General features: G+C 61.1%; 193 protein-coding genes, 1 pseudogene and 1 riboswitch. Of the genes and pseudogenes, 94 read left to right on the top strand and 100 right to left on the bottom strand.

Annotation, left to right across the window (positions count from 1 at the left end):
• Nucleotides 1-43 precede the first annotated feature (43 nt).
• The 3 genes from dgcA to HX793_RS17685 all read right to left on the bottom strand — a co-directional run bounded on the left by dgcA (nt 44) and on the right by HX793_RS17685 (nt 3,706).
• Nucleotides 44-2,104, bottom strand: a complete 2,061-nt coding sequence (dgcA, locus tag HX793_RS17695; RefSeq protein ID WP_016977794.1) for a dimethylglycine demethylation protein DgcA — start codon at nt 2,102-2,104, stop codon at nt 44-46.
• 15 nt (nt 2,105-2,119) lie between these two features.
• On the bottom strand, nt 2,120-2,650 hold the full coding sequence (locus tag HX793_RS17690) for a DUF5943 domain-containing protein (RefSeq protein WP_033898043.1): 531 nt from the start codon (nt 2,648-2,650) through the stop codon (nt 2,120-2,122).
• Between the two features lie 78 nt (nt 2,651-2,728).
• Nucleotides 2,729-3,706 carry a dipeptidase gene (locus tag HX793_RS17685; RefSeq protein ID WP_005792153.1) on the bottom strand — a complete coding sequence of 326 codons (978 nt, stop codon included), beginning with the start codon at nt 3,704-3,706 and terminating at the stop codon, nt 2,729-2,731.
• Between the two features lie 219 nt (nt 3,707-3,925).
• Between HX793_RS17685 and HX793_RS17680 the strand changes: the two genes are divergently transcribed.
• Together HX793_RS17680 and HX793_RS17675 are read left to right on the top strand one after the other, a co-directional pair.
• On the top strand, nt 3,926-4,327 hold the full coding sequence (locus tag HX793_RS17680) for a lysozyme inhibitor LprI family protein (RefSeq protein WP_016977792.1): 402 nt from the start codon (nt 3,926-3,928) through the stop codon (nt 4,325-4,327).
• A gap of 40 nt (nt 4,328-4,367) precedes the next feature.
• The gene (locus HX793_RS17675; RefSeq protein ID WP_177094323.1) at nt 4,368-4,784 is read left to right on the top strand and encodes a DUF3010 family protein; all 417 of its coding nucleotides are present in this window, start codon (nt 4,368-4,370) and stop codon (nt 4,782-4,784) included.
• Between the two features lie 98 nt (nt 4,785-4,882).
• Here HX793_RS17675 and HX793_RS17670 read toward each other — a convergent pair whose 3' ends face one another.
• Both HX793_RS17670 and HX793_RS17665 read right to left on the bottom strand, forming a co-directional pair.
• The gene (locus HX793_RS17670; RefSeq protein WP_177094321.1) at nt 4,883-6,067 is read right to left on the bottom strand and encodes an AAA family ATPase; all 1,185 of its coding nucleotides are present in this window, start codon (nt 6,065-6,067) and stop codon (nt 4,883-4,885) included.
• 68 nt (nt 6,068-6,135) lie between these two features.
• On the bottom strand, nt 6,136-7,080 hold the full coding sequence (locus HX793_RS17665) for a GlxA family transcriptional regulator (protein WP_177094319.1): 945 nt from the start codon (nt 7,078-7,080) through the stop codon (nt 6,136-6,138).
• A 193-nt stretch (nt 7,081-7,273) separates the two neighbouring features.
• Between HX793_RS17665 and HX793_RS17660 the strand changes: the two genes are divergently transcribed.
• The 6 genes from HX793_RS17660 to HX793_RS17635 all read left to right on the top strand — a co-directional run bounded on the left by HX793_RS17660 (nt 7,274) and on the right by HX793_RS17635 (nt 12,374).
• Complete coding sequence (locus HX793_RS17660) at nt 7,274-8,218, top strand: choline ABC transporter substrate-binding protein (RefSeq protein ID WP_177059237.1); 945 nt, start codon at nt 7,274-7,276, stop codon at nt 8,216-8,218.
• Nucleotides 8,219-8,291: 73 nt separating this feature from the next.
• On the top strand, nt 8,292-9,179 hold the full coding sequence (gene cdhC / locus HX793_RS17655) for a 3-dehydrocarnitine:acetyl-CoA trimethylamine transferase CdhC (RefSeq protein ID WP_033898035.1): 888 nt from the start codon (nt 8,292-8,294) through the stop codon (nt 9,177-9,179).
• Nucleotides 9,180-9,209: 30 nt separating this feature from the next.
• The gene (locus HX793_RS17650; protein WP_078050496.1) at nt 9,210-10,175 is read left to right on the top strand and encodes an L-carnitine dehydrogenase; all 966 of its coding nucleotides are present in this window, start codon (nt 9,210-9,212) and stop codon (nt 10,173-10,175) included.
• A gap of 12 nt (nt 10,176-10,187) precedes the next feature.
• A complete protein-coding gene (locus HX793_RS17645; RefSeq protein WP_177059235.1) occupies nt 10,188-10,667 on the top strand; it encodes a thioesterase family protein in 480 nt (159 codons plus the stop codon).
• Nucleotides 10,668-10,676: 9 nt separating this feature from the next.
• Nucleotides 10,677-11,837, top strand: a complete 1,161-nt coding sequence (locus HX793_RS17640; protein ID WP_177094317.1) for a gamma-butyrobetaine dioxygenase — start codon at nt 10,677-10,679, stop codon at nt 11,835-11,837.
• A gap of 273 nt (nt 11,838-12,110) precedes the next feature.
• On the top strand, nt 12,111-12,374 hold the full coding sequence (locus HX793_RS17635) for a hypothetical protein (protein WP_028618238.1): 264 nt from the start codon (nt 12,111-12,113) through the stop codon (nt 12,372-12,374).
• Nucleotides 12,375-12,480: 106 nt separating this feature from the next.
• On the opposite strand, the gene gbdR is transcribed toward HX793_RS17635, so the two are convergent.
• Complete coding sequence (gene gbdR, locus HX793_RS17630; protein WP_005792167.1) at nt 12,481-13,584, bottom strand: choline metabolism transcriptional regulator GbdR; 1,104 nt, start codon at nt 13,582-13,584, stop codon at nt 12,481-12,483.
• 508 nt (nt 13,585-14,092) lie between these two features.
• A complete protein-coding gene (locus tag HX793_RS17625; RefSeq protein WP_016977782.1) occupies nt 14,093-15,469 on the bottom strand; it encodes an L-serine ammonia-lyase in 1,377 nt (458 codons plus the stop codon).
• An 18-nt stretch (nt 15,470-15,487) separates the two neighbouring features.
• Here HX793_RS17625 and HX793_RS17620 point away from each other — a divergent pair, with 18 nt between their 5' ends.
• The 4 genes from HX793_RS17620 (at nt 15,488) to choV (ending at nt 18,919) form a co-directional block, all read left to right on the top strand.
• On the top strand, nt 15,488-15,688 hold the full coding sequence (locus HX793_RS17620; protein WP_157787148.1) for a hypothetical protein: 201 nt from the start codon (nt 15,488-15,490) through the stop codon (nt 15,686-15,688).
• Nucleotides 15,689-15,884: 196 nt separating this feature from the next.
• Nucleotides 15,885-16,832, top strand: a complete 948-nt coding sequence (locus HX793_RS17615) for a choline ABC transporter substrate-binding protein (RefSeq protein ID WP_177094315.1) — start codon at nt 15,885-15,887, stop codon at nt 16,830-16,832.
• A gap of 66 nt (nt 16,833-16,898) precedes the next feature.
• Nucleotides 16,899-17,744, top strand: coding sequence for a choline ABC transporter permease subunit (choW, locus tag HX793_RS17610; RefSeq protein ID WP_010207125.1), 846 nt, complete (start codon nt 16,899-16,901; stop codon nt 17,742-17,744).
• Complete coding sequence (gene choV, locus HX793_RS17605; protein ID WP_133075421.1) at nt 17,741-18,919, top strand: choline ABC transporter ATP-binding protein; 1,179 nt, start codon at nt 17,741-17,743, stop codon at nt 18,917-18,919. The genes choW and choV overlap by 4 nt, the downstream gene beginning before the upstream one ends.
• A gap of 169 nt (nt 18,920-19,088) precedes the next feature.
• Here choV and HX793_RS17600 read toward each other — a convergent pair whose 3' ends face one another.
• Nucleotides 19,089-21,023 (bottom strand): BCCT family transporter, encoded by a 1,935-nt coding sequence (locus HX793_RS17600; RefSeq protein ID WP_308936658.1) that lies wholly within the window; start codon nt 21,021-21,023, stop codon nt 19,089-19,091.
• Between the two features lie 379 nt (nt 21,024-21,402).
• Between HX793_RS17600 and betI the strand changes: the two genes are divergently transcribed.
• The 11 genes and pseudogenes from betI to HX793_RS31330 form a co-directional block, all read left to right on the top strand.
• Nucleotides 21,403-21,996 carry a transcriptional regulator BetI gene (gene betI / locus HX793_RS17595; protein ID WP_016977777.1) on the top strand — a complete coding sequence of 198 codons (594 nt, stop codon included), beginning with the start codon at nt 21,403-21,405 and terminating at the stop codon, nt 21,994-21,996.
• A gap of 110 nt (nt 21,997-22,106) precedes the next feature.
• Nucleotides 22,107-23,579, top strand: a complete 1,473-nt coding sequence (betB, locus tag HX793_RS17590; RefSeq protein WP_016977776.1) for a betaine-aldehyde dehydrogenase — start codon at nt 22,107-22,109, stop codon at nt 23,577-23,579.
• Between the two features lie 136 nt (nt 23,580-23,715).
• The gene (gene betA, locus HX793_RS17585; RefSeq protein WP_177052718.1) at nt 23,716-25,419 is read left to right on the top strand and encodes a choline dehydrogenase; all 1,704 of its coding nucleotides are present in this window, start codon (nt 23,716-23,718) and stop codon (nt 25,417-25,419) included.
• A 140-nt stretch (nt 25,420-25,559) separates the two neighbouring features.
• A complete protein-coding gene (locus HX793_RS17580) occupies nt 25,560-27,002 on the top strand; it encodes a TldD/PmbA family protein (protein WP_177094310.1) in 1,443 nt (480 codons plus the stop codon).
• Complete coding sequence (locus tag HX793_RS17575) at nt 27,002-28,318, top strand: TldD/PmbA family protein (RefSeq protein ID WP_177094308.1); 1,317 nt, start codon at nt 27,002-27,004, stop codon at nt 28,316-28,318. The genes HX793_RS17580 and HX793_RS17575 overlap by 1 nt, the downstream gene beginning before the upstream one ends.
• A 287-nt stretch (nt 28,319-28,605) precedes the next feature.
• Nucleotides 28,606-29,454, top strand: coding sequence for an alpha/beta fold hydrolase (locus HX793_RS17570; protein WP_095013820.1), 849 nt, complete (start codon nt 28,606-28,608; stop codon nt 29,452-29,454).
• A 37-nt stretch (nt 29,455-29,491) separates the two neighbouring features.
• Nucleotides 29,492-30,919 (top strand): multidrug transporter subunit MdtD, encoded by a 1,428-nt coding sequence (mdtD, locus tag HX793_RS17565; RefSeq protein WP_061434435.1) that lies wholly within the window; start codon nt 29,492-29,494, stop codon nt 30,917-30,919.
• 130 nt (nt 30,920-31,049) lie between these two features.
• On the top strand, nt 31,050-32,387 hold the full coding sequence (gene dbpA, locus HX793_RS17560; RefSeq protein ID WP_235165500.1) for an ATP-dependent RNA helicase DbpA: 1,338 nt from the start codon (nt 31,050-31,052) through the stop codon (nt 32,385-32,387).
• 151 nt (nt 32,388-32,538) lie between these two features.
• The gene (locus HX793_RS17555) at nt 32,539-33,717 is read left to right on the top strand and encodes a BaiN/RdsA family NAD(P)/FAD-dependent oxidoreductase (protein WP_025999842.1); all 1,179 of its coding nucleotides are present in this window, start codon (nt 32,539-32,541) and stop codon (nt 33,715-33,717) included.
• Between the two features lie 215 nt (nt 33,718-33,932).
• The gene (gene yccS, locus HX793_RS17550) at nt 33,933-36,107 is read left to right on the top strand and encodes a YccS family putative transporter (protein ID WP_095013821.1); all 2,175 of its coding nucleotides are present in this window, start codon (nt 33,933-33,935) and stop codon (nt 36,105-36,107) included.
• Between the two features lie 8 nt (nt 36,108-36,115).
• Nucleotides 36,116-36,202, top strand: a pseudogene (locus HX793_RS31330) (outer membrane lipoprotein carrier protein LolA); the annotation flags it as partial.
• On the opposite strand, the gene HX793_RS17545 reads toward HX793_RS31330, so the two are convergent.
• On the bottom strand, nt 36,198-36,935 hold the full coding sequence (locus HX793_RS17545; RefSeq protein WP_177002652.1) for a substrate-binding periplasmic protein: 738 nt from the start codon (nt 36,933-36,935) through the stop codon (nt 36,198-36,200). The pseudogene HX793_RS31330 and the gene HX793_RS17545 sit on opposite strands and share 5 nt — an antisense overlap.
• A 201-nt stretch (nt 36,936-37,136) precedes the next feature.
• On the opposite strand from HX793_RS17545, the gene HX793_RS17540 reads away from it, so the two are divergent.
• Nucleotides 37,137-37,589, top strand: a complete 453-nt coding sequence (locus tag HX793_RS17540; RefSeq protein ID WP_016977765.1) for a GNAT family N-acetyltransferase — start codon at nt 37,137-37,139, stop codon at nt 37,587-37,589.
• Here HX793_RS17540 and HX793_RS17535 read toward each other — a convergent pair.
• The 3 genes from HX793_RS17535 to HX793_RS17525 are packed head-to-tail and all read right to left on the bottom strand — an operon-like array spanning nt 37,586 to nt 40,547.
• On the bottom strand, nt 37,586-37,882 hold the full coding sequence (locus HX793_RS17535; RefSeq protein ID WP_016977764.1) for a winged helix-turn-helix domain-containing protein: 297 nt from the start codon (nt 37,880-37,882) through the stop codon (nt 37,586-37,588). The genes HX793_RS17540 and HX793_RS17535 overlap by 4 nt on opposite strands.
• 17 nt (nt 37,883-37,899) lie before the next feature.
• Nucleotides 37,900-38,400, bottom strand: a complete 501-nt coding sequence (locus HX793_RS17530) for a M48 metallopeptidase family protein (RefSeq protein ID WP_010207148.1) — start codon at nt 38,398-38,400, stop codon at nt 37,900-37,902.
• Nucleotides 38,401-38,441: 41 nt separating this feature from the next.
• Entirely contained in the window at nt 38,442-40,547 is a 2,106-nt protein-coding gene (locus tag HX793_RS17525; protein WP_016977763.1) for a putative bifunctional diguanylate cyclase/phosphodiesterase, read from the bottom strand.
• Nucleotides 40,548-40,857: 310 nt separating this feature from the next.
• On the opposite strand from HX793_RS17525, the gene HX793_RS17520 reads away from it, so the two are divergent.
• Entirely contained in the window at nt 40,858-41,523 is a 666-nt protein-coding gene (locus HX793_RS17520; RefSeq protein WP_095013826.1) for a polysaccharide lyase family 7 protein, read from the top strand.
• 57 nt (nt 41,524-41,580) lie between these two features.
• On the opposite strand, the gene fba is transcribed toward HX793_RS17520, so the two are convergent.
• The 6 genes from fba to tkt form a co-directional block, all read right to left on the bottom strand.
• Entirely contained in the window at nt 41,581-42,645 is a 1,065-nt protein-coding gene (gene fba / locus HX793_RS17515; RefSeq protein WP_003177554.1) for a class II fructose-bisphosphate aldolase, read from the bottom strand.
• A gap of 123 nt (nt 42,646-42,768) precedes the next feature.
• Nucleotides 42,769-43,104 (bottom strand): MliC family protein, encoded by a 336-nt coding sequence (locus tag HX793_RS17510; RefSeq protein WP_016977756.1) that lies wholly within the window; start codon nt 43,102-43,104, stop codon nt 42,769-42,771.
• 47 nt (nt 43,105-43,151) lie between these two features.
• Nucleotides 43,152-43,379: a hypothetical protein gene (locus tag HX793_RS17505; RefSeq protein WP_016977755.1), complete on the bottom strand. Its 228-nt coding sequence runs from the start codon at nt 43,377-43,379 to the stop codon at nt 43,152-43,154.
• A gap of 29 nt (nt 43,380-43,408) precedes the next feature.
• A complete protein-coding gene (locus tag HX793_RS17500) occupies nt 43,409-44,572 on the bottom strand; it encodes a phosphoglycerate kinase (RefSeq protein ID WP_016977754.1) in 1,164 nt (387 codons plus the stop codon).
• A 17-nt stretch (nt 44,573-44,589) separates the two neighbouring features.
• Nucleotides 44,590-45,645, bottom strand: a complete 1,056-nt coding sequence (gene epd / locus HX793_RS17495; RefSeq protein ID WP_016977753.1) for an erythrose-4-phosphate dehydrogenase — start codon at nt 45,643-45,645, stop codon at nt 44,590-44,592.
• Between the two features lie 138 nt (nt 45,646-45,783).
• Nucleotides 45,784-47,781: a transketolase gene (gene tkt, locus HX793_RS17490; protein WP_016977752.1), complete on the bottom strand. Its 1,998-nt coding sequence runs from the start codon at nt 47,779-47,781 to the stop codon at nt 45,784-45,786.
• Nucleotides 47,782-48,040: 259 nt separating this feature from the next.
• Here tkt and HX793_RS17485 point away from each other — a divergent pair, with 259 nt between their 5' ends.
• From HX793_RS17485 to HX793_RS17465, 5 genes are all read left to right on the top strand, one after another.
• On the top strand, nt 48,041-49,036 hold the full coding sequence (locus tag HX793_RS17485; protein ID WP_016977751.1) for an ArsR/SmtB family transcription factor: 996 nt from the start codon (nt 48,041-48,043) through the stop codon (nt 49,034-49,036).
• Nucleotides 49,037-49,055: 19 nt separating this feature from the next.
• Entirely contained in the window at nt 49,056-50,246 is a 1,191-nt protein-coding gene (gene metK / locus HX793_RS17480; RefSeq protein WP_177052711.1) for a methionine adenosyltransferase, read from the top strand.
• A 211-nt stretch (nt 50,247-50,457) separates the two neighbouring features.
• The gene (locus tag HX793_RS17475) at nt 50,458-50,808 is read left to right on the top strand and encodes a hypothetical protein (protein WP_016977749.1); all 351 of its coding nucleotides are present in this window, start codon (nt 50,458-50,460) and stop codon (nt 50,806-50,808) included.
• A gap of 95 nt (nt 50,809-50,903) precedes the next feature.
• The gene (gene ligB, locus HX793_RS17470) at nt 50,904-52,568 is read left to right on the top strand and encodes an NAD-dependent DNA ligase LigB (protein WP_177052710.1); all 1,665 of its coding nucleotides are present in this window, start codon (nt 50,904-50,906) and stop codon (nt 52,566-52,568) included.
• 39 nt (nt 52,569-52,607) lie between these two features.
• On the top strand, nt 52,608-53,003 hold the full coding sequence (locus tag HX793_RS17465) for a DUF1090 domain-containing protein (RefSeq protein WP_016977747.1): 396 nt from the start codon (nt 52,608-52,610) through the stop codon (nt 53,001-53,003).
• Between the two features lie 6 nt (nt 53,004-53,009).
• On the opposite strand, the gene HX793_RS17460 is transcribed toward HX793_RS17465, so the two are convergent.
• Nucleotides 53,010-53,459, bottom strand: a complete 450-nt coding sequence (locus HX793_RS17460) for a c-type cytochrome (protein WP_016977746.1) — start codon at nt 53,457-53,459, stop codon at nt 53,010-53,012.
• 129 nt (nt 53,460-53,588) lie between these two features.
• On the opposite strand from HX793_RS17460, the gene mltA reads away from it, so the two are divergent.
• On the top strand, nt 53,589-54,773 hold the full coding sequence (gene mltA, locus HX793_RS17455; protein WP_177052709.1) for a murein transglycosylase A: 1,185 nt from the start codon (nt 53,589-53,591) through the stop codon (nt 54,771-54,773).
• 126 nt (nt 54,774-54,899) lie between these two features.
• On the opposite strand, the gene HX793_RS17450 is transcribed toward mltA, so the two are convergent.
• Entirely contained in the window at nt 54,900-55,286 is a 387-nt protein-coding gene (locus tag HX793_RS17450; RefSeq protein WP_016977744.1) for an MAPEG family protein, read from the bottom strand.
• Between the two features lie 193 nt (nt 55,287-55,479).
• Here HX793_RS17450 and HX793_RS17445 point away from each other — a divergent pair, with 193 nt between their 5' ends.
• Nucleotides 55,480-56,715, top strand: a complete 1,236-nt coding sequence (locus HX793_RS17445) for a cation:proton antiporter (RefSeq protein ID WP_016977743.1) — start codon at nt 55,480-55,482, stop codon at nt 56,713-56,715.
• A 20-nt stretch (nt 56,716-56,735) separates the two neighbouring features.
• Here HX793_RS17445 and HX793_RS17440 read toward each other — a convergent pair whose 3' ends face one another.
• Nucleotides 56,736-57,605: a LysR substrate-binding domain-containing protein gene (locus HX793_RS17440; RefSeq protein ID WP_177052708.1), complete on the bottom strand. Its 870-nt coding sequence runs from the start codon at nt 57,603-57,605 to the stop codon at nt 56,736-56,738.
• Nucleotides 57,606-57,696: 91 nt separating this feature from the next.
• On the opposite strand from HX793_RS17440, the gene HX793_RS17435 reads away from it, so the two are divergent.
• Together HX793_RS17435 and HX793_RS17430 are read left to right on the top strand one after the other, a co-directional pair.
• Nucleotides 57,697-58,110 carry a VOC family protein gene (locus HX793_RS17435; RefSeq protein WP_177052707.1) on the top strand — a complete coding sequence of 138 codons (414 nt, stop codon included), beginning with the start codon at nt 57,697-57,699 and terminating at the stop codon, nt 58,108-58,110.
• 34 nt (nt 58,111-58,144) lie between these two features.
• Nucleotides 58,145-59,434, top strand: coding sequence for a cation:dicarboxylate symporter family transporter (locus HX793_RS17430; RefSeq protein ID WP_256354368.1), 1,290 nt, complete (start codon nt 58,145-58,147; stop codon nt 59,432-59,434).
• A 55-nt stretch (nt 59,435-59,489) separates the two neighbouring features.
• Here HX793_RS17430 and HX793_RS17425 read toward each other — a convergent pair whose 3' ends face one another.
• The 3 genes from HX793_RS17425 to HX793_RS17415 all read right to left on the bottom strand — a co-directional run bounded on the left by HX793_RS17425 (nt 59,490) and on the right by HX793_RS17415 (nt 62,848).
• Nucleotides 59,490-60,374: a formate/nitrite transporter family protein gene (locus tag HX793_RS17425; RefSeq protein WP_177052706.1), complete on the bottom strand. Its 885-nt coding sequence runs from the start codon at nt 60,372-60,374 to the stop codon at nt 59,490-59,492.
• 71 nt (nt 60,375-60,445) lie between these two features.
• Entirely contained in the window at nt 60,446-62,356 is a 1,911-nt protein-coding gene (locus tag HX793_RS17420; protein WP_177059218.1) for a patatin-like phospholipase family protein, read from the bottom strand.
• A 99-nt stretch (nt 62,357-62,455) separates the two neighbouring features.
• Nucleotides 62,456-62,848 carry an acyl-CoA thioesterase gene (locus HX793_RS17415; protein ID WP_016977737.1) on the bottom strand — a complete coding sequence of 131 codons (393 nt, stop codon included), beginning with the start codon at nt 62,846-62,848 and terminating at the stop codon, nt 62,456-62,458.
• Nucleotides 62,849-63,046: 198 nt separating this feature from the next.
• Nucleotides 63,047-63,152: riboswitch (S-adenosyl-L-homocysteine riboswitch) on the top strand.
• A 21-nt stretch (nt 63,153-63,173) separates the two neighbouring features.
• Here HX793_RS17415 and ahcY point away from each other — a divergent pair.
• The 5 genes from ahcY (at nt 63,174) to rhlE2 (ending at nt 69,726) form a co-directional block, all read left to right on the top strand.
• Nucleotides 63,174-64,583 carry an adenosylhomocysteinase gene (gene ahcY / locus HX793_RS17410; RefSeq protein ID WP_016977735.1) on the top strand — a complete coding sequence of 470 codons (1,410 nt, stop codon included), beginning with the start codon at nt 63,174-63,176 and terminating at the stop codon, nt 64,581-64,583.
• 170 nt (nt 64,584-64,753) lie between these two features.
• Nucleotides 64,754-65,599 carry a methylenetetrahydrofolate reductase [NAD(P)H] gene (gene metF / locus HX793_RS17405; protein ID WP_177094306.1) on the top strand — a complete coding sequence of 282 codons (846 nt, stop codon included), beginning with the start codon at nt 64,754-64,756 and terminating at the stop codon, nt 65,597-65,599.
• An 81-nt stretch (nt 65,600-65,680) separates the two neighbouring features.
• Entirely contained in the window at nt 65,681-66,763 is a 1,083-nt protein-coding gene (locus tag HX793_RS17400; RefSeq protein ID WP_177059216.1) for a hypothetical protein, read from the top strand.
• 63 nt (nt 66,764-66,826) lie between these two features.
• On the top strand, nt 66,827-67,618 hold the full coding sequence (locus HX793_RS17395; RefSeq protein WP_177052703.1) for a substrate-binding periplasmic protein: 792 nt from the start codon (nt 66,827-66,829) through the stop codon (nt 67,616-67,618).
• 221 nt (nt 67,619-67,839) lie between these two features.
• The gene (rhlE2, locus tag HX793_RS17390; protein ID WP_016977731.1) at nt 67,840-69,726 is read left to right on the top strand and encodes an RNA helicase RhlE2; all 1,887 of its coding nucleotides are present in this window, start codon (nt 67,840-67,842) and stop codon (nt 69,724-69,726) included.
• Nucleotides 69,727-69,792: 66 nt separating this feature from the next.
• On the opposite strand, the gene HX793_RS17385 is transcribed toward rhlE2, so the two are convergent.
• Together HX793_RS17385 and HX793_RS17380 are read right to left on the bottom strand one after the other, a co-directional pair.
• On the bottom strand, nt 69,793-70,371 hold the full coding sequence (locus HX793_RS17385; protein WP_016976077.1) for a YceI family protein: 579 nt from the start codon (nt 70,369-70,371) through the stop codon (nt 69,793-69,795).
• A 32-nt stretch (nt 70,372-70,403) separates the two neighbouring features.
• Nucleotides 70,404-70,955, bottom strand: coding sequence for a cytochrome b (locus tag HX793_RS17380; RefSeq protein ID WP_016976076.1), 552 nt, complete (start codon nt 70,953-70,955; stop codon nt 70,404-70,406).
• 272 nt (nt 70,956-71,227) lie between these two features.
• Here HX793_RS17380 and HX793_RS17375 point away from each other — a divergent pair, with 272 nt between their 5' ends.
• Together HX793_RS17375 and HX793_RS17370 are read left to right on the top strand one after the other, a co-directional pair.
• Nucleotides 71,228-72,634 (top strand): adenosylmethionine--8-amino-7-oxononanoate transaminase, encoded by a 1,407-nt coding sequence (locus HX793_RS17375; RefSeq protein ID WP_016976075.1) that lies wholly within the window; start codon nt 71,228-71,230, stop codon nt 72,632-72,634.
• A 120-nt stretch (nt 72,635-72,754) separates the two neighbouring features.
• Nucleotides 72,755-73,474 carry a 16S rRNA (uracil(1498)-N(3))-methyltransferase gene (locus HX793_RS17370; RefSeq protein ID WP_177052700.1) on the top strand — a complete coding sequence of 240 codons (720 nt, stop codon included), beginning with the start codon at nt 72,755-72,757 and terminating at the stop codon, nt 73,472-73,474.
• A gap of 3 nt (nt 73,475-73,477) precedes the next feature.
• Here HX793_RS17370 and HX793_RS17365 read toward each other — a convergent pair whose 3' ends face one another.
• The 3 genes from HX793_RS17365 to HX793_RS17355 are packed head-to-tail and all read right to left on the bottom strand — an operon-like array spanning nt 73,478 to nt 75,999.
• A complete protein-coding gene (locus HX793_RS17365; protein WP_177052699.1) occupies nt 73,478-74,380 on the bottom strand; it encodes a transporter substrate-binding domain-containing protein in 903 nt (300 codons plus the stop codon).
• A 25-nt stretch (nt 74,381-74,405) separates the two neighbouring features.
• Nucleotides 74,406-74,756, bottom strand: coding sequence for a RidA family protein (locus HX793_RS17360; RefSeq protein WP_016976072.1), 351 nt, complete (start codon nt 74,754-74,756; stop codon nt 74,406-74,408).
• 10 nt (nt 74,757-74,766) lie between these two features.
• Nucleotides 74,767-75,999 carry a D-amino acid dehydrogenase gene (locus HX793_RS17355; protein WP_177052788.1) on the bottom strand — a complete coding sequence of 411 codons (1,233 nt, stop codon included), beginning with the start codon at nt 75,997-75,999 and terminating at the stop codon, nt 74,767-74,769.
• Between the two features lie 99 nt (nt 76,000-76,098).
• On the opposite strand from HX793_RS17355, the gene HX793_RS17350 reads away from it, so the two are divergent.
• Nucleotides 76,099-77,001 (top strand): LysR family transcriptional regulator, encoded by a 903-nt coding sequence (locus HX793_RS17350; protein WP_016976070.1) that lies wholly within the window; start codon nt 76,099-76,101, stop codon nt 76,999-77,001.
• Here the strand turns inward: HX793_RS17350 and trhA are convergent.
• Nucleotides 76,996-77,613 carry a PAQR family membrane homeostasis protein TrhA gene (trhA, locus tag HX793_RS17345; RefSeq protein ID WP_016976069.1) on the bottom strand — a complete coding sequence of 206 codons (618 nt, stop codon included), beginning with the start codon at nt 77,611-77,613 and terminating at the stop codon, nt 76,996-76,998. The genes HX793_RS17350 and trhA overlap by 6 nt on opposite strands.
• 329 nt (nt 77,614-77,942) lie before the next feature.
• On the opposite strand from trhA, the gene HX793_RS17340 reads away from it, so the two are divergent.
• From HX793_RS17340 to HX793_RS17325, 4 genes are read left to right on the top strand one after another with little or no spacing between them, the layout of a single operon-like run.
• On the top strand, nt 77,943-79,028 hold the full coding sequence (locus HX793_RS17340) for a TauD/TfdA family dioxygenase (protein ID WP_177052698.1): 1,086 nt from the start codon (nt 77,943-77,945) through the stop codon (nt 79,026-79,028).
• A 24-nt stretch (nt 79,029-79,052) separates the two neighbouring features.
• Nucleotides 79,053-79,616: a chromate transporter gene (locus HX793_RS17335; protein ID WP_016976067.1), complete on the top strand. Its 564-nt coding sequence runs from the start codon at nt 79,053-79,055 to the stop codon at nt 79,614-79,616.
• Entirely contained in the window at nt 79,616-80,158 is a 543-nt protein-coding gene (locus HX793_RS17330) for a chromate transporter (RefSeq protein WP_016976066.1), read from the top strand. The genes HX793_RS17335 and HX793_RS17330 overlap by 1 nt, the downstream gene beginning before the upstream one ends.
• A 37-nt stretch (nt 80,159-80,195) precedes the next feature.
• Nucleotides 80,196-81,110: a LysR family transcriptional regulator gene (locus HX793_RS17325; protein ID WP_016976065.1), complete on the top strand. Its 915-nt coding sequence runs from the start codon at nt 80,196-80,198 to the stop codon at nt 81,108-81,110.
• 162 nt (nt 81,111-81,272) lie between these two features.
• On the opposite strand, the gene madM is transcribed toward HX793_RS17325, so the two are convergent.
• From madM to mdcA, 9 genes are all read right to left on the bottom strand, one after another.
• Nucleotides 81,273-82,037, bottom strand: coding sequence for a malonate transporter subunit MadM (madM, locus tag HX793_RS17320; RefSeq protein WP_010207194.1), 765 nt, complete (start codon nt 82,035-82,037; stop codon nt 81,273-81,275).
• Between the two features lies 1 nt (nt 82,038).
• Nucleotides 82,039-82,443, bottom strand: coding sequence for a malonate transporter subunit MadL (madL, locus tag HX793_RS17315; RefSeq protein WP_015886323.1), 405 nt, complete (start codon nt 82,441-82,443; stop codon nt 82,039-82,041).
• 67 nt (nt 82,444-82,510) lie between these two features.
• The gene (gene mdcH / locus HX793_RS17310; protein WP_177052697.1) at nt 82,511-83,410 is read right to left on the bottom strand and encodes a malonate decarboxylase subunit epsilon; all 900 of its coding nucleotides are present in this window, start codon (nt 83,408-83,410) and stop codon (nt 82,511-82,513) included.
• Nucleotides 83,407-83,994 (bottom strand): malonate decarboxylase holo-ACP synthase, encoded by a 588-nt coding sequence (locus HX793_RS17305; protein WP_016976061.1) that lies wholly within the window; start codon nt 83,992-83,994, stop codon nt 83,407-83,409. Before HX793_RS17305 ends, mdcH begins: the two co-directional genes overlap by 4 nt.
• The gene (gene mdcE / locus HX793_RS17300; protein WP_177052696.1) at nt 83,988-84,758 is read right to left on the bottom strand and encodes a biotin-independent malonate decarboxylase subunit gamma; all 771 of its coding nucleotides are present in this window, start codon (nt 84,756-84,758) and stop codon (nt 83,988-83,990) included. The genes HX793_RS17305 and mdcE overlap by 7 nt, the downstream gene beginning before the upstream one ends.
• Nucleotides 84,755-85,597 carry a biotin-independent malonate decarboxylase subunit beta gene (locus tag HX793_RS17295; RefSeq protein ID WP_177094303.1) on the bottom strand — a complete coding sequence of 281 codons (843 nt, stop codon included), beginning with the start codon at nt 85,595-85,597 and terminating at the stop codon, nt 84,755-84,757. Before HX793_RS17295 ends, mdcE begins: the two co-directional genes overlap by 4 nt.
• Complete coding sequence (locus HX793_RS17290; RefSeq protein WP_025857695.1) at nt 85,590-85,889, bottom strand: malonate decarboxylase subunit delta; 300 nt, start codon at nt 85,887-85,889, stop codon at nt 85,590-85,592. The genes HX793_RS17295 and HX793_RS17290 overlap by 8 nt, the downstream gene beginning before the upstream one ends.
• Nucleotides 85,889-86,722 carry a triphosphoribosyl-dephospho-CoA synthase gene (locus HX793_RS17285; RefSeq protein WP_177094301.1) on the bottom strand — a complete coding sequence of 278 codons (834 nt, stop codon included), beginning with the start codon at nt 86,720-86,722 and terminating at the stop codon, nt 85,889-85,891. The genes HX793_RS17290 and HX793_RS17285 overlap by 1 nt, the downstream gene beginning before the upstream one ends.
• On the bottom strand, nt 86,723-88,393 hold the full coding sequence (gene mdcA, locus HX793_RS17280; protein ID WP_177094299.1) for a malonate decarboxylase subunit alpha: 1,671 nt from the start codon (nt 88,391-88,393) through the stop codon (nt 86,723-86,725).
• Nucleotides 88,394-88,603: 210 nt separating this feature from the next.
• Here mdcA and HX793_RS17275 point away from each other — a divergent pair, with 210 nt between their 5' ends.
• Nucleotides 88,604-92,335 carry a dermonecrotic toxin domain-containing protein gene (locus HX793_RS17275; protein WP_177094297.1) on the top strand — a complete coding sequence of 1,244 codons (3,732 nt, stop codon included), beginning with the start codon at nt 88,604-88,606 and terminating at the stop codon, nt 92,333-92,335.
• 105 nt (nt 92,336-92,440) lie between these two features.
• Here HX793_RS17275 and HX793_RS17270 read toward each other — a convergent pair whose 3' ends face one another.
• The 3 genes from HX793_RS17270 to HX793_RS31600 form a co-directional block, all read right to left on the bottom strand.
• Entirely contained in the window at nt 92,441-92,680 is a 240-nt protein-coding gene (locus tag HX793_RS17270; protein ID WP_177052691.1) for a DUF6124 family protein, read from the bottom strand.
• Nucleotides 92,681-93,010: 330 nt separating this feature from the next.
• Nucleotides 93,011-93,430 (bottom strand): hypothetical protein, encoded by a 420-nt coding sequence (locus HX793_RS17265; RefSeq protein WP_177094296.1) that lies wholly within the window; start codon nt 93,428-93,430, stop codon nt 93,011-93,013.
• Nucleotides 93,408-93,833, bottom strand: a complete 426-nt coding sequence (locus tag HX793_RS31600; protein ID WP_308936657.1) for a polymorphic toxin type 44 domain-containing protein — start codon at nt 93,831-93,833, stop codon at nt 93,408-93,410. Before HX793_RS31600 ends, HX793_RS17265 begins: the two co-directional genes overlap by 23 nt.
• A gap of 218 nt (nt 93,834-94,051) precedes the next feature.
• Between HX793_RS31600 and HX793_RS17255 the strand changes: the two genes are divergently transcribed.
• Nucleotides 94,052-94,279 carry a HigA family addiction module antitoxin gene (locus HX793_RS17255; RefSeq protein WP_177094355.1) on the top strand — a complete coding sequence of 76 codons (228 nt, stop codon included), beginning with the start codon at nt 94,052-94,054 and terminating at the stop codon, nt 94,277-94,279.
• 120 nt (nt 94,280-94,399) lie between these two features.
• Here HX793_RS17255 and HX793_RS17250 read toward each other — a convergent pair whose 3' ends face one another.
• The 6 genes from HX793_RS17250 to pilG all read right to left on the bottom strand — a co-directional run bounded on the left by HX793_RS17250 (nt 94,400) and on the right by pilG (nt 104,241).
• The gene (locus HX793_RS17250) at nt 94,400-94,855 is read right to left on the bottom strand and encodes a chemotaxis protein CheW (RefSeq protein WP_058426570.1); all 456 of its coding nucleotides are present in this window, start codon (nt 94,853-94,855) and stop codon (nt 94,400-94,402) included.
• Nucleotides 94,848-100,652, bottom strand: coding sequence for an Hpt domain-containing protein (locus HX793_RS17245; protein ID WP_177094294.1), 5,805 nt, complete (start codon nt 100,650-100,652; stop codon nt 94,848-94,850). Before HX793_RS17245 ends, HX793_RS17250 begins: the two co-directional genes overlap by 8 nt.
• A gap of 184 nt (nt 100,653-100,836) precedes the next feature.
• Complete coding sequence (locus HX793_RS17240; RefSeq protein ID WP_177094292.1) at nt 100,837-102,888, bottom strand: methyl-accepting chemotaxis protein; 2,052 nt, start codon at nt 102,886-102,888, stop codon at nt 100,837-100,839.
• Nucleotides 102,885-103,409: a chemotaxis protein CheW gene (locus HX793_RS17235; RefSeq protein ID WP_033897068.1), complete on the bottom strand. Its 525-nt coding sequence runs from the start codon at nt 103,407-103,409 to the stop codon at nt 102,885-102,887. Before HX793_RS17235 ends, HX793_RS17240 begins: the two co-directional genes overlap by 4 nt.
• 12 nt (nt 103,410-103,421) lie before the next feature.
• The gene (gene pilH, locus HX793_RS17230; RefSeq protein ID WP_016976047.1) at nt 103,422-103,787 is read right to left on the bottom strand and encodes a twitching motility response regulator PilH; all 366 of its coding nucleotides are present in this window, start codon (nt 103,785-103,787) and stop codon (nt 103,422-103,424) included.
• A gap of 46 nt (nt 103,788-103,833) precedes the next feature.
• Entirely contained in the window at nt 103,834-104,241 is a 408-nt protein-coding gene (gene pilG, locus HX793_RS17225) for a twitching motility response regulator PilG (RefSeq protein WP_010564379.1), read from the bottom strand.
• Between the two features lie 239 nt (nt 104,242-104,480).
• On the opposite strand from pilG, the gene gshB reads away from it, so the two are divergent.
• From gshB to HX793_RS17190, 7 genes are all read left to right on the top strand, one after another.
• Nucleotides 104,481-105,434 (top strand): glutathione synthase, encoded by a 954-nt coding sequence (gene gshB, locus HX793_RS17220; protein ID WP_177094290.1) that lies wholly within the window; start codon nt 104,481-104,483, stop codon nt 105,432-105,434.
• Between the two features lie 77 nt (nt 105,435-105,511).
• Nucleotides 105,512-106,417: an energy transducer TonB gene (locus HX793_RS17215; RefSeq protein ID WP_177094288.1), complete on the top strand. Its 906-nt coding sequence runs from the start codon at nt 105,512-105,514 to the stop codon at nt 106,415-106,417.
• Nucleotides 106,418-106,484: 67 nt separating this feature from the next.
• A complete protein-coding gene (locus HX793_RS17210) occupies nt 106,485-107,054 on the top strand; it encodes a YqgE/AlgH family protein (RefSeq protein WP_033897066.1) in 570 nt (189 codons plus the stop codon).
• Nucleotides 107,054-107,491 (top strand): Holliday junction resolvase RuvX, encoded by a 438-nt coding sequence (gene ruvX, locus HX793_RS17205; protein WP_003195067.1) that lies wholly within the window; start codon nt 107,054-107,056, stop codon nt 107,489-107,491. The genes HX793_RS17210 and ruvX overlap by 1 nt, the downstream gene beginning before the upstream one ends.
• Nucleotides 107,492-107,666: 175 nt before the next feature.
• Nucleotides 107,667-108,173, top strand: coding sequence for a bifunctional pyr operon transcriptional regulator/uracil phosphoribosyltransferase PyrR (pyrR, locus tag HX793_RS17200; protein WP_033897063.1), 507 nt, complete (start codon nt 107,667-107,669; stop codon nt 108,171-108,173).
• Nucleotides 108,174-108,197: 24 nt separating this feature from the next.
• Nucleotides 108,198-109,202 carry an aspartate carbamoyltransferase catalytic subunit gene (locus tag HX793_RS17195; RefSeq protein WP_016976042.1) on the top strand — a complete coding sequence of 335 codons (1,005 nt, stop codon included), beginning with the start codon at nt 108,198-108,200 and terminating at the stop codon, nt 109,200-109,202.
• Nucleotides 109,199-110,470, top strand: a complete 1,272-nt coding sequence (locus HX793_RS17190) for a dihydroorotase (protein WP_016976041.1) — start codon at nt 109,199-109,201, stop codon at nt 110,468-110,470. The genes HX793_RS17195 and HX793_RS17190 overlap by 4 nt, the downstream gene beginning before the upstream one ends.
• 120 nt (nt 110,471-110,590) lie before the next feature.
• Here the strand turns inward: HX793_RS17190 and HX793_RS17185 are convergent, their stop codons facing one another.
• Nucleotides 110,591-111,019, bottom strand: coding sequence for an NINE protein (locus HX793_RS17185; protein ID WP_016976040.1), 429 nt, complete (start codon nt 111,017-111,019; stop codon nt 110,591-110,593).
• Nucleotides 111,020-111,269: 250 nt separating this feature from the next.
• Here HX793_RS17185 and HX793_RS17180 point away from each other — a divergent pair, with 250 nt between their 5' ends.
• On the top strand, nt 111,270-111,911 hold the full coding sequence (locus HX793_RS17180; protein WP_016976039.1) for a C40 family peptidase: 642 nt from the start codon (nt 111,270-111,272) through the stop codon (nt 111,909-111,911).
• Between the two features lie 104 nt (nt 111,912-112,015).
• Here the strand turns inward: HX793_RS17180 and HX793_RS17175 are convergent, their stop codons facing one another.
• Complete coding sequence (locus tag HX793_RS17175) at nt 112,016-113,050, bottom strand: type IV pilus twitching motility protein PilT (protein ID WP_177094286.1); 1,035 nt, start codon at nt 113,048-113,050, stop codon at nt 112,016-112,018.
• 57 nt (nt 113,051-113,107) lie between these two features.
• Here HX793_RS17175 and HX793_RS17170 point away from each other — a divergent pair, with 57 nt between their 5' ends.
• The 9 genes from HX793_RS17170 to HX793_RS17130 all read left to right on the top strand — a co-directional run bounded on the left by HX793_RS17170 (nt 113,108) and on the right by HX793_RS17130 (nt 119,700).
• Nucleotides 113,108-113,794, top strand: coding sequence for a YggS family pyridoxal phosphate-dependent enzyme (locus tag HX793_RS17170; protein ID WP_016976037.1), 687 nt, complete (start codon nt 113,108-113,110; stop codon nt 113,792-113,794).
• Between the two features lie 33 nt (nt 113,795-113,827).
• A complete protein-coding gene (proC, locus tag HX793_RS17165; RefSeq protein ID WP_177052684.1) occupies nt 113,828-114,646 on the top strand; it encodes a pyrroline-5-carboxylate reductase in 819 nt (272 codons plus the stop codon).
• Between the two features lie 9 nt (nt 114,647-114,655).
• Entirely contained in the window at nt 114,656-115,246 is a 591-nt protein-coding gene (locus HX793_RS17160) for a YggT family protein (protein WP_028618307.1), read from the top strand.
• A gap of 95 nt (nt 115,247-115,341) precedes the next feature.
• Nucleotides 115,342-116,481 carry a homoserine O-succinyltransferase MetX gene (gene metX, locus HX793_RS17155; protein WP_016976034.1) on the top strand — a complete coding sequence of 380 codons (1,140 nt, stop codon included), beginning with the start codon at nt 115,342-115,344 and terminating at the stop codon, nt 116,479-116,481.
• 7 nt (nt 116,482-116,488) lie between these two features.
• On the top strand, nt 116,489-117,109 hold the full coding sequence (gene metW, locus HX793_RS17150) for a methionine biosynthesis protein MetW (RefSeq protein ID WP_010207236.1): 621 nt from the start codon (nt 116,489-116,491) through the stop codon (nt 117,107-117,109).
• Nucleotides 117,110-117,130: 21 nt separating this feature from the next.
• Nucleotides 117,131-117,565: a DUF4426 domain-containing protein gene (locus HX793_RS17145; protein WP_028618309.1), complete on the top strand. Its 435-nt coding sequence runs from the start codon at nt 117,131-117,133 to the stop codon at nt 117,563-117,565.
• The gene (gene rdgB, locus HX793_RS17140; RefSeq protein WP_177052683.1) at nt 117,562-118,158 is read left to right on the top strand and encodes an RdgB/HAM1 family non-canonical purine NTP pyrophosphatase; all 597 of its coding nucleotides are present in this window, start codon (nt 117,562-117,564) and stop codon (nt 118,156-118,158) included. The genes HX793_RS17145 and rdgB overlap by 4 nt, the downstream gene beginning before the upstream one ends.
• Nucleotides 118,155-119,357, top strand: a complete 1,203-nt coding sequence (gene hemW, locus HX793_RS17135; RefSeq protein WP_256348332.1) for a radical SAM family heme chaperone HemW — start codon at nt 118,155-118,157, stop codon at nt 119,355-119,357. The genes rdgB and hemW overlap by 4 nt, the downstream gene beginning before the upstream one ends.
• 19 nt (nt 119,358-119,376) lie before the next feature.
• Nucleotides 119,377-119,700, top strand: a complete 324-nt coding sequence (locus tag HX793_RS17130; RefSeq protein WP_016972961.1) for a DUF3392 domain-containing protein — start codon at nt 119,377-119,379, stop codon at nt 119,698-119,700.
• Between the two features lie 141 nt (nt 119,701-119,841).
• Here HX793_RS17130 and trmB read toward each other — a convergent pair whose 3' ends face one another.
• The 4 genes from trmB to HX793_RS17110 form a co-directional block, all read right to left on the bottom strand.
• Entirely contained in the window at nt 119,842-120,567 is a 726-nt protein-coding gene (gene trmB, locus HX793_RS17125; protein WP_177094284.1) for a tRNA (guanosine(46)-N7)-methyltransferase TrmB, read from the bottom strand.
• 9 nt (nt 120,568-120,576) lie between these two features.
• Nucleotides 120,577-121,371 (bottom strand): thiazole synthase, encoded by a 795-nt coding sequence (locus HX793_RS17120; protein ID WP_016976029.1) that lies wholly within the window; start codon nt 121,369-121,371, stop codon nt 120,577-120,579.
• A gap of 52 nt (nt 121,372-121,423) precedes the next feature.
• A complete protein-coding gene (gene thiS, locus HX793_RS17115) occupies nt 121,424-121,624 on the bottom strand; it encodes a sulfur carrier protein ThiS (protein WP_015886354.1) in 201 nt (66 codons plus the stop codon).
• 71 nt (nt 121,625-121,695) lie between these two features.
• Nucleotides 121,696-122,073 (bottom strand): DUF423 domain-containing protein, encoded by a 378-nt coding sequence (locus HX793_RS17110; RefSeq protein WP_016976028.1) that lies wholly within the window; start codon nt 122,071-122,073, stop codon nt 121,696-121,698.
• A gap of 74 nt (nt 122,074-122,147) precedes the next feature.
• Here HX793_RS17110 and mtgA point away from each other — a divergent pair, with 74 nt between their 5' ends.
• Nucleotides 122,148-122,870 carry a monofunctional biosynthetic peptidoglycan transglycosylase gene (gene mtgA, locus HX793_RS17105; protein WP_016976027.1) on the top strand — a complete coding sequence of 241 codons (723 nt, stop codon included), beginning with the start codon at nt 122,148-122,150 and terminating at the stop codon, nt 122,868-122,870.
• 121 nt (nt 122,871-122,991) lie between these two features.
• Here mtgA and rpoH read toward each other — a convergent pair whose 3' ends face one another.
• The 4 genes from rpoH to ftsY all read right to left on the bottom strand — a co-directional run bounded on the left by rpoH (nt 122,992) and on the right by ftsY (nt 127,030).
• Nucleotides 122,992-123,846 carry an RNA polymerase sigma factor RpoH gene (rpoH, locus tag HX793_RS17100; RefSeq protein ID WP_016972967.1) on the bottom strand — a complete coding sequence of 285 codons (855 nt, stop codon included), beginning with the start codon at nt 123,844-123,846 and terminating at the stop codon, nt 122,992-122,994.
• Nucleotides 123,847-123,975: 129 nt separating this feature from the next.
• The gene (ftsX, locus tag HX793_RS17095) at nt 123,976-125,001 is read right to left on the bottom strand and encodes a permease-like cell division protein FtsX (protein WP_016976026.1); all 1,026 of its coding nucleotides are present in this window, start codon (nt 124,999-125,001) and stop codon (nt 123,976-123,978) included.
• On the bottom strand, nt 124,998-125,669 hold the full coding sequence (ftsE, locus tag HX793_RS17090) for a cell division ATP-binding protein FtsE (RefSeq protein ID WP_003234627.1): 672 nt from the start codon (nt 125,667-125,669) through the stop codon (nt 124,998-125,000). Before ftsE ends, ftsX begins: the two co-directional genes overlap by 4 nt.
• A complete protein-coding gene (ftsY, locus tag HX793_RS17085) occupies nt 125,666-127,030 on the bottom strand; it encodes a signal recognition particle-docking protein FtsY (protein ID WP_178905527.1) in 1,365 nt (454 codons plus the stop codon). The genes ftsE and ftsY overlap by 4 nt, the downstream gene beginning before the upstream one ends.
• Nucleotides 127,031-127,261: 231 nt before the next feature.
• Between ftsY and HX793_RS17080 the strand changes: the two genes are divergently transcribed.
• From HX793_RS17080 to HX793_RS17065, 4 genes are all read left to right on the top strand, one after another.
• The gene (locus tag HX793_RS17080) at nt 127,262-128,617 is read left to right on the top strand and encodes a M16 family metallopeptidase (protein WP_016976024.1); all 1,356 of its coding nucleotides are present in this window, start codon (nt 127,262-127,264) and stop codon (nt 128,615-128,617) included.
• The gene (locus tag HX793_RS17075) at nt 128,610-130,100 is read left to right on the top strand and encodes a M16 family metallopeptidase (protein ID WP_177052680.1); all 1,491 of its coding nucleotides are present in this window, start codon (nt 128,610-128,612) and stop codon (nt 130,098-130,100) included. The genes HX793_RS17080 and HX793_RS17075 overlap by 8 nt, the downstream gene beginning before the upstream one ends.
• On the top strand, nt 130,100-130,708 hold the full coding sequence (gene rsmD, locus HX793_RS17070; RefSeq protein ID WP_177052679.1) for a 16S rRNA (guanine(966)-N(2))-methyltransferase RsmD: 609 nt from the start codon (nt 130,100-130,102) through the stop codon (nt 130,706-130,708). Before HX793_RS17075 ends, rsmD begins: the two co-directional genes overlap by 1 nt.
• Before the next feature lie 202 nt (nt 130,709-130,910).
• On the top strand, nt 130,911-131,903 hold the full coding sequence (locus tag HX793_RS17065; protein WP_177052678.1) for a hydrolase: 993 nt from the start codon (nt 130,911-130,913) through the stop codon (nt 131,901-131,903).
• On the opposite strand, the gene HX793_RS17060 is transcribed toward HX793_RS17065, so the two are convergent.
• Nucleotides 131,890-132,744: a sulfurtransferase gene (locus tag HX793_RS17060; RefSeq protein ID WP_177052677.1), complete on the bottom strand. Its 855-nt coding sequence runs from the start codon at nt 132,742-132,744 to the stop codon at nt 131,890-131,892. The two genes, HX793_RS17065 and HX793_RS17060, sit on opposite strands and share 14 nt — an antisense overlap.
• 34 nt (nt 132,745-132,778) lie before the next feature.
• A complete protein-coding gene (locus HX793_RS17055) occupies nt 132,779-133,450 on the bottom strand; it encodes a TetR/AcrR family transcriptional regulator (RefSeq protein ID WP_016976019.1) in 672 nt (223 codons plus the stop codon).
• Nucleotides 133,451-133,594: 144 nt separating this feature from the next.
• Between HX793_RS17055 and HX793_RS17050 the strand changes: the two genes are divergently transcribed.
• From HX793_RS17050 to HX793_RS17030, 5 genes are all read left to right on the top strand, one after another.
• A complete protein-coding gene (locus HX793_RS17050; protein ID WP_177052676.1) occupies nt 133,595-135,022 on the top strand; it encodes a coniferyl aldehyde dehydrogenase in 1,428 nt (475 codons plus the stop codon).
• A 28-nt stretch (nt 135,023-135,050) separates the two neighbouring features.
• Nucleotides 135,051-135,596 carry a twin-arginine translocation pathway signal protein gene (locus HX793_RS17045; protein WP_177052675.1) on the top strand — a complete coding sequence of 182 codons (546 nt, stop codon included), beginning with the start codon at nt 135,051-135,053 and terminating at the stop codon, nt 135,594-135,596.
• A 148-nt stretch (nt 135,597-135,744) separates the two neighbouring features.
• Nucleotides 135,745-137,340: a GMC family oxidoreductase gene (locus HX793_RS17040; RefSeq protein ID WP_178905526.1), complete on the top strand. Its 1,596-nt coding sequence runs from the start codon at nt 135,745-135,747 to the stop codon at nt 137,338-137,340.
• A 103-nt stretch (nt 137,341-137,443) separates the two neighbouring features.
• A complete protein-coding gene (coaD, locus tag HX793_RS17035; RefSeq protein WP_003176711.1) occupies nt 137,444-137,923 on the top strand; it encodes a pantetheine-phosphate adenylyltransferase in 480 nt (159 codons plus the stop codon).
• Between the two features lie 282 nt (nt 137,924-138,205).
• Entirely contained in the window at nt 138,206-138,457 is a 252-nt protein-coding gene (locus tag HX793_RS17030) for a YfhL family 4Fe-4S dicluster ferredoxin (protein ID WP_016976015.1), read from the top strand.
• Here the strand turns inward: HX793_RS17030 and mutM are convergent.
• Both mutM and HX793_RS17020 read right to left on the bottom strand, forming a co-directional pair.
• Nucleotides 138,454-139,266, bottom strand: coding sequence for a bifunctional DNA-formamidopyrimidine glycosylase/DNA-(apurinic or apyrimidinic site) lyase (gene mutM / locus HX793_RS17025; RefSeq protein ID WP_016976014.1), 813 nt, complete (start codon nt 139,264-139,266; stop codon nt 138,454-138,456). The genes HX793_RS17030 and mutM overlap by 4 nt on opposite strands.
• A gap of 21 nt (nt 139,267-139,287) precedes the next feature.
• A complete protein-coding gene (locus HX793_RS17020; protein WP_177002757.1) occupies nt 139,288-140,100 on the bottom strand; it encodes an HDOD domain-containing protein in 813 nt (270 codons plus the stop codon).
• A gap of 187 nt (nt 140,101-140,287) precedes the next feature.
• Here HX793_RS17020 and HX793_RS17015 point away from each other — a divergent pair, with 187 nt between their 5' ends.
• The 4 genes from HX793_RS17015 (at nt 140,288) to HX793_RS17000 (ending at nt 146,400) form a co-directional block, all read left to right on the top strand.
• The gene (locus tag HX793_RS17015) at nt 140,288-141,484 is read left to right on the top strand and encodes a class I SAM-dependent rRNA methyltransferase (RefSeq protein WP_003195152.1); all 1,197 of its coding nucleotides are present in this window, start codon (nt 140,288-140,290) and stop codon (nt 141,482-141,484) included.
• A gap of 125 nt (nt 141,485-141,609) precedes the next feature.
• Complete coding sequence (locus tag HX793_RS17010; protein ID WP_177052673.1) at nt 141,610-142,800, top strand: MFS transporter; 1,191 nt, start codon at nt 141,610-141,612, stop codon at nt 142,798-142,800.
• Between the two features lie 226 nt (nt 142,801-143,026).
• Nucleotides 143,027-144,868 carry a dihydroxy-acid dehydratase gene (gene ilvD / locus HX793_RS17005; RefSeq protein WP_016976011.1) on the top strand — a complete coding sequence of 614 codons (1,842 nt, stop codon included), beginning with the start codon at nt 143,027-143,029 and terminating at the stop codon, nt 144,866-144,868.
• Nucleotides 144,869-144,990: 122 nt separating this feature from the next.
• A complete protein-coding gene (locus tag HX793_RS17000) occupies nt 144,991-146,400 on the top strand; it encodes a surface-adhesin E family protein (RefSeq protein WP_177052672.1) in 1,410 nt (469 codons plus the stop codon).
• A gap of 74 nt (nt 146,401-146,474) precedes the next feature.
• Here the strand turns inward: HX793_RS17000 and HX793_RS16995 are convergent, their stop codons facing one another.
• The 4 genes from HX793_RS16995 to HX793_RS16980 all read right to left on the bottom strand — a co-directional run bounded on the left by HX793_RS16995 (nt 146,475) and on the right by HX793_RS16980 (nt 151,782).
• Nucleotides 146,475-148,922 (bottom strand): TonB-dependent siderophore receptor, encoded by a 2,448-nt coding sequence (locus HX793_RS16995; RefSeq protein ID WP_177094280.1) that lies wholly within the window; start codon nt 148,920-148,922, stop codon nt 146,475-146,477.
• Between the two features lie 132 nt (nt 148,923-149,054).
• The gene (locus HX793_RS16990; protein WP_177094278.1) at nt 149,055-150,002 is read right to left on the bottom strand and encodes a FecR family protein; all 948 of its coding nucleotides are present in this window, start codon (nt 150,000-150,002) and stop codon (nt 149,055-149,057) included.
• Nucleotides 149,999-150,532 (bottom strand): RNA polymerase sigma factor, encoded by a 534-nt coding sequence (locus HX793_RS16985; protein WP_177052669.1) that lies wholly within the window; start codon nt 150,530-150,532, stop codon nt 149,999-150,001. Before HX793_RS16985 ends, HX793_RS16990 begins: the two co-directional genes overlap by 4 nt.
• A gap of 191 nt (nt 150,533-150,723) precedes the next feature.
• Complete coding sequence (locus tag HX793_RS16980; RefSeq protein WP_438810851.1) at nt 150,724-151,782, bottom strand: haloacid dehalogenase-like hydrolase; 1,059 nt, start codon at nt 151,780-151,782, stop codon at nt 150,724-150,726.
• A gap of 241 nt (nt 151,783-152,023) precedes the next feature.
• On the opposite strand from HX793_RS16980, the gene HX793_RS16975 reads away from it, so the two are divergent.
• Nucleotides 152,024-153,415, top strand: a complete 1,392-nt coding sequence (locus HX793_RS16975) for an L-cystine transporter (protein ID WP_028618333.1) — start codon at nt 152,024-152,026, stop codon at nt 153,413-153,415.
• A gap of 113 nt (nt 153,416-153,528) precedes the next feature.
• Here HX793_RS16975 and HX793_RS16970 read toward each other — a convergent pair whose 3' ends face one another.
• Complete coding sequence (locus HX793_RS16970) at nt 153,529-154,041, bottom strand: dihydrofolate reductase (protein WP_177094276.1); 513 nt, start codon at nt 154,039-154,041, stop codon at nt 153,529-153,531.
• A gap of 69 nt (nt 154,042-154,110) precedes the next feature.
• Between HX793_RS16970 and HX793_RS16965 the strand changes: the two genes are divergently transcribed.
• Together HX793_RS16965 and HX793_RS16960 are read left to right on the top strand one after the other, a co-directional pair.
• The gene (locus HX793_RS16965; protein WP_177052667.1) at nt 154,111-155,481 is read left to right on the top strand and encodes a DUF2868 domain-containing protein; all 1,371 of its coding nucleotides are present in this window, start codon (nt 154,111-154,113) and stop codon (nt 155,479-155,481) included.
• On the top strand, nt 155,474-156,841 hold the full coding sequence (locus HX793_RS16960; RefSeq protein ID WP_177052666.1) for a DUF3482 domain-containing protein: 1,368 nt from the start codon (nt 155,474-155,476) through the stop codon (nt 156,839-156,841). Before HX793_RS16965 ends, HX793_RS16960 begins: the two co-directional genes overlap by 8 nt.
• On the opposite strand, the gene HX793_RS16955 is transcribed toward HX793_RS16960, so the two are convergent.
• The 7 genes from HX793_RS16955 to HX793_RS16925 all read right to left on the bottom strand — a co-directional run bounded on the left by HX793_RS16955 (nt 156,838) and on the right by HX793_RS16925 (nt 165,893).
• The gene (locus HX793_RS16955; protein ID WP_177052665.1) at nt 156,838-157,392 is read right to left on the bottom strand and encodes a phosphonate degradation HD-domain oxygenase; all 555 of its coding nucleotides are present in this window, start codon (nt 157,390-157,392) and stop codon (nt 156,838-156,840) included. The genes HX793_RS16960 and HX793_RS16955 overlap by 4 nt on opposite strands.
• The gene (locus HX793_RS16950; RefSeq protein ID WP_177052664.1) at nt 157,392-158,525 is read right to left on the bottom strand and encodes a TIGR03364 family FAD-dependent oxidoreductase; all 1,134 of its coding nucleotides are present in this window, start codon (nt 158,523-158,525) and stop codon (nt 157,392-157,394) included. The genes HX793_RS16955 and HX793_RS16950 overlap by 1 nt, the downstream gene beginning before the upstream one ends.
• A 125-nt stretch (nt 158,526-158,650) precedes the next feature.
• The gene (locus HX793_RS16945) at nt 158,651-159,673 is read right to left on the bottom strand and encodes a putative 2-aminoethylphosphonate ABC transporter substrate-binding protein (RefSeq protein WP_177052663.1); all 1,023 of its coding nucleotides are present in this window, start codon (nt 159,671-159,673) and stop codon (nt 158,651-158,653) included.
• 22 nt (nt 159,674-159,695) lie between these two features.
• On the bottom strand, nt 159,696-161,402 hold the full coding sequence (locus tag HX793_RS16940) for a putative 2-aminoethylphosphonate ABC transporter permease subunit (RefSeq protein WP_177052662.1): 1,707 nt from the start codon (nt 161,400-161,402) through the stop codon (nt 159,696-159,698).
• 1 nt (nt 161,403) lies between these two features.
• On the bottom strand, nt 161,404-162,468 hold the full coding sequence (locus HX793_RS16935) for a putative 2-aminoethylphosphonate ABC transporter ATP-binding protein (protein WP_177052661.1): 1,065 nt from the start codon (nt 162,466-162,468) through the stop codon (nt 161,404-161,406).
• Between the two features lie 287 nt (nt 162,469-162,755).
• Nucleotides 162,756-163,619: a LysR family transcriptional regulator gene (locus tag HX793_RS16930; RefSeq protein WP_016979030.1), complete on the bottom strand. Its 864-nt coding sequence runs from the start codon at nt 163,617-163,619 to the stop codon at nt 162,756-162,758.
• Between the two features lie 15 nt (nt 163,620-163,634).
• Nucleotides 163,635-165,893, bottom strand: a complete 2,259-nt coding sequence (locus tag HX793_RS16925; RefSeq protein WP_177094274.1) for a heavy metal translocating P-type ATPase — start codon at nt 165,891-165,893, stop codon at nt 163,635-163,637.
• An 85-nt stretch (nt 165,894-165,978) separates the two neighbouring features.
• Between HX793_RS16925 and cadR the strand changes: the two genes are divergently transcribed.
• Entirely contained in the window at nt 165,979-166,419 is a 441-nt protein-coding gene (cadR, locus tag HX793_RS16920) for a Cd(II)/Pb(II)-responsive transcriptional regulator (protein ID WP_016979028.1), read from the top strand.
• Here cadR and HX793_RS16915 read toward each other — a convergent pair whose 3' ends face one another.
• The 3 genes from HX793_RS16915 to HX793_RS16905 all read right to left on the bottom strand — a co-directional run bounded on the left by HX793_RS16915 (nt 166,420) and on the right by HX793_RS16905 (nt 168,981).
• On the bottom strand, nt 166,420-167,253 hold the full coding sequence (locus tag HX793_RS16915; protein ID WP_025999960.1) for a thymidylate synthase: 834 nt from the start codon (nt 167,251-167,253) through the stop codon (nt 166,420-166,422).
• Nucleotides 167,254-167,307: 54 nt separating this feature from the next.
• Nucleotides 167,308-168,120, bottom strand: a complete 813-nt coding sequence (gene lgt / locus HX793_RS16910; RefSeq protein ID WP_010207296.1) for a prolipoprotein diacylglyceryl transferase — start codon at nt 168,118-168,120, stop codon at nt 167,308-167,310.
• Nucleotides 168,121-168,198: 78 nt separating this feature from the next.
• Nucleotides 168,199-168,981 (bottom strand): sulfite exporter TauE/SafE family protein, encoded by a 783-nt coding sequence (locus tag HX793_RS16905; protein WP_095013905.1) that lies wholly within the window; start codon nt 168,979-168,981, stop codon nt 168,199-168,201.
• A 120-nt stretch (nt 168,982-169,101) separates the two neighbouring features.
• Here HX793_RS16905 and HX793_RS16900 point away from each other — a divergent pair, with 120 nt between their 5' ends.
• Nucleotides 169,102-169,848, top strand: coding sequence for an NRDE family protein (locus HX793_RS16900; protein ID WP_016979025.1), 747 nt, complete (start codon nt 169,102-169,104; stop codon nt 169,846-169,848).
• 90 nt (nt 169,849-169,938) lie between these two features.
• Here HX793_RS16900 and ptsP read toward each other — a convergent pair whose 3' ends face one another.
• The gene (gene ptsP, locus HX793_RS16895) at nt 169,939-172,218 is read right to left on the bottom strand and encodes a phosphoenolpyruvate--protein phosphotransferase (RefSeq protein ID WP_177094272.1); all 2,280 of its coding nucleotides are present in this window, start codon (nt 172,216-172,218) and stop codon (nt 169,939-169,941) included.
• Between the two features lie 22 nt (nt 172,219-172,240).
• Nucleotides 172,241-172,720 (bottom strand): RNA pyrophosphohydrolase, encoded by a 480-nt coding sequence (locus tag HX793_RS16890; protein ID WP_003176750.1) that lies wholly within the window; start codon nt 172,718-172,720, stop codon nt 172,241-172,243.
• Nucleotides 172,721-172,863: 143 nt separating this feature from the next.
• Between HX793_RS16890 and HX793_RS16885 the strand changes: the two genes are divergently transcribed.
• The gene (locus HX793_RS16885) at nt 172,864-173,520 is read left to right on the top strand and encodes a histidinol-phosphatase (RefSeq protein WP_016979023.1); all 657 of its coding nucleotides are present in this window, start codon (nt 172,864-172,866) and stop codon (nt 173,518-173,520) included.
• Nucleotides 173,521-173,632: 112 nt separating this feature from the next.
• Here the strand turns inward: HX793_RS16885 and HX793_RS16880 are convergent, their stop codons facing one another.
• Genes HX793_RS16880 through ilvA form a run of 3 tightly spaced genes read right to left on the bottom strand, consistent with a single transcriptional unit; the run spans nt 173,633 to nt 176,100 of the window.
• Nucleotides 173,633-174,100, bottom strand: coding sequence for a DUF2269 family protein (locus HX793_RS16880; protein WP_177052657.1), 468 nt, complete (start codon nt 174,098-174,100; stop codon nt 173,633-173,635).
• Entirely contained in the window at nt 174,101-174,514 is a 414-nt protein-coding gene (locus HX793_RS16875; protein WP_016979021.1) for a DUF2269 family protein, read from the bottom strand.
• A 41-nt stretch (nt 174,515-174,555) separates the two neighbouring features.
• Nucleotides 174,556-176,100, bottom strand: coding sequence for a threonine ammonia-lyase, biosynthetic (gene ilvA, locus HX793_RS16870; RefSeq protein WP_256348344.1), 1,545 nt, complete (start codon nt 176,098-176,100; stop codon nt 174,556-174,558).
• A gap of 108 nt (nt 176,101-176,208) precedes the next feature.
• Here ilvA and rpiA point away from each other — a divergent pair, with 108 nt between their 5' ends.
• A complete protein-coding gene (gene rpiA, locus HX793_RS16865; protein ID WP_025859562.1) occupies nt 176,209-176,880 on the top strand; it encodes a ribose-5-phosphate isomerase RpiA in 672 nt (223 codons plus the stop codon).
• A gap of 117 nt (nt 176,881-176,997) precedes the next feature.
• Here rpiA and HX793_RS16860 read toward each other — a convergent pair whose 3' ends face one another.
• From HX793_RS16860 to HX793_RS16845, 4 genes are all read right to left on the bottom strand, one after another.
• A complete protein-coding gene (locus tag HX793_RS16860) occupies nt 176,998-177,912 on the bottom strand; it encodes an SdiA-regulated domain-containing protein (protein ID WP_177052655.1) in 915 nt (304 codons plus the stop codon).
• 120 nt (nt 177,913-178,032) lie between these two features.
• Nucleotides 178,033-178,959 carry an SdiA-regulated domain-containing protein gene (locus HX793_RS16855; RefSeq protein ID WP_177052654.1) on the bottom strand — a complete coding sequence of 309 codons (927 nt, stop codon included), beginning with the start codon at nt 178,957-178,959 and terminating at the stop codon, nt 178,033-178,035.
• 246 nt (nt 178,960-179,205) lie between these two features.
• Complete coding sequence (locus HX793_RS16850) at nt 179,206-179,871, bottom strand: fumarylacetoacetate hydrolase family protein (protein WP_028618354.1); 666 nt, start codon at nt 179,869-179,871, stop codon at nt 179,206-179,208.
• Nucleotides 179,872-179,892: 21 nt separating this feature from the next.
• Nucleotides 179,893-181,287 (bottom strand): D-2-hydroxyglutarate dehydrogenase, encoded by a 1,395-nt coding sequence (locus HX793_RS16845; RefSeq protein ID WP_016979015.1) that lies wholly within the window; start codon nt 181,285-181,287, stop codon nt 179,893-179,895.
• Between the two features lie 205 nt (nt 181,288-181,492).
• On the opposite strand from HX793_RS16845, the gene serA reads away from it, so the two are divergent.
• The gene (serA, locus tag HX793_RS16840) at nt 181,493-182,722 is read left to right on the top strand and encodes a phosphoglycerate dehydrogenase (protein WP_003195214.1); all 1,230 of its coding nucleotides are present in this window, start codon (nt 181,493-181,495) and stop codon (nt 182,720-182,722) included.
• Nucleotides 182,723-182,785: 63 nt separating this feature from the next.
• Here the strand turns inward: serA and HX793_RS16835 are convergent, their stop codons facing one another.
• Nucleotides 182,786-183,226: a DUF4399 domain-containing protein gene (locus tag HX793_RS16835; RefSeq protein ID WP_016979014.1), complete on the bottom strand. Its 441-nt coding sequence runs from the start codon at nt 183,224-183,226 to the stop codon at nt 182,786-182,788.
• 134 nt (nt 183,227-183,360) lie between these two features.
• Here HX793_RS16835 and HX793_RS16830 point away from each other — a divergent pair, with 134 nt between their 5' ends.
• Entirely contained in the window at nt 183,361-183,885 is a 525-nt protein-coding gene (locus HX793_RS16830; protein ID WP_016979013.1) for a transporter substrate-binding domain-containing protein, read from the top strand.
• Here the strand turns inward: HX793_RS16830 and HX793_RS16825 are convergent.
• Together HX793_RS16825 and HX793_RS16820 are read right to left on the bottom strand one after the other, a co-directional pair.
• Nucleotides 183,879-184,367, bottom strand: coding sequence for a 2-thiouracil desulfurase family protein (locus tag HX793_RS16825; RefSeq protein ID WP_016979012.1), 489 nt, complete (start codon nt 184,365-184,367; stop codon nt 183,879-183,881). The two genes, HX793_RS16830 and HX793_RS16825, sit on opposite strands and share 7 nt — an antisense overlap.
• A 2-nt stretch (nt 184,368-184,369) precedes the next feature.
• Nucleotides 184,370-185,002, bottom strand: coding sequence for a 2OG-Fe(II) oxygenase (locus HX793_RS16820; RefSeq protein ID WP_025999959.1), 633 nt, complete (start codon nt 185,000-185,002; stop codon nt 184,370-184,372).
• Nucleotides 185,003-185,133: 131 nt separating this feature from the next.
• On the opposite strand from HX793_RS16820, the gene HX793_RS16815 reads away from it, so the two are divergent.
• Complete coding sequence (locus HX793_RS16815) at nt 185,134-185,886, top strand: DUF2059 domain-containing protein (protein WP_016979010.1); 753 nt, start codon at nt 185,134-185,136, stop codon at nt 185,884-185,886.
• A gap of 100 nt (nt 185,887-185,986) precedes the next feature.
• On the opposite strand, the gene bipL is transcribed toward HX793_RS16815, so the two are convergent.
• On the bottom strand, nt 185,987-186,907 hold the full coding sequence (gene bipL, locus HX793_RS16810) for a phospholipase BipL (RefSeq protein ID WP_177052653.1): 921 nt from the start codon (nt 186,905-186,907) through the stop codon (nt 185,987-185,989).
• A gap of 99 nt (nt 186,908-187,006) precedes the next feature.
• On the opposite strand from bipL, the gene HX793_RS16805 reads away from it, so the two are divergent.
• Nucleotides 187,007-187,582, top strand: a complete 576-nt coding sequence (locus HX793_RS16805) for a DUF6436 domain-containing protein (RefSeq protein ID WP_177094270.1) — start codon at nt 187,007-187,009, stop codon at nt 187,580-187,582.
• A gap of 24 nt (nt 187,583-187,606) precedes the next feature.
• Complete coding sequence (locus HX793_RS16800) at nt 187,607-189,961, top strand: penicillin acylase family protein (protein ID WP_177094268.1); 2,355 nt, start codon at nt 187,607-187,609, stop codon at nt 189,959-189,961.
• Here HX793_RS16800 and HX793_RS16795 read toward each other — a convergent pair.
• A complete protein-coding gene (locus tag HX793_RS16795) occupies nt 189,947-190,855 on the bottom strand; it encodes an AraC family transcriptional regulator (RefSeq protein ID WP_177052650.1) in 909 nt (302 codons plus the stop codon). The genes HX793_RS16800 and HX793_RS16795 overlap by 15 nt on opposite strands.
• 103 nt (nt 190,856-190,958) lie before the next feature.
• On the opposite strand from HX793_RS16795, the gene HX793_RS16790 reads away from it, so the two are divergent.
• Nucleotides 190,959-191,312, top strand: a complete 354-nt coding sequence (locus HX793_RS16790) for a carboxymuconolactone decarboxylase family protein (RefSeq protein WP_016973032.1) — start codon at nt 190,959-190,961, stop codon at nt 191,310-191,312.
• Here the strand turns inward: HX793_RS16790 and HX793_RS16785 are convergent.
• Nucleotides 191,290-192,255, bottom strand: a complete 966-nt coding sequence (locus HX793_RS16785; RefSeq protein WP_177052649.1) for a GlxA family transcriptional regulator — start codon at nt 192,253-192,255, stop codon at nt 191,290-191,292. The two genes, HX793_RS16790 and HX793_RS16785, sit on opposite strands and share 23 nt — an antisense overlap.
• 235 nt (nt 192,256-192,490) lie before the next feature.
• On the opposite strand from HX793_RS16785, the gene HX793_RS16780 reads away from it, so the two are divergent.
• Nucleotides 192,491-193,132, top strand: coding sequence for an HD domain-containing protein (locus HX793_RS16780; protein ID WP_177052648.1), 642 nt, complete (start codon nt 192,491-192,493; stop codon nt 193,130-193,132).
• Between the two features lie 132 nt (nt 193,133-193,264).
• Here the strand turns inward: HX793_RS16780 and HX793_RS16775 are convergent, their stop codons facing one another.
• The 8 genes from HX793_RS16775 to HX793_RS16740 form a co-directional block, all read right to left on the bottom strand.
• Nucleotides 193,265-194,149: an ABC transporter permease subunit gene (locus HX793_RS16775; protein ID WP_016979003.1), complete on the bottom strand. Its 885-nt coding sequence runs from the start codon at nt 194,147-194,149 to the stop codon at nt 193,265-193,267.
• Entirely contained in the window at nt 194,146-195,066 is a 921-nt protein-coding gene (locus tag HX793_RS16770; protein WP_016979002.1) for an ABC transporter permease subunit, read from the bottom strand. Before HX793_RS16770 ends, HX793_RS16775 begins: the two co-directional genes overlap by 4 nt.
• On the bottom strand, nt 195,063-196,205 hold the full coding sequence (locus HX793_RS16765) for an ABC transporter ATP-binding protein (protein WP_033897564.1): 1,143 nt from the start codon (nt 196,203-196,205) through the stop codon (nt 195,063-195,065). Before HX793_RS16765 ends, HX793_RS16770 begins: the two co-directional genes overlap by 4 nt.
• Nucleotides 196,206-196,269: 64 nt before the next feature.
• Nucleotides 196,270-197,364 (bottom strand): polyamine ABC transporter substrate-binding protein, encoded by a 1,095-nt coding sequence (locus HX793_RS16760; protein WP_010207338.1) that lies wholly within the window; start codon nt 197,362-197,364, stop codon nt 196,270-196,272.
• A gap of 153 nt (nt 197,365-197,517) precedes the next feature.
• The gene (locus tag HX793_RS16755) at nt 197,518-198,612 is read right to left on the bottom strand and encodes a polyamine ABC transporter substrate-binding protein (protein WP_025999958.1); all 1,095 of its coding nucleotides are present in this window, start codon (nt 198,610-198,612) and stop codon (nt 197,518-197,520) included.
• A gap of 195 nt (nt 198,613-198,807) precedes the next feature.
• Nucleotides 198,808-200,172 carry an aspartate aminotransferase family protein gene (locus tag HX793_RS16750; RefSeq protein ID WP_177094267.1) on the bottom strand — a complete coding sequence of 455 codons (1,365 nt, stop codon included), beginning with the start codon at nt 200,170-200,172 and terminating at the stop codon, nt 198,808-198,810.
• Between the two features lie 58 nt (nt 200,173-200,230).
• Nucleotides 200,231-201,589: a glutamine synthetase family protein gene (locus HX793_RS16745; protein ID WP_016978997.1), complete on the bottom strand. Its 1,359-nt coding sequence runs from the start codon at nt 201,587-201,589 to the stop codon at nt 200,231-200,233.
• Nucleotides 201,590-201,668: 79 nt separating this feature from the next.
• Nucleotides 201,669-201,908, bottom strand: coding sequence for a hypothetical protein (locus HX793_RS16740; RefSeq protein ID WP_177094265.1), 240 nt, complete (start codon nt 201,906-201,908; stop codon nt 201,669-201,671).
• A gap of 278 nt (nt 201,909-202,186) precedes the next feature.
• Between HX793_RS16740 and HX793_RS16735 the strand changes: the two genes are divergently transcribed.
• A complete protein-coding gene (locus tag HX793_RS16735) occupies nt 202,187-203,563 on the top strand; it encodes a glutamine synthetase family protein (RefSeq protein WP_032858908.1) in 1,377 nt (458 codons plus the stop codon).
• Nucleotides 203,564-203,664 lie beyond the last annotated feature (101 nt).

Here is a 203,664-nt window from a genome sequence, read left to right as displayed (position 1 = left end):
GCTCCCACATTTTTGACCGAGTACACATTGGTTCAAGGCTGGCTCAGAAATCCTTGCAAAGGCGCAGGGCGTCATAGATCGCAGCATGGGTATTACGCTGCGCCACACAGTCACCAATGCGGAACAGCAAGTACCCATCCCCCGCCTCGCTCAGGCAGGGCTGCGGCTTGATCGCGAACAAGGCTTCGACGTCGATCTGGCCCTTGTTGCGCGAGCCCTCTTTGAGTGCGTAGTAGATGGCCTCATCCGGGCGCACGCCGTTTTCGACGACCACCTGGTCCACCACCCGCTCCTCTTTGGCGCCGGTGTATTCGTTCTCCAGCACCGCCACCAGCTTGTCGCCTTCGCGGTAGACCTTTTCCAGCATCATGTCGCCGGTCATGATCACTTCTTTCGGGTACATGCTGCGGTAGTAGGTCGGGAACGACGTACCACCGATGGCCACGCCCGGCTTGATGTCGTCAGTGACGATCTCAACCTGGCTGCCTTTGTCCGCGAGGAAATCCGCCACCGACATGCCGGTGAATTCGCAGATGGTGTCGTACACCAGCACGTTCTTGCCCGGCGCGACTTTGCCGTCGAGCACGTCCCAACTGCTGACGACCAAGCCTTCGGCCGCGCCCCAGTGTTCGTTCTGCTCAACGTTCGGATGCCCGCCCACCGCCAGCACCACTACATCCGGACGCACGTCCAGGATAGTGTCGGCATCAGCGGCCACGCCCAAACGCAGGTCGACCTTCAACCGCGCCAGTTCCAGCTGGTACCAGCGGGTGATACCGGCGATCTGGTCACGCTGCGGCGCTTTGGACGCCGTGGTGATCTGCCCGCCAATAAACTCTTTCTTTTCGAACAAGGTCACGTCGTGGCCGCGCTCGGCCGCCACGCGTGCAGCCTCCATCCCGGCCGGGCCGGCACCGACCACCACAACCTTGCGTTTGACGCCGGTGGTTTTTTCGATGATGTGTGGCACACCCATGTATTCACGGGAGGTCGCGGCGTTCTGGATGCACAACACATCCAGGCCCTGGTACTGGCGGTCGATGCAATAGTTGGCGCCGACGCACTGCTTGATCTGGTCGATCTGGCCCATCTTGATCTTGGCGATCAAGTGCGGGTCGGCGATGTGCGCACGGGTCATGCCGACCATGTCCACATAACCGCCTTCCAGAATGCGCGTGGCCTGGTTCGGGTCCTTGATGTTCTGCGCGTGCAGCACCGGAACCTTGACCACTTCCTTGATGCCGGCCGCCAAGTGCAGGAACGGCTCCGGTGGATAACTCATGTTGGGGATCACGTTGGCCAGGGTGTTGTGCGTGTCGCAACCCGAGCCCACCACGCCGATGAAGTCCAGCATGCCGGTGTCGTCGTAATACTTGGCGATCTGCTTCATGTCCTCATGGGACAGGCCGTCCGGGTGGAACTCGTCACCGCACAGGCGCATGCCTACGCAGAAGTCGTCACCGACCTCGGCGCGTACGGCTTTCAATACTTCCAGGCCGAACTTCATGCGGCCTTCGAAGGTGCCGCCCCACTCGTCAGTACGCTTGTTGACCCGCGGGCTCCAGAACTGGTCGATCATGTGCTGGTGCACGGCGGACAGTTCCACACCGTCCAGGCCGCCAGCCTTGGCGCGTTTGGCGGCGCTGGCGTAATTACCGATCACGCGCCAGATTTCTTCCGGCTCGATGGTCTTGCAGGTCGCACGGTGCACCGGCTCACGCACGCCGGACGGCGACATCAGCGTCGGCCAGTTGAAGCCGTCCCAACGCGAGCGACGGCCCATGTGGGTAATCTGGATCATGATCTTGGCGCCATGCTTGTGCATGGCGTCGGCCAGGTTCTGGAAGTGCGGGATGATGCGGTCGGTGGACAGGTTGACCGAACTCCACCATTCCTGCGGGCTGTCGATAGCCACAACCGAGGAACCGCCGCAGATCGCCAGGCCGATGCCGCCCTTGGCTTTCTCTTCGTAGTACTTCACATAGCGGTCAGTGGTCATGCCGCCGTCGGTCGCGTAGACCTCGGCGTGGGCGGTGCTGAGCACGCGGTTGCGGATGGTCAGTTTGCCGATCTGGATCGGCTGGAACATTGCTTCGAAAGCCATGGCACGGTCCTCGGCTTACAACGGCTTGACGGTGAACAGGCCGTCATCGTGGCCCTCTTCGGAGCCTCCGTAGACTTGTTCGGCGACAGTGCGGATCTGGCTGCCGCGGGCTTGCAGAATCTGGTCCATGGCGCCGGCAAACCAGCCAGTGAACATGTAGTCGACTTTGCGCCCAACCTTGCCGTACACGTACACAAACGCGGAGTGTTCCAGCTTGACGCTGCAGGTGCCCTTGTCGAGGTCGATGTCCTGGATCTTGAACAGGCCCCAGCCGCGTTGCGACAGGCGCTTCATGTAGTGCTCGAACACCGCGACGCCTTCCAGGCCGTGGCATTCGGCTTCTTTTTCACACCAGTGCCAGGCGGACTTGTAGCCAGCCTTATAGAGGATTTCGGCGTAGGCATCGGCGCCCAGCACTTCTTCGATACCGATGTGGTTGTTGACGAAGAAATGGCGCGGCACGTACAGCATCGGCAGGGCGTCGGAGGTCCAGACACCGGTTTCGCTGTCGACTTCGATAGGCAATTGCGGGGCGATCTTGGCCATGGAAACTTAACTCCAGAAAAATTCTTGTTAATGCCCCCGGCGCGAACGGCCGGGGGGAAAAGATGCGTTGGCGGTGGCTTATTCGCCCCAGACGTCTTTCAAGACGTTGACCCAGTTTTCGCCCATGATCTTGCGTACCACGCGCTCGGGGTGGCCGCGCTTGAGCAGGGTCTCGGTGAGGTTGGGGAACTCGCCCACGGTGCGGATGCCCAGCGGGTTGATGATCTTGCCGAAGCTGGTCAGGCGGCGGGCGTAGCCCTTGTCATGGGTCAGCATTTCGAAGAAATCCTGGCCATGGCCCTGAGTGAAGTCAGTGCCGATGCCGATAGCGTCTTCGCCGACGATGTTCATGGTGTATTCGATGGCTTCGGCATAGTCGTCGATGGTCGAATCGATGCCCTTGGCCAGGAACGGCGCGAACATGGTCACGCCAACAAAACCACCGTGGTCGGCAATGAACTTGAGTTCTTCATCGGACTTGTTGCGCGGGTGCTCTTTAAGGCCGGACGGCAGGCAGTGGGAGTAGCACACAGGCTTTTTCGATTCGAGGATGACTTCTTCGGAAGTCTTGGAACCGACATGGGACAGGTCGCACATGATGCCGACGCGGTTCATCTCAGCAACGATTTCACGGCCGAAACCCGACAGGCCGCCGTCGCGCTCGTAGCAACCGGTGCCGACCAGGTTCTGGGTGTTGTAGCACATCTGCACCACACCGACGCCGAGTTGCTTGAAGATCTCGACATAGCCGAGCTGGTCTTCAAAGGCATGGGCGTTCTGGAAGCCGAAGATGATGCCGGTCTTGCCTTGTTCCTTGGCACGGCGGATGTCGGCGGTGGTTTTCACCGGGATCACCAGGTCGCTGTTTTCACGGATCAGGGTCTGGCTGGCCACGATATTGTTGATGGTGGCCTGGAACCCTTCCCACACCGACACGGTGCAGTTGGCGGCAGTGAGACCGCCTTTGCGCATGTCCTCGAACAGGTCGCGGTTCCACTTGGCAATAATCAGCCCGTCGATAACGATGCTGTCGGCGTGCAATTCGGCTGGGCTCATCAGGCGTCCCCTTATTGGCGATTCATGCGCCGAATCGTCTGCCGGCGCTTTGGGGCCAGCATATGCCCAGGGGCCGACAGAGCCGGGTGCAAAAACGACAGGGGAATTGCCGAAAGCGTCAATCCGCGACAAAGGCTGCTATGACGCGTCTGACTGGCGACTGTTCTTTGTCTTACGCTTGAGCCAGAATTCCCGCATCACCTGATATGAGACGGCGCAATGAAATCGATTTTCCTGGCTTTGGCACTCATCGCAACCGGCGTCCACGCGGCCGAAGACACCGACAGCACGCCGTGCGACGGCATTGAAAACGACAAGCAAACGCTGGAATGCGCCTCTTACAACAAAACCACCGCCGAACAACTGCTCAAGGACAACTATCAAGGTCTGCTGGAACGCATGGCTTCGACCTATGGCAGCGACAAGACCAAGCTGGCGGACATTACCGCTCGTCTGAAGGATGCCCAGCAGAAGTGGGAAAAATTACGGGATGCCGATTGCGCCGTGGACACCTTCCCGGCGGTGAACGGCACCAAGGCGTATGCGATTGCGCAGAATGATTGTCTGGCACGAATGAGTGATGAGCGGTCGGAGTTTTTGGAGTCGATCGGGCAGGAATAAACGACAATCACCGCCACTTTTCTCTGAACCAAGGCTATTCATGACTATTTGCGGCATCGAAATCAAAGGCAGCGAAGCCATCATCGCCGTCGCCCTCCTGGACAACCAGGCGTTAAGCCACGTTGCCCTGGCCACCAAGAAAATCGCCCTTGAAGACGACGATGAAGCGGCCAACGTCAAAGCCTTCGCCGCTCAAGTGAAGGCGTTTGTGCAGGAAAACGGCATCACCCGTATCGCCATCAAGAAGCGCAGCAAGAAAGGTGAATTCGCCGGTGGCCCGACCACGTTCAAGATTGAAGGGGTGTTTCAGTTGCTGGACGGTGTTGAAGTGACGCTGCTGTCGCCGCAGACCATCAATGCGCAGAACAAGAAGCACAACTTTGATCTGCCAGCGACGCTGAATAAGTACCAACACGAAGCCTACAAAGCGGCGTGCTCGGCCCTGTTAAAGAAATAAGCCACACACAACCCTTGTAGGAGCCGGCTGCCGGCGATAGAGGTGTGTCAGCCAACAGATACAGGGCTGACTGGACGCCATCGCCGGCAAGCCGGCTCCTACAGTGTTGTGGCGTTTTTGCGTTTTTGCCGCAACCAGTCACCAAAGGTCTTGTCCTCTAGGGCATACCCTCCCCGGCTCGACTTCCACACCAGTTCCTTGTCACGCAGGGCATCGATGCAAGCCTGAATCGTCTGGGTACCTGGCACCACATCGCTGCCCATGTCTTCCAGCGCTTTGCTGACCGCCGTGAGGGTGCTGTCGGTGAACGGCGCGAACGGTTCGTTCGTTTGCGAGCGCTCCACCATCACCTCCAGCACGGCACGCTGGGGAATAGTGAGCGTGTTCCAGGCGCTTTCGAATTCGGTCCACACACCTGCGCGCAACAGTTCGGCGCGGCTGTGCAGCAGTTGACCCAAATTGCTCGCCTCGCCCAACTCCAGCGCCACTTCTCCAATGATGGTACGCAGCATCTCGGGGCGACGGCCAACCAGCTCAAAAGCCTCATCAATATCGTCCGCGCTGAATTGGTTGGTTTTCGCCAAGTGCGCATTGAGGTGCGCGGTATAGGCTTGTGTGAACGCCTTACCCAGCAGCGGAAACGGCGTGATGCTGGAGCCGAAGAATGGTTGGCTTTTACCCAGAACCAAATGGGCCAACTTGTCACGATTGGAGCCGGTGAACACCAGATGCAAACCGCTGCCGTCCTCGTCACGCCCTTGGTTGAGTTGGTCCCGGGCGGCCTTCAGCGCAAACATCGCATTGATGCCTGAATCGCTGGTCAAGGCGTGCTGCGCCTCATCAATCACCAGGACGACGGTTTTTTCCGCCGCGTGATGCAGCAGTTCCAAGGCCTGGGTCAACGTCGCGCCGACGGGCAATTGAGGCTTGCTGAAGTCCCAGGACAGCGTGCGCAGAAAGCTCAGTTTCTCGATCCCAAGGTTCTTGGCGAGCTTGCGAATGCCCTTTTCATAGGGCACCAGCGCTGCGGCAATGGCGTTTGCAATCAACTCCGCGGGGTCTTTTTCTTTGTCAGCCCACAGATCGACGTACACCGCCAGCCACCCGCGAAGCTGACACTCCGGGATCAGGTCTTCGCGCAAAAAAGTACTTTTGCCCGTGCGACGCGGCGCCGCGAGAAATAGGCCAGAGGTGAAATCCTGGATACCGGCCCCCACCAGACCATCGGCAATACTGGTTGCCAGCGTAGGACGGCGGAATACAAAGCCGCTGTGCTTGGACATGGTTTTATACTCAATTATGGAAATGACTATAAATTATAGTCGCAAGTATAATTGACTATAATTGGCCGTCAAACAACCTCTCGTCGCCGATCCTCCCGTGGACACTTGGCAAACCGTGCCCGATAACTGCGGGTGAAATACGACGGCGACTCAAACCCGCAGGCAATACTCACTTCCAGCACACTCATGTCGCTTTGACGTAAGAGCTGCCGGGCTTTTTCCAAGCGCAGGCCGAGGTAGAAGTTACTGGGGGTGTCGTTCAGGTGCAGACGGAACAGTCGCTCCAGTTGGCGACGTGTCACTTTGATCGCCTCGGCCAGGGCCAATGTGCTCAGGGGCGGCTCAGTGTGCTGCTCCATCTCGCCGATCACCTGCACCAACTTCTTGTTGTTGATGCCGTAGCGTGTGGCGATCTGCATGCGCTGGTGGTCTTTGCGTGGGCGGATGCGGCCGAGCACGAATTGTTCGGAGACCTGGATCGCCAGTTCGGGGCCGTGGGCCTGGGCGATCAGGTCGAGCATCAGGTCGATGGACGCTGTGCCGCCAGCGCAGGTGATGCGACGACGGTCGATCTCGAACAGCTCCTGGGTCACGGTGAGCTGTGGATAAGATTCCTTGAAGGCGTCGATGGCTTCCCAGTGCAGGGTCAGGCGGTGGCCGTCGAGCAGGCCGGCTTCGGCGAGGACGCAGGCACCGGTGTCGATGGCGCCGAGGGTCACGCCATCGTGGTCAAGACGGCGCAACCAGTGTTCGAGTGCGGGCGTGGCGAACTGCAGCGGCTCAAAGCCCGCGACCACCAGCAAAGTCGCGCCTTTTTTCAGCGGCTCCAGCGCGGCGTCGGCGTTGACCGACATGCCATTGCTCGCCAGCACCGCGCCGCCATCGGCACTCAACACATGCCAGTGGTACAGCTCGCCACGAAAGCGATTGGCCACCCGCAGCGGTTCCAGCGCGGAGATAAAGCCGATGGCCGAGAAGCCCGGCATCAGCAGAAAGTAGAAATCCTGGGACATGGTGGCGCTCTCGTCGGACGGGCAGCGTGGCACTGTGATACTCCCGTTCTCGGGTGGATTCAAGGGGGCAGGTCGCTGCAGTGCAAGAGCTGGTCGCCGCCGTGCGTTTTGTCGCCCCCAAAGCTACGTAACTTGGCTCCACGGTGCACAAAGACACCGGCCCCCACAATAACGACCTGCCGAGGGATCCACCATGAACCGACTGATCAGCCGCTGTGTGCTTGCACTCAGCGCCAGCGCCATCTTGAGCACGAACGTACTGGCTGCCGACGCGGCATCTTGCCAGAACGTGCGCATGGGCGTGGTGAACTGGACCGACGTAATCGCCACCAGCGCCATGACCCAAGTGTTGCTCGACGGCCTCGGCTACAAGACCAAACAGACCAGCGCCTCCCAGCAAATCATCTTCGCCGGCATCCGCGACCAGCGCTTGGACTTGTTCCTGGGGTACTGGAACCCGCTGATGACCCAGACCATCACACCGTTCGTCGACGCCAAGCAAGTCAAAGTCCTCGACAAGCCCAGCCTGGAAGACGCGCGCGCCACCCTCGCCGTGCCGACTTACCTGGCGGACAAGGGCCTGAAAACCTTCGCCGACATCGCCAAGTTCGAAAAAGAACTGGGCGGCAAGATCTACGGCATCGAGCCAGGCTCGGGCGCCAACACCCAAATCAAGGCGATGATTACCAAGAACCAGTTCGGCCTGGGCAAGTTCCAGCTGGTGGAATCCAGTGAAGCCGGCATGCTCGCCGCCGTCGACCGGGCGGTGCGCCGCAAGGAAGCCGTGGTGTTCTTCGGCTGGGCGCCGCACCCGATGAACGTCAACGTCGCCATGACCTACCTCACCGGCAGCGACGACGCCCTGGGCCCGAACGAAGGCATGGCCACCGTGTGGAGCGTCACCGCGCCGAACTACGCCGAGCAGTGCCCCAACGTGCACAAACTGCTGACCAACCTGACCTTCACCGCCGCCGACGAGAGCCGGATGATGCAGCCGTTGCTGGATCACAAGGACGCCATCGAGTCCGCCAAGCAGTGGCTCAAGGATCACCCGCAAGACCAGGCGCGCTGGCTGGAAGGTGTGACTACCTTCGACGGCAAGCCGGCCGCGGCCAACCTGCAACTGACCAGCAAATAACCTTTTCTGAACCACCGTTTCGCAGCTCAACCGGGCTGCGAACGGCACCACCACGCCTGTAAGGAACCGCCAAATGAACCACGACGTCATCATCACCTGCGCACTCACCGGTGCTGGCGACACGACCAGCCGCAGCCCACACGTGCCGGTCACCCCCAAACAAATCGCCGCCGCCGCCGTGGAAGCTGCCAAGGCCGGCGCCACCGTTGTGCACTGCCATGTGCGCGACCCTGAAACCGGCAAGTTCAGCCGCGACGTCGCCCTGTACCGCGAAGTGATGGAGCGCATCCGTGAGGCTGACATCGACATCATCGTCAACCTCACCGCCGGCATGGGCGGCGACCTGGAGATCGGTGGCGGCGAGAACCCGATGGAGTTCGGCCCCAACACCGACCTGGTCGGCCCGTTGACCCGCCTGGCTCACGTCGAAGAGTTGCTGCCGGAAATCTGCACCCTGGACTGCGGCACGCTGAACTTTGGCGATGGCGACACTATTTACGTCTCCACCCCGGCGCAACTGCGGGCCGGCGCCAAGCGCATCCAGGAACTGGGCGTGAAGCCTGAGCTGGAAATCTTCGACACCGGTCACCTGTGGTTCGCCAAGCAGATGATCAAGGAAGGCCTGCTCGACAACCCACTGTTCCAACTGTGCCTGGGCATCCCATGGGGCGCACCGGCAGACACCACCACCATGAAAGCCATGGTCGACAACCTGCCCGCCGACGCCGTGTGGGCCGGCTTCGGCATCGGCCGCATGCAAATGCCGATGGCGGCGCAAGCGGTGCTGCTGGGCGGCAACGTGCGGGTCGGCCTGGAAGACAACCTGTGGCTGGACAAAGGCGTACTCGCCACCAACGGCCAGTTGGTGGAGCGCGCCAGTGAAATTCTCAGCCGCCTGGGTGCACGGGTCATGACCCCGGCCGAGGGCCGAATCAAGATGGGTTTGACCAAGCGCGGTTGATTGCAGCCACCACTATTTTAGGAATTTGCCATGAGCTTTATCACCGAAATCAAAACCTTCGCCGCCTTGGGCAGCGGTGTCATCGGCAGCGGCTGGGTATCCCGCGCCTTGGCCCATGGCCTGGATGTCGTCGCCTGGGACCCGGCGCCCGGTGCCGAAGCCGCACTGCGCAAACGCGTCGCCAACGCCTGGGGCGCTCTGGAAAAACAAGGCCTGGCGCCGGGGGCGTCCCAGGATCGCCTGCGCTTTGTCGCCACCATTGAAGAATGCGTGAAAGACGCCGACTTCATCCAGGAAAGCGCCCCGGAACGCCTGGAACTGAAACTCGACCTGCACAGCAAGATCAGCGCCGCGGCCAAACCGAATGCGTTGATTGGCTCGAGCACGTCCGGCCTGTTGCCGAGCGAGTTCTACGAGGGTTCGACCCACCCTGAGCGCTGCGTGGTCGGCCACCCGTTCAACCCGGTTTACCTGCTGCCGCTGGTGGAAGTGGTCGGCGGCAAGAACACCGCGCCGGAAGCCGTTCAAGCCGCGATCAAGGTGTATGAATCCCTCGGCATGCGCCCCCTGCACGTGCGCAAGGAGGTCCCAGGCTTTATCGCCGACCGCCTGCTCGAGGCGCTGTGGCGTGAGGCCCTGCACCTGGTCAATGACGGCGTCGCCACCACCGGCGAAATCGACGACGCGATCCGCTTTGGCGCGGGCTTGCGCTGGTCGTTCATGGGTACCTTCTTGACCTACACCCTGGCCGGCGGCGACGCCGGCATGCGCCACTTCATGGCGCAGTTCGGCCCGGCGCTGCAATTGCCATGGACCTACCTGCCGGCGCCGGAGCTGACCGACAAGCTGATCGACGATGTAGTCGACGGCACCAGCGATCAACTGGGCAAACACAGCATTTCGGCGCTGGAGCGCTATCGTGATGATTGCCTGCTGGCGGTGCTGGAAGCGGTGAAAACCACCAAGGCCAAGCACGGCATGACCTTCGCCGAATAACGGAACCCTGACATGCCCGCACTCACCACCTACACCACCCAGGTCCACCCCGACTGGGTGGACTACAACGGCCACCTGCGCGATGCGTTCTACCTGCTGATCTTCAGCTACGCCACCGACGCGCTGATGGACACCCTCGGCCTGGACAGTGAAAACCGCGAAGCCAGCGGCCATTCGCTGTTCACCCTGGAACTGCACCTCAACTACCTGCACGAAGTGAAACTGGGTGCCGACGTGGAGGTGCATACCCAACTGATCGCCTTTGATGCCAAGCGCCTGCACCTCTATCACAGCCTGCATCTAGTGGGAGATGAAAAGGAACTGGCGGGCAACGAGCAGATGCTGCTGCACGTTGATCTGGCCGGCCCGAATTCGGCACCGTTCACCGAGGCCACGCTGGAAAAACTCACGGCGATCAGTGCGGAACAGGCCCACCTGCCGCGCCCCGCCCTGCTCGGCCGAGTGATTGGACTGCCCCCCAAAAAGCAATAAGGAGCCACCATGCAAACCGCCGCCGCTGTCGCCGATTTCCGTACCTACCCGAAGATCTGCGACATCGCGGACGTGCGGGTGCTAGACGATCAAACCCTCGTGCATTGGGCCGATGGGCGGGTCAGCCCGTTTCATCATCAGTGGCTGCGGGACAACTGCCCCTGTGCAGAATGCGTGTACAGCGTGACCCGCGAACAAGTGCTGGAGATTGTCGACGTAGACGCCAATCTCAGGGCGGCCTCGGCCCGTCTTGATCAAGGTAATCTGTGGGTGGAATGGAGCGGCGGCCACCGCAGCCAGTACGATCCCGGCTGGCTGCGGGCTCATGCCTATGACGACGAGTCCCGTGCCGAACGCCGTGCGGCAAAGCCCCATTCGCAGCTGTGGGACAGTCGCTTCCAACTGCCGGTGTTTGACTACTCGGCGGTCATGGAGGACCCGAACACGCTGTTGCAATGGCTGCTGGCGCTGCGCGATGGCGGCCTGACGCAAATCTGCGGCGTTCCTACCGAGCCCGGCTCACTGGCATTGGTCGCCAAGCGCATTGCCTTCATCCGCGAGAGCAACTTCGGCGTGCTGTTCAATGTGCAATCCAAGGCCGACGCCGACAGCAATGCCTACACCGCTTTCAACCTGCCCTTGCACACCGATCTGCCCACGCGGGAGCTGCAACCGGGCCTGCAATTCCTGCATTGCCTGGTGAACGATGCCAGCGGCGGCGAGAGCATTTTTGTCGACGGATTTGCCATCGCCAATACCCTGCGTACTGAAGATCCCGAAGCGTTCCAGGCGCTGTGTGAAATCCCGGTGGAGTTCCGCAACAAGGACCGTCACAGCGACTATCGCCGGCTGGCGCCGATCATTGCACTGGATACGTTGGGGGATGTGGCGGAGATTCGCATGGCCAACTTTTTGCGCGGGCCTTTCGAGACCAGCGTTGCACAGATGCCGCTGCTGTATCGCGCGTATCGACATTTTATCGCCATGACGCGGGAAGATCGCTTTCGTGTGGTCAAGCGCCTGAATCCGGGGGAGCTGTGGTGCTTCGACAACCGCCGCACCTTGCATGCACGTAATGCCTTTGACCCCACTTCAGGGGCGCGGCACTTCCAGGGTTGCTACATCGATCGGGATGAGTTGCTCTCGCGCATTTTGGTGTTGCAACGGTAGACCGTGGCGCGCCCTTCGCGCTCCCACAAAAAAGCCCCGGTCCAGCCGTGACTGGATCGGGGCAGAGTGCCTTGTGTGAGCGTTACATCCTGAGGGTGACCAAACCTTCAAGCTGAGTGCTTGAGTTCAGTGTGCCCATTAATGCGTTCGGTAAATGGCCCGAAAACGACATGCTCATAGCCATCTGAGGCATTCGTGCAATCTGCCCTTGCCGCCCCCTCGGGCGGCTACCAGAATCGAGGTCAAACCCCGTTCCCTTCAAGGATAAACGTCATGATGCACGCGGATTTGATTGACCAGGATGACCTGCTGGGCCAGCTGCGCTCACTGGGATTTGAAGTGTCCAGCGGCGCCACCGCCGAGCAGGCCTGCGAGTGCGCCGTGCGCGGTTTGAGCCCGGCGCGAGCCAAGGCGCTCAAGGGCATGGTTGAGCAGATGTACACCGGCAGTGCGACGATCCTGCCGGCGGTGCGGCAGGCGATCGACAAGCAGTTGTTGCCGGCGTTGGTGCAATTCAAGCAGAACTCTGGCGCCTGACGCACCGCATTCGCGAGCAAGCCCGCTCCCACATTTGACCGAGTTCCAACGTTGAAATGCAGTCAAATGTGGGAGCGGGCTTGCTCGCGAATGCAGACAACTCGGTCTAGAGCCTTACGCTCGCGAAGGTTGATTCATTACGCGCCTGACTCAACGCCGACATCGGTCCCGACAACGGTGACAACACCAGCGCCTGCGGAATCGGCATCATCGCCACTTGCTGGGTGGTGTTGGAACCCACGCGCTCATCCCGTGGCGGAATGCCGAAGTATTCGCGGTAGCACTTGGAGAAGTGCGGCGTGGAGACAAACCCGCACACCGACGCCACTTCGATGATCGACATCGGCGTTTGCTTGAGCAACTGCCGTGCACGGATCAGGCGCAGCTTGAGGTAGTAACGCGACGGCGAACAATGCAGGTATTTCTGGAACAGGCGCTCCAGTTGGCGACGGGACACGGCGACGTACACCGCCAGTTCGTCCAGGTCGATGGGCTCTTCCAGGTTGGCCTCCATCAGCGCGACGATTTCCTGCAGCTTCGGCTGGTTGGTGCCAAGCATGTGCTTGAGCGGCACACGCTGGTGATCCTGTTCATTGCGGATGCGTTCGTACACGAACATCTCGGAGATGGCGGCCGACAGTTCACGGCCGTGATCGCGGCTGATCAGGTGCAGCATCATGTCCAGTGGCGCGGTGCCGCCGGAGCTGGTGAAACGGTTGCGGTCGAGGGTGAACAGGCGTGTACTCATGGCCACGCGGGGGAAGGCTTCCTGCATCGAGGCCAGGCATTCCCAGTGCACGCTGCAATCAAACCCATCGAGCAAACCGGCGCAGGCCAGGGCCCAACTGCCGGTGCACACCGCGCCGAGGCGACGGGACTGACGCGCCTGGCTTTGCAGCCACGACACATGCTCACGGGTAACGGTGCGCTGGATGCCCACGCCGCCGCACACGATCACGGTGTCCAGGGCTGGGGCTTTGTGCATGGAAGCATCGGGGGTGATTTGCAGACCGTCGCTGGCCCACACCTGGTTTCCGTCGACGCTCAAGGTCGTCCAGCGATACAGCTCGCGGCCGGAGAGCTGGTTGGCCATGCGCAGGGGTTCGACTGCGGAGGCCAGGGAAATCAGCGTGAAATTGTCCAGCAGCAAAAAGCCGATGGATTGAGGCGCACGGTTCTGGGGTTGGGCCCCGGAGTTGAACGACGTCATCGCGGTATCTCCTCACACAAAGCGGGTGATGGCCTCAGGCGAGGCTCTTGTTATTGCGCTCTTCATCCAGCGAGGAGAGAGGCTTTGAATTGATAGAGCAAATGCCATGCCTAAAATTGAATGGCCATCCAATAACTCCTAAAAACGACCTGATGACGCGTCTAGATAAGCCCGTGCCGCGAGTGCGGATATAGCCGGAATCAGCCGTAGGAACGAGTCTGCCCACGGGGCGTGAGCAGATCGGTAGCACTTGTGGGAAGGCGCTTTGCGGGCGTGGGAGAAGTCTGTCACCCAAAGCGCGGGTGACAGGTGGTCGGGCGGGAAATCGTTCGGTAGCTACTTATCTGTTTGCGACGCGCCAAAAGGTGGCGTGCTCGTCGGGTGATGTTCAATGTAGGAGCGAGCTTGCTCGCGAAGGTGGTTAACGATAACGCGGGCATTCTGGAGGGACGCGGCGCTCTCGGGTTCTTCGCGAGCAAGCTCGCTCCTACAGAAGGATGGGGTCAGCTCAACATTCGACGGCGCTGACCGCCAACCCACCCCGCGATGTCTCTTTGTATTTGTCGTGCATATCCGCCCCGGTATCGCGCATGGTGCGGATCACCCGGTCCAGGGAGATAAAGTGCTGGCCGTCACCGCGCAGCGCCATTTGCGCGGCGTTGATCGCCTTCACTGCCGCAATCGCATTGCGCTCGATGCACGGCACTTGCACCAGTCCGCCTACAGGGTCGCACGTGAGACCAAGGTTATGTTCCAGGCCGATCTCGGCGGCGTTGCACAGTTGCTCCGGCGTAGCACCGAGGATCTCGGCCAAGCCGGCAGCGGCCATGGCGCAGGCCGAACCCACTTCGCCCTGGCAACCGACTTCGGCACCGGAGATCGAGGCGTTCTTCTTGCACAGGATGCCCACCGCCGCCGCACCCAGCAGGTAGTCGACCACGTTGGCTTCGGTGACTTCCTCGCTGAACTTCATGAAGTAGTGCAACACCGCCGGGATGATCCCCGCCGCGCCGTTGGTGGGTGCGGTGACCATGCGCCCACCGGCGGCGTTTTCCTCGTTGACTGCCAGGGCGAACAGGTTGACCCACTCCATGGCACTCAAGGTCGAGCCGATCACATTGGGCTTGTTCAGTTCCTGCAGGCTGCGGTGCAACTTGGCGGCGCGACGGCGCACGTTCAGGCCGCCAGGCAGGATGCCTTCGTGCTTGAGGCCTTGCTCCACGCAATCTTGCATGGCGCGCCAGAGTTTCATCAGGCCGCTGCGGATTTCTTCTTCGGAGCGCCAGACCTTCTCGTTGGCCATCATCAACTCGGCCACGCGCAGGTTGTGAGTCTTGCACAGCTGCAACAGCTCCACCGCGCTGGAAAAATCGTAAGGCAATTCGGTGCGGTCCATATCGGCCACGCCGCTCTGCGCCTGGGCTTCATCCACCACGAAACCGCCGCCCACCGAATAGTAGGTGTCGCGGTGCAATTCACCGCTGTCGCCGAACACCACCAGTGTCATGGCGTTGGGGTGGAACGGCAGGTTCTCGTCGAGCAGGCGCATGTCCCGCGCCCAGATGAAAGGCACCGGCAGGCGCCCGTCCAGCAGCAATGTGTCGGTCTCGCGCAGGGTGTGGATGCGCAGTCCGATTTGCGACGGATCGATCGCATCCGGCCACTCGCCCATCAGGCCCATGATGGTCGCAGTGTCGCTGCCGTGGCCGATGCCGGTGGCGGACAAGGAGCCGTAGAGCTGAACTTCGACGCGCCGCACTTGTTCCAACAGTTCTCGTTCACGCAAGCCTTGAACGAACAACGCCGCGGCGCGCATGGGGCCGACGGTGTGAGAACTCGAAGGCCCGATGCCGATCTTGAACAGGTCGAAAACACTGATAGCCATTGCCGTGGAACTCCGCAGGTGAGCAAACCGGGCACCAAGGAGCTGCTACGCTCAAATCGCCCAGATGGCGGCATCATCAAGCTTTTGCTGACCGCCACGGCGTCTCACACCGACGTAACCATGCTCACCAGCGTCGCTTGCGTACGATCACCTGTTTTGGCCGTTTTTAGCGGTGCAGATGGGCAAAAACTGCAGTTTTGCCTTTGGAAAAATCTGTAAGCGACGTCACCGACACTGGATACGACCATCCCTGTACTGGATACGACGCCCCCTGTAGGCGTCAGATTTTCACTGGTACATGATCAGTCTCGACTCGTTTGCAAGGCACCGTGCCAGAGCTGTTGTCGCACGCACCAACCGCAACACTTATAAAGCGCGGCGAATGCCGCCAGAAAAAACACAGGAGTCTACCCAGATGAAAGGTTCACCCCAGTTGTTGTTGGCCGCCATGCTGAGTCTGCCAGTCCTGGCACACGCTGCAGAACCGGAACAGTGCAAGACCGTCAACTTCTCCGATGTCGGCTGGACCGACATCACCGTCACCACCGCGACCACCAGCGAAATCCTCAAGGGCCTGGGCTACAAGCCGCGCACCACGATGATTTCGGTACCCGTGACCTACAAGTCACTGGCCGACGGCAAGAACATGGACATCTTCCTCGGCAACTGGATGCCGACCATGGAAAACGACATCAAGCAGTACCGTGATGCCGGCACCGTGGAAACCGTGCGCGCCAACCTGGAAAACGCCAAGTACACCCTGGCCGTCCCGGAAGCGCTGTACAACAAAGGCCTCAAGGACTTCGCCGACATCGCCAAATTCAAGGATGAGCTGGGCGGCAAGATCTACGGCATCGAGCCGGGCAACGACGGCAACCGCACCATCCAGACGCTGATCGACAAAGACGCCTTCGGCCTGAAAACCGCCGGTTTCAAAGTCGTCGAATCCAGCGAAGCCGGCATGCTCTCCCAGGTCGAACGCGCCTCCAAGCGTGACCAGGCCATCGTGTTCCTCGGCTGGGAACCGCACCCGATGAACACCCGCTTCAAGATGAAGTACCTGACCGGCGGTGACGACTCGTTCGGCCCCAACTACGGCCAGGCCACCATCTACACCAACACCCGCAAGGGCTACACCCAGGAATGCAGCAACGTGGGCCAGTTGCTGAAAAACCTGGTGTTCACCCTGAACATGGAAAGCACCCTGATGGGTAAAGTCCTCGACGACAAACAAAAGCCTGACGCCGCCGCCAAGGCCTGGCTGAAAGCCAACCCGCAAGTCCTCGACACCTGGCTCGCCGGTGTCACCACCGTAGATGGCAAACCAGGACTCGACGCCGTTAAAGCCTACCTCGCCAAGTAATGTTGTCCCCGGGGCGGTGCGCTGCCCCGGGATGTTTTCCCTCTTCGCATGTGGACATTCACTACCATGCTGACTGAACAGAAAATCCCACTAGGCCAGTACATCGCTGCCTTCGTCGAATGGTTGACCCAACACGGCGCCAACTATTTCGACGCAATCGCATCGACACTGGAAACGATGATCCACGGCGTGACGTTCGCGCTGACCTGGTTCAATCCGCTGGCATTGATCGGTCTGATTGCGCTGCTGGCTCACTTTATCCAACGTAAATGGGGACTGACTGTTTTTGTCATCGCCTCCTTCCTGCTGATCCTCAACCTGGGGTACTGGCAGGAAACCATGGAGACCCTGGCGCAAGTGCTGTTCGCCACCCTGGTCTGCGTGGTCATCGGTGTGCCGCTGGGCATTGTTGCCGCGCACAAACCGATGTTCTACACCATGATGCGGCCGGTGCTCGATCTGATGCAGACCGTACCGACCTTCGTCTACCTCATCCCTACCCTGACCCTCTTCGGGCTGGGTGTGGTGCCTGGGCTGATTTCCACGGTGGTGTTCGCGATTGCCGCGCCGATCCGCCTGACCTACCTGGGTATCCGAGATGTACCGCAAGAGTTGATGGACGCCGGCAAGGCCTTTGGCTGCTCGCGCCGTCAGTTGCTCTCGCGCATTGAACTGCCCCACGCCATGCCGAGCATTGCCGCCGGCATTACCCAATGCATCATGCTGTCGTTGTCGATGGTGGTGATCGCGGCCCTGGTGGGCGCCGATGGCCTCGGCAAACCCGTGGTCAACGCGCTGAACACCGCCGACATCGCCCTGGGCTTTGAAGCCGGTCTGGCGATCGTGCTACTAGCCATCATGCTCGACCGCATTTGCAAACAACCCGACGCTAAAGTAGGGGGTGATGCATGAGCATTATCCGATTCGACAATGTCGACGTGATCTTCTCCAAAGACCCACGCGAAGCGCTCAAGCTGCTGGACCAGGGCATGAGCCGTAACGAAATCCTGAAAAAGACCGGGCAGATTGTCGGCGTTGAAAAAGCCAGCCTGGATATCGAGAAAGGCGAGATCTGCGTGCTGATGGGCCTGTCGGGCTCCGGCAAATCCAGCTTGCTGCGCTGCATCAATGGCCTCAACACCGTCAGCCGTGGGCAACTGTTCGTGGAGCATGAAGGTCGCCAGATCGACATCGCCTCCTGCACGCCGGCCGAGCTGAAAATGATGCGCACCAAACGCATCGCCATGGTGTTCCAGAAGTTTGCCCTGATGCCATGGCTGACAGTGCGCGAAAACATCAGCTTCGGCCTGGAAATGCAGGGCCGCCCGGAGAAAGACCGACGCAAGCTGGTGGACGAAAAGCTCGAACTGGTAGGCCTGACCCAATGGCGCAACAAGAAGCCGGACGAACTCTCCGGCGGCATGCAGCAGCGCGTCGGCCTCGCCCGCGCGTTGGCGATGGACGCCGACATCCTGCTGATGGACGAACCCTTCTCCGCCCTCGACCCGCTGATCCGCCAAGGCCTGCAGGACGAGTTGCTGGAACTGCAACGCAAGCTGAGCAAGACCATCGTGTTCGTGAGCCACGACCTCGACGAGGCGCTCAAACTGGGCAGCCGCATCGCAATCATGAAAGACGGCAAGATCATCCAGTACAGCGTGCCGGAAGAGATCGTGCTGAACCCGGCGGACGACTATGTGCGTACCTTCGTCGCGCATACCAACCCGCTGAACGTGTTGTGCGGCCGCAGCCTGATGCGCACCCTGGACAACTGCAAGCGCGTCAACGGTTCGGTGTGCCTGGACCCGGGCGGCGACTCGTGGCTGGACCTGGCCGAAGGCAACACCATCAAGGGCGCCCGCCAGAATGGCGCGGTGATGAATTTGCAGAACTGGGCACCGGGGCAAGCGGTGGAAGGTTTGGGCCGAGTGCCGACGCTGGTGGATTCGAATATCGGCATGCGCGACGCGTTGCAGATTCGTTATCACACCGGGAACAAGCTGGTGTTGCATGACAACAACCAGGTGGTGGGGATTCTCGGAGACAGCGAGTTGTACCACGCCCTGCTGGGCAAGAACCTGGGCTAGACCAACCCCAAAACCCTTAATGAAGAAACTGGGTCAATGTGGGAGCTGGCTTGCCTGCGATAGCTGTAGTGAATTCACCAAAGCTATCGCAGGCAAGCCAGCTCCCACAGTTGACCGCATTGCAGTCTTGAGAAGGCGGCGCCAGTGAAGGCGCCGCTCGCTTCAACTATCAGCTATAGACACGGCCAAGGAGCTGCCGATGGCTTTCAAACTGATCGAGCACGTCCCGGGTGATCTGTTCCTGGGCGAAGCCCATCAGGTCGTATTCCTGAGGTCCGTTGTGCAGGTAGACCTCGGCGCGGTAGTAACGCGTGCGCTCTTCCTCGGGCAGGTCGCTCGGTGCCGACGAGTAAGCATCCAGGCTCACTTCGTAGACAAACGGGTTGCCCTCTTCCATCTCGATGCGCACACCGATGCAGCGCTTGGATTTACCCAGCAGTGTCTGCACCTCCAGCCCCTGTTCACGCAAGGCCGTCGCCGCTTCTTCCAACGCTGGGGTGACGTGCTTGTCCATAAAACGCTGCACAGTGCCTTGGCTCGGTTGCAGGTCCAGCGCGGTCAAACGCTCGCTGAAACCACGGCGGCCACGCTCGGCCAGTTGCGCCTGCTCCTGTTCGATGGCCACGTCCTGGCGCATCGCCTTGTGCAAGCCGAACATAAAGAAGATCAACACCACCGAGAACGGCAGCCCCGCCAGCACCACCATGGTCTGCATGGCTTCGAAGTTGCCGGCAAACAGCAGGCCGATGGTCACCAGGGTGATCACCACCGACCAGAAGATGCGCAGCCAGTGCGGCGCGTCTTCATCCACGTTGCCGCCTTTGCACGACAGGTTGGCCATCATCACCGCGCCGGAATCCGCCGGGGTCAGGAACAGCACGAAGCCCACGAAGATCGACACACCGATGACGACTTTCGACGCCGGGTAATGCTCAAGCAACTGGTAGATCGCCATGGACGGCTGTTCCAGTGCGGTCTTGCCCAACTCCACCGCACCGTGGTTCAGCACCAGGTCCAAGGCCGAGTTACCGAAGATCGACAACCACGCCAGGGTGAAACCCAGCGGGATCAGCAGCACGCCAGCCACCAGTTCACGCACGGTACGACCACGGGAAATACGCGCGATGAACATGCCCACGAATGGCGCCCAGGAAATCCACCAGGCCCAGTAGAACAGGGTCCACAGGCCCATCCAGCGCTCGGTCTTGTCGGCGTCGCCTTCGTACACGTAGAGGTCGAAGGTTTTCAGGATGATGCCGTTGAGGTAGTCACCGGTGTTCTGCACCAAGCCATTGAGCAAGTGCAAGGTCGGGCCGAACAGCAGCACGAAGATCAGCAGGCCGCTGAACAACACGATGTTGAGGTTGGACAGGCGACGAATGCCATTCTCCACACCCGACACGGCGGCGATGGTCGCCACGGTGCTCATCACGATGATCACGATCAGCAGGTTGGTGTTGCTGTGTTCCATGCCGAACAGGTTTTCCAACCCGGACGACACCTGCATCGAACCAATCCCCAGGTTCGTCACCAGGCCCAGCAGGGTCACGAACATGCCGAACCCGTCCACCGCGTGGCCGGCCGCGCCTTTCACCCAACGCTCGCCCACCAGCGGGTACAGCGCCGAACGCAAGGCCAGCGGCTGGTTATGGCGATACGCGAAGTACGCCACGGCCAGGCCGACCAGGGCATAGATCGCCCAGCCGTGCAGGCCCCAGTGCAGGAAGGTCAATTGCAGCGCCTGGCGTGCTGCGCCATTGCTGGCGGCGGCGCCTTCGGGCGGGTTGAAGTAGTGGTCCAGCGGCTCGGAAGCGCCGAAGTACAGCAGCGAAATGCCGATACCCGACGAGAACAACATGCCGGCCCAGGCGCCGTAGCTGAAGTCCGGGGTGTCGTCCTTGCTGCCCAGTTTCAATTTGCCGTAGGAGGAAAATGCCAAGCCGACCACAAACACCAGGTAGGCGGCGATGACCACCATGTAGTACCAGCCGAAGCTTTTCGACAGCCACGCCTGGGCGACACCGAGCATGCGCCCGGCCTCCTGCGGGGCGATGATCAGGATGGCAGTCAACAACAGAATCAACGCGGTGGAGGTGTAGAACACCCAACCGTTGACCCGCACCTTTTCCGGCGGGGTCTTTATAAGAGAGGCAGAACTCATGGCGCAGATGCTCCGGGCAGTGCGAGAGAGAAACACAAGGCAACGGTTATCCCGGGACATCGATTTTTCGGCAGTCGACGGACGGGTGTTATAAAGACACCCCTTAAATCCCTGCACCCCGTGAGCGCAGTGCCCAGGGACGTTTCAGGGGTTTAACCAGGTGCCAGATGTCGTGCCTACATGTAGGAAATACCTGTAGGACGCGACCATTTGTCGCAGATCTTATTCTTTGTTGATTGAACGTTCAATCAAAACAAAATAGACTGGCCCTCAAGCCGACGGACGTTGATCGCCCATCGGCAGGCCTAAGGAGAGGTGCTACATGCCCAAGGTCGGTATGCAACCCATACGCCGCCAGCAGTTGATCGAAGCCACGTTGACGGCCATCGATCAGGTCGGAATGGGAGATGCCAGCATTGCGCTGATCGCCCGTTTGGCCGGCGTTTCGAACGGCATCATCAGTCACTACTTTCAGGACAAGAACGGCCTGATCGCCGCGACGATGCGGTACTTGATGAATGCGCTGATCGAGAACGTCCACGAACGCAGGCGTGCCCTGAAGGATGACAGCCCACGGGCGCACCTCCAGGTGATCATCGAAGGCAACTTCGACGCCAGCCAGGTCAACGGCCCGGCAATGAAAACCTGGTTGGCCTTCTGGGCCACCAGCATGCATCACCCGTCATTGCACAGGTTGCAGCGGATCAACGATCAACGTCTGTATTCCAACCTGTGCTGCCAGTTTCGCCGAGTGCTGCCGCTGCCGCGCGCGCGCAAAGCAGCCCGAGGCCTGGCGGCCCTGATCGACGGTTTGTGGTTGCGCGGCGCCCTGTCGGGAGACGCTTTCGACACGGAGCAGGCGCAACGGATCGCTTACGAATACATGGATTTCCAATTGGCCAAGCAGGTGAGTTAGAGCACACATAACCGCTCAACCCCTGAACTGCTGTCGCTCAGTGTTGCCACACCCTTATGGCCCACTGTTCGGCGGTTAACGCCAACCACTTATGCACTTGCGAGGACTTTATGGCCCGTTTCGACCTGCAAAAACTCTACATTGACGGCGGCTACAGCGACGCTGGCAGCGATGCCACCTTCGAAGCCATCAACCCGGCTAACGGTGAAGTTCTCGCCCAAGTGCAACGCGCGACTAAAGAAGACGTTGAACGTGCCGTGGTCAGCGCCGAAAAAGGCCAGAAAATCTGGGCCGCCATGACCGCCATGGAGCGTTCGCGCATCCTGCGTCGTGCCGTCGACATCCTGCGCGAGCGCAACGACGAGCTGGCCGCCCTGGAAACCCTGGACACCGGTAAATCCTTCTCCGAAACCAAGTACGTCGACATCGTTACCGGCGCTGACGTGCTGGAATACTACGCAGGCCTGGTGCCAGCCATCGAAGGCGAGCAGATCCCACTGCGCGACACTTCGTTCGTCTACACCCGCCGCGAACCGCTGGGTGTAGTCGCCGGTATCGGCGCGTGGAACTACCCGATCCAGATCGCCCTGTGGAAATCCGCACCGGCCCTGGCCGCCGGTAACGCAATGATCTTCAAACCGAGCGAAGTCACTTCGCTGACCACCCTGAAACTGGCCGAGATCTACACCGAAGCCGGCGTTCCGGCGGGCGTGTTCAACGTACTGACCGGCAGCGGCCGTGAAGTCGGCACCTGGCTGACCGAACACCCGCGCATCGAGAAAGTCTCGTTCACCGGCGGCACCGACACCGGCAAAAAAGTCATGGCCAGCGCTTCCAGCTCTTCGCTCAAAGACGTGACCATGGAACTGGGCGGCAAGTCCCCGCTGATCATCTTCGACGACGCCGACCTCGACCGCGCCGCCGACACCGCGATGATGGCCAACTTCTACAGCTCCGGCCAGGTCTGCACCAACGGCACCCGCGTATTCGTGCCCAAGCACCTGCAAGCGGCGTTCGAAGCCAAGATCGTTGAGCGTGTCGCGCGCATTCGCGTTGGCAACCCGGAAGACGAAAACACCAACTTCGGTCCGCTGGTCAGCTTTGCCCACATGGAAAGCGTGTTGGGCTACATCGCCAAGGGCAAAGAGCAAGGCGCCCGCCTGCTGTGCGGCGGCGACCGCCTGACCGACGGCGACTTCGCCAAAGGCGCCTTCGTGGCCCCGACCGTGTTCACCGATTGCACCGACGACATGGTCATCGTGCGTGAAGAAATCTTCGGCCCAGTGATGAGCATCCTCACCTACGAAACCGAAGAAGAAGTGATCCGCCGCGCCAACGACACCGACTTCGGCCTGGCCGCAGGTCTTGTGACCAAGGACCTGAACCGCGCCCACCGCGTGATTCATCAGCTGGAAGCGGGTATCTGCTGGATCAACGCCTGGGGCGAATCCGACGCGAAGATGCCGGTCGGCGGCTACAAGCAATCCGGTGTGGGTCGTGAGAACGGCATCAGCTCGCTGAACAACTTCACCCGCATCAAATCGGTACAGGTTGAGCTGGGCGACTACGCCTCGGTGTTCTAAGACCCGAGCCTCGTATTGCCTGTGAGTGCCCTATCGCAGGCAAGCCAGCTCCCACAGTTGGAATGCGTTCCCCTGTGGGAGCCGGGCTTGCCCGCGATGAGGCCCGACCTGACTATCTCAAAAGAGGGTGCATCCAATGTCCCAAGAATACGATTACATCATTGTGGGTGCCGGCTCCGCCGGTAACACCCTGGCGACCCGTCTGACCGAAGACGAAGGCGTCACCGTCCTGCTGCTGGAAGCCGGTGGCCCCGACTACCGCTTCGACTTCCGCACACAAATGCCTGCGGCACTGGCCTTCCCACTGCAAGGCCGCCGCTACAACTGGGCCTACGAGACCGATCCAGAGCCACACATGGACGGCCGTCGTATGGAGTGCGGTCGCGGCAAGGGCCTGGGTGGTTCTTCGCTGATCAACGGCATGTGCTACATCCGTGGCAACGCCATGGACTACGACAACTGGGCGAAATTGCCTGGCCTGGAAAACTGGACTTACCTGGACTGCCTGCCGTATTTCCGTAAAGCCGAAACCCGCGACATCGGCCCGAACGATTGGCACGGCGGCGATGGCCCGGTCAGCGTGACCACGCCGAAAGCCGGCAATAACCCACTGTTCCACGCCATGGTTGAAGCCGGCGTACAGGCCGGTTACCCGCGCACCGTTGACTTGAACGGCTACCAGCAAGAAGGCTTCGGCCCGATGGACCGTACCGTCACGCCTAAAGGCCGTCGCGCCAGCACCGCGCGTGGTTACCTGGACACGGCCAAGAAGCGTTCGACCCTGACCATCGTCACTCACGCCCTCACCGACAAAGTCTTGTTCGAAGGCAAGCGTGCCGTGGGCGTGCGTTACCTGATCGGCGCCGCCGAAGAGCGCGTTGAAGCTCGCGCCCGTAAAGAAGTACTGGTGTGCAGCGGCGCAATCGCTTCGCCGCAACTGCTGCAACGCTCCGGCGTGGGCCCGGCCAAACTGCTGGAAAGCCTCGACATCCCGGTGGTCCACGACCTGCCAGGCGTCGGCGAAAACCTGCAGGACCACCTTGAGCTGTACCTGCAATACGCGTGCACTCAGCCCGTGTCGCTGTACCCGTCGCTGCTCTGGTACAACCAGCCGGCCATCGGCGCCGAATGGCTGTTCAACGGCACCGGTATCGGCGCCAGCAACCAGTTCGAAGCGGGCGGTTTCATCCGTACCCGTGAAGAATTCGAATGGCCGAACATCCAGTACCACTTCCTGCCGGTGGCGATTAACTACAACGGCAGCAACGGTGTGAAAGAGCACGGTTTCCAGGCGCACATGGGGTCCATGCGTTCGCCGAGCCGTGGTCGCATCCAGCTGAAGTCGAAGAACCCACGGGACTACCCGAGCATCCTCTTCAACTACATGGCCACCGAGCAGGACTGGCAGGAATTCCGCGACGGCATCCGCCTGACCCGTGAAATCATGCAGCAGCCGGCACTGGACCAGTACCGTGGCCGCGAGATCAGCCCGGGCATCGACGTGCAAACCGATGAGCAACTGGACAAGTTCATCCGCGAACACGCCGAGACTGCGTTCCACCCGTCCTGCTCGTGCAAGATGGGCACCGACGAGATGGCGGTCGTGGACGGCGAAGGCCGCGTGCATGGCATGCAGGGCCTGCGCGTTGTGGATGCGTCGATCATGCCGATCATCACCACCGGTAACCTGAACGCGCCGACGATCATGATCGCCGAGAAAATCGCCGACAAGATCCGTGGCCGCCAGCCACTGCCGCGCAGCACCGCCGACTACTACGTAGCAGGCGATGCGCCGGTGCGTGGCAAGCCGATGCGTGAAGTGGGGCCTTCGGCGCAATAACCCCGCGCATGGACCTGTAGGAGCGAGCTTGCTCGCGAAGATCCCGAGAACGCCGTGTTAAATCAGACACGCTGCGTTATCGTTAACCTTCTTCGCGAGCAAGCTCGCTCCTACATTTTTAAATGCGAGGGCCTAGCCCTATGTTTGAACAACATGCCACGCTGAAAAAACACTTTGCAGCCCTGCGCACCTGCGCCGAATTCTTCTCCCTGCGCTACGTCCGCGAATCCGGCCAATACCTGGCCGTACGCAAGAACGTCGCCGAACCACCGCACCTGAACCACGATGAAGGCGCCATGCTCACCGTGCGTCTCAACGGTGTGGAAGCCTACGCGGCAACCAACGATATTTCCCTGCCCGGCCTGCAAGCCGCCCTTGAGCGCGCCGAACAGCAAGCCCGGTTGATCAAGCCCCACGCCCTGCTCGACCTGCGCGACCAGCATGTCTCCAGCGATGTGGCGGACTATTTATCCCCTGAACTCAACCAAGCCTTCCCGTCCCTGAGCGACTGCTACCAACTGCTGGGCGACGAATCCGCCGCTGTGCCCAAGGACGAGCGCCTGGTGAGTTGGGAAGTCAGCCTCGGCCTCACCCACGTCGAGCAGATCTATCTCAACAACGCCGGCGCCGAGCTGCGCCAGGCCCAGCGCTTCGTGTTCCCCGGCGTCAACGTGACCGCTTACGACGGCAACGACAGCCAGAGCCGCACCCTGGGCGGCAGCAACTTCGGCCAGCAAGGTGGCTTTGATGTGATCAGCCGCTTCGGCCTGGTCGGCGCAGCGCCACGCATTACCGACGAAGCCCTGCAACTGCTGCTCGCGCCTAACACCCCCAACGGCCCCCGCGACCTGTTGCTGATGCCTGACCAGATGATCCTGCAGATCCACGAATCCATCGGTCACCCGTTGGAGCTGGATCGCATCCTGGGTGACGAGCGCAATTACGCCGGTACCAGTTTTGTGAAGGCCAGCGACTTCGGCCATCTGCACTATGGCTCCAAGTTGCTCAACGTGACGTTCGACCCGGATATCCCGGAACAACTCGCCAGCTACAGCCATGACGACGACGGCACGCCCGCGAGCAAGCAGTTCCTGATCCGCGAAGGGTTGCTGCTCAAACCGCTGGGCGGTGCGCTGTCGCAATTCCGTTCGGGTATGAGTGGCGTGGCCAATAGCCGGGCCAGCAGTTGGAACCGTGCGCCCATCGACCGCATGGCCAACCTGAACATTGAGGCGGGCGACAAGAGCCTGGCGCAACTGATCGGCGGTATCGAAAACGGTGTGCTGATGTCGACCAACCGTTCATGGTCCATCGACGATGCGCGCAACAAATTCCAGTTCGGCTGCGAATGGGGCCAATTGATCGAGAACGGCGAGTTGAAAGGTGTGGTGAAGAACCCCAACTACCGCGCCATTTCTGCCAACTTCTGGCGCAACCTCAGCGCGGTCGGTGACGCCAGCACCTTCAAGGTCCTGGGCACACCGAACTGTGGCAAGGGCGAACCCAACCAGGTGATCCGCGTCGGTCATGCCTCGCCAGCCTGCGTATTCAGTGATGTCGACGTATTTGGGGGAGACGCCTGATGAACAACTTCAAGGCATTGGTGGACTGGCTCAAGCACGCCATCACCGACAACGAACAATTCCACCTCGGCTATGCGGATGAAGCGTCCGAATTCGTGCGCTTCAATCACGCCAAGGTACGCCAGGCGGGCCAGGTGCAACAGGCCAGCCTCAACCTGAAACTGATCAACAATGGCCGCCACGCCGACCTCGGCATCACCCTTGCCGGCGAGCCCGAGCTGGACCGCCAGCGTTTGGCCGATGGCCTGCAACAGTTGCGCGAAACCTTGCCGCTGCTGCCACAAGACCCGTACCTACTGCTGAACCACAACGCCTGGCAAAGCAACAACGAACAAACCCGCCCGCTGCCGGAACTGGCCCAGGTATTGGAAGACATCAGCCGGGCCGCCCAAGGCGTGGACCTGGTCGGCTTTTATGCGGCCGGCCCCATCAGCCGGGGCTTTGCCAGTTCATCGGGCGCCTTCGGCTGGCACCAGGCCAATAGCTTCAACTTCGATTTCAGCCTGTTTCACGCCAATGGCGAAGCGGTGAAGGCCAGCTACGCCGGGCACACCTGGGACAGCGCCGAGTTTGCCGCGCGCTTCCAGCAGGCCCGCGAGCAGCTTGAATTCCTCGGCCGGCCACTGCACAAGTTAGCCCCTGGGCAATACCGCGCCTACCTCGCCCCGGCGGCGATTGAAGAGATCATCAGCATCATCACTTGGGGCGGGTTTTCCGCCCAGGCCATCGCCAGCAAGGGCAGTTCGCTGCAAAAGCTGTACGCCGGTGAACAGTCCCTGAGCCCACTGGTGACGGTAGCGGAACAGATCAGTGGCTCCCTGAGCCAGGCGTTTTCCACCGAAGGTTACCCGCGCGGCGACGTCACGCTGATCAAGGCGGGGAAAGCCGACGGCCAATTGATCAACTCGCGCAGCGCAGCCGAATACGGCTTGAGCACCAACGGCGCAAGCAGCGATGAATCGCCCAGCGCGTTGCAGATGGCCGCTGGCAGCCTGGCCCAGGCCGATATCCTCAAGCAATTGGGCACCGGGTTGTACATCAGCAACCTGTGGTACCTGAACTATTCGGACCTGCCGGCGGCACGCCTGACCGGCATGACGCGCTTCGCCACTTTCTGGGTGGAAGACGGCGAGATCAAGGCGCCGGTCAGCACCATGCGTTTTGATGACAGCGTCTACAACCTGCTCGGCGCGCAGCTGGAAGCGCTGACCGCCGATCGGGAACTGCTGCTGTCGGCCAGCACCTACAGCCAGCGCAACACCGCCTCCAACCTGTTGCCGGGAGCGTTGGTCAACCGCCTGACCTTAACCCTGTAAATACAAAACCCTTGTGGGAGCGGGCTTGCTCGCGAAGGCGGCGTATCAGTCAACTTATCCGGTGGCTGGCGCTCCGCCTTCGCGAGCAAGCCCGCTCCCACACTGTCTTGCGGTTACTTCCGACACCTCGACTCAATCCTTCCTACCGTCAAATCCCACCTCACGCTTGCTCCAGCGTGCTCAGTTGTCGCGCTTAAAAAACCTCGCTATAAGGGTTAATGGCATCCCGCCACCCCTCACCCACGAGAGCACGACCTTGCCCGGGAAGGGCAAGCTGGAGCGTTGACATGAACCATGGAAGTTTTGTCATTGAAAAGCTGTTCAAGCACTACAACGTTCATGTTGAGCAGCTAGGAAACGATTCTGGAAAAAAGACCGTCTTGATGGTCAATGGCGCGCTGTCCACCACGCGCTCCTTCGCCCGCACCAGCAAATGCCTGGCCGAGCATTTCAATGTGGTGCTGTTCGATCTGCCGTTCTCCGGCTATTCACGCGAACACAACACTGAGCTGGACCTGGTGACCAAGGACGACGAGGTGCAGATGCTGCGCGCCCTGGTCGAGCGCTTCCAGGTCAACCACCTGGTGTCAGCCTCCTGGGGCGGCATCTCGACGTTGCTGACCCTGGCGCACAACCCACCCTCCATCGAAAGCTCAGTGGTGATGGCCCTCGCGCCCAACCTCAACCAAGCCATGCTCGATTATGTGGAACGCGTACGTGTATTGATCGAAGCCGACGACAAGTCCGCCGTCGGCCACTTGCTCAATGAAACCGTGGGCAAATACCTGTCACCCCGGCTCAAGCGCAACAACCACCGGCACCTGTCAACCATGGCCACCACCGAATACCGCCAGGCGCGTTTTCATATCCACCAAGTGTTGGCCTTGGGCGATGGCAACTACCTGCCGGCACTGCGTCAGATCGAAACGCCGGTGCACTTCCTCAACGGTGCCCTCGACGAATACACCCCCGCTGCCGAGGCCCAGTTGTTCAAGCAATACGTGGGGCGCAGCAGTTTCGCTGTGGCCGAACATACTGGCCACTTGCTCGACCTTGAATCCAACGAAGCCGCCGTGGCGGTGCACCGTGAACTGCTGGATTTCCTGGTGGGAAAACGCGCGACGAATGGCGCATAATCGCCAACACATAGCCTGCTAACCAAAAAGGGTTTCCATGCCGAACCGCGTCCCGCTCGATGCCAAGACCGCCCGCTGGCTCCCCTGGGTGGTCGCGATTGCCTTCTTCATGCAGTCGCTCGACGGGACGATCCTCAACACGGCATTACCGGCGATGGCCCGGGACCTCGCGGAAAACCCGCTGCGCATGCAAGGGGTGGTGATCGCCTACATGCTCACCGTCGCCTTGCTGATCCCGGCGTCGGGCTGGATCGCCGACCGCTTCGGCACCAAGAAAATCTTCTTCGGCGCAATCATGCTGTTCAGCATTGGCTCGCTGCTGTGCGCGCTGTCCAGCAGCTTGACCATGCTAGTGGGCGCTCGGGTGATCCAAGGCCTGGGCGGTGCGCTGATGCTGCCCGTGGGCCGGCTGGTGGTGCTGCGCGCTTACCCGCGCTCCGAACTGGTGCGCATCATGGGCTTCATCACCATTCCCGGTTTGCTCGGCCCGTTGCTCGGCCCGACCATGGGCGGTTGGATGGTGCAATACCTGACCTGGCACTGGATCTTCCTGATCAACCTGCCGGTGGGCATGATCGGCTGCTACGCCGTGTGGAAATTCATCCCCGACCTGCGTGGCAGTGAACGCACGCGCTTCGACGGAATCGGCTTCCTGCTGTTTGGCGCCGCGATGGTGTTGATCACCATCGCCATGGAAGGCCTGGGCGAGTTGCACTTGCCGCACCTGCGGGTGATGTTGCTGCTGTTCGGCGGCCTCGCGTGCCTGGCGGCCTATTGGCTGCGCGCCGGGCATATCGATAACCCGCTGTTTTCTCCGGTGCTGTTCAAGACCCGCACCTTTGCCGTGGGTATCCTCGGCAATCTATTTGCGCGGCTGGGCAGCGGCGCCCTGCCGTTCTTGGTGCCGCTGCTGTTACAGGTGGCGCTGGGGTATTCGCCGTCGGAAGCCGGCATGAGCATGCTGCCCCTGGCAGCGGCGGCGATGTTTGCCAAGTCCGTGGCACGCCCGCTGATCGAACGCCTGGGCTACCGCATCGTGCTGACTGGCAACACCCTGGCGCTGGGCATCATGCTGGCAAGCATGGGATTGGTCACGGAGCACACGCCCTACCCGCTGCTACTGGGCATGCTGGCGGTGCTCGGGGCGATCAACTCGCTGCAATTCACCGCGATGAACACCGTCACCCTGATCGACCTCGATGACGCCCAAGCCAGCAGCGGCAACAGTTTGCTGTCGGTGGTGGCGCAGTTGTCGTTGAGCCTCGGGGTCGCCTGCGCCGGTGCACTGCTCGGCGGATTTACCGCCGAAACCGGCAACGACGGCGTCAGCACGGTACTTGGCGCATTCCAGCTGACCTTCCTCACGGTGGGCATCATGGCGATGCTGGCGGCGGCGATCTTCCTGCAACTGTCGCCAAAAGACGGCAAGCGTGCAGTCAGCCCCGAGCAACATATCGAGCATTAACAGGCTTCTCGTCTAGAACTTGCGGGGAAAATCCCACAGGGCTGGTACACTGCGCGACATTTTGTTTTGCAGAGCCAGTCCCGTGACTACCATCGCCACCGCTTTTAATACTTTGCCCCTGTCCGCCGCCATGCTGGCTAACCTCGACTCGCTGGGTTATGTCGAGATGACGCAGATCCAGGCGCAAAGCTTGCCGGTGATCCTCAAGGGGCTGGACCTGATTGCCCAGGCCAAGACCGGCAGCGGCAAGACCGCCGCCTTCGGCATCGGCCTGTTGAACCCGATCAACCCGCGCTACTTCGGCTGCCAGGCGCTGGTGATGTGCCCGACCCGTGAGCTGGCCGACCAGGTCGCCAAGGAAATCCGCCGCCTGGCCCGTGCCGAAGACAACATCAAGGTACTGACCCTGTGCGGCGGCGTGTCCCTCGGCCCGCAGATCGCCTCCCTGGAACACGGCGCCCACGTCATCGTCGGCACGCCGGGCCGTATCCAGCAGCACTTGCGCAAGGGTTCGCTGGTCCTCGACGGCCTGAACACGCTGATCCTCGATGAAGCCGATCGCATGCTCGACATGGGCTTCTACGACGCCATCGAAGACATCATCAGCAAGACCCCGCCGCGCCGCCAGACCCTGCTGTTCTCGGCCACCTACCCGGTGAGCATCAAGCAGTTGGCCTCCAAGTTCATGCGTGCGCCGCAGCAAGTAAAAGCCGAAGCGTTCCACTCCGATGACCAGATCGAGCAGCGTTTCTTCGAGATCTCGCCGGAAGAGCGCATGGACGCGGTGACCAAGGTATTGGCGCACTTTCGCCCAGCGTCTTGCGTAGCGTTCTGCTTCACCAAGCAGCAAGTGCAGGAAACCGTAGATCACCTGACGGCCAAGGGCATTTCCGCCGTCGGCCTGCACGGCGACCTGGAACAGCGCGACCGTGACCAAGTGCTGGCGATGTTCGCCAACCGCAGTACCTCAGTGTTGGTCGCTACCGACGTGGCTGCCCGTGGCTTGGACATTGATTCGCTGGACATGGTGATCAACGTCGAACTGGCCCGCGACTCGGAAATCCACATCCACCGCGTCGGCCGTACCGGCCGTGCGGGTGAGACAGGCATTGCGATCAGCCTGGTGGCACCGTCCGAAGCGCACCGCGCCCAGGCCATCGAGCAACTGCAGAAGTCACCGCTGAACTGGGATCAACTGGACAACCTCAAGCCGCAAAGCGGTGGCCCGTTGTTGCCACAGATGAGCACCCTGTGCATTGCGGCCGGGCGTAAAGACAAGGTTCGTCCAGGCGACATCCTTGGCGCACTGACCGGTGAAGCCGGCATCCCGGGTGCCCAGGTCGGCAAGATCGCGATCTTTGATTTCCAAGCCTTCGTGGCCGTGGAGCGCGGGATCGCCAAGCAGGCATTGCAGCGCTTGAACGACGGCAAGATCAAAGGCCGTTCGTTGCGCGTGCGGATCCTGTAAGAACACCACCGCCACCCTGTAGGAGCGAGCTTGCTCGCGAAAAACCTAAGCGCGCCGCGTTTAACCAGACAACGCGCGTTTTCGTTGACGTTTTTCGCGAGCAAGCTCGCTCCTACAGTGATCGTATCGATTCATGTATGAGGACACCGTTTTGCGCTCGACCGAAGTTGTGATCATTGGCGCCGGCGCCGCAGGCTTGATGTGCGCACTGACCGCCGCCGGACGTGGGCGCAAGGTAATGTTGATCGACCACGCGAACAAGGCCGGCAAGAAGATCCTGATGTCCGGCGGTGGCCGCTGCAATTTCACCAATATGTACACGGAGCCTGCCAACTTCCTGTCCCAGAACGCGCATTTCTGTAAGTCCGCCCTGGCGCGTTATACCCAATGGGACTTTATCGGGCTGGTGGCCAAGCACGGCGTGCCGTACCACGAGAAGAAGCTCGGCCAGCTGTTCTGCGATAACAAGTCCAGCGACATCCTCGGCATGCTGCTCGATGAGTGCATCCAGGTCGGCGTGAGCCTGCACCTGGACACGTCGATCCAGGAAATCGCCAAGCTCGACAGCGGTTATCAGCTGCAGACCACCCTGGGTGAGCTGCGCTGCGAATCCCTGGTGATCGCCACCGGTGGCCTGTCGATTCCCACCCTGGGCGCCACTGGTTTTGGTTATCAGGTCGCCAAGCAATTCGGCCACGAACTGCTGCCGACACGTGCCGGGCTGGTACCGTTCACCATCACCGATCAGCTCAAGGACTTGTGCGGCGAGTTGTCGGGCACGTCGGTGGATTGCCTGGTGAGCTGCAACGGCCAGAGCTTTCGCGAGAACATCCTGTTTACCCACCGCGGCTTGAGTGGGCCGGCGATCCTGCAGATTTCTTCGTATTGGGAATCCGGCGACACGGTGGAGATCAACCTGCTGCCCGACCACGACGCCCACACTTGGCTGCAACAGCAACAGGTCGAGCGCCCGAACAGTGAGCTGAAAACCCTGCTGGGCGAGATCTTCACCAAGAAGATGGCCAACCTGCTGGCGGACACCTGGTTTGCGTCCAAGCCGATGAAGCAGTACACCCACGCCGAAATTGCCGACATCGCGCAAAAACTCGGCAGCTGGCAATTGGTGCCCGCGGGCACCGAGGGTTATCGCACGGCGGAAGTCACGCTGGGTGGTGTGGACACACGGGAAGTGTCGTCCAAGACCATGGAATCGCTGAAAAGCCCCGGCCTGTACTTTATCGGCGAAGTGCTGGATGTGACCGGTCACCTGGGCGGGTTCAACTTCCAGTGGGCGTGGGCTTCGGGTTATGCGGCGGCCCAATACGCCTGACACCACGGCTTCAATCTTTGAAATGCAATCCCCTGTGGGAGCTGGCTCGCCTGCGATAGCGGTGGTGAATTCACTGCCGCCATCGCAGGCAAGCCAGCTCCCACATTGTTATGTGGTGTTGCTGAAATAATTGCGCGCAGATGTGATCGCGACCCTTGCCGTGGCGTCCTTGATAGCTCAATTTAGCGGCATCGTCCCGGAAGACTCCAGACTTCATGTCATCGACCTCGTTCAAGCAGTCCATGCGGCGCCTGTGGGCGCTGGATAAATTCAGTTACAGCATTCGGGTGTTCATTGCCCTCACCGGCAGCATGGCGCTGTGCTGGTATCAGGATGAAATGACGCTGCTGATCCCATTGTTCCTGGGGATTATTGCCAGCGCCCTGGCCGAGACCGATGACAGTTGGCAAGGCCGCCTCAACGCCCTGGCGGTGACGCTGGTGTGTTTCAGCATCGCCGCGCTGTCGGTGGAGCTGCTGTTCCCGTATCCCTGGATCTTCGCGATCTCCCTGGCCCTGGCCACCTTCTGCCTGACCATGCTTGGCGCGCTGGGCGAACGTTATGGCGCGATTGCATCCGCGACGCTGATCCTGTCGGTGTACACCATGATCGGCGTGGACCAGCGCGGTGGTGCCGTCTCGGACTTCTGGCATGAGCCGTTGCTGCTGGTGGCCGGTGCCGCCTGGTACGGCGCGCTGTCGGTGCTGTGGCAGGCGCTGTTTTCCAACCAGCCGGTGCAGCAGAGCCTGGCGCGGTTGTTTCGCGAGCTGGGGCGGTACCTCAAGCTCAAGTCTTCGTTGTTCGAACCGATTCGCCAACTGGATGTGGAAGCGCGTCGCCTGGAACTGGCCCAGCAAAATGGGCGGGTTGTGGCCGCGCTGAATGCGGCGAAGGAAATCATCCTGCACCGCGTGGGCAACGGGCGTCCCGGTTCGAAGGTCAGCCGCTACCTCAAGCTGTACTTCCTGGCCCAGGACATCCATGAGCGCGCCAGCTCGTCCCACTACCCTTACAACGCCCTGGCCGAAGCCTTCTTCCACAGCGATGTGCTGTTCCGTTGCCAGCGCCTGCTGCGCCAGCAGGGCAAGGCCTGCCAGGCCCTGGCCGAGTCGATCCAGCTGCGCCAGCCGTTCATCTATGACGACAGCTTCGCCGAGGCCCTGGGTGACCTGAACGCCTCCCTGGAACACCTGCGCATCCAGAGCAACCCCGCCTGGCGCGGCCTGCTGCGCTCGTTGCGCGCGCTGGCGGCCAACCTGTCGACGCTGGACCGCCTGCTCGGCGACGCCAGCAACCCCGACAGCCTGGCCGACGCCACCGACAGCAACCTGCTGGACCGCGCCCCGCGCAACCTCAAGGAAATGTGGACGCGCCTGCGCACGCAGATGACGCCGACATCACTGTTGTTCCGCCATGCGTTGCGCCTGTCCCTGGCGCTGACCGTGGGCTACGGCATGTTGCATGCAATTCACGCCTCCCAAGGCTACTGGATCATCCTGACCACGCTGTTCGTGTGCCAGCCGAATTACGGCGCCACCCGCCGCAAGCTCGGCCAGCGGATCATCGGCACCGCCATCGGCCTTACCGTGGCCTGGGCGTTGTTCGACCTGTTCCCGAGCCCACTGGTGCAGTCGATGTTCGCCATCGCCGCCGGCCTGGTGTTCTTTATCAACCGCACCACCCGCTACACCCTGGCCACCGCCGCTATCACGCTGATGGTGCTGTTCTGCTTCAACCAGGTGGGTGACGGCTACGGGCTGTTCCTGCCGCGTCTGTTCGATACCTTGCTCGGCAGCTTGATTGCGGGCCTGGCGGTATTCCTGTTCCTGCCGGACTGGCAGGGCCGGCGATTGAACAAGGTGCTGGCCAACACCCTGACCTGCAACAGCATCTACCTGCGCCAGATCATGCAGCAGTACGCCGCCGGCAAAAGCGACGACCTCGCCTACCGTCTGGCGCGACGCAATGCGCACAACGCCGATGCGGCGCTGTCGACCACCCTGGCGAACATGTTGATGGAACCTGGGCACTTCCGTAAGGAGGCGGATGTGGGCTTCCGCTTCCTGGTGCTGTCGCACACCTTGCTCAGCTATTTGTCAGGGCTGGGCGCGCACCGCGAAACCCAACTGCCAGCGGAGGTGCGCGAGCATCTGATCGATGGCGCTGGGAATACGTTGGCAGCGAGTATTGATGAAATCGCCACGGGGTTGGCCAACAAGCAGCCGATTGCGATTCAGAGTGATGCCGAGGAGGCGTTGGCAGCCGACCTGGAACAGATGCCGGATGAGATTGATGAAGGGCAGCGATTGGTGCAGACGCAATTGGCGTTGATCTGTCGGCAGTTGGGACCGTTGCGCACGTTGGCGGCGCACCTGATCAAAGAAGTGTAGGAGCGAGCTTGCTCGCGAAGATCGTCAACGATGACGCAGCGCATCTGGTTTTACGCGGTGCTCTCGGGTTTTTCGCGAGCAAGCTCGCTCCTACATACCATGCTGCTTCATCAACCGCGCATAACTGCCGTCGGCCTTCATCTTGGCAATCTCCCGGTCAAAGCTGGCGACGATTTGTTCATGCTCGGGGTTCTTCAAGCTCACCAGAATATGCAGGCTGTTTTCACTCAAAGGCTTGGGTAAAAACTCCACTGAATTGCGCACCCGCGCCGACTCGCGGGACAAGTAATAACGCGCCACATATTCATCCTCCACCGTCAGCCGCACCCGCTGCGCCGCAAGCATGCGCACGGCCATGGCGAAGTTATGCACCGGCACTTTCTGCAACTGTGCATCGCCATCGAACGCCGCCGAATAGGCATATCCACGCACCACGGCGATGGGGTAGTCGTGCAGTTGCTCAAGGTTCTGGAATTCAATGGGATCGTCACGCCGCTTGATGAAACGCACGCGATTGAGCAGGTATTCGCTGGAGAATTGCCCTAGTTGTGTGCGCGCATCGTCGTACCAGGCATTCACCAAGACGTCATAACGGCCGTCGCCCACGCCCATCAACGCCCGGGCCCAAGGCACCTGTTCGAAATCACTGGCATAACCCGCGCGGGCCAGGGCGGTGCTGACGATATCGGTGGCCAGCCCGCCATTGATCAAGGTGGCGTCGGTAAAGGGTGGCCAGGCGTCTGCTACCAGGCGCAGACGCTGTGCGAAGGCTGGCTGGGCCAGCAACAACACTCCAATCAAAGCAACGGCACGAGGGAATCGCGGCATGCTCAAAGTCCTTGGCAGGCAGGCGGTGGCCTTAGCTCAGGCGGGGCCTGAGGTTCTAACAGTAGCTCAGATTACACAAAGAAACCGGCGCAGGACGCACTCAATGATGGCAATTTGATTTCACTCACAAAAATAACCGATTTAGACACAAACGCCTGCCGCGCTTACTATCCGCAACAGACATCTATAAGAGAACATGCCATGACCGTTGAATGGGTTTGCAAGCACCACGATGACCTGGGCAAGGAGCAGCTTTACGCCATCCTGCGCCTGCGCAACGAGGTCTTTGTTGTCGAGCAGAAATGCGTCTACCAGGATCTCGACGGGCAGGATCTTTCCGGCGACACCCACCATTTGATGGCCTGGCAGGATGACCAGTTGGTAGCCTACCTGCGCCTGCTGGACCCAGAAACCCAAGGTGGTGACGTGGTAATCGGCCGCGTGATTGTGGCGCCGGTAGCGCGTGGCACCGGGCTGGGGCATCGGATGATGGAAGAAACACTCAAGCGGATTGACGATATCTGGCCACAAACACCGATTTTCCTGTCAGCCCAGGCGCATTTGCAGGGCTACTACGGGCGTTATGGGTTTGTCGTAGCCGGTGAGGAATACCTGGAAGATGATATTCCGCACATTGGCATGAGAAAGGACTAGGGGTAACCCAGCACCTGCTTGATCTGCGCGAGATTGGCCTCGATCCAGCGCCGATCGATCGCTCCCCAGTTGCGAATCCGATAGTGCCCGGCGTGGTTGCGGGCACCGTCCTCCTGCTCGAATTCACACAGGATATCCAGGTCGGCCAACGCCGCAATCGTGTCCTGCGCCGTGCGCCGGGGCATGCCGGTAACGTCGGTCAACGCCGGGACATTGCTGGCCTGCCCGCTGTCGATCAGGTAAGCCACATACAGGCGGCGGTAGAAGCTGCTCTTGGTCTTGCTCACATCCATGGTCGGTCGCCTTGTGGTCAGGGTTTGCCCTGCAGGTCGCGGTACGTGAGGTAGACACGCAGGTCGAATTCCACCTGATGGTAGCCCGGCATCATGTACTCGCAGAGTTTATAGAACGCTTTGTTGTGGTCCGACTCCTTGAAGTGCGCCAGTTCGTGCACGACGATCATGCGCAGAAACTCCGGCGCGGCCTCCTTGAACAGCGCGGCAATGCGAATCTCTTTTTTGGATTTAAGGTTGCCGCCCTGCACCCGTGAAATCGTGGTGTGCAGGCCAAGCGCACGATGGGTCAGGTCCAGGCGGTTATCGAACAACACCTTGTCGATGGCCGGCGCGTTGCGCAGGTGTTCCTGCTTCAAGGCCAGGGCGTAAGCGTACAGCGCCTTGTCGCTCTGTACGGCGTGGCGTTCGGGGTAACGTTGTTCCAGATAGGCACCCAACTGGTCCTTGGCAATCAGTTGGCGCACTTGTTCCTGGAGGGCGGCGGGATAGGCCTGGAGGTATTTCAGCGCGGTCATGGGGTCTGCAACAGGTTCGGATGGCCGTCAGTGTAACGAATTCAGCCCAGACGGGCGCGGCACCAGTCCGTCACTTCCTCGGCCATCAACGGCTGCGCCGCCAAAGGGCCCTGGATAAACGGGCAGCCGTTGGCCTTGAGCCATTGGGCTTGCTCCTGGGTTTCGACACCCTCAGCGACTACCACAACCTCAAAGTGCCCGCACAGCTCGATGATGCTGCGCGCCATCACCGCGTCCCGTGCGGAACCCGGCAGGCGCGCAACCAATTGCGGGTCGAGTTTGAGCGTATCGAACGCCAAATCGCGCAGATGCGCCAGGGAGCAATTGCCCAGGCCAAAGTCATCCAGAGCGGTGCGCACGCCGATCTGGCGCAACAGCTTGAGCTGCTTGGTCGACTCTTCCAGGTTACTCATCAGGCAGTCTTCGCTGATTTCCACCTCCAACTGTCGCCCCTGCAACCCATGTCGCTCCATCACCTGCTGCAGTTGGCTGGCCAGGTTGGGCATATTGAACTGGTTGCTGGAGAGGCTCACGCTCAGCACCAGCTCATCACCAAACGTTGCTTGCCACACTTGGCGCTGCGCGGCGACCTGTTGATAAATCCAGGTGCTGAGCTGACTGATCAACCGCGCCTCTTCCAGCAACGGCAGAAACAACCCCGGCGGCACATCGCCAACACTCGGATGCTGCCAGCGCAACAGCGCTTCAACGCCACGCAGGCGGCCGTCCTCCAGAGAAACTTGAGGCTGATAGACCAGGGTGAAATCCTTGTTCTGAATCGCCGTGCGCACGCTGTCTTCGAGCATCAGGCGCGAGCGGGCGCGGCCGTTCATTTCCTGATCGTAATAGCGATACTGCTGACGCCCAGCGCGCTTGGCCTCATACATGGCGATGTCAGCCGCACGCAACAAGCCGCTCAAGTCCGAACCACAGTCCGGGAACGTGGCGATACCGATGCTGACACCAAGCATCACATCCAGGCCATCGATCTGCTGGCACACCGACACTCGTTCGATCAGTTTTTCCGCAATCTTCGCGGCTTGCTCCGGGAATTCCAGTTCCAGCAGCGCCGTGAATTCATCCCCGCCCATACGCCCGAGCATATCGCCAGATCGCAAACAGGCCTGCATCTGTTCCGAGACCCAGCGCAACACCCGGTCGCCTGCGTCATGTCCCAACGAGTCATTAACCCGCTTGAAGCCATCCAGGTCCAGATACAGCAACACCAGGGATAGCTCATTACGCTCGCTGCGCAGCAATGTGTTCTCTGCTGCCTGGTGGAAACCACGCCGGTTCAACAACCCGGTCAACGGGTCGGTGACGGCCTGGAACTCCAGTTGCTGGTGCAGATGACGCACTTCGGACATGTCCAGCACCGTCACCACCATGGCCTTCTGCTCGGCAGGCAACGGCGCGCAAGACAGCGCCACCGGCACCTGCTGACCGCGACCGGTGCGTAAAATGGCGTCATGCTGGCGCCACGTTTCGCCTTTGCGGTACGCCTCGAACATCGGGAACCCCAACCAGGCCGGCACATGGGGTTTTTGCAGGAAACTCAGGAAGCTCTCACCCTGCAGTTCCGTCATGGTGGCATTCAGCAGCCGCGAAATAGCCGGGTTGGCGTACTCGATCACACTGCCCTCACCCACTACCAGAATGCCCTCGGCAGCGTTATCCAACACCGATGCATTAAAGGCACGGGCGGACTCCAGGTCATGGCTCAGCCGCTGCAAGGCGCGACGATTGCGCTGGTGCTCCAACAGGGCCTGGACCTTGGGCTTGAGAATATTCGGGTCAAACGGCTTGAACAGGTAATCGACGGCGCCACTGGCATAACCCTCCAGCACTGCGGCGGGCGACTGGGCGTTGGCCGTAAGGAAGATGATCGGTGTCATTCGCGTGCGTTGGCTGCCGCGCATCAGGCGGGCCACTTCGAAGCCGTCCATGCCGGGCATGCGCACGTCCAGCAAGACCAGATCGACGTCGTGGGCGAGCAGCAACTCCAAGGCTTCCAGGCCAGAACCTGCGGTGATCACCCGCCAGTCTTCACGCTGCAAAAGCGCACGCATACTGACCAGGTTTTCCGGGTAGTCATCGACGACCAAAAGAACTGAACTGCCATCGGCGTGGTGTGGAGCGCATTCCATGCTACGTCTCTTCCTTGGGAGCCACTCCGGTCAATTCTGACAGAAAACCCGGACAAACTCTGAGGCCTCACTCTAGCCCCGCTTCCAAAAAAGCAGAAGTAACGACGGTGCCATCATTGCGCCAATTTTCAGGAAGCCGACTAACGGTCAACGGCTACAGCCCACGATTCACGGGAAACATGGCTTTTTGGCATTCATTTGACGCCAATAAGTTGCCATCAATCATTTAACAAGACGGTTAACACCACCTATAAAGAACCTGACTGGCCCACGGACCAAAGTCTTCACCTTCTGTAAAAAGGCAAATGCCATGATCGACCTTTCCACCTGGAACCTCAGCATCCCGGTCGGCTCCCCGCCCGCGACCATCGACACCCCGAAGCTGATGAACGGCTTCAAAGACCAGTATTTCCAGGCCGAAGGCAGCAACGTGCAATTCTGGACACCGGTCACCGGCACTCGCACCGAGAACGCCGTGTACCCGCGCAGCGAATTGCGTGAAACCTACGCCGATGGGCGGCTACGCAACTGGACCTACCCCGACGCGGACAACTTCCTGCGCGCTACGCTGGCGGTCAATCAGGTGCCCTCCTCCGGCAAGATCGTCATCGGGCAGATTCACGCCTACGACAGCCAGAAACCGCTGATCAAGCTGGAATATCAATTCAAGGAAAAGACCCAGACCGGCAACATCGTCGCCAAGGTGCGCATGCGGCCGGATGAGGATGAAGGACGGGTGATCATCGTGGCGTCGAATGTGCCGCTGGAGAAGAGCTTTACCTACGTGATCAACCTCAACAAAGCAGGGCTGCTCAGTGTGTATGCCGCGGATGGTGAGTGGAATGAACGCATTGGTGCCGCGTGGGGGGCGAAGCCGTTGTACTTCAAGGCAGGCGCCTATGTGCAGGACAACAGTGGGGACAGCAAGGAAGGCGCACGGGTGACATTTGCGAAGCTGGATATTGATCACGATTGAATTGCAGCCACAAAAAAAGCCCGCATCGCTGCGGGCTTCTTTTATAAACGCTGAGGCTCAGTTCACCTTGGCGTTCAACTCACCTTTCAAATAACGCTGGTACATCGCTTCCAACGAGATCGGCTTGATCTTCGAAGCATTACCGGCAGTACCAAAGGCCTCATAACGCGCGATACACACATCACGCATCGCGGTCACGGTCGCGCCGAAGAACTTACGCGGGTCGAACTCGCTCGGGTTGGTGGCCATCAGGCGACGCATCGCACCGGTGGACGCCAGGCGCAGGTCGGTGTCGATGTTGACCTTGCGCACGCCGTACTTGATGCCTTCAACGATTTCTTCAACCGGCACGCCGTAGGTTTCTTTGATGTCGCCGCCGTACTGGTTGATGATCGCCAGCCACTCTTGCGGCACCGAGGAGGAACCGTGCATCACCAGGTGGGTGTTAGGGATGCGTTTGTGGATTTCCTTGATGCGGTCGATGGCCAGCACGTCGCCGGTAGGCGGCTTGGTGAACTTGTAGGCGCCGTGGCTGGTACCGATGGCGATGGCCAGGGCGTCAACTTGGGTCTTTTTCACGAAGTCTGCGGCTTCTTCCGGGTCGGTCAGCATCTGGCTGTGATCCAGCACGCCTTCGGCGCCGATGCCGTCTTCTTCACCGGCCATGCCGGTTTCCAGGGAACCCAGGCAGCCCAGCTCGCCTTCAACCGATACGCCGCAGGCGTGGGCCATGGCCACGGTTTGTTGGGTGACGCGTACGTTGTACTCGTAGTCGGTCGGGGTCTTACCGTCTTCGCCGAGGGAGCCGTCCATCATCACCGAGCTGAAGCCCAGTTGGATGGAGCGCTGGCACACGTCAGGGCTGGTGCCGTGGTCCTGGTGCATGCACACCGGGATGTGCGGGAACTCTTCGATTGCGGCGAGGATCAGGTGACGCAGGAACGGGGCACCGGCGTATTTGCGCGCACCGGCTGAAGCCTGGACGATCACGGGGGAGTCGGTCTTGTCAGCGGCTTCCATGATGGCGCGCATCTGCTCAAGGTTGTTGACGTTAAAGGCTGGGACGCCGTAGCCGAACTCGGCTGCGTGGTCCAGCATTTGACGCATGCTGATAAGTGCCATTGTGTTGTCTCTCCCGGTCGAGGGTCGTTAATCGTGCAAGCCTGCCGTAGCGGCGGCTGCTATTCAAGTTATTGCCGGCCAGGTTTTAATACCTGGCCTGCTGAATCGTTATTGCTGTCAGGCTTACTGCGCTTTGCAGCCACGCCCGATCAAATCATCGGTGGCGACCCAGTAAACCAGGCCTTCCTCACCTTTTGTGTGAAACGCCAATTGGCCGTCGCTGTACAGCACGCCCGAGGCGGCAACGTCCTGCTTGAGGCGGTAAACCTGATCGGAACCGCCCAAACGAACATCCACCTCGGATTTGGCCTGATTAGCAAAGCGCCAGTTCACCTCGGCTTTGCTGTCGCAGGTCCAGGTGGTCCATTTGTCGGCAGTTTCTGCCTTGTTGCTGAACATGTTCATGCTGCTGCAGCCGGCCAACAGGGCCAGGGCTGCCAGGGCGAAAACGCCTTTCATTGCCAATCCTCGTGAGGCGACCGATGGCCGCCAGTTGATCAGACCCGTCAAGGGCAACCCTGTTCCTGACCGTTGGGCGCGGCGTCGTATTTCTCCAGCCGTTCGTTGCCGATGCGCTTGTTGATCACCGGCATGGTCTCGGCTTGCCAGTCCGCCTGGTAACAGCTCTTTTTTTGCTGCGCCGCAGGCTTGCCAGCGTCCGGCTCTGCGTTTGGCGTGCTGCCGCAACCGGCCAACAGGCCCGCTGCGATCACCATTGCCAACGACTTGATCATGGGAACACTCCTTTTCCGGATCACGAGCCTCAGCCTTTGGCTCGGGTTTCCAACACTTCCACGGCCGGCAGCACTTTGCCTTCGACGAACTCGAGGAATGCGCCGCCACCGGTAGAAATGTAGGAGATTTGGTCAGCAACGCCATATTTATCGATGGCCGCCAGGGTGTCGCCACCGCCAGCGATGGAGAAGGCCGAGCTTTCTGCGATGGCCTTGGCCAGCACTTTGGTGCCATTACCGAACTGGTCGAATTCGAACACACCCACTGGACCGTTCCACAGGATGGTCTGCGAGGCTTTCAGCAGTTCGGCGAAGTTGGCTGCGGTTTGTGGGCCGATGTCCAGGATCATGTCGTCGGCGGCCACATCAGCGATCAGCTTGACCGTGGCTTCGGCGCTTTCGGCAAATTCCTTGGCGACCACGACGTCGACTGGCAGTGGCACACTGACTTTGGCGGCGATGGCACGGGCCGTGTCGAGCAGGTCCGGCTCGTACAGGGACTTGCCCACCGGGTGACCGGCTGCGGCCAGGAAGGTGTTGGCGATGCCGCCACCGACGATCAACTGGTTGCAGATCTGGCTCAGGCTGTTGAGCACGTCCAGCTTGGTGGACACTTTGGAACCGGCCACGATGGCAGCCATTGGCTGAGCCGGAGCGCCCAGCGCCTTGCCCAGTGCATCCAGTTCAGCCGCCAGCAATGGGCCAGCAGCGGCAACCTTGGCGAACTTGGCCACGCCGTGGGTCGAACCCTCAGCACGGTGAGCGGTGCCGAACGCATCCATCACGAACACGTCGCACAGCGCTGCATATTGCTGGGCCAGTTCGTCGCTGTTCTTTTTCTCGCCCTTGTTGAAGCGTACGTTTTCGAACAGCACGATGTCGCCGGCTTTAACGTCAACGCCGCCCAGGTAGTCAACCACCAGCGGCACGTCGCGACCCAGAGCCTTGCTGAGGTAATCGGCAACAGGCTTGAGGCTGTTTTCGGCGGAGAACTCACCTTCGGTCGGACGACCCAGGTGGGAGCAGACCATCACGGCCGCACCTTTTTCCAGGGCCAGCTTGATGGTCGGCAGCGAGGCCAGGATTCGCGCATCGCTGGTGACAACACCGTCCTTGACTGGGACGTTGAGGTCTTCGCGGATCAGTACGCGCTTACCTTGCAGATCGAGGTCGGTCATCTTCAACACGGTCATGGGTCGCAGTTCCTGAATTACTGTTGAGGTTGTTTAGAGGCGATGTGCAGATAATGTTCCGCAACATCCAGCATTCGGTTGGCAAAGCCCCATTCGTTGTCGAACCAGGCCAGGATATTCACCAGCCGTGGGCCGGAAACGCGGGTCTGGCTGGCATCGACAATCGCCGAATGCGGGTCATGGTTGAAGTCGCAACTGGCGTGCGGCAACTCGGTGTAGGCCAAAAGGCCCTTGAGCGGGCCGCTGGTGGCGGCGTCGCGCAAAATCCGGTTGACCTCCGTCGCATCGGTGTCGCTGACGGTTTGCATGGTGATGTCCAGACAGGACACGTTCACCGTCGGCACCCGTACGGCTTTGGCCTGGATTCGCCCGGCAAGTTCCGGCAGCAGTCGTTCGATGCCGCGCGCCAGGCCGGTGGACACCGGAATCACTGACTGGAACGCCGAGCGGGTACGGCGCAGGTCTTCGTGGTGGTAGGCGTCGATCACCGGCTGGTCGTTCATTGCCGAGTGGATGGTGGTGATCGACACGTAGTCCAGGCCAATCGCCTGATCCAGCAGGCGCAACAGCGGCACGCTGCAGTTAGTGGTGCAGGACGCGTTGGACACCAGCAGCTCATCGCCGGTCAGGCAATCCTGGTTGATGCCATAGACGATGGTGGCGTCGACATCCGCCTCGCTGGCCATCGGCTGGGAAAACAGCACACGCGGCGCGCCGGCGTCGAGGAAACGCTGGCCATCGGCACGGGTGTGATAGACACCGGAACACTCCAGCACCAGGTCGACGCCCAGTGCTTTCCAGTCGATGCCTTCGGGGGTGGCACTGCGCAGAACCTGCACGCAGTTGCCATTAATGTGCAGACAATCGCCTTCGACCCGCACTTCGCCAGGGAAGCGGCCATGGGTGGAGTCAAAGCGTGTCAGGTATTCGATGCTGGCCATGTCCGCCAGATCGTTGATCGCAACAATTTCAAACCCGGCCGCCGCCCCTCGCTCGAACAGAGCACGCAAGACGCAACGACCAATGCGGCCGTAGCCGTTGAGTGCAACTTTGTAGGGACGCGGTTGAGGCATGGGGTTCTCGATCAAGGTTAGTTCGGTGTTGAAAGTTCTGACGCTATCGCGGGCAAGCCCGCTCCCACATTAGACCGCGATCAAAATGTGGGAGCGGGCTTGCCCGCGATAGCGCCAGTACAGACAACGCAGACTGACTTAGTCTTCCAGCAGCTCTTCAGCCTGACCCAGGATGTTTTCCAGGGTGAAACCGAACTCTTCGAACAACGCTGGCGCCGGCGCCGACTCACCGTAGGTGGTCATGCCGATCACGCGGCCTTCCAGGCCTACGTACTTGTACCAGTAGTCGGCATGCGCCGCTTCGATGGCGATACGCGCGCTGACCTGCAACGGCAGCACCGACTGCTTGTAACCGGCGTCCTGGGCTTCGAACACGCTGGTGCACGGCATGGACACAACACGTACGTTGCGGCCTTGGGCAGTCAGCTTGTCGTACGCCTGAACGGTCAGGCCCACTTCGGAACCGGTGGAGATCAGGATCAGCTCCGGCTCGCCGATGCAGTCCTTGAGCACATAACCACCACGGCTGATGTCGGCGATCTGCGCGTCGGTACGCACTTGGTGCTGCAGGTTCTGACGCGAGAAGATCAGCGCCGAAGGGCCGTCCTTGCGCTCGATAGCGTGCTTCCAGGCCACGGCGGATTCCACCGCGTCGGCTGGGCGCCAGCAATCCAGGTTCGGCGTGGTGCGCAGGCTGGTCAGTTGCTCGACCGGCTGGTGCGTCGGGCCGTCTTCACCGAGGCCGATGGAGTCGTGGGTGTAGACGTGGATCACGCGCTTCTTCATCAGCGCGGCCATGCGTACGGCGTTGCGGGCGTATTCCATGAACATCAGGAAGGTCGCGCCGTAAGGCACCAGGCCGCCGTGCAGGGATACGCCGTTCATGATCGCGCTCATGCCGAACTCACGTACGCCGTAGTACATGTAGTTGCCGCTGGCGTCTTCAGCCGACACACCTTTGCAACCTTTCCACAGGGTCAGGTTCGAACCGGCCAGGTCGGCCGAACCGCCGAGGAACTCAGGCAGCAGCGGGCCAAAGGCGTTCAGGGTGTTCTGGCTGGCTTTACGGCTGGCGATGGTTTCGCCCTTGGCCGCGACTTCGGCGATGTAGGCCGAGGCTTTTTCCGAGAAGTCGGCAGGCAGGTCACCAGCGAGGCGACGAACCAGCTCATTGGCCAGCTCAGGGAATTCGGCGGAGTAGGCCGCGAAACGCTGGTCCCACTCGGCTTCGGTGGCCAGGCCTTTTTCCTTGGCATCCCATTCGGCGTAGATGTCGGCCGGGATTTCGAACGGGCCGTGGTTCCACTTCAGGGCTTCACGGGTCAAGGCGATTTCCGCGTCACCCAGTGGGGCGCCGTGGCAGTCTTCTTTGCCCTGCTTGTTCGGCGAACCGAAACCGATGGTGGTCTTGCAGCAGATCAGGGTCGGCTGCGCGCTCTTGCGGGCGGTATCGATGGCAGTCTTGATCTCTTCCGGATCGTGGCCGTCGACGTTGCGGATCACCTGCCAGTTGTAGGCTTCAAAACGCTTAGGCGTATCATCGGTGAACCAGCCTTCGACTTCGCCGTCGATGGAGATGCCGTTGTCATCGTAGAACGCGATCAGCTTGCCCAGGCCCAAAGTGCCAGCCAGGGAAGCGACTTCATGGGAAATACCTTCCATCATGCAGCCATCACCCAGGAACACGTAGGTGTGGTGATCGACGATGTCATGGCCTGGGCGGTTGAACTGCGCGCCCAGGACTTTTTCAGCCAGCGCGAAACCCACGGCGTTGGCCAGGCCTTGGCCCAGGGGACCGGTGGTGGTCTCGACGCCTGGGGTGTAGCCGAATTCCGGGTGGCCCGGGGTGCGGCTGTGCAGTTGACGGAAGCTTTTCAGGTCGTCGATGGTGACGTCGTAGCCGGTCAGGTGCAGCAGCGAGTAGATCAGCATCGAACCGTGGCCGTTGGACAGCACGAAGCGGTCGCGGTCGGCGAACGATGGATTGGTCGGGTTGTGTTTCAGGTAGTCACGCCAAAGCACCTCGGCGATATCCGCCATGCCCATCGGGGCACCGGGATGGCCGCTGTTGGCTTTTTGCACGGCATCCATGCTGAGGGCACGAATGGCGTTGGCACGCTCACGACGGCTGGGCATCGCTGATCTCCTGGGGGTTGCTTAAAAGAAACGGAAAAAAGGACCGGCATTTTCCCTCAGCCACCGCCTGTGGGCAATGACAGATAGTCACTTGGGGGTGTTTTTCCTGTGCTTTGGGCATCAATCCCTTGCAGAAAGCTTTAGCCGGTTCGTCTAAAGGTTATAGCGGCGGCTTATAACCGCCACTTATCGATCAATATCAAAACTTTTTGATATTGGCCTTGCGATGCACTCGACCCGTCACTAGACTGCTGGCCTTATGAATCTACCCATGCCCTCACTGCGCCCCGACGACGGCGATGAACTGGCAGCCTTGTGCAAGGCCGCTGGCGATCCGTTGCGTCTAAACGTGTTGCGCGCACTGGCCAACGATTCCTTCGGCGTACTGGAACTGGCGCAGATCTTTGCCATTGGCCAATCCGGCATGAGCCATCACTTGAAGGTGCTGGCCCAGGCCGACCTGGTGGCTACCCGCCGCGAAGGCAATGCGATTTTCTACCGCCGCGCCCTGCCCCATACCGAGCTGCTGGGCGGCAAGCTGCACGCAGCCCTGCTTGAAGAAGTGGATAACCTGAGCCTGCCAGGCGACGTACAGTCGCGTATCGGCCAGGTGCATGGGCAACGCGCCGCCGCCAGCCAGGATTTTTTCGCACGGGTTGCCGAGAAATTTCGCGCCCAGCAAGACCTGATTGCTGGCCTTGCCCAATACCGCGACAGCGTATTGGCGTTGCTCGACAAATTGAGCTTCAGTGATGACGCCACGGCACTGGAAGTCGGCCCTGGCGACGGCGGTTTCCTGCCAGAGCTGGCACGGCGCTTTCAGCAAGTCACAGCCTTGGACAATAGCCCGGCGATGCTCGAACTGGCACGCCAGCTCTGTGAGCGCGAGTCGCTGGGCAATGTCAGCCTGCAGTTGGCCGACGCATTGAACAGCACAACGATCAAGGCCGACTGCGTGGTGTTGAACATGGTCTTGCACCATTTCGCCGCCCCCGCTGACGCCCTTAAGCAAATGGCGGGGCTGCTGCACCCCGGCGGTAGCCTGCTGGTTACGGATTTATGCAGCCACAACCAGAATTGGGCCAGGGAGGCCTGCGGTGATCTCTGGTTGGGTTTTGAACAGGATGATCTGGCCCGTTGGGCCACCGCTGCGGGACTTGTTCCCGGGGAAAGCCTCTATGTAGGTTTACGCAATGGTTTCCAGATTCAGGTCCGCCACTTTCAGCGACCGGCTGGCGACACTCACCATCGGTAAATATCAGGAAAACATCGAGATGAGCGAATACTCCCTTTTCACCTCCGAGTCCGTGTCTGAAGGGCATCCGGACAAAATCGCCGACCAGATTTCTGATGCGGTGCTGGACGCCATCATTGCTGAAGACAAGTTCGCCCGTGTGGCGTGCGAGACTCTGGTGAAAACCGGTGTAGCGATCATCGCTGGCGAAGTCACCACCACGGCCTGGGTTGACCTGGAGCAGATCGTTCGTGACGTGATCACCGACATCGGCTACACCAGCTCCGACGTCGGTTTCGACGGCGCGACCTGCGGCGTGATGAACATCATCGGCAAGCAATCCCCGGACATCAACCAGGGTGTCGACCGTGCCAAGCCTGAAGATCAAGGCGCCGGCGACCAAGGCCTGATGTTCGGCTATGCCAGCAACGAAACCGACGTGCTGATGCCTGCGCCGATCACCTTCTCGCATCAGCTGGTGCAGCGTCAGGCCGAAGCGCGTAAATCCGGCTTGCTGCCGTGGCTGCGCCCGGACGCCAAGTCACAGGTGACCTGCCGTTACGAAGGCGGCAAAGTCGTCGGTATCGACGCTGTCGTACTGTCGACCCAGCACAACCCGGACGTGTCCTACGCCGACCTGCGCGAAGGCGTGATGGAGCTGATCGTCAAGCACGTGCTGCCGGCCGAATTGCTGAGCAAGGACACCCAGTTCCACATCAACCCGACTGGCCAGTTCATCATCGGCGGCCCAGTGGGCGACTGTGGCCTGACCGGTCGCAAGATCATCGTCGACAGCTACGGCGGTATGGCCCGTCACGGCGGTGGCGCGTTCTCGGGTAAAGATCCATCCAAGGTTGACCGTTCGGCTGCTTACGCGGGTCGTTACGTGGCCAAGAACATCGTCGCCGCCGGCTTGGCCGAGCGCTGCGAGATTCAGGTTTCCTACGCCATTGGTGTGGCCCAGCCTACGTCGATCTCGCTGAATACCTTCGGCACCGGCAAGATCAGCGATGACAAGATTGTGAAGCTGGTGCGTGAGATCTTCGACCTGCGCCCTTACGCGATCACCACCATGCTCGACCTGCTGCACCCGATGTACCAGGAAACCGCAGCCTACGGCCACTTCGGGCGTACCCCTGCGCAGAAGACTGTCGGCAACGACACCTTCACCACCTTCACCTGGGAAAAAACCGACCGCGCCAACGAACTGCGCACTGCTGCCGGCCTGTAATCGCTCTCGATGTACAAAAGCCCCGCCGGGTTATTCCGGCGGGGCTTTTTTATTGCGCGACGACCTTCACGCTTTTTGGATCCAAAGCTTGCAGGCCCAATGATGGCCCCTTAGAATCCGCGCCCTCTCGGGCCCTTCACCTTATTTGGATATTGCCCTGCGCCAGCCCGGGATTGATCAGCGCGCAGGCAATCGAACATTGAGGTTTTTCATGCGCATTTCCACGCTCGCCCCTGCCGTCCTTCTGCTCAGCCTGTTCGCCCTGCCGGTAAACGCCGCCGACCTGAGCGCACTGAGTGGCGCCCTGAGCGCCCAACTGGGTGGCGGCAACTCCGGCGATTGCCAGAAACAAGCCAACGACCTGCAAGCCAAGATCGATGCCGCCGAAGCCCAGAAGGACACCCTGAAAGTGAAGGCCTTCAAAGCCGCCCAGGACCAGATCAACAAAGGTTGTGACAAACTTTCTGAAGCCCAGGCCAAAGCCGACGCCAAGCAGCAAACACAGGAGGCCAAGGCCGATAAGCCCGACGCCGTGAAAGCCTTGGGTGGTCTGTTCAAGTAAATAGAAACACCCAGTAAAAAGCCCCGCAGCGTCGGGGCTTTTTTGTGCCTGAGTGGATCATTTAGGCTGGGCACCCTTTTCGAGCAAGGATGCTCATGATGCATTTACTGCTAGCACTTTTACTCAGCATTTTACCCAGCGTGGGGTGGGCCGAGGAGTGTCCCGACGCAGACCGGGCACAGGTCAACACCCTGGCCGAACAGATACGTTTGTGGGACGACAGCTACCACCGCCTCAACCAATCCCCCGTCAGCGACGAACTCTATGACCAGGCGCGTCAACGCCTGGCCCGCTGGCGCCAATGTTTCCCCGATTCCCTCACGAAACCCGACAAGCCACTGGCGAGTTCACGCGGCACCCGAGCTCACCCCATTGCCCATACGGGTCTTGAGAAGCTGCCAGATGAACAGGCGGTCGGTACCTGGCTGCAAACACGCAAAGAGGTATGGATTCAACCCAAGGTGGATGGCGTGGCGGTGACGCTGGTTTATCAACGAGGCCGCCTGCGGCACGTCATCAGCCGGGGCGACGGCTTGATGGGCCGCGACTGGTCAGTGTCCGCGCGCAAGATCCCCGGCATTGTCCAGCAACTGCCGGAGCCTATCGACCTGGTGCTGCAAGGCGAACTCTATTGGCGACTCGACGACCATGTGCAATCGGCAAATGGCGGGCTCAATGCCCGCAGCAAGGTGGCCGGGCTGATGAACCGCCTGCATCTGAGCGACGCGGACGCTGCCGGCATAGGCCTGTTCGTCTGGGCGTGGCCGGAGGGGCCTGACTCGTTTACCGAGCGCCTGGCCACGCTGGCTCGCTGGGGTTTTACCGATAGCCGACGCTACAGTCAGCCCATCCGGGATATCGCCGACGCCACGCACTGGCGCGCCTATTGGTACAACCATCCATTGCCATTCGCCAGCGATGGAGTGGTGCTGCACCAGGCGCAGCGCGCGCCCGCCCAACGCTGGCAGGCCAGTGAACCTTATTGGGCGGTCGCCTGGAAGTACCCGGCTGCCAAGGCCCTGGCACTGGTGCGCAACGTGCAATTCAAGATCGGGCGCACCGGACGCATCACGCCGATGCTTGAGCTGGAACCCGTGCGGTTGGATGACCGGCAGATCAGCCGGGTGAGTACCGGCTCATTGAAGCGTTGGCAAGCGTTGGATATCCGCCCTGGCGACCAGGTCTCCATCAGCCTGGCGGGCCAGGTGATTCCGCGACTGGATGAAGTCATCCTGCGAAACCCTCATAGGGCAGACCTGAAAGCGCCTGACCCACGGGACTATCATGCCTTGAGCTGCTGGCAACTGGACCCTGGCTGCGAAGAGCAGTTACTTGCGCGCCTGACCTGGCTGAGCAGCAATCAAGGCCTTGCATTACCCCACATAGGCCGCGAGACCTGGAACATATTGATCCAGGCTGGTCTAATCGCAGGCTTTCTCGATTGGTTAACCCTGGATGCGGCAGAGCTTGCTAACATTGATGGCTTGGGTGATCGCAGCCGCGCGCGCGTGCTCGAAAGCCTCCACAACGCGCGGCAACAGTCCTTTGCTCAATGGCTCAAAGCCTTGGGCGTACCGCCTGCGGCACGCAACAACCTGGAAGGCGACTGGCAGACGCTGGTCGCGCGCGACACCCAGGCCTGGCAGACCATTGATGGCATCGGCCCGGGCCGCGCGGCGCAACTGAGCGCTTTTTTCCGCGACCCGCAAGTACAGGCCTTGGCAGACACATTACACGTGGCCGGCATCGACGGGTTTTGAACCCGAGCCGACCATCAGATTGCGACCTTGGAGTCTCACATGAAATTTCTAGCACCCTTTGCCCTGTTGACCGTCGCAAGCTTCATGGCGACCCCCCTGATGGCCGCCGAAGAGGCGCCTCAGCTCACCGGCTGCGCCGCCAAGCGCCAAGCCATCAGCGCCCAGATCGAACAGGCCAAGGCCCACGGCAACAGTGCCCAGCAGGCAGGCCTGGAAAAAGCCCTGAGCGAAGTCACCGCCAATTGCACCGACGCGTCCTTGAAGAAGGAGCGCGAAAACAAGGTGCTGGATGCCAAGCATGAAGTCAGCCGCCGTCAGGCCGACCTCGACAAGGCCATGAAAAAAGGCGATGCAGACAAGATCAACAAACGTAAGGACAAACTCGCCGAGTCCCGCAAAGAACTGCAGGACGCGGTGGAAGAGCTCGACCAGTAAAACCGGTCAGTGGTCCCGGAACTGCTTATGGCAGGCGCTGCAGGCATCTTCTACTTTCTGCACCGCCGGCCCCAGGTTGCTGGCCTTGTAAGGCTGCACTTGGCTGATGGTCACCAATTCACCGGTGGCCGCTTCCAGGTCGCGGGCCAGTTGCTGGAATTGCGCCTGCTTCTGCCAGACATCATCCTTGGCACTGGTGTGATCTTCTTCGCGTACGCTCGGAAAATGTTTCCACGGCTCATGAGACAACGCGTCCAACTTTACCGCGCCTTCGGCAAATTTAGCGCCGTCGAACGGGATGCGCCCGCGCAGCATGCCGCCCAGGTCTTCGCCTGTCTTGAGCATCTGCTTGAAGATCGCCTTGCGCTGGCCCAGCGGCGAATTCGGGTCAACGCCGCCACAGGCGGACAGTGTCAGGCAGGCCAGCAATACAACGGTCAGTCTTTTAAAAGTCATGGTGGCTTCGAGGTCACGGAAAACGGCGGCCAGTATCCTCGCCCCGCCCGTAAAGACCAATAGCCCTATTAATAATAAGGGTTGCCCAGCAGCGTTGCGACGCGGGCAACCGCTTCAGGAAGTGCTTGTATGAACCTCAGCTTGAAACCCTGGAGCCGACGCCTGGCGTGGGCTCTGCCGATGATCGCACTGCTGGCCGGCTGCGACGCGGGCAAAGAAACAGCCAAAGATGAAACACCCAAGCCTCACGCCGTCGCCACTTATGTCAATGCGCCGTGGGAAGCGTTGCCGGCGGTGTCCGACAGCGACTTGCTGGCGGGATTTGAATCCTGGCGCAGCGCCTGCCAACGCCTCAAGGCGGACCCGATCTGGGGTGCTACGTGCGCAGCCGCTGCGACCGTGCCCGCTAATGCGGCGGCGGTGCGGGGCTTCCTCAAGGAGCGTCTGGATGTGTTCGGCCTGCGCTCTGCCGACAACACGCCCAACGGCTTGATCACCGGCTACTACGAACCGGTCTACCCCGGCAGCCTGACTAAAACCGCAAAAGCCAACGTGCCGGTATACGGCGTGCCGGATGACCTGATCATCGTCAACCTGGAAAGTATCTACCCCGAACTCAAGGGCAAGCGCCTGCGCGGTCGCCTGGAAGGTCGTGTGCTCAAGCCTTACGACGATGCCAGCGCCATCAACGGCCAGGGTTCCACGGCCAAACCGATTGCCTGGCTGACGGACCCGATGGACCTGCAATTCCTGCAAATCCAAGGCTCGGGCCGCATCCAACTGGCCGGCGGGCGCCAACTGCGCGTCGGTTATGGCGACCAGAACGGCTACCCCTATCGTCCTATCGGCCGCTGGCTGGTTGAACAAGGCGAGTTGAAGAAAGAAGACGTGACCATGGGCGCCATCAGCGCCTGGGCCAAGGCGCACCCACAGCGCATTCCGGAACTGCTGGCGAGCAACCCGAGCTACGTGTTCTTCAGCGCGCGCCCCGACAGCAACGAAGGCCCGCGCGGCTCGTTAAACGTGCCATTGACCGCCGGCTACAGCGTGGCGGTGGATCGCAAGGTGATTCCGCTGGGCAGCCTGTTGTGGCTGTCGACCACCAAGCCCGACGGATCGCCAATCGCACGCCCCGTCGCAGCACAGGACACCGGTGGCGCGATCACGGGTGAAGTGCGTGCAGATTTGTTCTGGGGCACCGGCGATGCGGCGGGTGAACTGGCTGGGAATATGAAGCAGCAGGGGCAGATCTGGATGTTGTGGCCAAAGGGTGCAGCGTTGCCCCAGGTGCCCGATGCGCCCGTAGGGAGCTGAAGAACAACACCGAGCGAGTGTGGGAGCCGGGCTTGCCCGCGATGGCGATGTGTCAGTGAACATCTTTGCTGGATGACACTCCGCCATCGCAGGCAAGCCAGCTCCCACACTGGCTTGTATCAACCCTCAGATCGAGACGAAGAAGAAACTCGCAATCAACGCCATCCCCACGAACCACACCAGCGAACGCAGGATCGCCCAGTCTGCCAGGTAACAGATGATGTACAGCAGGCGGCTGGTGATAAACAGCACAGCCAGCACATTGATGGTCACCAATTCGGCCGTACCGGCCAGGTGCGCGATGATCACTGCCGCCGCAAAGGCTGGCGTGACTTCGAAACTGTTGAGCTGGGCACTGTGGGCACGCTTGGCAAACCCTTCAAGGGTATCCAGGAACGCGCGAGGGTCGTGGTTCTGCCGTGGACCGAACTTGCCACCGCTGAACTTGGCCACACCTGTGCACAGGTAAGGTAGAAAAATTGCGATCAATACACACCAGAAAGCGACCGTCATCACACATTCCTTTTGTAGTTTTAAACAGCGATTAGAGTTTTAGCACTAAAAATACCAGACCGCACTCACCCGCTATTAGCCCTGGCTCGCCCAAAGGTTCTATGGCGTTTTATCCAATGCCTTGCAACATCGCGCCGCTGGCGCGGTCCATCCCCCCAACAATGCACTGCCACCCAACTTCCAAGGACCCCGGATGCTTGAACTTGTCGCCGCCTTTATTTGCCTCACCACCCTGCTCACTTATGTGAACTTCCGCTTTATCGGCCTGCCACCCACCATCGGTGTGATGGTCACGGCCTTGGTGTTTTCGCTGATCCTGCAAGGGTTGAGCGTTCTCGGCTACCCCGGCCTGGAAGAGCGCATCCAGCAGTTGATCGGCCAGATCGACTTCGGCGACTTGCTGATGAACTGGATGCTGTCGTTCCTGCTGTTCGCCGGCGCCCTGCACGTGAATCTGAACGACCTGCGCAGCTACCGCTGGCCCATCGGCCTGCTGGCAACCTTCGGCGTACTGATCGCAACCGTAGTGATCGGCAGCCTGGCGTACTACATCTTTGCCCTGTTCGGCTGGCACGTGAGCTTCCTTTACTGCCTGCTGTTCGGCGCGCTGATCTCGCCTACCGACCCGATTGCGGTGTTGGGTGTACTGCGTACAGCCAATGCCTCGAAACCGCTGAAAACCACCATCGTTGGTGAGTCGCTGTTCAACGATGGCACCGCCGTGGTGGTCTTCACCGTGTTGCTGGGCATCGCTCAATTGGGTGAAACACCGACCGTCGGCGCCACGGCCATGCTATTCGCCCATGAAGCCATCGGCGGCGTGGTATTCGGCGGACTGATCGGCTACCTGGTCTACCTGATGATCAAGAGCATCGAGCAGCACCAGATCGAAGTAATGCTGACCCTCGCCCTGGTGATCGGCGGTTCAGCAATGGCCACCGAACTGCATGTCTCTGCGCCGATTGCAATGGTGGTCGCCGGCCTGATCATCGGCAACCTGGGCCGCAAGCTGGCGATGAACGACATGACCCGTCGCTACCTCGACGGCTTCTGGGAGCTGCTCGACGACATGCTCAATGCGCTGCTGTTCGCGCTGATCGGCATGGAACTGCTGCTGTTGCCGTTCAATTGGCTGCATGTATTCGCCGCCAGCCTGCTGGCCGTGGCAATCCTGCTGTCGCGCTTGCTGACGGTGGCTCCGGCAATTCTGCTGCTACGGCGTTGGCGCACCGTGCCACGCGGCACCATCCGCATCCTGACTTGGGGTGGTTTGCGTGGCGGCGTCTCGGTGGCACTGGCACTGGCTTTGCCGCTGGGTCCGGAACGTGACCTGCTGCTTAGCATCACCTACATCGTGGTGTTGTCATCGATCTTGCTGCAGGGCTTGACCATTGGTCGAGTCGTAAAACGCGTAGCCGAGCCGCAGTGAGCCCGTGAGACTCCACGTTGCTAGTGCGCAGACGCTCTGCACAGGTGTTCAAGCAGATGCCGCATCGCCACCGGGCGGCGAGGCGTCGAGCTATGCATGACAACCAAGTCCCGCGCATAGCGAGGCGCGTCGTCGACCGGCAAGACGGATAGGCCACTGCATGACATCCCCGCCCACTGCGGTACCAGTGATACCCCCATGCCTTGGGCGACGAGTATGGCAATGGTTTCCAAGGCATCCAGCTCGCACAACACCTGTGGATCAAAGGACTGGTCCTCCAGGTAACGCTGGGCAATCTGCCCACCCCACGACCGAGCGTCGTAGCGGATCAGTGGCTGTTCACGCAGCAATGCTTCCAGCGTCCGCGTCCCCCACTCCGTGGGCGCAATCAGAATCAACGGTTCGACCCGCAACAAAGTCGCCGCCAACGCCTTGGGCGGCTGAAACGGTGGCCTGACCAGCAGCACCGCGTCCAATTCCTGGGTCAGCAATCGTTCATAGAGGCTTCTGGAGTCTCCTGGTGTGATCTTTAGCCTCAGCCTCGGTGCCGACAGCGCCATTCGCTCGATCGCTTCTGGCAGGACGCCGGTTAATGCCGTTGAAACAGCACCGATCTTGATCTCTCCCGATAAGCCATCCTGGCTCAGGTCCTCCTGCAACTCGCGCGCCTGCTCAATGACGGCCTGAATTTTTGGTAACAACAGCAGGCACTGGTCCGAGGCACACGCACCATGCGCCGTGCGCATAAGCAGCGTGCAACCCAGCGTCCGCTCAAGCGCCTTGATCCGTTGGCTGATCGCCGCCGCCGTACGGTTTTCGCGTCGTGCGGCCGCAGCAATGGAGCCGGCTTCAATGACGGCAACCAGGCTTCTCAGGAATCGAACATCCATAAGTTTTCCTTTCGCTCAGACCAAGGCGAATCCGTTTTACCCGGATACACGGCCTGTTTAATTTGAGGGTTCCCCCACCCGGAGATCCCTCATGAACAGACCTTTCCACGCTGCATACCATGTTTATGACCTAAACCAGGCGCGCATTTTTTATCGAGATGTTTTGGGCTGCACGGAAGGCCGCAGCAGCGAGACCTGGATCGACTTCGATTTTTTCGGCAACCAGCTCTCACTGCACCTGGGCACGCCCTTTCCCACCACGCGTACCGGCCTGGTAGGTGAGCATCAAGTCCTGATGCCGCATCTTGGCGTCGTGCTGCCGCTTGATGAGTGGACGGTACTGGCCGAACGTCTCACCCAGCTAGGTGTGCCCTTCGAAATCCCGCCCGTGATCCGCTTCGCCGGCGAGCCGGGCGAACAGCGCACCCTGTTTTTTCTCGACCCCAGTGGCAACCCCATCGAAGTAAAAGGCTTCAAGGACTTCGCAGGATTGTTCGCGCAATAAATCCCTGATAACGAAAACAATAAAGGGCAACCCCATGACCATCAGAAAACCAACCAGCCTTGTCACCCGAATCATGATCGGCCTGGCGGCCGGGATAATTGTCGGCATCCTGCTCAACCAGTTTCCCGAATACAAGGCCTGGTTCATTGACAATCTGCTGCAACCGGCAGGCGACTTGTTCATCAAGCTGATGAAGATGATCGTCGTACCTTTGGTCTTCGCTTGCATGACGGTCGGCATTGCCGGCATGGGCAATCCTGCCGTCCTGGGGCGCGTCGGCATCAAGACCTTCGTGTATTTCTTCACGATCACCAGTATTGCAATCGTGTTCGGCCTGGTGGTTGCCAATATCGTCGAGCCAGGCGCAGGTGCCGAGTTCGCCAGCACGTTGCAGACGCCAGTCACAGGGCTGGTCGCCAACGGCACGACGCAGAATCTGGGCCAAACGTTGCTGGCGATCGTGCCGGATAACATCGTCCTGGCCATGTCACAGGGCAAGCTGCTCTCGGTGCTGTTTTTCGCCATTCTGTTCGGCTGTGCGCTGTCCCTGCTGCCGGAGGAGCGCAAAGCGCCGTTGATCAGTGTGATGCAAGGCGTCTCCGACACCATGTTCAAAGTCACCCACCTGGTCATGCACTACTCGCCGATTGGCATTTTCGGGCTGATCGCGGTCACTGTCGCCAGCTATGGCCTCAATGCCTTGCTGCCATTGGCCAAGCTGATCGGCACGACGTATGTGGCGGTGCTGTTATTTGCACTGTGCGTATTGGGCGCCGTCGCACGGCTGACGGGGGTACGCTTTTTCCACTTGGTGCGAGAAATACGCAGTGAGTTGCTGCTGGCCTATAGCAGCGCCGCCTCGGCAACGGTAATGCCTCAACTGATCGAGAAGATGGAGCGCTACGGCGCGCCACGCCCTATCACCAGCATGGTTATCCCGCTGGGCTACTCGTTCAACCTGGATGGTGCATCGCTGTTTGCCGCCCTGGGCACATTGTTCATCGCCCAAGCGTATGGCATCGACTTGAGCCTGGCAGATCAGGGGATGCTGATATTGATCATGGTGTTGACATCTAAGGGTGCCGCCGGCGTACCCGGCTTCATGTTTATCATCCTTACTGCGACCTTGACCACAGCAGGGCTCCCCGTGGAGGGTGTGGCGATCATCGCAGGGGTCTATCGCCTGATGGATATGCCGGTCACGGCATTGAACGTGTTGGGCAACGCGTTGGCCCCTCTGGTGATTGCCCGCTGGGAGGGTCAATTGAAGGCGCCTGACAGTACAACAGCGGTCGAGCCCGCCAGTGCACCGTTCAACGCCTGAAGGCTCTAAACCATGTACTCCGCAGAGAATGTGCTGGATTCTTTGCGGGGCAATATCACCTCTTTTCCCTAGGCTGAAGCCCTTCTTGGCTGGAGTGAACAGCAGAAGGCGCCTTGCTTTCGCTGCGAATCTGCGCATGGCTGATCAGCGCAAAGATAAAGCTGCCGCCAATGATATTGCCCGCCAGCGTCGGCCCGGCGAATACCAGCCAGAAGTCCTTCCACGGCAACTCGCCGGCAAACACCAGGTATGAAACCTCGGCCGAGCCGACAACGATGTGGGTGAAGTCGCCCAAAGCCATCAGGTAAGTGATGAGGATAATGATCCACATCTTGGCGCTCTCCATGGACGGAATCATCCACACCATGGTGGCGATCATCCAGCCGGAGACGATGCCCTTGGCGAACATCTGGCCAGCGTCGTTCTCCATGATCTTACGGCCGATTTCGAGGAAGGCCAGGTCGGTCTTGGTGTCGAATATCGGCAGGTGCAGCATCACATAAGCCACCAGCAAAGTGCCGCACAGGTTGCCCACCAGCACCACTGTCCATAGCCGCAATAGTCGCCCGGCGTTGCCCAGCGTTGGCTTACTCATCACCGGCAGTACGGCCGTCAAGGTGTTCTCGGTGAACAATTGCTGACGCGCGAGGATCACCGCAAGAAAGCCTGCGCAGTAACCAAAGCTGGCGATCACCTTGAAGGCTTCGCCATCCGGCAGGCGCGAGTTGAGCAACCCCATGGCCATCAGCGACAACCCCATGGTCAGCCCGGCGGCGAGCGCCGACCACCACAAGGCGGCGACACTGCGCTCCAGTTCCTGATCGCCCTGGGTGCGGATGATTTCATGCAGAACCGCCGCGCGAGGCGGCTGGTTCTTGTCGACGTCCTGCTGCTCTTCCTGCGACAGGTTGGGGGTCTTGCCGTCTGCTTGAGTGGCCATGATGTTCCAGAGTCCGAGGGGTGCCTGTAGCTACGACACGCCGCGACGGTGGCTGTTCAGTGGCCAGGCAACTAAACCGGGATGCGCCAGGCCTTGGCTGCTGCCACAGTGGAAGAGCTGAACGGGACACTCCAGGGTTTATTGCGCGCCTTGTAGTATTTGACGATGCCGTCGAGCACGTTGTTGAACGCCTGTGGTGTCTTGGCATCCGCCAAGTCACGTGCCGCCCGTCGTAGCAGCTCGACGTTGGCCGCTGGCTGGCCCGGGCGGTAAAGCGACGGGTAGATGACCTCACGCGTAAAGTTCTCGGCTTTCACCGCGATATCGCGCCGCTTCATTTCAGCCACACCACTGGCCACGACTTTGGACGGGGGGGAAGCCGTGTCTTGCTTGGCGGCCACCTGCAACAGTTGCTGGAAATTGTGTTGCCCTGCCGCGTTGAGCCGCCGCCCCAACCACTCGATGTGCTCCGGCCGACGGGCGAGTGCATCGAGATTGCGCAATGCCGCCGCCAACTTCGGCGTGATCTTCAGCGAGTCGCTGGCTTGATTTGCTTCAGCAATGGCACTGTCCAAGGCCTGCAACGCTTGCAACGCAGTCTTGCGAAACAGCAGCACATCGGCAGCCGCCGGATCTTTCGCCAACTGACCCTGCACACTGGCCAGCATCTCATCGTCCATCGCCAACGCCGCGTCCTCCAATGAAGCAAACGGATATTGCTCACGCACCTCCCCGCGTTCTTCCAGATGCGCCCCCACCGCCTGACGGGCCTTTGCCTGCAGGTGTTCTTTCTGCTCGGGCGTCATGGTGAAGTTGACGGTGCCGTTGAGCATGCCGCGAAAGTCGCCTTTGTCCGTGTTCAGCGGCAAGGTCACCGTTTGGTCGGCATAGGCTTTGAGCCGTTCGTCCTGATAGGCCTCGGCGGCCGAGTGTGGCGTGCCGGTGATTTTGTCGACGATGCTGCTGATAAATCCGCCGCTTTTTTTCGGCGTGGTTTCCTCGGACTCAAACTTCACGACCAAGGACTCAGGCTGGCTCAGCGGACCTTGCGGCTGTGGCTGCCCGACCACGCCAGGCGCGGGCGTATTGGCGAGCAGCCCACCGTCCTGGAAAGCCGTGACCTCAGCCACTTGCTGGAACCCATGGCCTTGCTCTTGCGGGCTCTTGAACAACCCCGGCAGCGCGCCTGAAATACGGGCGGCGCGGGCGATATCCATGTCCGGTGTCAGGCTGGCGTTGAACACCACCAATTGCGGGCGGCCGTCGAACATGCCGGTGCCGGTGATGTTGAGTTGCTTGATCGCCGGAATATGGCGGCTCAACACGTCAAGGTCACGAAAGGTCGGCGTGCCACCGGCGCTCAGCCTGTCGGCAATCTTCATGACTTCGGCGGGCCGGGTTTCCCTGGGCATGTCAGCGATATGGGCAAGGATAGATTTGCGCGACTCATTGCGCATCATCTCTTCAAGGGGCGACGCTTCGGTTTGCAGGCGCGGCAGAATGGTCAGCAACAATTGAGAAATGTTGCCGGCCGCGCCAGGCAGACGCCCGGCAAGCTGGCCAAGTTTGGTGCTGATCGTTTGCAGCCAGGCTGACACCGGGTCTTTGCTGTTGAGCAGGCTGGGCAGGTCGATGCTGTTCGACAGCTCGCCGAACGCCTTGGCGTCCATGCCACTGGCCAGCAGCGTTGCGGAAATCGCCCCGGCGGACGAGCCGGAAATCACCTTCATCCCTTGCAGCTTCTTACCCTCTTCCAGCGCCTGCACCATCCCCGGAAAAGCGATGCCCTTGGCGCCGCCGCCGCTGAGCACCAGATGACTGGGCGCGGGCGGTGACACTGCCACCTCCACTCGCCCATCGCTATGACGATAAAGGCTCAACTTGCGTGGGCCTACGCCTTCGACCAGAGGCGTCTTCACGACTTGGTCGATTTTTCGAGGTGACAGGGGTTGGATCTGGACAGGCGAACTGGACACTTTCATACACAGGCTCTCTCTTCAGGATGTAGCCCTGAGTGATGAGAGCGCCTGGGAAAGGTCCGTGCGGAATGATTTGGTAAAGCAAATCAAACCGGCGCAGGGTTACTCGTCCTGAAACTGATCCTTCACGTATTTGATCTCGGTACGTCCGTGAGGCGCTGGCAAGCCGTCTTCACCGAGGTTGACGAAGACCATTTTTTCCACGGTCAGGATGCTTTTGCGGGTGATCTTGTTGCGCACTTCGCACGTCAGGGTGATGGAAGTACGGCCAAACTCGGTGGCGGTGATGCCCAGTTCGATGATGTCGCCCTGGCGCGAAGCGCTGACAAAGTTTATTTCGGAGATGTACTTGGTCACCACGCGCTGGTTGCCGAGTTGGACGATGGCGTAGATCGCCGCTTCTTCGTCGATCCAGCGCAGCAGGCTGCCGCCGAACAGGGTGCCGTTGGGGTTGAGGTCTTCGGGTTTTACCCATTTGCGGGTGTGGAAGTTCATGGTCACTCCAAAGCGTCTTGCCGAATGATGGGCAACATCATGGCAGAGCCTGGGCCCAAGCTCTATGCGCCATTGCCTATCAACCCCATCAGCGATCTTCATATGGCCGACGGAAAGGCTTGGGAAGTCTGGCGCACACGGCTATAATCGGCGCCGTTTCAAAACGGTCATCTCTAGTTGATACCGTTCTCCCGCCACCTGTCCGAGGGGCGCTGCAGCAGGTTCAACCTGTCAGGCTCGGATGGGGCGTTGTCCGGCCTGGTTAGCCAGCTGGATACTAAACGCACAACGGCGCCCATTCGCACACTACGAATGGAGGCTCTTCATGAGCGCAGTAAACACGCCTGCAGATTTCAACGACTACAAAGTCGCCGACATGTCCCTCGCTGCCTGGGGCCGTCGCGAAACCTTTATCGCCGAATCCGAAATGCCAGCCCTGATGGGTCTGCGTCGCAAGTACGCCGCTGAGCAACCGCTCAAGGGCGCGAAGATCCTCGGCTGCATCCACATGACCATCCAGACTGCCGTGCTGATCGAAACCCTGGTTGCCCTGGGTGCCGAAGTACGTTGGTCGTCTTGCAACATTTTCTCGACTCAAGACCAGGCCGCTGCTGCTATCGCTGCTGCCGGTATCGCGGTATTCGCCTGGAAAGGCGAGACCGAAGAAGAGTACGAGTGGTGCCTGGAGCAAACCATCCTCAAGGATGGCGCGCCATGGGATGCCAACATGATCCTCGACGACGGCGGCGACCTGACCGAGCTGCTGCACAAGAAGTACCCGCAGATCCTCGACCGCGTTCACGGTGTGACCGAAGAGACCACCACTGGCGTTCACCGCCTGCTGGACATGCTGGCCAAGGGCGAGCTGAAAATCCCGGCCATCAACGTCAACGACTCGGTGACCAAGAGCAAGAACGACAACAAGTATGGCTGCCGTCACAGCCTGAACGATGCCATCAAGCGCGGTACCGACCACCTGCTGTCGGGCAAGCAAGCCCTGGTGATCGGCTACGGTGACGTGGGCAAGGGTTCGTCCCAGTCCCTGCGTCAGGAAGGCATGATCGTAAAAGTCTCCGAAGTTGACCCGATCTGCGCCATGCAAGCCTGCATGGACGGTTTCGAAGTGGTTTCGCCGTTCATCAACGGCCAGAACGACGGCACCGAAGCAAGCATCGACAAGGCCCTGCTGGGCAAGATCGACCTGATCGTGACCACCACCGGTAACGTGAATGTCTGCGACGCGAACATGCTCAAGGCCCTGAAGAAGCGTGCTGTTGTCTGCAACATCGGCCACTTCGACAACGAAATCGACACCGCTTTCATGCGCAAGAACTGGGCATGGGAAGAAGTGAAGCCACAGGTACACAAGGTTCACCGTACCGGTGCAGGTGATTTCGACCCGCAGAACGATGACTACCTGATCCTGCTGGCTGAAGGCCGCCTGGTTAACCTGGGCAACGCCACTGGCCACCCAAGCCGCATCATGGACGGCTCGTTCGCCAACCAGGTACTGGCGCAGATCTTCCTGTTCGGCCAGAAGTACGCCGACCTGTCGCCTGCCCAGAAGGCCGAGCGCCTGACCGTGGAAGTATTGCCGAAGAAACTCGACGAAGAAGTGGCCCTGGAAATGGTCCGCGGCTTCGGCGGCGTAGTGACTCAACTGACCAAGACCCAGGCCGACTACATCGGCGTGACCGTTGAAGGTCCGTTCAAGCCGCACGCTTACCGCTACTAAGTAATCCGCTCTCTCCCTGTCGGAGCGGGCTTGTGTGGGAGCGGGCTTGCTCGCGAAGGCGGAGTGTCAGTTGATAATTATGTCGACTGACACGACCCTTTCGCGAGCAAGCCCGCTCCCACATTGACGGTGAACACTTTCCGGTTTTTTGAGTTTCCAAGGATACGACCATGTCCCAAGACCGTCGCTACAGCTTCGAGTTCTTCCCGACCAAGACCGATGCTGGGCATGAAAAACTGATGGCCACGGCCACCCAGTTGGCCAGCTACAACCCCGACTTCTTTTCCTGCACCTACGGCGCTGGCGGTTCGACCCGTGACCGCACGATCAACACCGTGTTGCAGCTGGAAAGCCAAGTCAAAGTTCCCGCCGCTCCGCACTTGTCGTGCGTGGGCGACAGCAAGGCCGACCTGCGCGGCCTCCTGACCCAATACGAGAGCGCTGGCATCAAGCGCATCGTCGCCCTGCGCGGCGACCTGCCGTCCGGCATGGGCATGGCCAGTGGTGAGTTGCGCCACGCCAATGACCTGGTGAGCTTCATCCGTGAAGAAACCGGCGATCACTTCCATATCGAAGTGGCGGCTTATCCGGAGATGCACCCCCAGGCACATAGTTTCGAAGACGATCTGCAGAATTTCGTGCGCAAGGCCAACGCCGGCGCCGACAGCGCGATCACCCAGTACTTCTTCAACGCCGACAGCTACTTCTACTTCGTCGAGCGTGTACGGGCGATGGGCGTGAATATCCCGATCGTGCCAGGCATCATGCCGATCACCAATTACAGCAAGCTGGCGCGCTTCTCCGACGCCTGCGGTGCCGAGATCCCACGCTGGGTACGCAAGCAACTGGAAGCCTATGGCGACGACGTCAAGAGCATCCAGGCGTTTGGCGAACAGGTCATCACCACAATGTGTGAAGAATTGTTGCAAGGTGGCGCACCCGGCTTGCATTTCTATACCCTGAACCAGGCTGAGCCGAGCCTTGCTATCTGGAACAACCTCAAGCTGCCGCGCTGAGGTCGTTCCAGCTACATCAGGCCCTCGTTTATACGGGGGCTTTTTTTGTTCAAACACTCCCGGAATGGAAGCCAGCAGTAAATGAATACAGCATCCCCGACTCCTCGCCCGCAGCTGGTTTACCTGGTATTCGGCGCCGAGACCTATCATCAGGAAGCGGTATTCAGCATCGCCAGCGCACTTGCGCATCTGGGCACCACACAGCACATGCCGTTGGATATCCAGGTGTTCAGCGATAACCCAACGCCCTACGCGGGCTTGCCGGTGCAGGTCCATACACTGGACGATGCCACGCGCAAACGCTGGAGCGAGCCCCATGGTTACCATTTCCGTACCAAACATGTGTTATTGCGCCAGGTACTCGAAACCGCGGAACGCGCGCTGCTGATCGACACGGACACGTTTTTCCACGATTCGCCCATGGCGCTGTTTGAACGCGTCGCCCCCGGCACCTTGCTGTGCAACGCGTTCCACTCCAAATACGGCGACAACTGCGAAAGTGTGCTGTATGAAGCCCTGGCCGAATACCTGGCGGACAAGGGCGTCGCCGACGACGATATGTGGCTGCTCAACTCCGGCGTGATGGGCCTGGCCCGGCAAGACGCACACCTGTTGGATCATTCGATCAAGTTGATGGATGAACTGTTTCCGATGGCCCACGGCGCGTACACCCTGGAAGAGTTCTGTCTGTCGGTGGCCGCGTACCGCCAAGTCAACGTGCGCCAGTGCCCGGACCTGATCCACCATTATTGGAGCCGCAAACAGCTGTTTCGCGCCAAGGTCAAAGCGTGGATCACCAAACATGTCGCCGCGCCCATCAGCGCCGAGGCGCTGGCCGATACACGCAAGGTTTCCGCCCACCTGCCCCGCCCACCGCGCCTGCAGCGCCTGATGTACAAGCTGATCACCCTGGCACTGCCCAAGCGCAAGCAGCAATTCATCCGCGAGATTCTCTACGGCTGCTACGAACACGAAAATGAATTCGACCAGGCCTGTGGCCCGGTTTGGTGGGACAAGGCGCGGCAGAACCAGGAAGAACGCCAAAAATGCCCGGTGGACGCGCACCAACTGGAGCATTGGTTCGCCAACCCCCTGGTGCGTCTTATTCTCGGCGAGCGGCGCACCGCTATCTATGAGCACCTGATGACCTCAGAGGCGAAATAACATCGCCCGCAGATGCGTGTGCCAGAGCTTCTCTTTAAGGCAGGAGCATCGTAACCTCAGGGCATGCCCATCATTCTGAAGCTTGTGACCGCTGCCCTTTTTACTTGCCTGAGCCTGGCCGCTTACGGCGAGAAACTGCGCATTGTCACCGAGCCCTGGGCGCCCTACGTGTATGAGCAACAGGGCACCATGCAGGGGCTTGACTACGAAGCCACAGTGATCGTGTTCCAACGCTTGGGCGTGGAAGTGCAATGGCAGTTCCTGCCCTGGAAGCGCTGCCTGGCGATGCTCGACCAGGGCCATGCCGACGGTGCTCTGGATATTTTCCATAGCCACGAGCGCGACGCCTTGCTGCTGTACCCCAGCGAACCGCTGTCAGAGGTGGAGTTCGTGCTGTTCTACGCCAACGAGCGCCCCCACCCCGCCCAAAGCCTCGAAGACCTGCGCGGCCTTACCGTCGGCACGTCACCGGGCTACCTGTACGGTGCAGGGTTCACTGAATCCACCCTCTTCAACCGCGAACCGGCCCCCAGCCATGAGGCCAACTTCGGTAAGTTGATGCTCGGCCGTATCGATCTGCTGATCACCGACCGTCGCGTGGGCCAGTATGTGATCAAGGCGCTGGGGCTGGAGGGCAAGGTCAGCCAGGCGCCGGTCGTGGTCAGCCGCCAGCAGCAGTTCCTCGCTGTGCGCCGTGGCGCGGGCATGGATCTGCTGGTACAGCGCTTTGCCGCCGAGCTCAAACGCTTCAAACAAGAACCGGCCTATGGCGCGTTGAGCGCAAAATATGGTGGAATCCAGGCAATTACGGGCTCTGGACACACCGTTGAGCAGCAGGAAAGCAGCGCGCCGTGATTGCTCTGTTATACTCCGGCCTTTCCGCCAGGCTCACGCCCGGCCGCTGAGGTCTTGAAAAAGGCACCCAACCCCGCTACAGCGCAGCTTTCAGCCCGCGCGAGCCGGTGGAGTGCCCGCCAGACGCAGCAGGACCGGACGGGGTTGCGCTCCCCTAAGCGCCATTCACGCCCGGCAAGATTATCCCTTTGGGCCAAGCCCTAACTAAAACAGGATTACTCATGTCCTTTGCTTCCCTCGGTCTCTCCGAGGCTTTAGTCCGCGCCATCGAGGCAGCGGGCTATACCGAGCCTACTCCGGTGCAACAGCGGGCCATTCCCGCCGTGTTGCAAGGTCGCGACCTGATGGTTGCGGCTCAGACAGGTACTGGTAAAACCGGCGGCTTCGCCCTCCCGATTCTGGAGCGGTTGTTCCCCAACGGTCACCCGGACAAATCCCAGCGTCATGGCCCGCGCCAACCACGCGTACTGGTCCTGACCCCCACCCGCGAACTCGCCGCCCAGGTGCACGACAGCTTCAAGCTGTATGCCCGCGACTTGAAGTTCGTCAGCGCCTGCATCTTCGGCGGTGTCGGCATGAACCCACAGGTTCAGGCCATGTCCCGTGGCGTCGACGTACTGGTGGCATGCCCAGGTCGTTTGCTCGACCTGTGCGGCCAAGGCAGCGTCGACCTGTCCCACGTGGAAATCCTCGTGCTGGACGAAGCCGACCGCATGCTCGACATGGGCTTTGTCCATGACGTGAAAAAGGTCCTCGCCCGCCTGCCGGCCAAACGTCAGAACCTGCTGTTCTCTGCAACGTTCTCCCAGGACATCACTGCCCTGGCCGGCAAGCTGCTGCACAATCCGGAGCGCATCGAAGTCACGCCGCCGAACACCACGGTCGAGCGCATCGAGCAACGCGTGTTCCGCCTGGCCGCCAGCCACAAGCGTGCGCTGCTGGCCCACCTGATCACCGCCGGCGCGTGGGAACAGGTGCTGGTCTTCACCCGTACCAAGCACGGCGCCAACCGCCTGGCCGAGTACCTGGATAAACACGGCCTCACCGCCGTCGCCATCCACGGCAACAAGAGCCAGAACGCACGCACCAAGGCCCTGGCTGACTTCAAGGCCGGCACCGTACGCATCCTGGTCGCCACCGATATCGCCGCCCGCGGCCTGGATATCGATCAATTGCCACACGTGGTCAACTTCGAGCTGCCGAACGTCGATGAAGATTACGTGCACCGTATCGGCCGCACCGGCCGTGCCGGTCGTTCGGGTGAAGCCATCTCCCTGGTTGCGCCGGACGAAGAAAAACTGCTGAAAAGCATCGAACGCATGACCAAGCAGAAAATCGCCGACGGCGACCTGATGGGCTTCGATGCCAGCGCCGTGGAGGCCGAGAAGCCTGAAGCGCGCGAGCGTCCGGACGTGCGCAACCCACGCAACCCACGCGGTCCGAAGGGCGATGGCCCGAACGGCGGTGGTGGTGGCGGCGGTCGTCGCGACAAGGGCAAGGACAAAGGCGGTAAGGAAAAGGCGCCCACAAATGGCCGCGGCGAGCGTCCAGCCCGCGAGCAAAAGCCACGTGAAGGCACCCCAGCCCGCGAACAGCGCCAGCCGAGCCAGCCGCCACGCGCTGCTGCCGACCGTGCACCGGACGAGTTTCTCGACGACGACGTGGATAACTTCGGTAACCGCGTCGACTACGTGCCGCAGGCCAAACCGGCCCAAGGCCGTGGCCGTCGTCCAGGTGCTCCGGCACAGGGCGCAGGCGCTGGCGCTCCACGTGGCGGCCAGCCACAAGGTGGTCGTCAGAATGGCCCCCGCAACAGCAGCGGCGGCACCACCGGCACGCCACCTGCCAAGCGCAACGGCCCGCGTAACGGTGCTCCACGTGATGGCCAGGCTCGCCGCGAAGACTCGCGCAGCAACAACCGTCGCCCAGCCCGTGACGACCAGCCTCGTTCGTCCGAACCGGCCGTGCAGAACCCACGCGGTGGCCCGGCGCCAAAGATCATCCACAAGGAGTCGAAAGCGGATCGCTTCCCGACACCCGAGCAGTTGGATCAACTGCCAGGCCGTCCTCGTGGTGAAAAGCCAGCACTGCTGACCCGCAACCGCTGAGTTTTGTAGCCCAATAAAAAATGCCCCGCATCTTTCGATGCGGGGCATTTTTTGTGCAGGCAGAAATTACTTCTGCTTAACACCTTCCAGCGAGATGTCCAGGTCCACAGTCTGCGAGGACGGGCCCGGGCCTTTGATGCCGAAGTCGTTCAGGTTGACGGTGGTCTTGGCGTTGAAGCCAGCACGCTCGCCGCCCCACGGGTCTTTGCCCTCACCGTTGAAGGTGGCCTTGAAGGTCACCGGCTTGGTCACGCCGTGGAAGGTCAGGTCGCCGGTCACGTCAGCGGTTTTTTCGCCGGTGGACTTGACTGCGGTGGAGACGAACTTGGCATCAGCGAACTTGGCCACGTCCAGGAAATCTTTGCTGGCGATGTGCTTGTCACGCTCTGCGTGGTTGGACCACAGGCTGGCGGTTTTCACGTCGACCGCGATTTTGCTGGCCTCAGGCTTGGCGGCATCCCAACTGAAGGTGCCATCCCAGTCCTTGAAGGTGCCGTGGATGAAGCTGTAGCCCAGGTGGCTGATTTTCCAGTCGATGAAGGCGTGCTGGCCTTCCTTGTCGATCTTGTAGTCAGCAGCCATCACCTGACCTGCGGACAGCAGGGCAGTACCGATTGCCAGAGCGGCGAGGGTCTTTTTCAACATGCGTTCTATTCCTTGTGAGTCGAGGTTGAACATCAGGCTTTGCGGCCCAGCATACGAAGCAGGGTCGCATCACGGTCAATGAAGTGGTGTTTCAACGCAGCCACGCCGTGCAAGCCGGCGAAGACCACTAACACCCAAGCGAGGTACAGATGCACCAAGCCGGCGTTATCTGCCTGGTCCGGTAGTCCGGAAACCACGGCAGGAATCTCAAACAGGCCAAACACCGGGATACCGACACCGTCTGCGGTGGAAATCAGGTAACCGGCGATCATCACGGCAAACAACCCGAGATAAAGGAACCCATGACCGAAAGCAGCGCCGATACGGGTCATGCGGCTGTAACTGGCCAGCGGTGGCGGCGGAGGGCTCACCAGGCGCCAGACAATACGCACCAGCATGATGGCGAACAGCGTGATGCCAATGCTTTTGTGCAGGTCCGGCGCGTCTTTGCGCCAGGCGCTGTAATAGTCGAGACCGACCATCCACAAGCCCAGGGCGAACAAGCCAAACACCACCAGGGCCACGCCCCAGTGCAAAACCATGCTGACCCAGCCATAGCGGGCCGGTGAGTTGCGTAACTGCATGTACTTAATCCCGTAGTAGTGCGCCCAAGACTAGCGATTTACCTATCGAATTAAAGCGGAAAATTTCGCTTTGAAATATCGAGAAATACGATCTTGAGGGTATGAAGGGTAAATTAACATCGGATTAAGGACTATCCAGAAGAAACGTGACAGACCGTCCTGCCTTTACCGTCAATTCACAGGTAATGGCTTGTGACAGGGCCGTCCATTGCATAGGCTTGCGCGATTGTTTTACCTGCGCCCGCCGCAGGACCGCTTCGAGGAGATCACCGATGGGCTTGAACAACCAGTGGATGCAACGCGACCTGGCGGTGCTGTGGCATCCCTGCACCCAGATGAAAGACCACCAGCAACTGCCGCTGATTCCGATCAAGCGCGGTGAAGGCGTGTGGCTGGAAGACTTCGAAGGCAAGCGCTACCTCGATGCCGTCAGTTCCTGGTGGGTCAACGTGTTTGGCCACGCCAACCCGCGTATCAACCAGCGCATCAAGGACCAAGTCGACCAGCTGGAACATGTGATCCTGGCCGGTTTCAGCCACCAGCCGGTGATCGAACTGTCCGAGCGCCTGGTGCAGATGACGCCCGAGGGCCTGACCCGCTGCTTCTACGCCGATAATGGCTCGTCCTGCATCGAAGTCGCGCTGAAGATGAGCTTTCACTATTGGCTCAACCGCGGCCTGCCGAACAAAAAGCGCTTCGTCACCCTGACCAACAGCTACCACGGCGAAACCATCGCCGCGATGTCGGTGGGCGACGTGCCGCTGTTTACCGAAACCTACAAGGCGCTGCTGCTCGACACCATCAAAGTGCCAAGCCCCGATTGCTACCTGCGCCCCGAAGGCGTGAGCTGGGAAGACCACTCGCGCACGATGGCCCAGGTGATGGAACAGACCCTCGCCGAGCACCACGACACCGTCGCCGCCGTGATCATCGAACCGCTGATCCAGGGCGCCGGCGGCATGCGTATGTACCACCCGGTGTACCTCAAATTGCTGCGCGAAGCCTGCGATCGTTACGGCGTGCATTTGATACATGACGAAATCGCCGTCGGCTTCGGTCGTACCGGCAGCATGTTCGCCTGTGAACAAGCCGGTATCCGCCCGGACTTCCTGTGCCTGTCCAAGGCCCTCACCGGCGGTTACCTGCCGTTAGCCGCCGTGGTCACCACCGATGACGTGTACGACGCGTTCTACGACGACTACCCGACCCTGCGCGCTTTCCTGCACTCCCACAGCTACACCGGCAACCCGCTGGCGTGTGCGGCGGCGCTGGCGACCCTGGATATCTTCGAAGAAGACAACGTCATCGAGAACAACAAGGCCCTGGCCCAGCGCATGGCCACCGCCACCGCGCACCTGGTGGACCACCCGCATGTGTCGGAAGTACGCCAGACCGGCATGGTGCTGGCCATCGAGATGGTGCAGGACAAAGCCACCAAGGCCGCCTACCCCTGGCAGGAACGCCGTGGCCTGAAGGTGTTCGAGCACGCCCTGGAGCGCGGCGCGCTGTTGCGGCCACTGGGCAGCGTGGTGTACTTCTTGCCGCCCTATGTGATTACGCCGGAACAGATCGACTTCCTCGCCGAAGTGGCCAGCGAAGGCATCGATATCGCCACCAACAGTAGGGTCAGCGTTGCCGTGCCGAAAGATTTCCACCCAGGCTTCCGTGATCCGGGCTGATGGCCGAACTCCTTGTAGGAGCGAGCTTGCTCGCGAAGGCATTCCAGGCGCATCGCTGCGTCGGATGTACGTTCTTCGCGAGCAAGCTCGCTCCTACATAAACCTCTTCAGAGAACCGAAATGAGATTGTCCCGCTTTTTCACCGACACCCCGCTGAGCATTGGCGATCACGAACTGCCGGAAGCCCAGGCGCATTACATCAGCCGCGTGCTGCGCATGGGCGAAGGTGACGCCGTGCAATTGTTCGACGGCTCCGGCCAGGAGTTCCGGGGCAGCCTGCTGGAGGTCGGCAAGAAACGTGTCACTGTGCAGCTCACCGAAAGCTTCGCAGGCCAAACCGAGTCGCCGCTGCACATCCACCTGGGCCAGGGCTTGTCCCGGGGCGAGCGCATGGATTGGGCCATTCAGAAAGCCACCGAACTGGGCGTCAACGCCATCACGCCGATTTTCAGCGAGCGTTGCGAAGTGCGCCTCAAGGACGAACGCGCCGACAAACGCCTGCTGCACTGGCGCCAGGTGGCGATCAGCGCCTGCGAGCAATGCGGGCGCTCCACGGTGCCGGTGATTCACCCACCGTTGCTTTTGGCGGACTGGCTGAAACAGACCGAAGCGGACTTGAAGCTGGTACTGCACCCGGTGGCCGAGCCGATGGTCAGTCACGCCAAGCCTACCAGCCTGGCCTTTCTGATCGGCCCTGAAGGTGGGCTGACCGACAATGAAGTCGACACCGCCCAAGCCGCCGGCTACCACGCGGCCCGCCTCGGCCCACGTGTGTTACGCACCGAGACGGCACCCGTGGTGGCGTTGGCAGTCGCCCAACAGTTGTGGGGCGACTTCTAGGGTTTACTCCACCGGGTCACTGACCGGCTTGGCAATGATCGCCTTCAACTCGCTGGTCATCGGGAATTCCAGGTTCAGGCCCTTGGGCGGAATCGGCTGTTCAAACCAGCGCTGGTAAATCCCGTTGATCTCGCCACTGCGGTACAGGTCGGCGAGTGTTTCGTTGACCACCGCCAGAAACTGCGGGTCGTCCTTGCGCACCATGCAACTGTAGATTTCCCGGGATTGCTCCTCGCCCACCACCACCCAGTTGTGTGGGTCCTTGGCCTTGGCGCGTTCGCCGTAGAGCAACGCGTCGTCCATGTAGAACGCCGCAGCGCGACCGGTCTCAAGCATCTTGAACGCTTCGCCGTGGTCCTTGGCACTGATCACGAACATGTTGGTCTTGTGCTCGGCGTTGTAACTCTTGAGGAAGCGCTCGTTGGTGGTGCCCGCGGTGGTCACCACGTTCTTGCCTGCCAGGTCGGCAAAGCCTTTGATACCGCTGTCCTTGGCCGTGAGCAGTTGCCCCTTCACGTAGATAAACCCGTAGGAAAACGCCACCTGCTTCTGCCGCTCGGCGGTCACGCCGGTGGAGCCGCATTCCAAGTCGACGGTGCCATTTTGCACCAAGGGGATACGGGTCTGGGACGTCACCAGGTTGTACTTCACGTTGAGCTTGGCCACCCCGGTTTTCTGCTGGATGCGCTCGACGATCTTGTTCGCCAGCTCCACCGAATAGCCCATGGGCTTGCCACTGTGATCCCCCACGTAGGAAAACGGCACCGACGCATCGCGATAGCCCAAGGTTATGGACTTGGCGCTGGCGATCTTGGCCAGCGCACCGTCCAGGGGTGCTTGATTCGCATAGGCCTGTGCGCTGAACAAAAGTCCCAGGGTGCAGCCGGTCAACAGGATCTTTTTCATTGTTATTCTCCGTTGGTCTTTGAAGTTACTGACGTACAGCGATCACACTGATTTCCACCAGCACACTCGGGCGCGCCAGTTCTGCTTGCAGGGTGGTGCGCGTCGGCGCCATGCCGGGCGACAGCCAGGCCGACCATTCGTCGTTCATCGGCGCAAAACCTGCACCGATGTCTTTCAGGTAAATCGTCGCGTTGAGCAGGTGGTCTTTGTCGCTGCCTGCCTGGGCCAACAGCGCATCGATCTTGGCCAGCACTTCGCGGGTCTGCGTGGCCACATCCTGGCCTTCACCGGGCACTTGGCCCGAGAGAAACACCAGGTCCTTGAAAATGGCCGCGCCACTCAGGCGTTCATTGCTGCTGATTCGGGTGATGGTCATCGGTGCATCCTCATGCAGCGCGGGGCGCAAGGCCCTGCATATCAATGGAAGGGGCGCGCTGGCTGATCAGCTCGGCCAGCAGTTGGCCGCTACCGCAGGCCAGGGTAAAACCGAGAGCGCCGTGGCCAAGGTTCAGCCACAGGTTGCGGCAGGTGCTGGCACCAATCAGCGGTACGCCTGTCGGCGTCGCCGGACGCATGCCGGCCCATTCCACCGCGTGGGCGTAGTCGCCGGCATCAGGAAACGTCTCCAGTGCCTGGCGCTTCATCAACGCGAGGCGTTTGGGCTCAAGGCTGGCGTCGAAGCCAACGATATCCACCATCGCGGCTACCCGCAGTTGCTCACCAATACGCGCATACACGATCTTACGGTCGTAATCGGTGATGCTCACATTCGGCGCCTGATGGTGCGCACCCATCGGTACACTGAGGCTATAACCCTTGAGCGGGTACAGCGGCAACGCCACGCCCAACTCGGCGCTGCGATACCCGGCCGCCAGCACCAGGTGCTCAACCGGCATCACCTCATCGCCCAACTCGATGGCCTGCACCACTGCGCCAGCCTGACGAATGCCGGTGACCTTGCGCCCCAGCAAAAAGCGGCATCGTCCCGACGCTTCCAACCGCGCCGCCAACTGCTGGCAGAAGGCGTGACAATCACCGACCTCCTCATTGGGCGTGTAGATCCCACCGACAAAACCACCGCCCGCCAGCGAGGGTTCCAGGCGTGCGCAATCGGCGGCCGAAAGCACTTGCTGTTGCAGGATATCGGCGACCTTGCTGCGCGCCTGTTCAAAAGAGCCGGCATTGCGGAAGGTCACCAGCTTGCCGTTGCGCCGCCAATCGAAGCCGTCCAGGTGATCATCATCGCGCCACTGCTGCAAGGTGTCCTGGCTCAGGGATGCCAGGCGCAGCAGGTGCGCAGCATTGCGTTTGTTCACCGAGCCACGGCAGGCACCGAGAAACGCCGCCATCCAGCGCCACTGTTGCGGGTCCAGGCGCGGGCGCAGCTTCAAGGGAGAGTCACCGCGCAACAACCAACCGATGGCTTGCAGCGGCACACCCGCATCGGCCAGCGGCGCCACGTAGCGATAGGACAGTTGACCGCCGTTGGCGAAGCTGGTCTCGCTGCCCAGAGTCTGGCGCGCATCGATCACCGTCACCTCATGACCTGCACGCACCAACGCATAGGCGCTGGCCAGACCAATCACTCCACCCCCGATGATGTACACCATTGCCGCCACCCGCCGTTGAATCAAGAGGCCTCAAGCCTAGAGGCAGGTGACAGGCCGCCGACAATGAATAAAGATGGCTCACCTATAAACAAAGGTTATGGACTTGCCATGCGCTTGCGTCATATCGAAATCTTCCAGGCCATCCGCCAAACCGGCTCCGTCAGCGCCGCCGCGCAGTTGCTGCACGTGTCGCAACCGGCGGTGACCAAGGTGCTGCAACACGCTGAATTGCAGCTGGGTTTCCCGCTGTTCCTGCGGGTGCGCGGCAAATTACAGCCGACCCCGGAAGCCCTGGCGCTGGAAAGCGAAGTGGAGAAAGTCACCGAAAGCCTGCAAGGCGTGCGGCGCCTGGCCAAGAGTCTGCGCCGTGCGCCAGGCCAGAGCGTACGCATTGGCGCGATCCCGGCGCTGGCCCTTTCGTTGCTGCCACCGGCGATCCTGGAATGGAAGCGCGATTACCCGGACATGGCCTGCGAACTGTCCAGCGACCACAGTCGCGAGCTGGTGCAGAAGCTGTTGATGCGCGAGATCGACCTGGCGCTGACGCTCAACTTCTCCGGCCATCCGGGGTTGACCACGCAGGTGCTGGCCAACGGTGTGCTGGTGGCGTTGGCATCCAAAGGCTATTGGTCCGACGCCGAGCTGAGCCAGCCGCTACCCCTGGCGGACCTGGCAGGCACCGCATTGATTGGCCTTTCCAGCGCCGACCCGCTGGCCGCGAAACTCGACAGCTACCTGGAAAACGTCGACCCACCGCCGCGGGTGACGATTTCCGTACAAACCTATTCCCTGGCCCGCGCCATGGTGGAGTCCGGCGCCGGCCTCACAGTCATCGACCCCTTTACTGCCCTCGGTGCCTCGACAGCCACCACGTGTATCCGCACACTCACGCCGCCGCTGCCGATTACCCTGTACGCCCTGACCCGCGCCGATGAACCGCCGCCGCACATGCTGGCCAATCTGCTGCAGATCTTTGGCCAGCGAGCCCGTGAGCTTCTGGAGCGTTTATAGGACGTAATGCATGATCGCCACGAAGTGCAACAAACTCCCGCCGATCACAAACAAATGCCAGATCCCATGGGAATGACGCAGGCGGTCCTCCAAGGCAAAAAAGATGATGCCGACGGTGTATAAAACGCCGCCCGACGCCAGCCAGATAAACCCCGCCGTGCCCAATGCGGCAAGCAGCGGCTTGACCGCCACCAGCACGATCCATCCCATCACCGCGTAAATCACGATCGACAGGATGCGCGCCTCGGAGCGCGGCTTGATCTCCTGCAGAATGCCGATCACCGCCAGCCCCCACACGATGCCAAACAGCGTCCAGCCCCACGGTCCTCTCAAGGTCACCAGGCAAAACGGCGTGTAACTGCCGGCGATCAGCAGGTAGATCGAAAAGTGATCGACCTTCTGCATGATCTCTTTTCGCCGCCCCTTCACGCTGTGGTACACGGTCGAGGCGCTGTACAGCACCATCAGCGTAAAGCCGTAAATCGCCACGCTGACGATCTTCCAGGGGCTGCCATCCAGGCTTGCCACCACCAGCATCCACACGGCGCCAATACACGCCGCGACAGCACCGAGTAGATGGCTCCAGGCGTTGAATCGTTCCCCGTGGTACATGTGTCACTCACCTCTGGATTACCGTTGCTAGACCAAATCCAGCCTTGTGCAACTCAAGAAAAAACGCGCGTTGTGATTATCTGACGCAGATGTGACAACGTTTTTCGCATTTACAACACACCTTATTTTTCGACCTCCTGATTTCTGTATTTCATTCAAAGCATTGGGAGCAATTACCTGTAAAAAAAGACATCGCCCTCAAACAAGAGATCTCTTTTCCTACCTACAGAAGCCAACAACCGATCTCAACGCTCGTCCCTGTTTGACGGTAACCGGTCGCTGGACTATTTAACCCGAACACTTTGAGTCTCCCCGCCAGGAGTCCGAAAATGCCGTCCACCCCCTTAGATCCAGATGGATTTCTACCCGAGTCCAACGAGCCGTGGAATGCCCACAGCTTGCGCGAAGCTCAACGGCAATGGGTGTACACCCTGTCTACCGCGCAGGTTCATGAAGTGGAACGGGCGCTGGCTCATATTCAGTACTGCACCAAGCCCGCACTGCGATGCGGGCCAGACGACTTCCCTCTTCCTACATTGCACTCGATGCTGCAAAGGGCCGTCCTCGCCTGTGAGACCCGTTCAGGCCTCTTTCTGATCCGTGGCCTGCCCATCGCTCACTTGAGCGAAACCCAGGCCCGCTGGCTGGCGTGGGGTATCGGGTTGCACCTGGGAGTCCCCCTGATCCAAAACGACATCGGCCAATTGATGGTGGATGTACGTGACATCAGCGAGGGAAAAAACCCAGATCGACTACGGGATAACGCATCCAGCGCCGCCATGGGGTTTCACGTCGACGCCTGTGACTTGGCAACCCTGCTCTGCCGGCGCAAAGCTGCCCACGGTGGGCACACTTTGGTCGCCAACATGCTGACGATCCATAACCAGCTGGCCCAGGAAAACCTGGCTTGGCTCAAGGCCCTCTATCAACCCCTTCCGTTCATCGACCTGGCGCAGCCGGGCTTTTTCCGCTGCCCGGTGTTTGCCATCCATCATGGCGTTTTTGCCGCTCGCTTTTACCGTAAACGCATACTCGCCTGCCGCAACCTGCCCGGTGCGCCCAAGCTGTCCGGCACCACGCTGGATGCCATTGACGCCTTCGAACAACTCGCGTCAGACCCGCAAAACTGTCTGGAAATTCACTTGCAACCCGGCGACTTGCAACTGTTGAATAACCACGTCGTTTGCCACTCGCGTACGGCGTTCATCGACGCAGGGCCATTTGATGACAAACGCCACCTGTTCCGTCAATGGTTCGCCACGCCGTTCAGCCGCCCATTACCCCAAGCGTTTCGGCAAGCCTATGGCCGAACGGGAGCGGCAACGCTGCGCGGGGGGTATCAAGGGTGGCGGCAAACACCCGACACCTTGCGCTTCCAACAACAGCTCGCCGAATATCATAAGGTGATTGCCTGAGCGCTCCTGCCAGTGGAACTGAACATGTCCGAGCTCCCTCTCGCCCCGCCGCCCAGTCTGTGGCAACTGTTTTACAACTTTGCCTGGGTTGGCCTTTGCGGGTTCGGCGGCGTATTGCCGTGGGCGCGACAGATGATGGTCGACCGCAGGCGCTGGCTGACTGAGGCCGCGTTCAACGAACTGCTGACCACCGGCCAGTTCTTTCCGGGCCCCAACATTGCCAACGTCGGCATCATCTATGGTCGGCGCCTGCATGGTTTGCGCGGTGCGTTGGCTGCGGTGTGCGGGCTGTACCTGTTCCCCTCGTTGATCACCGTGCTGGCCGGTTTCGCCTATGCCAAGTGGTGGAGCCACGACGTGGTGCAGCAGATCTTCGGCGCCGTCATGCCGATTGCCACCGGCTTGATGCTGGGCACCACCCTGCGCCTGCTCAGGGCCATGCCACGTACGCTGGCCAACTACAGCGCCTTCGTGCTGACCTTTGTCTTGATGGCGATCTTCGTGCTGCCGCTGTGGATGGTGCTGCTGATCTGTATCCCCAGCTCCCTGGCCTTGAGCTTTATCGGATCAGGCAAGGTGGCCGGCTGATGCAAACCGTCCTGCTGCACCTGATGATCCAATGCGCGCTGTGGTCGCTGATGGCGATTGGCGGCAATACCGTGGCGCTCAGCGATATCCACCGCTACACCGTCACCGACATGAACTGGATCACTGACGCGCAATTCGTCGCGTTCTTTGCCTTGTCCCAGGCACTGCCGGGGCCGAATGGCATGTTCCTGGTGTTCATCGGCCAGCAAGCCGCAGGGCTGCCCGGCGCGCTGGTGGCACTGACCGCCAAGTTGTTGCCCTGCTCGGTGGTGACTTACCTTGGCGCCGGTTGGCTGGAGCGCCATACCGAAACGCCGTGGGTGCAGCGGGTCAAACGTAGCCTGCTGCCGATTTCCATCGGCCTGATTCTCGCCGCCAGCTACATCCTGATGAACAGCCTGGAAAACAACGCCACCAGCCTGGTGCTGACCCTGGCCAGCGCCGCCGTGGTGTATTACACGCGGCTGAATGCGATCTGGCTGATCATCCTCGGCGTGCTATTGGGCCTGTGCAGTGCATGGCTGGGAGCGGACTGGTTTTAGGGGCACAATCGACGGCATTCGAACCAGAGCCACGGCCATGCTGATCGACGAAGAATTCACCCTCAAAAAGCTCGAGATCTTCCTGGCGTTCATGCGCACCGGCAACCTGGCCCGCGCCGCCGCCGAGCTGCAAACCAGCAACGTCAGTGTGCACCGCGCCATCCACTCCCTGGAAAACGCCCTGCGCTGCCCGCTGTTCAAACACGAAGGCCGCAACCTCACGCCGCTGGAAAGCGCCTACGTCTTGGAAGAACGCGCACAGAAGCTGGTGGCCGATGTGGTCGACAGCGTGCGCCTCACCCGCGAAGCCGCTGGTTTCTCCGCCGAACGCTTCAAGCTCGGCTCGCTGTATTCGCTGACGGTGAAGACCGTGCCGCAACTGATCATGGGCCTGAAGATCCGCCGCAGCGAACTCAACATCGACCTGATCCTGGGCTCCAACTTCGACCTGCTCTACAAGCTCAAGAACATGGAAGTGGACGCGATCCTCATCTCCCTCGACGAGCACGCCAACGACCCGGACTGCGAACAGATTGCCTTGTTCTCCGACGACATTTTCCTCGCCACCCCGGCTGACTCACCGTTTGACCGCGATCAGCAAATCGACCTGGCGGCTGTGCGTGACGCGACCTTCATCACCCTCACCCAAGGCTTCGCCACGCACCAGGATGGCAATCGTGTGTTCAAGCAGGCGGGGTTCGAGCCGAAGGTGGCGATGCAGGTCAATGACATCTTCACGTTGCTGAGCATGGTCAGTTCGGGCGTGGGTTATGCGCTGTTGCCGGGCAGGATTGCGGCGGTGTATGAGAACCGCGTGAAGTTGATACCGCTGCAACCCCGGTATCGGTTGCAGCAGCATATTGGCGTGGTGTTCCTGAAGGCCAAGGAGCGTGACCCTAACTTGTTGGCGTTGTTGGCGGAGTGCCGGATGTACGCCAATCGCCAAACCTGACAATGAGCCCCCTTTGTGGCGAGGGAGCTTGCTCCCGCTCGGCTGCGCAGCAGTCGTAAAATCAGCGCTCGCGGATTTTCAGGAAGAAAGCAATGGGACCGCTTCGCGCTCCAACGGGAGCAAGCTCCCTCGCCACAAAAGCGGTCGATCGCATCGCGGGGGTTAGCCGACCAGACCGCGCACGATGAAGTACAGCAACGAAGGCCCAAGCAAACACCCAAGCCCGGTATGGAACGTCGCCGTCAGCGCGCCATACGGCACCAAGCGGCGATCTGTCGCAGCCAAGCCAGCCGTCACGCCGCTCACGGTGCCAGCCAACCCACCAAACACCATCGCCGAACGCGGGTTGTCCAACCCCATCCAACGCGCCGCCACAGGCGTACCCACCATCACCAGAATCGCCTTGATCAACCCGGTGGCAATCGACAGCGCCATCACATCCGACGTCGCGCCGATCGCTGCACCGGTCACTGGGCCGACGATATAGGTCACGGCACCGGCACCGATGGTAGTCATGCTGATCGCATCGCGATAACCAAAGGCCCAGGCCATGCTCGCGCCGACGATAAACGGCAGGATCGTGCCCAGCAGCAGCGCAATCACACCGATCATCCCGGCCTTGCGCGCCTCGGTGGCTTGCACTTCAAACGCCGTGGCGACGATGGCGAAGTCGCGCAGCATCGCGCCGCCCATCAGGCCGATGCCGGAGAACAGCGCCAGGTCCGCCAGGCCTTTCTGGCCGCCGGTAATCGTGCCGCCGACCCAGGCCAAGACCAGGCCGATGACAATGGCAATCGCAGAGCCATGGATGCGCCCGAAGGTCAGGCGCTTGGACAGCACCACGGAAATCCACATCACCACGCCGACAAAGGCAAACGCGGTGATCAGGCCGTTGTGTTCCAAACCTTTTTCAATGAGATCCCACATATCAGCGACCTCCTACTGGTGCGATCAGCGGCTCTTCATCGGGCAGCGGTTCACCCTTGTGCGTGCGGCTGATCAGGGCGATGGTGCAACCACATACCACCACCGACCCAATCGCCGCGAGCACCGCCACAGGGCCACCGTGCAGGGCAGTGACCACGTTTTGTTGCGCAGCCATTGCCACCACCACGGGGATGTACATCGCGCCCCAGAAGCCCACGCCCATTTCGCAATCCTTGGTCATGCCGCCGCGTTTTTGCATCCACAGGCGGGCGCAGATCAACAGGATCATCGCGATCCCCACCCCGCCCACATTGGATTTGACGCCCAGCAACACGCCGAGCATGTCGCCCATGATCACGCCCGCAAGCGTGCAGATCGCCAGCAGTGCCACACCGTAGATAATCATTGTTGTTGTCCTCAAAGTGCTCGATCGAAATTGTTGTTGTTGTGCTTCGAAAGCCTTGGGTGATGCTTTATCGGTGGCGGCGCTCCTCCTCTTGCAGCAGGGCCTGCAAGGTGTCCAGGCGCGCGCCTTCGCAGGCGATCACCGTGCCTTGTTCGAATACGCGGCGTGACAGGCCGGTGAGCACAGCACCGGGCGGCAGTTCGATCTGCAGGCGCACGCCACGCTCGTAGGCGCCTTGCACAGTGCCGCGCCAGTCGACGATGCGGCACATGTTGAAGGCCAGGTCGTCGCGTAATTGTTCGGGGGTGTGGATCGGCCGCGCACGGGTGCTGCTCAGGTAGGTGATGCGCGGTACCTTGAGCGGCACGAAGGCGTGCGCCAAAGCCTGGGCTGGCTGCTCCAGCAACGCGCAATGGGACGGCACGCTGACAGCCAGGCGCTTGGCAATGCCGTTGCCTTTGATGCGACTGGCGACAAGCTTCATGGCTTTGTCGCTGCCGGCGATCACCGTCTGGTTGTCGGCGTTGATATTGGCCAGGTACACCGGGGTTTCGGGGCTGTGGATTTCGGCAAGCAAGCTTTCGACGGTGGATAACTCCGGCCCGATGATCGCGGTCATGCCGTAGCCCTGTGGATAAGCATTTTGCATCAGCTCGCCGCGCAGGCTGACCAGTTTGAGGGCGTCGGCAAAATCCAGCGCACCGGCAATCACCGCTGCCGGGTAGGCACCGATGGACAACCCTGCGACGTAATCCGGCGTGTGTTGCAGCAAGCGGGCATGGGCCACGCCGGCGATCAGCAGGCAAAGCTGCACGGCGCGGGTACTCGCCAGGGCCTGCGCCGAATCCAAAGTGCGAACGTCTTCACCCAAGGCTTCGCTGGCGTGTTCCAACACATCGGCCGGCAACGCCTGGAGCATGCCCGGACGTTGGGCGCCCTGACCGGGGAAGACCAGAAGGCTGCTCATGCTACGGCCTGCCAAGGGTCGAGGACGAGGTGCGCACCGTTGACCGTTTTCAACAGCACCCGCCGCGATGGACCGGCCCATTCGCGCAGAGCGATAGCGCCGAAAGGTGTTTGCAGTTGCATATCCACAGCGCACGCGGCTTTGTCCAAGGTTGCCAGCAAGTCACGTGCGTCGTTGCGATCCAGCGGCTCGGGCGTGCGCAGCATAAGGTCCAGATCGCTCTGGGCATGCAGCGCTTCAATGCCCGTGGCCAGCTCAAAACCCGCGCTGCCGGTGATGCCCCAATTCAAGGGCGCCAGCAGAGGCCGCAGTTGTTCCAATGCCTGCAAGGCCGGTAAGTCCCGTGTCGAGACAACGTCACGCAGCGCTTGCGGCGTTACTCGCCGCTGCACCGCGGCAATCGGCATCTCGGCGGCAAACCGCTGCTCGCGCAAACGCCCGCGCACGCCCACCGCGACCCAGCCCGGCGCGACGGTGGCGCGACGCACCACCACCGTGCCTACCGCCTCCACCGCCCACGCCGGAGCGTCAGCAGGCAGATGCGCCGGGGTCATACCCCAGAGCAGGTCGTGAGCGTTCACCATTGTTCCCGCAGCAGTTGGCGTACGTGGCTGGAAGCCGCGCGGTTGGTCGCACCAAGGCGGCCGCTCAAGTCGGTGCTGCCAATATCCTTGATTGCATTCACCAGGCAATCGCTGACCCGCGCCACATCCTCCGGCGTGGGCTGTTCAATCTGGCTGACCGACAAGGTTTCCCACAGCAACCCCAGGCTGGCGTAACTGTCGATGTCGTAGGCCATGGGCGGCACGCTGGCGGCCAGGGCTTCCAGCTCTTCAACGCTGCGCAGCGTCACGCGCGCGGCCGAGGCCTTGCCCATGGCGTGCACCATCACACCAGGATCGCGCAGGGCGATCAGGCGATTGGCTTGGTACCCATGAGCTAGAAACGCACCGGACATGGCCTTGCCCACCAACAGCGCAATCACCGGGTGCCCGGCCAGACGCGCACGGGCGTAGCTGTCGGCGGAGGCGGCCAGGGCCTGGTGGATGCCGAGGGCTTCTTCGCGACGGCCATAGGCTTGGCTCGGTAGGTCGACGATGGCGATGATCGGGCGCTTGTCGCCACGGGCGATGGCTTCATCGACGGCTTTTGCCAGACCCCAGCCTTCCAGCAGGCCGACTTCGCCATTGCGTGCGCGGGGGAAGCGGTTTTGCGCGTCGGTGACCACGGCGATGTAGCGCACGGGCTGTTCACCCAGCACACCATCGGCGACTTTCAGCGAGTTGGGCAAACCCTCAACGGCTGTCGCTCCGGCGCTCAATGCGTTGAACCAGTGCAAACCTCTCATGAGCGTTCTCCTTGATACAGCGCGCGTACCGTCGCCGGGTCGATTTGCGGCGTGGTGTCCAGTTCAGCCAGGCGCGCCAGGTAATGCTCGGCCTGACTGCTGCGCTGTTGGTTGGGCAGGCCTTGCTCCAGCAATGCGCTGACGGTGTGTTGAATCTCGGCCACATCGTCAGCGACATAACGGTCGGCCAAGCCGCTGTTGAAACGTTGCTCACCGCCGGTAAGGCTCCAGATGAAGGGCCGGTCGCGGGAGTCGTACTCCTCAAGCCCCGCTTCCTGTTCGATCACTTGCGGGCCATTCAAGCCCAGGCGTGCTTCGCGGGTGACCACAAGGTAACTGCACAATCCAGCCGCAATGGACATGCCGCCAAAGCAACCGACACTGCCCGCCACCACGCCGATCACTGGCTGGTACTGGCGCAAGTCGACAATCGCCGCGTGGATATCCGCGATGGCCGCCAGGCCCAGGTTGGCCTCCTGCAAGCGCACACCACCGGTTTCCAGCAACAGGACGGCGCGGGTCGCAATGCCCTTGCGATTATCTTCCGCTGCCAGCTCCAGAGCGCCCGCAATTTTTGCACCGCCGACTTCACCGAGGCTGCCGCCCTGGAAGTTGCCTTCGACGGCGGCAATGACGACAGGTTTTCCATCGATGTTGCCCTTGGCGATCACCACACCGTCATCGGCCTGGGGCACTACGCCTTGGCGACTGAGCCACGGCGACATGACGCGCTGGAACGGGTCGATCAATTCACGGTAGGAACCAGCGTCCAGCAACGCCTTGGCCCGCTGCCGAGCGCCCAGCTCAACGAAGCTGTGTTTGGCGAGTAAGTCAGTCATGGCCGACCTCCTCGAAACCCTGCTCCAGGCGCAAGCGCACCACGCCGGGGGTGGCGCCGAAATCGTGGATATCAATGTTCAACGCCGGTGGCGTCTGTTCCTGGAAGATACGCTCGAACAGATGCTGCCAGCGTTGTTCGGCGCCATTCACCGAGGTCTGCACCTGGATGGTCAGCGTGCCCGGCGTGCCCGGTTCCAACAGCACTTCCAGGTCGCCCGAGCCAACGCAGCCCACCAGCGCACGGCCTTTTGGCGGCTGCCCGGCGGGGAATTCAAAGGATAAGGTTTCCATCACAACGCTCCGTCGAGGCGGTCGATAAACAGGCAGGCGGCCAACAGGTCGGCGGCGCCGCCGGGGGAGGCATTCAGGGCCAGCAGTTGAAGGTCTAACTCATGCAATTGGCGACGCCCGACCAGCGTTGCGCTGCCACCTGCATCGAGTACCGCTTGAGCACCCTGCTGCATCGCTAACAGGCCTTCGGGACCGGCACGGTAAAGCACGCAGGTATCGGCCAGCTCGGTCATGATCGCCAGCAAGGCGTCCAGGCGGGCGTTCTGTTCACCTGCATTGTGCTGGCGACTTTTATGCAGCTGCGGCAAGCCACGTTGCACCACCGAGGGAAAACCCAGCTGGGCTTCTTCACGGGCGCCGCGTGCGCCATAGCGCTGGGCGACCTGGGCGCCGTGACTCATCGGTTGCGGCGCGTAGCGGTCGTTGAGCAGGGCTAATCTGGCGGCGTTCAGGGTGATAGAGCGCGGTTCCAGCGCTGCCGCTGCGGTGAGCAAACCGAGGGCCCAGATTGCGCCGCGATGGGTGTTCACGCCGTGGGTGGTGACGAGCATTGCTTGCTCACCTTCGCGGCCAATACGCCCAAGGGCTTCGCGCAGGGGTAAGCCGACTTCACCGAACTCAATCGCGGCTTCGGCCATCTCCTTGAACATCGGCCACAGCGACAACGCTGAAGCGTGCATCAGGCCCAGGTGCAGATCGCTATGGGCGCCGTTGCCGCGGCGGTCCACCAAGGCAGGTTTGGGCGACAGGTCGGCTTCATCGATCAGCGCATCGACGGCCATGTCCGCCAGGCGATCTGCGAGCGTGATTTCATGCAGTTTAAGGGCGCGCATTTACCAGCTCCTGAATTTGGCAGGTGGGTTGTACAGCCCACCGGACCAGTCCACCAGGTCGGCCACACTCTTGGCGGCCAACAGTTCGCGGGTAGCATCGGTGCGACGGATGCCCAAGTCTTCGGGCAAGGCAATCAACCCTTCGCGGCGCATGCGTGCGGTGTCCTTGGGGTTGTGGCGCATGCCGATGGCGGTGACGCCTGCGACGGCGGCGATCATCGCCTGGCGTTCTTCCAGGGAGCGCGCCTTGTACAGGTAGGCAATGCCCTCTTCGGTGAGCAAGTGGGTGACGTCATCGCCGTAGATCATGATCGGCGCCAAGGGCATGCCGCTTTTGCGGGCGACTTCCACCGCGTCAAGGGTGTCGACGAAGGTGGGTTTACCGCCTTCCTGGAAGGTCTCGACCATTTGCACCACGAGTTTTTTGCCGCGTTCCAACAGCGCTTCCGGTGCATCGTCGTGGCGCATATCCAGCCAGGCGGGCGTGCCATGGCGACGACCGCGTGGGTCATGGCCCATGTTCGGCGCGCCGCCAAACCCGGCGAGACGGCCACGGGTCACGGTGGAAGAATGGCCGTCGCCGTCGACTTGCAGGGTGGCGCCGATAAACAGGTCCACCGCGTACTGGCCAGCGAGTTGGCAGAACATCCGGTTGGAGCGCATCGAGCCGTCGCGACCGGTGAAGAACACATCCGGCCGAGCGGCGATGTAGTTTTCCATGCCCAATTCAGTGCCGAAGCAATGCACGCTTTCCACCCAGCCGCTTTCAATCGCAGGGATCAGGGTTGGGTGCGGGTTGAGGGTCCAGTTGCGGCAGATCTTGCCCTTGAGGCCAAGGGATTCGCCGTAGGTGGGCAGGATCAATTCAATGGCGGCGGTGTTGAAGCCGATGCCATGGTTAAGCGACTGCACATTGTGTTTTTCGTAGATGCCACGGATCGCCATCATCGCCATCAACACGTGCACCGGCTTGATATGGCGCGGGTCGCGAGTGAACAGCGGCTCGATATAGAACGGCTTGTCGGCCACCACCACAAAATCCACCCAGCTCGCCGGGATATCCACGCGCGGCAAATCGGTGACGTCGTCCACCAACTGGTTGACCTGCACGATCACGATGCCATCGCTGAACGCGGCGGGCTCGATCAGCGCCGGGGTGTCTTCGGTACTGGCGCCGGTGTAGATATTGCCGGCGCGGTCGGCCATGAACCCGGCGGAAAGCACCACGTTGGGGATCAAGTCCACCACCAGCCGCGCATAGAGTTCGATGTAGGTGTGGATCGCGCCGATTTCCAGCAGACCGTCTTCCAGCAACTGGCTGATGCGCAGGGATTGGGTACCGGCAAAGGAAAAATCGAGCTTGCGTGCGATGCCTTTTTCAAACAGGTCCAGGTGCTCGGAACGGCCGACACTGGGCATGATCATGTGTAAATCGTGGAGCTTGGCGGGGTCGGCCTTGGCCAGGGAGCGAGAAAGAAAATCCGCCTGTTTCTGGTTGTTGCCTTCCAGCACCACGCGGTCGCCGGGGAGGATCAGCGCCTCAAGCGCCTCGACGATCTTGTCGCTCGGTAATACCGCGCCGTCTGCGTATTTTTTGACCAGCCCGAGCCGTCGCTGCTTCTCGTCGCGCCGCCGCGTCCAGCGCGAGTCGGGGGTGATGGTTGTTGTCATGGTCGCTCCACGGGTTGGCTGTCGTGGAACTACCTTAGGGACGACCAACAGCGCGATCAATCAAGCTGGGCAAGCAACCGTTACGGTCAGAGTAACGATTATCAACTTCTTATGTTTCCGAAGGAACCGTACGCCTTTGAATGCTCACAGATCTGACGACTACAAGGAAAGTAGGCATAAAACTCACAACTGCCTTGCGAGATCCGCCTCATGACCCTCTCTGTTCAAACGGTGGCGCCCCGTCCCTCCGAAACGCTCCTCAAACCTTCACCCGCCAATACCCAATCGGCAGCCACTATCACTGCCCAACAGCAACCTGCACCACTTTCAACCATCTCTACCTATGCACCAGACGGTTTCCTCTTACCCACTTCACCCGGCATACAACCGGCCACGGCCGAGCGCAATGCGCTGGCGGAACACTTCAAGGTCAGCGATACAGAGATTCTCATCGGCCAACACGACAACCTGAGTGCCAAAATTCAACGCCTATACAGCCAACAACCCAGCTTTAAAGCCTTTGTGCAGGCGCAACTTGAAAAAGCCTTTCCGGGCGTGCGGCCGCTCAATGCCGAGACGATCGCCTATAATCGCTACACCAGCAGCGGCGATGTCGAAACACTGACCTCCTCCCAACCGTTAATGAGCGCCCTTTTCGACGAGATTAGAGCTGTCCTGGCCGACCCGGATAAGGTCATGCCAGACGAAAGCGGCGTGCGCAACGAGTTCATCACAAGGCAGGCACCCGAAGACAGCGCCGGGCCAGCGATCACGTCCGGCACGCTGCACTCCATCGCCCGAGACATTGCCACGCAATACCCCAAGACCCTCCAGACGTTCTGGGCCACGCCCCGTCCAAACGAAAAACAACCACGCATTGTGGAGCCGCCGCAAAACCAACTGTTAACCCTGCACAAGCAACAACTGTCGACCCTGGCAGCGTTACGCGTGAGTGACGGAACACTGAGCCCAACCAGCAAACAACTGATTGATACCGCACTGCAATTCCCTACGCTGGCCGAACGCGAGAGTGCCTTCGCCAACGGCGCCCGACCTGGCGTATACCCCATCACCGTCGATGACGGCACTGAGAAGGGTGCGCTGCTGGCTGGCGCCTTCCTCATCACCAAGACCGATAACTCTTGGACCACAATGCCTACATGGCCGAATGGTCGGGCGCTCCCGCTCAACGATGCCAATGGTCCGGTGGTGCTGTATACACCCAGTGAAGGGTTCGAGGAGTTCACAACCCCCGCCCAGGCACGCCAGGCATTGGCCGACCGCCTTGACCAAGGCGGTCCCCAAACCGACTTATTGTTGCAACAGCTGCCGTTGGCACTGCAAAACCGTGAAGAGCCGGGCGATGACTTGATGCGCAGCGCCGAACCCTTGACCGGGGACGTGTTGGCCGAGGGGGTACCCTGGATGCTCAAGCGTCAGCAAGAAGACATTCAAGCCCGAGCTATCCAGACATTCACCCCCCTCAGCCCCAACCCGCTGACAGACCCGACTTCATCGCAGGCTCTCGATGATTCCGCCGACTGGTCGTACCTACTCGACGGCAGCAACGCCATGTCAGCGCGCGACGACAAACTGGCAGATAAACTACAGCCCGAGTGGTTGAAAAAACTGAGCCCTACCCAAGTAGAGTTGTTCGACTACTTGGAAAATGCCGAGCAAAAAAGCACCCGTGTGCTGGCACCCTTGCTGGAAAAAATCCCCAATATTGGAGCCTTCTCCCGGGAGCAGATTGGTGCGGCCCTCCAAAGGCTATACCCGTCCGTGCAAGTGGATGCGGACAAGCTAATGGTCCAGGTGGAAACCAAGACCAGGTTTCACCTGGGTCGACCCAGCAGCAATGAAACGCCGTTTGTCAAAAGCCACACCGTGTCACTGACGGATCTGGCGCTAAAAAACCCGACCGAGTTCCCAGCAGCTGAAAGCACTCAGTTCACCCAAACCACCTTTAAGTTGCCGCTGTACGATACCCAAGGCAAACCTATTCTGGAGGCTGACGGCACGCAGGTCACCTGGGACACCGAGCAGCTTAAGACACTGGTCAATACCGCAGACGTGGGTGGCGAGTACACCAAACTGCTTAAGAAAGAGCTGGCAACGGATGCCGCGTCAGGGCCCGCAGGCGAGGTTCGCAAAGCCTGGAAAGCCAACCTGAGCGATAGCCTGGAAAAGGATGAGCTGCTCGCAGAACTCAACCCGGATGCCTATAAGGCAAACGCCAAACAGGACACCACCACCAAACGAGGCGCGCAATGGGTTGCCGCCGTCCTGGGCTATCCCGACGACGCTGACCGGCCTCAGGTCGATGGAAAAACCATCGTCGCCAATGCCCTTATCCAGCGCGGGCTGCCGGTACAGGGGGCAATGGTGATCGGCAATCAGACAGATAAGGCGATGGTGCTGTATACACCCGATGCGCCGGACGGCATATCGTTTCGCGAACTCGAAGACCAGGCTGCGCTGAATACCCTGTTGGACAAAAACGAATGGAGGATCTACACCGCAAACAGAAAGTCGCCGGTCAAAAAGGATGACGTTGACAAAGCCTATGCTGCGCTCAAGAGGGGCCCTCTGGACTACCTGATGAACCCCTTCAAAATCGTCGATACAACGGTCCAGACGCTCAAATTGCAGGGCTCGGCTTCGACACTCCAGCCCATTAAAGGCAATTTCCAGGATGAGCTGTACAAACAGCACGTACAACTGGTCATCGATAAAGCAGACCACCAATCGGTGAGCAGCGCGGAAGTCGCGATTCAATCGAAAATCAACAAGGCCCAGTTCGGGATTGAAGTGGGTATGGCACTGCTCGATGTGGTTCCAGTCATCGGCAAAGGCCTATCAGCGGGGGCCCGGCTGGCAAAGAACGGCCTCAGAGTCTTACGCGCCAATGGGAAAGTTCTGCCGCGGATGATCAAGAGCCCTCGCCTGGGACGTGCGGTGTATGCGGATATTCCGGCGACGGCGACACGCCTCCCGAATGTTCGTACTGCGCCATTGCGCCCGGTCCTCAATAATACGCCACCGCCCCAGCCTAGGCTCCCCCCCGTGGTTAACACGCCACCCTCTGCGGGAACCGCTACACCCCGCGACCTGAGCGCTTTCACCGTGCCGGATGACGTGATCAAGGGCGTTCCCATGAGCGCAAGTGGTACTTATAACGTCGGCGAAAATTTCTACGTGCGTTACACCGACGGAACCGGGGTCAACAAGGTGTACCTGATCGATTCGGGCTTTCATGCACGCACCGGAACGGTCTCCATTCTGGACCCCAATGAACCCTTGACGAGGTCAACGTTCTTCCGGCGACGGGAGAACCTAGTGCGTGCCAGCAATGGTGAATGGCGATCAAGCAGGTTACCGGCAGGGGCCCCGTCCCCAGGGGAAGCAGCGAGGGCTCCCAAACGTCCTCTTGGGCCAAACCCTCATAGTTCGGGTAATACGCTGAACAGCCAACCCCTCACCAAACGCCCCAGAGTGCCCGAAGCCTTCCCCGGTGAAAAAGCGCAGCTGGAGCCGCCCGTCAAAGGCAAAACCGTTTTCTACAAATATGTAGCGAAAGACCGCCATGCCAAGTTCAACGCTGACCGCTTTTTCAGCCCTTCAGATACCAACTTGAAGGGCGACCCCCTTCCCCGAGGAAAAGGCCGACACTACTTTACGGACTTGGCGCCAGACGATATGCCCAGCAAGCAGCTCTCCGAGACCATCTTCGGGCGGCGTAAATATGGCAATTGGGAGGACAAAATGACGTATCACTACGAAGTGAACACATCAGGGCTGAACCTCGTCCAAAGCCCAGACAACCCTCATATCTTTTACTTGGAAACACCGTTTTCCATTCCAACAACCTATCGAAGCGGGCCAAACGCTGACTTGACCAATCGCATTATTTCCCATGGGAGAACACCGTTGACAACCTGATCCAGCATTGCAGGCAGACAGTCAAGCCTGCTCCCGACGGCACTTCGCAGGCGCAAAGAGTCCCAAAAAGGGAGCGATAGGTCCCTTTTTGGGAACGATCAAGTTTTAAGCGACTGGCGGTGGGGAAATCTGTTCAAGTGCCCGATCTACCAATAGCTGCCCCAGCTCCGCCATTTGCTGGATACCGAGCATGATTGCGCGCTGGGAGGTGTCCAGGTCGAAGGCGAGATTGCAGGTGAGTGCGTTGAGGGAAGACAGGGTTTCGCTGGCGTTGACCAGCAGGGTTTCGGTGTTTTGGTGCGGGTTTACGGTGAAGAGCGGCGGATTGGGGGTAGGTTTGACCATGATTTACAGCTCCGATATGTGATGGAGACTGCCCTCTTCCGCTTGCACGCGAATAAAGGTGGCAGCTGTGCGCAGGTGTGCAAGACCGGGCATATCGGACCCCGGCAGACCCCGAAGGGTCTCCCACGCACAGCCGCCATAACAAATACAGCAGGCATAAAAAACGCCCGTTGGATGGCTATGGGCGTTGGTGCGCCGATATGTAACCGGACTTGCACGTCCGTGTCACCGTTTTTTGCGATGACGAGACGAAGACTAGGCGCGCTGGCTGCTCGCGACAAGTTCATGCACAGCCCAAAATCTTGCAGGAAAAATCCGAAGCCAGCCGGTCTACAACTTCATGTCTACTCTCACAGCCCCCAAACCTTCGAGCGGGTAACTACGGTATTCATAAACCTCCCCACGAACAGTAAGGCGGATGAGGCCAGCCTGTCGGGTGACTTGAACATCCGGCTCTTTAGTTTTCAGAAAGGGATGTGCCGACACCAGTGTCGTGAGTATTTCCCGATCATTCCCCAGATCCTTGTGGACGTAGTACAGGTAGGAAAAGCCTACCGTAGCGCCACCCTGATTGTTTCGCGCACCGTAAATGGAGCTCCCGTTATTCAGGGAATACTTGAGCACAACCTCATCCAATTCCGGTGGACCTGGGCTCATCAACCAACCAACACCCAAGTACCCGAGACACACCACCAGCAGCCCATTGAACAAGCCCTGGACCGGCCACTTAATACCCTTGAGCTCTGGCATATTCGATACCCTCCTTGATCCAATGCTGGTCACTGTGATCATCACCATACGGCGCATCGCCCCACCAGTCTCCGAACTCCGCCCGAGAAGTCCCTGCTGCCTTTTGCGCCGCACCAGCCGCTCTCAACAGCACACTCTCCGGAATACCCAGCACAATGCCGGTAACGCCGTAGTTGAAGTTACCGAACGCCTCGTACTCACGGCTTTTCTGTTTGTAATCCCAAGGGCCACGCCCCGAACCTGTGAGTAAAACCACGAATAGGCAAAGGCCGAACCAGGCTTCAAATGCATCCTGCGGTTGTTGGCCAAGGCGATATTGTCTTGCAGCGAAACGCCCGAGGGTATGGGAGGGACGGCCATTTGCGAATCCTTGCTGATGGGGTTGAGCGATAAAAACTAGCACTCAAAAATCAGTAAAAATACGAAGGTGAGACTTACAGAAATTTCAGACACGCTATCAGTCCGAGCCCTACCTACGGTTGTCGTCCCGACAAGCAACAAGGAATGTTCTAACAGCGTTTTCAGGTTGTTGCTCGGAACCCGTTTCTCTAGCATTTTTTTTCCGAACCCCGCCACGGGCGAACGTCATGAGTCCAAACACTAAGCCTGATATGACCCACCCTGGACATCACCATCACCGAAATGGCCCGGCGCCTGGGATTCGCCCGTGAGACGTTTTCGAGGATTTTGCATGGGCGTGCGCCTGTCAGTCCCGACTTGGCGGTGCGGCTTGAGCGGGCAGGTGTGAGCACTGGGCAGTTATGGCTGTCGATGCAAAGCGCCTATGACTTGTGCCAGGCCGAGCATCGGGAGCAGCCGGTGATTGAGCGGTTTGCGCGGATTGATTGAGCCTGTTCCTGTAGGAGCGAGCTTGCTCGCGAAGAACCGTCAGGCACCGCTGGTTAAAAGGAGCGCTGCGTTATCGTTGGCGTTTTTCGCGAGCAAGCTCGCTCCTACAGTGGGTCACTGTCAGGCCAGGCCGGACTCTACCAGCAGTGCCTCCAGCCCAAGCAAATCCGGCACCTTCGCCACATGCTCGCCCACCTGCACCGCCGCCAGCTCCAGCGGGCACAGCGGCACATCCACATAACTCAGCTCACTGTCGAGCTTGTACGACCGGGGAATCCCCTGGATCACCAACGCAATAAACTTCAACGTCGGCCGCCCGCCCAACGCATTCAACACCACGATCCGCGAGCGTTCGCCGGTCACGCTGGCTTCACCGCACACCGCTTCAAAGCTGATCAACGGGATTTGCCGGTCGCGCCAGGTCACTTGCCGCAAATACCACGGCGGCGCATCGCTGGCCGGTTCGCCGCGCTGGAAGTCGATCAGCTCGGCGATGGCGACGTTGGGCAGCACCAGATGGCGGTCGGCCAGGGGCAGCAGCAGGCCAGTGAGTTGGCTGGTGCGGTGGTCAAGCATGGGACTTGCTCCAGTAGGCGATGCTTTCGAGCAGCACCGATTCCTGGTACGGCTTGCCGAGGTAGTCATTCACGCCGATGGCCATGGCGCGATCGCGGTGTTTCTGGCCGGTGCGCGAGGTGATCATGATGATCGGCAGGCGCATCAGCCGGGGGTCGTTGCGCACTTGGGTGGCGACTTCGAAGCCGTCCATGCGCGGCATTTCGATGTCGAGCAGCATCAGGTCCGGGCTGTGCTCTTCCAGCACGGCGAGGGCGTCGATGCCGTCTTTGGCGGTGAGCACGTTCATGCCGTTGCGTTCCAGCAGGCGGCTGGTGACTTTGCGCACGGTGACCGAGTCGTCCACCACCAGCACCAGCAACGGACGCTTTTTCAGCGGGTCGTTGAGGATCAGCGGCGCATCCACTGACTGCGCCGGCAAGGCCGCTGGGCGGGCGCGGATATGCGCCAGCAGGTCGATGATCAACACCACGCGGCCGTCGCCCAGAATGGTCGCGCCGGACAAGCCCTGCACGCCGGCAAACTGCGGGCCCAGGCCCTTGACCACGATTTCTCGTGTGCCGGCCATGGCGTCCACATGGATCGCCACGCGCCGCTCATTGCACTGCACCAGCAGCACCGGCACTGGTTGATATTGGCCCAACAGTTTCGGGCGGCTGACGGTGTGCAGCAGGTCGCCCAGGTAAAACAGCTCGTAACGCTGGCCGGCGTATTCATAACGCGGTGGATCTTGCTGGTAGTGCCCGGCCAGCTCATGGGGCAACACACGCACCAGGCCTTCGATGGTGTTGAGCGGGATCGCATATTGGTCGTCCGCACATTGCACCATCAGCGCGCGGTTGACCGACACGGTGAACGGCAGGCGAATACGGAAGTGCACGCCCATACCCGGCGTCGAGTCGATGAACATCGAACCGCCCAACTGACGCACTTCTTCATGCACCACATCCATGCCCACACCACGCCCGGAAATCTGCGTGATCTTTTCCGCCGTGGAGAAGCCCGGTTGCAGGATGAACTGCAACACGTCGCGGTCGCTGATCTCCTGATTGGGATCGAGCAAACCGCGCTTGATTGCCTTGCGTCGCACCGCCTCCAGCGGCACCCCGGCGCCGTCGTCACGCATGTCGAAGACGATGTCGCCACCTTCGTGGGTCAGGTCCAGGGTGATGCGGCCTTTCTCCGGCTTACCGGCCAGCAGCCGTGCATCGCGGGACTCCAGCCCATGGTCGACGGCGTTGCGCAGCATGTGCTCCAGCGGCGCGGCCATGCGTTCCAGTACGTTGCGGTCCATCTCGCCCTCGGCATTGCCGACAATGAACTCCACATCCTTGCCCAACTCCCCCGCCACCTGACGCACGATGCGCTTGAGGCGCGGCAGCATGCGTTCGAACGGCACCATGCGCGTGCGCATCAGGCCTTCCTGCAACTCGGTGTTGATGCGTGCCTGTTGCTGCAACAGGTCGTGGGCGTCTTCGTTGCGACGTTCTAGGGTGTCCTTGAGGTCGAGCAGGTCAGAGGCAGATTCGGACAACGCGCGAGACAGTTGCTGCAACTGCGAATGGCGGTCCATTTCCAGCGGGTCGAAGTCTTCATAGCCCAGGCGCTCGGCCTCGGCCTGCTGGCGGCTGAGGATGCGGCCCTGGGTTTCAGTGTCGAGGCGACGCAGTTGGTCGCGCATGCGCTCAATCGTAGTTTCCACCTCGGTCAGGGCGATGCGTGCGTCGTTGACTTGTTGTTCGATGCGGCCCCGGAAGATCGAGGTTTCACCGGCCAGGTTGACCAGGTCGTCGAGCAGCTCGGCAGAGATCTTCACCATATCGGCCATCGGATCGACGACGGCCTCCGCCTTGCCCGCCGGCAACGCCAATGGCGTCACGGGCTCGTCGCTCGGGTGCACCAGGCTTTTGATGCGCTCGATGAGCTTGTCCACCGAGCCGACCGGCAAACCGTCTGCCACCGCATCGATCATCTGCGCCAGGCGGTCGTGGCAGCCTTGCAGCAACGCGAACAATTCCGGGGATGGCGCGAGCAAACCGGCGGACAGGCCTTCGTAGAGAAATTCCAGTTCATGGGCCAGGTCGCCGATGGGCGCGATCTCGACCATGCGCGCGCCGCCCTTGAGGGTGTGCAGGTCGCGCAGCAGGGTCTCCACTTCCTGGCGATTGCCGGGCTCGGCCTGCCAGCGCGACAGCGCAGCACTGGAGCTGTCGAGGATGTCGGCCGCTTCTTCGAGGAAGATATCCAGCAGCTCAGGGTCGGCGCCAGACGCGGGCGGCGCGGCGACCGGTGCCGCTGGCGCGCTGCCTTGGCGCAATGCGCGCACCCTGGCGATCAGCTCGGCGCTGTCGCTCAAAGGTTGGTGATGGTGCAGTTCTTCAAGCTGCAAGGCGAGGCGTTCATGACTGGCCATCAATACTTGGGACAGTTCGGCAGAGTAACTGTAGCGCCGGTCCACCAGCCCTTCGTACAGGCATTCCAACTCGTGGGCCAGGTCGCCAATCGGCTCGATTTCCGCCATGCGCGCACCGCCTTTGAGGGTGTGCAGATCGCGTTGCAATGACGACAACGGCGCGGCGTTGTCGGGCTCCAGCAACCAGCGCTTGAGCGACTGCCCGGCACTGTCGAGGATGTCCACGGCTTCTTCGAGGAAGATCTCGACGATCTCGTCGTCCATCGTCGTTTGCTGATCCAACTGCTGTGTGGCGGCGCCCAGTTCGGCAATGCTCAGCGCACGGCTGCCGTCGCTTTTGATCAGGCCGGTGGCGGACGGGTCGAGGGCTTCATCCAATAACTCGCGCAGGGCTTGGACACGGGCCGGCGCGGGGCTGATTTCCTGGCCGGCGGCCAGTTGGTCGAGCATGCTGATCAGCGCTTCATGGGCCTGTTCGGCCTCATGGAAAAACCGCTCGCTGACCGCCAGGCTGCTTTCCTCCACGGCGCCGTACAGGTCGAGCAAGGCTTCGCAGAGTGCGTCGATGGCATGCAGGTCTGCGACGTGCGCGCCCTCCCCCAGCGTGGTCAATTCATCCAGCAGCGCAGTGAGTTCCTGGCGTTCACCGGGGTGTTGCTGCCAGCGACGCAGCAGGCTTTCGGCGTCGAGCAGGATGTCCATGCCCTGGGCCAGGAAGTTGGCGATCAACTGTGGGTCGCGCTTGAAGCGCACGTCGAGCAGCGCTTCAAGCTGGTGATCCAGCAGGCTTTGGGTGCGGTTGATCAGCTCCTCTGCACCGTTGATCGGCGCCAAGGGGTCGCTGTCTAGATCGCGTAAACCCTGCTGGAACAGACCTTCGGCTTCCAGCAGCAACTCCACTTCGTCCAGGTCCAGCGGCAGGCGGTGGGCCTTGTACTCACGGGTCAGGTGGTCGAGAGGTCGTGCCAGCTCGGCAATCGGCAACACGCCGGCCATATAGGCGCTGCCCTTGAGGGTGTGCAGGGCGCGTTGCAGTTCATCGCTGACTTGCAGCGGTACATGCTCGGCAGCCCGTTGCAGGAAGTGGTTGAGGCTGTCCAGATGGCTTTGGGCTTCGTTGCGGAAAATCTCCAGCAGCATCGGATCATGAGGCTCGGCGGACAGCGCGGGTGTACCGCTGGCCAAGGCGTGCGCGCGGGCAGCCAGGGCGTCGACTTCATCGCGTTGACGCTGGTCGTCGATGGCAAAGTCCGCGATCAACTCCGGCAGCAAGGCCACCGCTTCGTCCAGCACCTGCTGCACGTCGGGGCTGAGGGTCACGCTGCGCTCCAGCACACGGTTCAGCAGGTTTTCCACCGCCCAGGCCAACTCGGCCAAGACCAGGGCGCGCACCATGCGACCGCTGCCTTTGAGGGTGTGGAAGGCGCGGCGCATTTCGGCCTGGGCGGTTTTGTCCGCGCTGTTGGGCAGGTTACGGTGCAGCACCTCGAGGACTTCGTCAGTCTCTTCAAGGAAGACTTCGCGCAGTTCATCGTCGATGGGTTCTTCGTCAGCCGGCGGCGGCAACAGACTGCCGGGCCGCTGCTGGGCCGGCGGGTTCAGGCGCGACGTTGGGCTGGCGAGTGCATCGAACTGGGATTGGCTCGGCGTAACCTCGGCCGAGAGCGCGCCATCCGGTGCAATCAAGGCCTGGCGCCAGGGTTTTTCGGCGGGCAGGTAACCCAGTGCGGCCAAGCCTTGGGTGGCCAGTTCCAGTACTCGCTCGCCCGCAGCGTCCGGGTCTTGGAGCATGCGTTCCAGGTAGTACTCCAGGCTGCTGATCACGTCGGCGAAATGCGCCAGTTCCATCTCGGAGGGCGGTGCATCGTTGCCCATCAACTGCTCGTCGACGTAATCGGTGCAACCACGCATCAGGCTTGCCGCGCGAGGCAACGGGATCATCGCCAGGGCGCCGCGCACCTGGCTCAGCAGCTCCGGCAGGGACTCCAGGCGTTGGCGGTCCCAATCAGCTTCTATGCAATCGATCACCAGTTCCTTGGCTTGCTTGAGGCACTGGCAGGATTCGCGGATCACCAACTGGTGGATCTGGGTCAGGTCGGTGGTGGGCAAGCGGCTTTCTTCGCGGCTTTCCGGCTCGACGGTGCCGACCATGCCCGCCAACGTGGCTTCGACGTAGAGCAAGGCGCCGGCGACGTCCATCAACACAGCGTCATTGGGTTCGCGTTGGCCTTGGGCCAGGCTCAGCACCACGGCGAGTTGGTCGATGATGACTTTGCGCGACTGGCCGAAGCCCAGCACCGCCAGGGTGTCGGCGATTTGCCGCAACGGCGCCAGCAATGCATCAAGGTCGCTGGTGTGTTGGCGGTCGCTGCGTACGAACAAGTCGAGGCGTTCTTTGACCCGTACCAATTCCTCACACAAAGCGCCCAGCACCGAGCCCATGGCGTTGCGGTCCGGCCCGGCCAGGCGTGCGCGCTCGGCATCCACCACGGCGCTGTCAGGCAAGGCTTCATCCAGGCCGTAGCGTTCTTTCAGGCTTTGCATGCGCGGCGTCGGACGGGTGACCTTGGCCACATAGAACAGCAGGCTCTTGAGCAATTCATCCGGCGCCGGCTGGTTGATCCCGCCGATGCCCTGGGCCAGCAGGCGTTTGAGTTGTTTGTCACTGGCCTTGAGCAGGCTGCGCAACGCCGGGCTGTTGGCGATCACGCCGGTGAGCATGCCTTCGACCAACGCCGAGGTGACCTGCCACAGCGGCAACAGCGGCGCGCCTTGGCACAAAGCTTCGAGGCGTGCGAACACCCGCGCCATGTCTTCCAGGTTGCTGGGGCCATGATCTTCACGCAGCAGCCCGGCCAGCGCCTGCTGCAAAAGCTGGTGCCACTGGCGCAGTTGCTCTTTCAGGTCGGGCACCGCGCGCTGGGCCAGGGCCTCGTCGGGCAGTGGCGCGATGGTCAGCAGTTGCGGGCTGAACAGGCTGGTTTCCGACAGCAGGCTTTCGCCGTGCGCGCTGCGCAGGTCATTGAGCAGTGGCAACACCACCAGTGGCAGGTCGCGGCGGGCGCTGTGCACGCGGTCCAGGTACAACGGCAATTGAGTAAGGGCCTGTTGCAGCAGACGGATGCTTTCGTCGCGCTGGCTGACGCTCCCGGCTTGCAGGGCCAGCGCCAGTGCTTCGATTTCCTCGGCCAGCAGCGCCGCGCCGTAGAACTCGACCATCTGCAACGCGCCATGCACTTGATGGACGCACGCCAGGCACTCGCTGATCGCATCGCCGTCTGAGGTTTCGACGTACGCGTCCAGCGCCGAGCGAGCCTGTTTCAGGGTTTCGGCAATGTCGCCCTTGACCCATTCGAGGGCCACGTAGTCGTGCCGATCAACCATAACTGCTCCGCTTAGAATTCGTGGGTTGCTGATGTTGCCAAGATCTCCCGACTGGTGGAGATCAAATGTGGGAGCTGGCTTGCCTGCGATAGCGGTGGGTCAGCAACACATCTGTATCTGACAGACCGCTATCGCAGGCAAGCCAGCTCCCACAGTTGGACTGTGGTGTTCTTCAGATAGCATTTCAATCATTGACCTGCTTGGGCGGTGGCAAGGTGAAGCCCGACACCGACCGCCGCAACTGGCTGGCCATTTTCGCCAGGTTGCCGATGCTTTCGGCGGTGGCCGTGGAGCCCGACGAGGTCTGGGTGGTGATCTGCTGGATCACGTTCATGGTCAGGGAGATCTGCCCGGCCGATGAGGTCTGTTGCTGCGCCGCGTTGGAGATGCTCTGGATCAGCGCCGCCAGGGTCTTGGATACACCTTCGATCTCTTCCAGCGCCACCCCGGCGTCCTGGGCCAGCCGCGCGCCGCGCACCACTTCGGTGGTGGTCTGTTCCATGGAAATAACCGCTTCATTGGTGTCGGCCTGGATCGCCCGCACCAACGTTTCAATCTGCCGGGTCGCCGCCGATGAACGCTCGGCCAGGCGCTGCACTTCATCGGCAACCACGGCAAACCCACGCCCGGCATCGCCGGCCATGCTTGCCTGGATAGCAGCGTTGAGGGCGAGGATGTTGGTCTGGTCGGCAATGTCGTCGATCAGGCTGACGATGTCGCCAATTTCCTGGGACGACTCGCCCAGGCGCTTGATGCGCTTGGCGGTGTCCTGAATCTGCTCGCGAATGTTGTCCATGCCGTGGATGGTGTTGTGCACCACCTCGTTGCCCTTGTTGGCGATTTCCACCGAGCGCTCTGCCACCGCCGAGGATTCGGCAGCGTTGGCCGAGACCTGGTCGATGGACTGGGCCATCTGGTTGATCGCGGTGGACGCCTCGGCGATCTGCTGGGCCTGGTGCTCCGAGGCCTGGGCCAGGTGCATGGCGGTGGCCTGCGTGTCCTGCACCGCACCGGCGACTTGTCCGGCGGTAAGGTTGATGGTGGCGACCAGGTCGCGCAGCTGGTCGACGGAATAGTTGATGGAGTCAGCGATGGTGCCGGTGAAGTCTTCAGTCACCGAGGCAGTCACGGTGAGGTCGCCGTCGGCCAGGTCTTCGATTTCATCCAGCAGGCGCATGATCGCGCTCTGGTTGCGTTCGTTTTTCTCAGCGGTTTCGTGCAGCTGGCGGTTGGTCTCGCGCACCATCACCAGGCCGATCAGGATGATCGAGGCTAGCGCCAGCAGGCCCAGCACGTAACCGCCGATGGTGTCGAAGCTGCGCCCACTGGCGAGGTTCTCGAACCCGGTGGCCAGGTGCGAGGCTTCATCGAGCAGGGTTTGCGACAGGTTGAAGATATTGCTCGCCGAGGCCCGCACCTGGAACAACTGTGGCGAGGTCTCGAGGATTTCATCCACGGAGCCGGAAACGAATTCGAACAGTTCGGCGATTTCCGCCAAACGCGCGCGGGCGTCGCGGTCTTCGACCTGGGTGATGCGCAGGCCGGGGTTGCCCTGGAGCATGCCGTTAAGCACCTGGCCGAAGCGGTTGGCGTCACGGCCAAAGGCGTCGGCGGCTTGCACGGCGGTTTCGTCGCCGGCCAACACGGTGTTCACCGCGCCAAGGATACGTTCGGCCAGCAGTGATTGGCGCTGGGCCAACGCCACCTGGCTGGCCGGAGCGCCGCGTTGCAGGAGGATATCAACGACCTTTTCCGACTCCATCTGCAGTTGCGGCACGGTTTCAGCGAGGGTCGCGGCCACCTGATGCAACGACAGCACGGTCTGCTCGCTGGCGAGGATCGCGTCGGTGTTTTTCAGCAGTGCTTCCCAGTCGGTCTGCACCGCGCGCATTTCGGCACGCACCGCGCTTGGCGCGGCGGGCAGGCCAGTTTGCGGGTCACCTTTTTTCAGGAAGCCCCAGCGCTGGGCGAAGTCGTTGCGCGCATCGCCCAACAGCTTGAACGCCGCAGCCTTGCCGGCGGCGGCTTCGGTGGCGTTCTTGGCGATGCGCTGGGACAGCACGCGCAACTCACCGGCGTGGCCGATGTACTGTTTGTCGTAGGTGGACTGGGTGTTGAGGTACGCGAAGTTGGCGAACAGCAACATGATGAACACGATCAGTGCAATAAACAGCACGATGATCTGCGAGCGGCTGCGTGAGCCAGCCTGGGGTTTGAGTGCGGTAGCGGTGGTCATGCGGCAACATCCATGAAGCCAGGGGCCTGGGCCAGAGCGAAGGGGCTGAACACCTGCCACGACGGGTCGCCGTCGAACCGGCCTTGAATAAACGCTGCGTCGGGCGCGGTGTTCGCCCGCCAGGCGTCTTGTGCGAAATGCTGCATCCCCACCACCTCGTCGACCAGCAGCCCGACAAACACGTCGTTGAACTCCACTACCAGGACGCGCCGTTGCTTGCGCGCCTTGGACAACTCGAGGCCGAGGAACCCACCCAAGTCCATCACCGGCAACAGGCGCCCACGCAGGTTGGCCACGCCCTTGACCCAAGCCTTGACCCCGGGCATCAGCGTGCAACGCGGTTCATGCAGGACTTCGGCGACTTCGCCCATGGGCGCCACATACCAGTGCTGGCCCAGGCGAAAGCCGATCCCGCTCCAGCGTTGCAGGCGGGTTTCCTGGGACGGCAGGTCAGCGGCCAGCAGGCGGCAGCGGCGGTCGATGTCCAGCAGCAGCTCGAAGGCGGTTTGCGACTCGGTCATGATGGCGAACCGTCAGCCGGCCAGCACCTTGTTCAGGGTGGCGATCAGGGTTTCTTCATCCACCGGCTTGGTCAGGTAATCCTTGGCGCCCTGGCGCGCGCCCCAGATCTTGTCGGTTTCCTGGTCCTTGGTGGTGATGATGATGATCGGGATGCCGTTGGTTTCCGGCTCCTTGGACAGCTGGCGGGTGGCCTGGAAGCCGTTGAGGCCCGGCATCACGATGTCCATCAGCACCGCATCGGGCAGTTCCTGACGAGCCAGGGCCACGCCATCCGCGCCGTTTTCGGCCTTGAGGACCTGGTGGCCATGCTTTTCCAGCATGCCGGTCAATTTGTACATTTCGGTCGGCGAATCGTCGACGATCAGAACACGTGCCATGGTTTTCCCCACTACATAGGTGGACGCCGGCCCTTGTGAGGCGGCGTCAGTGTGCTTGTTCTACTGCGGCGAACCCCGGCACGTAGGCCTTGATCGCGCCCAGCAGTTCTTCCTTGCTGAAAGGCTTGGTCAAAAACTGATCGACCCCCACGATGCGCCCCTTGGCCTTGTCGAACAGGCCGTCCTTGGACGACAACATGATCACCGGAATCGACTTGAACGCCGGGTTGTTCTTCACCAGCGCGCAGGTCTGATAGCCATCCAGGCGCGGCATCATGATGTCGACAAAAATAATATGCGGGTGATGATCAACAATCCGGGCCAGGGCATCGAAACCGTCGATGGCCGTGATGACATCGCACCCCACGTTCTTCAACAAGGTTTCAGCGGTGCGGCGGATCGTCTTCGAATCATCGATCACCATCACTCTCAAGGCGTTGGAATGCTGTTCCATATCTGCTCTGCCATCGCCACAGCGAATCGGTTTTCGGTGTGTACTGCCTGATGCTGCACAGGATGAGCGCCGCGGGCCTTGGAATTCAAGGGCTGCTGCGCCGTGGCAGTCTTTTTAGCACAGTCTCCGGGCGCAATCTATCGAGCAACCGGCCAGGTGGTTTTTCCTTGACCCACAACAGCCGCAGCGCCACTCTGACGCCACTTTTATGCGCCCTTATTTGCTAGAGGAAATCCCCCATGAGCGTTCGCGTCGGCATTGTCATGGACCCTATCGCCAGCATTTCCTATAAAAAGGACAGCTCGCTGGCCATGCTCCTGGCCGCCCAGGCCCGCGGCTGGACCCTGTTCTATATGGAGCAGCGCGATCTTTACCAGGGCGACGGCGAGGCCCGCGCGCGCATGCGCCCGCTGCAGGTATTTGCCAACGCCGAGAAGTGGTTCGAGCTGGCCGACGAAATCGACAGCCCGCTGAGCGATCTGGACGTGATCCTGATGCGCAAGGACCCGCCGTTCGACATGGAATTCGTCTACTCCACCTACCTGCTGGAACAGGCCGAGCGCGCTGGTGTGCTGATCGTCAACAAGCCGCAAAGCCTGCGCGACTGCAACGAAAAGCTGTTCGCCACCCTGTTCCCACAGTGCACGCCGCCGACCGTGGTCAGCCGCCGCGCCGACGTGCTGCGTGAATTCGCCGCCAAACATGGCGATGTGATCCTCAAGCCGCTGGACGGCATGGGCGGCACCTCGATCTTCCGTCACCGCGCCGGTGACCCGAACCTGTCGGTGATCCTGGAAACCCTGACTGCCCTGGGCACCCAGCAGATCATGGGCCAGGCCTACCTGCCGGCGATCAAGGACGGTGACAAGCGCATCCTGATGATCGACGGCGAACCGGTGGATTACTGCCTGGCACGTATCCCGGCGGCGGGCGAGACCCGTGGGAACCTGGCGGCCGGTGGTCGGGGTGAAGCACGCCCGCTGTCGGACAAGGACCGTTGGATTGCCGCCCAGGTCGGCCCGACCCTGCGTGAAAAGGGCCTGCTGTTTGTCGGCCTGGACGTGATCGGCGAGAACCTGACTGAAATCAACGTCACCAGCCCGACCTGCATTCGCGAGATCGACAACGCATTTGGCACGAACATCGGCGAAATGTTGATGGCAGCCATTGAGCGCAAGCTACAAGCCAAGTGACATAGAACAGCCGGACACGCACCAACATTGCGCTATCATGCCCCACCTGTGAAACGCGCGATGTTGGTTTTTTTGTCATGACACTCCCGTCCGACCTGCCCCCCGAACTCTCCCACAGCGGCGTGCGCCCGGCTGATCGGCTCGGATTTACCCTGTTCCTGGCCGCGCTGATTCACCTGGCGCTGATCCTCGGCGTGGGTTTCACCATGGTCGAGCCCAAGCAGATCAGCAAAACCCTGGAAATCACCCTCGCCACGTTCAAAAGTGAAAAGAAGCCCGAGAAGGCTGACTTCCTCGCCCAGGACAATCAGCAAGGCAGCGGCACCCTCGACAAGAAAGCCGTGCCCAAGACCACCGAAGTGGCGCCGTTCCAGGACAACAAGGTGAATAAAGTCACCCCGCCGCCGGTGCCCAAGCCCGAGGTCAAGCAGGCCGCGCCCAAGGCGGCAGTGACCACCGTCGCACCCAAGCCGCAAAAAGCCCCGACCCAGCGCGAAAAGTCCAAGACCGAACCCACGCCCGAGCCCGTCAAGCCAGCGCCGACTTTCGACAGCTCGACCCTGTCCGACGAAATCTCCAGCCTTGAAGCCGAACTGGCCAACGAACAGCAGCTGTACGCCAAGCGCCCGCGCATCTACCGGCTGAACGCCGCCTCGACCATGCGCGACAAAGGCGCCTGGTACAAAGACGAGTGGCGCAAGAAGGTCGAGCGCATCGGCAACCTCAATTACCCGGAAGAAGCCAGGCGCCAGCAGATTTACGGCAATTTGCGTCTATTGGTTTCAATCAACCGCGACGGCACGTTATATGAAGTGCAGGTATTGGAGTCCTCCGGCCAGCCGCTGCTGGACCAGGCCGCCCAGCGCATCGTGCGCCTGGCCGCGCCTTTCGCGCCGTTCAGCGGCGACTTGAACGACGTCGACCGCCTGGAAATCATCCGAACCTGGAAGTTCGCCAAGGGCGATCGGCTGTCGAGCAATTGATGACAATTGCCCCCTGTGGCACATCACCAGCTTGTCAGTTCGCCCCTCCACCGCCACACTATCAAACATGAAAAACGTCAGCCCGACCTACCTCAAGCATCAATTCCTGATCGCCATGCCCCATATGGCCGACCCAAACTTTGCGCAGACCTTGACCTACATCGTCGAGCACACGGCCAATGGTGCGATGGGGTTGGTGGTCAACCGCCCGCAAGAGCTGAACCTGGCGGATATCCTTGAGCAGCTGCGACCGGAAGTCGACCCGCCTGCCCGTTGCCAGGGCGTGCCGATCTACATCGGCGGGCCGGTACAGACCGATCGCGGTTTTGTGCTGCACCCGACGGGGCCGAAGTTCCAGGCCACGGTCGATCTGGACGGTGTGTCGCTGTCCACCTCCCAGGACGTGTTGTTCGCCATCGCCGACGGCGTAGGCCCTGAGCAGAGTGTGATCACCCTCGGTTACGCGGGCTGGGAAGCCGGCCAGTTGGAGGCTGAACTCGCCAGTAACGCCTGGCTGACGTGCCCCTTCGACGCCGACATCCTGTTCAACACGCCCAGTGAACTGCGCCTGGAAGCGGCTGCAGCCAAGCTGCGCGTCAACCTCAGCCTGTTGACCAGCCAGGCGGGGCACGCCTGATGGCTTTGCGACTGATCCTGGGTTTTGACTACGGTACCAAACAGATCGGCGTCGCCGTCGGCCAGGTCATCACCGGCCAAGCCCGCGAGTTGTGCACCTTGAAAGCCCAGAACGGCGTGCCGGACTGGAACCAGGTCGAGGCCCTCATTAAAGAGTGGAAGCCCGACGCGGTTGTGGTCGGCCTGCCCTTGAACATGGACGGCACCCCCAGCGACATGTGCCTGCGCGCCGAAAAATTCGCCCGCCGCCTCAATGGCCGCTACAACCTGCCCTTCTATACCCACGACGAACGCCTCACCACCTTTGAAGCCAAGGGTGAGCGCCGTGACCGTGGCGGGCAAAAGGGCAGCTACCGCGACAACCCCGTGGACGCCATCGCCGCCGCCCTGTTGTTGCAGGGATGGTTGGATGAAAACACTGCATTATTTGAATCCTGAATTGCCGCATTGCTTTTTGTAGGAGCGAGCTTGCTCGCGAAAAACGTCAACGATTACGCGCGCATCCAGTGATGCACGCGGCGCCTGTGAGTTCTTCGCGAGCAAGCTCGCTCCTACAGTGTCTTTTACGTTTGAGCCCGGACCTTGCCTGCGCCAAGGTCCTGAAGGAGCCTGCATGAGCCTGCCGAACCCCGCCGAACTGATCAGCCAGATGGCCACAAGCCTCACGGCCCATCTGCAACACCGCAACATCAGCGAGCCGCGCTTCATCGGTATTCGCACCGGTGGTGTGTGGGTGGCCCAGGCATTGCTGGAAGCACTGGGCAGCGACTCGCCCCTCGGCACCCTCGACGTGTCCTTCTACCGTGACGACTTCAGCCAGAACGGCCTGCACCCACAAGTGCGCCCGTCGGCCCTGCCGTTCGAGATCGAAGGCCAGCACCTGGTGCTGATCGACGATGTGCTGATGAGCGGCCGCACCATCCGCGCCGCCATGAACGAACTGTTCGACTACGGCCGCCCGGCCAGCGTGACCCTGGTGTGCCTGCTCGACCTGGATGCCGGCGAACTGCCGATCAGCCCGGATGTGGTCGGCGCCACACTGTCGCTTTCAGCCCACCAGCGGGTAAAATTGTCCGGTCCCACGCCGCTCGAACTCGAACTGCAAGACCTCGCCCTTTAAACCGCCTTGTAAAGAGTCCCCGCGATGACGCCTCTCGATGCCAAGCGCCCGCTGCAGCTCAATGCTCAGGGCCAGTTGCAACACTTCTTGTCCCTCGACGGTTTGCCCCGCGAACTGCTCACCGAAATCCTCGACACTGCCGACTCGTTCCTCGAAGTCGGTGGCCGCGCGGTGAAGAAGGTCCCGCTGCTGCGCGGCAAGACCATCTGCAATGTGTTCTTCGAGAACTCCACGCGCACCCGCACTACCTTTGAACTGGCGGCCCAGCGGCTGTCGGCCGACGTGATCACGCTGAACGTGTCCACCTCGTCGGCAAGCAAGGGCGAGACCCTGCTCGACACCCTGCGCAACCTCGAAGCCATGGCCGCCGACATGTTCGTGGTGCGCCACGGCGACTCCGGCGCCGCCCACTTCATCGCCGAACACGTGTGCCCGCAGGTGGCGATCATCAATGGCGGGGACGGCCGTCACGCCCACCCGACCCAGGGCATGCTCGACATGCTCACCATCCGTCGGCACAAGGGCAGCTTTGAAAACCTTTCGGTGGCCATTGTCGGCGACATCCTGCACTCGCGGGTTGCGCGTTCGAACATGCTGGCCCTGAAAGCCCTGGGTTGCCCGGATATCCGTGTGATCGCACCCAAAACCCTGCTGCCGATCGGCATCGAGCAGTACGGCGTGAAGGTCTACACCGACATGGCCGCCGGCCTCAAGGACGTGGATGTAGTGATCATGCTGCGCCTGCAACGTGAGCGCATGGCCGGTGGCCTGCTGCCGAGCGAAGGCGAGTTCTACCGCCTGTTCGGCCTGACTACCGCGCGCCTGGCCGGCGCCAAGCCGGATGCCATTGTGATGCACCCGGGCCCGATCAACCGTGGGGTGGAGATTGAGTCGGCGGTGGCCGACGGCCCTCAGTCGGTGATCCTGAACCAGGTCACCTACGGCATCGCCGTCCGTATGGCCGTGTTGTCCATGGCCATGAGCGGGCAAACCGCGCAACGTCAATTCGAGCAGGAGAACGCCCAGTGAAGCTCAGCATTCTTGGCGCTCGCGTTATCGATCCGGCCAGTGGCCTGGATCAAGTTACCGATTTGCATCTGGAAGCCGGCAAGCTTATCGCCATCGGCGCTGCTCCGGCGGGTTTCAGCGCGACTGAAACCCTCGACGCCAAAGGCTTGGTGGCCGCGCCGGGCCTGGTCGACCTGAACGTCGCCCTGCGCGAGCCGGGTTACAGCCGCAAAGGCAACATCATCAGCGAAACCCGCGCCGCGGCTGCAGGTGGCGTGACCAGCCTGTGCTGCCCGCCCCACACCAAGCCGATCCTCGACACCTCGGCCGTGACCGAGCTGATCCTCGACCGCGCCCGCGAAGCCGGCAATTGCAAGGTGTTCCCTATCGGCGCCCTGAGCAAAGGCCTGGAAGGCGAACAACTCGCCGAACTGATCGCCCTGCGCGACGCCGGTTGCGTGGCGTTCGGCAATGGCCTGGAAAGCTTCCGCAGCACCCGCACGCTGCTGCGCGCCCTGGAATACGCGGCCACCTTCGACCTGACGGTGATCTTCCATTCCCAGGACCGCGACCTGGCCGAAGGCGGCCTGGCCCATGAAGGCGCCGTGGCCAGCTTCCTCGGCCTGCCGGGCATTCCGGAAACCGCCGAGACCGTGGCCCTGGCCCGTGACCTGTTGCTGGTGGAACAAAGCGGCGTGCGCGCGCACTTCAGCCAGTTGACCAGCGCTCGCGGCGTGGCCTTGATCGCCCAGGCCCAGGCCCGTGGTTTGCCGGTGACGGCGGATGTGGCGCTGTATCAGCTGATTCTGACGGATGAGGCGCTGATCGATTTCTCCAGCCTGTACCACGTGCAGCCGCCGCTGCGCACCCTGGCCGACCGCGACGGTTTGCGCGCAGCGGTCAAGTCCGGTGTGGTTTCGGCGATTTCCAGCCATCACCAGCCCCATGAGCGGGATGCCAAGCTGGCACCGTTTGGCGCGACAGAGCCGGGCATCAGCAGTGTCGAACTGTTGCTGCCGTTGGCGATGACGTTGGTGGAAGATGGGTTGCTGGACTTGCCGACCTTGCTGGCACGCCTGAGCGCCGGCCCGGCAGAGGCCTTGCGCCTGCCGGCGGGTAAGTTGGCGGTGGGATCGGCGGCGGATCTGGTGCTGTTTGATCCGGCCAGCTCCACGGTTGCCGGGGAGCAGTGGCTGTCGAAAGGCGAAAACTGCCCGTTCATTGGGCATAGCCTGCCGGCGACGGTGCGCTACACCTTGGTCGACGGCCGTATCAGTTACCAGGCCTGACGCTACCCAACACTGTAGGAGCGAGCTTGCTCGCGAAGAACGGACAGGCAACGCGGGCTACCTGAGAGCGCTGCGTTTTCGTTAACGTTCTTCGCGAGCAAGCTCGCTCCTACAGGTTATTTACCGCCCGGAATTGCGTTCGGCATTGCGGATCGAAATCTGCGTATTCAACGTCCAGAAGTCATACAGCACCCCCACCAGGAACAAACCGCCGGTCAGCAGGTAGATCAAGCCGGTGATCCATTTGCCCTGGTACATGCGGTGCACGCCAAATACCCCCAGAAACGCCAACAGGATCCAGGCCACGTTGTATTCGATGGGCCCGGCGGTAAAACGCAGGTCCGCTTCACGGTCCATGGCCGGGATCAGGAACAGGTCGATCAACCAGCCGATTCCCAGCAAACCGAAGGTGAAAAACCAGATCGTGCCGGTGACGGGTTTGCCGTAATAGAAGCGATGCGCCCCGGTAAAACCGAAAATCCACAGCAGGTAACCGATCACCTTACTGTGGGTGTCTTGCTGCGGGCCAATCTGCTGATAGGTGTTCATCGCGTACCTCTTTTGCCTCGATAGATAAATTTTTTCATTTTCTTTGTGACTTTTTTACAGGCGCCCGACGTACGGCAAATGGTATCTTCCCTCCCCTCAAAGCCTTATGCCACCTGACTTGTGTAGGACAATTGCGGCGAATCGTCGCGTTTTTCCTGATTTTGACGTCAAGGTTCAGTCGACAAACGGCCTGAGAACGGCACAAAAAGCTGTTATAAAGTTGCGCGCAAACCCATAAGAGCCACGCCTAATGCGACCATTTTTCAAGACATGGCTAACCATTTGCCTATTAATGCCACTGGCCGCCCACGCCACCAATCGTGAGCAACGACTTCCTAACGTTAACGGTTTCACCCCTAAAGTCCACAGCACGCCAAGCACCGCCAAGTCGGTAAAGCTGACCGTCAACCGCCCGACTCAACTGAGCAAGGCCCACAACGGCAAAGCAGTTCCGGGCCTGGTCGGCGTCAACACCAAGCAGAGCAGCACCGTCCTCAGCCGCGCCGTCAACGTGCTCGGTACTCCTTATCGTTGGGGCGGCAGCAGCCCAAGTAAAGGGTTCGACTGCAGCGGTTTGGTGAAATATGCGTTTAACGACGTCGCTGCCGTGGACCTGCCGCGTACTTCCAACGCCATGGCCGCCGGCCACGGGCAGAAAGTTGATCGCAAGGACCTGAAACCCGGTGACCTGCTGTTCTTCAAACTGAAGAGCCGCCAGGTGAACCACGTTGCCATCTACCTGGGTAATGACCGCTTCATCCACGCACCGCGTCGTGGCAAGGCGGTCAGTATCGACACGCTGAAGAAGCCGTTCTGGGACAAGAATTACGTGATTGCCAAGCGGGTGCTGCCGAAAGAGCAGAACAACAACCTGCGGGTCGTCCAGCGCTGATCGATCTACTGTAGGAGCGAGCTTGCTCGCGAAGAACGATAACGATGACGCGGGCATTCAGAATGAACGCGGCGCCTATCAGTTTTTCGCGAGCAAGCTCGCTCCTACAGGTCTGCTGGCACCCTTGCCTTCTCCCGCGCGTCCTCGCGGCTGATCACCCCGCCCACGACCAACGCCTTCAAGCTCATATCCAACGTCTTCATCCCCAACGCCCCACCGGTCTGGATCGCTGAAACCATCTGCGCCACCTTGTCCTCCCGGATCAAGTTCCGAATGGCCGGCGTGCCCAGCATGATTTCATGGGCCGCCACGCGTCCGCCGCCGATCTTCTTTACTAGCACCTGAGACACCACCGCCTGCAACGACTCCGACAGCATCGAGCGGACCATGGCCCTTTCCCCAGCCGGGAACACGTCCACCAGCCGGTCTACGGTCTTTGCCGCCGAACTGGTGTGCAGGGTGCCAAACACCAGGTGCCCGGTCTCAGCCGCCGTCAGCGCCAGGCGGATAGTTTCCAGGTCACGCAGTTCGCCCACCAGGATCACGTCCGGGTCTTCGCGCAGTGCCGAGCGCAAGGCAGTGGAAAAACCATGGGTATCGCGATGCACCTGGCGCTGGTTGATCAACGCCATTTTCGGCGTGTGGATAAATTCGATGGGGTCTTCAAGAGTGAGGATGTGCTGACGCCGATGCTGATTGAGGAAATCGATCATCGCCGCCAGAGTCGTAGACTTGCCCGAGCCGGTCGGGCCGGTGACCAGCACCAGGCCACGTGGCAATTGGGCGATACGCTGGAACACTTCGCCAAGACCAAGGTTTTCCAGGCTCTGGACCTCAGAAGGGATGGTGCGAAACACCGCACTCATGCCGCGATCCTGCCGGAACACATTGGCCCGGAACCGCGCCACACCGGGCAGTTCGAAGGCAAAATCTGTTTCTAGAGATGTTTCGAAATCCTTTTGCTGGTGCTGAGTGAGTAAAGGGCTCAATAAGTCCGCTACTTGCGTAGGTGAAAGCACCGGCCCCTCCAGCGGCCAGACCTCGCCATCCAGTCGCAGCATCGGCGCCAGGCCGGCAGACACATGCAGGTCGGACGCACCACGGCGCACGCTGGCCGTGAGTAATTCAGTGATATCCATAGGGCTTTCCATTTCCAGTAGAATGCCGCGGACTCCATATCCACGGGCGCATCTTGAATGTCGACGATAGCAGACAACATCGGCCAGGTTAGCCAGCGCATCCGCGCCGCAGCCGACGCCGTGCAACGTGACGCAAGCAGCATCCACCTGCTGGCCGTGAGCAAGACCAAACCCGCGCAAGCCGTGCGCGAAGCCTATGCCGCCGGCATGCTCGACTTTGGCGAGAACTATCTGCAAGAAGCCCTGGGCAAGCAGGCCGAATTAACCGACTTGCCCTTGAGTTGGCACTTCATCGGCCCCATTCAATCGAACAAGACGCGCGCTATCGCCGAGAACTTCGCTTGGGTGCATTCCGTGGACCGCCTCAAAATCGCTCAACGCTTGTCCGAACAACGCCCGGCCGACCTGCCGCCGCTGAACATCTGCATCCAGGTCAACGTCAGTGGCGAGGCCAGCAAGTCCGGCTGTACACCCGCCGACCTGCCAGCCCTGGCCGACGCCATCAGCGCCCTGCCGCGCTTGAAGCTGCGCGGCCTGATGGCGATTCCTGAGCCGACTGAAGATCGGACCGCGCAAGACGCAGCGTTCGCCGCGGTACGCGACCTGCAAAACAGCCTGAACCTGCCGCTGGACACACTTTCCATGGGCATGAGCCACGACCTAGAGTCGGCCATTGCCCAAGGCGCCACCTGGGTGCGGATCGGTACCGCCCTGTTTGGTGCCCGCGACTACGGCCAGCCATGAAATGGCTGACTTCCCTCTGAGTAAGGACCTGTCATGAGCAACACGCGTATTGCCTTTATCGGCGCCGGTAACATGGCGGCCAGCCTGATCGGTGGCCTGCGGGCCAAGGGCCTGGACGCCACGCAGATCCGCGCCAGCGACCCAGGCGCCGACACCCGTGCCCGCGTCAGCGCCGAGCACGGCATTGAAACCTTTGCCGACAACGCCGAGGCCATCCAGGGCGTCGATGTCATCGTGCTGGCCGTTAAGCCGCAGGCCATGAAAGCCGTGTGCGAAAGCCTGCGGCCGAGCCTGCAGCCGCAGCAACTGGTGGTGTCCATCGCCGCCGGTATCACCTGCGCCAGCATGAACACCTGGCTCGGTGCCCAGCCGATCGTGCGCTGCATGCCCAATACCCCGGCACTGGTCAGCCAAGGCGTGAGCGGGCTGTATGCCACCGCGCAAGTGAGCGCCGAACAACGTGACCAGGCGCAGGAGCTGCTGTCTGCCGTGGGCCTCGCCCTGTGGCTGGAGCAGGAGCAGCAACTGGACGCGGTCACCGCCGTGTCCGGCAGCGGCCCGGCGTATTTCTTCCTGCTGATCGAGGCCATGACTGCCGCTGGCGTGAAACTGGGCCTGTCCAAGGACGTGGCCGAGCAACTGGCCGAGCAGACCGCCCTGGGCGCCGCGCATATGGCGGTGACCAGCGATGTGGACGCCGCCGAGTTGCGCCGTCGCGTGACCTCGCCAGGCGGCACCACACAGGCGGCCATCGAGTCGTTCCAGGCCGGGGGCTTTGAAGCCCTGGTGGAAAAAGCATTGGGTGCCGCTGCGCACCGCTCGGCGGAACTCGCCGAACAACTGGGCAAATAAGGAGCCAACATGATTGGTTTGAACACCGCAGCCGTCTACGTGCTGCAAACCCTCGGCAGCCTGTACCTGCTGATCGTGCTGTTGCGCTTCGTGCTGCAACTGGTCCGCGCGAACTTCTACAACCCGCTCTGCCAGTTCATCGTCAAGGCCACCCAGCCGCTGCTCAAGCCGTTGCGCCGGATCATCCCGAGCCTGTTCGGCCTGGACATGTCGTCGCTGGTCCTGGCGATCCTGGTACAGCTGGCCTTGATGGCGCTGACCCTGCTGCTGACCTACGGCACCACCGGCAACTTCGTGCAACTGCTGGTCTGGTCCATCATCGGCGTGACCGCGCTGTTCCTGAAGATCTTCTTCTTCGCCCTGATCATCAGCGTGATCCTGTCCTGGGTCGCCCCGGGCAGCCACAACCCCGGCGCCGAGCTGGTGAACCAGATCTGCGAACCAGCCCTGGCGCCGTTCCGCCGCCTGCTGCCAAACCTGGGCGGCCTGGATATTTCGCCGATCCTGGCGTTCATGGTGCTCAAGTTGCTGGACATGCTGGTGATCAACAACCTGGCAGCCATGACCGGCATGCCAGAGATTCTGCGCCTGCTGATCTGATGTTCCCTGGCGAGGGAGGCCCCTCCCTCGCCATTGCTTGCCGCTAGGTGCAGCGGTCTTTAGACTTACGCCTCATTTAAACGAGAGCAGGGTCGATGCCAGCTGCCTTCCCCCCCGATTCTGTTGGACTGGTCGTGCCCCAAGTGGCGCACTTCAGCGAGCCGTTGGCCCTGGCCTGCGGGCGTTCGCTGCCTGCCTATGACCTGATCCATGAAACCTACGGCCAACTGAACGCCACGGCGAGCAACGCCGTGCTGATCTGCCACGCCTTGTCCGGCCATCATCATGCCGCCGGTTTTCACTCGGTCGACGAGCGCAAGCCCGGCTGGTGGGACAGTTGCATCGGCCCCGGCAAGCCCATCGACACCAACAAGTTCTTTGTGGTCAGCCTGAACAACCTCGGCGGCTGCAACGGCTCCACCGGCCCGAGCAGCATCAACCCGGAAACCGGCAAACCGTTCGGCGCCGATTTCCCCGTGCTGACGGTGGAAGACTGGGTGCACAGCCAGGCGCGTCTCGCCGACCTGCTGGGCATCCACCAATGGGCCGCCGTGATCGGCGGCAGCCTCGGCGGTATGCAGGCGCTGCAATGGACCATCACGTATCCGGACCGCGTGCGCCATTGCCTGGCCATCGCCTCGGCCCCCAAGTTGTCGGCGCAGAACATCGCCTTCAACGAAGTGGCGCGCCAGGCCATCCTGACTGACCCGGAGTTCCACGGCGGTTCGTTCCAGGAAGCCGGGGTGATCCCCAAGCGCGGCCTGATGCTGGCGCGGATGGTGGGGCACATCACCTACCTGTCCGATGACTCCATGGGTGAGAAGTTCGGCCGTGGCCTCAAGAGTGAGAAGCTCAACTACGACTTCCACAGCGTCGAGTTCCAGGTGGAAAGCTACCTGCGTTATCAGGGTGAGGAGTTCTCCGGGCGTTTCGACGCCAACACCTACCTGCTGATGACCAAGGCGCTGGACTATTTCGACCCGGCCGCCAATCACGACGACGACTTGGCGAAAACCTTCGAAGGCGCCACGGCCAAGTTCTGCGTGATGTCTTTCACCACCGACTGGCGCTTCTCGCCGGCCCGCTCCCGTGAGCTGGTGGATGCGCTGATGGCCGCGCGCAAAGACGTTTGCTACCTGGAAATCGATGCGCCGCAAGGCCATGACGCCTTCCTGATTCCGATCCCGCGTTACTTGCAGGCGTTCGGCAATTACATGAACCGGATTACTGTGTGAGAACGCCATGAGAGCCGACCTGGAAATCATCCAAGAATGGATCCCCGCCGGCAGCCGCGTGCTCGACCTGGGCTGCGGCGATGGCGAACTGCTGAGCTGGCTGCGCGACAACAAGCAAGTCACCGGCTATGGCCTGGAAAACGACCCGGATAACATCGCCCAGTGCGTGGCCAAGGGCATCAACGTGATCGAGCAGGACCTGGACAAGGGCCTGGGCAACTTTGCCAGCAACAGCTTCGACATCGTGGTGATGACCCAGGCGCTGCAAGCCGTGCACTACCCGGACCGTATCCTCGACGAAATGCTGCGCGTCGGCCGCCAGTGCATCATCACCTTCCCGAACTTCGGCCACTGGCGCTGCCGCTGGTACCTGGCCACCAAGGGCCGCATGCCGGTGTCGGACTTCCTGCCGTACACGTGGTACAACACGCCGAACATCCACTTCTGCACCTTCGAAGACTTCGAAGCCCTGTGTGGCGAGCGTGAAGCCAAGGTGATCAACCGCCTGGCCGTCGATCAACAGCACCGCCACGGCTGGGCGAGTAAACTATGGCCCAACCTGTTGGGCGAAATTGGTATTTACCGGGTCAGCAGCCCTGGCCTGACCGACCACAAGATTGCCGTCTAATCATCTTCAAGAGGGACGCTCATGAGTCGTTTAGCTATTTTTCTATTGACCGCCTGCCTGGGCGCCAGCGCCGTGGCTGCGGACGCAATAGACGCTAACCGCAAGAAAGATTTCGGTGACATCACCGTGCACTACAACACCTTCACCTCCAGCTTCCTGCAACCGGAAACGGCCCAGGCTGTCGGTGTGGTGCGCAGCAAGGAAAAAGGCCTGATCAACGTGACCGTGATCAAGGGTGTGACCCCGGTGGCCGCGCAAGTCACCGGCACCATCAAGGACCTGGGCGGCAAGAGTGAGGTCCTGACCTTCAAGCAGATCAACGAGAAAGGCGGCGTCAATTATCTCGCGCCCTACTCCGTGACCCAGCGGGAATACAAGACGTTTACCATCAATGTTGAAACCGGCGGCAAAGCCCATAGCTTCCAATTCAACCAGGAACTGTTTCCGGCGGAATGATGAACCTTACCCAACTCGTACTGGCCAGCCATAACGCCGGCAAACTCAAAGAATTGCAGGCGATGCTCGGCGATTCCGTGCAACTGCGCTCCATTGGCGAATTCAGCCAGGTAGAGCCGGAAGAGACCGGCCTGTCGTTCGTCGAGAACGCCATCCTCAAGGCACGCAACGCCGCACGTATCTCCGGCTTGCCGGCGCTGGCGGACGACTCGGGCCTGGCGGTGGACTTCCTCGGCGGCGCCCCTGGCATCTACTCGGCACGTTATGCCGATGGCAAGGGCGACGCGGCCAACAACGCCAAGCTGCTGGACGCACTCAAGGACGTGCCGGATGAAGAGCGCGGCGCGCAGTTCGTCTGCGTGCTGGCCCTGGTACGCCACGCCGATGACCCGTTGCCGATCCTCTGCGAAGGCCTGTGGCACGGGCGCATCCTGCATGCAGCCAGTGGCGAACATGGTTTTGGCTATGACCCGCTGTTCTGGGTGCCGGAGCGCAATGTCTCCAGCGCCGAATTGAGCCCGACCGACAAGAACCAGATCAGCCACCGTGCTCGCGCAATGGATTTGCTGCGCCAACGCCTGAGCCTGAAATGACCCAGAACACCTCCGCGCAGCCGCTGATCCACGGCGGCGCGCAAACACCTCGGGCGGCACTGCCGGTACTGCCGCCCCTGGCGCTGTACATCCACATCCCGTGGTGCGTGCGCAAATGCCCTTATTGCGACTTCAACTCCCACACCGCCAGTAAAGTGCTGCCGGAAGAGGAATATGTGGACGCACTGCTGGCCGACCTCGATCAGGACCTGCACGCGGTGTACGGCCGGGAGTTGAGTTCGATCTTTTTTGGCGGCGGTACACCAAGCCTGTTCAGCGCCGCCGCATTGGGTCGGCTGCTCAAGGGTGTGGAAGCGCGTATCCCGTTTGCCAGTGATATCGAGATCACTCTGGAAGCCAACCCTGGCACCTTCGAGCAAGAGAAGTTCGTCGCCTATCGCAAGCTGGGGATCAACCGTCTGTCCATCGGCATTCAGAGCTTCCAGCAGGAAAAGCTTGAGGCCCTCGGCCGTATCCACAATGGCGATGAAGCCGTACGCGCGGCGGGCATGGCGCGCCTGGCCGGGTTTGATAACTTCAACCTGGACCTGATGCACGGCTTGCCCGATCAGTCCCTGGACGACGCCCTGAGCGACTTGCGCCAGGCCATCGCGCTGAAGCCGACGCACTTGTCCTGGTACCAGCTGACCCTGGAACCCAACACCGTATTCTGGAACCAGCCGCCCGCGCTGCCGGAAGACGACACGTTGTGGGACATTCAGGAGGCCGGCCAGGCGCTGCTTGCCGAACACGGTTACGCGCAATATGAAGTGTCGGCCTACGCCCAACCGGGTCGCCCGGCGCGGCATAACCTGAATTACTGGAGCTTCGGCGACTTTATCGGCATTGGCGCCGGAGCCCACGGCAAGCTCAGCCACCCCGACGGGCGCATCGTGCGCACCTGGAAGACCCGAGCACCGAAGGACTACCTCAACCCGGCCAAAAGCTTTCAGGCCGGCGCGAAGGAACTGACCAACGAAGAATTGCCGTTCGAGTTCCTGATGAACGCATTGCGCCTCACCGATGGCGTCGAGGCCAGGCTTTACGCCGAGCGTACCGGCCTCGATCTGGCGAGCCTCGATGAAGGCCGCCGCGAGGCCGAACAAAGTGGCTTAATGCAGGTCGAACCGTCACGCCTGGCGGCGACCGACCGTGGGCAACTCTTTCTCAATGACCTGCTGCAGAAGTTTCTGAGCTGACCGCTCTTAAGGAAATCGAATGGATTTGGTACTCGACCTGCTCGCCACCGTGTCCCGCTGGAGCCGTAGCAACCTGTCGGAAATCTCCCTGGCCCTCGTGGGCTGCCTGCTGGTGCTGTTTGGCGCTGATATCAAAGGCTGGGTGGAAGCGCGCCTGGGCAGCATCGCCGGCGCGTTGCGCGTACCGCTGATGGCGCTGGTGTGCATGATCGGCAGCGGCGCCGCCTTGATCTACGCCACGCCGTGGATTGTGCGGGGGTTGAGCCAGTTCAATAACTACAGCCTGGCGCCGGTGTTGGTGGTGGTGCTGGTGTTGATTGGCGTAGTAGCAGACCGCCGCTGATCCCAACAACACTGCAAAACAAATGTGGGAGGGGGCTTGCCCCCGATAGCAGAGTGTCAGTCACCACATACAGTGACTGGCCCACCGCCATCGGGGGCAAGCCCCCTCCCACATTTGATTGCATTTGAAGTCAGGGCCCGGTCAGGCCACCTTTTCGAACTTCAAATCCCAAACCCCATGCCCCAACCGCTCACCGCGACGTTCGAACTTGGTGATCGGACGCTCAGCCGGGCGTGGCACGCATTTGCCGTCTTCGGCGATGTTGCGGTAGCCGGGGGCGACGTTCATCACTTCCAGCATGTATTCCGCATACGGCTCCCAATCGGTGGCCATGTGCAGGATGCCGCCCACTTTCAGCTTGCTACGTACCAGCTCCGCGAAGGAAGCCTGGACGATGCGGCGCTTGTGGTGACGGGCCTTGTGCCACGGGTCGGGGAAGAACAGCATCAGGCGGTCGAGGCTGTTGTCGGCGATGCAGCGGTTGAGCACTTCGATCGCGTCGCAGTCATACACACGCAGGTTGGTCAGCCCTTGGGTGAGCACGCCATTGAGCAGCGCGCCGACACCTGGGCGGTGCACTTCCACACCGATGAAGTCCTGCTCCGGCGCGGCGGCGGCCATTTCCAGCAGGGAATGGCCCATGCCGAAGCCGATTTCCAGGGAACGCGGGGCCGAACGGCCGAACACCTGGTCGTAATCCACCGGCGCGTCGGCCAGGGGCAACACGAACAGCGGCGTACCTTGCTCCAGGCCTTTTTGCTGGCCTTCGGTCATGCGACCGGCGCGCATCACAAAACTCTTGATGCGGCGGTGCTTGGACTCGTCGCCTTCTTCTACAGTGTTCGGCGTTTCGTTTGATTCAGTCATCAATGGCTCTTACTTGATCAGACCATCCAGCGGCGAGGAGGCGCTGGCGTAGAGTTTTTTCGGCATGCGACCGGCGAGGTAGGCCAGGCGGCCCGCGACGATGGCGTGGTTCATGGCTTGCGCCATCATGATCGGCTGCTGGGCATGGGCGATGGCCGAGTTCATCAGCACCGCGTCGCAGCCCAGCTCCATGGCGATGGTTGCGTCTGAGGCTGTGCCTACACCCGCATCCACCAGCACCGGGATCTTGGCTTCTTCCAGGATGATCTGCAGGTTGTACGGGTTGCAGATACCCAGGCCGGAACCGATCAGGCCGGCCAGCGGCATCACGGCGATACAGCCGATTTCCGCCAGTTGGCGCGCGATGATCGGGTCATCGCTGGTGTAGACCATCACGTCGAAACCTTCCTTGACCAGGGTTTCGGCGGCCTTGAGGGTTTCGATCACATTGGGGAACAGGGTTTTCTGGTCTGCCAGCACTTCCAGCTTCACCAGGTTATGGCCGTCGAGCAGCTCACGGGCCAGGCGGCAGGTGCGCACGGCTTCGATGGCGTCGTAGCAACCGGCGGTGTTCGGCAGGAAGGTGTAGCGATCCGGCGACAACACTTCGAGCAGGTTCGGCTCGCCTTCGATCTGGCCGAGGTTGGTGCGGCGCACGGCGAAGGTGACGATCTCGGCGCCCGAGGCTTCGATGGCCAGGCGGGTTTCTTCCATGTCGCGGTATTTGCCGGTGCCGACCAACAGACGGGACTGGAAGGTACGACCGGCCAGGACGAAGGGCTTGTCGCTACGAACGATGCTCATGGGAAATCCTCGAAATGGGGTGAGGTTCTGCAGAATTCAGGAAGCTGCGCGACTAGCCGCCGCCGATGGCGTGGACCACTTCGACCTGGTCACCCTCGGTGAGCGCAGTTTCGGCGTGCAGGCTACGCGGGACGATATCCAGATTGAGTTCCACTGCAACACGACGCCCGGTCAAGTCCAGACGGGTCAGCAGGGCCGCAACGGTTTCACCGTCGGGTAGTTCAAAGGATTCGCCGTTCAACTGAATGCGCATGCCACGGGCCGCCATCGTTTTTAGGGGCCCGCATTCTAGCCCGATTGAGGTTGCCGGCCCAAGCCCCTTGGTCAGGCGGCCTGCAAGCGCCACGCCGCCAGACCGAGGAAAAACCAACCTAAAAGGAACGCTAGCCCGCCAAACGGCGTAATGATGCCTAGCTTGCTGATCCCGGTCAGGGTCAGCACATACAGGCTGCCGGAGAACAGCAGGATGCCGACGGTAAACGAGATGCCCGCCCAGCTGACCAACCGGCCAGGAATATGCGCCGCCAGCAACGCCACGCCGAATAGCGCCAGGGTATGGACCAGTTGGTAGGTCACACCGGTATGGAAGATCGCCAGGTACTCGGCGCTCAGGCGGTTTTTCAGGCCATGGGCGGCGAACGCGCCGAGCGCGACACCGGTAAAGCCGAAAAAGGCAGCCAACATCAGAAAGCCACGCAACATGAGGAACTCCAGTCAGACTCAAAGGGCCGGGTCTGTATAATGGCCCGCTCAACGGGTTCGGCCAAGCCATCTCTATGCTGCGTCTCCTCTTCAAACGCTTTCTCAACGTCGTGAAATGGTTTGCCATCGGCAGTGTGCTGCTGGTGTTGCTGTTTCGTGTCGTCCCGCCGCCGTTCACCGCGCTGATGGTGGAACGCAAGGTTGAATCCTGGTTCGACGGCGAACCCATCGACCTGCAGCGCAGCTGGGTGCCGTGGGATGAGATCTCCGACGACCTCAAAGTGGCGGTGATGGCGGGTGAAGACCAGCGCTTCCCGCAGCATTGGGGGTTTGACTTCGGCGCGATCCAGGCGGCGATCCTGCACAACGAGCGCGGTGGCTCGATTCGCGGCGCCAGTACGTTGAGCCAGCAGGTGTCGAAAAACCTGTTCCTGTGGGCCGGCCGCAGTTATCTGCGCAAAGGCCTGGAAGCCTGGTTTACCGGGCTGATCGAGGTGTTGTGGCCCAAGCAGCGGATTCTTGAGGTGTATCTCAACAGTGTTGAGTGGGATGAGGGGGTGTTTGGCGCGGAAGCGGCGGCTCGGCATCACTTCGGCGTGAGTGCCAAGGGGTTATCGCGGCAGCAGGCCAGCTATCTGGCGGCAGTGTTGCCTAACCCTCGGGTGTGGAGTGCCAGTCATCCGACGGCGTATGTGGCGCGGCGCGCGGCGTGGATTCGGCAGCAGATGAGTCAGTTGGGTGGGGATGGGTACCTAGTGGAACTGAACAATTCCCGCAAGGCACCCTGGTCCGACTGACACAACACAAAAAAATGCACACAAACAAATGTGGGAGGGGGCTTGCCCCCGATAGCGGTGGATCAGTCGCGTTAATGTTGACTGACACTCTGCTATCGGGGGCAAGCCCCCTCCCACATTTTCAGGCAGCGATGGACAGTTTCAGCTTGTTCATCGCGCTTTTCTCAAGCTGACGAATTCGCTCGGCCGACACGTTGTACTTCTGCGCCAGGTCGTGCAGCGTGGCTTTGTCTTCTGCCAGCCAGCGCTGGTAGAGGATGTCACGACTACGGTCGTCCAGCACTTCCAGCGCTTCGTGCAGGTTGTGGTTGGAGTTGTCGCTCCAGTCCGCATCCTCCAGTTGACGCGCCGGGTCGTACCGGTGGTCTTCCAGGTAGTTGGCCGGCGATTGGAAGGCGCTGTCGTCGTCCGCTTCAGCGGCCGGGTCGAAGGCCATGTCATGGCCGGTCAGGCGGCTTTCCATCTCGCGCACTTCACGGGGCTCCACGCCGAGGCTTTCGGCCACGCGGTGGACTTCCTCGTTGTTCAGCCACGCCAGGCGTTTTTTCTGACTACGCAGGTTGAAGAACAACTTGCGCTGGGCCTTGGTGGTCGCCACTTTCACGATGCGCCAGTTGCGCAGGATGAACTCGTGGATTTCCGCCTTGATCCAGTGCACGGCAAACGACACCAGACGCACACCCATTTCCGGGTTGAAGCGTTTCACAGCCTTCATCAGGCCAACGTTGCCTTCCTGAATCAGGTCAGCCTGGGCCAAGCCGTAGCCGCTGTAGCTACGGGCGATATGTACGACAAAACGCAGGTGGGCGAGCACCATCTGCCGAGCCGCCCCCAAATCCTGCTCATAGTAGAGACTCTCGGCCAGTTCACGCTCCTGCTCAGGCGTCAGCAATGGAATGCTGTTGACCGTGTGCACATAGGCTTCCAGGTTCGCACCCGGGACCAAGGCATAAGCAGGTTGCAAAGAAGTGGTCATACGAAAAAACCTCCGACTCACATAACTCGTGCAGTGAAGCACTGCGAAAATTGACCGGGAACCGTAGGACAAGTTCCCTAAACCACCAATACGGTCAATACAAACGAAACCACATTAATCTGACATTAACTACTTCGGTGCCAACTCGCGTAAATGACGAGCGACCGCAATCCAAGCACCGATATACCCCAACAATACCGCGCCAAGCAAGAGACTCAGACCATCGGCTACCGGCACGCCGGCCAGCGCGAAATCACTGCCGTAGAGTCCGGCCAGCCCGACCACCGCGTCGTTCAGCCAGTCCAGGCCAAAAGCCAGCACGCCCCAGGACAAAATCCCGGCACCGAAGCCATAAAGCGCGCCCATGTACAGAAAAGGACGACGCACATAGCTGTCCGTGCCGCCGACCAGTTTAATCACTTCTATCTCGGTGCGACGGTTTTCAATATGAAGACGAATGGTATTACCTATCACCAAAAGTAATGCAGACACCAACAGCACCGTCAGGCCGAATACAAAGCGGTCGCCCAGCTTGAGGATCGCCGCCAGGCGCTCTACCCAGACTAGATCAAGTTGCGCCTGTTGCACCTTGGGCATCTCTGCGAGTTTTTGTCGCAGGGCCTCCAGCGCCGGCTTGTCGACTTCATTCGGCGTTACCAGTACCACGCCGGGCAGCGGGTTCTGCGGCAGCTCTTTGAGCGCTTCGCCCAGGCCGGATTGTTGTTGGAACTCTTCAAGGGCCTGGTCGCGGCTGATGTACTCGGCATCCGCCACACCTGGGATGTTCTTGATGTCGTCGCGCAACGCTTCGCCGTCTTTGGCGCTGGCGTCGATGTTCAGGTACAGCGAGATCTGCGCCGCGCGCTGCCAGGAACCGCCGAGGCGCTCCACATTATTGAGCAGCAGCGACAAACCCATCGGCAGGCTCAGGGCCACTGCCATCACCAAACAGGTGAAAAAGCTGCCGATCGGCTGCTTGCCCAACCGGCGCAAGCTGTCGACCAGGCTGGCGCGATGGCTTTCGATCCAGGCGCGCAGCAGGGTGCTGAAGTCCGGACCGTCATCGTCGTGATCGTGTTTTTTCTTCGGCGGTTGCGGATCGGCCGGTTTCGGCGCCACGCGCTCGGAGACTTTAGGGCTGCGGGTCGCACTCATACGCCGGCCTCCCCGTCACCGATCAAGCGGCCGCGTTGCAGGGTGAGCATGCGATGGCGCATGCGCGCGATCAGCGCCAGGTCGTGACTGGCGATCAGCACGCTGGTGCCCAGGCGGTTGATGTCTTCGAACACCCCCATGATCTCGGCCGCCAGGCGCGGGTCGAGGTTACCGGTAGGTTCGTCCGCCAGCAGCAGGGCCGGGCGATGGACGATGGCGCGGGCGATGCCGACGCGCTGTTGCTGGCCGGTGGAGAGGTCGCCGGGGTAGAGGTCGGTCTTGTCCGACAGCGCCACGCGTTCGAGCGCCGAATCCACGCGCTTGACGATCTCGGCCTTGGACAACCCGAGGATCTGCAATGGCAGCGCCACGTTATTGAACACGGTGCGATCGAACAGCAACTGGTGGTTCTGAAACACCACGCCGATCTGGCGGCGCAGGAACGGAATCTGCGCATTGCTGATGGTGGCCAGGTCCTGGCCCGCCAGCAGCAGTTTGCCGGTGGTCGGGCGTTCCATGGCCAGCAGCAGGCGCAACAGGGTACTTTTGCCGGCGCCGGAGTGGCCGGTTACAAACAGAAACTCGCCGCGACGCACTCGAAAGCTCAGCTCATGCAAGCCCACATGCCCGTTGGCATAGCGTTTACCGACCTGTTCGAATCGAATCATGAACGCTCCCGCTCGGCAAACAGTGCCTGTACAAAGGGTTCGGCTTCAAAGGTGCGCAGGTCGTCGATGCCTTCACCGACGCCGATATAACGAATCGGCAACCCGAACTGTTTGGCCAGGGCGAAGATCACGCCGCCCTTGGCCGTGCCGTCGAGCTTAGTCAATGCCAGGCCAGTCAGTTGCACCGTCTGGTTGAATTGTTTGGCCTGGCTGATGGCGTTCTGGCCCGTGCCCGCGTCAAGCACCAACAGAACCTCGTGCGGCGCGTCTGCATCGAGCTTGCCGATCACGCGACGGACTTTCTTCAGCTCTTCCATCAAGTTGTCTTTGGTGTGCAGGCGACCGGCGGTATCGGCGATCAGCACATCAATGTTACGGGCCTTGGCGGCTTGCACGGCGTCGAAGATCACCGAAGCGGAATCCGCGCCAGTGTGCTGGGCGATCACCGGGATCTTGTTGCGCTCGCCCCACACCTGCAACTGCTCAACCGCTGCGGCGCGGAAGGTGTCACCGGCGGCCAGCATGACTTTCTTGCCTTCGGACTGCAGCTTCTTGGCCAGCTTGCCAATGGTGGTGGTCTTGCCAGCGCCGTTGACGCCCACTACCAGGATCACGAACGGCTTGTTCGGGGTGATCACCAGCGGTGCCTCAACAGGCTTGAGCATGGCGGCCAGCTCGGCCTGCAGGGATTTGTACAGCGCATCGGCGTCCGTCAGCTGCTTGCGCGCGACCTTCTGCGTGAGGCTCTGGATGATCACGGCGGTGGCTTCGACGCCCACGTCGGCGGTGAGCAGACGGGTTTCGATGTCTTCCAGCAGTTCGTCATCGATGACTTTTTTGCCGAGGAACAGGCTGGCCATGCCTTCGCCAATGCTGGCGCTGGTCTTGCTCAGGCCTTGCTTGAGACGGGCAAAGAAGCCGGTTTTGCTGGTTTCGACGGCAGCCGCCACAGGCTCAGGCTCGATAACGGCAGGTGCGGCAACCTCGATCGCAGCCGGAATGGGCGGCGTCACGTGCTCAGCCTGCACATCTTCAACCAAGGCTACGGGTTCTTCGGCCACCGGCAGTTCCAGCCACGGCTTGTGCTCTGGCTCTGGCTCTGGCTCTGGCTCTGGCTCTGGCTCTGGCTCTGGCTCAGCTTCCACCACCGGCTGCAACACCGGCTCGGCCATCGGCAACACCACCGGGGCCGGGGTTTCGACAACCGGTTCGGCTTCTACTATTGGCGCAGGGGTAGGTTCAGGCTGAACCGGCGGCTGTTCGTCGACGGTTTCCTGCGGCTTTTTGCGCAGCCATCCGAACAGGCCTTTTTTCTCGCCAGCCGCAGCTGGGGTCTTCTTGTCGTCGTTGGAACCAAACATGGAGACGGCTATCTCAAGGTAGCGACGCGCCAAGGGGCGCGCCGGTAAATAAAATTCGATGCGTAACAGACTGTTTTTTAGCCAGCTCGTTCATGCGCAACATTTTGAAGGCCAAAATAGGGCCTCAACAAGACAGCCGCAGTGGCCGTCCCTCAGTCGGATCAGTATCCTAGCACCTCCTCGCCCGCCGACGCTAAGACCAAGCGGGCAGCCCAACAGGTTTAAAAACGAATGAATGCTCTAGCCCGCCGCGCCGCAGGCCTGCTGTTCAGCACAGTTTGTCTGCCTCTTTCAGCCTTGGCTGCCGACCCACAACCCACCCATGAGTTCACCCTGGATAACGGCCTGAAGGTGGTCGTACGCGAAGATCATCGCGCGCCAGTGGTGGTTTCCCAGGTTTGGTACAAGGTCGGTTCGAGCTACGAAACCCCGGGCCAGACCGGTTTGTCCCACGCCCTGGAACATATGATGTTCAAGGGCAGCGCCAAAGTCGGCCCCGGTGAAGCCTCGCTGATCCTGCGCGACCTGGGCGCCGAAGAGAACGCCTTCACCAGCGACGATTACACCGCCTACTACCAAGTACTGGCCCGTGATCGCCTGGGCGTCGCCTTCGAACTGGAAGCCGACCGCATGGCCAGCCTGCGCCTGCCGGCCGACGAGTTCAGCCGCGAAATCGAGGTCATCAAGGAAGAGCGCCGCCTGCGCACCGACGATAACCCAATGTCCAAGGCCTACGAGCGCTTCAAGGCCATGGCTTTCCCGGCCAGCGGCTACCACACGCCGACCATCGGCTGGATGGCCGACCTGGACCGAATGAAGGTCGAAGAACTGCGCCACTGGTACCAATCCTGGTACGTGCCGAACAATGCCACCTTGGTGGTGGTCGGTGACGTCACCCCGGACGAGGTGAAAAACCTGGCCCAGCGCTACTTTGGCCCGATTCCCAAGCGAGACGTGCCACCGGCCAAGATCCCGATGGAATTGGCCGAGCCCGGCGAGCGCCTGCTGACCATGAAAGTGCAGACCCAACTGCCGAGCGTGATCCTGGGATTCAACGTGCCCGGCCTGGCCACCGCCGAAGACAAACGCTCGGTACAGGCCCTGCGCCTGATCTCGGCGTTGCTGGACGGCGGCTACAGCGCACGGATATCCGAGCAGTTGGAACGCGGCGAAGAGCTGGTTTCCGCTGCCTCCACCAACTACGACGCCTACACCCGTGGCGACACCCTGTTCATGTTGACCGCCACGCCCAACCAGCAGAAGAAAAAGACCGTCGCCCAAGCCGAAGCCGGCCTGTGGCGCCTGCTGGAAGAGCTGAAGGCCAAGCCGCCGACCGCCGAAGAACTGGAACGCATCCGCGCCCAGGTGATTGCCGGCCTGGTCTACCAGCGTGACTCCATTACCAGCCAGGCCACAGCCATTGGCTCCCTGGAGACCGTGGGCCTGTCCTGGAAACTGATGGACACGGAGCTTGCCGACCTGCAAAGCGTGACCCCGGATGATATCCAGAAAGCCGCGCGCACCTATTTCACCCGCGAACGTCTCAGCGTCGCCCATGTCTTGCCTCTGGAGACCGCTCATGAGTGATCGCAAAAGCAGCCGCCTGATCCTCCCCGGCCTGATCGTCGTCACCCTGATCGCCGCCAGCGCCGTGTATTTCCTGCGCCCGAGCGACTCTGTCGCCAGCCCGGCGCTGGAAAAAGCCCAGTCGAGCAACAAGCTGCAATCCCTGGCAGAGCTGGACGACAAGGCACCGACCAACCGCAAGCTCGACGTACAGACCTGGACCACCGCCGAAGGCGCCAAGGTGCTGTTCGTCGAAGCCCATGAACTGCCGATGTTCGACGTGCGCATCCTGTTCGCCGCCGGCAGCAGCCAGGACGGCAATGTGCCGGGACTGGCGTTGATGACCAACGCCATGCTCAACGAAGGCGTGCCGGGCAAGGACGTGAGCCAGATCGCCCGTGACTTCGAGGGCCTCGGCGCGGACTTTGGCAATGGCGCCTATCGCGACATGGCGCTGGTGTCCCTGCGCAGCCTCAGCGACAGCGATAAACGTGACGCCGCCCTGAGCCTGTTTGACCAGGTGATCGGCAAGCCAACCTTCCCGGCCGATTCCCTGGCGCGGATCAAGAACCAGATCCTCGCCGGCTTCGAGTACCAGAAGCAGAACCCCGGCAAGCTGGCGAGCCTTGAGTTGTTCAAGCGCCTGTACGGCGATCACCCTTACGCACACCCGAGCGAGGGCACGCCAGAAAGCGTCCCAAAGATTACTCTGGCGCAGTTGCAGGCGTTCCACGCCAAGGGCTATGCGGCCGGCAACGCGGTGATCGCGGTGGTGGGCGACCTGACCCGCGCCGAGGCCGAAGCCATGACCGGCAAGATTTCCGCCTCGCTGCCTAAAGGCCCGGCCTTGCCGAAGATCGCCCAGCCAACCGAGCCCAAGCCGGGCTTGAACCGCATCGAGTTCCCGTCCAAGCAGACACATCTGCTGTTCGCCCAATTGGGCATCGACCGTGCCGACCCGGACTATGCTGCCCTGTCCCTGGGCAACCAGATCCTCGGCGGCGGTGGTTTCGGCACCCGCTTGATGAGCGAAGTCCGCGAAAAGCGCGGCCTGACCTATGGCGTGTACTCCGGCTTCTCACCCATGCAGGTACGCGGCCCGTTCATGATCAACCTGCAGACCCGCGCCGAAATGAGCGGCGGCACCCTGCGCCTGGTGGAAGACGTGGTCGCCGACTACCTCAAGAACGGCCCGACGCAAAAGGAACTGGATGACGCCAAGCGCGAGCTGGCTGGCAGTTTCCCGCTGTCGACCGCGAGCAACGCCGATATCGTCGGGCAGTTGGGCGCGATGGGTTTCTACAACCTGCCGCTGACCTATCTGGAAGATTTCATGAAACAATCCCAGGCCCTGACCGTAGAGCAGGTCAAGGCTGCCATGAACAAACACTTGAGCGCCGACAAGATGGTCATCGTGACCGCCGGCCCGACGATTGCGCAAAAGCCACTACCGCCCCCCACTGACAAACCCGCCGAGCAGCCGCTCGGGGTTCCGGAGCATTAATGGCCAGTTCATCTCGCCCGAAAAAACCTGTCCACAACGTGCATAACGGTGTGGGCCAGCTGCGCATCATTGGCGGCGAATGGCGCAGCCGCAAGCTGAGCTTCCCTGACGTCGTAGGCCTGCGCCCGACGCCGGACCGCGTGCGTGAAACCCTGTTCAACTGGCTCGCGCCGTACATTGCGGGCGCCAAGGTGCTGGACCCGTTTGCCGGCAGTGGCGCGTTGTTCCTGGAGGCGTTGTCCCGTGGCGCTGCCCTGGGCCAGGCGCTGGACGCCAGCAACGTGGCCGTTTCCAGCCTCAAGGAACACCTGGGAACCCTGCGCTGCACCACCGGCCAGGTCCAGACCGCCGACGCCCTGCGCTACCTGGAAACCCAGCCCGCCAGCCAGTTCGACGTGGTGTTCCTCGACCCGCCGTTCAACCAGAACCTGCTGCCGACCGTGTGCACGCTGCTGGAAGAACGCCAGTGGCTGGCACCGGATGCGTGGATCTACACTGAGAGCGAGACCGCGCCTTCGACCCTGGGCCTGCCGGCAGACTGGCGCCTGCACCGGGAACAGAAGTCCGGGCGGGTGTATTACGCGTTGTGGCATCGCAGCGTCGCCTGACCTCTGTTTATGCAGGCCAGGCTGACTGTGCTGATCGGGCTTTCTGTGGCGAGCGGGCTTGCCCCGCGTTGGGCTGCGCAGCGGCCCCAGTAAACACACTGCGCACTGTCAGTTAAACCTCACCGCCAGGATTCAGGGCCGCTTCGCGCCCCAGCGCGGGCGGTGCGACGATTCGACAAGCCCGCTCGCCACAGAGACTTGCATGAACCTTTGCGCTAATACCTTCACCCCCGCCTTCGGCCTCGGCAACCCCCACCTGCAAACACTGTGGGGGCCGTTGTGGCGTCCCACCACCCACATCGAACGCCAACGCGAACGCCTGTGGCTGGACGACGGCGACTTCCTCGACCTCGACTGGCACGGCCCCCATGACGCGCAAGCGCCGTTGGTGCTGGTGCTGCACGGGCTGACCGGCTCATCCAACTCGCCTTACGTGGCAGGCCTGCAGAAAGCCCTTGCCGCGCAAGGCTGGGCCAGCGCCGCGCTGAACTGGCGTGGCTGCTCGGGTGAACCTAACTTGTTGGCGCGCAGCTATCACTCGGGTGCCAGCGAAGACCTGGCGTCAGCGATCGCCCACCTGCGTGCCAAGCGGCCATTGGCGCCGCTGTTTGCCGTGGGTTATTCCCTGGGCGGCAATGTGCTGCTCAAGCATTTGGGTGAAACCGGCGCGGCATCAGGACTGCAAGGCGCTGCGGCGGTGTCGGTGCCGTTTCGCCTGGACCAATGTGCGGACCGCATCGGCCTGGGCTTTTCGCGGGTGTATCAGAAGCACTTCATGCGTGAAATGCTGGCGTATATCCGCGTCAAGCAGCGTCGCTTTCTGCAGGACGGCCAGGCAGATGGGCTCAAAACCCTGGAAGCCTTGGGCTCACTGGAAAAGATGCGTACGTTCTGGGATTTCGATGGCCGGGTGACTGCGCCGCTCCACGGTTTTCTGAGTGCCGAGGACTATTACCGCCGCGCGTCGAGCCGTTATTACCTGGGCGAGATCCGCACGCCCACCCTGATCATCCAGGCCGCCGATGACCCGTTTGTATTCGCCCACAGCCTGCCCGAGGCGAGCGAATTATCGGCGTGCACGGAGTTTGAGCTGCTGGCCAAGGGTGGGCATGTCGGCTTTGTCGATGGCACCCTCAAGCGCCCCGGTTATTACCTGGAGCGCCGTATTCCCGCCTGGTTGCTCAGTCGCCGGTAGCGATTGCCCGCGTCGGATCAGTAATCCACTCACTCCATGACCCCGCATACAACTTGCCCAACGGATAACCCGCCAGGCTCAGGGCGAACAGGTTGTGGCACGCCGTCACGCCAGAGCCGCAATACGCGACCAATTCGTCCGGCGAGCGACCTTGCAACTGGGCGGCGAAGCGCTGCTTGAGCTGTTCAGCCGGAAGGAAGCGGCCATCGGCGCCCAGGTTTTCGTTGAAGGCCGCGCACTGCGCACCTGGGATGTGCCCGGCGATCGGGTCGATCGGCTCCACTTCGCCGCGAAAACGTGGTTGAGCGCGGGCGTCGATCAGCGTCAATCCCGGCTGGCCCAGGCGTTTTTGCAGATGCTCAACGTCCAGCAGCAGACGGTTGTCCGGCGTACCGGCGAAGCTCCCAGGCTCAACCAGCGGCGCGTCCAGACTCAACGGGAAACCGGCGGCATGCCAGGCTTTGAGGCCGCCATCCAGGATAAACACGCCGTCGCGCTTGCCCAGCCAGGCCAGCAGCCACCAGGCGCGGGCGGCATAGGCACCGGGGCCGTCGTCATACAGCACGATATCGGTATCTGCGCTGATGCCCCAGGCCCGCAACTGCTGAACCAAAGTGTCCGCCGCCGGCAATGGGTGACGGCCGGTGACGCCTTTGGTCACCGGGCCACTGAGGTGTCGCTCCAGGTCGGCGTATTGCGCGCCTTCGATATGCCCTTCGGCATAGCTGCAACGCCCGTAGTCCGGGTCTTCCAAGGCAAAACGGCAATCCAGGATCATCACCCCGCCGGCCTTCTGGCGCTCGGCCAGTTGCTGGGGGCTGATCAGTTGGGCAAGCGGCATGACGGACTCCTAGTGAACAGATTCGGGAAAGGTCCTACTTCACTTCTTCCAATGCCTGATTTAACGGCACGTAAAATTCCTTGAACAAGGCATCTACCGCCTCTTTGGCCTGGGGCGTGACAAACCCCGCCTCCAGCACCAGCACCTGATACACCCCACGCTTGATCGCCTCGGCGCTCAAATGGGCAGAGTTTTCATTGGTGGTGCACAGGAAGCGTACCCAGGAGGTGAGGATGATCCAGGCGTTGAGGGTCAGGGCTTCGGTTTGCACCGGGTCCATATTGAGGATGCCGGCGTCGACAAACCCTTGGTAAATAGCCCCGCCCTGGGTCAGGCAGCGCTGGGAAAAGCGCCGATAGCCGGTCGCCAGTTCCGGATCGCTTTCCAGCAGGTGTTCGAGGTCGCGGTGCAGGAAACGGTAGCGCCACATGCCGGCCAGCACGGCCTGCAGGTAGAAACGCTTGTCTTCGACGGTGACGGCGCGACCTTGAGGCGGACGCAGGAAACTGTCCACCAGCGCTTCATATTCGCGAAACAGCACGGCGATGATCGCCTGCTTGTTGGGGAAGTGGTAATACAGGTTGCCCGGCGAAATTTCCATATGGGCGGCGATGTGGTTGGTGCTCACACTGCGTTCGCCCTGCTGGTTAAAAAGCTCCAGGCTGGTTTGCACAATGCGCTCGCTGGTCTTTACTCGTGGTGCCATAGGGGATCAGCTTCTGTACACGTGATGGGGCATCTTACGGCCTAATCTTGCAGGGATAAATCCGCATCTGCGTAATGACATTTGACAATTTAGAGCAATGACTCTAAAAATCCAGGCAGACCTATAACAATCGGGAACGCCGCCATGTCTGCCAACGTTGCCTATCTGCAAGATTCCCAGATGCTGGATCAGCTCCAGGACCTGTTCGACACCCAACGCCGTGCCTACGCCGCCAACCCGATGCCCCCGGCCGCACAACGCCAGCAATGGCTCAAGGCCCTGCGCGACCTGCTCAGCGACGAGCGCCAGGCGCTGATCAACGCGATCAGCCAGGATTTCAGTCATCGCAGCGCCGATGAAACCCTGTTCGCCGAACTGATGCCCAGCCTGCATGGCATTCATTACGCCAGCAAACACCTCAAAGGCTGGATGAAACCTTCCCGCCGTGCCGTAGGCATTGCCTTCCAGCCCGCGTCAGCCAAAGTCATTTATCAACCCTTGGGCGTGGTCGGCGTGATCGTGCCCTGGAATTACCCGCTGTACCTGGCCATCGGCCCGCTGGTCGGCGCATTGGCGGCGGGCAATCGGGTGATGCTCAAGCTCAGCGAGTCGACACCCGCTACCGGCGAGTTGCTCAAGGCGCTGCTGGCGAAGATCTTCCCCGAGGACCTGGTGTGCGTGGTGCTGGGTGAGGCCGAAGTCGGCATGGCCTTCTCCAAGCTGCCCTTCGACCACCTGCTGTTTACCGGCGCCACCAGCATTGGCAAGCACGTGATGCGTGCGGCGGCCGAACACCTGACGCCGGTCACCCTGGAATTGGGTGGCAAGTCGCCGGCCATCGTGTCCGCCGATGTGCCGCTCAAGGACGCCGCCGAACGCATCGCCTTCGGCAAAGCGCTGAACGCTGGGCAAACCTGCGTGGCACCGGATTACGTGTTGGTGCCGGAAGATCGCGTCGAGGGTTTCGTGGAGGCCTACACCCAGGCCGTTCGCGGGTTCTATCCGACCCTGGTCGACAACCCGGACTACACGGCGATCATCAACGAACGACAACTGGCCCGGCTCAACGCCTACGTCAAGGACGCCACCGACAAAGGCGCCACCCTGATTCCGCTGTACGACCAAGGCCAGGCGCGGCGCATGGCCCATAGCCTGTTGTTGAATGTCAGCGATGACATGACCGTGATGCAGGACGAAATCTTCGGCCCGGTGCTGCCGATCGTGCCCTATCGCGGCATCGACCAAGCCTTTGCCTACATCAATCAACGCCCTCGCCCACTGGCCCTGTATTACTTCGGCTACAACAAGGGCGAGCAGGATCGTGTGCTCCACGAAACCCATTCCGGCGGGGTGTGCCTGAACGACACCCTGCTGCATGTCGCCCAGGACGACATGCCGTTCGGCGGCATCGGCCCCTCGGGCATGGGCCACTACCACGGCCACGAAGGATTCCTCACGTTCAGCAAAGCCAAGGGCGTGCTGGTGAAACAGCGCCTGAACGCGGCGAAGTTGATCTACCCGCCCTACGGCAAATCGATCCAGAAATTGATCCAGAAGCTGTTCGTCCGCTGAAACCGCCACCCACGGGATAACAATAACAATGAACCCTAGCCTGACTGAAACACCCGCGCTGTCGCGGCGCGGCGTCCTGAAAATCGGCCTGTGTGCCAGCGCCTTCCTGGCTACCGCCGGGCTGGGCGCGAGCCTCAGCGGTTGCTCCAGCAGCACGCCGGCCAGCGGTTTCGTGATGTTGCGTAGCAGTGATCTGCCGTTCCTGCGCGCCGTGATCCCGGTGCTGCTGGAAGGTGTGGCCAGTGCCCAGGAGGTCGCCAGCGGGATTGAGAACACCCTCAAGAAACTCGACTTCAGCCTGCAACGCCTGTCGCCGGAGATGTTCAAGCTCACCCAGCAACTGTTCGACGTGTTGGGCATGGGCATCACCCGTGGCCCGCTGACCGGGATCTGGGGCAGTTGGGAAAACGCCAGCGGCGAGCAAATCCGCAACTTTCTGCACCGCTGGGAAAACAGCTACCTCAACCTGCTGCGCATGGGCCAGGGCTCGCTGCTCAAGCTGGTGATCATGGCCTGGTACTTCCAGCCGGCGTCCTGGGCCCATTGCGGCTACCCCGGCCCGCCGAAGATCTAGCCTTGATAACCCGATCAAAAATGTGGGAGCGGGCTTGCTCGCGAAAGCGGTGGATCAGCCACACCTTTATCGACTGACACTCTGCATTCGCGAGCAAGCCCGCTCCCACATCGACCACAACTTCGTACAAAAATAAGAGTGCACTCCTATGCCCGTACCCGACCTGTTCCGCGACGGCATGGCCCGTGGCTGGAAAACCCACAATGGCGCCGCCCTCGACAACGACCTGACCCTGGAAGCCGATGTGGCGATCATCGGCAGCGGTGCCGGTGGCGGCACCACCGCCGAAATCCTAAGCGCCGCCGGCTACAAGGTGCTGCTGATCGAAGAAGGCCCGCTCAAGACCAGCAACGACTTCAAGCTGTTGGAAGACGAGGCCTACACCAGCCTGTATCAGGAGGGCATCGGCCGCATGAGCAAGGATGGCGCGATCACCATCCTGCAGGGCCGTGCAGTGGGCGGCACGACGCTGATCAACTGGACGTCGAGCTTCCGTACGCCGGACGCCACCCTCAGCCACTGGGCCAGCGAATACGCGGTGAAGGGCCACAGCAGCGCCGAAATGGCACCGTGGTTCGAAAAGATGGAGCAGCGCTTGGGTATCGCGCCCTGGGCCCTGCCGCCCAACCCCAACAACGACGTGATCCGCAAAGGCTGCGAAAAGCTCGGTTATAGCTGGCACGTGATCCCACGCAATGTGCGCGGCTGCTTCAACCTGGGGTATTGCGGCATGGGCTGCCCGGTCAATGCCAAGCAATCGATGCTGGTGACCACAATTCCGTCCACCTTGGAAAAAGGCGGCGAACTGCTCTACCTGGCCCGCACCGAACGCCTCATCTACAGCGGCGACACGATCAGCAGCCTGGAATGCGTGGCCATGGATAACCTGTGCGTGGCGCCGACTGGCCGCAAAATCACAGTGAAGGCCAAGCACTATGTGCTCTCCGGCGGCGGCATCAACAGTCCGGCGCTGCTGATGCGTTCGGATGCGCCCGACCCGCACAAACGGTTGGGCAAACGCACCTTCCTGCACCTGGTGAATTTCTCCGCCGGGTTGTTCGATGAGGTGATCAACCCGTTCTACGGTGCGCCGCAATCGATCTATTCCGACCATTTCCAGTGGCAGGACGGCACCACCGGCAAAATGTCCTACAAGCTGGAGGCACCGCCCTTACATCCTGCGCTAGCCAGTACGTTGCTTGGTGGTTATGGCACCCAGAACGCCCTGGACATGAGCCAATTGCCCAATACCCACGCGATGCTGGCGCTGCTGCGCGATGGTTTCCACCCCGACAGCCCCGGCGGCGGCGTGGAGTTGCGCGGTGATGGTACGCCGGTGCTCGACTATCAAGTCTCGGACTACGCCTGGGATGGATTGCGCCGCGCGTTCCACAGCATGGCCGAGATCCAGTTCGCCGCGGGCGCCAAGTCGGTCAAGCCGCTGCATCACGATGCGCGCTACGTGAAAACACTGGGCGAAGCCCGAACGATGATCGAGGAGCTCAACCTGGAATTGCACCGCACCTGTCTGGGCAGCGCCCATGTGATGGGCGGTTGTGCCATGGGTGAGGATCCGAAAAATGCAGTGGCCGACAGCCTCGGTCGCCACCACCAATTGCGCAACCTGTCGATCCACGACGGGTCTTTATTCCCCACCAGCATTGGGGCCAACCCACAATTATCGGTGTACGGTTTAACTGCCCAACTGGCGACAGCTTTGGCCGAACGTCTGAAAACGGCATGAAAAAACGCGCGATTAGCGGTATGTATCTACATAAGTCGACTTGGCCGACCGGGATGGCTGCGATACCATCCGGTTCCCCAACGGACTCCGCCAGGACGACGCGATGAACCGAGTGTTGTACCCAGGAACCTTCGACCCGATTACCAAAGGCCATGGCGATCTGGTCGAACGTGCCTCACGCTTGTTCGACCATGTGATCATCGCGGTCGCAGCCAGCCCCAAGAAAAACCCGCTGTTTCCCCTGGAACAGCGCGTGGAACTGGCGCGTGAGGTCACCAAGCACCTGCCCAACGTCGAAGTGGTGGGCTTTTCGACGCTGCTGGCGCATTTCGCCAAAGAGCAGAACGCCAATGTGTTCCTGCGCGGCCTGCGTGCGGTGTCGGACTTCGAATACGAATTCCAGTTGGCCAACATGAACCGCCAACTGGCGCCGGACGTGGAAAGCCTGTTTCTCACGCCGTCGGAACGTTATTCGTTCATTTCCTCGACGTTGGTCCGTGAAATCGCCGCTTTGGGCGGGGATATCACCAAGTTCGTGCATCCGGCTGTGGCAGATGCGCTGACGCTGCGCTTCAAGAAGTAATTTTGCTGAAGGGCTTTCTGTGGCGAGCGGGCTTGTCCCGCGTTGGGCTGCGAAGCAGCCCTGAAACCCGGCGATGAGGTTTCTGCCTGAAACTACGTGGTGCCTTTACTGGGGCCGCTTCGCAGCCCAACGCGGGACAAGCCCGCTCGCCACAAGTTACCTGCGACGGATAAATGGCGGCTGGCCATAGGTCATGTGCACTCGCACTGCGGGCGCCAATGCGGCACAATTGCGCGCATTAGTTTTCAGATGCCTTGGCTGATAGCCCTGGCAGGAGTTTCCATGTCCCTGATCATCACCGACGATTGCATCAACTGCGACGTCTGCGAACCCGAGTGCCCGAACGCCGCAATTTCCCAGGGCGAAGAGATCTACGTGATCGACCCCAACCTGTGCACCCAGTGCGTCGGCCACTACGACGAGCCTCAGTGCCAGCAAGTGTGCCCGGTGGATTGCATCCCGCTGGATGAAGCCCATCCGGAGACGCAAGAGCAGTTGATGGCCAAGTACCGGTTGATTACCGGTAAAGCCTAAGACTGGCACTTGGGGCAAAACACGCTCGCGCGCTGCCCCAGCACCACATTGCGCAATTCGCTCCCGCAGACCTTGCACGCCTCGCCGCCCCGGCCATAGACGAACAGTTCCTGCTGGAAATACCCCGGTTGCCCGTCGCCGCCGATAAAGTCGCGCAGCGTGGTGCCACCGCGCTCGATGGCAGCCGCCAGCACGCGCTTGATCTCGATCGCCAGCTTCAAGTAACGCGCCCGCGAAATGCCGCCCGCCTCGCGACGCGGGTCGATCCCCGCCGCAAACAGCGCTTCCGTCGCGTAGATATTGCCCACGCCCACCACCACCGCGTTGTCCATGATGAACGGCTTCACCGCCATCGAACGGCCACGGGACAACTGGAACAAGCGCTCGCCATCAAACAGATCCGTCAGCGGCTCCGGTCCCAAGCGGATCAGCAGTTCATGGTTGTGCGGGTCCTGGCTCCAGAGCATCGCGCCGAAACGCCGGGGGTCGGTATAACGCAGGGCCAGGCCCGACTCCAACTCGATATCCACATGCTCATGCTTGGCCGCTGGCATGCCGACTTCCACCAGGCGCAAGTTGCCCGACATGCCCAGGTGGCTGATCAAGGTGCCCACTTCGGCATTGATCAGCAGGTACTTGGCCCGTCGTTCCACCAGTACGATCCGCTGCCCGGACAGGCGCACATCGAGGTCTTCCGGGATCGGCCAGCGCAGGCGTCGTTCACGCACCACCACGCGGCTGACCCGCTGGCCTTCCAGGTGTGGCGCGATGCCGCGTCGGGTGGTTTCGACTTCGGGTAACTCGGGCATGTGTACCTCTTGAAGGAAGGGTCAGTGGGCGCCCAGCTCGCGGATCGACAACTTCATGCTTTCGAAGTCGTAGTCCGACAGGCCCACGTAGTCCAGCACCAGATGGCCGATGGCATTCCACTCATGGTCCACCGCCTGGTTGCCCAGCACGCGATAGGACGAGCAGATGTGCTCGGCCATCTTCAGGATCGCCAGCAGGTTTTTCAGTTGCGAATTGCGCGACGACTCATCGCTGAACACCGCCAGGGCGTTGTGGTGGTTGGCGATGGCATCGGTCACATGTTCCGGCAGGCGCCAGGATTTGGCGGTGTAGTAACCGACCACGGCGTGGTTGGTGTTGAACGCGTTGTTCTCGGTGTCGACCACGCGGCAGTCGGGGCCGGCATTGGCATAAGCCTGCTCCAGCACCGACATGTAGTTGGGGAAACGCTTGAGCATCAGTGGCACGCCGCAATCGTGGAACAGGCCCAGGGCGTAGGCTTCGTCCACCGCTTGGGCGCCGGTGCGCTTGGCCAGGGTGAGGCAGGTCATCGCCACATCCTGGGCGGTATCCCAGAAGCGGTTGAGGGTGACGATGGTGTCGTCGCTCATTTCGCCCTTGATCGACAGCGCGTTGATCAGGTTGATGATCGAACGACTGCCCAGCAGGTTCACCGCGCGCTGGATCGAGGCGATCTTGTTGCTCAGGCCGAAGTACGACGAGTTGACGATCTTCAGCAATGCGCCGGACAGGCCAGGGTCCTGGGCGATCAGCCGCGCGATCACTTCCAGGTCCGGGTCGGGCATGTACTGCTCCATCTGCAAATCCACCATGATTTGCGGTTGGGGCGGCACGCTGATGCCTTGCAGGGCCTGCTGGATCTGTTCGGAGGAAAGCTCTTGGGACATAAGTACACACTCTGGGCTAGGCGGGGATTCTAACCCTTATCCGCCGCGTGCCGACACCTTCCCGCACATCCGGCTACCCGGCCATTTCCTACACAACAAGGTATACTCCCGCTCTTTTTTCCGGAGCGACGTCATGTCCCTGCCAAGCCTGCGTCTCAAAGCCAACGCCGATCGTCGTTTGCGCAACGGCCACCTGTGGGTCTACAGCAACGAAATCGACGTGGCCGCCACCCCACTCCACGGCTTCCAGGCAGGCGACCAGGCTATCCTGGAAGCGGCCGGCGGCAAGACCCTGGGCATCGTGGCCATGAGCCCGAACAACCTGATTTGCGCCCGCCTGCTGTCGCGCGACATCAAGTTGCCACTGGACAAGTCGCTGCTGGTGCACCGCCTGAACGTCGCCCTGTCCCTGCGTGATCGCCTGTTCGACAAGCCGTTCTACCGCCTGGTCTACGGTGATTCCGACCTGTTGCCAGGCCTGGTGGTCGACCGTTTCGGCGACATCCTGGTGGTGCAGATCGCCTCGGCGACCATGGAAGCGCATAAAGAAGACGTGATTGCTGCACTGACCCAAGTGCTCAAGCCAAGCGGCATCCTGTTCAAGAACGACTCCGCCGCGCGCGACGCCGAAGGCCTCAACCGCTACGTCGAAACCGTGTTCGGCCTGGTGCCGGAGTGGGTTGCGCTGGAAGAAAACGGCGTGAAATTCGAAGCCCCGGTGATCCAGGGCCAGAAAACCGGCTGGTTCTACGACCACCGCATGAACCGCGCACGCCTGGCCCCGTATGCCAAAGGCAAGCGCGTGCTCGACCTGTACAGCTACATCGGCGGCTGGGGCGTGCAAGCTGCGGCCTTCGGCGCCAGTGAAGTGTTCTGCGTCGACGCCTCCGCCTTCGCCCTCGACGGCGTGGAGCGCAATGCCGCACTGAACGGCTTTGCCGAGAAAATGACCTGCATCGAAGGCGACGTGTTTGAAGCCTTGAAAGAACTGAAAGCCAGCGAAGAGCGCTTCGACGTGATCGTCGCCGACCCACCGGCCTTCATCAAGCGCAAGAAAGACATGAAAAACGGCGAAGGCGCCTATCGCCGCCTGAACGAACAGGCCATGCGCCTGCTCAGCAAGGACGGCATCCTGGTCAGCGCGTCGTGCTCCATGCACTTGCCGGAAGATGACCTGCAGAACATCCTGCTGACCAGCGCACGTCATTTGGATCGCAATATCCAGATGCTGGAGCGTGGCGGTCAGGGTCCGGATCATCCGGTGCACCCGGCGATTGCCGAGACCCGTTACATCAAAAGCATTACTTGCCGGTTGCTGCCAAACAGCTGATGCCGTTGGCCTGTAGGCGCTTTAGGGCTCCTACAGGCTTTTAAGAAGCTTCGTACCTCTCCAGTCTTTGACTTTCCCTTACATAAACTTGATCCTCGACCGCCTCACGGAATCGAGGCTCGCCCATGTCAACGGAAATCACACACGCTGAAAAACCCTTCATTGTTTTCTGGCTGATGACCATGACGCTGTTGAGCGTCTTCCCGCTTGACGTCGTGCTGCCTTCCTTTCCCGCCCTGGCGGAACACTTCTCCACCTCAACCACCCAGATCGCCCGCTCAGTCAGCCTGTTCGCCATTGGCTTTTCCTGCTCCATGCTGTTGATCGGCCCACTGTCCGACAGGATCGGCCGCAAGAAGCTGCTGCTGGCCAGCATGGCCGTTGCAATCATGGGCGCGGCCGGGTGTCTGACGGCTACAAACACGCCTCAATTCCTGTTCTTTCGCGTCATTCAAGCCATAGGTTGTGGTGGTTTCATACTGTCCCAAGCGCTGGTGCAAGACCTTTTCTTCGGCAGAGAACAGGAGCGGCTGCGGATCGCAATGGTCACGGCCGGGGGCATCTTCATTTCGATTTCCCCACTGATGGGCGCCTGGCTGCAACTGCACGGAGGATGGCAAGCCAGCTTCTATGTGTTTATAGCGCTTTGTGCAGTCACCTTGATCATGGCCCATCGACTGCTCCACGGCGGTGTGCCTCAAGCGGCACCGAGCCACCAGAGCCTGTTCAAGGCCTACGCCAAGGTCTTCGCCAACCGCCACTTCGCCAGCTATGCCACGATCTCCGCGATTACCTTCTCCTGCCACTTCTCGTTCATCGTGGTTTCACCGCTGATTTTCATGGACCAACTGCAGCTGTCGCCCCATGAATATTCCTTGACCCTGCTTCTCTACGGCGCCGCTTACGTATTGGGTGGCGTCAGTGCAGGCTTCCTGCACAAACGGCTACCGGCTGCGACCCAGATGGCCATCGGGCTGGTGCTGATCGCAATCTCGGGCGTGGTCATGCTGTTCCTGGCCTATCAGTTCGGCCTTTCAACACTGACCGTGCTGATGCCCATGCTGCTCTGCACCGCAGGCACCACCATCACCCGACCTATTTCCAACTCCAAGGCCATGAGCTTGTTTCCAGACAACGCTGGTACGGCGGCTTCAGCCGTTGCTGCGGAGTTATTCATTGCCGGTGGTCTTATCAGTGCCTTCATCAGCACCTTTGCCCACCACCTGAGCACGGCGCTGGGTCTGTGCTTTCTGATCCTGAGCATCATCGCCTTGGTCTTGAACACATGGGCGCGGCGCCACCCGCACGTCCCGTAGCGGTTATCTTCACGGTTTCGGCCATTCCCTCCAGGCGCCAGCGGTGTAGAATCGGCCTTATTCATCGCCAGTCATCCCCCGGCGGGTTTATGAGCTCGAGGCCCAAGCAAGCGGCGATCCCGCGACGCGAGTGGCAACTTCCGGACACACGGCCATTTTTCGGGTGTTCCAGACGTCAATAGAAGCTCACTCCCCTTTGATACCGATTAGCCGCCCGGAGTGCTCCATGCCAGATTACCGCTCGAAAACATCCACCCACGGCCGCAACATGGCCGGCGCGCGCGCACTGTGGCGTGCCACGGGGATGAAAGATGACGATTTCAAGAAGCCGATCATCGCGATTGCCAACTCGTTCACCCAATTCGTACCGGGCCACGTCCACCTCAAGGACCTGGGCCAACTGGTCGCCCGCGAGATCGAACGCGCTGGCGGTGTCGCCAAGGAATTCAACACCATTGCCGTGGATGACGGCATCGCCATGGGCCATGACGGCATGCTGTATTCCCTGCCGAGCCGCGAGATCATCGCCGACTCCGTGGAATACATGGTTAACGCCCACTGCGCCGACGCCATCGTCTGCATCTCCAACTGCGACAAGATCACCCCCGGTATGCTGATGGCGTCCCTGCGCCTGAACATCCCGGTGATCTTCGTGTCCGGCGGCCCGATGGAAGCCGGCAAGACCAAGCTCGCCTCCCACGGCCTCGACCTGGTGGACGCCATGGTCATCGCCGCCGATTCCAGCGCTTCTGACGAGAAGGTCGCGGAATACGAGCGCAGCGCTTGCCCAACCTGCGGTTCGTGCTCCGGCATGTTTACCGCCAACTCGATGAACTGCCTGGTGGAAGCCCTGGGCCTGGCCTTGCCGGGCAACGGTTCCACCCTCGCCACCCACAGCGACCGTGAACAGCTGTTCCTGCAGGCCGGCCGCACCATCGTCGAACTGTGCAAACGCTACTACCACGACAACGATGAGTCGGTGTTGCCGCGCAACATCGCCAACTTCAAGGCGTTCGAGAACGCCATGACCCTGGACATCGCCATGGGCGGTTCCACCAACACCATCCTGCACTTGCTGGCCGCCGCCCAGGAAGCCGAGATCGATTTCGACCTGCGCGACATCGACCGCCTGTCCCGCCACGTGCCGCAACTGTGCAAAGTCGCACCGAACATCCAGAAGTACCACATGGAAGACGTGCACCGCGCCGGCGGGATCTTCTCGATCCTCGGCTCGCTGGCCCGTGGCGGCCTGCTACACACCGACCTGCCGACCGTGCACAGCAAGTCCATCGCCGAAGGCATCGCCAAGTGGGACATCACCCAGACGGACGACGAAGCCGTGCACACCTTCTTCAAGGCTGGCCCGGCCGGTATCCCGACGCAAACCGCGTTCAGCCAGTCGACCCGTTGGGACACCCTGGACGACGACCGTGAAAACGGCTGCATCCGCAGTGTCGAGCACGCCTACTCGCAAGAAGGCGGCCTGGCCGTGCTGTACGGCAACATCGCCCTCGACGGCTGCGTGGTGAAAACCGCCGGTGTGGATGAATCCATCCACGTCTTCGAAGGCCGCGCCAAGATCTACGAAAGCCAGGACAGCTCGGTTCGCGGCATCCTCGCCGACGAAGTGAAGGAAGGCGACATCGTGATCATCCGCTACGAAGGCCCGAAAGGCGGCCCGGGTATGCAGGAGATGCTGTACCCGACGTCCTACCTGAAATCCAAGGGCCTGGGCAAAGCCTGTGCCTTGCTGACCGACGGCCGTTTCTCCGGCGGCACCTCGGGCCTGTCAATCGGCCACGCTTCGCCAGAAGCCGCAGCCGGTGGCGCGATTGGCCTGGTGCAGGATGGCGACAAGGTGCTGATCGACATTCCGAACCGTTCGATCAACCTGTTGATCAGCGACGAAGAACTGGCGGCACGCCGGGTTGAGCAGGACAAGAAGGGTTGGAAACCGGTGGAAAAGCGTCCGCGCAAAGTCACCACTGCGTTGAAGGCTTACGCCCTGCTGGCCACCAGTGCCGACAAAGGTGCTGTGCGTAACAAGGCGATGCTTGACGGTCTGTAAGCTGCGCCCATAAAAATGCCCCGCCATGTGCGGGGCATTTTTTTGCCTGGCGTTCTGACGCTGTAGTTTTTCATACGCCGGCCGATAACAGGCGCAACTGTATTCTCAAGGAACTTACCCGCATGGATGCCCGCTCTATCGCTCTACACCCGGCTGCATGGGCGCTTTCCCTATTGGCGTTGGCCGGTTGCAGCTCGCTGCAAAAGCCTCAGGTGGACCCAGGCCTGGCACTCTTCAACGAAGCCATGACACTGCCGGCGCTCGACTACACCATCCTGCGCAACGGCGACAGGGTCGCGTACTCCGTCGATTTGCAGCAAAACCCGATCTCTGTGCAGTTCGACGCCTATTGCACACAAGGCCCTGGAAGAATGTTCTACCCCACGCGCTCGGGCCTGCGGGCATTTACTCCCTCACCAGCAACAGGCGTCGACCTGCCGACGGTACAGGCCCAACAACTGCAGCAAAGCGCTCAATTGCAGAGCGTATGCAAGGCACGCCCCGTCCCCGACTGGCGGATGCTGCAAACCTCTGCCGATCAGGGCTGGCTGCTGATCGACCGTAACAGCGTGCAGCGCCAAGGCAGTCAGATATCCGCCTGGGCCGCCCAGGATTACCTGCACTATCAGGTCGCCAAGAATGCATCGTTGTTTACTCAACGGCAGGAGCGGCTGACGCTGGATTGCACACAACGCACCATTACGTTGATGAGCCAGTTCAACCTTGATGAAACGCGCCAGATGATCAACGGCGAAATCCGTCGACAATTCAAGCCGCAAGCCTTGGATCAAGCTTCCGGCGAACATGCCCAGTTCTTCAAGGCTCTGTGCCAGGCGCCGGTGGAGCTGACCCATTTACCCGCTTTCAAGGCGCGCCAGCCATTGCCACCCGTTGCCAGCGCAACCAATGCCAACCCGGCCGTGTTGGCGGCCATCCGAGCGCTCGGCCTGCCTGCGCCAACCCGAACCCTGAGCGAGCTGGCGTATGACTATGACGCCGTGCTCTTCAACAACACCCGAGTGGGCGACCAGACCAAACAGGCATTTATCAGTGTCGACAACGCATCCGGCCAGACGCTGGTACAAACGCGCGACTCGGCACTCGGCTTTAACCAGGAGCTGACCTTCCAAGGCCTGTTTGATCTGGACAGCCAAGGTCTCGACCGCAAAACCGGCAGTGACAAGGTGAAGACCCGTCTCTTGGTTGGCCTGAGCTTTCAAGGCGATTGGCGTAACTTGCCCCTCGCCAGTGAGGTGAGCTACACCCAGACATGGTCAAAATCCATCAACCCCGATGGCAGTCCTTCGTCAGAGACCAGTGAACCAAGAACCGTGACCTGCAAGGTCGCTCGGGAAATCCCGGCTGCCACCCTGACCCCGGACCTGAAGGGGCAAGCTCAGGTACTCGACTGCGTTCAGATGAAAGGTTGGACTTATCAGGCAGCCTATCTGAGCGACTATGGGCTGTTTATCAAATTGCGTGAGAACGCGTTGGTTGCGCAATGGAACTGGCATCTGAAATCGGTGAAGTGACGCGCGATAGCGTGGGTTGTTTGAGCCTATGAAAATGCCCCGCCACGTGCGGGGCATTTTTATTCCGGTTGCACTCAGAACTGCGGCGTGTAGGTCATGGTGAACATCACATTGCGCGGGTCGCCATAGTAGTTGCTGCCCCAGTTCGCGTTGTAAGCCGGGATGTAGTACTTCTTGTCGAACATATTGTTCAGGTTCGCCGCGACGGTGAATTCCTGGTTGATCTTGTAGGCCACCCGCGAATCCCAGAGTGCATTGCCCGGCACGCTGAAGGTGCGATCGTAGGCGACGGTGCTGCTTTGCGCCGTCACGCCAGCGCCGACGCTGACCTTCTGCCAGTCCCCTGGCAACTGGTAGTCGCCCCACACCTTGAGCAGGTGCTTGGGCGTCCAGGTGCTGAAGACCTTGCCTTCGTAGGTGTCGTCCTTGAGGAACTTGGTGGTGTTGTAGGTATAGCTGGAGACCAGTTGCAGACCCGGCAGCACTTCACCGCCCAATGTAGCTTCAAAGCCCTGGCTGCGGACCTTGCCCGACGCCACCGAGCAGTACCAACCATTGCAGTTCATCGGCCCTTGCAGGTCCTGGACTGCACGGTTTTCCTGGTCATAGCGGAAGATCGCAAACGAGGTGTTGAGGCGACCATCGGCCAGTTCACCCTTGATGCCCAGCTCGTAGTTCTTGCCCTCGATAGGCTTGAGCAGCGAGCCGGAGGTGGTCAGGTTGGTTTGCGGCTCGAACGCATCGGCGTAGCTGGCGTAGGCCGACCATTGATCGTTCAGGGCATAGACCAGGCCAGCATACGGGGTGACCTTGCCGGATGTTTGCGTGGTGCTATCCTCGGCGGCGCCGTATACGCCCTGGCGACCAGCCTGACCGATGTAGGAGTACTCGTACCAACTGGTGCGCGCGCCGAGGATCAGCGTCAGCGGGTCCAGCACCTTGACGCGCCAGGTGCCGTAGATGCCTTTCTGGCGAATGTCATACCAGCTCTTCGAGGCGTTCCCGGCCTGAAACAACTGGTATTTGTCGCGCTGCACACGGTTGTGGTCGATGTTGAAAATATCCGCGCCATTCGTTGCCGCCCGCGCCCACTGGTCGTCGGTGGTGAGTTTGGAATAGTTGGCGCCAAGGACCATTTCCTGTTGGAACCCCAGGCCGTCGAACTTGCCGTTGACATACACATCCGCGCCGCGGCTTTTGGTATTGAAGTCGGTCACCCAGTCGATGTAGCGCACATTGCCCGTGTCGCCGGGATTGGGGACGGTATCCCACGTCGCCTGGTAGGTCGCGTCGTTGTGTTCGTCCATTGCCACCAGCGCAGCCTTCACTTTCCAGTCATCGTTGAAACGATGCTCCAGGTCGGCGAACACCTGAGTCTGGTTGTTGACGGCACGGTTCCAGCTGGCGCCGACAAAGGTCGAACGTGGCAGGCCGATATCGCTGCCATTGGCGTAGCGGGGCAACGACATGAAGTTGGGGCGTGAGTGGCCTTTCTGGTTGCTGATGCCCACGCCCACGGTAGTGTCTGGCGTGAAGTCGTAGTCGACGGCGCCATAGACGGTCTGGTTCCAGCCCCCCGCGTAGTCGACGAAGGAGTTGGTGGTGTCGTAATCCGCCACAAACCGGCCGCGCAACGTGCCTTCCGGGTTGAGCGGGCCGCCGGCATCGACTTGGGTGCCGTAGTGGTCCCATGAGCCGGCCTTGGCGGTGATGGTCACGGTCGGCGCCTGCTGGCCGCGCTTGCGCACCAGGTTCATAGTGCCGCCGGGGCTGTTCGCGCCTTGCAGCAAGGCGGCCGGGCCGCGCAGAGTTTCAACGCGGTCATAGATCGCCATGTTTTCCGTGAGGTAGCTGCCCAGCGTGTAGGTGTTACGCGGGATACCTACGCCATCGTATTGCAGGGTGCCTATTTCAAAGCCACGGGAGAAGATGAACATGCCAGGGCCGGGAGATTTGGTCGCCGTCAGCCCGGGCGTGCGCTTGACCACTTCGGAGAGTTTGGTGGTGTTCTGGTCGTCCATCTGCTTGCGGGTCATAACGCTGACCGACTGCGGGATGTCCTTGAGTTTCTGCTCACCCTTGCCCAGGGTCACAGCGCCCGTGGTGTAGGAACCGGTACCTTCGGTGATGGTGCCCAGGCGTTCGGCGCTGATGGTGGTGGCGCCGACTTCAAGGGCACCGCCTGTGTCCACGCGCTTTTCCAGGGTGACGGTATCCGCGTTGATAAATGCTGCGCTCAACCCCGTGCCGCCCAGCAGTTGGCCCAAGGCTTCACGTTGCCCCCAGCTGCCCTTCACGCCCGGTGACACAACACCTTGAGTCAACTCCCCCGACACCAACACCTGCACCCGTGTCACCGCCGAAAACGCTGCCAGCGCACCGTCCAGGCTCTGCCCCGGAATATCAAAACGGTAGGCCTGTGCCTGAGTGGTCTCAGCGGCCTGCAAGTACAGCGGTGCAGTGCCGCAGGCCAAGGAAATGGCCAGTGCCAGCAAAGGCCGTGCGGCGAATCGGTGTGCCATGGATGGTGCTCCCCGGTGCAAAAAAGTCGGTGATCGGCGCCGCACTACTTGAGAGTGCTTACTATTTGCGCCTCAGTGATCAAGGACGATGGCTTACGGAGAAACCCTGAAACTATTTTGAAAAAGTTGTCGTCAGGACGCTTTGCCCTCGCGCAACACCAGCAAATACGGGGTGTAGTGCTCGGCGTGCAGGTTGAGGGTGTATTCCAGCGCCTTGATCACGGCGTCGGGTTTGTCGATCTCGAACACGCCGGACACCACGCGATTGCGCAGCGCATCGCCCAGCACCAGGGTTTTGCCGGGCCAATAGCGATTCAACTCGGTGACCACTTCCGACAGGGGCTGCTGGCGGAACACCAGTTGCCGGTGGCGCCAGGCGAAACCGCTGGCCGGGTCGAAGCCGTGTACCTCTGCGAGGTGCTGGTCCTGATACTCCACCGCCCGGCCTGGCTCCAGGAAGACCGGATCACCACTGCCCGCACTGACCTGCACCTTGCCCTGAGCCACCTGCACCCGAGTCTGCGCATCACGGCGCGCCACGCTGAATTGGGTGCCGACCACCTTCACCCAGCCATCGCCGGACTGCACCACGAAAGGTCGTGCCGGGTCCTTGGTCACGCTGAAAAACCCTTCACCACGCAGCAGACGAATGTGACGTTCACCGCCGCTCATGCGCACTTGAATCGCGCTGTCAGTGTTGAGTTGCAACTGGGAGCCGTCGGCCAGTTCGACAGTGCGCGATTCGCCGGTGCGGGTGGCGTAGTCCGCGCGCAGGCGGTCGAGCCAGGGGGTGTTTTGCACGGTCAGGCCCACTGCCAGCAATATGGCAGCGGCATATGCCCAACGGCGCGCAGGTTGGCGCCAGGCAGCCTGTTCGGCGCGGCGGAGCACCCGCGCCGGTTCACGCAAACCGCCGAGCATGGCCTGCACTTCCTGCCAAGCGTCATCCTGTGGCTGGCCCTGCCCAAGCCAGGCGGCAAAGGCGTCCATTTCGGCGGCCGTGACATCTTCGGCCTGTAGGCGGAAATACCAGCCAGACGCTTCTTCGAACAATTCGTCGGCAGTGGGTGTGGCGGTCATGACCGACGTCCTTGTGTGTCGCTGGCGAGCCGCGTCTTGATATAGGCGCGGCATTCAATCAAGGCGCGACGCAATTGGTATTCCACGCTGCGCGGGGTGATCGACAGACGTTCGCCAATCTCGCGGTAGGAAAGTTCATCGACATGATAGAGCAGGAAGATCTGCCGAGTCGCCTCGGGCAACGCCAGGATAGCGTCCTGCATCAGTTGCTCCTGCTGATAGGCGACCAATTGCTCGTCGGCACCTGGGTTGGTGCACGGCAGTTCTTCGCTGGGCTCGCCGGCGTCCAGGCGCTCGCGGCGGATGGCCTGGCGCTGGTGATCGCGTACCAGGTTGCTGGCGATGGTGAAGAGGAACGCGGGGAGGTTGTCGATCTTCTCGCCAGAATCCAGGCGGGCCAGGCGCAGGAACGATTCCTGAGTCAGGTCGGCGGCCACCTGGGCACTGCCGGTGCGGCGGGTGACGAAGGCTTCGAGGGCTTTCTTCTGCTCCGCGAACAGGCGCGCGATCTGCGAATTCCAGGAGGACACAGCACTACCTTGAAAAGAACGGAGGGTTCAGGAAGTGCGCACGCTAGCAGAGGATGAGATTGGTTCGCAATTGATATCTATTTTGTCGACCTCTGTAGGAGCCGGCTTGCCGGCGATGACGGCCTTGAGTCTTGCATTGATCTCACTGACGCCATCGCCGGCAAGCCGGGCTCCTACAAGGTTGCGTCGGGCTACTGGATTTCGTCAGGCTTGACGATCACCCAGTTCTTGTCCGCCGTCACCGGCAGCCCTTCCTTGGCCTGCGCCGCCGCGTGCTTGGCGATCATGCCGTTCAGCTGGGTCATGTACTTGTCCTTGCGGTTGATCCACAGGTGGACGCCGCCCTTGGCCACGTCCACATCGTGGAACAGCATGTAGCCATCACTGGTCGGGGTATCGCCACCCACCAACACCGGCTTCTTCCACTCGTCGATGTAGGTGAGGATTGCCGCGTGCTTGCCCGCCATCCAAGTCGCCGGGGTCCACAGGTACGGGGTGAGCTCCAGGCCGAGGTTGGCCTTCTCGTCATATTTGCCGGCGGTGATCTGTTTGCGCGCAGTGGTCAGTTCGCCGGTCTTGCGGTCCTTGAGCAGGGTGGTCACGCCGATGACGTTCTCGGGTTTGACGTTGTAGCCGTACTTCGGATCGGCGGCGACCATGCGCACCAGTTCTTCCGAGGCGGCGGTCATCACATACACCTCGATGCCGTTTTCCATCAGCTTGTTGTACAGCTCGGCCTGGCCGGTGAAGACTTTGGGCGGTTGCACCTCGGACTTCTTCACCGCGTCGCCTTCAAAATAGCTGACTGGCACGGGCTTGCCGGAGGCCATCAGCTCGTCGACCTGCACTTTGAGTTCCTTGAGGGTGAACCCCGAAAACACCTGGGCGACCCATGGGTAGCAGACCATGTCGTCCACTTCGCAGAGGCGATAGTAGTAACTGAACAGACTTTCCTTATGGTCGGCGGTGTCTTTGAACGGCATCAGCTTGAGGGATGGATCAAGGCTGTCGCGGGTGATCAGGCCTTTGTTTTCCATGTAGGGCAGCAGGGATTCTTCGAGGTCGTAGCGGTAACTGGTGTTGTCCATGTCGAACACCGCGAAGTTACCCTTGTTGGCGTTGGCGGCGATCATTTCGTTCAGTTGCTTGGCGGCCGGGGCTGGCCAGTGTTTCAACTCGGTGGCGGCCATGGTTTGGCCAGCAAGGCCCAGGCACAGCGCGGCGGCAAACAATCTCGAAGCGAGCTTCATATGCGTTTTCTCCCTGAGTGAAAGACACCGACGCTAACAAATCCCTGTGACAGTTATCGCCCGAGCGCGACCGCTTGCGTCGTGATCACGCCAACGGCATGTGCCTGAGCGTCAAACGCTTATTCCAAAAACGACAGTCACCATTCCATATCGGTATTAAATCAATATATTTCAAGCTGTTAGGCTTTCCGGTTCGCAATCGCAGGCTCACGCGATTGGCTGCCTTCTCAACGGAGCTTCAATGAATCTGCCCCTGATTCTCAACTTACTGGTGTTCGTGGCCCTGTTGCTGGGCCTGGCACAAACCCGTCGCACTAACTGGAGCCTCGCCAAGAAGGTGTTGTTCGCCCTCGTGCTTGGCGTGGTATTCGGCACCGTTCTGCACACGATCTATGGCGACGGCAACCCGGTGCTCAAAGCCTCCATCGGCTGGTTCGACCTGGTCGGCAACGGCTATGTGCAACTGCTGCAAATGATCGTGATCCCGCTGGTATTTGCCTCGATCCTCAGCGCCGTTGCCCGACTGCACAATGCCTCGTCGTTGGGCAAGATCAGCTTCCTGACCATCGGAACGCTGCTGTTCACCACCGCGATTGCGGCGCTGATCGGTATCGGCCTGACCAACCTGTTCGGCCTCACCGCCGAGGGCCTGGTGGCCGGCACCCAGGAAATGGCGCGCCTGCAAGTGATCCAGAGTGATTACGCCGGCAAGGTCGCCGACCTGAATATCCCGCAACTGCTGCTGTCGTTCGTGCCAGCCAACCCGTTCGCCGACCTGGCCCGGGCCAAGCCGACGTCGATCATCAGCGTGGTGATTTTCGCCGCTTTCCTGGGCGTCGCCGCGCTGCAGCTGCTCAAGGATGACGTGGAAAAAGGCCAGAAAGTCCTCAACGCCATCGACACCCTGCAAGCCTGGGTGATGCGCCTGGTGCGCCTGGTGATGAAGCTCACGCCCTACGGCGTATTGGCGCTGATGACCAAGGTGGTGGCCGGTTCCAACCTACAGGACATCATCAAGCTCGGCAGTTTTGTGGTGGTGTCGTACCTGGCCCTGGGCCTGATGTTCGTGGTACACGGCCTGCTGTTGTCCCTGGCCGGGATCAACCCGCTGCGTTTCTTCCGCAAAGTGTGGCCGGTACTGACCTTTGCCTTTACCAGCCGCTCCAGCGCAGCGGCGATCCCGCTGAGCATTGAGGCGCAGACCCGTCGCCTGGGCATTCCACAGTCCATCGCCGGGTTTGCCGCCTCGTTCGGCGCGACCATTGGCCAGAACGGTTGCGCGGGGCTTTACCCTGCGATGTTGGCCGTGATGGTGGCGCCGACTGTGGGTATCAACCCGCTGGACCCGCTGTGGATCGCGACCCTGGTGGCAATTGTGACCTTGAGTTCGGCTGGCGTTGCCGGCGTGGGCGGCGGTGCGACGTTCGCCGCGCTGATCGTGCTGCCGGCGATGGGCTTGCCTGTGTCACTGGTGGCGCTGCTGATTTCCGTAGAGCCGCTGATCGACATGGGCCGTACGGCGTTGAACGTGAATGGTTCGATGACGGCGGGCGCGATTACCAGCCAGGTCATGGGGCAGACGGATAAGGCGTTGTTGAATGCCGATGAGCATGCGGAGTTAGCGCAGGCATAAAGGCATATAACCTGTAGGAGCGAGCTTGCTCGCGAAGAACGTCAACGATGACGCGGGCATTCTGAATGAACGCGGCGCCTTCAAGTTCTTCGCGAGCAAGCTCGCTCCTACAGTCAGTTTCGCTCCCACACCTCAAAGTTGTACGCCGGCTTTTCGCCTTCCGCTGGATTCTCCCGGTTCGACACCAGCTTCCACTGGCCCGCATCAAACTCCGGAAACCAAGCATCCCCTTCCGGACTCAACGCCACCCGCGTCAAATACAGGCGATCCGCCTGCTCCAACCCCTGCGCATACAACTGCGCACCGCCGATCAGCATCAGCTCATCCACACCCTGCTCCAGCGCCCATGCCTCAGCGCGTTCCACCGCCGCCTCCAGTGACGGAAAAACTTCCGCACCTTCCAGCGCCAGATCGGTCTGACGGCTAACCACCAGATTCAAGCGCCCTGGCAGCGGTCGACCGAGGGAGTCCCAGGTCTTGCGCCCCATGATGATCGGCTTGCCAAGCGTGGTGGCCTTGAAATATTTGAAATCCCCCGGCAAATGCCAGGGCATGCTGTTGTCGACGCCGATCACACGGTTTTCACCGAGGGCTGCGATCAAGCTTAAAGGGAGATTTTTTTTCATGGCGACGAGAATACCAGAGCCCCGAGCCAGGGGTTATGCTCCAGGCTCACAAACACAACAGGACTACGCGTGACTCCACTGCACACACTCTGGCTGACAGAAACCGTGCGCCTGCGCGAAGAACAAGCGGGCCCGCTGGAAGACCTGGAAGCTAACCGCCTGGCCCGCACGGCCGGGGGCGACCTGCCGACACGTATCCAGCAGCGCGCCTTGCACTTGGCCGAACGCGATGGGCTCACGAACGCCCTCACCCGCTGGTTGCAGGGTGCGCGTCTGGCGCTGGTGCTGCTGGCAATTGTCGCGGTGATCAGCGGCGCGGGGCTGGCGTTTGCGGCACTGGGCAACGGTCTAACACCGGTAAATGTGTTCTGGGCCTTGGGCAGCCTGCTTGGCTTGAACCTGATCCTGCTGATCAGTTGGGCGTTGGGCCTGCTGTTTGCCGGTGAACACAGTGCCAGCCTCGGACGACTATGGCTGTGGCTCAGCGAAAAATTCGCCCGTGATGCCAAAGCCGCCCAACTCGCACCAGCACTGTTACTGCTACTGCAACGGCAGAAACTCAATCGCTGGGCTGTCGGAGTGCTGGTCAACAGCCTGTGGTTGCTGGCGTTGCTCAGCGCCATGGTGATTCTGCTGACGCTGCTCGCCACCCGTCGCTACGGCTTCGTGTGGGAAACCACTATTCTCGGTGCCGACACTTTCGTCGCCGTCACCCAGGCCCTCGGCACCCTGCCCGCGTTGCTGGGCTTCAACGTGCCAACCATCGAGATGATCCGCGCCAGCGGCGACTCCGCCCTGAATATCGAAAGCGCCCGACAAGCCTGGGCCGCCTGGCTGGTCGGCGTGCTGCTGGTCTATGGCCTGCTGCCCCGTCTGATCCTCGCGTTGCTGTGCCTGTGGCGCTGGAAACGCGGGAGCGCCGCCCTGCGCCTGGACCTCAACCTGCCCGGCTACAGCCAATTGCGCGAACGCCTGATGCCGAGCAGCGAGCGCCTTGGGGTCAACGATGCTGCCCCCGAGCAACTGCACGCCATCAGCGGCGGCGTCAGTGAATTGGAAAGCGACGGTGCCCTGCTGGTCGCCATCGAACTGGACGACCAACATCCCTGGCCGCCCAAACTGCCCGCCAGCGTGAAGAACGCCGGCATCCTCGACAGCCGCGAATCACGCCACAAACTGCTGGAACAACTCTCGCGCTTTCCGCCCGCACGCCTGGCCGTCGCCTGCGATCCACGCCGCTCGCCGGATCGCGGCAGCCTGGCACTGATCGCCGAACTCGCTCGCAGTGCCAACGCCACCCGCGTCTGGTTGCTGCAAGCGCCGCCCGGCCAAGCGCTGGACGCCGAACGCCTGGGCGACTGGCACGCCGCGTTGCAGCAACTTGAACTGCCGTTCGCCGACTGCGCGCCGTTGAACTGGCTGGAGACGGGTCATGACTAAGCCTTTGAAACTCGCCGTGGTCGGCCACACCAATGTCGGTAAGACCTCGTTACTGCGAACGCTGACCCGGGACGTGGGCTTCGGCGAAGTCTCCCATCGCCCCAGCACCACGCGGCATGTCGAGGGCGCGCGCTTGTCGGTGGACGGCGAGGCTTTGCTCGAGCTGTACGACACGCCCGGCCTGGAAGACGCCATCGCCCTGCTCGACTATCTGGAGCGCCTGGATCGCCCCGGCGAACGCCTCGACGGCCCGGCCCGCCTGGCGCGCTTCCTCGATGGCAGCGAAGCCCGCCAGCGTTTCGAACAGGAAGCCAAGGTGCTGCGCCAACTGCTGGCCTCCGATGCCGGCTTGTATGTTATCGACGCCCGCGAGCCGGTGCTGGCCAAGTACCGCGACGAGTTGCAGGTGCTGGCCAGTTGCGGCAAGCCGCTGCTGCCGGTGCTCAATTTCGTCAGCAGCAGCGACCACCGCGAGCCGGACTGGCGCGAAGCCCTGGCCCGCCTTGGCCTGCATGCGCTGGTGCGATTCGACAGTGTGGCGCCACCGGAAGACGGTGAACGTCGGCTGTATGAAAGCCTCGCCCTGCTGCTGGAAAGCGCACGGCCACAGTTGGAGCGCTTGATTCTTGACCAGGAAGCCCAGCGCCAGGCCCGCCAGCAAAGTGCTGCGCGACTGATCGCCGAGCTGCTGATCGACTGCGCGGCCTGTCGTCGCAGCGTGGTCACCGAAGATGAGCAGCAAGCCATCGGCGACCTACGCAAAGCCGTGCGCCAACGTGAACAGAAATGTGTGGAAGCCCTGCTCAAACTGTTCGGCTTTCGTCCGCAGGACGCCGCCGCCAGCGACTTGCCTTTGCTCGACGGACGCTGGGGCGATGACCTGTTCAACCCGGAAACCCTCAAGCAACTCGGCGTGCGCGTCGGTGGCGGGATCGCCGCAGGCGCGGCAGCCGGTGCGGGTGTGGACCTGCTGGTCGGCGGCCTGACCTTGGGCGCCGCCGCCCTGGCCGGCGCGATTGCCGGCGGCGCGCTGCAGACCGCGCGCAGCTATGGCAGCCGGTTGCTGGGCAAAATCAAAGGCCAGCGCGAACTGACCGTCGACGACAGCGTGCTGCGCCTGCTCGCCCTGCGTCAGCGCCAGTTGCTCAAGGCCCTGAACCTGCGCGGCCATGCCGCGATGCACAGCATCAAGGTCGACACGCCCCAGGACAAGACCTGGCGCGAAGGTAAGTTGCCGGATGCCCTGCACAAGGCTCGCGCCCACCCGCAGTGGTCGTCCCTCAATCCTCACGCCAAGTTGAGCCAGGCCGAACGCCAAGAGCAGGTCGAAGCCCTGGCCCAACGCCTGGACGAAACCTAAGCTGCCAACATCTGCCGGGCCTTGGCCTTGAGCACGTCGAGGTCAAGCACCGGCACGTGCATGTCCTTGGCCTGCTCATCCCAATGGCGCATGCGCAAACTCACCCTATACAACGGGTCCTGTTCAAACGCCTGGGCCTCCTCGGCACTCATCACCCCACCCTGATACGCCAAGGTGCGACGGCTGGCTTCGCTCAGGCGCGCGTAGTAGTCCGGCTGGCTGAAGGTCAGGTAGCGCTTGGCTTGCACGTGATATTCCACCAACTTGGCCATGCGTTCGCTGAACCCTGCGCGACGCAGATAATCCGCGCCCAGCCGTTCATGGCTGACCACGCCATAACCCCCCATATTTTCCTCGCCCTGGCCGCAGAGATGCCCGATGTCGTGGAAAAACGCCGCCAGCACCACTTCATCCTCAAAGCCTTCGGCCATGGCGAGTTGCGCGGCTTGGGACATGTGCTCGATCTGCGACACCGGCTCGCCGATGTAATCCGCCGTGCCGTGCTGCTCATACAAGCCGAAGACCTCGGCGATGGTCTGTTCCGGGTTCATCACGCAGCTCCCCACAAGGTACTGATATTGCGCTCGGCCATCGCCGGCCCAACGCTCATGCCCACGCCCGTGTGCATCAACGCGGCGCTCACTCCCGGCGCCACGCGCAGGAATGAAAACGGCCCCGGCCCCCGCGAGCCGTACACACCCTGCCAACGCTCCACCACCTGGATTTTGCAGCCCAAGGTCTGTTCAGCCAGTTCGATCATCCAGTCATCCACTTGCTCGGCATTGAAGGGCGACGCGTCGCTGCCGTAATCATGGGAATCACCGATGATCAATTCGCCATGGGGCGTCGGGCTGATCAGCAGGTGAATGCCGTGTTCGTGCAGGTGCGGAGCATCGCGCAGGATTTGCGCCTGCACCGGCGCCGCTTCCGGCAGGTCGGCGAAAGCACCGTAATGCACGCAGCTCAAGCCGGTGAGCAACGCGTGTTGCAGGTTCAGGTTGACCGCTGGCCGCGCGCGCAGCATTTGCAGGCGGCAGATGCTCGGGTTGAGTTCGGCCATCGCTTCGGCCAGCAAGGTCTGGTAGTCGTGGCCGGAGCACACGATGATCTGTTCACCCCGGAAACTACCCGCCGTGCTGTGCAACTGGCCCGGCTCCACGTCCCGTACCAGTGTGGAGAAGTAGAACTCCACGTTCAGTTCTTGCGCCAGGTAGTTGATCAGCGCCGGGATCGCTTCACGGGAATACAGTTGCTGGTCGTCCTTGCCGTGCAGCGCAGCGCGGTGATGGCGAAACTGGCCGCCATACAGGTCCTTCATCGCCACGCCTTGCAGCAGTTCGACGTTGTAGCCGTGCTCTTGTGCACGCCCCTCACAGAAGGCTTCCAGCAAGCGTTCTTCCGCTTCGGTGCGGGCAAACAGGTACGCGCCGTTGCGCTTGAGTTGCAGCCCCGCGACCTGCGCCCAATGGCCCCAGATTTCACGGCTTTCCCGTGCGAGGTCGAGCATCGGCCCCGGCGGTTGGCCGGTGACCAAGGCTTGGCCGAAGTTGCGTACCGAGGCGCCCAGTGGCGTGGCGCTGCGCTCGAACACCTTGACCTTGAGGCCGCGCTTGGCGGCGGCGAAGGCGTGGGACAGGCCGAGAATGCCGGCGCCCACGATCAGCAGATCGCTGTGGTGTGTCATGAAGTGATGTCCTGTATTCGAAGCCGCCTTCGCAGGCAAGCCAGCTCCCACATTTTGAATTGCGAACACCTTCAAATGTGGGAGCTGGCTTGCCTGCGAAGAGGCCATCAGCCCTAACGAAAACCTTATTGACCCGCTACCTTCTCCGACTTGCCGTCATAGCGCTTGCGCCATTCGGTCAGGATGCTGTCGCGGTTTTTCGAAGCCCAGGCGAAGTCGTTCTTGATCAGGCGCTGTTCATAGTCGGCCGGCAATTCGGTCTGCGGCTTGGCAATGCCAGGCTGGGCGAGGACGGCGAAGTTGTCCTTGTACAGGTCCATGGCAGCCGGGCTGGCGGAGAAGTCCGCGAGCTTTTTCGCGGCGTCGGCGTTGTGGGTGCCCTTCATGACGGCAGTGGCTTCGATGTCCCAGCCCAGGCCTTCTTTCGGCAGGATGATGTCCAGCGGCGCGCCCTGGCGTTTCAACTGCACGGCCGGGTACTCGAAGGAAATGCCGATCGGGAATTCACCCGAAGCCGCCAGCTTGCACGGCTTGGAGCCGGAGTGAACGTACTGGCCGATGTTCTGGTGCAGGTCGTCCATGTACTGCCAGCCCTGCTTCTCGCCGTAAGTCTGCAGCCAGGCGCTGACGTCCAGGAAACCAGTGCCGGACGAGGCCGGGTTGGGCATGACGATCTTGCCCTTGTACTCAGGCTTGGTCAGGTCCTGCCAGCTCACCGGCTTGGTCAGGCCCTGCTTTTCGGCTTCGACGGTGTTGAAGCAAATCGTCGCGGCCCACACATCCATGCCGACCCAGGCGGGCGGGTTGGCGGCGTCGCGGTAGTTCTTGCCAATCTTGTCCAGGTCCTTCGGCGCGTAGTTGTCGAGCATGCCCTGCTGATCGAGGATCGCCAGGCTGGAAGCGGCCAGGCCCCATACGGCGTCGGCTTGCGGGCGGTCTTTCTCGGCCAGCAGCTTGGCGGTGATGATGCCGGTGGAGTCGCGCACCCATTTGATTTCGATGTCTGGATTGGCCTGTTCGAAAGCCTTTTTGTAGGTCTTCAACTGCTCGGCTTCTAGGGCCGTGTACACGGTCAACTCGGTCTTGGCGAAGGCATTCAGGCTGAATGCAGTCAGTACGGCAGCGACCAGCGCCAGGGGCTTGAACATGGAGCACCTCCTTCAGGGATATTTATTGGCCGGGTGCGCTCTGGCGCCAGGCTTGGGAGCGGCGCAACGCGCCACGTGAGGCCCACGCCAGCAGCAGCGAGACGCCGGCTGAGGTGAACAGGATCAGGGTCGACATGGCCGCCGCACCGCCCACGTTGCCGGCGTCGTCCATGTTCAACACGGCGACGGCGGCGAGGATGGTGTCGGGGCTGTAGAGGAAGATCGCGGCTGACACGGTGGTCATTGCCGACACGAACAGGTAGCGCACGATGTCCAGCAGTGCCGGCAGGCAGATCGGCACCGTCACTTTCAGGTAATGCCGGTACAGCGGCGCCTTGAGGGACAAGGCGGCGGCTTCGAACTCGGCGTCGAGTTGACGCAGTGCCGTGGTGGCAGTCATCTGCGCAGTGGTCAAATAGTGAGCAATGGTGCACACCACCAGCAGGGTCATGGTGCCGTAGAACACGTGCAGCGGGTTGCCGTTGAGGTTGAAAAAGAACACGTAGCCCAGGCCCAGCACCAAGCCCGGCACCGCCATCGGCACAAAGCTGAGCATGCGCAGGGCGAGGTTGAGGCCTTTCTGGCCCTTGGTCTTTTCCATCAGGTAGGCGCCGGTGAAGATCAACACGCTGCCGATCAATGCGCTGCACAGCGCCATGGTCAGGCTGTTGCGATAGGCCAGCCAGCCGCCGCCGGCCGTGTCTTCGAACTGGTAGTGGTTGAGCGACAGCGACAGGTTGTACGGCCAGAACTTCACCAGCGACGAATACACCGCCATGCCGAACACCAGCAGCAACACGGCACAGATCAGCAGCACGATGGCCAGGTAGCAGCCGTCCCTCATGCGCGATGGCGCCGGCTGGAACACTTGGGCACGACCGCTCATGGAATCGCCATGACGGCGGCGCAGCCAGGCATCCACCCCAAAGCTGAACAGCGCTGGCAGCAGCAACACCATGCCGATCAACGCGCCGCGGCCGAACTGTTGCTGGCCGACCACTGCCTTGTAGGCTTCCAGCGCCAGCACCTGATAATCGCCTCCGACCACCACGGGCACGCCGAAATCGGTGATGGTCAGGGTGAATACCAGGCAGAACGCAGCGAACACCGCCTGACGCGTGGCCGGCCAGGTAATGCTGCGAAACGCCCGCGCCGGGCTGGCGCCCATGCTGGAGGCCGCATCGAACAGGCGCGCATCCGCCAGGGACAGCGCCGACAGCAGAATCATCAAGGCGTGTGGGAAGGTGTAGATCACCTCCCCAAGAACGATGCCCCAGAAGCCGTAGATATTGTCCGAGAGCAACCCGCGCAGCATGCCCTGGTTGCCGAACAGGTAGACCAGCGCAATGCCCGGCAACATTGACGGCGCCATCAACGGCAGCAACGACATGCCGCGCCAGATCGCCTTGCCGGGGATCAACGTGCGTTGCAGGGCGTAGGCAAACAGGTAGGCCAGCGGTACGACAATGGCCGCCACGCTGAGGGAAACTTTCAGGCTGTTGCCCAGCAGCCAGTGGAAATTGGCGCTGGTGATCAGTTCCTTCGCAGCCACCAGGCCACCGCCCTGCCCGGCTTCACCACTGAAACCGCGCCAGAAGATCGCCAGCAGCGGCATCAAGACAGCCAGGCCCAGCAGCAACAGCCACAGCAGTTTGCCGCCGACGACGAAAATTCGGTCACCGGTTTCGGCGCGGGACACCGGTCGTGGCAGCGTCATGACAGCGGCCATCTCAGGCAAACACCTGCAGGCTGCGCGGCGGCAACGCCACCCAGATGTCTTGGGCGCCCAGGCGCGGCATGGCTTCCGGGGCCAACTCGGCCAACAGCGCATGGCCGGGCAGTTGCTCCAGCTCAAAACTCATGCGGCAACGGTTGCCGAGGAAAGTGATCTCGCGGACCTTGGCCGGAAACAGGTTTTCTTCATGCACCGGCGGGTTGACGCTGATCGCCTCAGGGCGGCAGAACAAGCGGCCGGACTTGGCCACACCGGCATCGTCGGCCAGGCGCATGTTCATCCCACCGACCTGGGCGTGACTGGCACTGTTGCGGCTGAACGGCAGCCAGTTGCCCTGGCCGACAAACTCCGCCACAAACGGCGTGGCCGGGCGGTCGTAGATCTCCTGAGGCGTGGCGTATTGCTCGACCTTGCCGTTGTTCATCACGGCGATACGGTCGGCCATCAGCATGGCTTCGTCCTGGTTGTGGGTGACCATCAATGTGGTGATGCCCAGGCGCCGTTGCAGTTGGCGCAGCTCGGTGCACAGATGCTCACGGACGCGGGCGTCGAGGGCCGACATTGGCTCGTCCAGCAACAACAACGAAGGCGCAGGCGCCAAAGCACGGGCCAGGGCGACGCGTTGTTGCTGTCCACCGGAGAGTTGGCCGGGGTATTTCTTTTCGCTGCCGACCAGGCCGACCAGTTCAAGCATCTGTCCGACGCGCTTGCGCGCTTCCTCGCGACCGCTACCGGTGAGGCCGTAGCCGATGTTCGCTTCGACGGTAAGGTTGGGGAAAAGCGCGTAGGACTGGAACAGAATGCCGTAGTCCCGTGCCTGGGGCGGCAGCAGGGAAACATCACGGCTGCCCAGGTACAGTTCGCCGCTGTCCTGGCGCTCCAGGCCAGCGATGCAACGCAGCAAGGTGGTCTTGCCGCAACCGGACGGGCCCAGCAGGCACACCAGCTCGCCGGCGGCGACGTCCAGGGAGACGTTGTCCAGCGCGGTGAAGGCGCCGAAGCGTTTCTGGATACCGCGCACTTTCATCGGCGCGCCGGGTTGGGTCAGGGCTGTGTTCATGCAAGGCACCTCATCGAACGGATGAAGCCCATGCTAGGCAGGCAATGCGTCCCTCATGTGGCAGAAAGGCAAAACGCGGTGATAGTGGTATTGGTGGATTTGGGTAGGACGCGGACACCCTTGTGGTGAGCGGTTTCTGTGTGGCGAGCGGGCTTGCCCCGCGTTGGGCTGCGGAGCAGCCCTAAAACCAGACACCTCAGTTCTACCAGGAGAAATGCGGTGGTCTTATTGGGGCCGCTACGCAGCCCAACGCGGGGCAAGCCCGCTCGCCACAGATCGCTTGATCGTTAGAGCGGCGACATTTCCTGCGCCAACCCCAGAAATGCCGCCGGCAATCGTGCGCCTTTGCGTTCCTTGAGGCAGTACAAATACTCCGGAATCTGCGGCGCATTCTCGAATGTCAGCACCCGCAGTTGCGGATCATGCGGCACTTCCTGCCGCGCAATGATGCTGATGCCAATGTTGCGCAACACCGCCTCACGGATCGACTCACGGCTGCCAATCTCCAGCAAAGGGCCATAGCTTACGTTGGCGCTTTGCAAGAGTTCTTCAGTCAGGCGCCGCGTGGTTGAGCCCGCTTCACGCATCAGCAAGGTGTGCCCGGCCAAAGCGCTCAGCGGCACGTGATCCAGCTTGGCCAGGGGATGGTTGCGATGCACCGCCAGCACCAGCGGGTCGGTGCCCAGCACACGACGAATCAGGCGCGGGTCTTCCAGCAGTTGCGAGGAGGCGGCGACGTCGACACGGTAGTCGTCCAAGGCTTCAAGCACTTGTTGGGAGTTGCCGATTTCCACCGACACCTCCACTTGCGGCAGACGCTCGCGGAAGGCTTTGACCAGGTCGAGGATGTAGTAAGGCGCCGTGGCGGCAATCCTCAATGCGCCCTGGACCTGGCCATTGTTGCGCAGGAAAAACTCGATGTCCGCTTCCTGCTGCAACAGCGCCTTGACCATCGGCAGCAGGCGCGCACCCTCGTCGCTGACGGTGAGGCGGCGGCCGCCGCGGTAGAACAGCTCGACGCCGTACTGGCTTTCCAGGTTACGGATCTGGGTGGTGACCGTGGGTTGGCTCAGGCCGAGTTTTTTCGCCGCCTGGGTGATGCTACCCAAGCGGGCGACCATGAAAAAAGCCTTCAGCTCGGCACTCAGCACACCACCCTCTCATCTCTATTTGCGCAACAGGCGCAGGCCATTGAACACCACCAGCAGGCTCACGCCCATGTCGGCGAACACCGCCATCCACATGGTGGCCATGCCCAGGAAGGTGACCGCCAGGAAGATCGCCTTGATCACCAACGCCAGGGCGATGTTCTGCTTGAGGATACTCGACGTTTGCCGCGACAGACGAATGAATGCCGGAATCTTGCGCAAATCATCGTCCATCAACGCCACGTCGGCGGTTTCGATAGCGGTATCGGTGCCCGCTGCGGCCATGGCAAAACCGATCTCGGCACGCGCCAACGCCGGGGCGTCGTTGATGCCATCACCGACCATGCCCACGCGGTGGCCCTGGCCGTAGAGGGTTTCGATGGCTTGCAGCTTGTCCGTCGGCAACAGGTCGCCCTGGGCCTGGTCGATGCCCACCTGGGCGGCAATTGCCTGGGCGGTGTGGGTGTTGTCGCCGGTGAGCATCAGGGTCTTGATACCCAGCGCGTGCAGTTGCTGGATAGCTTCGCGGCTGCTGTCCTTGACCGTGTCGGCCACGGCGAACAGTGCCAGCGGGCCGGATTTATCGAGTAACAGCACCACGGACTTGCCCTGTTTTTCCAGGGCGAAGAGTTTTTCTTCAAGCTCCGGCGAGCACAGGCCCAGGTCTTCCACCAAGCGGTGATTGCCCAGGTGGTAGGTTTCGCCGTTGATGTCGCCACGCACGCCGCGACCGGCCAGGGCCTCGAAGTTATCCACAACATGGATGGGCAGGTTTTTATCCACAGCCGCGTTGGCAATCGCCAGCGACACCGGGTGGTCGGAACGCCCGGCCAGACTGGCGGCCAAGGCCGGCGCGCTGTCTGCGACGTTGGGGAACAGCGCCACGTAGTCGGTTTGCACCGGCTTGCCATGGGTGATGGTGCCGGTCTTGTCGAGGGCCAGATAGTCGAGCTTGTAACCGCCCTCCAGGTACACGCCGCCCTTGATCAGGATGCCTTTGCGCGCCGCCGCCGCGAGGCCGCTGACGATGGTCACCGGGGTGGAAATCACCAGCGCACACGGGCACGCCACCACCAACAGCACCAGGGCGCGGTAGATCCAGTCAAACCAGGCGCCGGCCATGAACAGCGGTGGAATAATGGCCACGCCGAGGGCGAACAGGAACACCGCCGGGGTGTAGATTTTCGAGAAGCTATCGACAAACCGCTGGGTCGGCGCGCGCGCGCCCTGGGCCTGTTCCACCGCGTGAATGATGCGCGCCAGGGTGGAGTTGTTGGCCGCTGCAGTGACTTTGTATTCCAGGGAACCGGCCTGGTTGATGGTGCCGGCGAAGACTTTGTCGCCCACGGTCTTTTCAATCGGCAGGCTCTCACCGGTGATCGGCGCCTGGTCTATGGTGGATTGGCCGGCGGTGACTTCACCGTCCAGGCCGATGCGCTCGCCAGGTTTTACCCGCACGATCGCACCCAACTCAATGCTTTTGACTTCCCTTTCAACCCAGGAACCATCCATCTGCCGCACCGTGGCTTGCTCCGGCGTCATCTGCATCAAGCCGCTGATGGCATTGCGCGCACGGTCCAGGGACTTGGCTTCGATCAACTCGGCCACGGTGAACAGGAACATCACCATGGCAGCTTCCGGCCATTGCCCGATCAGGATCGCACCGGTCACGGCGATGCTCATCAGGGCATTGATGTTCAGGTTGAGGTTTTTCAGGGCAATCCAGCCCTTTTTGTACGTGGTGAGGCCGCCGCTGAGGATCGACACCAACGCTACCAATGCGATCACCCAGGTGGGCGCGACGCCACTGAAGTGCAGCACTTCGGCACCCAACGCACCGACGCCGGACAACGCCAGGGGCCACCAATGTTTCTTGGCCGGTGGCTCTGCGGCCGGGGTGCCCTCTTCGATCGGATCAGCCTGCATTCCCAGGGATTTGATCGCTTCGATGATCGGTGCAGTACTCGGCAAGTCGTGAGTGACGCCGAGGATGCGGTTGATCAGATTGAACTCAAGTTGCTGCACACCAGCCAGCCTGCCCAGTTTGTTCTGGATCAGTGTCTGCTCGGTGGGGCAGTCCATGGCTTCGATGCGGAAGGTGCTCAAACGCGAGCCGGCGGTGGGCGCCTCGCTCAGTTGCACCAACGCCGGGGCCGGAGTGCCGGAACAGCAGGAGCCGCCGTGGCCGTGGTCATGTACCGGCGTGAGTTTTTTCGGGGCATGGTCGTGATCATGCTCGTGCTCGTGTTTATGCGGGGTGTGGATGGAGTCGCTCATTCTGTCGCGTCCGTGAAGGTGCCTGTTGCCAAGTAAAGACCCTGTAGCCACTATAGGGTCAAGCACCCATTTGGAGATTGCTGCGATGAAGATCGGCGAACTGGCCAAACTGACCGACTGCCCGGTGGAAACCATCCGTTACTACGAGAAGGAAGGCCTGCTGCCGCCCCCGGCGCGCACCGACGCCAATTATCGCGTTTACACCCAGGCGCACACCGAGCGACTGGTGTTTATCCGTAATTGCCGCAGCCTGGACATGACCCTCGAAGAAATCCGCAGCCTGCTGGGCTTGCGCGACAGCCCCCAGGACCAGTGCGAAAACGTGAATGCGTTGATCGACGAGCATATCCACCATGTGAAAGCGCGGATCGATGGGCTGTTGGCGTTGCAGGAGCAATTGCTGGACCTGCGCCAACGTTGTGGTGGCGGACCGGAGTGTGGGATTTTGCAGCGGCTGGAAGTCAGCGGGAGTGTGGCAGCCAGCGAGGCTGAGCCCTCACATGTAGGGCGCAGCCATGGGCATTGATCAGATCGCCACGTCGGCCTTGATGCTTGGGTCGGCGTCGTAACCGACGATTTCGAAGTCTTCGAACTTGTAGTCGTAGATCGACGCCGGTTTGCGCTTGATCACCAGCTCCGGCAGCTTCTTCGGCGTGCGCGCCAGCTGGGTGCGGATCTGTTCCATATGGTTGCTGTAGGCATGGGTGTCGCCGGTGGTGACGATGATCTCGTGAGGGATCAGGTCGCATTGCTGGGCCAGCATATGGGTGAGCAACGCCAGCGCGGCGGTGTTGTACGGCAGGCCGAGGAACACATCGGAGCTGCGGATGTACAACTGCATCGACAGGTGACCGTCGTGCACAAACGCCTGGTACAGCAGGTGGCAAGGCGGTAGCGCTTGCTTGCCGTTGCGCGCGTTTTCCTGCGGGCTCTGGGTTTCGTCAGGCAGGTACTCGACGTTCCAGCCGTGGAACAGGATGCGGCGGCTGTTGGGGTTGGTCTTCAGCGTGTGGACCATGTAGTCGATCTGGTTGATCGTGCCGCCGTCCTTGGTCGGCCAGGCGGTCCATTGTTCGCCGTACACCGGGCCCAGGTCACCGTCTTCGGTGGCCCATTCGTCCCAGATCTTTACGCCGTTTTCGTTGAGCCACTTGATGTTGGTGTTGCCGCTCAACATCCAGATCAGCTCGTTGGCGATGCTTTTGAAGTGAAGCTTCTTGGTGGTCAGCAGCGGGAAGCCGTCGGCCAAGTTATGCCGATACTGACGGGCAAACACGGCCTTGGTGCCGGTGCCGGTGCGATCGCCCTTGGTCAATCCATTGGTCACGACGTCGTTCAGTAGCTCGAGATATTGCTTCATGTTTTTACCCGTATCGTTGAAGCCGAGGCTGCGCAACCGCCTCGGCATTCGAATTTAAAGCGCGGTGTTCTTCAAAGGTTGCGGGCGATTGTACGCCCACCACAGCAAGCCCAGGCCGCCGAGGATCATCGGCAGGCTGAGGATCTGGCCCATGGTCACCCAACCGAACGCCAGGTAGCCCAGCTGCGCATCCGGCACGCGCACGAACTCGACGATAAAGCGGAAGATCCCGTAGAACAGCGCGAACATGCCGGAAACCGCCATGGTCGGGCGCGGCTTGCGCGAAAAGATGTACAGGATAAGGAACAGCGCCACGCCTTCCAACGCGAACTGGTAAAGCTGCGACGGATGGCGCGGCAATTGCGCCGGGTCGCTGAACGGCGGGAACACCATGGCCCACGGCACGTCGGTCGGCTTGCCCCACAACTCGGCGTTGATGAAGTTGCCGATACGCCCGGCGCCCAGGCCAATCGGCACCATCGGCGCGACGAAGTCCATCAGTTGGAAGAACGACTTGCCGTTGCGGCGACCAAACCACCAGGCGGCGATCATCACGCCGATAAAACCGCCGTGGAACGCCATGCCGCCCTTCCACACTTCGAAGATCAGCGTCGGGTTGGCGATGTACGCGGAGAGATCGTAGAACAGCACATACCCCAGGCGTCCGCCGACAATCACCCCCATCGACAGCCAGAAAATCAAGTCGGAGAGCTTCTCCTTGGTCCAGGTCGGGTCGAACCGGTTCAGGCGGCGGGAAGCCAGGAACCAGGCACCGCCAATGCCGATCAGGTACATCAACCCGTACCAGTGGATTTTCAGCGGACCGATGGCCAGGGCCACCGGGTCGATCTGCGGGTAAGGCAGCATTGCGACTCCTCGTTAATCATTCGTTATAGCGCCCGGGACCATGCCGGGCCGCGATTAAGCCTGCATTATTCAAATTCTTTAAAGCAAAAAGTTTATGCCGACACAGAACAGCAACCCGGCGAATAGCCGTTTCAGCAAACGCGGCGACAGCTTGTGCGCCAAGCGTGCGCCGAAGCGGGCAAATACCATGCTGGTCAGGGCAATGCCCAGCAGCGCCGGCAAATACACGAACCCTAGACTATGAGCGGGCAACAGCGGGTCATGCCAGCCCAGAATCATGAAACTTAATGCACTGGCCAGCGCAATCGGCAGGCCGCAGGCCGATGAAGTGGCCACCGCCTGCTGCATCGGTACGCTGCGCCAGGTCAAAAACGGCACGGTCAGCGAGCCGCCGCCAATCCCGAAAATCGCCGAGGCCCAGCCGATAAACGTACCGGCGACGGTCAAGCCAACCTTGCCCGGCACCGTTCGGCTGGCCTTGGGCTTCACGTCCAGTGCCAGTTGCACGGCCACCAGCAAGGCGAACACGCCGATGATCTTTTGCAGGTGCGGGCCGGAAATCGCTTCGGCGGTCAGTGCACCAAAGCCCGCGCCGATCAGGATGCCCACGGTCATCCACACAAAGATCGGCCAACGCACCGCGCCCCGTCGGTGATGCTCGCGCACGGCATTCACCGAGGTAAAGATGATGGTCGCAAGCGAAGTGCCCACGGCCAGGTGGGTCAGCACTTGTGGGTCAAAGCCCTGCAAGGTGAAGCTGAACACCAGCACCGGCACGATGATGATCCCGCCGCCCACGCCAAACAGCCCGGCGAGTACGCCCGCACAGGCGCCGAGCAGCAAATACAGCAGAAATTCCATGGGAGCCCCCGAACCAAGTCCGGCATGTTAACGGATGGAAGGCATGCGACCCAACTGGATACGATGGAACGCCTCTGCTTGAGTGGGTAGAGTGGCTAAAAACACAAAAGGGATCGCCTGATGTGCCTGATTGTTTTCGCCTGGCGGCCGGGCCACGCCCAACCGCTGATCGTCGCGGCCAACCGCGATGAGTTCTACGCCCGCCCCAGCCTGCCGCTGGCCCAGTGGCTGGATGCGCCGGAGGTCTACGCCGGCCGCGATCAGGAAGCCGGTGGTACTTGGCTGGGGGTGAATGCCGATGGGCGCTTTGCCGCCCTGACCAACATCCGCGACCCGCACCAGCCACCGGCACGTAAGTCCCGTGGGGAACTGGTGGCGCGCTTTCTCAATGGAACCCTGCCGATTGACGACTATTTAGCCGACGTTAACGGCCGTTCGATTGAATATGCCGGGTTTAACCTGCTGGTAGGTACGCGGGATGAGTTGTGGCACTACAACGCCAATCACACGGAGCCGACGCGATTGCAGGCTGGGGTGTATGGATTGTCCAACGCCGGGCTGGATACGCCGTGGCCCAAGCTGCTCAAGGCCAAGGCAGCGTTGAGTGCGCTGTTGGATGATCCGCAGCCGGAGGCGTTGCTGGAGATATTGAGCGACCCGCAGACGGCGCCGTTTGCAGACTTGCCGGATACCGGGGTGGGGTTGGCGACGGAGAGTCTGTTGTCGAGCGTGTTTATCGCCAGCCCGAGTTATGGGACGCGGGCGAGTACGGCGCTGATCGTGAATGCCGACGGGACGCGGCGGATGCTTGAACGCAGTTTCGGGCCGCATGGTGGGCGACTTGGCGAGGTAGAGCTCTACCTGTAGGAGCGAGCTTGCTCGCGAAAAACCTGAGAGCGCTGCGGGGAATCAGACTCCCCGCGTTATCGTTGACGTTTTTCGCGAGCAAGCTCGCTCCTACAAGGTTTTTGCGGAGGCCGGGTTGATCATCCGCGTCAGCCCCAAATTCTTCAGCGCCAACTGCAACGAGCTGTGGATAACTTGCGGGTTGTCGATGGTCATCAACTCCGCCAGCAGGTCCTTGGCCATCCCCAAGTCAACCTGACGCAGCATCCACTTCACCTTCGGCAAGTTGGTGGCGTTCATCGACAAGCTGTCAAAGCCCATCGCCATCAACAGCACTGCCGCCGCCGGGTCGCCGGCCATCTCACCGCAGATGCTCACCGGCTTGCCTTCGGCATGGGCGTCGCGCACCACGTGTTGCAGGGCTTGCAGCACCGCCGGGTGCAGGTAGTCGTAAAGGTCGGCCACCCGTGGGTTGTTACGGTCCACGGCCAGCAGGTATTGGGTCAGGTCGTTGGAACCTACCGAGAGGAAGTCCACCTGCCGCGCCAGTTCCTTGGCCTGGTACACCGCCGCCGGGATTTCGATCATCACGCCAATCGGCGGCATCGGTACGTCGGCACCTTCGTCGCGCACTTCGCCCCAGGCGCGGTGGATCAGGTGCAGCGCCTCTTCCAGCTCATGGGTGCCAGAGATCATCGGCAGCAGGATGCGCAGGTTGTTCAGGCCTTCGCTGGCCTTGAGCATGGCGCGGGTCTGTACGAGGAAAATTTCAGGGTGGTCGAGGGTGACACGGATACCGCGCCAGCCGAGGAACGGGTTGTCCTCTTTGATCGGGAAATACGACAGTGACTTGTCGCCGCCGATGTCGAGGCTGCGCATGGTCACCGGCAACGGGTGGAAGGCCTGCAGTTGCTCGCGATAAATCGCCAGCTGCTCCTTCTCGCTCGGGAAACGCTGGTTGATCATGAACGGCACTTCGGTGCGGTACAGCCCCACCCCTTCGGCGCCGCGCTGTTGCGCCCGGGCCACGTCGGCCAGCAGGCCGGTGTTGACCAGCAATGGCACACGGTGACCATCGGTGGTCACGCATGGCAACTCACGTAAGGAATCGAGGCCCAGCGCCAGTTGTTTCTCTTCCTCAACCACCTCGGCGTATTGCTTGCGCAGTACTTCGCTGGGGTTGGTGAACACTTCACCGCGATGGCCATCGACGATCATGCCGATGCCGTCGACCTTGGCATACGGCAGGTCGACCAGGCCCATCACCGTCGGGATGCCCATGGCACGCGCCAGGATCGCGACGTGGGAGTTGCCCGAACCCAATACCGAGACCAGGCCCACCAACTTGCCCTCGGGCACTTCGCCGAGCATGGTGGCGGTCAGCTCTTCACTGACCAGGATGGTGTTGTCGGGGTAGACCAGGTTGGTGGTGCGGTCTTCCTGCAGCTTGGCCAGCAGGCGGCGACCCAGGTCGCGCACATCCGAGGCCCGCTCGCGCAGGTAGTCGTCGTCCATCATTTCGAAACGGTTGACGTGATCGGTGACCACCTGGCGCAGTGCGCCCTGGGCCCACTGGCCGGTCTTGATCACGGTCTTGACTTCGTTACCCAGCGACGCGTCGTCGAGCATCATCTGGTACACGTCGAACAGCGCGCGCTCTTCGGGGCGCAGCTGGGTGGCCAGCTTGTTCGACAGGTTGCGCATGTCGGCGCGCACGCCTTCCAGGGCGGTCTTGAACAGTTTGATTTCAGCGTCGATGTCGCTGACGGTCTTGTCCGGCACCACATCCAGGTCCGCCGGCGGCAACATGACCACCGCCGTACCGACCGCAGCACCCGGTGAACCCGGCACGCCGACGAACTTGGCTTCCTGGATGCCCTTGCCTTCACGCCCCAGGCCGCGAATCGAGCCGGTGGCTTCAGCGTGGGCGATTACGCCTGCGAGCTGCGCGCTCATGGTCACGAGGAAGGCTTCTTCACCTTCGTCGAACTGGCGGCGTTCTTTTTGCTGGATGACCAACACGCCGACAACGCGGCGGTGGTGAATGATCGGTGCGCCGAGGAACGAGGCGTAACGCTCTTCGCCGGTTTCGGCAAAGTAGCGATAACGCGGGTGATCGGCCGCGTTTTCAAGGTTCAGGGGTTCTTCACGCGTCCCCACCAGGCCCACCAGACCTTCATTGGGCGCCATGCTGACCTTGCCGATCGAGCGCTTGTTCAAGCCCTCGGTGGCCATCAGCACAAAACGGTTGGTCTCGGGGTCCAGCAGGTAAACCGAGCAGACCTGGCTGCCCATGGCTTCCTTGACGCGCAACACAATAATCCCCAACGCCGCCTTGAGATCCTTGGCGGAGTTAACTTCCTGGACGATCTTGCGCAGCGTATTGAGCATGGCTCGGGGTCGAACTCCGTCGTCAGTCGCGCGCTAAAAGGCGCGGGGCAAGCTCTTTGAGAGCGCGACGATAAACTTCGCGCTTGAATGTCACCACCTGGCCCAACGGGTACCAATAGCTGACCCAGCGCCAACCATCGAACTCCGGTTTACCGGTCAAATCCATCCGCACCCGCTGCTCATTGGAGATCAGGCGCAGGAGAAACCATTTCTGCTTCTGGCCGATGCACAGCGGTTGGCTGTGGGTACGCACCAGGCGTTGCGGCAAACGATAGCGCAACCAGCCACGGGTACAGGCCAGAATTTGTACATCTTCGCGCTCAAGGCCGACTTCTTCGTTCAACTCACGGTACAAGGCGTCTTCAGGGGTTTCGTCGGGGTTGATTCCGCCTTGAGGAAACTGCCAGGCATCTTGGTTGATTCGGCGAGCCCATAGCACCTGTCCGGCATCATTCGTAAGAATAATCCCGACATTAGGACGGAAACCATCGGGGTCGATCACGGCAACAACCTCGCAAACGCATGTCGCCGCATTGTTCCACAAAGGTTGATGAAGCGGCAACGAGGCTTCTTACCTTATGTGCACTCTTGTGAAAAGACCGTATTCTGGACGCCTTTTTACAGACATTTCAGCGAGTAACTGCAATGCGCCTGGCTTTATTCGACTTGGACAACACCCTCCTCGGCGGTGACAGCGATCACGCTTGGGGCGATTACCTGTGTGAACGCGGGATTCTTGATCCGGTTGCCTACAAGGCCCGCAACGACGAGTTCTACCAGGATTACCTGGCCGGCAAGCTGGACAACGCCGCCTACCTGAACTTCAGCCTGGAAATCCTCGGCCGTACCGAGATGACCCAACTGGACGAGTGGCACAACGACTTCATGCGCGACTGCATCGAACCGCTGATGCTGCCTAAAGCCGTGGAACTGCTGGCCAAGCACCGCGCCGCCGGTGACAAGCTGGTGATCATCACCGCCACCAACCGTTTCGTCACCGCGCCGATTGCCGCACGCCTGGGCGTGGAAACCCTGATCGCCACCGAATGCGAGATGGAAAACGGCCGCTACACCGGGCGCAGCACTGATGTGCCGTGCTTTCGCGAGGGCAAGGTGACGCGCTTGAATCGTTGGTTGGAAGAAACCGGGTACAGCCTGGAAGACAGCTACTTCTACAGTGACTCGATGAATGACCTGCCGCTGCTGGAGCAGGTGACTCACGCGGTGGCGGTGGATCCGGATCCGAATCTTCGGGCTGAAGCCGAGAAACGTGGCTGGCCGGTGATCACACTGCGTAGCTGATGACGCCATCGCAGGCAAGCCAGCTCCCACATTTTGAACGCATTCTCATGTTGGAACTCGGCCAAGTGTGGGAGCTGGCTTGCCTGCGATGAAGTCAACTCGCTCGCCAGCCTTACATCGGCTTTGCCACCATCAGATAAAAAATCACCATAAACGCCAAAAACGCCGGCCATCCCAGGCCAAACCACCAACGCATATAGGTCACGGCCTTGATCGGCATCGCCGTGCCTTCCCGTAGCGCCTGCTCCGCCATCCTGTGCACACGAATCTGCAGCCACACCACCGGCAGCCAGCAGATCCCCGCCAACACATACAAGCCGAACGTCCACTGCAGCCAGCTCTGCTGCAACGACCACCCTGCCAGATGCATCAAGCCGATCCCGCTAAGTGGCTGGAACACCGCCGTGGTCGCGGTAAACGCCCAGTCAGCGAACACCAGGTGCTTGAAGGTCGCGGCGATCACGTCGACGTTGCCAGTGCGCCAGGCGCGCAACGCGTAGTAAGCCGAGCCCGCGCCCAACCCGAACAGGACAGTCGACGAAAGTATATGCAGGGTTTTCAGTAGCAGGTAAGCGCTCATCTAGACGGGCTTGGCACCCATCAACCCGGCAATCGCAACGAACCCCACCAGGCTGACCACCGCCAGCACCAGCGTGAAGTTCAGGCTACCGCCCTCGCCCTTGCGCAGGCGATTGAGCCGCGCCACCAGCCAGAACCAGGCCAGCGCCGCCACGGTGTAGAGGAGGCTGGAACCCAGGATCCAGGTCTGCCCCAGCGGCCAGCCGATCAGGTGCACCAGCCACCAGCCGGTAAACGGCATGCTCACCACACACACGCCCATCAACAACCAGACGAACGCCCACGGGCGCTGCACGGTCACCGCCGGGCCCGCGCTGCGTTTGCGCCAGGCCAGTATCGCCAGGCCCAGGCCGCTGAGCAGCAGCAACACCGTGGCTGCGATGTGGATAACTTTCAGGGTGATCAGGGTTTCCATGTCTCTTATCTCTCAAAGGCCGCCCCAATCAGCGTAGTCGCTCAACCGAGGAACAGTTTATAGGCCGGGTTATCGCTTTCATCCCAGTACGGGTAGCCGATGGCTTCCAGGGCTGCCGGTACCAGGTGACGCTCGTCCGCCGGCACTTGCAGGCCGGCGACCACACGGCCGTCGGCTGCGCCGTGGTTGCGATAGTGGAACATCGAGATGTTCCAGCGCCCGCCCAATTTGTTAAGAAAGTTGAACAAGGCCCCCGGACGCTCCGGGAATTCGAAGCGAAACACCACTTCATTGCTGACGTGAGCCGCATGGCCGCCGACCATATGGCGGATGTGCAGCTTGGCCAGTTCGTTCTCGGTCAGGTCCAGCACCGGGAAACCCTGGCCTGTCAGGCTGGCGATCAGCGCGCTGCGCGGGTCGTTTTCCGGGTGGGTCTGCACGCCGACAAAGATGTGCGCTTCGCTGCCGGAGTGGAAGCGGTAGTTGAATTCTGTGATCTGGCGCTTGCCCACGGCCTCGCAGAACGCCTTGAAGCTGCCGGGCTTCTCGGGGATGGTCACGGCAATGATGGCTTCGCGGCCCTCACCCAACTCGGCGCGCTCGGCCACATGGCGCAGGCGGTCGAAGTTGACGTTGGCGCCGGAGTCGATCGCCACCAGGGTCTGCCCGGAGACGCCACGGGTCTCCACGTACTTCTTGATCCCGGCCACACCCAATGCCCCTGCCGGCTCGGTGATGGAACGGGTGTCGTCGTAGATATCCTTGATCGCCGCACAGATTTCATCGGTGCTCACGGTGATCACTTCATCCACGTAATCCTTGCAGATGTCGAAGGTGTGCTGGCCGATCTGCGCCACCGCCACGCCATCGGCGAAGAGGCCGACAGTCGGCAGTACCACGCGCTCGCCTGCCGCCAGCGCGGCTTGCAGGCAATTGGAATCGTCCGGCTCGACGCCGATGATCTTGATGTCCGGGCGCAGGTATTTCACGTACGCCGCAATCCCGGCGATCAGCCCGCCGCCGCCCACCGGGACGAAAATCGCGTCCAGAGGCCCCGGGTGCTGGCGCAGGATCTCCATCGCCACGGTGCCCTGCCCGGCAATGGTGTGCGGATCATCGTAGGGGTGAATGTAGACGTAGCCTTTTTCGTCGACCAGTTTCAGCGAGTAGGCCAGGGCTTCCGGGAAGGAATCGCCATGCAGCACCACTTTGCCGCCACGGGAGCGCACACCTTCGACTTTGATCTCCGGGGTGGTCTTGGGCATCACGATGGTGGCTTTGACCCCCAGCACCTTGGCCGCCAGGGCCAGGCCCTGGGCATGGTTACCCGCCGACGCCGTGACCACGCCGCGTGCGCGCTCCTCAGCCGTCAGTTGGGTCAACTTGTTATAGGCGCCGCGAATCTTGAACGAGAACACCGGCTGCAAGTCTTCACGCTTGAGCCAGACCTGGTTGCCCAGCCGCTCGGAGAGCTGGCGGGCGGTCTGCAACGGGGTTTCTACGGCAACGTCGTAAACGCGCGAGGTGAGGATCTTTTTGACGTACTGTTCAAGCATCGGCGGGCTTCTACTTTCACGGTTTGGCAGGGCCAAGGAGTCTAACCCGGCTTTTGGCCGGGCGACCACACGAATCCCGAGGTTTTGTTGGGTTATACTCGCGCCCCTCGTTAACTCCCCGCCCGTTCCGGAGCCCGCATGACCCAGGATCAACTCAAACAGGCAGTGGCCCAGGCCGCCGTCGATTTAATCCTTCCTAAACTCGACGACAAGAGCATCGTCGGTGTCGGCACCGGCTCCACCGCCAACTGCTTCATCGACGCACTGGCCCAGCACAAGGGCGCGTTCGATGGCGCCGTGGCCAGCTCCGAAGCCACCGCCGCGCGCCTGAAGGGCCACGGCATTCCGGTGTACGAGCTCAACACCGTGAGCGACCTGGAGTTCTACATCGACGGCGCCGACGAAAGCGACGAACACCTGAACCTGATCAAGGGCGGCGGCGCAGCCCTGACCCGCGAGAAGATTGTGGCAGCCGTGGCCAAGACCTTTATCTGCATCGCCGACGCCAGCAAGCTGGTGCCGGTACTCGGCGCGTTCCCACTGCCGGTGGAAGTGATCCCGATGGCCCGCAGCCACGTGGCCCGCGAGCTGGTGAAGCTGGGCGGCGACCCGGTGTACCGCGAAGGTGTGCTGACCGACAACGGCAACATCATCCTCGACGTGTTCAACATGCAGATCACCAACCCGGTGGAGCTGGAAACTCAGATCAACGCGATCGTCGGCGTGGTCACCAACGGCCTGTTCGCCGCGCGTCCAGCCGATGTACTGCTGCTGGGTACTTCGGAAGGAGTGAAAACCCTCAAGGTTTGACGCGTTACTAAATGTGGGAGCGGGCTTGCTCGCGAAAGCGGTGTGTCAGTGAAAGATTCTTCAACTGAACCACCGCTTTCGCGAGCAAGCCCGCTCCCACATTGGTCCTGCGGTACTTCAAGGATTGGTTTTCTTGAACACGTAAAACAGGTTCGGCTCGCTGACGAGGTACAACGCGCCCTCGTCATCCATGGCGATCCCTTCGGCCTGAGGCACCCGCTTTTTCAGGCCGTGGCGCCCGTTCAGCAGTGACAGACTGCTCAGCGGGCGACCGTCGATATCCAGTTCCAGCACCAGGAACGATTCATCCGACAGCGCCAGTAAATGGCCGCTGCGCTCGTCGTATTGCAGGCTCGACAGGTCACGCACAAACAATCCGGCATCACGCTTGGGGTTGTTGATCACGTGCACCGAATAGGTTTTTTCCGGCTTGAAGTGGGGAAAGCCGTGGACCTCGTAGATCAGCATCGGATCGCGCTCCTTGGCCACGAACAGGCGCTTGCCCACCGAGTCATAGGCCAGCCCCTCAAAGCCCTTGTTGCCGCCCACGTGCAGGCCCAGGGTCATTTGCTCCGCATCGGCGGCGTCGAGGAATTGGGTGTCGTCGTCCACATGCACTTTGATCAGCCGCTGCTGGCGCTCATCGCTGATCACGTAAATGTTGTCGCTGATGAATTCCACCGCCTCGGCATCGCCAAACCCTATCAAGGGAATCCGCCGCAGGATCTTGCCCTCAAGGGACAACTCGATCAGTTCGGCGTTTTTATTGGTGACGGTAAACAGGCTTTTGCGCACCGGGTCGAAGGTCAAGGCCGACACATCGTCGTCCAACCCCTCGATCACTTGGGCTTCCAGGGTCACACGGTACTCCGCCAGGCCAATGGAGCGCTCATCCGTCGGCTGGCGCCACGCCTGCCAGTTGAACCAGGCGCGCTCGAACAGGCGGAAATGTTGCGCAACGGCCCCGGCGCTGACCAAGGCGATCAGCGCAAGCATGATGAGAAGGGGTTTGGGGCGGGCTAGTCGTCGCATCGGGCGGGCTCAAAATCAAAAGTGGCGAATGAATATCACGCCTGTCTGAATTTAAACTTAAACGCGCCCGGCTGTCTGGCGAATGCCGCTCATAGAGACATATCCGACGTAATCGGTGTGCTATTTCTGCTTTTCGAAGCGATAGAACAGATTGGGCTCACTGACGATGTACAGTGTGCCGTCCTCGTCCATGGTCACGCCTTCCGCCCGAGGAATGGTGTGTTTGAGGCCATTGAAGCCGCCAAGCAGGGTCATGAAGCTGACTTGCTCACCCTGCTCGTCCAGCTCCAGCAGCAGGTGGGAGTCGGCCGACAGCACCAGCAGATGCCCGGTACGCGGGTCGACGGCCAGGGCCGAGAGGTTGCGCATGTCCAATTCCTTGCTGGCCAGCTTTTGCTTATCGCCAGACAGGGTCGGGCCGCCGTCGCTTTTCCAGGTGAACAGCGCCGGTGGGCGCTCTTCACCCAGCACCAGTTGCTGGTTGCGTTTGTCCCAGGTGATCGCTTCAAAGGCTTTGTTCTGGTCCTTGGACGGGCCCAGGTCATAACTCGGGAAATCGGCCTTGTTCAACGCAGTGGTGGCGGCGTCGACCTTGACGAGGGTCAGCGTGTGCTGGCGCTCATCGACCACGGCGATCAGGCCGTTTTCCATCACGGTCACGCCTTCCGGGTTATCCCAACCGTTGAGCGGCATCTTGCGCAGCACGTCGCCTTGCAGGCTCAACTCAGCGAGGAACGGGTTCTTGCCCATCACGGAAAACAGGGTTTTGGTCTGAGGGTTGTAGGAGACGTCGGAAGCCTCGTCCTTTTCCATACCCGGTAAAAGCTTACCGTCGATCACGGCATGGTAGTCCGGCAGCCACACGCTTTCCTGGCGTTCGGCCGGCGTTTCGAAACGCTCCAGCACCCACAGCACGCCGCGATCATCCCAGTGCATGGCCCAGGCAACGCCATAGGAGATCACCCCCACCAGCAACAGCCAGGAATACCAGCGCAAGGCAAAGCGAGAACGCGGCTCGGGTGTAGCGGAGGGCAAGGACACGGCCATTGGGCGCTTTTTCCGGAAAGTCAGCGTTAGGTGATAGCACAGGAATGACAAGCCCGCGCGCAAGAGGCTGAGGATTATCCGGATGGTGTGTGAAAAAAATGCAAAACACAGAACTCAAGGCACACACAGAACTTGTGGGAGCCGGGCTTGCCCGCGATGCAGGCACCTCGGTTTTTCTGATGACACCGGGGTGATGCTATCGCAGGCAAGCCAGCTCCCACATTTTTAACCGCGTTTCGCCAGGGTTCAGCGAACGCTGCTTTCGAAGCGGCTCACACCCGACAGCTCCAACACCAGCTCATCGCCCACATTCAGCGGGCCCACGCCAGCCGGGGTGCCGGTGAGGATCACATCGCCCGCTTGCAGCGAGAAGCAGCCGGCCATGTGCTGGATCATCGGGATGATCGGGTTGAGCATCTGCGCGCTGTTGCCATCCTGGCGCACTTCGCCATTGATGCTCAGGCGGATGCCGATGTCGGTCACGTCCGGGAAGGTGCTGCCCACCACGAACGGCGCGATTACCGCCGCACCATCGAAGGACTTGGCGATTTCCCACGGCAGGCCCTTGGCTTTCAGCTCGGCCTGTTTGTCGCGCAGGGTCAGGTCCAAGGCCGGGGCGAAACCGGAAATGGCGTCCAGCACTTCTTCGCGACTGGGCTTGGTCGACAAAGGTTTGCCGATCAATACCGCGATTTCCGCTTCGTAGTGCACCGAGCCGCGCTCGGTTGGGATGCTGAAACCGCCTTCCAGCGGCACCACGCAGCTGCCCGGCTTGATGAACAGCAGCGGCTCGGTGGGCACCGGGTTGTCCAGTTCCTTGGCATGTTCGGCATAGTTACGCCCGATACACACCACTTTGCCGAGCGGAAAGTGGATGTTGGTGCCGTCGACATACTTGTGCTGGTAGCTCATGGAACGACTCCTTCAGGGCGATTAAACAGCGAAGATCTTGCCAGGGTTCATGATCCCGTTCGGGTCGAACACGGCTTTGACGGCCTTCATGTATTCGATTTCAACCGGCGAGCGGCTGTAAGTCAGGTAGTCACGCTTGGTCATGCCCACGCCGTGTTCAGCGGAGATCGAACCGTTGTACTTCTCGACGGTTTCAAACACCCACTTGTTCACGGTGGCGCACTTGGCGAAGAACTCGTCCTTGCTCAGGTTTTCTGGCTTGAGGATGTTCAGGTGCAGGTTGCCGTCGCCGATGTGGCCGAACCAGACGATTTCGAAGTCGGGGTAGTGTTCGCCGACGATCGCGTCGATTTCCTTCAAGAACGCCGGTACTTTGGAGACAGTCACCGAGATATCGTTCTTGTACGGGGTCCAGTGGGAAATGGTCTCGGAGATGTACTCGCGCAGTTTCCACAGGTTGTGCAGTTGGGTTTCGCTCTGGCTCATCACGCCGTCCAGCACCCAGCCCTGTTCCACGCAGTGTTCGAAGGTTTCCAGGGCGTGGTTGGCGACTTCTTCGGTGGTGGCTTCGAACTCCAGCAGTGCATAGAACGGGCACTCGGTTTCGAACGGGGCCGGCACGTCGCCACGGCCCATGACCTTGGCCAGGGCCTTGTCGGAGAAGAATTCGAAGGCGGTCAGGTCCAGCTTGCTCTGGAACGCGTGCAAGACCGGCATGATCGAGTCGAAGTCGGTCGTGCCCAGCACCATGGCGGTGAGGTTTTTCGGCGCACGGTCCAGGCGCATGGTGGCTTCGACCACAAAGCCCAGAGTGCCTTCAGCGCCGATGAACAACTGGCGCATGTCGTAGCCGGTGGCGTTCTTGATCAGGTCGCGGTTCAGTTCGAGTACGTCGCCCTTGCCGGTGACGACTTTCATGCCGGCCACCCAGTTACGGGTCATGCCGTAGCGAATCACCTTGATCCCGCCGGCATTGGTGCCGATATTGCCGCCAATCTGGCTGGAACCGGACGATGCGAAGTCCACCGGGTAGTACAGGCCCTTTTCTTCAGCGACGTTCTGCAATTGCTTGGTGACCACGCCCGGTTGGCACACGGCGGTGCGGTCGGTGAGGTTCACGTCGAGGATCTGGTTCATATAGTCGAACGACACAACCACTTCGCCATTCGCCGCCACGGCAGCGGCGGACAAGCCGGTACGCCCGCCCGATGGCACCAGCGCCACCTTGTGGGTATTGGCCCAACGCACAATGGCCTGGACCTGCTCAGTGGTCTTGGGGAAGACAATGGCGGTCGGCGCGGGTGCGAAGTGCTTGGTCCAATCCTTGCCGTAAGCCTCCAGGGAGTCTGCATCGGTCAGCACTTTGCCGGGCTCAACCAGGGTCTTTAGCTCATCAATCAGGGCAGGATGGGTCATCGACAGAACTCTCGAACAATTCATGGTCATCCTGAGAACGCTTCACGTCGCAGGAATAGGTGTTTAGCGGGGCGCGTATGCTAGCATACCGCCCCCGCAGGACAGAGCCCAAGGGCGTTTCTGCGGTGACGGCTTTCCTGCCGTCCGGGTCAGCTTGTGCTGCTCGATTCCCTGCCATTTTTCTCCGGGATACAGGTTTACGCAGATGAGCAAGACTTCTCTCGATAAGAGCAAGATCAAGTTCCTTCTTCTGGAAGGCGTCCACCCATCGGCTGTCGACGTTCTGAAAGCCGCCGGGTACACCAGCATTGAGTACATCACCAGTTCTCTGCCGGAAGCCCAACTCAAGGAAAAGATCGCCGACGCGCACTTCATCGGCATTCGCTCCCGCACTCAGCTGACCGAAGAAATCTTCGATCACGCCAAGAAACTCGTGGCAGTCGGCTGTTTCTGCATCGGCACCAACCAGGTCGACCTCAACGCAGCGCGCGAGCGCGGCATCGCGGTGTTCAACGCACCGTACTCCAACACCCGCTCCGTTGCGGAGCTGGTGCTGGCCGAGGCCATCCTGTTGTTGCGCGGCATTCCTGAGAAGAACGCTTCCTGCCACCGTGGCGGCTGGATCAAGAGCGCAGCCAACTCCTTCGAAATCCGTGGCAAGAAGCTGGGTATCGTCGGTTACGGCTCCATTGGTACTCAGCTGTCGGTATTGGCTGAAGGCCTCGGCATGCAGGTGTTTTTCTACGACACCCTGACCAAGCTGCCATTGGGCAACGCCACGCAAGTGGCTAGCCTGACCGAGCTGTTGGGCATGTCCGACATCGTGACCCTGCACGTTCCGGAAACCGCTGAGACCCAGTGGATGATCGGCGAGAAGGAAATCCGCGCCATCAAGAAAGGCGGCATCCTGATCAACGCTGCCCGTGGCACCGTGGTCGAGCTGGACGCCCTGGCCGACGCGATCAAGGACAAGCACCTGATCGGCGCCGCCATCGACGTGTTCCCGGTGGAGCCGCGCTCCAACGACGACATCTTCGAAAGCCCGCTGCGTGGCCTGGACAACGTGATCCTGACCCCGCACATCGGCGGTTCCACCGCTGAAGCCCAAGCCAACATTGGCCTGGAAGTGTCGGAGAAGCTGGTCAAGTACAGCGACAACGGTACCTCGGTATCGTCCGTGAACTTCCCGGAAGTGGCCCTGCCGGCTCACCCTGGCAAGCACCGTCTGCTGCACATCCACCAGAACATCCCTGGCGTGATGATGGAGATCAACAAGGTCTTCGCGGAAAACGGCATCAACATCTCCGGTCAGTTCCTGCAGACCAACGAGAAGGTTGGCTACGTGGTGATCGACGTCGACGCCGAGTACTCGGACCTGGCGCAAGAGAAACTGCAGCACATCAACGGCACGATTCGTAGCCGCGTGTTGTTCTAAGGTTTCGCCGCAGCATGAAAAAGGGAGCCCCTCGGGGCTCCCTTTTTTGCATCTGAACAAATCTTACTTAACGTTAACCGTGATCACTTTCGAGACTACAGTGGGCTCGAACTGACGGTGCACGTTGTCGCCCGCCACCAGTTGCAAGGTGTGCTTGCCAGGTGTGAGGGTCAGCTCGGTCTCGGTTTGCGCCTTGCCGAAGTGAATCGACGTGGCGGTGGCTGGAATGGCTTCGTCGGCCTTGAGCGACGTCACGTCCTGGTCGACCAGCAGGTGGTGGTGGCCGGCGCCCGGTACCTGCTTGTCGATCGGTTCCAGGTCCAGGCCCTTGACGCCGAATTTGACGGTGAAGGTTTTGTCGACGGTTGCACCGTCTTTGGGCGAGACGATAAACACTTCGGCGCCTTTGGGCGCAGGCGTACGAGGCACATCAGCGGCGTTGGCAAACATCGAGGCGCCCAGCAGCACGCTGGCAAGGGTTGCACGGGACAAAAGGGCTTTCATTCGCTTCTCCAGTTTTTCTGTGAAATCTGTAGGGTTATGACAACTTCGCGACAAATTGCTGTCCAAGGCACTCAACACCATAGCAAAGCGATGCTGAACGGCGCCTCGCACATTAAAAATCTCTAGGAGTGACCATGCGCTTTTCGCCTGGCCTGTTACTTTTGCTGCCCCTTCTGAGCCCTTTGGCGCATGCCGAACTGCTCGATGATGTATTTGACCGGGGCGAACTGCGCATTGCAGTCGTGGCCGAAAACCCGCCATTCAGTTTCAAGGAAGGAAACAAACTCACCGGTTTGGAAGTGGAGCTCGGCGAGCAACTGGCCAAGGAGATGGACGTGCGCGCATCGTTCATCACCACCGATGCGACTGACCTGCTGCCAGGAGTGGAAAGCGGCAAGTACGACGTAGCGATGAACTATATCGCTGTGACTCCCGAATTGCAGGATCGGTTCGATTTCAGTGAGCCTTACGGCGAATCCCGCGGGCGCATGACAGGCCCGTCGACCCTCTATGCGATGCCGTTCCAGAAGGGCAACCCGGCATTCAAGTCAAGCCTGAACAACGCACTGCAACGACTCAAATCCGACGATCGATTCAGGCAACTGTTTCAGAAGTGGTTTGTGGATTACCCCAACCGTCCGGCAGCCCAGGCTCAATAATCGCCATTGCTCAATGCCTGGGCTGCCTGCACCAATTCCAGTTCACTGAACACCAGCACGCCGTGGCGCTTGAGCAGCGCTGCCGTCACGCCTTCGCCACTCACCTTCACGCCGGTGAATGTGCCGTCATAGGTCAGCAGATTGCCGCACGACGGGCTATTGGCCTTGAGCACGGCGATACGGATGTTGTGGCGCTGCACCAGCGCCAGGGCCTGGCGCGCACCGTCGAGAAAGGCTTCGCTGAAATCTTCGCCCTCGGCTGTGAGTACCTGGGCGCGGCCCTCCCAGACATCCACGCCCTGCCCGCCGGGAATCTCGGCGGGCGGACGCGGCGTCGGCAAACCACCCGACACTTCCGGGCAGATGGCAACCACACGGCCTTCGGCCTGCCACACCGCCAGTTGGTCAAACGGCCCGCTGGCGCCACCGTCGTAGCGCACCTTGTGCCCCAGCAGGCAGCGGCTGATCAGTATCTTTTGCATGCTCAGAACGGCTCGTTGCCCCGCCGGCGAAACCAGCCGGTGAGGGACAGGCGTTCGCGCGTAGCGGGCATGACTTCGTGGGGCACTTCGCCCGACAGGAACACCACCAGGCAACCGCCGGTGGGCACCACATCGTATTCGACGCCGTCCTTGAGGTACATGCGCAACTGGCCACCATGCTCGGGCAGCCAGGCATCGTTCAAGTAGATCACTGCCGAGACCATGCGCCGGTCATCGTCGCGAAAACGGTCCAGGTGCTTGAGGTAGAACGCCCCCGGCGGGTACATCGCGAAGTGGCTTTCGAAATCTTCGAGGCCGAGGAATAGGCCACGGTTCATCGCCAAGCGCAGGCTGTCCATCAGCGCCATGTAGGTGTCGCAGACCGCCGCGTCACCGTCCTCCAGCCACTGGATATGGTCACCGCGAATACCTTCGCGGATCTCCTGGGCCGGGCCGCGTCCCACCGCCGCCGGGGCCAGTTCACCCTCCGCCGCACGTTTACGGCACTCAGCCGCCAGTTCCAGGGTCAGAGCCTGGGGCAGGAAGCCGTCCTGCCGGGACCAGCCCTTTTCAGCCAGGTCGTCGACAATACGTTGCAGCAAGGGGTGATCGAGGGGTATTTGCATGGCGCGCATAGTATCCATACGCCTGTGAATCCGACAGAGCCGCCGAGCGTCTGAAGATACTTTAGTCAGGTGACTGATAGGACTTCTCGACAAATCCTACGCCCGACACGGACAATAGTGGCCGACTGACAGGAGTCCATATGCGTCGTTTGTTTTTTTCCTTGCTGATGTTCTGCGTTTTGCCCGCCTGGGCAGACGGCCATGACCAGTTGTACAAGGTCGCCGGCTGGGCCGAACAACGTGCGCATTTCAATGACGCCCTCAGCGCCGCCCAGCAACGCTACCGCAACAGCCTGCCGCCGGCGGTGTACCAGGCGCTGGTGGACAACAGCAATAAACGCTTTGCCGCCCAGGCTGTGGACCAGCGTGCCGAAGCGCAATTGCGCAAGCACCTGGCGGATCCCAAGCCAGCCCTGGCGTTTTTCCAATCGCCTCTAGGCCGTAAAATTGTCGCCGCCGAGTTGCTCGCCACGCGCCGCGATCAGTTGGCGAAAAACGCCCAGGGCCTGCCGAAAATCGAAGCCGATGCCACCCGTAGCCTGATCATCGGCCACCTGGCCCAGGCCCTGCCGGCCCGTGAAGCCGGCGCGGAAGTCAGCCTGGCGATTGCCGGGGTGGCGGCCGACAGCTTGAGCCAGATGATTCCCGGCCTGCTGGGTGGTGGGCAAGCCCAGGGCATGTTGAACGGCCAGCGCGAGCGGCTGATGCAACAGATCGACAAGGATCTGAACAACACGCTGCTGTACGTCTATCGGGATTTGTCCGACCCGGAGCTGGAAGAGTTCGCAACGTTTGCCGAGTCGCCGGAGGGTAAGGCGTATTACCAGGCTGCCCTCGCAGCCATTCGCGCCGGACTGGCTGTCGGCCAAAGCACCTCAAGCCTGGCGCCCTGACCCCCTGTAGGAGCGAGCTTGCTCGCGAAGGTCGTTAACGATTACGCGGGGCATCTGAATAAACGCGGTGCGTGTGCGTTCTTCGCGAGCAAGCTCGCTCCTACAGGTGGTCCGTTAAGTATCGGAAGTACTCGTCACGAATCTCCGGAATCTCATTGGCCAGGTGATGCCTGCCACGCGGCAGCATCAACACCTCGGGCTGGTCGAACTTGCCCCGCAGCACCTGCAGGTTGTGCTGCCAGTCCACCGTCATGTCTTCCTCGCCCTGCACAATCACCGGCCGCCGAGGGCTGCGCGGTGCGGCTTCGATGCGTTTGATCCAGCGCGCCAAGGCGCCGACCCAGGCGGTCGGCAATTGGCGTGGTTGCAGCGGATCAGCTTCCAGGAACGGCTTGAACGCCGGGTCGTTAGTGTTCTCGCTGAACCGCCGTGCGATGCCTTTGACGAATGGGCGCAGCAGGTAATAGCTGACCTGCGACCACCCCCAGGCACGCGGCCGCACCAGAGGTGACAGCAGGAAAGTCTTGCCCTGGGCCGGGCTGTCGGCGCCATGGTTGAGCAGGTGATCCACCACCACCGCGCCGCCGGTGCTTTGCCCGAACAGGTGCCAGGGTTGCGGCAGTTGCAGCGCTTGCGCCTGGGTGAACAGCGCATTCACCACCTGTTGATACACCGCAAAATCATCGATGCTGGCACGCACGCCACTGGACAGGCCATGCCCCGGTAAATCGCAGGCGATTACCACGAAGCCCTGCTCCAGCGCCCACTTCACCACATGGCGATACAAGCCCATATGATCGTAGAAACCGTGGAACATGAACATCGTCGCCACCGGCGTGGGCGGCCACCACACCTGCGCCACCACCTCAAACCCCTCCACCTCGAAACGCCCCAGACGGCTCACGGCCTGGTCCAGACCGTAAAAACGCTGGTAGACCCGCGCCTCGGCTGAAAGCGGTTGCGCATCCACCAGGGGCCGCAAGCTTTCGCGCAGATGATCAGGGTCAAAGGTAACGGGCATAAAGGCTTCCAGACTTGCGGCAAAGATGAATATCGAGCTGCGATATTCATCTGTCAGGACAAGCATGGCAAGCTACGCGACCTTCGAGGATACATCTGAATGCGACAGCCCTACCGCACCGCCTTGTTTGCCAGCCTGATCCTGGTTATCTGCGCCGGCGTGCTGTGGGCGGCGTATGACTGGTTCCAAGGCCGCTACCTGCGCGCCTTCAGCGAGCACACGGCGGTGTTTTCCGGCGACCCGTTGAAGCTACCCGCCGACCTTGCCGGCCCCGGCCCGATTCGCCTGGTGCACTTCTGGGACCAGGCCTGCCCGTGCAACGTCGGCAACCAGCAGCACCTGGGCGAGCTGATCGAGCAGTACGCGCCCCAAGGCGTCGAGTTCTACGCCCTGCAAAAGCCCGGCAGCCACGGCCAACTGCCCGACAACCTGCGCCGCATGAAAACCCTCGCCGCCCTGCCCGGCGCCGAGCAGGTGCCGGCCAGCCCGGCCGTGGGTATCTGGGATCGCAGCGGCAAGCTCGCGTATTTCGGGCCCTACAGCGAAGGCCTCACGTGTAACTCCAGCAACAGTTTTATTGAGCCGATCTTGAAGGCCCTTGAAACAGGACGCGAGGTAAATGCCACGCACACCCTGGCGGTGGGCTGCTATTGTTCGTGGCCAACAGGTTCGTAGCCCCCTCTTTGCCAAGGAAAGTTCATGAAGCGCGTCTTGCAGGTTCTCGCGGTTCTGGTGGTATTGGTTGCCCTGGGCGCCGGTTGGTACGTCTACAGCAAGCAACCGACCCGCCAAGGCACGGTGACGCTGGCCAACCTGCAAGGTTCGGTCACCGTGCGTTACGACGACCGTGGTGTGCCGCACATTCGTGCCGAGAACGAGACCGATCTTTACCGCGCCTTGGGCTACGTGCACGCCCAGGACCGCCTGTTCCAGATGGAGATCATGCGACGCCTGGCCCGTGGCGAGCTGGCCGAGGTGCTCGGGCCCAAGGTGCTGGAGACCGACAAGCTGTTCCGCAGTCTGCGCATTCGCGACCGAGCGGCCACCTATGTGACGCAACTCGACCACGAATCGGCGCATTGGAAGGCCCTGCAAGCCTATCTGGACGGGATCAACCAGTATCAGGACAGCCACGCCAGCCCGATGGAGTTCGACGTGCTGGGCATCCCCAAGCGACCGTTTACCGCCGAAGACACCATCAGCGTCGCCGGGTACATGGCCTACAGCTTTGCCGCCGCGTTTCGTACCGAGCCTGTGCTGACCTACATCCGCGACCAACTGGGCACTGACTACCTCAAAGTCTTCGACCTGGAGTGGCAGCCCAAGGGCGCCCTCAATCTCGCCACCAGCGATTGGCAGGCCCTCGGCGCCCTCGCCTCCCTGAGCGAACAGGCCCTGGCCGACAACGGCCTGCCGCAGTTCGAAGGCAGCAACGCCTGGGCCATCAGCGGCAACCGCACCAAGAGCGGCAAACCGTTGCTGGCCGGTGACCCGCATATCCGTTTTTCGGTGCCCTCGGTGTGGTACGAGGCGCAGTTGTCGGCGCCGGGTTTCGAACTGTATGGCTATCACAACGCACTGGTGCCGGTGGCGTTCCTGGGGCACAACCTGGATTTCGGCTGGAGCCTGACCATGTTCCAGAACGATGACCTCGACCTCATCGCCGAGAAGGTCAACCCGGACAACCCCAACCAGGTCTGGTACCACGACCAGTGGGTCGACATGAACAGCACCGAGCAACAGATCGCAGTGAAGGGCCAGGCGCCGGTGACGCTGACCCTGCGTCAATCGCCCCACGGCCCGATCATCAATGATGTGCTGGGCGAAAACGCCGGCAAGACGCCGATTGCCATGTGGTGGGCATTCCTCGATACCCAGAACCCGATCCTTGAGGGCTTCTACCAGCTCAACCGCGCCGACACATTGGTGAAAGCCCGTGCGGCGGCGGCCAAGGTGTCGGCGCCGGGACTGAACATTGTATGGGCGAATGCCAAGGGCGATATCGGCTGGTGGGCGGCGGCGCAGTTGCCGATACGCCCGGCCGGGGTCAACGCCGGGTTTATCCTTGACGGCAGCACCGCCCAAGCCGACAAGCTGGGCTTTTATCCCTTCAGCGCCAACCCCCAGGAAGAAAACCCGGCGCGCGGCTACGTGGTATCGGCCAATGCCCAGCCGGTCTCACCGACTGGCATGGAGATTCCCGGTTACTACAACCTGGCCGACCGTGGCCAACAGTTGAACGCGCAGTTGAGCGACAAAAGCGTGAAGTGGGATGTGAACAACAGCCAGGCCTTGCAGCTCGGCACCACCACCGCCTTCGGCCCGCGCCTGCTGGCGCCGCTGTTGCCGGTGCTGCGTGAGGTGGTCAAGGACCCGGCGCAGTTGAAACTGGTGGAGCAGCTCGCAAGCTGGAAGGGTGACTATCCGCTGGACTCGACCAGCGCCACGCTGTTCAACCAGTTCCTGTTCAACCTGGCCGACGCCGCCTTCCACCCGAAACTCGGCGACGGCATGTTCAAGACCCTGCTCGGCACCCGCGTGATCGACGCTGCCTTGCCACGCCTGGCCGCCGCCCCGGATTCACCGTGGTGGGGCGGCAAGCGCGCCGACACCGTCAAGCTCGCCTGGGACAATAGCCTTGCGCACCTCAAGGCCACCTTCGGCGATGACCCGAGCCAATGGCAATGGGGCAAGGCCCACACCCTGACCCACGGCCACCCGCTGGGCTCGCAAAAACCCTTGGACCTGATCGTCAATGTCGGCCCGTTCCCGGCGCCGGGCACGCACGAAGTGCCAAATAACCAATCGGCCAATATCGGCCCGGCACCGTGGCCCGTCACCTACGGGCCTTCGACTCGCCGCCTGATCGACTTCGCCGACGCGGCCCACGCATTGACCATCAACCCGGTCGGCCAAAGCGGGGTGCCGTTTGACCGGCATTACGGCGACCAGGCAGAAACCTACATCGAGGGCGGCTACGAACAGGCGCACTTCACTGACGAGGAAGTCACCGCCAACACCCGTGGCACCCTCAAGCTGCTACCCGCCCGATGAACGCAGGCGCCCTGGCGCCTCGCCATAGGTTTCCTTGAATTTCTTGCTGAATGCCGCCTGGGACTGGTAACCCACCTGGGCGGCGATATCCAGCAGGCTCAGGTGCGACTGGCGCAACAGGTTGAAGGCCAGCTCCATGCGCAACTGGGTCAGCAGCACCCACGGCGACACGCCCGCCACTTTCACGAACGCACGCATGAAGGTGGCGCGCGACATCGTCGCGGCAGTCGCCAGGCTATCGATGGTCCACTCATGCCCCGGATCGGCCAGCATCGCTTGCCAGGCCTTGCTCAGGCGCTTGTCGGCGAGCAGCGCGAAAGTGCCGGCCACGGGTGCCTGACGGGCCAGCCAAGTACGCAGGATCAGGGTGAACAGCGCCGACGACAACGCATCGATAAAAGAGCGCGCGCCCAATTGCTGGCCGTCCGCTTCACTGCGCAATAACGCGATCAACGCCGCCAGTTGCCCGTCGCCCTGCCATTCACGACTGGACACCACCAGGTGCTCCGGCAACGCGCCGAGCAGCAGTGACTGGCGGTTGTAGTGGAAGCTGCCACAGAGCATGTCCAGGTCCGGCCGGTCGCCGCCCAAACGATGCACCGGGAGCAGGCCGCCGCTGACCACTTGCGGTTGCATCGGCCGAATCCGCGCACCCTGGCTGCGCAGCAAGTGCGTGGCACCGCCGGGCATCAGCAGGATATCGCCCTCTTCCAGCGTCACTTGTTGCCCTCCCGACAACTCGGCACGACAGGTGCCGCTGAGCACGATGTGGTAAGGCGCCACGCCGAGGCTCTCCGGAGAGTGATCCAGGGCCCAGTCCCCCTGGAATTGACAGCGTAGATCCAGACTGCCGCGCAGGTTGGCCAGCGCGATGAGTGTGTCGATCGAATTCATTTGCGAGCATCGGTCAAAAAGATGAGCGGATTGAACAATAACGTCACTCCCGAACGGAAGAGACTGGCTCCACACCACCCACACCTGTTCAGGAGTTACCGCAATGTTCAATAACTGGTCCGACTTGCTGCCTACCGTGAAGAAAGCCTTTGGCGCGCTGGGCAAGAGCAATCCGAAGATGGTCAAAGCCTACATGGCTCTGGGCGAGGCCGCCGAAGAAAACAACGTGCTCGACGCCAAGACCCGTGAACTGATCTCCATCGCCGTGGCCATCACCACGCGCTGCGATGGCTGCATCGGCGTGCATGCCGACGCGGCGATCAAGGCCGGCGCCACTCGCGAAGAAGTCGCGGCAACCCTGGCCACGGCGATCTCGTTGAATGCGGGCGCGGCGTACATCTACTCACTGCGCGCGCTGGAAGCCTACGACACCCTCAAACCGGCGCCGCAAAGTTAAGCCGGAACTGTTGCGGCGTCACGCCCAGCCGGCGGTTGAACACACTGCGCATGTGCTGGGCGTCGCGAAAACCACATTGATAGGCAACCGTCTTGAGCGGCGCGGGGCTGCTTTCGAGCATGACCCGCGCCGCGTCTACCCGCGCCCGCTCGACAAACTCCGCTGGCGTGATCCGCGCCTCTCGGGCAAACACCCGGGAGAAATTACGCGCGCTCATATTGGCTGCCTTGGCCAGGTCAGCAATGGTCAAATCCCCCGTCAGGTTCGCCAACACGTACAGCTGCACCAGCGCCACCGCCGAGGTGGATTCGGCATGGGGTGTAAGGAACGGACTGAACTGCGACTGCCCGCCCGAGCGCTGGGTGAACACCACCAGGCGCTTGGCCACGCTCAACGCGACTTCCGGGCCGTGATCCTGGGCCAGCAAATACAGCGATAGATCGATGCCCGCCGTGACCCCGGCCGAGGTGTAGAGATTGCCGTCCTGCACATAGAGCCGGTCGGCGTCGACCTGGGCCGTGGGGCACAGGCGCGCCAGGTCCGCTGCGTCATTCCAGTGGGTGGTGACGGTTTTGCCATCCAACAGCCCGGCGCGCGCCAGCATGAAGGCGCCGTTGCAGATAGAACCGAAACGTTGCGCACGGGCACTGGCGCCACGCAGCCAGTCATCGAACTCGGCGCCGAAGTCTTCGAAGGGTAACTGCGGGCCGCCGGCGACCAGCAGCAGGTCGTAGGCTCGCAGGGCTTCGCTGTAGTGATGGTGGGCCTGCAACGCGAGGCCGTTGGAGGCGGCCATGCTGCCGTGGCCGAAGCCGATCACGTCCAATTGGTAATGGTCTTGCGGCGGTAGAAAACGGTTGGCTTCGCAGAACACGTCCATGGGGCCGGTCACGTCCAATGACTGGACGCCGGGGAAGATCAGGATGGCGACGGTTTTGCCCATGGTCGGTAAGCCTTGTGATGACCTGTAGGAGCGAGCTTGCTCGCGAAGAACGTTAACGATAACGCGTTCTGCCTGGATGGGCGCGGCGCCCTGGCGTTTTTCGCGAGCAAGCTCGCTCCTACAGAGATACGACCTGGCGCGATATCAAGGCACATTGGCCGGGATCGCACCCTCGCCGCAATGGCCCCTTCGCTGGCACGCGACCAGACTGGAATCTTTCCAGAGGAGAACCACCATGACTACCACCATCGCCGGCATCCAGATCCCGGACAGCGCCCTGGCCAAGGCCACCACCGAATACATCCGCGACGTCGAATCCGACCTGCTCTACCACCACTCCCGCCGGGTATTCCTGTTCGGCGCCTTGAGCGGCGAACGCAAGCAACTCGCCTACAACCCGGAACTGCTCTACGTCGGCGCGATGTTCCATGACCTGGGCCTGGTCGAAGGCCATCGCAGTGAAAACGAGCGTTTCGAAGTGGACGGCGCCAACGCCGCCGCCGCTTTCCTCAAACCTTACGGGCTGAGCGATGACGATATCGAACAGGTGTGGCTGTCCATCGCCCTGCACACCACACCGGGCGTGCCGCAGCATCTGCGTCCGACTGTGGCGCTGGTGACGGCCGGTGTGGAAATGGACGTGCTGGGAATGGACTACGCCGCATTTTCCACCGTGCAGCGCGAAGCCGTGGTGCATGCGCATCCACGTGGTGAAGGGTTCAAGGAGTGCATCATCTGCGCGTTTGCCGACGGCTTGCGCCATCGTCCGCAGACCACGTTTGGCAACGTGAAGACGGATGTGCTGGTGGATCAGGAGCCGGGGTTCAAGCCGATGAATTTTGTGGACGTCATCCGCAAATCGCCGTGGATTGCGTAATCGACCTGAAATGCGGTCAAAACTGTGGGAGGGGGCTTGCCCCCGATGGCGGTGTATCAGTCTCAGATGTGAGAGCTGACATGCCGCTATCGGGGGCAAGCCCCCTCCCACATTTGAACCCGGTTGCGGATTTCAGACCGGTGCAGCCGCCCGGCGCTTGTCCGGCTGCTGCCAGCCATCCGCCGCCGCTTCTTCAATCGCTTGTTGGATAGCTTTCTTGCGGTGCTCTTCGGCTCGACGGCTGAAGAACCACACCAGGAAGGTCACCAACGACACCGCCAACAGAATCAAACTGGCCACGGCGTTGATCTCGGGTTTAACCCCAAGGCGCACCGCCGAGAACACTTCCATCGGCAAGGTGGTCGAACCCGGCCCCGACACGAAGCTGGCCAATACCAGGTCATCCAGCGACAGTGCGAACGACATCATGCCGCCCGCCGCCAACGACGGCGCGATCATGGGGATGGTGATCAGGAAGAACACCTTCCACGGCCGCGCGCCCAGGTCCATCGCCGCTTCTTCGATCGACAGGTCCAGCTCACGCAGTCGCGCCGACACCACCACCGCCACATACGCCGCACAGAACGTGGTGTGGGCGATCCAGATGGTGACGATGCCACGCTCCTGGGGCCAGCCGATCATTTGCGCCATCGCCACAAACAGCAGCAACAGCGACAGACCGGTGATCACTTCCGGCATCACCAACGGCGCAGTCACCAGGCCGCCGAACAGCGTGCGGCCCTTGAACTGGCTGATGCGCGTCAGCACGAAGGCCGCGAGCGTACCCAACGCCACCGCGGCCACCGCCGTGTAGCAGGCGATTTCCAGGGAGCGCGCCACCGAGCCCATCAACTGGGTGTTGTCCAGCAGGCCCACGTACCACTTGATCGACCAACCGCCCCACACTGTCACCAGCTTGGATTCGTTGAACGAGTAGATCACCAGGATCAGCATCGGCAGGTAGATGAACAACAACCCCGCCACCAGCATGAAACTCGAGAATCTGAAGCGCTTCATATCTTGCCCTCCATCTCTTTGGCTTGGCTGCGGTTGAACAGGATAATCGGCACGATCAGGATCGCCAGCATCACCACCGCCAGGGCAGAGGCCACCGGCCAGTCACGGTTGTTGAAGAATTCTTGCCACAATACTTTACCGATCATCAGGGTTTCCGGGCCGCCCAGCAGCTCCGGGATCACGAACTCACCCACCACGGGGATGAACACCAGCATGCAGCCGGCGATGATGCCGTTCTTGGACAGCGGCACGGTGATCTTCCAGAAGCTGTTGAAGGTGCTCGACCCCAGGTCGGATGCGGCTTCCAGCAGGCTCTGGTCATGTTTCACCAGGTTGGCGTACAGCGGCAGGATCATGAACGGCAGGTACGAATAGACCACGCCGATATACACCGCGATGTTGGTGTTGAGGATCTGCAGCGGCTCGTTGATCAACCCGATGGACATCAGGAAGCCATTGAGCAAACCGTTGTTGCTGAGAATGCCCATCCACGCATACACGCGGATCAGAATCGCGGTCCAGGTCGGCATCATGATCAGCAGCACCAGCACGGTCTGCATCTCTTTGCGCGCACTGGCAATGGCGTAGGCCATCGGGTAGCCGATCAGCAGGCACAGCAGCGTGCTGAAGAACGCCATTTTCAGCGAGCCCAGGTACGCGGCAATGTACAACTCGTCGTCGCCGAGCATCGCGTAGTTGCCCAGATTGAGCACCAACTGCAGTTTCTGCTCAACGAAGGTGTAGATCTCGGTGTACGGCGGGATCGCGACGTCGGCTTCGGCAAAACTGATCTTCAGGACGATGAAGAACGGCAGCATGAAGAACAGGAACAGCCACAGGAAAGGAATGCCAATGACCGCATGACGGCCACTGGGCGTTATTCGTTGCAGGCGGCGCTTGAGCTTCTTCATGTTCATGAGCGAAGTACCACGCCGCTGTCGTCTTCCCACCACACGTAGACCTGGTCACCCCAGGTTGGCCGCTGGCCACGGCGCTCGGCGTTGGCCACGAAGGACTGCACCAGCTTGCCGCTCGGCAGCTCCACGTAGAACACCGAGTGGCCGCCCAGGTAAGCGATGTCGTGCACCTTGCCGCTGGACCAGTTGTGCTCGCAGGTCGGCATTTCGGTGGTGACCAGCAGTTTTTCCGGGCGAATCGCGTAGGTCACCGACTTGTCTTCCACCGACGTGGCGATGCCGTAGCCCACGTAGATGTCGCGGTCCAGGTCAGCGCACTTGAGCACCGCGTGGCCTTCGGCGTCATCCACCACTTGGGTGTCGAAGATGTTGACGTTGCCGATGAACTCGCACACCAGGCGGCTGGTAGGCGTTTCGTAGATGTCGATCGGGCTGCCGATTTGGGCGATCCAGCCCAGGTGCATGATCGCAATGCGCTCGGCCATGGTCATGGCCTCTTCCTGGTCGTGGGTCACCATCACGCAGGTCACGCCGACGCGCTCGATGATTTCCACCAGTTCCAACTGCATCTGCGAACGCAGTTTCTTGTCGAGGGCGCCCATGGGCTCATCGAGCAGCAGCAGTTTCGGACGCTTGGCCAGGGAACGGGCCAGGGCCACACGCTGACGCTGTCCACCGGACAACTGGTGCGGCTTGCGTTTGGCGTACTGGCTCATCTGCACCAGCTTGAGCATCTCGGCCACACGGGCGTCGACTTCAGCCTTGGGGATCTTGTCCTGTTGCAGGCCGAAGGCGATGTTCTGCGCCACGGTCATGTGCGGGAACAAGGCGTATGACTGGAACATCATATTGATCGGCCGCTCGTAGGGCGGCATGTCGGTGATGTCTTCGCCGTCGAGGTAGATGCGCCCTTCAGTCGGACGCTCGAAACCTGCGAGCATGCGCAGCAAGGTGGACTTGCCCGAACCCGAACCGCCGAGCAGGGCGAAGATCTCGCCTTTCTTGATTTCCAGGGACACATCGTCCACGGCAATCGTCTCGTCGAACTTCTTCGTGACCCGGTCGATTTTGACCAGCACCTTCTTCGGTGTCTGGTCCCCTTCGAGGGCTTTCTTATAGGCGCCGGAGGCAACTGCCATTTACGAAACTCCCAACAAAAATGTCTGTTCGCCCGAAGCAGGCGAACCTTGGATAGTTTGGGCTTTACTTGCCCGTCTTGACCTTGGTCCAGCTACGGGTCATCAAACGTTGCACTTTCGGGGGTAGCTCGAAGTTGACAAAAGTCCTGTCGAGTACCGCCTGCGGTGGGTAAACCGCTTCGTCCGTGCGTATCGATTGCTCCATCAGCTTGTCCGCCCCGGGGTTAGGGTTGGCATAACCGACGTAATCACTGACCTGGGCGATCACCTCAGGTTGCAGCAAATAGTTGATGAAGGCGTGGGCCTCTTTGACGTTGGTGGCATCCTTGGGGATGGCCAGCACGTCGAACCACAGGTTGCCGCCTTCTTTGGGAATCGTGTAGGCGATGTTCACGCCCTTGCCAGCCTCGGCCGCACGGGCCTTGGCCTGGAACACATCACCGGAGAAACCAGCCGCCACGCAGATGTTGCCGTTGGCCAGGTCCGAGATGTATTTGGAAGAATGGAAGTAGGTCACATACGGCCGCACTTTCAGCAGCTTCTCTTCTGCCTTCTTGTAGTCATCCGGGTTCGTACTGTTGGGGTTCAGGCCCATGTAGTTGAGCACTGCCGGCAGCATTTCATCCGCCGAGTCCATGAACGACACGCCGCAGGTCGCCAGCTTCTTCATGTTCTCAGGCTCGAACAGCACCGCCCAGGAGTCGATATGGTCGACGCCCAGCACTTCCTTCACTTTATCGACGTTGTAGCCGATGCCATTGGTGCCCCACAGGTACGGCACGGCGTACTGGTTGCCCGGGTCATTCTTTTCCAGGCGCTTGAGCAGCGCCGGGTCGAGGTTGGCGTAATTCGTCAGCAATGACTTGTCGAGCTTCTGGAACGCCCCGGCTTTGATCTGCTTGCCCAGGAAGTGGTTGGATGGCACCACCACGTCATAGCCGGTACGCCCGGCCAGGAGCTTGCCTTCCAGGGTTTCGTTGGAGTCAAACACGTCATACACGGGCTTGATGCCGCTGGCCTTTTCGAAGTTGGCCAGGGTGTCGGTGCCGATGTAATCCGACCAGTTATAAATATGCACCGTCGGTGCGGCCTGCACGCTCAACGTCAGCGTGATACCTGCACCCACCAGCATGGCTTTGCGAAATAAAGAAATTGGCAAGTGGAGGTCCTCTTAAATAGTTGGGCCCAAAGTTGTTGCCCGGCAACAAAACCGGCGCGCAACTTACCCTCGATAAACCGATCCGGCAAAACTTTCTGTCATTTAATTGTTTCGATAACCACCGCGCCAGGCGCGGTGGTTAACAAAGACCGGTTATTTACCGGACTTGATCTTGGTCCAGCTGCGTGTCATTTCACGCTGGGTCGCAGCCGGCAGGTCAGCAATGGCGTAGAGCTTGGCCTGCACGTCCGCTGGCGGGTAGATGCCCGGGTCGCTGGTGATGTCTTTGTCGACCAGTGCGGTGGCCTTCTCGTTACCGTTCGGGAAACGCACGCTGTTGGTGATCGACGCCATGACTTCCGGCTTGAGCAGGTAGTTCATGAACTTGTAGGCCGCGTCGACGTTCTCGGCATCTTTAGGGATGGCGACCATGTCGAAGAAGCTGCCAGCGCCTTCTTTCGGAATGTCATAGGCCACCTTGACCTTGCCACCGGCTTCGGCCGCGCGGGACTTGGCCTGCTGGATGTCACCCGAATAACCCACGGCCACGCAGATGTTGCCGTTGGCCAGGTCGGAGATGTACTTGGACGAGTGGAAGTAGCCGATCGAAGGACGGATCTTCAGGAACAGCGCTTCGGCTTGCTTGAGGTCGTCTTTCTTCTGGCTGTCGGTCGGCAGGCCCAGGTAATGCAGCGCGATCGGCAGCATTTCGGTTGGCGAATCGAGGAAGCTCACGCCGCAGCTTTTCAGCTTGGCGATGTTCTCCGGCTTGAGCAGCACGTCCCACGATTCGATCTTGTCCACGCCCAGCGCGGCCTTGACCTTCTCCGGGTTGTAGCCGATGCCGATTGAGCCCCACATGTACGGGAAGGCGTGCTTGTTATCCGGGTCGCTGACCGACACGGCTTTAAGCAGGGATTTGTTCAGGTTGTCGTAGTTGGACAGCTTGGACTTGTCCAGCTCCTGGTAGACACCGGCCTTGATCTGCTTGGCGAGGAAGTTGTTCGACGGTACGACGATGTCGTAACCGGACTTGCCTGCCAGCAACTTGGCTTCCAGGGTTTCGTTGCTGTCGAAAACGTCGTACACCACTTTGATGCCGGACTCTTTTTCAAAGTTGGCGATGGTGTCCGGTGCAATGTAGTCGGACCAGTTGTAGACGTGCAGCACTTTATCGTCGGCCTGGGCCGCGCCCGCCATTGCGCCCATCAGGGACAAGGCGAGGAGGGTCTTGCCAGCGTTCTTCAAACCTAATGCCTTCATTTGGTGATGCTCCAATTTTTTCTTTTTTGGGCCACAAGCTTCATATGTTTCGAGGCCCAGCCAAAGGGCAACAAAACAGGGCGACAGTCTGGCAAGTTCCGAGGCCGGCTTTCAACCAAAGCCTCATTTATAACTGCCCAAAGCGCAGCGCCCGAAGCCGCTGCGCTCTGAGCCTAGCACTTAGCCCTGCAATGCCGCCAAAGTCAGGTCCAGGCACTGACGAGCCTTGGTCACCAACTGGTCGATTTCTGCCTTGCTGATCACCAGCGGTGGCGAAATGATCATGGTGTCGCCTACGGCGCGCATGATCAGGCCATTTTCGAAGCAGAACGTGCGGCAGATCATGCCGACGCCCTTGCCTTCATAGCGCTTGCGCGTGGCTTTGTCCTGCACCAGTTCAATGGCACCGAGCATACCCACGCCACGCACTTCGCCCACCAGCGGATGATCCGCCAATTCCCTCAGACGTTTCTGCAAATACGGTGCCGTTTCGTCGTGGACACGGTTAACGATTTTTTCATCGCGCATGATGCGGATGTTTTCCAGCGCCACTGCCGCCGCCACCGGGTGACCGGAGTAGGTGAAACCGTGGTTGAAATCACCGCCTTCGTTAAGGACGTCCACCACTTCATCGCGCACGATCAGGCCGCCCATGGGGATGTAACCCGAGGTCAGGCCCTTGGCGATGGTCATCATGTGCGGCTTGAGGTCGTAGAAGTCGCTACCAAACCACTCACCGGTACGACCGAAACCGCAGATGACTTCGTCGGCAATGAACAGGATGTCGTACTTGGCGAGGATTTCCTTGATGCGCGGCCAGTAGGTGGCCGGCGGTACGATCACGCCACCGGCGCCCTGGATCGGCTCGGCAATAAAGGCACCGACGTTGTCCACGCCCAACTCCAGAATCTTTTCTTCCAACTGGTTGGCAGCCCACACGCCGAATTCTTCGGGGCTCATGTCGCCGCCTTCGCCAAACCAGTAAGGCTGGGCGATGTGGGTGATGCCAGGGATCGGCAAGTCGCCCTGCTCATGCATATAGGTCATGCCGCCCAGGCTGGCGCCGGCCACGGTGGAGCCGTGGTAGCCATTCTTGCGGCTGATGATGGTTTTCTTGTTTGGCTGGCCTTTGATCGCCCAGTAGTGGCGGACCATGCGCAACATGGTGTCGTTGCCTTCGGAGCCGGAACCGGTGAAGAACACGTGGTTCATGCCGGCAGGCGCGATGTCGGAAATGGCCTTGGCCAGTTCCAGCACCGGCGGGTGAGCGGTCTGGAAGAACAAGTTGTAGTACGGCAGTTCTTTCATCTGCTTGGCGGCGGCGTCAGCCAGTTCATCGCGACCGTAACCGATCGCCACGCACCACAGGCCGGCCATGCCGTCGAGGATCTTGTTGCCTTCGCTGTCCCACAGGTAAACGCCGTGGGCTTTGGTAATGATGCGCGGGCCTTTCTCTTTCAATTGCTTGAAGTCGCTGAACGGCGCCAGGTGGTGATCACTGCTCAAGGCTTGCCATTCACGGGTTTGCGGGTTGTTGCTGGACATACCAATCTCCTAGACTTTTCAGTGAAGGGCGCGCCGTTTAAAGGGCGCGCCCGGCGCATCAGACGGCGAAGAGCAGGAATTCCCGCTCCCACGAACTGATCACGCGCTTGAAGTTTTCATGCTCGGCCCGCTTGACCGCGACGTAGCCTGTGATGAATTTTTGACCCAGGTATTTCTCGATGGTCTTGCTGTTTTCCATGCGTTCCAGGGCGTCTTCGATGGTCAACGGAAGACGCAGGTTGCGTCGCTCGTAACCACGACCCACCACCGGCGCGCTTGGGTTATGGCCTTCGACCATGCCGATGTAGCCGCACAACAAGCTGGCGGCAATTGCCAGGTACGGGTTGGCGTCGGCGCCCGGCAGGCGGTTTTCCACACGACGGTTCTGCGGGCCGGCATCCGGAACACGCAAGCCCACGGTGCGGTTTTCTTCGCCCCATTCCACGTTCACCGGCGCCGAGGTGTCGGGCAAGAAACGGCGGAACGAGTTCACGTTGGGGGCAAACAGCGGCAGCAATTCAGGGATGAATTTCTGCAGGCCACCAATGTGGTTGAGGAACAGCTGGCTCATGGTCCCGTCTTCATTGGAGAAGACGTTCTTGCCGGTGGCGATGTCGATGATGCTCTGGTGCAGGTGCATCGCGCTGCCGGGCTCGCCGGTCATCGGCTTGGCCATGAAGGTGGCGGCCACATCGTGCTTGAGCGCGGCTTCACGCATGGTGCGCTTGAACACCAGAATCTGGTCGGCCAGGGACAGCGCATCGCCGTGACGGAAGTTGATTTCCATCTGCGCGGTGCCGTCTTCGTGGATCAGGGTGTCGAGGTCCAGCTCCTGCAGTTCGCACCAGTCGTAGACGTCTTCGAACAATGGGTCGAATTCGTTGGCCGCTTCTATAGAGAAGGACTGGCGACCGGTCTCCGGGCGACCGGAACGGCCAATCGGCGGCTGCAACGGGAAGTCCGGGTCTTCGCAGCGCTTGGTCAGGTAGAACTCCATCTCCGGCGCCACGATGGGCTGCCAGCCTTTGTCGGCGTAGAGCTTGAGGACTTTCTTGAGTACGTTGCGCGGCGACAGCTCGATCGGGTTGCCTTGCTTGTCGTAGGTGTCGTGGATCACCTGGGCGGTGGGCTCGATGGCCCAGGGCACCAGGTACACAGCGTTCTGGTCAGGGCGGCAGATCATGTCGATGTCGGCCGGGTCGAGCAATTCGTAATAGATGTCGTCTTCGACATAGTCGCCGGTCACGGTCTGCAACAGAACGCTTTCGGGCAGGCGCATGCCTTTTTCAGCGATGAACTTGTTGGTCGGCGAGATCTTGCCCCGGGTGATACCGGTGAGGTCGCCAATCATGCATTCGACTTCTGTGATCTTGTGGTCTTTCAACCAATCGGTGAGCTGGTCGAGGTTGTTACTCATAAATGCCTCTGGGCTGGGTTTCCTGGCATCCGTTAAAGGCCAGGCGTTGGTTGACGCAGCATCCGCGTCGTTTTTTCATTCAGGGTAGGAGCTTACCTGCCATTTGCTGCAGCGTTGCATTCCTCACGCCAAAGTTGTGCGCAATCTTGAGCAGCACGCGAGGCGCGCGCCGTTCGGTGGCAAATGAGGAGGCAAAAAAGAGGCTGGCCCGGGCGTCAAGAATATTGGCCGGTGCGCGGGTATTCACGCGGGAGGAATGGACGGATGACACAGCCCGGCTGAAGCAGGCCAAGACGCCGTTGGGCGGCAGGTGAAACATGAAGCACCCCGGTATTATTGCTGTTATGGGTTTGAATCGAGCTTAGCCTTGTTCATTTTTTTACACAACACCCCCGTAAAAAATACAACACGGGCCGCTCAAGCCTGCTAGTCCCAAGCCCCTCAAATCCGAAAAACCGCCCCAAAAAGCCCCAAAAAAGCCATCGCAGCGCTTTTTTAGGGCAAAAAAGGCCTCGCTTGACTTCGGCATGCCGTTCGGGTTGACTGAAACTAGAAAAGATCAATGATTGATATTTTTAACAACAAAGGTGTTGCATCATGTCGGTACCCCCGCGTGCCGTTCAGCTTAACGAAGCGAACGCGTTCCTTAAGGATCATCCTGAGGTTCTGTACGTAGACCTTCTAATTGCGGATATGAATGGTGTGGTGCGCGGCAAGCGCATCGAACGCACCAGCCTCCACAAGGTTTACGAGAAGGGCATTAACCTGCCTGCCTCTTTATTTGCCCTGGATATCAACGGCTCTACGGTGGAAAGCACCGGCCTGGGCCTGGACATCGGTGATGCTGACCGAATCTGTTATCCGATCCCCGACACCCTGTGCAATGAACCCTGGCAAAAGCGCCCTACCGCGCAACTGCTGATGACCATGCACGAACTTGAAGGTGAACCTTTCTTCGCCGATCCGCGCGAAGTGCTCCGCCAAGTTGTAACCAAATTCGACGACCTCGGTCTGACCATCTGCGCCGCCTTCGAACTTGAGTTCTACCTGATCGACCAGGAGAACGTGAATGGCCGCCCACAACCGCCCCGCTCGCCGATCTCCGGCAAACGCCCGCACTCGACACAGGTCTACCTGATCGACGACCTCGACGAATACGTCGACTGCCTCCAGGACATTCTGGAAGGTGCGAAGGAGCAAGGCATCCCGGCCGACGCCATCGTCAAGGAAAGTGCCCCGGCGCAGTTCGAAGTGAACCTGCACCACGTGGCCGACCCGATCAAGGCCTGCGACTACGCGGTACTGCTCAAGCGTTTGATCAAGAACATTGCCTACGACCATGAGATGGACACCACCTTCATGGCCAAGCCTTACCCAGGCCAGGCAGGCAACGGTTTGCACGTACACATCTCCATTCTGGACAAGGACGGCAAGAACATTTTTGCCAGCGAGGATCCCGAGCAGAACGCCGCATTGCGTCACGCGATCGGCGGTGTGCTCGAGACCCTGCCCGCCCAAATGGCGTTCCTGTGCCCCAACGTCAACTCCTACCGTCGTTTCGGCGCACAGTTCTACGTGCCGAACTCGCCGTGCTGGGGCCTGGATAACCGCACCGTGGCGATCCGCGTACCGACCGGCTCGTCCGACGCCGTACGTATCGAACACCGTGTGGCCGGTGCCGACGCCAACCCTTACCTGCTGATGGCTTCGGTCCTGGCAGGCGTGCACCACGGCCTGACCAACAAGATCGAGCCTGGCGCACCGGTGGAAGGCAACAGCTACGAGCAGAACGAACAGAGCCTGCCGAACAACCTGCGCGATGCCCTGCGTGAGTTGGACGACAGCGAGGTAATGGCCAAGTACATCGATCCTAAGTACATCGATATCTTCGTCGCCTGTAAGGAAAGTGAGCTGGAAGAGTTTGAACATTCCATCTCCGACCTTGAGTACAACTGGTACCTGCATACCGTCTAAACGGTGGTTGCATCGAAGAACGTCACTGGTCTTTGGTCAGTGGCGTTTTTTTTGGGTTTCTACCAAGAGACCGAGGTGGCATCTTCGCGAGCAAGCCCGCT

Origin of the sequence: Pseudomonas reactans (genome assembly GCF_013387025.1) — a bacterium.
GTDB lineage: Bacteria > Pseudomonadota > Gammaproteobacteria > Pseudomonadales > Pseudomonadaceae > Aquipseudomonas > Aquipseudomonas reactans.
This window is presented reverse-complemented; position numbering and strand designations above follow the sequence as displayed.

Excerpts from the sequence above, each read along its gene's own strand:
- dgcA (WP_016977794.1), bottom strand. The coding sequence starts at position 2,104 with ATGGCTTTCGAAGCAATGTTCCAGCCGATCCAGATCGGCAAACTGACC.
- HX793_RS17690 (WP_033898043.1), bottom strand. The coding sequence starts at position 2,650 with ATGGCCAAGATCGCCCCGCAATTGCCTATCGAAGTCGACAGCGAAACC.
- HX793_RS17685 (WP_005792153.1), bottom strand. The coding sequence starts at position 3,706 with ATGAGCCCAGCCGAATTGCACGCCGACAGCATCGTTATCGACGGGCTG.
- HX793_RS17680 (WP_016977792.1), top strand. The coding sequence starts at position 3,926 with ATGAAATCGATTTTCCTGGCTTTGGCACTCATCGCAACCGGCGTCCAC.
- HX793_RS17675 (WP_177094323.1), top strand. The coding sequence starts at position 4,368 with ATGACTATTTGCGGCATCGAAATCAAAGGCAGCGAAGCCATCATCGCC.
- HX793_RS17670 (WP_177094321.1), bottom strand. The coding sequence starts at position 6,067 with ATGTCCAAGCACAGCGGCTTTGTATTCCGCCGTCCTACGCTGGCAACC.
- HX793_RS17665 (WP_177094319.1), bottom strand. The coding sequence starts at position 7,080 with ATGTCCCAGGATTTCTACTTTCTGCTGATGCCGGGCTTCTCGGCCATC.
- HX793_RS17660 (WP_177059237.1), top strand. The coding sequence starts at position 7,274 with ATGAACCGACTGATCAGCCGCTGTGTGCTTGCACTCAGCGCCAGCGCC.
- cdhC (WP_033898035.1), top strand. The coding sequence starts at position 8,292 with ATGAACCACGACGTCATCATCACCTGCGCACTCACCGGTGCTGGCGAC.
- HX793_RS17650 (WP_078050496.1), top strand. The coding sequence starts at position 9,210 with ATGAGCTTTATCACCGAAATCAAAACCTTCGCCGCCTTGGGCAGCGGT.
- HX793_RS17645 (WP_177059235.1), top strand. The coding sequence starts at position 10,188 with ATGCCCGCACTCACCACCTACACCACCCAGGTCCACCCCGACTGGGTG.
- HX793_RS17640 (WP_177094317.1), top strand. The coding sequence starts at position 10,677 with ATGCAAACCGCCGCCGCTGTCGCCGATTTCCGTACCTACCCGAAGATC.
- HX793_RS17635 (WP_028618238.1), top strand. The coding sequence starts at position 12,111 with ATGATGCACGCGGATTTGATTGACCAGGATGACCTGCTGGGCCAGCTG.
- gbdR (WP_005792167.1), bottom strand. The coding sequence starts at position 13,584 with ATGACGTCGTTCAACTCCGGGGCCCAACCCCAGAACCGTGCGCCTCAA.
- HX793_RS17625 (WP_016977782.1), bottom strand. The coding sequence starts at position 15,469 with ATGGCTATCAGTGTTTTCGACCTGTTCAAGATCGGCATCGGGCCTTCG.
- HX793_RS17615 (WP_177094315.1), top strand. The coding sequence starts at position 15,885 with ATGAAAGGTTCACCCCAGTTGTTGTTGGCCGCCATGCTGAGTCTGCCA.
- choW (WP_010207125.1), top strand. The coding sequence starts at position 16,899 with ATGCTGACTGAACAGAAAATCCCACTAGGCCAGTACATCGCTGCCTTC.
- choV (WP_133075421.1), top strand. The coding sequence starts at position 17,741 with ATGAGCATTATCCGATTCGACAATGTCGACGTGATCTTCTCCAAAGAC.
- betI (WP_016977777.1), top strand. The coding sequence starts at position 21,403 with ATGCCCAAGGTCGGTATGCAACCCATACGCCGCCAGCAGTTGATCGAA.
- betB (WP_016977776.1), top strand. The coding sequence starts at position 22,107 with ATGGCCCGTTTCGACCTGCAAAAACTCTACATTGACGGCGGCTACAGC.
- betA (WP_177052718.1), top strand. The coding sequence starts at position 23,716 with ATGTCCCAAGAATACGATTACATCATTGTGGGTGCCGGCTCCGCCGGT.
- HX793_RS17580 (WP_177094310.1), top strand. The coding sequence starts at position 25,560 with ATGTTTGAACAACATGCCACGCTGAAAAAACACTTTGCAGCCCTGCGC.
- HX793_RS17575 (WP_177094308.1), top strand. The coding sequence starts at position 27,002 with ATGAACAACTTCAAGGCATTGGTGGACTGGCTCAAGCACGCCATCACC.
- HX793_RS17570 (WP_095013820.1), top strand. The coding sequence starts at position 28,606 with ATGAACCATGGAAGTTTTGTCATTGAAAAGCTGTTCAAGCACTACAAC.
- mdtD (WP_061434435.1), top strand. The coding sequence starts at position 29,492 with ATGCCGAACCGCGTCCCGCTCGATGCCAAGACCGCCCGCTGGCTCCCC.
- dbpA (WP_235165500.1), top strand. The coding sequence starts at position 31,050 with ATGCTGGCTAACCTCGACTCGCTGGGTTATGTCGAGATGACGCAGATC.
- yccS (WP_095013821.1), top strand. The coding sequence starts at position 33,933 with ATGTCATCGACCTCGTTCAAGCAGTCCATGCGGCGCCTGTGGGCGCTG.
- HX793_RS17545 (WP_177002652.1), bottom strand. The coding sequence starts at position 36,935 with ATGCCGCGATTCCCTCGTGCCGTTGCTTTGATTGGAGTGTTGTTGCTG.
- HX793_RS17540 (WP_016977765.1), top strand. The coding sequence starts at position 37,137 with ATGACCGTTGAATGGGTTTGCAAGCACCACGATGACCTGGGCAAGGAG.
- HX793_RS17535 (WP_016977764.1), bottom strand. The coding sequence starts at position 37,882 with ATGGATGTGAGCAAGACCAAGAGCAGCTTCTACCGCCGCCTGTATGTG.
- HX793_RS17530 (WP_010207148.1), bottom strand. The coding sequence starts at position 38,400 with ATGACCGCGCTGAAATACCTCCAGGCCTATCCCGCCGCCCTCCAGGAA.
- HX793_RS17525 (WP_016977763.1), bottom strand. The coding sequence starts at position 40,547 with ATGGAATGCGCTCCACACCACGCCGATGGCAGTTCAGTTCTTTTGGTC.
- HX793_RS17520 (WP_095013826.1), top strand. The coding sequence starts at position 40,858 with ATGATCGACCTTTCCACCTGGAACCTCAGCATCCCGGTCGGCTCCCCG.
- fba (WP_003177554.1), bottom strand. The coding sequence starts at position 42,645 with ATGGCACTTATCAGCATGCGTCAAATGCTGGACCACGCAGCCGAGTTC.
- HX793_RS17510 (WP_016977756.1), bottom strand. The coding sequence starts at position 43,104 with ATGAAAGGCGTTTTCGCCCTGGCAGCCCTGGCCCTGTTGGCCGGCTGC.
- HX793_RS17505 (WP_016977755.1), bottom strand. The coding sequence starts at position 43,379 with ATGATCAAGTCGTTGGCAATGGTGATCGCAGCGGGCCTGTTGGCCGGT.
- HX793_RS17500 (WP_016977754.1), bottom strand. The coding sequence starts at position 44,572 with ATGACCGTGTTGAAGATGACCGACCTCGATCTGCAAGGTAAGCGCGTA.
- epd (WP_016977753.1), bottom strand. The coding sequence starts at position 45,645 with ATGCCTCAACCGCGTCCCTACAAAGTTGCACTCAACGGCTACGGCCGC.
- tkt (WP_016977752.1), bottom strand. The coding sequence starts at position 47,781 with ATGCCCAGCCGTCGTGAGCGTGCCAACGCCATTCGTGCCCTCAGCATG.
- HX793_RS17485 (WP_016977751.1), top strand. The coding sequence starts at position 48,041 with ATGAATCTACCCATGCCCTCACTGCGCCCCGACGACGGCGATGAACTG.
- metK (WP_177052711.1), top strand. The coding sequence starts at position 49,056 with ATGAGCGAATACTCCCTTTTCACCTCCGAGTCCGTGTCTGAAGGGCAT.
- HX793_RS17475 (WP_016977749.1), top strand. The coding sequence starts at position 50,458 with ATGCGCATTTCCACGCTCGCCCCTGCCGTCCTTCTGCTCAGCCTGTTC.
- ligB (WP_177052710.1), top strand. The coding sequence starts at position 50,904 with ATGATGCATTTACTGCTAGCACTTTTACTCAGCATTTTACCCAGCGTG.
- HX793_RS17465 (WP_016977747.1), top strand. The coding sequence starts at position 52,608 with ATGAAATTTCTAGCACCCTTTGCCCTGTTGACCGTCGCAAGCTTCATG.
- HX793_RS17460 (WP_016977746.1), bottom strand. The coding sequence starts at position 53,459 with ATGACTTTTAAAAGACTGACCGTTGTATTGCTGGCCTGCCTGACACTG.
- mltA (WP_177052709.1), top strand. The coding sequence starts at position 53,589 with ATGAACCTCAGCTTGAAACCCTGGAGCCGACGCCTGGCGTGGGCTCTG.
- HX793_RS17450 (WP_016977744.1), bottom strand. The coding sequence starts at position 55,286 with ATGACGGTCGCTTTCTGGTGTGTATTGATCGCAATTTTTCTACCTTAC.
- HX793_RS17445 (WP_016977743.1), top strand. The coding sequence starts at position 55,480 with ATGCTTGAACTTGTCGCCGCCTTTATTTGCCTCACCACCCTGCTCACT.
- HX793_RS17440 (WP_177052708.1), bottom strand. The coding sequence starts at position 57,605 with ATGGATGTTCGATTCCTGAGAAGCCTGGTTGCCGTCATTGAAGCCGGC.
- HX793_RS17435 (WP_177052707.1), top strand. The coding sequence starts at position 57,697 with ATGAACAGACCTTTCCACGCTGCATACCATGTTTATGACCTAAACCAG.
- HX793_RS17430 (WP_256354368.1), top strand. The coding sequence starts at position 58,145 with ATGACCATCAGAAAACCAACCAGCCTTGTCACCCGAATCATGATCGGC.
- HX793_RS17425 (WP_177052706.1), bottom strand. The coding sequence starts at position 60,374 with ATGGCCACTCAAGCAGACGGCAAGACCCCCAACCTGTCGCAGGAAGAG.
- HX793_RS17420 (WP_177059218.1), bottom strand. The coding sequence starts at position 62,356 with ATGAAAGTGTCCAGTTCGCCTGTCCAGATCCAACCCCTGTCACCTCGA.
- HX793_RS17415 (WP_016977737.1), bottom strand. The coding sequence starts at position 62,848 with ATGAACTTCCACACCCGCAAATGGGTAAAACCCGAAGACCTCAACCCC.
- ahcY (WP_016977735.1), top strand. The coding sequence starts at position 63,174 with ATGAGCGCAGTAAACACGCCTGCAGATTTCAACGACTACAAAGTCGCC.
- metF (WP_177094306.1), top strand. The coding sequence starts at position 64,754 with ATGTCCCAAGACCGTCGCTACAGCTTCGAGTTCTTCCCGACCAAGACC.
- HX793_RS17400 (WP_177059216.1), top strand. The coding sequence starts at position 65,681 with ATGAATACAGCATCCCCGACTCCTCGCCCGCAGCTGGTTTACCTGGTA.
- HX793_RS17395 (WP_177052703.1), top strand. The coding sequence starts at position 66,827 with ATGCCCATCATTCTGAAGCTTGTGACCGCTGCCCTTTTTACTTGCCTG.
- rhlE2 (WP_016977731.1), top strand. The coding sequence starts at position 67,840 with ATGTCCTTTGCTTCCCTCGGTCTCTCCGAGGCTTTAGTCCGCGCCATC.
- HX793_RS17385 (WP_016976077.1), bottom strand. The coding sequence starts at position 70,371 with ATGTTGAAAAAGACCCTCGCCGCTCTGGCAATCGGTACTGCCCTGCTG.
- HX793_RS17380 (WP_016976076.1), bottom strand. The coding sequence starts at position 70,955 with ATGCAGTTACGCAACTCACCGGCCCGCTATGGCTGGGTCAGCATGGTT.
- HX793_RS17375 (WP_016976075.1), top strand. The coding sequence starts at position 71,228 with ATGGGCTTGAACAACCAGTGGATGCAACGCGACCTGGCGGTGCTGTGG.
- HX793_RS17370 (WP_177052700.1), top strand. The coding sequence starts at position 72,755 with ATGAGATTGTCCCGCTTTTTCACCGACACCCCGCTGAGCATTGGCGAT.
- HX793_RS17365 (WP_177052699.1), bottom strand. The coding sequence starts at position 74,380 with ATGAAAAAGATCCTGTTGACCGGCTGCACCCTGGGACTTTTGTTCAGC.
- HX793_RS17360 (WP_016976072.1), bottom strand. The coding sequence starts at position 74,756 with ATGACCATCACCCGAATCAGCAGCAATGAACGCCTGAGTGGCGCGGCC.
- HX793_RS17350 (WP_016976070.1), top strand. The coding sequence starts at position 76,099 with ATGCGCTTGCGTCATATCGAAATCTTCCAGGCCATCCGCCAAACCGGC.
- trhA (WP_016976069.1), bottom strand. The coding sequence starts at position 77,613 with ATGTACCACGGGGAACGATTCAACGCCTGGAGCCATCTACTCGGTGCT.
- HX793_RS17340 (WP_177052698.1), top strand. The coding sequence starts at position 77,943 with ATGCCGTCCACCCCCTTAGATCCAGATGGATTTCTACCCGAGTCCAAC.
- HX793_RS17335 (WP_016976067.1), top strand. The coding sequence starts at position 79,053 with ATGTCCGAGCTCCCTCTCGCCCCGCCGCCCAGTCTGTGGCAACTGTTT.
- HX793_RS17330 (WP_016976066.1), top strand. The coding sequence starts at position 79,616 with ATGCAAACCGTCCTGCTGCACCTGATGATCCAATGCGCGCTGTGGTCG.
- HX793_RS17325 (WP_016976065.1), top strand. The coding sequence starts at position 80,196 with ATGCTGATCGACGAAGAATTCACCCTCAAAAAGCTCGAGATCTTCCTG.
- madM (WP_010207194.1), bottom strand. The coding sequence starts at position 82,037 with ATGTGGGATCTCATTGAAAAAGGTTTGGAACACAACGGCCTGATCACC.
- madL (WP_015886323.1), bottom strand. The coding sequence starts at position 82,443 with ATGATTATCTACGGTGTGGCACTGCTGGCGATCTGCACGCTTGCGGGC.
- mdcH (WP_177052697.1), bottom strand. The coding sequence starts at position 83,410 with ATGAGCAGCCTTCTGGTCTTCCCCGGTCAGGGCGCCCAACGTCCGGGC.
- HX793_RS17305 (WP_016976061.1), bottom strand. The coding sequence starts at position 83,994 with ATGGTGAACGCTCACGACCTGCTCTGGGGTATGACCCCGGCGCATCTG.
- mdcE (WP_177052696.1), bottom strand. The coding sequence starts at position 84,758 with ATGAGAGGTTTGCACTGGTTCAACGCATTGAGCGCCGGAGCGACAGCC.
- HX793_RS17295 (WP_177094303.1), bottom strand. The coding sequence starts at position 85,597 with ATGACTGACTTACTCGCCAAACACAGCTTCGTTGAGCTGGGCGCTCGG.
- HX793_RS17290 (WP_025857695.1), bottom strand. The coding sequence starts at position 85,889 with ATGGAAACCTTATCCTTTGAATTCCCCGCCGGGCAGCCGCCAAAAGGC.
- HX793_RS17285 (WP_177094301.1), bottom strand. The coding sequence starts at position 86,722 with ATGCGCGCCCTTAAACTGCATGAAATCACGCTCGCAGATCGCCTGGCG.
- mdcA (WP_177094299.1), bottom strand. The coding sequence starts at position 88,393 with ATGACAACAACCATCACCCCCGACTCGCGCTGGACGCGGCGGCGCGAC.
- HX793_RS17275 (WP_177094297.1), top strand. The coding sequence starts at position 88,604 with ATGACCCTCTCTGTTCAAACGGTGGCGCCCCGTCCCTCCGAAACGCTC.
- HX793_RS17270 (WP_177052691.1), bottom strand. The coding sequence starts at position 92,680 with ATGGTCAAACCTACCCCCAATCCGCCGCTCTTCACCGTAAACCCGCAC.
- HX793_RS17265 (WP_177094296.1), bottom strand. The coding sequence starts at position 93,430 with ATGCCAGAGCTCAAGGGTATTAAGTGGCCGGTCCAGGGCTTGTTCAAT.
- HX793_RS17250 (WP_058426570.1), bottom strand. The coding sequence starts at position 94,855 with ATGCTTGACCACCGCACCAGCCAACTCACTGGCCTGCTGCTGCCCCTG.
- HX793_RS17245 (WP_177094294.1), bottom strand. The coding sequence starts at position 100,652 with ATGGTTGATCGGCACGACTACGTGGCCCTCGAATGGGTCAAGGGCGAC.
- HX793_RS17240 (WP_177094292.1), bottom strand. The coding sequence starts at position 102,888 with ATGACCACCGCTACCGCACTCAAACCCCAGGCTGGCTCACGCAGCCGC.
- HX793_RS17235 (WP_033897068.1), bottom strand. The coding sequence starts at position 103,409 with ATGACCGAGTCGCAAACCGCCTTCGAGCTGCTGCTGGACATCGACCGC.
- pilH (WP_016976047.1), bottom strand. The coding sequence starts at position 103,787 with ATGGCACGTGTTCTGATCGTCGACGATTCGCCGACCGAAATGTACAAA.
- pilG (WP_010564379.1), bottom strand. The coding sequence starts at position 104,241 with ATGGAACAGCATTCCAACGCCTTGAGAGTGATGGTGATCGATGATTCG.
- gshB (WP_177094290.1), top strand. The coding sequence starts at position 104,481 with ATGAGCGTTCGCGTCGGCATTGTCATGGACCCTATCGCCAGCATTTCC.
- HX793_RS17215 (WP_177094288.1), top strand. The coding sequence starts at position 105,512 with ATGACACTCCCGTCCGACCTGCCCCCCGAACTCTCCCACAGCGGCGTG.
- HX793_RS17210 (WP_033897066.1), top strand. The coding sequence starts at position 106,485 with ATGAAAAACGTCAGCCCGACCTACCTCAAGCATCAATTCCTGATCGCC.
- ruvX (WP_003195067.1), top strand. The coding sequence starts at position 107,054 with ATGGCTTTGCGACTGATCCTGGGTTTTGACTACGGTACCAAACAGATC.
- pyrR (WP_033897063.1), top strand. The coding sequence starts at position 107,667 with ATGAGCCTGCCGAACCCCGCCGAACTGATCAGCCAGATGGCCACAAGC.
- HX793_RS17195 (WP_016976042.1), top strand. The coding sequence starts at position 108,198 with ATGACGCCTCTCGATGCCAAGCGCCCGCTGCAGCTCAATGCTCAGGGC.
- HX793_RS17185 (WP_016976040.1), bottom strand. The coding sequence starts at position 111,019 with ATGAACACCTATCAGCAGATTGGCCCGCAGCAAGACACCCACAGTAAG.
- HX793_RS17180 (WP_016976039.1), top strand. The coding sequence starts at position 111,270 with ATGCGACCATTTTTCAAGACATGGCTAACCATTTGCCTATTAATGCCA.
- HX793_RS17175 (WP_177094286.1), bottom strand. The coding sequence starts at position 113,050 with ATGGATATCACTGAATTACTCACGGCCAGCGTGCGCCGTGGTGCGTCC.
- HX793_RS17170 (WP_016976037.1), top strand. The coding sequence starts at position 113,108 with ATGTCGACGATAGCAGACAACATCGGCCAGGTTAGCCAGCGCATCCGC.
- proC (WP_177052684.1), top strand. The coding sequence starts at position 113,828 with ATGAGCAACACGCGTATTGCCTTTATCGGCGCCGGTAACATGGCGGCC.
- HX793_RS17160 (WP_028618307.1), top strand. The coding sequence starts at position 114,656 with ATGATTGGTTTGAACACCGCAGCCGTCTACGTGCTGCAAACCCTCGGC.
- metX (WP_016976034.1), top strand. The coding sequence starts at position 115,342 with ATGCCAGCTGCCTTCCCCCCCGATTCTGTTGGACTGGTCGTGCCCCAA.
- metW (WP_010207236.1), top strand. The coding sequence starts at position 116,489 with ATGAGAGCCGACCTGGAAATCATCCAAGAATGGATCCCCGCCGGCAGC.
- HX793_RS17145 (WP_028618309.1), top strand. The coding sequence starts at position 117,131 with ATGAGTCGTTTAGCTATTTTTCTATTGACCGCCTGCCTGGGCGCCAGC.
- rdgB (WP_177052683.1), top strand. The coding sequence starts at position 117,562 with ATGATGAACCTTACCCAACTCGTACTGGCCAGCCATAACGCCGGCAAA.
- hemW (WP_256348332.1), top strand. The coding sequence starts at position 118,155 with ATGACCCAGAACACCTCCGCGCAGCCGCTGATCCACGGCGGCGCGCAA.
- HX793_RS17130 (WP_016972961.1), top strand. The coding sequence starts at position 119,377 with ATGGATTTGGTACTCGACCTGCTCGCCACCGTGTCCCGCTGGAGCCGT.
- trmB (WP_177094284.1), bottom strand. The coding sequence starts at position 120,567 with ATGACTGAATCAAACGAAACGCCGAACACTGTAGAAGAAGGCGACGAG.
- HX793_RS17120 (WP_016976029.1), bottom strand. The coding sequence starts at position 121,371 with ATGAGCATCGTTCGTAGCGACAAGCCCTTCGTCCTGGCCGGTCGTACC.
- thiS (WP_015886354.1), bottom strand. The coding sequence starts at position 121,624 with ATGCGCATTCAGTTGAACGGCGAATCCTTTGAACTACCCGACGGTGAA.
- HX793_RS17110 (WP_016976028.1), bottom strand. The coding sequence starts at position 122,073 with ATGTTGCGTGGCTTTCTGATGTTGGCTGCCTTTTTCGGCTTTACCGGT.
- mtgA (WP_016976027.1), top strand. The coding sequence starts at position 122,148 with ATGCTGCGTCTCCTCTTCAAACGCTTTCTCAACGTCGTGAAATGGTTT.
- rpoH (WP_016972967.1), bottom strand. The coding sequence starts at position 123,846 with ATGACCACTTCTTTGCAACCTGCTTATGCCTTGGTCCCGGGTGCGAAC.
- ftsX (WP_016976026.1), bottom strand. The coding sequence starts at position 125,001 with ATGAGTGCGACCCGCAGCCCTAAAGTCTCCGAGCGCGTGGCGCCGAAA.
- ftsE (WP_003234627.1), bottom strand. The coding sequence starts at position 125,669 with ATGATTCGATTCGAACAGGTCGGTAAACGCTATGCCAACGGGCATGTG.
- ftsY (WP_178905527.1), bottom strand. The coding sequence starts at position 127,030 with ATGTTTGGTTCCAACGACGACAAGAAGACCCCAGCTGCGGCTGGCGAG.
- HX793_RS17080 (WP_016976024.1), top strand. The coding sequence starts at position 127,262 with ATGAATGCTCTAGCCCGCCGCGCCGCAGGCCTGCTGTTCAGCACAGTT.
- HX793_RS17075 (WP_177052680.1), top strand. The coding sequence starts at position 128,610 with ATGAGTGATCGCAAAAGCAGCCGCCTGATCCTCCCCGGCCTGATCGTC.
- rsmD (WP_177052679.1), top strand. The coding sequence starts at position 130,100 with ATGGCCAGTTCATCTCGCCCGAAAAAACCTGTCCACAACGTGCATAAC.
- HX793_RS17065 (WP_177052678.1), top strand. The coding sequence starts at position 130,911 with ATGAACCTTTGCGCTAATACCTTCACCCCCGCCTTCGGCCTCGGCAAC.
- HX793_RS17060 (WP_177052677.1), bottom strand. The coding sequence starts at position 132,744 with ATGCCGCTTGCCCAACTGATCAGCCCCCAGCAACTGGCCGAGCGCCAG.
- HX793_RS17055 (WP_016976019.1), bottom strand. The coding sequence starts at position 133,450 with ATGGCACCACGAGTAAAGACCAGCGAGCGCATTGTGCAAACCAGCCTG.
- HX793_RS17050 (WP_177052676.1), top strand. The coding sequence starts at position 133,595 with ATGTCTGCCAACGTTGCCTATCTGCAAGATTCCCAGATGCTGGATCAG.
- HX793_RS17045 (WP_177052675.1), top strand. The coding sequence starts at position 135,051 with ATGAACCCTAGCCTGACTGAAACACCCGCGCTGTCGCGGCGCGGCGTC.
- HX793_RS17040 (WP_178905526.1), top strand. The coding sequence starts at position 135,745 with ATGCCCGTACCCGACCTGTTCCGCGACGGCATGGCCCGTGGCTGGAAA.
- coaD (WP_003176711.1), top strand. The coding sequence starts at position 137,444 with ATGAACCGAGTGTTGTACCCAGGAACCTTCGACCCGATTACCAAAGGC.
- HX793_RS17030 (WP_016976015.1), top strand. The coding sequence starts at position 138,206 with ATGTCCCTGATCATCACCGACGATTGCATCAACTGCGACGTCTGCGAA.
- mutM (WP_016976014.1), bottom strand. The coding sequence starts at position 139,266 with ATGCCCGAGTTACCCGAAGTCGAAACCACCCGACGCGGCATCGCGCCA.
- HX793_RS17015 (WP_003195152.1), top strand. The coding sequence starts at position 140,288 with ATGTCCCTGCCAAGCCTGCGTCTCAAAGCCAACGCCGATCGTCGTTTG.
- HX793_RS17010 (WP_177052673.1), top strand. The coding sequence starts at position 141,610 with ATGTCAACGGAAATCACACACGCTGAAAAACCCTTCATTGTTTTCTGG.
- ilvD (WP_016976011.1), top strand. The coding sequence starts at position 143,027 with ATGCCAGATTACCGCTCGAAAACATCCACCCACGGCCGCAACATGGCC.
- HX793_RS17000 (WP_177052672.1), top strand. The coding sequence starts at position 144,991 with ATGGATGCCCGCTCTATCGCTCTACACCCGGCTGCATGGGCGCTTTCC.
- HX793_RS16995 (WP_177094280.1), bottom strand. The coding sequence starts at position 148,922 with ATGGCACACCGATTCGCCGCACGGCCTTTGCTGGCACTGGCCATTTCC.
- HX793_RS16990 (WP_177094278.1), bottom strand. The coding sequence starts at position 150,002 with ATGACCGCCACACCCACTGCCGACGAATTGTTCGAAGAAGCGTCTGGC.
- HX793_RS16980 (WP_438810851.1), bottom strand. The coding sequence starts at position 151,782 with ATGAAGCTCGCTTCGAGATTGTTTGCCGCCGCGCTGTGCCTGGGCCTT.
- HX793_RS16975 (WP_028618333.1), top strand. The coding sequence starts at position 152,024 with ATGAATCTGCCCCTGATTCTCAACTTACTGGTGTTCGTGGCCCTGTTG.
- HX793_RS16970 (WP_177094276.1), bottom strand. The coding sequence starts at position 154,041 with ATGAAAAAAAATCTCCCTTTAAGCTTGATCGCAGCCCTCGGTGAAAAC.
- HX793_RS16960 (WP_177052666.1), top strand. The coding sequence starts at position 155,474 with ATGACTAAGCCTTTGAAACTCGCCGTGGTCGGCCACACCAATGTCGGT.
- HX793_RS16955 (WP_177052665.1), bottom strand. The coding sequence starts at position 157,392 with ATGAACCCGGAACAGACCATCGCCGAGGTCTTCGGCTTGTATGAGCAG.
- HX793_RS16950 (WP_177052664.1), bottom strand. The coding sequence starts at position 158,525 with ATGACACACCACAGCGATCTGCTGATCGTGGGCGCCGGCATTCTCGGC.
- HX793_RS16945 (WP_177052663.1), bottom strand. The coding sequence starts at position 159,673 with ATGTTCAAGCCCCTGGCGCTGGTCGCTGCCGTACTGACTGCATTCAGC.
- HX793_RS16940 (WP_177052662.1), bottom strand. The coding sequence starts at position 161,402 with ATGGCCGCTGTCATGACGCTGCCACGACCGGTGTCCCGCGCCGAAACC.
- HX793_RS16935 (WP_177052661.1), bottom strand. The coding sequence starts at position 162,468 with ATGAACACAGCCCTGACCCAACCCGGCGCGCCGATGAAAGTGCGCGGT.
- HX793_RS16925 (WP_177094274.1), bottom strand. The coding sequence starts at position 165,893 with ATGAGCGACTCCATCCACACCCCGCATAAACACGAGCACGAGCATGAT.
- cadR (WP_016979028.1), top strand. The coding sequence starts at position 165,979 with ATGAAGATCGGCGAACTGGCCAAACTGACCGACTGCCCGGTGGAAACC.
- HX793_RS16915 (WP_025999960.1), bottom strand. The coding sequence starts at position 167,253 with ATGAAGCAATATCTCGAGCTACTGAACGACGTCGTGACCAATGGATTG.
- lgt (WP_010207296.1), bottom strand. The coding sequence starts at position 168,120 with ATGCTGCCTTACCCGCAGATCGACCCGGTGGCCCTGGCCATCGGTCCG.
- HX793_RS16905 (WP_095013905.1), bottom strand. The coding sequence starts at position 168,981 with ATGGAATTTCTGCTGTATTTGCTGCTCGGCGCCTGTGCGGGCGTACTC.
- HX793_RS16900 (WP_016979025.1), top strand. The coding sequence starts at position 169,102 with ATGTGCCTGATTGTTTTCGCCTGGCGGCCGGGCCACGCCCAACCGCTG.
- ptsP (WP_177094272.1), bottom strand. The coding sequence starts at position 172,218 with ATGCTCAATACGCTGCGCAAGATCGTCCAGGAAGTTAACTCCGCCAAG.
- HX793_RS16885 (WP_016979023.1), top strand. The coding sequence starts at position 172,864 with ATGCGCCTGGCTTTATTCGACTTGGACAACACCCTCCTCGGCGGTGAC.
- HX793_RS16880 (WP_177052657.1), bottom strand. The coding sequence starts at position 174,100 with ATGAGCGCTTACCTGCTACTGAAAACCCTGCATATACTTTCGTCGACT.
- HX793_RS16875 (WP_016979021.1), bottom strand. The coding sequence starts at position 174,514 with ATGGAAACCCTGATCACCCTGAAAGTTATCCACATCGCAGCCACGGTG.
- rpiA (WP_025859562.1), top strand. The coding sequence starts at position 176,209 with ATGACCCAGGATCAACTCAAACAGGCAGTGGCCCAGGCCGCCGTCGAT.
- HX793_RS16860 (WP_177052655.1), bottom strand. The coding sequence starts at position 177,912 with ATGCGACGACTAGCCCGCCCCAAACCCCTTCTCATCATGCTTGCGCTG.
- HX793_RS16855 (WP_177052654.1), bottom strand. The coding sequence starts at position 178,959 with ATGGCCGTGTCCTTGCCCTCCGCTACACCCGAGCCGCGTTCTCGCTTT.
- HX793_RS16850 (WP_028618354.1), bottom strand. The coding sequence starts at position 179,871 with ATGAGCTACCAGCACAAGTATGTCGACGGCACCAACATCCACTTTCCG.
- HX793_RS16845 (WP_016979015.1), bottom strand. The coding sequence starts at position 181,287 with ATGACCCATCCTGCCCTGATTGATGAGCTAAAGACCCTGGTTGAGCCC.
- serA (WP_003195214.1), top strand. The coding sequence starts at position 181,493 with ATGAGCAAGACTTCTCTCGATAAGAGCAAGATCAAGTTCCTTCTTCTG.
- HX793_RS16835 (WP_016979014.1), bottom strand. The coding sequence starts at position 183,226 with ATGAAAGCCCTTTTGTCCCGTGCAACCCTTGCCAGCGTGCTGCTGGGC.
- HX793_RS16830 (WP_016979013.1), top strand. The coding sequence starts at position 183,361 with ATGCGCTTTTCGCCTGGCCTGTTACTTTTGCTGCCCCTTCTGAGCCCT.
- HX793_RS16825 (WP_016979012.1), bottom strand. The coding sequence starts at position 184,367 with ATGCAAAAGATACTGATCAGCCGCTGCCTGCTGGGGCACAAGGTGCGC.
- HX793_RS16820 (WP_025999959.1), bottom strand. The coding sequence starts at position 185,002 with ATGCGCGCCATGCAAATACCCCTCGATCACCCCTTGCTGCAACGTATT.
- HX793_RS16815 (WP_016979010.1), top strand. The coding sequence starts at position 185,134 with ATGCGTCGTTTGTTTTTTTCCTTGCTGATGTTCTGCGTTTTGCCCGCC.
- bipL (WP_177052653.1), bottom strand. The coding sequence starts at position 186,907 with ATGCCCGTTACCTTTGACCCTGATCATCTGCGCGAAAGCTTGCGGCCC.
- HX793_RS16805 (WP_177094270.1), top strand. The coding sequence starts at position 187,007 with ATGCGACAGCCCTACCGCACCGCCTTGTTTGCCAGCCTGATCCTGGTT.
- HX793_RS16800 (WP_177094268.1), top strand. The coding sequence starts at position 187,607 with ATGAAGCGCGTCTTGCAGGTTCTCGCGGTTCTGGTGGTATTGGTTGCC.
- HX793_RS16795 (WP_177052650.1), bottom strand. The coding sequence starts at position 190,855 with ATGAATTCGATCGACACACTCATCGCGCTGGCCAACCTGCGCGGCAGT.
- HX793_RS16790 (WP_016973032.1), top strand. The coding sequence starts at position 190,959 with ATGTTCAATAACTGGTCCGACTTGCTGCCTACCGTGAAGAAAGCCTTT.
- HX793_RS16785 (WP_177052649.1), bottom strand. The coding sequence starts at position 192,255 with ATGGGCAAAACCGTCGCCATCCTGATCTTCCCCGGCGTCCAGTCATTG.
- HX793_RS16780 (WP_177052648.1), top strand. The coding sequence starts at position 192,491 with ATGACTACCACCATCGCCGGCATCCAGATCCCGGACAGCGCCCTGGCC.
- HX793_RS16775 (WP_016979003.1), bottom strand. The coding sequence starts at position 194,149 with ATGAAGCGCTTCAGATTCTCGAGTTTCATGCTGGTGGCGGGGTTGTTG.
- HX793_RS16770 (WP_016979002.1), bottom strand. The coding sequence starts at position 195,066 with ATGAACATGAAGAAGCTCAAGCGCCGCCTGCAACGAATAACGCCCAGT.
- HX793_RS16765 (WP_033897564.1), bottom strand. The coding sequence starts at position 196,205 with ATGGCAGTTGCCTCCGGCGCCTATAAGAAAGCCCTCGAAGGGGACCAG.
- HX793_RS16750 (WP_177094267.1), bottom strand. The coding sequence starts at position 200,172 with ATGTCCAGCAACAACCCGCAAACCCGTGAATGGCAAGCCTTGAGCAGT.
- HX793_RS16745 (WP_016978997.1), bottom strand. The coding sequence starts at position 201,589 with ATGAGTAACAACCTCGACCAGCTCACCGATTGGTTGAAAGACCACAAG.
- HX793_RS16740 (WP_177094265.1), bottom strand. The coding sequence starts at position 201,908 with ATGTTTCACCTGCCGCCCAACGGCGTCTTGGCCTGCTTCAGCCGGGCT.
- HX793_RS16735 (WP_032858908.1), top strand. The coding sequence starts at position 202,187 with ATGTCGGTACCCCCGCGTGCCGTTCAGCTTAACGAAGCGAACGCGTTC.